General features: G+C 48.5%; 218 protein-coding genes, 3 tRNA genes and 12 pseudogenes (2 of these 233 running past the window's edge). 97 read left to right on the top strand and 136 right to left on the bottom strand.

Going from position 1 to position 230686, the window contains the following annotated elements; genetic code table 11:
- The 5 genes in view from queA to PREDE_RS13025 are tightly spaced (at most 57 nt apart) and all read right to left on the bottom strand, a layout consistent with a single transcriptional unit that may run on beyond the window.
- Positions 1-1059 carry the 5' portion of a tRNA preQ1(34) S-adenosylmethionine ribosyltransferase-isomerase QueA gene (gene queA / locus PREDE_RS13045; protein WP_005846024.1) on the bottom strand. The gene continues 135 nt to the left of window position 1, outside the view, so the window shows 1059 of its 1194 coding nt (coding positions 1-1059); its start codon is at positions 1057-1059; its stop codon lies beyond the left edge, outside the window.
- Positions 1060-1113: 54 nt separating this feature from the next.
- Positions 1114-1821 carry a tRNA pseudouridine(55) synthase TruB gene (truB, locus tag PREDE_RS13040; protein ID WP_005846022.1) on the bottom strand — a complete coding sequence of 236 codons (708 nt, stop codon included), beginning with the start codon at positions 1819-1821 and terminating at the stop codon, positions 1114-1116.
- Between the two features lie 19 nt (positions 1822-1840).
- Positions 1841-2671, bottom strand: coding sequence for an undecaprenyl-diphosphate phosphatase (locus tag PREDE_RS13035; protein ID WP_005846021.1), 831 nt, complete (start codon positions 2669-2671; stop codon positions 1841-1843).
- Between the two features lie 11 nt (positions 2672-2682).
- Complete coding sequence (locus PREDE_RS13030) at positions 2683-2970, bottom strand: DUF3098 domain-containing protein (RefSeq protein ID WP_005846019.1); 288 nt, start codon at positions 2968-2970, stop codon at positions 2683-2685.
- A gap of 57 nt (positions 2971-3027) precedes the next feature.
- A complete protein-coding gene (locus PREDE_RS13025) occupies positions 3028-3909 on the bottom strand; it encodes a cell division protein FtsX (RefSeq protein ID WP_027952024.1) in 882 nt (293 codons plus the stop codon).
- Between the two features lie 157 nt (positions 3910-4066).
- Here PREDE_RS13025 and PREDE_RS13020 point away from each other — a divergent pair, with 157 nt between their 5' ends.
- The 4 genes from PREDE_RS13020 to PREDE_RS13005 all read left to right on the top strand — a co-directional run bounded on the left by PREDE_RS13020 (position 4067) and on the right by PREDE_RS13005 (position 7658).
- Entirely contained in the window at positions 4067-4834 is a 768-nt protein-coding gene (locus tag PREDE_RS13020) for a radical SAM protein (RefSeq protein ID WP_005846017.1), read from the top strand.
- Between the two features lie 10 nt (positions 4835-4844).
- Complete coding sequence (locus PREDE_RS13015) at positions 4845-5672, top strand: DUF7017 domain-containing protein (protein WP_005846016.1); 828 nt, start codon at positions 4845-4847, stop codon at positions 5670-5672.
- A 62-nt stretch (positions 5673-5734) separates the two neighbouring features.
- Positions 5735-6880: a GNAT family N-acetyltransferase gene (locus PREDE_RS14420; protein WP_005846015.1), complete on the top strand. Its 1146-nt coding sequence runs from the start codon at positions 5735-5737 to the stop codon at positions 6878-6880.
- Between the two features lie 73 nt (positions 6881-6953).
- Positions 6954-7658: a hypothetical protein gene (locus PREDE_RS13005; RefSeq protein WP_005846014.1), complete on the top strand. Its 705-nt coding sequence runs from the start codon at positions 6954-6956 to the stop codon at positions 7656-7658.
- A 162-nt stretch (positions 7659-7820) separates the two neighbouring features.
- Here the strand turns inward: PREDE_RS13005 and lpxA are convergent, their stop codons facing one another.
- The 5 genes from lpxA to PREDE_RS12980 form a co-directional block, all read right to left on the bottom strand.
- Positions 7821-8603: an acyl-ACP--UDP-N-acetylglucosamine O-acyltransferase gene (gene lpxA / locus PREDE_RS13000; protein WP_005846013.1), complete on the bottom strand. Its 783-nt coding sequence runs from the start codon at positions 8601-8603 to the stop codon at positions 7821-7823.
- A gap of 37 nt (positions 8604-8640) precedes the next feature.
- Positions 8641-10023: an efflux transporter outer membrane subunit gene (locus tag PREDE_RS12995; RefSeq protein ID WP_407635998.1), complete on the bottom strand. Its 1383-nt coding sequence runs from the start codon at positions 10021-10023 to the stop codon at positions 8641-8643.
- A gap of 1 nt (position 10024) precedes the next feature.
- Complete coding sequence (locus PREDE_RS12990; protein WP_005846011.1) at positions 10025-13303, bottom strand: efflux RND transporter permease subunit; 3279 nt, start codon at positions 13301-13303, stop codon at positions 10025-10027.
- A 27-nt stretch (positions 13304-13330) separates the two neighbouring features.
- Positions 13331-14530: an efflux RND transporter periplasmic adaptor subunit gene (locus PREDE_RS12985; RefSeq protein WP_005846010.1), complete on the bottom strand. Its 1200-nt coding sequence runs from the start codon at positions 14528-14530 to the stop codon at positions 13331-13333.
- A gap of 436 nt (positions 14531-14966) precedes the next feature.
- Positions 14967-16490 (bottom strand): CCA tRNA nucleotidyltransferase, encoded by a 1524-nt coding sequence (locus PREDE_RS12980; RefSeq protein WP_015310576.1) that lies wholly within the window; start codon positions 16488-16490, stop codon positions 14967-14969.
- 140 nt (positions 16491-16630) lie between these two features.
- Here PREDE_RS12980 and PREDE_RS12975 point away from each other — a divergent pair, with 140 nt between their 5' ends.
- The 7 genes from PREDE_RS12975 to PREDE_RS12945 all read left to right on the top strand — a co-directional run bounded on the left by PREDE_RS12975 (position 16631) and on the right by PREDE_RS12945 (position 22160).
- Positions 16631-17080 (top strand): hypothetical protein, encoded by a 450-nt coding sequence (locus PREDE_RS12975; RefSeq protein WP_235777508.1) that lies wholly within the window; start codon positions 16631-16633, stop codon positions 17078-17080.
- A gap of 80 nt (positions 17081-17160) precedes the next feature.
- The gene (locus PREDE_RS12970) at positions 17161-17712 is read left to right on the top strand and encodes a DUF1599 domain-containing protein (RefSeq protein ID WP_005846006.1); all 552 of its coding nucleotides are present in this window, start codon (positions 17161-17163) and stop codon (positions 17710-17712) included.
- A 5-nt stretch (positions 17713-17717) separates the two neighbouring features.
- Complete coding sequence (locus PREDE_RS14340) at positions 17718-19115, top strand: BT_3928 family protein (RefSeq protein WP_005846004.1); 1398 nt, start codon at positions 17718-17720, stop codon at positions 19113-19115.
- Between the two features lie 59 nt (positions 19116-19174).
- Positions 19175-19936, top strand: coding sequence for a triose-phosphate isomerase (gene tpiA, locus PREDE_RS14335; protein WP_005846002.1), 762 nt, complete (start codon positions 19175-19177; stop codon positions 19934-19936).
- Positions 19937-20038: 102 nt separating this feature from the next.
- On the top strand, positions 20039-20725 hold the full coding sequence (locus PREDE_RS12955) for an SPOR domain-containing protein (protein WP_027952035.1): 687 nt from the start codon (positions 20039-20041) through the stop codon (positions 20723-20725).
- Positions 20726-20739: 14 nt separating this feature from the next.
- Positions 20740-21321, top strand: a complete 582-nt coding sequence (gene folE, locus PREDE_RS12950) for a GTP cyclohydrolase I FolE (protein WP_005845998.1) — start codon at positions 20740-20742, stop codon at positions 21319-21321.
- A gap of 38 nt (positions 21322-21359) precedes the next feature.
- A complete protein-coding gene (locus tag PREDE_RS12945; protein ID WP_005845996.1) occupies positions 21360-22160 on the top strand; it encodes an exodeoxyribonuclease III in 801 nt (266 codons plus the stop codon).
- 244 nt (positions 22161-22404) lie between these two features.
- Here PREDE_RS12945 and aspS read toward each other — a convergent pair whose 3' ends face one another.
- On the bottom strand, positions 22405-24162 hold the full coding sequence (aspS, locus tag PREDE_RS12940; RefSeq protein ID WP_044127007.1) for an aspartate--tRNA ligase: 1758 nt from the start codon (positions 24160-24162) through the stop codon (positions 22405-22407).
- A gap of 135 nt (positions 24163-24297) precedes the next feature.
- On the opposite strand from aspS, the gene PREDE_RS12935 reads away from it, so the two are divergent.
- The 3 genes from PREDE_RS12935 (at position 24298) to PREDE_RS12925 (ending at position 27554) form a co-directional block, all read left to right on the top strand.
- Positions 24298-25425: a glycoside hydrolase family 88 protein gene (locus tag PREDE_RS12935; RefSeq protein ID WP_005845992.1), complete on the top strand. Its 1128-nt coding sequence runs from the start codon at positions 24298-24300 to the stop codon at positions 25423-25425.
- 79 nt (positions 25426-25504) lie between these two features.
- The gene (locus PREDE_RS12930) at positions 25505-25906 is read left to right on the top strand and encodes a DUF1573 domain-containing protein (RefSeq protein ID WP_005845990.1); all 402 of its coding nucleotides are present in this window, start codon (positions 25505-25507) and stop codon (positions 25904-25906) included.
- Between the two features lie 181 nt (positions 25907-26087).
- Positions 26088-27554, top strand: coding sequence for an SLC13 family permease (locus tag PREDE_RS12925; protein ID WP_005845988.1), 1467 nt, complete (start codon positions 26088-26090; stop codon positions 27552-27554).
- 651 nt (positions 27555-28205) lie between these two features.
- Here PREDE_RS12925 and PREDE_RS12915 read toward each other — a convergent pair.
- The 13 genes from PREDE_RS12915 to PREDE_RS12855 form a co-directional block, all read right to left on the bottom strand.
- Positions 28206-28523 (bottom strand): hypothetical protein, encoded by a 318-nt coding sequence (locus PREDE_RS12915; RefSeq protein ID WP_005845981.1) that lies wholly within the window; start codon positions 28521-28523, stop codon positions 28206-28208.
- Between the two features lie 161 nt (positions 28524-28684).
- Positions 28685-29659, bottom strand: coding sequence for a F0F1 ATP synthase subunit gamma (locus PREDE_RS12910; RefSeq protein WP_005845980.1), 975 nt, complete (start codon positions 29657-29659; stop codon positions 28685-28687).
- Between the two features lie 9 nt (positions 29660-29668).
- Positions 29669-31255, bottom strand: coding sequence for a F0F1 ATP synthase subunit alpha (gene atpA, locus PREDE_RS12905; RefSeq protein WP_005845979.1), 1587 nt, complete (start codon positions 31253-31255; stop codon positions 29669-29671).
- Between the two features lie 52 nt (positions 31256-31307).
- The gene (locus PREDE_RS12900) at positions 31308-31844 is read right to left on the bottom strand and encodes a F0F1 ATP synthase subunit delta (RefSeq protein ID WP_005845978.1); all 537 of its coding nucleotides are present in this window, start codon (positions 31842-31844) and stop codon (positions 31308-31310) included.
- Positions 31845-31851: 7 nt separating this feature from the next.
- Positions 31852-32364, bottom strand: a complete 513-nt coding sequence (gene atpF, locus PREDE_RS12895; RefSeq protein ID WP_005845977.1) for a F0F1 ATP synthase subunit B — start codon at positions 32362-32364, stop codon at positions 31852-31854.
- A 25-nt stretch (positions 32365-32389) separates the two neighbouring features.
- On the bottom strand, positions 32390-32635 hold the full coding sequence (gene atpE, locus PREDE_RS12890; protein WP_005845976.1) for an ATP synthase F0 subunit C: 246 nt from the start codon (positions 32633-32635) through the stop codon (positions 32390-32392).
- 98 nt (positions 32636-32733) lie between these two features.
- Complete coding sequence (gene atpB, locus PREDE_RS12885; protein ID WP_005845975.1) at positions 32734-33801, bottom strand: F0F1 ATP synthase subunit A; 1068 nt, start codon at positions 33799-33801, stop codon at positions 32734-32736.
- A gap of 11 nt (positions 33802-33812) precedes the next feature.
- Complete coding sequence (locus PREDE_RS12880; protein ID WP_235777507.1) at positions 33813-34091, bottom strand: hypothetical protein; 279 nt, start codon at positions 34089-34091, stop codon at positions 33813-33815.
- Between the two features lie 18 nt (positions 34092-34109).
- Positions 34110-34316: a hypothetical protein gene (locus PREDE_RS12875; RefSeq protein ID WP_005845972.1), complete on the bottom strand. Its 207-nt coding sequence runs from the start codon at positions 34314-34316 to the stop codon at positions 34110-34112.
- An 8-nt stretch (positions 34317-34324) separates the two neighbouring features.
- Positions 34325-34564 carry an ATP synthase F1 subunit epsilon gene (atpC, locus tag PREDE_RS12870; protein ID WP_005845970.1) on the bottom strand — a complete coding sequence of 80 codons (240 nt, stop codon included), beginning with the start codon at positions 34562-34564 and terminating at the stop codon, positions 34325-34327.
- 34 nt (positions 34565-34598) lie between these two features.
- Entirely contained in the window at positions 34599-36125 is a 1527-nt protein-coding gene (gene atpD / locus PREDE_RS12865; protein WP_005845968.1) for a F0F1 ATP synthase subunit beta, read from the bottom strand.
- Between the two features lie 136 nt (positions 36126-36261).
- Complete coding sequence (gene pfkA / locus PREDE_RS12860) at positions 36262-37242, bottom strand: 6-phosphofructokinase (RefSeq protein ID WP_005845966.1); 981 nt, start codon at positions 37240-37242, stop codon at positions 36262-36264.
- Between the two features lie 58 nt (positions 37243-37300).
- Complete coding sequence (locus PREDE_RS12855; protein WP_005845964.1) at positions 37301-38650, bottom strand: SLC13 family permease; 1350 nt, start codon at positions 38648-38650, stop codon at positions 37301-37303.
- A gap of 740 nt (positions 38651-39390) precedes the next feature.
- Here PREDE_RS12855 and PREDE_RS12850 point away from each other — a divergent pair.
- The 3 genes from PREDE_RS12850 to tatC are packed head-to-tail and all read left to right on the top strand — an operon-like array spanning position 39391 to position 41837.
- The gene (locus PREDE_RS12850; RefSeq protein WP_005845962.1) at positions 39391-40809 is read left to right on the top strand and encodes a glycoside hydrolase family 28 protein; all 1419 of its coding nucleotides are present in this window, start codon (positions 39391-39393) and stop codon (positions 40807-40809) included.
- A 60-nt stretch (positions 40810-40869) separates the two neighbouring features.
- The gene (locus tag PREDE_RS12845) at positions 40870-41097 is read left to right on the top strand and encodes a Sec-independent protein translocase subunit TatA/TatB (RefSeq protein ID WP_005845960.1); all 228 of its coding nucleotides are present in this window, start codon (positions 40870-40872) and stop codon (positions 41095-41097) included.
- Entirely contained in the window at positions 41094-41837 is a 744-nt protein-coding gene (tatC, locus tag PREDE_RS12840; RefSeq protein WP_005845958.1) for a twin-arginine translocase subunit TatC, read from the top strand. The genes PREDE_RS12845 and tatC overlap by 4 nt, the downstream gene beginning before the upstream one ends.
- Positions 41838-41850: 13 nt before the next feature.
- Here the strand turns inward: tatC and tsaA are convergent, their stop codons facing one another.
- The 5 genes from tsaA to PREDE_RS12815 all read right to left on the bottom strand — a co-directional run bounded on the left by tsaA (position 41851) and on the right by PREDE_RS12815 (position 48867).
- Positions 41851-42519, bottom strand: a complete 669-nt coding sequence (gene tsaA / locus PREDE_RS12835) for a tRNA (N6-threonylcarbamoyladenosine(37)-N6)-methyltransferase TrmO (protein WP_005845956.1) — start codon at positions 42517-42519, stop codon at positions 41851-41853.
- Between the two features lie 21 nt (positions 42520-42540).
- Positions 42541-43251, bottom strand: coding sequence for a phosphatase PAP2 family protein (locus PREDE_RS12830; protein ID WP_005845954.1), 711 nt, complete (start codon positions 43249-43251; stop codon positions 42541-42543).
- 10 nt (positions 43252-43261) lie between these two features.
- On the bottom strand, positions 43262-45115 hold the full coding sequence (locus PREDE_RS12825; RefSeq protein WP_005845952.1) for an LTA synthase family protein: 1854 nt from the start codon (positions 45113-45115) through the stop codon (positions 43262-43264).
- 60 nt (positions 45116-45175) lie between these two features.
- Positions 45176-45817 (bottom strand): hypothetical protein, encoded by a 642-nt coding sequence (locus tag PREDE_RS12820; RefSeq protein WP_005845951.1) that lies wholly within the window; start codon positions 45815-45817, stop codon positions 45176-45178.
- Positions 45818-46116: 299 nt separating this feature from the next.
- The gene (locus tag PREDE_RS12815) at positions 46117-48867 is read right to left on the bottom strand and encodes an endonuclease MutS2 (RefSeq protein WP_005845949.1); all 2751 of its coding nucleotides are present in this window, start codon (positions 48865-48867) and stop codon (positions 46117-46119) included.
- Positions 48868-49299: 432 nt separating this feature from the next.
- On the opposite strand from PREDE_RS12815, the gene PREDE_RS12810 reads away from it, so the two are divergent.
- Positions 49300-49384 (top strand) — tRNA-Ser (locus PREDE_RS12810).
- 145 nt (positions 49385-49529) lie between these two features.
- A pseudogene (locus PREDE_RS12805) lies at positions 49530-49979 on the top strand (master DNA invertase Mpi family serine-type recombinase); the annotation flags it as partial.
- 2 nt (positions 49980-49981) lie between these two features.
- On the opposite strand, the pseudogene PREDE_RS14330 reads toward PREDE_RS12805, so the two are convergent.
- Positions 49982-50182, bottom strand: a pseudogene (locus tag PREDE_RS14330) (master DNA invertase Mpi family serine-type recombinase); the annotation flags it as partial.
- On the opposite strand from PREDE_RS14330, the pseudogene PREDE_RS12800 reads away from it, so the two are divergent.
- Positions 50144-50515: pseudogene (locus PREDE_RS12800) on the top strand (hypothetical protein); the annotation flags it as partial. The pseudogenes PREDE_RS14330 and PREDE_RS12800 overlap by 39 nt on opposite strands.
- A gap of 105 nt (positions 50516-50620) precedes the next feature.
- Here PREDE_RS12800 and PREDE_RS12795 read toward each other — a convergent pair.
- Both PREDE_RS12795 and PREDE_RS12790 read right to left on the bottom strand, forming a co-directional pair.
- A pseudogene (locus PREDE_RS12795) lies at positions 50621-52054 on the bottom strand (DEAD/DEAH box helicase family protein); the annotation flags it as partial.
- Between the two features lie 91 nt (positions 52055-52145).
- Positions 52146-52349, bottom strand: a complete 204-nt coding sequence (locus PREDE_RS12790; protein ID WP_005845940.1) for a helix-turn-helix domain-containing protein — start codon at positions 52347-52349, stop codon at positions 52146-52148.
- A 356-nt stretch (positions 52350-52705) separates the two neighbouring features.
- On the opposite strand from PREDE_RS12790, the gene PREDE_RS12785 reads away from it, so the two are divergent.
- From PREDE_RS12785 to PREDE_RS12760, 6 genes are all read left to right on the top strand, one after another.
- A complete protein-coding gene (locus tag PREDE_RS12785) occupies positions 52706-53014 on the top strand; it encodes a DUF3853 family protein (protein WP_005845939.1) in 309 nt (102 codons plus the stop codon).
- Positions 53011-54063: an AAA family ATPase gene (locus tag PREDE_RS12780; protein WP_005845938.1), complete on the top strand. Its 1053-nt coding sequence runs from the start codon at positions 53011-53013 to the stop codon at positions 54061-54063. Before PREDE_RS12785 ends, PREDE_RS12780 begins: the two co-directional genes overlap by 4 nt.
- Positions 54064-54245: 182 nt before the next feature.
- Positions 54246-55136, top strand: a complete 891-nt coding sequence (locus PREDE_RS12775; RefSeq protein WP_005845937.1) for a CHC2 zinc finger domain-containing protein — start codon at positions 54246-54248, stop codon at positions 55134-55136.
- A gap of 102 nt (positions 55137-55238) precedes the next feature.
- On the top strand, positions 55239-55586 hold the full coding sequence (locus PREDE_RS12770; RefSeq protein ID WP_015310569.1) for a plasmid mobilization protein: 348 nt from the start codon (positions 55239-55241) through the stop codon (positions 55584-55586).
- A complete protein-coding gene (locus tag PREDE_RS12765) occupies positions 55583-56509 on the top strand; it encodes a relaxase/mobilization nuclease domain-containing protein (RefSeq protein WP_005845935.1) in 927 nt (308 codons plus the stop codon). Before PREDE_RS12770 ends, PREDE_RS12765 begins: the two co-directional genes overlap by 4 nt.
- A 21-nt stretch (positions 56510-56530) precedes the next feature.
- Positions 56531-57190, top strand: coding sequence for a hypothetical protein (locus PREDE_RS12760; RefSeq protein WP_005845934.1), 660 nt, complete (start codon positions 56531-56533; stop codon positions 57188-57190).
- A gap of 154 nt (positions 57191-57344) precedes the next feature.
- Here the strand turns inward: PREDE_RS12760 and PREDE_RS12755 are convergent, their stop codons facing one another.
- Both PREDE_RS12755 and PREDE_RS12750 read right to left on the bottom strand, forming a co-directional pair.
- On the bottom strand, positions 57345-58628 hold the full coding sequence (locus PREDE_RS12755; protein WP_005845933.1) for a PDDEXK nuclease domain-containing protein: 1284 nt from the start codon (positions 58626-58628) through the stop codon (positions 57345-57347).
- A gap of 12 nt (positions 58629-58640) precedes the next feature.
- Positions 58641-59930: a site-specific integrase gene (locus PREDE_RS12750; protein ID WP_005845931.1), complete on the bottom strand. Its 1290-nt coding sequence runs from the start codon at positions 59928-59930 to the stop codon at positions 58641-58643.
- Between the two features lie 571 nt (positions 59931-60501).
- On the opposite strand from PREDE_RS12750, the pseudogene PREDE_RS12745 reads away from it, so the two are divergent.
- Both PREDE_RS12745 and PREDE_RS13975 read left to right on the top strand, forming a co-directional pair.
- A pseudogene (locus tag PREDE_RS12745) lies at positions 60502-61588 on the top strand (site-specific integrase).
- A gap of 525 nt (positions 61589-62113) precedes the next feature.
- Positions 62114-62344: a hypothetical protein gene (locus PREDE_RS13975; protein ID WP_154648467.1), complete on the top strand. Its 231-nt coding sequence runs from the start codon at positions 62114-62116 to the stop codon at positions 62342-62344.
- On the opposite strand, the gene PREDE_RS14325 is transcribed toward PREDE_RS13975, so the two are convergent.
- From PREDE_RS14325 to PREDE_RS12730, 3 genes and pseudogenes are all read right to left on the bottom strand, one after another.
- On the bottom strand, positions 62323-65943 hold the full coding sequence (locus tag PREDE_RS14325; RefSeq protein WP_015310566.1) for a YobI family P-loop NTPase: 3621 nt from the start codon (positions 65941-65943) through the stop codon (positions 62323-62325). The two genes, PREDE_RS13975 and PREDE_RS14325, sit on opposite strands and share 22 nt — an antisense overlap.
- Positions 65944-66055: 112 nt before the next feature.
- Positions 66056-66265: pseudogene (locus PREDE_RS14320) on the bottom strand (glycoside hydrolase family protein); the annotation flags it as partial.
- 34 nt (positions 66266-66299) lie between these two features.
- Positions 66300-66728, bottom strand: a complete 429-nt coding sequence (locus tag PREDE_RS12730) for a DUF3408 domain-containing protein (protein ID WP_005845915.1) — start codon at positions 66726-66728, stop codon at positions 66300-66302.
- Positions 66729-67436: 708 nt separating this feature from the next.
- On the opposite strand from PREDE_RS12730, the gene mobA reads away from it, so the two are divergent.
- Positions 67437-67853 (top strand): conjugal transfer protein MobA, encoded by a 417-nt coding sequence (gene mobA / locus PREDE_RS12725; RefSeq protein ID WP_005845910.1) that lies wholly within the window; start codon positions 67437-67439, stop codon positions 67851-67853.
- A gap of 86 nt (positions 67854-67939) precedes the next feature.
- Here the strand turns inward: mobA and PREDE_RS12720 are convergent, their stop codons facing one another.
- The 5 genes from PREDE_RS12720 to PREDE_RS12695 form a co-directional block, all read right to left on the bottom strand.
- Entirely contained in the window at positions 67940-68266 is a 327-nt protein-coding gene (locus PREDE_RS12720) for an RteC domain-containing protein (protein ID WP_044127453.1), read from the bottom strand.
- Positions 68267-68581: 315 nt separating this feature from the next.
- Positions 68582-69280 carry a LytR/AlgR family response regulator transcription factor gene (locus tag PREDE_RS12715; RefSeq protein WP_174264901.1) on the bottom strand — a complete coding sequence of 233 codons (699 nt, stop codon included), beginning with the start codon at positions 69278-69280 and terminating at the stop codon, positions 68582-68584.
- A gap of 1243 nt (positions 69281-70523) precedes the next feature.
- Positions 70524-70964, bottom strand: coding sequence for a hypothetical protein (locus tag PREDE_RS12705; RefSeq protein WP_005847909.1), 441 nt, complete (start codon positions 70962-70964; stop codon positions 70524-70526).
- Positions 70965-70966: 2 nt separating this feature from the next.
- Entirely contained in the window at positions 70967-71977 is a 1011-nt protein-coding gene (locus PREDE_RS12700; protein WP_005847907.1) for a hypothetical protein, read from the bottom strand.
- 62 nt (positions 71978-72039) lie between these two features.
- Positions 72040-72744, bottom strand: a complete 705-nt coding sequence (locus PREDE_RS12695; RefSeq protein ID WP_005847905.1) for a LexA family transcriptional regulator — start codon at positions 72742-72744, stop codon at positions 72040-72042.
- A 140-nt stretch (positions 72745-72884) separates the two neighbouring features.
- On the opposite strand from PREDE_RS12695, the gene PREDE_RS12690 reads away from it, so the two are divergent.
- The 7 genes from PREDE_RS12690 (at position 72885) to PREDE_RS12665 (ending at position 78304) form a co-directional block, all read left to right on the top strand.
- Complete coding sequence (locus PREDE_RS12690) at positions 72885-73268, top strand: hypothetical protein (protein ID WP_015310546.1); 384 nt, start codon at positions 72885-72887, stop codon at positions 73266-73268.
- A 93-nt stretch (positions 73269-73361) separates the two neighbouring features.
- Positions 73362-75284: a hypothetical protein gene (locus PREDE_RS12685; protein WP_235777540.1), complete on the top strand. Its 1923-nt coding sequence runs from the start codon at positions 73362-73364 to the stop codon at positions 75282-75284.
- A 40-nt stretch (positions 75285-75324) separates the two neighbouring features.
- Positions 75325-76170, top strand: coding sequence for an AAA family ATPase (locus PREDE_RS12680; protein ID WP_005847899.1), 846 nt, complete (start codon positions 75325-75327; stop codon positions 76168-76170).
- 64 nt (positions 76171-76234) lie between these two features.
- Complete coding sequence (locus PREDE_RS12675; protein WP_005847897.1) at positions 76235-76882, top strand: ATP-binding protein; 648 nt, start codon at positions 76235-76237, stop codon at positions 76880-76882.
- A 37-nt stretch (positions 76883-76919) separates the two neighbouring features.
- Positions 76920-77393, top strand: coding sequence for a hypothetical protein (locus PREDE_RS12670; RefSeq protein WP_015310547.1), 474 nt, complete (start codon positions 76920-76922; stop codon positions 77391-77393).
- Positions 77394-77431: 38 nt separating this feature from the next.
- Entirely contained in the window at positions 77432-77605 is a 174-nt protein-coding gene (locus tag PREDE_RS14140) for a hypothetical protein (RefSeq protein WP_005847893.1), read from the top strand.
- Between the two features lie 45 nt (positions 77606-77650).
- The gene (locus PREDE_RS12665; RefSeq protein ID WP_005847891.1) at positions 77651-78304 is read left to right on the top strand and encodes a DUF3164 family protein; all 654 of its coding nucleotides are present in this window, start codon (positions 77651-77653) and stop codon (positions 78302-78304) included.
- A gap of 375 nt (positions 78305-78679) precedes the next feature.
- Here the strand turns inward: PREDE_RS12665 and PREDE_RS12660 are convergent, their stop codons facing one another.
- Both PREDE_RS12660 and PREDE_RS12655 read right to left on the bottom strand, forming a co-directional pair.
- The gene (locus tag PREDE_RS12660; protein ID WP_005847887.1) at positions 78680-79216 is read right to left on the bottom strand and encodes a hypothetical protein; all 537 of its coding nucleotides are present in this window, start codon (positions 79214-79216) and stop codon (positions 78680-78682) included.
- Positions 79213-79665 (bottom strand): phage virion morphogenesis protein, encoded by a 453-nt coding sequence (locus tag PREDE_RS12655; RefSeq protein WP_005847885.1) that lies wholly within the window; start codon positions 79663-79665, stop codon positions 79213-79215. The genes PREDE_RS12660 and PREDE_RS12655 overlap by 4 nt, the downstream gene beginning before the upstream one ends.
- 82 nt (positions 79666-79747) lie before the next feature.
- On the opposite strand from PREDE_RS12655, the gene PREDE_RS12650 reads away from it, so the two are divergent.
- Complete coding sequence (locus PREDE_RS12650; protein WP_005847883.1) at positions 79748-79990, top strand: hypothetical protein; 243 nt, start codon at positions 79748-79750, stop codon at positions 79988-79990.
- Here the strand turns inward: PREDE_RS12650 and PREDE_RS12645 are convergent.
- The 6 genes from PREDE_RS12645 to PREDE_RS12620 are packed head-to-tail and all read right to left on the bottom strand — an operon-like array spanning position 79973 to position 85464.
- Entirely contained in the window at positions 79973-81472 is a 1500-nt protein-coding gene (locus PREDE_RS12645) for a phage head morphogenesis protein (protein WP_005847881.1), read from the bottom strand. The genes PREDE_RS12650 and PREDE_RS12645 overlap by 18 nt on opposite strands.
- Before the next feature lie 53 nt (positions 81473-81525).
- Positions 81526-82770 (bottom strand): phage portal protein family protein, encoded by a 1245-nt coding sequence (locus tag PREDE_RS12640; protein WP_005847880.1) that lies wholly within the window; start codon positions 82768-82770, stop codon positions 81526-81528.
- 14 nt (positions 82771-82784) lie between these two features.
- On the bottom strand, positions 82785-83207 hold the full coding sequence (locus PREDE_RS12635) for a phage protein Gp36 family protein (RefSeq protein ID WP_005847878.1): 423 nt from the start codon (positions 83205-83207) through the stop codon (positions 82785-82787).
- On the bottom strand, positions 83204-83452 hold the full coding sequence (locus PREDE_RS12630; protein ID WP_005847876.1) for a hypothetical protein: 249 nt from the start codon (positions 83450-83452) through the stop codon (positions 83204-83206). Before PREDE_RS12630 ends, PREDE_RS12635 begins: the two co-directional genes overlap by 4 nt.
- Complete coding sequence (locus tag PREDE_RS12625) at positions 83446-84990, bottom strand: hypothetical protein (protein WP_005847873.1); 1545 nt, start codon at positions 84988-84990, stop codon at positions 83446-83448. The genes PREDE_RS12630 and PREDE_RS12625 overlap by 7 nt, the downstream gene beginning before the upstream one ends.
- Before the next feature lie 6 nt (positions 84991-84996).
- Positions 84997-85464, bottom strand: coding sequence for a terminase gpP N-terminus-related DNA-binding protein (locus PREDE_RS12620; RefSeq protein WP_005847871.1), 468 nt, complete (start codon positions 85462-85464; stop codon positions 84997-84999).
- 116 nt (positions 85465-85580) lie between these two features.
- On the opposite strand from PREDE_RS12620, the gene PREDE_RS12615 reads away from it, so the two are divergent.
- From PREDE_RS12615 to PREDE_RS12570, 9 genes are all read left to right on the top strand, one after another.
- Positions 85581-85653, top strand: a tRNA-Met gene (locus PREDE_RS12615).
- A gap of 79 nt (positions 85654-85732) precedes the next feature.
- Complete coding sequence (locus PREDE_RS12610; RefSeq protein ID WP_005847869.1) at positions 85733-86692, top strand: hypothetical protein; 960 nt, start codon at positions 85733-85735, stop codon at positions 86690-86692.
- Positions 86693-86705: 13 nt separating this feature from the next.
- Positions 86706-87791, top strand: coding sequence for a hypothetical protein (locus PREDE_RS12605; protein WP_005847867.1), 1086 nt, complete (start codon positions 86706-86708; stop codon positions 87789-87791).
- Positions 87791-88258 (top strand): N-acetylmuramoyl-L-alanine amidase, encoded by a 468-nt coding sequence (locus PREDE_RS12600; RefSeq protein WP_005847865.1) that lies wholly within the window; start codon positions 87791-87793, stop codon positions 88256-88258. The genes PREDE_RS12605 and PREDE_RS12600 overlap by 1 nt, the downstream gene beginning before the upstream one ends.
- Positions 88259-88264: 6 nt before the next feature.
- Complete coding sequence (locus PREDE_RS13725; protein WP_005847863.1) at positions 88265-88660, top strand: hypothetical protein; 396 nt, start codon at positions 88265-88267, stop codon at positions 88658-88660.
- Positions 88661-89068: 408 nt separating this feature from the next.
- Positions 89069-89413: a hypothetical protein gene (locus PREDE_RS12585; protein WP_005847859.1), complete on the top strand. Its 345-nt coding sequence runs from the start codon at positions 89069-89071 to the stop codon at positions 89411-89413.
- Positions 89414-89415: 2 nt separating this feature from the next.
- Positions 89416-90582 (top strand): DUF2586 family protein, encoded by a 1167-nt coding sequence (locus PREDE_RS12580; protein WP_005847857.1) that lies wholly within the window; start codon positions 89416-89418, stop codon positions 90580-90582.
- A gap of 2 nt (positions 90583-90584) precedes the next feature.
- Positions 90585-91025: a hypothetical protein gene (locus tag PREDE_RS12575; RefSeq protein ID WP_005847855.1), complete on the top strand. Its 441-nt coding sequence runs from the start codon at positions 90585-90587 to the stop codon at positions 91023-91025.
- 11 nt (positions 91026-91036) lie between these two features.
- On the top strand, positions 91037-91390 hold the full coding sequence (locus PREDE_RS12570; protein WP_005847853.1) for a hypothetical protein: 354 nt from the start codon (positions 91037-91039) through the stop codon (positions 91388-91390).
- Between the two features lie 211 nt (positions 91391-91601).
- Here PREDE_RS12570 and PREDE_RS12565 read toward each other — a convergent pair whose 3' ends face one another.
- A complete protein-coding gene (locus PREDE_RS12565) occupies positions 91602-91787 on the bottom strand; it encodes a hypothetical protein (RefSeq protein ID WP_005847849.1) in 186 nt (61 codons plus the stop codon).
- A gap of 43 nt (positions 91788-91830) precedes the next feature.
- Between PREDE_RS12565 and PREDE_RS12560 the strand changes: the two genes are divergently transcribed.
- The 10 genes from PREDE_RS12560 to PREDE_RS12515 are packed head-to-tail and all read left to right on the top strand — an operon-like array spanning position 91831 to position 102723.
- Positions 91831-93996 (top strand): phage tail tape measure protein, encoded by a 2166-nt coding sequence (locus PREDE_RS12560; protein WP_005847847.1) that lies wholly within the window; start codon positions 91831-91833, stop codon positions 93994-93996.
- Entirely contained in the window at positions 93996-94598 is a 603-nt protein-coding gene (locus PREDE_RS14415) for a DUF6046 domain-containing protein (protein WP_005847845.1), read from the top strand. Before PREDE_RS12560 ends, PREDE_RS14415 begins: the two co-directional genes overlap by 1 nt.
- Positions 94598-95554, top strand: coding sequence for a hypothetical protein (locus PREDE_RS12550; RefSeq protein ID WP_005847843.1), 957 nt, complete (start codon positions 94598-94600; stop codon positions 95552-95554). Before PREDE_RS14415 ends, PREDE_RS12550 begins: the two co-directional genes overlap by 1 nt.
- A gap of 11 nt (positions 95555-95565) precedes the next feature.
- Positions 95566-96114, top strand: coding sequence for a hypothetical protein (locus PREDE_RS12545; RefSeq protein ID WP_235777539.1), 549 nt, complete (start codon positions 95566-95568; stop codon positions 96112-96114).
- The gene (locus tag PREDE_RS12540; RefSeq protein WP_005847839.1) at positions 96111-96386 is read left to right on the top strand and encodes a hypothetical protein; all 276 of its coding nucleotides are present in this window, start codon (positions 96111-96113) and stop codon (positions 96384-96386) included. The genes PREDE_RS12545 and PREDE_RS12540 overlap by 4 nt, the downstream gene beginning before the upstream one ends.
- Positions 96386-96676: a hypothetical protein gene (locus PREDE_RS12535; protein WP_005847837.1), complete on the top strand. Its 291-nt coding sequence runs from the start codon at positions 96386-96388 to the stop codon at positions 96674-96676. Before PREDE_RS12540 ends, PREDE_RS12535 begins: the two co-directional genes overlap by 1 nt.
- Positions 96677-96684: 8 nt before the next feature.
- Entirely contained in the window at positions 96685-97518 is an 834-nt protein-coding gene (locus PREDE_RS12530) for a hypothetical protein (protein ID WP_005847835.1), read from the top strand.
- A 3-nt stretch (positions 97519-97521) separates the two neighbouring features.
- On the top strand, positions 97522-98001 hold the full coding sequence (locus PREDE_RS12525; RefSeq protein WP_005847834.1) for a hypothetical protein: 480 nt from the start codon (positions 97522-97524) through the stop codon (positions 97999-98001).
- A gap of 4 nt (positions 98002-98005) precedes the next feature.
- Positions 98006-98998, top strand: a complete 993-nt coding sequence (locus PREDE_RS12520; protein ID WP_005847832.1) for a tail fiber protein — start codon at positions 98006-98008, stop codon at positions 98996-98998.
- A gap of 32 nt (positions 98999-99030) precedes the next feature.
- Positions 99031-102723 carry a hypothetical protein gene (locus PREDE_RS12515; protein ID WP_005847830.1) on the top strand — a complete coding sequence of 1231 codons (3693 nt, stop codon included), beginning with the start codon at positions 99031-99033 and terminating at the stop codon, positions 102721-102723.
- Between the two features lie 358 nt (positions 102724-103081).
- On the opposite strand, the gene PREDE_RS12510 is transcribed toward PREDE_RS12515, so the two are convergent.
- From PREDE_RS12510 to PREDE_RS12475, 7 genes are all read right to left on the bottom strand, one after another.
- Entirely contained in the window at positions 103082-103780 is a 699-nt protein-coding gene (locus tag PREDE_RS12510; RefSeq protein WP_015310563.1) for a histidine kinase, read from the bottom strand.
- Positions 103781-103849: 69 nt separating this feature from the next.
- Positions 103850-104371 (bottom strand): histidine kinase, encoded by a 522-nt coding sequence (locus tag PREDE_RS14310; protein WP_044127450.1) that lies wholly within the window; start codon positions 104369-104371, stop codon positions 103850-103852.
- Positions 104372-104854: 483 nt separating this feature from the next.
- Positions 104855-105982, bottom strand: a complete 1128-nt coding sequence (locus tag PREDE_RS12495) for a serine hydrolase domain-containing protein (protein ID WP_015310525.1) — start codon at positions 105980-105982, stop codon at positions 104855-104857.
- Positions 105983-106022: 40 nt separating this feature from the next.
- A complete protein-coding gene (locus tag PREDE_RS12490) occupies positions 106023-106928 on the bottom strand; it encodes a DUF6268 family outer membrane beta-barrel protein (protein WP_005847466.1) in 906 nt (301 codons plus the stop codon).
- A gap of 122 nt (positions 106929-107050) precedes the next feature.
- Positions 107051-107413: a hypothetical protein gene (locus PREDE_RS12485; RefSeq protein WP_005847464.1), complete on the bottom strand. Its 363-nt coding sequence runs from the start codon at positions 107411-107413 to the stop codon at positions 107051-107053.
- A 6-nt stretch (positions 107414-107419) separates the two neighbouring features.
- The gene (locus tag PREDE_RS12480) at positions 107420-108622 is read right to left on the bottom strand and encodes a site-specific integrase (protein WP_005847463.1); all 1203 of its coding nucleotides are present in this window, start codon (positions 108620-108622) and stop codon (positions 107420-107422) included.
- A 25-nt stretch (positions 108623-108647) separates the two neighbouring features.
- Entirely contained in the window at positions 108648-109877 is a 1230-nt protein-coding gene (locus PREDE_RS12475; protein WP_044127441.1) for a site-specific integrase, read from the bottom strand.
- Between the two features lie 286 nt (positions 109878-110163).
- Here PREDE_RS12475 and PREDE_RS13710 point away from each other — a divergent pair.
- The 10 genes and pseudogenes from PREDE_RS13710 to PREDE_RS12425 form a co-directional block, all read left to right on the top strand.
- Positions 110164-110370 (top strand): annotated as a pseudogene (locus PREDE_RS13710) (tyrosine-type recombinase/integrase); the annotation flags it as partial.
- A gap of 25 nt (positions 110371-110395) precedes the next feature.
- Positions 110396-110863, top strand: coding sequence for a DUF1896 domain-containing protein (locus PREDE_RS12470; RefSeq protein ID WP_005847745.1), 468 nt, complete (start codon positions 110396-110398; stop codon positions 110861-110863).
- Positions 110864-111003: 140 nt separating this feature from the next.
- Positions 111004-111351 carry a hypothetical protein gene (locus tag PREDE_RS12465; RefSeq protein WP_005847747.1) on the top strand — a complete coding sequence of 116 codons (348 nt, stop codon included), beginning with the start codon at positions 111004-111006 and terminating at the stop codon, positions 111349-111351.
- Between the two features lie 677 nt (positions 111352-112028).
- The gene (locus tag PREDE_RS12460; RefSeq protein ID WP_005847749.1) at positions 112029-112460 is read left to right on the top strand and encodes a hypothetical protein; all 432 of its coding nucleotides are present in this window, start codon (positions 112029-112031) and stop codon (positions 112458-112460) included.
- 5 nt (positions 112461-112465) lie between these two features.
- Positions 112466-112885, top strand: a pseudogene (locus tag PREDE_RS12455) (PcfK-like family protein).
- Between the two features lie 4 nt (positions 112886-112889).
- Positions 112890-114164 carry a PcfJ domain-containing protein gene (locus tag PREDE_RS12450; RefSeq protein WP_005847752.1) on the top strand — a complete coding sequence of 425 codons (1275 nt, stop codon included), beginning with the start codon at positions 112890-112892 and terminating at the stop codon, positions 114162-114164.
- Positions 114165-114191: 27 nt separating this feature from the next.
- Positions 114192-114446 carry a hypothetical protein gene (locus PREDE_RS12445; RefSeq protein WP_005847754.1) on the top strand — a complete coding sequence of 85 codons (255 nt, stop codon included), beginning with the start codon at positions 114192-114194 and terminating at the stop codon, positions 114444-114446.
- Between the two features lie 4 nt (positions 114447-114450).
- Positions 114451-114684 carry a hypothetical protein gene (locus PREDE_RS12440; protein WP_005847756.1) on the top strand — a complete coding sequence of 78 codons (234 nt, stop codon included), beginning with the start codon at positions 114451-114453 and terminating at the stop codon, positions 114682-114684.
- A gap of 647 nt (positions 114685-115331) precedes the next feature.
- The gene (locus PREDE_RS12430) at positions 115332-118325 is read left to right on the top strand and encodes an HsdM family class I SAM-dependent methyltransferase (protein WP_005847759.1); all 2994 of its coding nucleotides are present in this window, start codon (positions 115332-115334) and stop codon (positions 118323-118325) included.
- Positions 118326-118334: 9 nt separating this feature from the next.
- Complete coding sequence (locus PREDE_RS12425) at positions 118335-118982, top strand: hypothetical protein (protein WP_005847760.1); 648 nt, start codon at positions 118335-118337, stop codon at positions 118980-118982.
- A 224-nt stretch (positions 118983-119206) separates the two neighbouring features.
- On the opposite strand, the pseudogene PREDE_RS14305 reads toward PREDE_RS12425, so the two are convergent.
- A pseudogene (locus tag PREDE_RS14305) lies at positions 119207-119443 on the bottom strand (glycoside hydrolase family protein); the annotation flags it as partial.
- Positions 119444-119837: 394 nt separating this feature from the next.
- Here PREDE_RS14305 and PREDE_RS12420 point away from each other — a divergent pair.
- The gene (locus tag PREDE_RS12420; protein WP_005847767.1) at positions 119838-120551 is read left to right on the top strand and encodes a class I SAM-dependent methyltransferase; all 714 of its coding nucleotides are present in this window, start codon (positions 119838-119840) and stop codon (positions 120549-120551) included.
- 17 nt (positions 120552-120568) lie between these two features.
- Positions 120569-120700, top strand: coding sequence for a hypothetical protein (locus tag PREDE_RS14375; protein WP_005847769.1), 132 nt, complete (start codon positions 120569-120571; stop codon positions 120698-120700).
- 101 nt (positions 120701-120801) lie between these two features.
- On the opposite strand, the gene PREDE_RS12415 is transcribed toward PREDE_RS14375, so the two are convergent.
- The 21 genes and pseudogenes from PREDE_RS12415 to PREDE_RS12320 form a co-directional block, all read right to left on the bottom strand.
- Complete coding sequence (locus PREDE_RS12415) at positions 120802-121308, bottom strand: glycoside hydrolase family protein (RefSeq protein ID WP_005847771.1); 507 nt, start codon at positions 121306-121308, stop codon at positions 120802-120804.
- Between the two features lie 11 nt (positions 121309-121319).
- Positions 121320-121721: a DUF3872 domain-containing protein gene (locus PREDE_RS12410; RefSeq protein WP_015310558.1), complete on the bottom strand. Its 402-nt coding sequence runs from the start codon at positions 121719-121721 to the stop codon at positions 121320-121322.
- A 15-nt stretch (positions 121722-121736) separates the two neighbouring features.
- Positions 121737-122524: pseudogene (gene istB / locus PREDE_RS12405) on the bottom strand (IS21-like element helper ATPase IstB).
- Between the two features lie 11 nt (positions 122525-122535).
- Positions 122536-124107, bottom strand: a pseudogene (istA, locus tag PREDE_RS14135) (IS21 family transposase).
- 557 nt (positions 124108-124664) lie between these two features.
- Positions 124665-124895, bottom strand: a complete 231-nt coding sequence (locus PREDE_RS12395) for a hypothetical protein (RefSeq protein ID WP_005847779.1) — start codon at positions 124893-124895, stop codon at positions 124665-124667.
- A 4-nt stretch (positions 124896-124899) separates the two neighbouring features.
- On the bottom strand, positions 124900-125154 hold the full coding sequence (locus PREDE_RS12390; protein WP_005847781.1) for a hypothetical protein: 255 nt from the start codon (positions 125152-125154) through the stop codon (positions 124900-124902).
- Between the two features lie 27 nt (positions 125155-125181).
- Positions 125182-126456 carry a PcfJ domain-containing protein gene (locus PREDE_RS12385; RefSeq protein ID WP_015310557.1) on the bottom strand — a complete coding sequence of 425 codons (1275 nt, stop codon included), beginning with the start codon at positions 126454-126456 and terminating at the stop codon, positions 125182-125184.
- A 16-nt stretch (positions 126457-126472) separates the two neighbouring features.
- Positions 126473-127003, bottom strand: coding sequence for an antirestriction protein ArdA (locus PREDE_RS12380; protein WP_005847785.1), 531 nt, complete (start codon positions 127001-127003; stop codon positions 126473-126475).
- A 21-nt stretch (positions 127004-127024) separates the two neighbouring features.
- Positions 127025-127441: a PcfK-like family protein gene (locus tag PREDE_RS12375; RefSeq protein ID WP_005847787.1), complete on the bottom strand. Its 417-nt coding sequence runs from the start codon at positions 127439-127441 to the stop codon at positions 127025-127027.
- A 17-nt stretch (positions 127442-127458) separates the two neighbouring features.
- On the bottom strand, positions 127459-128049 hold the full coding sequence (locus tag PREDE_RS12370; protein WP_005847788.1) for a hypothetical protein: 591 nt from the start codon (positions 128047-128049) through the stop codon (positions 127459-127461).
- A 12-nt stretch (positions 128050-128061) separates the two neighbouring features.
- Positions 128062-128343 carry a hypothetical protein gene (locus PREDE_RS12365; protein ID WP_005847791.1) on the bottom strand — a complete coding sequence of 94 codons (282 nt, stop codon included), beginning with the start codon at positions 128341-128343 and terminating at the stop codon, positions 128062-128064.
- Between the two features lie 11 nt (positions 128344-128354).
- Positions 128355-128573 (bottom strand): hypothetical protein, encoded by a 219-nt coding sequence (locus tag PREDE_RS12360; RefSeq protein WP_004365312.1) that lies wholly within the window; start codon positions 128571-128573, stop codon positions 128355-128357.
- Positions 128574-128585: 12 nt separating this feature from the next.
- Positions 128586-128795: a hypothetical protein gene (locus PREDE_RS14410; RefSeq protein WP_005847798.1), complete on the bottom strand. Its 210-nt coding sequence runs from the start codon at positions 128793-128795 to the stop codon at positions 128586-128588.
- Positions 128796-129674: 879 nt separating this feature from the next.
- The gene (locus tag PREDE_RS12355; RefSeq protein ID WP_015310556.1) at positions 129675-130229 is read right to left on the bottom strand and encodes an RloB family protein; all 555 of its coding nucleotides are present in this window, start codon (positions 130227-130229) and stop codon (positions 129675-129677) included.
- Between the two features lie 4 nt (positions 130230-130233).
- Positions 130234-131451, bottom strand: a complete 1218-nt coding sequence (locus PREDE_RS12350) for an AAA family ATPase (protein ID WP_005847807.1) — start codon at positions 131449-131451, stop codon at positions 130234-130236.
- Positions 131452-131577: 126 nt separating this feature from the next.
- Positions 131578-132084 carry a hypothetical protein gene (locus tag PREDE_RS12345; protein ID WP_005847809.1) on the bottom strand — a complete coding sequence of 169 codons (507 nt, stop codon included), beginning with the start codon at positions 132082-132084 and terminating at the stop codon, positions 131578-131580.
- Positions 132085-132223: 139 nt separating this feature from the next.
- Positions 132224-132568, bottom strand: a complete 345-nt coding sequence (locus PREDE_RS12340; RefSeq protein ID WP_005847811.1) for a hypothetical protein — start codon at positions 132566-132568, stop codon at positions 132224-132226.
- 5 nt (positions 132569-132573) lie between these two features.
- A complete protein-coding gene (locus PREDE_RS12335) occupies positions 132574-133326 on the bottom strand; it encodes a ParA family protein (protein WP_015310554.1) in 753 nt (250 codons plus the stop codon).
- Between the two features lie 172 nt (positions 133327-133498).
- Positions 133499-134080 carry a hypothetical protein gene (locus tag PREDE_RS12330; RefSeq protein ID WP_005847815.1) on the bottom strand — a complete coding sequence of 194 codons (582 nt, stop codon included), beginning with the start codon at positions 134078-134080 and terminating at the stop codon, positions 133499-133501.
- Between the two features lie 19 nt (positions 134081-134099).
- Positions 134100-134450 (bottom strand): hypothetical protein, encoded by a 351-nt coding sequence (locus PREDE_RS12325; protein ID WP_015310553.1) that lies wholly within the window; start codon positions 134448-134450, stop codon positions 134100-134102.
- A gap of 330 nt (positions 134451-134780) precedes the next feature.
- Positions 134781-135779 carry a metallophosphoesterase gene (locus PREDE_RS12320; RefSeq protein ID WP_005847821.1) on the bottom strand — a complete coding sequence of 333 codons (999 nt, stop codon included), beginning with the start codon at positions 135777-135779 and terminating at the stop codon, positions 134781-134783.
- A 371-nt stretch (positions 135780-136150) separates the two neighbouring features.
- On the opposite strand from PREDE_RS12320, the gene PREDE_RS12315 reads away from it, so the two are divergent.
- Positions 136151-136696 carry a hypothetical protein gene (locus PREDE_RS12315; RefSeq protein ID WP_005847825.1) on the top strand — a complete coding sequence of 182 codons (546 nt, stop codon included), beginning with the start codon at positions 136151-136153 and terminating at the stop codon, positions 136694-136696.
- Positions 136697-136802: 106 nt separating this feature from the next.
- The gene (locus PREDE_RS12310; RefSeq protein WP_015310552.1) at positions 136803-137147 is read left to right on the top strand and encodes an Arm DNA-binding domain-containing protein; all 345 of its coding nucleotides are present in this window, start codon (positions 136803-136805) and stop codon (positions 137145-137147) included.
- 358 nt (positions 137148-137505) lie between these two features.
- Here the strand turns inward: PREDE_RS12310 and PREDE_RS12305 are convergent, their stop codons facing one another.
- From PREDE_RS12305 to PREDE_RS12260, 10 genes are all read right to left on the bottom strand, one after another.
- Entirely contained in the window at positions 137506-141198 is a 3693-nt protein-coding gene (locus PREDE_RS12305; protein ID WP_005847830.1) for a hypothetical protein, read from the bottom strand.
- Between the two features lie 32 nt (positions 141199-141230).
- Positions 141231-142223, bottom strand: coding sequence for a tail fiber protein (locus PREDE_RS12300; RefSeq protein WP_005847832.1), 993 nt, complete (start codon positions 142221-142223; stop codon positions 141231-141233).
- 4 nt (positions 142224-142227) lie between these two features.
- Positions 142228-142707: a hypothetical protein gene (locus tag PREDE_RS12295; RefSeq protein WP_005847834.1), complete on the bottom strand. Its 480-nt coding sequence runs from the start codon at positions 142705-142707 to the stop codon at positions 142228-142230.
- A gap of 3 nt (positions 142708-142710) precedes the next feature.
- A complete protein-coding gene (locus tag PREDE_RS12290; RefSeq protein WP_005847835.1) occupies positions 142711-143544 on the bottom strand; it encodes a hypothetical protein in 834 nt (277 codons plus the stop codon).
- 8 nt (positions 143545-143552) lie between these two features.
- Positions 143553-143843, bottom strand: a complete 291-nt coding sequence (locus PREDE_RS12285; RefSeq protein ID WP_005847837.1) for a hypothetical protein — start codon at positions 143841-143843, stop codon at positions 143553-143555.
- Positions 143843-144118, bottom strand: coding sequence for a hypothetical protein (locus PREDE_RS12280; RefSeq protein WP_005847839.1), 276 nt, complete (start codon positions 144116-144118; stop codon positions 143843-143845). Before PREDE_RS12280 ends, PREDE_RS12285 begins: the two co-directional genes overlap by 1 nt.
- Complete coding sequence (locus PREDE_RS12275) at positions 144115-144663, bottom strand: hypothetical protein (protein WP_235777539.1); 549 nt, start codon at positions 144661-144663, stop codon at positions 144115-144117. The genes PREDE_RS12280 and PREDE_RS12275 overlap by 4 nt, the downstream gene beginning before the upstream one ends.
- A gap of 11 nt (positions 144664-144674) precedes the next feature.
- The gene (locus PREDE_RS12270) at positions 144675-145631 is read right to left on the bottom strand and encodes a hypothetical protein (protein ID WP_005847843.1); all 957 of its coding nucleotides are present in this window, start codon (positions 145629-145631) and stop codon (positions 144675-144677) included.
- Complete coding sequence (locus PREDE_RS14300) at positions 145631-146002, bottom strand: DUF6046 domain-containing protein (RefSeq protein WP_262498671.1); 372 nt, start codon at positions 146000-146002, stop codon at positions 145631-145633. The genes PREDE_RS12270 and PREDE_RS14300 overlap by 1 nt, the downstream gene beginning before the upstream one ends.
- Before the next feature lie 230 nt (positions 146003-146232).
- A complete protein-coding gene (locus PREDE_RS12260; protein ID WP_005847847.1) occupies positions 146233-148398 on the bottom strand; it encodes a phage tail tape measure protein in 2166 nt (721 codons plus the stop codon).
- A gap of 43 nt (positions 148399-148441) precedes the next feature.
- Here PREDE_RS12260 and PREDE_RS12255 point away from each other — a divergent pair, with 43 nt between their 5' ends.
- Positions 148442-148627, top strand: coding sequence for a hypothetical protein (locus tag PREDE_RS12255; protein ID WP_005847849.1), 186 nt, complete (start codon positions 148442-148444; stop codon positions 148625-148627).
- A gap of 211 nt (positions 148628-148838) precedes the next feature.
- Here the strand turns inward: PREDE_RS12255 and PREDE_RS12250 are convergent, their stop codons facing one another.
- The 9 genes from PREDE_RS12250 to PREDE_RS12205 form a co-directional block, all read right to left on the bottom strand.
- A complete protein-coding gene (locus PREDE_RS12250) occupies positions 148839-149192 on the bottom strand; it encodes a hypothetical protein (protein ID WP_005847853.1) in 354 nt (117 codons plus the stop codon).
- 11 nt (positions 149193-149203) lie between these two features.
- Positions 149204-149644 (bottom strand): hypothetical protein, encoded by a 441-nt coding sequence (locus PREDE_RS12245; RefSeq protein WP_005847855.1) that lies wholly within the window; start codon positions 149642-149644, stop codon positions 149204-149206.
- 2 nt (positions 149645-149646) lie between these two features.
- The gene (locus PREDE_RS12240; RefSeq protein ID WP_005847857.1) at positions 149647-150813 is read right to left on the bottom strand and encodes a DUF2586 family protein; all 1167 of its coding nucleotides are present in this window, start codon (positions 150811-150813) and stop codon (positions 149647-149649) included.
- 2 nt (positions 150814-150815) lie between these two features.
- Positions 150816-151160, bottom strand: a complete 345-nt coding sequence (locus PREDE_RS12235) for a hypothetical protein (protein ID WP_005847859.1) — start codon at positions 151158-151160, stop codon at positions 150816-150818.
- 408 nt (positions 151161-151568) lie between these two features.
- On the bottom strand, positions 151569-151964 hold the full coding sequence (locus PREDE_RS13670; RefSeq protein WP_005847863.1) for a hypothetical protein: 396 nt from the start codon (positions 151962-151964) through the stop codon (positions 151569-151571).
- A gap of 6 nt (positions 151965-151970) precedes the next feature.
- A complete protein-coding gene (locus tag PREDE_RS12220; RefSeq protein WP_005847865.1) occupies positions 151971-152438 on the bottom strand; it encodes an N-acetylmuramoyl-L-alanine amidase in 468 nt (155 codons plus the stop codon).
- Complete coding sequence (locus PREDE_RS12215; RefSeq protein ID WP_005847867.1) at positions 152438-153523, bottom strand: hypothetical protein; 1086 nt, start codon at positions 153521-153523, stop codon at positions 152438-152440. Before PREDE_RS12215 ends, PREDE_RS12220 begins: the two co-directional genes overlap by 1 nt.
- Positions 153524-153536: 13 nt before the next feature.
- The gene (locus PREDE_RS12210; RefSeq protein WP_005847869.1) at positions 153537-154496 is read right to left on the bottom strand and encodes a hypothetical protein; all 960 of its coding nucleotides are present in this window, start codon (positions 154494-154496) and stop codon (positions 153537-153539) included.
- 79 nt (positions 154497-154575) lie between these two features.
- Positions 154576-154648, bottom strand: a tRNA-Met gene (locus PREDE_RS12205).
- Positions 154649-154764: 116 nt separating this feature from the next.
- On the opposite strand from PREDE_RS12205, the gene PREDE_RS12200 reads away from it, so the two are divergent.
- From PREDE_RS12200 to PREDE_RS12175, 6 genes are read left to right on the top strand one after another with little or no spacing between them, the layout of a single operon-like run.
- Complete coding sequence (locus PREDE_RS12200) at positions 154765-155232, top strand: terminase gpP N-terminus-related DNA-binding protein (protein ID WP_005847871.1); 468 nt, start codon at positions 154765-154767, stop codon at positions 155230-155232.
- 6 nt (positions 155233-155238) lie between these two features.
- Positions 155239-156783, top strand: coding sequence for a hypothetical protein (locus tag PREDE_RS12195; RefSeq protein WP_005847873.1), 1545 nt, complete (start codon positions 155239-155241; stop codon positions 156781-156783).
- On the top strand, positions 156777-157025 hold the full coding sequence (locus PREDE_RS12190) for a hypothetical protein (protein WP_005847876.1): 249 nt from the start codon (positions 156777-156779) through the stop codon (positions 157023-157025). The genes PREDE_RS12195 and PREDE_RS12190 overlap by 7 nt, the downstream gene beginning before the upstream one ends.
- Entirely contained in the window at positions 157022-157444 is a 423-nt protein-coding gene (locus tag PREDE_RS12185) for a phage protein Gp36 family protein (protein WP_005847878.1), read from the top strand. The genes PREDE_RS12190 and PREDE_RS12185 overlap by 4 nt, the downstream gene beginning before the upstream one ends.
- Before the next feature lie 14 nt (positions 157445-157458).
- Positions 157459-158703 carry a phage portal protein family protein gene (locus PREDE_RS12180; protein WP_005847880.1) on the top strand — a complete coding sequence of 415 codons (1245 nt, stop codon included), beginning with the start codon at positions 157459-157461 and terminating at the stop codon, positions 158701-158703.
- A 53-nt stretch (positions 158704-158756) separates the two neighbouring features.
- Positions 158757-160256: a phage head morphogenesis protein gene (locus tag PREDE_RS12175; protein WP_005847881.1), complete on the top strand. Its 1500-nt coding sequence runs from the start codon at positions 158757-158759 to the stop codon at positions 160254-160256.
- Here the strand turns inward: PREDE_RS12175 and PREDE_RS12170 are convergent.
- Complete coding sequence (locus PREDE_RS12170; RefSeq protein WP_005847883.1) at positions 160239-160481, bottom strand: hypothetical protein; 243 nt, start codon at positions 160479-160481, stop codon at positions 160239-160241. The two genes, PREDE_RS12175 and PREDE_RS12170, sit on opposite strands and share 18 nt — an antisense overlap.
- 82 nt (positions 160482-160563) lie before the next feature.
- On the opposite strand from PREDE_RS12170, the gene PREDE_RS12165 reads away from it, so the two are divergent.
- A complete protein-coding gene (locus tag PREDE_RS12165) occupies positions 160564-161016 on the top strand; it encodes a phage virion morphogenesis protein (RefSeq protein ID WP_005847885.1) in 453 nt (150 codons plus the stop codon).
- The gene (locus PREDE_RS12160; RefSeq protein ID WP_005847887.1) at positions 161013-161549 is read left to right on the top strand and encodes a hypothetical protein; all 537 of its coding nucleotides are present in this window, start codon (positions 161013-161015) and stop codon (positions 161547-161549) included. The genes PREDE_RS12165 and PREDE_RS12160 overlap by 4 nt, the downstream gene beginning before the upstream one ends.
- 375 nt (positions 161550-161924) lie before the next feature.
- On the opposite strand, the gene PREDE_RS12155 is transcribed toward PREDE_RS12160, so the two are convergent.
- The 7 genes from PREDE_RS12155 to PREDE_RS12130 form a co-directional block, all read right to left on the bottom strand.
- Positions 161925-162578, bottom strand: a complete 654-nt coding sequence (locus tag PREDE_RS12155; RefSeq protein ID WP_005847891.1) for a DUF3164 family protein — start codon at positions 162576-162578, stop codon at positions 161925-161927.
- Between the two features lie 45 nt (positions 162579-162623).
- A complete protein-coding gene (locus PREDE_RS14130; RefSeq protein ID WP_005847893.1) occupies positions 162624-162797 on the bottom strand; it encodes a hypothetical protein in 174 nt (57 codons plus the stop codon).
- 38 nt (positions 162798-162835) lie between these two features.
- Positions 162836-163309 (bottom strand): hypothetical protein, encoded by a 474-nt coding sequence (locus PREDE_RS12150; RefSeq protein WP_015310547.1) that lies wholly within the window; start codon positions 163307-163309, stop codon positions 162836-162838.
- Between the two features lie 37 nt (positions 163310-163346).
- On the bottom strand, positions 163347-163994 hold the full coding sequence (locus PREDE_RS12145) for an ATP-binding protein (RefSeq protein ID WP_005847897.1): 648 nt from the start codon (positions 163992-163994) through the stop codon (positions 163347-163349).
- 64 nt (positions 163995-164058) lie between these two features.
- Positions 164059-164904, bottom strand: coding sequence for an AAA family ATPase (locus PREDE_RS12140; protein WP_005847899.1), 846 nt, complete (start codon positions 164902-164904; stop codon positions 164059-164061).
- Between the two features lie 40 nt (positions 164905-164944).
- Positions 164945-166867: a hypothetical protein gene (locus PREDE_RS12135; protein ID WP_235777540.1), complete on the bottom strand. Its 1923-nt coding sequence runs from the start codon at positions 166865-166867 to the stop codon at positions 164945-164947.
- A gap of 93 nt (positions 166868-166960) precedes the next feature.
- Complete coding sequence (locus tag PREDE_RS12130; protein ID WP_015310546.1) at positions 166961-167344, bottom strand: hypothetical protein; 384 nt, start codon at positions 167342-167344, stop codon at positions 166961-166963.
- 140 nt (positions 167345-167484) lie between these two features.
- Between PREDE_RS12130 and PREDE_RS12125 the strand changes: the two genes are divergently transcribed.
- The 4 genes from PREDE_RS12125 (at position 167485) to PREDE_RS12110 (ending at position 171869) form a co-directional block, all read left to right on the top strand.
- Complete coding sequence (locus PREDE_RS12125; RefSeq protein WP_005847905.1) at positions 167485-168189, top strand: LexA family transcriptional regulator; 705 nt, start codon at positions 167485-167487, stop codon at positions 168187-168189.
- A gap of 62 nt (positions 168190-168251) precedes the next feature.
- Positions 168252-169262, top strand: a complete 1011-nt coding sequence (locus PREDE_RS12120; RefSeq protein WP_005847907.1) for a hypothetical protein — start codon at positions 168252-168254, stop codon at positions 169260-169262.
- A 2-nt stretch (positions 169263-169264) separates the two neighbouring features.
- On the top strand, positions 169265-169705 hold the full coding sequence (locus PREDE_RS12115) for a hypothetical protein (protein ID WP_005847909.1): 441 nt from the start codon (positions 169265-169267) through the stop codon (positions 169703-169705).
- A 1003-nt stretch (positions 169706-170708) separates the two neighbouring features.
- A complete protein-coding gene (locus PREDE_RS12110; protein WP_005847922.1) occupies positions 170709-171869 on the top strand; it encodes a tyrosine-type recombinase/integrase in 1161 nt (386 codons plus the stop codon).
- Between the two features lie 490 nt (positions 171870-172359).
- Here the strand turns inward: PREDE_RS12110 and PREDE_RS12105 are convergent, their stop codons facing one another.
- From PREDE_RS12105 to PREDE_RS12070, 12 genes are all read right to left on the bottom strand, one after another.
- Entirely contained in the window at positions 172360-172824 is a 465-nt protein-coding gene (locus tag PREDE_RS12105) for a hypothetical protein (protein ID WP_005847924.1), read from the bottom strand.
- A 209-nt stretch (positions 172825-173033) separates the two neighbouring features.
- Positions 173034-173270 carry a hypothetical protein gene (locus tag PREDE_RS12100; protein WP_005847926.1) on the bottom strand — a complete coding sequence of 79 codons (237 nt, stop codon included), beginning with the start codon at positions 173268-173270 and terminating at the stop codon, positions 173034-173036.
- Between the two features lie 7 nt (positions 173271-173277).
- Entirely contained in the window at positions 173278-173445 is a 168-nt protein-coding gene (locus PREDE_RS13965; RefSeq protein ID WP_005847927.1) for a hypothetical protein, read from the bottom strand.
- Positions 173446-173473: 28 nt separating this feature from the next.
- Positions 173474-174565: a hypothetical protein gene (locus tag PREDE_RS12095; protein ID WP_005847929.1), complete on the bottom strand. Its 1092-nt coding sequence runs from the start codon at positions 174563-174565 to the stop codon at positions 173474-173476.
- A gap of 19 nt (positions 174566-174584) precedes the next feature.
- The gene (locus PREDE_RS13340; RefSeq protein WP_005847930.1) at positions 174585-175097 is read right to left on the bottom strand and encodes a DEAD/DEAH box helicase family protein; all 513 of its coding nucleotides are present in this window, start codon (positions 175095-175097) and stop codon (positions 174585-174587) included.
- A 1255-nt stretch (positions 175098-176352) separates the two neighbouring features.
- The gene (locus tag PREDE_RS12090) at positions 176353-176574 is read right to left on the bottom strand and encodes a hypothetical protein (RefSeq protein ID WP_005847931.1); all 222 of its coding nucleotides are present in this window, start codon (positions 176572-176574) and stop codon (positions 176353-176355) included.
- A 36-nt stretch (positions 176575-176610) separates the two neighbouring features.
- On the bottom strand, positions 176611-176832 hold the full coding sequence (locus PREDE_RS12085; RefSeq protein WP_005847932.1) for a hypothetical protein: 222 nt from the start codon (positions 176830-176832) through the stop codon (positions 176611-176613).
- A gap of 2 nt (positions 176833-176834) precedes the next feature.
- Positions 176835-177320 (bottom strand): DUF3990 domain-containing protein, encoded by a 486-nt coding sequence (locus PREDE_RS12080; protein ID WP_005847933.1) that lies wholly within the window; start codon positions 177318-177320, stop codon positions 176835-176837.
- Positions 177314-177538 (bottom strand): DUF3791 domain-containing protein, encoded by a 225-nt coding sequence (locus PREDE_RS13660; RefSeq protein WP_015310540.1) that lies wholly within the window; start codon positions 177536-177538, stop codon positions 177314-177316. Before PREDE_RS13660 ends, PREDE_RS12080 begins: the two co-directional genes overlap by 7 nt.
- Positions 177539-178412: 874 nt before the next feature.
- Entirely contained in the window at positions 178413-178577 is a 165-nt protein-coding gene (locus tag PREDE_RS14125) for a hypothetical protein (RefSeq protein WP_005847937.1), read from the bottom strand.
- The gene (locus PREDE_RS12075; protein WP_005847938.1) at positions 178574-180124 is read right to left on the bottom strand and encodes a hypothetical protein; all 1551 of its coding nucleotides are present in this window, start codon (positions 180122-180124) and stop codon (positions 178574-178576) included. Before PREDE_RS12075 ends, PREDE_RS14125 begins: the two co-directional genes overlap by 4 nt.
- A gap of 16 nt (positions 180125-180140) precedes the next feature.
- Positions 180141-189620, bottom strand: coding sequence for a LamG-like jellyroll fold domain-containing protein (locus tag PREDE_RS12070; RefSeq protein ID WP_168109914.1), 9480 nt, complete (start codon positions 189618-189620; stop codon positions 180141-180143).
- Between the two features lie 371 nt (positions 189621-189991).
- Here PREDE_RS12070 and PREDE_RS12065 point away from each other — a divergent pair, with 371 nt between their 5' ends.
- Complete coding sequence (locus tag PREDE_RS12065) at positions 189992-191026, top strand: helix-turn-helix transcriptional regulator (protein WP_005847942.1); 1035 nt, start codon at positions 189992-189994, stop codon at positions 191024-191026.
- Positions 191027-191504: 478 nt separating this feature from the next.
- On the opposite strand, the gene PREDE_RS12060 is transcribed toward PREDE_RS12065, so the two are convergent.
- Entirely contained in the window at positions 191505-192485 is a 981-nt protein-coding gene (locus PREDE_RS12060) for a nucleotidyl transferase AbiEii/AbiGii toxin family protein (protein ID WP_015310538.1), read from the bottom strand.
- On the bottom strand, positions 192482-193201 hold the full coding sequence (locus PREDE_RS12055; protein ID WP_005847946.1) for a DUF6088 family protein: 720 nt from the start codon (positions 193199-193201) through the stop codon (positions 192482-192484). The genes PREDE_RS12060 and PREDE_RS12055 overlap by 4 nt, the downstream gene beginning before the upstream one ends.
- Positions 193202-193575: 374 nt before the next feature.
- Here PREDE_RS12055 and PREDE_RS12050 point away from each other — a divergent pair, with 374 nt between their 5' ends.
- The 5 genes from PREDE_RS12050 to PREDE_RS12035 all read left to right on the top strand — a co-directional run bounded on the left by PREDE_RS12050 (position 193576) and on the right by PREDE_RS12035 (position 198250).
- The gene (locus PREDE_RS12050) at positions 193576-193908 is read left to right on the top strand and encodes a hypothetical protein (protein ID WP_005847947.1); all 333 of its coding nucleotides are present in this window, start codon (positions 193576-193578) and stop codon (positions 193906-193908) included.
- Positions 193871-194104, top strand: coding sequence for a helix-turn-helix domain-containing protein (locus tag PREDE_RS13655; protein ID WP_015310536.1), 234 nt, complete (start codon positions 193871-193873; stop codon positions 194102-194104). Before PREDE_RS12050 ends, PREDE_RS13655 begins: the two co-directional genes overlap by 38 nt.
- 98 nt (positions 194105-194202) lie before the next feature.
- The gene (gene dnaG, locus PREDE_RS12045; RefSeq protein ID WP_005847949.1) at positions 194203-197316 is read left to right on the top strand and encodes a DNA primase; all 3114 of its coding nucleotides are present in this window, start codon (positions 194203-194205) and stop codon (positions 197314-197316) included.
- Between the two features lie 63 nt (positions 197317-197379).
- Positions 197380-197928, top strand: a complete 549-nt coding sequence (locus tag PREDE_RS12040; protein WP_005847951.1) for a hypothetical protein — start codon at positions 197380-197382, stop codon at positions 197926-197928.
- Positions 197929-197941: 13 nt separating this feature from the next.
- Positions 197942-198250 (top strand): helix-turn-helix transcriptional regulator, encoded by a 309-nt coding sequence (locus tag PREDE_RS12035; protein WP_005847953.1) that lies wholly within the window; start codon positions 197942-197944, stop codon positions 198248-198250.
- A gap of 547 nt (positions 198251-198797) precedes the next feature.
- Here the strand turns inward: PREDE_RS12035 and PREDE_RS12025 are convergent.
- The 13 genes and pseudogenes from PREDE_RS12025 to PREDE_RS11965 form a co-directional block, all read right to left on the bottom strand.
- The gene (locus PREDE_RS12025; RefSeq protein ID WP_005847957.1) at positions 198798-199169 is read right to left on the bottom strand and encodes a hypothetical protein; all 372 of its coding nucleotides are present in this window, start codon (positions 199167-199169) and stop codon (positions 198798-198800) included.
- A 1185-nt stretch (positions 199170-200354) separates the two neighbouring features.
- Complete coding sequence (locus PREDE_RS12020) at positions 200355-200570, bottom strand: hypothetical protein (RefSeq protein WP_044127191.1); 216 nt, start codon at positions 200568-200570, stop codon at positions 200355-200357.
- Positions 200571-200622: 52 nt separating this feature from the next.
- On the bottom strand, positions 200623-200844 hold the full coding sequence (locus tag PREDE_RS12015; RefSeq protein ID WP_005847961.1) for a hypothetical protein: 222 nt from the start codon (positions 200842-200844) through the stop codon (positions 200623-200625).
- Positions 200845-200848: 4 nt separating this feature from the next.
- Positions 200849-201362 (bottom strand): annotated as a pseudogene (locus tag PREDE_RS14405) (hypothetical protein).
- 914 nt (positions 201363-202276) lie between these two features.
- Entirely contained in the window at positions 202277-203482 is a 1206-nt protein-coding gene (locus PREDE_RS12005) for an ATP-binding protein (protein ID WP_005847969.1), read from the bottom strand.
- Positions 203483-203612: 130 nt separating this feature from the next.
- A complete protein-coding gene (locus tag PREDE_RS12000; protein ID WP_005847971.1) occupies positions 203613-204122 on the bottom strand; it encodes a hypothetical protein in 510 nt (169 codons plus the stop codon).
- 1 nt (position 204123) lies between these two features.
- Complete coding sequence (locus PREDE_RS11995) at positions 204124-204921, bottom strand: topoisomerase C-terminal repeat-containing protein (protein ID WP_015310533.1); 798 nt, start codon at positions 204919-204921, stop codon at positions 204124-204126.
- Positions 204922-205043: 122 nt separating this feature from the next.
- Complete coding sequence (locus tag PREDE_RS11990; protein WP_005847974.1) at positions 205044-205766, bottom strand: hypothetical protein; 723 nt, start codon at positions 205764-205766, stop codon at positions 205044-205046.
- The gene (locus PREDE_RS11985) at positions 205763-206962 is read right to left on the bottom strand and encodes a DUF3991 domain-containing protein (protein ID WP_005847976.1); all 1200 of its coding nucleotides are present in this window, start codon (positions 206960-206962) and stop codon (positions 205763-205765) included. Before PREDE_RS11985 ends, PREDE_RS11990 begins: the two co-directional genes overlap by 4 nt.
- 21 nt (positions 206963-206983) lie before the next feature.
- A complete protein-coding gene (locus PREDE_RS11980) occupies positions 206984-208303 on the bottom strand; it encodes an ArdC family protein (protein WP_044127193.1) in 1320 nt (439 codons plus the stop codon).
- The gene (locus PREDE_RS11975) at positions 208284-208511 is read right to left on the bottom strand and encodes a hypothetical protein (RefSeq protein ID WP_005847980.1); all 228 of its coding nucleotides are present in this window, start codon (positions 208509-208511) and stop codon (positions 208284-208286) included. The genes PREDE_RS11980 and PREDE_RS11975 overlap by 20 nt, the downstream gene beginning before the upstream one ends.
- A 61-nt stretch (positions 208512-208572) precedes the next feature.
- Complete coding sequence (locus PREDE_RS11970; RefSeq protein ID WP_005847982.1) at positions 208573-210345, bottom strand: MutS N-terminal domain-containing protein; 1773 nt, start codon at positions 210343-210345, stop codon at positions 208573-208575.
- Between the two features lie 160 nt (positions 210346-210505).
- Positions 210506-211273, bottom strand: coding sequence for a DUF4099 domain-containing protein (locus PREDE_RS11965; RefSeq protein ID WP_005847984.1), 768 nt, complete (start codon positions 211271-211273; stop codon positions 210506-210508).
- Positions 211274-211352: 79 nt separating this feature from the next.
- On the opposite strand from PREDE_RS11965, the gene PREDE_RS11960 reads away from it, so the two are divergent.
- From PREDE_RS11960 to PREDE_RS11925, 8 genes are all read left to right on the top strand, one after another.
- Entirely contained in the window at positions 211353-212414 is a 1062-nt protein-coding gene (locus PREDE_RS11960; RefSeq protein WP_015310532.1) for a peptidoglycan DD-metalloendopeptidase family protein, read from the top strand.
- A 445-nt stretch (positions 212415-212859) separates the two neighbouring features.
- Positions 212860-213072 carry a helix-turn-helix transcriptional regulator gene (locus tag PREDE_RS11955; RefSeq protein WP_174264900.1) on the top strand — a complete coding sequence of 71 codons (213 nt, stop codon included), beginning with the start codon at positions 212860-212862 and terminating at the stop codon, positions 213070-213072.
- Between the two features lie 26 nt (positions 213073-213098).
- Positions 213099-218279 carry a DEAD/DEAH box helicase gene (locus PREDE_RS11950; protein ID WP_005847992.1) on the top strand — a complete coding sequence of 1727 codons (5181 nt, stop codon included), beginning with the start codon at positions 213099-213101 and terminating at the stop codon, positions 218277-218279.
- A gap of 6 nt (positions 218280-218285) precedes the next feature.
- Positions 218286-221168, top strand: a complete 2883-nt coding sequence (locus tag PREDE_RS11945; RefSeq protein ID WP_005847994.1) for a helicase-related protein — start codon at positions 218286-218288, stop codon at positions 221166-221168.
- Between the two features lie 4 nt (positions 221169-221172).
- The gene (locus PREDE_RS11940; protein ID WP_015310531.1) at positions 221173-225348 is read left to right on the top strand and encodes an Eco57I restriction-modification methylase domain-containing protein; all 4176 of its coding nucleotides are present in this window, start codon (positions 221173-221175) and stop codon (positions 225346-225348) included.
- Positions 225349-225380: 32 nt separating this feature from the next.
- Positions 225381-225764, top strand: a complete 384-nt coding sequence (locus PREDE_RS11935) for a hypothetical protein (protein ID WP_015310530.1) — start codon at positions 225381-225383, stop codon at positions 225762-225764.
- A 2-nt stretch (positions 225765-225766) separates the two neighbouring features.
- Complete coding sequence (locus PREDE_RS11930; protein ID WP_005848001.1) at positions 225767-227434, top strand: ATP-dependent nuclease; 1668 nt, start codon at positions 225767-225769, stop codon at positions 227432-227434.
- On the top strand, positions 227431-228909 hold the full coding sequence (locus PREDE_RS11925) for a UvrD-helicase domain-containing protein (protein ID WP_005848004.1): 1479 nt from the start codon (positions 227431-227433) through the stop codon (positions 228907-228909). Before PREDE_RS11930 ends, PREDE_RS11925 begins: the two co-directional genes overlap by 4 nt.
- A 15-nt stretch (positions 228910-228924) precedes the next feature.
- Here the strand turns inward: PREDE_RS11925 and PREDE_RS11920 are convergent, their stop codons facing one another.
- The gene (locus PREDE_RS11920) at positions 228925-229572 is read right to left on the bottom strand and encodes a TraX family protein (RefSeq protein WP_005848006.1); all 648 of its coding nucleotides are present in this window, start codon (positions 229570-229572) and stop codon (positions 228925-228927) included.
- Position 229573: 1 nt separating this feature from the next.
- Positions 229574-230686, bottom strand: partial view of a type IV secretory system conjugative DNA transfer family protein gene (locus PREDE_RS11915; RefSeq protein WP_005848008.1) — the 3' portion only. It continues 1206 nt past the right edge of the window; 1113 of the gene's 2319 nt are visible here — the last part of the coding sequence; the start codon falls outside the window, past its right edge; its stop codon occupies positions 229574-229576.

Below are 230686 nucleotides of genomic sequence, written 5' to 3'. Positions count from 1 at the left end.
GTAGAAGTTGGCGATCATCGTGTCGGCCAGCCCAAAATCGTAGGGCGGGAAGATGAATTTGCTGGTCCATCCGTCATACTCCTTGAGCAGTCCGTCGGTGCCCACGGCCGTCTCGGTGGCCTTGACCACGCTCGTTCCCACGGCGCATACGTGGCGGCCGGCGCGCTTGGTGCGGTTCACCAGGTCGCAAGCCTCCCGGCCAATCATCATCTGCTCGGAGTCCATCTTGTGCTTCGTCAGGTCTTCCACCTCAATGGGCGTGAAGTTTCCGAGGCCGCAATGCAGTGTGATGAAAGCGGCATTGATGCCTTTTATCTCCATGCGCTTGAGCAGTTCGCGGCTGAAGTGCAGGCCCGTGGCCGGGGCTGTGACGGCTCCCTCGTTGCGGGCGAAGACGCACTGGAAGTTCTCCATGTCCTCGGCCGTGGCGTGGGAGCGCACGTGCATGCCGCTCATCTTGGGGTCTTCGGGGCGGCCGTTGAGGATATAGGCAGGCAGCGGAGCCTCGCCCAAGGCGAAGAGGTCGCGCTTGAACTGCTCGTGCGGGCAGTCGTAGAGAAAGCGGAGCGAGCGGCCGCGGCTCGTGGTGTTGTCGTACACCTCGGCCACCATCGTGCCCACCTCGTCGAAAAACAGCTTGTTGCCGATGCGAATCTTGCGGGCCGGCTCCACGAGCACGTCCCAGAGGTGGGTCTCTTCGTTGAGTTCGCGCAGGATGAACACCTCGATTTTGGCGTCGGTCTTCTCCTTGGTGCCGTAGAGGCGAGCGGGAAACACCTTGGTGTCGTTGAGTATAAAGGTATCGCCTTCGTCGAAATAATCGAGCACGTTGCGGAAGTCAAGATACTGCCCCTCCACGGGATTGCCCTTGGCATCCTTGTGGAAAAGCTCTATCTCGCCCGTGGTGCGGTGGAGCACCATGAGGCGCGCCTCGTCGCGACGCGTCACCCGGAAAGAGCCCTTGGTGCCGTCGTCGTTGGTGAACTCACGCTCGAAGCTGTGCGGATAGAGGGCCACCTGGCTCTCGGGCAGCTTGAATTTGAATTGTGATAACTTCATATATGTCTTTTTTCTGTCTTTCCGGCAGCCCGCGGCGGCCCGGAAACGGGATTGCTATGGTTGTGCGGTTTGGAGCGGCTGCGCCTCCAGCCACTGCTCGAAATGGTCGAAACCGATGCTGTCGTCCACCCTGAAGTCGCCCACGCGGGTGCGCCGCAGCTCGGTGAGAAAGGCGCCGCTGCCCAGTGCGCGGCCGATGTCGCGGGCCAGGGCACGGATGTATGTGCCCTTGCCGCAGACCACGCGGATGGACATTTGGGCCGTGGCGGGGTCGAAGCGAGTGAGCTCCACGCGGTCGATGCGCACGGTCTTGGGCTTGAGTTCCACGGCCTCGCCCGAGCGGCGCAGGTGGTAGGCCCGGCGGCCGTCCACCTTGCAGGCGCTGTAGGTGGGCGGCACCTGCTCCACGTCGCCCTCGAAACGGGCGAGCGTGTCGAGCACCATCTCGCGTGTGATGTGGCGCCAGGGATAGGTGTGGTTCACGCTGTGCTCGCGGTCGTAGCTGTCGGTCGTGGCGCCGAGCTGCAGGGTTGCCGTGTACTCCTTGGTGTGGGCCTGCAGCCGTTCTATCTGCTTGGTGCACTTTCCGGTGCAGAGAATCAGCACGCCCGTGGCCAGCGGGTCGAGCGTGCCGGCATGGCCCACCTTGACCTTGCGGCCCAGCTTGCGTGAGAGCAGGTAGCGCACATGGGCCAAAGCCCTGAAACTCGACATGCGAAAGGGCTTGTCGATGGCGATAATCTCTCCCTGAACGAAATCCATCTTGCTCTCCGTCAGCCTGTTAGTCCACCATGACCAGCGACTGGCCGGCCAGCAGCATGGCCAGGATGACGCCGCCCACGATGATACGGTACCAGCCGAAAGCCTTGAATCCGTACTTGCCGATGAAGCCCACGAACCACTTCATGGCCAGCATGGCCACGACAAACGCCACCACGCAACCCACTGCCAGCATCGTGATGTTGTGCGGGGTGGCCCAGGCTGTGTCCTCTCCGAACATGTCGAGAAGGTCGAGCAGCGTGGCGCCGGCCATGGTGGGCACGGCAAGAAAAAAGGAAAATTCGGCCGCGTTCCTGCGGGTGAGCTTCTGCTGCATGCCGCCCACGATGGTGGACATGCTGCGGCTTACGCCGGGGATGACCGACAGACACTGGAAGCAGCCAATGAGAAACGCACGGCGTGGAGTCACCTCGTTGCGCTCGCTGCCCTTGTTGAAGATGCGGTCGCAGAAGAGCATGAACACGCCGCCAAGCACCAGCGTGACGGCCACCACGTGCACGGAGTCGAGCAGCCAGTCGAGCAAGCCGCTCTTCTTGGCGGCCAGACCGACGACCACAGCCGGCAGCACACCCACGATGAGCAGCTTGTAGAAGCGGGCCTTGGCGGCCAGTTCCTCGCGGTTGCGCATCTGGAAGAAGTGCCTCCAGTAGAGGCACACCACCGAAAGGATGGCTCCAAACTGAATGATGAACGTGAAGGCGTGGACAAATGGGTCGCCCGTCTGCACGCCCAGCAGGTTTTGCGTGATAATCATGTGGCCGGTGGACGACACCGGCAGGAACTCGGTGAGCCCCTCGACAATGGCGATAATAATCGTCTGTAACAAATCCATGGGCTGCGGGCTTACTTTTGTTCCTGATGCAACTCGTCGGCAGGGGCCTCATTCTGCAGCGGCGCGGCGGCGTCACTGTCCTTTGGCTTGTGAATCACGGCATAGATCATGGAGACAAACCCCACGAAGCAGACCACAGGAGCCACCTTGATGCGCCGTGCGCTGAAAACTTCGGGGTCGAACGCCTGCTCGGTAGAGCCCCCACCACTCATCAGGACAAACCCGATGACTACAATTGCAAAGCCGATGGCCAACAGGATGAAGTTGGTGCGGCCCAATGCTAAGTTTCTTCTGTCCATTGAAGTATAATCGTAAAATGTAATAGGATGCGAACGACGCGTGCGGCGCGGCGGCCTCTAAATCTTATAGAGCTCGCCGGCCTTCATCTTGAGAAAACGGTTGACGGAAATGCCTGCACACAGGGCCGTGATGAGGATGCCCAGCAGCACCACAGCGGCTCCGGTGACGGCCATCTCGCGCCAAGTGACCACCGTGAGTATCTCGGGCTCGTAGCAATACAGGGCATAGACACAGCCGGCCAGCACCAGATTGGCCAGCACGGCGGCCAGCAGCCCCGTCACGACAGCCCTGCGAATGAAAGGCCGACGGATGAATCCCCATGAGGCGCCCACCAGTTTCATGGTGTGAATGGAGAACCGACGGGCATAGATGCCCAGGCGAACGGTGTTGTTGATGAGCGAGAACGAGACAAAAGTAAGCAGCACTGCCAGCACCAGCATGGCAATGCCTATCTTGGCCAAGTTGCGGTTCACGGCATCGACCAAGTCTTTTTGATAGTTGATTTCGGAGACCTTGGGGTATTTTTTCAGCTCTTGCGAGATCCATTTCAACGAGTCATTGTTGGCGTAATCGCTCTGCAACGTGAGCTCTATCGACGAGGGAAAGGGGTTCACGCCATCGGTAAACTCGGCCGGATTGGTACCCATCACCTTGGTGGCTTCGGCCAGAGCGGCATGCTTGCTGATGAAATGGATGTCCTTGATATAGGGGCGCGCGGCCAGGCTGCGGCACATGGTCTGCGCCTCGGTGTCGGCCATATCCTGCTCCAACATCATGGTGACCACGAGATTCTCCTTGACATAGGATGACAAATTGCGTCCGGCGAGCGTCGAGAATACAATCAACCCCAACAAAATAAGCACCAAAGCCGTGCTGATACAAAGAGTGACGGCCTGCAAGCCCGAGCGTCTGCCGGCCGTTTTGCGTTTCTTTCCCATTTCCGAATTGGCGATAACCATGCAAATTTGGCACAAAAGTAGCAATTTAATAAGAATAAAACGAGCCTTTAACGTGCATTAACCAAATAATCAGCAGGTTGTCCACGGGTTTCCTAAATATTCTGTATCTTTGCCCGTCGTTCCAAGTTCACGAGACATGAGTACCATTATCTATCCCAGTCCCATCTATGGCCCCGTGCACAGTCGCCGTCTGGGCTTGAGCCTTGGCATCAACCTGATGCCGGCAGACGGCAAGATTTGCACCTTCGACTGCCTGTATTGCGAGTGTGGTTTCAACGGCGATCACCGCACCCACTCGCCCTACCCCGGCCGCGAAGAGGTGGCCAAGGCCTTGGAACAACAGCTCATCCGCATGCACGAGGCGGGCCGGCAGCCCGACGTGCTGACCTTTGCGGGCAACGGAGAACCCACCGCCAACCCTCACTTTGCCGAGATCATCGACGACACCGTCAGGCTGCGCGACCTGTGGTGTACCGAAGCCAAGATCAGCGTGCTGAGCAATTCCACGTTCATCGGACGGCCCAAAGTGCGCGAGGCGCTGATGAAAGTGGACAACAATATTCTGAAACTGGACACCGTGGATGCCGACTATATCCGCAAGGTGGACCGGCCCACGCAGCCCTCGTACAGCGTGGAACGCGTCATCGAAGACATGAAATGGTTTCGCGGGCACGTCATCATCCAGACCATGTTCATGAAAGGAGACGGCACCGACAACACGGCCGACCGCTATGTGTTGCCGTGGCTGGAAGCTGTGAAAAGCATTGGGCCCGAGCGTGTGATGATTTATACCATCGACCGCGAAACGCCCGACCGGCAGCTGCGCAAGGCCAGCCGCGAAGAACTCGACCGCATCTGCGGCCGCGTGACGGCCGCCGGCATACCCTGCACGGCTTCCTATTGAGGACACGCCTATGGAGACAACTGCATTCTGGAACGACAGCAAACTGTTCGAGCAAGCCATGCGGGCGGGCCGCACCGACGATGCGCGGCGGCTGCTCTACCGCATGACGCAGGCCTACGGACAGATGACCGACAATGACCTTACGGCCAACAAGACCATCATTCACCATGCACTGGCCCTCGACAAGGTGATTGCCGGCTTCAACCTGGCCTATTTCGTGCCCCACGCCATGCGGCTGGCCGACAGCGACTGGAGCGGCATGCGGCACGACGGACGCGTGGTGCCGTCGCTGGGCCAGCGCATTACCAACCGCCTGATGGCGGGCATCGGCGACCGCAGCGACACTTACATCAAGGCTGTGATGCCGTTCTTTCGCAAGGCTCTGCAGATGAATCCCAGCAACAAGGACAACCTGCGACACCTGGCCCAGCTCTATACACGGGTGAAGTTGAAAGCTCAGGCCATTGCGCTCTACAAGCGGCTGTTGCAGCGTTACGACGACAGCTATCTCTATGCAGAGCTGGCCGGGCTGGTCGACGAGCCGCGCATCAAGGTGGCCCTGCTCTGCCAAGCCATCGCCCGACAGCCCCGAGAGGCCTACAACATGGGCAACCGCTACCGCCTGGCCCTGCTGCTGCAACACCCGGAACCCAAGCGGGCTGCTTTCGAGATACGCAAGAGCATGGCCGCCCGGCAGAAAGCCCAGCAGCCCATCCCGGCCGACGTGGACCGCATCAGTCGCATCCTGGCCGACTACGAGCCCGTGAGCGAGGCCGACGAACGGGCTTATTATCAACGGATGCAACCACTGGCCCAAGCTGTCATCCGGCAGGAGTAACCGCTTCGGCCCCTTTTTCAGCATCCGCATCCTTATCATTCACCCTCCCAACACCATCACCAATGCCCAAAATCAACATACAACCTGCCCGCCAAGAACAGGCTGCCGAGATAGCTGCACTCATCATGCTGGCCATGAACCACGACTGTTGCCGACACTTCGCCGGCCCCAACCGCACGCTGGACGACTTCCACCAGATGCTGACCCACCTTGTGGAACGCGAAGACAGCCAGTATTCTTACCGCAATACGCTCGTTGCCGTGACCGGCCGAGGCCGGCTGGCAGGAATCTGCGTGGGCTACGACGGCAGGGAACTGCACCGGCTGCGCGAAGCGTTCTACCAAGCCGCCGACCGGTTTTTGGGGCGCGACCTCCGCGGGATGGCCGACGAGACCCAGGCGGGCGAGTTCTATATCGACTCGCTGGCCGTGCACACGGACTTCCGTCATCAGGGCATCGCCACGCGCTTGCTGCGTGCCGCCATCGATCGCCACGGCGACAGGCAGCCCGTGGGCTTGCTCGTGGACCAGGGAAACCCCAAGGCCGAGGAGCTCTACCGCCGTATCGGCTTCCGACTCAAGGGAGAAAACGCCTGGGGAGGACACGCCATGCGCCATCTGCAATATCCGGTGAAGTGCAGCTGGTGTCGGCACAACGCCCTCTCGGAACACTACCACGACACGGAATGGGGCACGCCCGTGCACGACGAACGCACGCATTTCATGTTCCTTCTGATGGAAGCCATGTCGTGCGGGCTCTCGTGGCAGATGATGCTGGAGCGGCGCGAGGTGTTCCGTCGGTGCTTTGCCGGGTTCGATGCGGCGGCCGTGGCCCGGTTCGACGAGACCGACGTGGAGCGTATTTTGCAAACCGAAGGGATGATTCGCTCGCGCCGCAAGATTGAGGCCATGATGGCCAACGCACGGGCTTTCCGGCAGGTAGCCGACGAGTTTGGCTCTTTCGACCGTTACATCTGGAGTTTCACCCAGGGGCGTTCGCTCATTTATCCCAGCCATCAGAACGAATGGACGACCCGCAACGACCTGTCCGACCGCGTGGCCAATGACCTGAAACGGCGTGGCTTCAAGTTCGTGGGCTCCACCATTATCTACAGTCATCTTCAGGCCATCGGCCTCATCAACGACCACCACAAGCAGTGTTTCCGTTATCGGCAGCTGCAGCCCGGTTGCACCATTGTCGAAGAATAGCCCGTCGTAAATTCCCCCAAGGGCTGTACTGAAAGCCTGTACGGCAATGCCACAACACAAAAATCAACATCCCATGAAAGGTTTTCTCTTCGCGGTCTCGCTTGTCCTGCTTGCCGGCGGAGCCCATGCACAGGAGTCCGACAGTGACTTCCGCACCCGCCGCAACGCCGTCACCATCTCCGCTTCGCTCTTTGCCTATGGCTCCGATCCCGCCTACGGGACGGAATGCAGCTACGCACGGTTCTTCTGTCCATACGTCGGTGTGTCGGGCGGTCTCTCCTTTCAGCACTGGCTCGACGACGTGACACCCAGTACCGACGCGAGCAGTCGGTCGGGAATATCCTACCATCTGAAAGACGACGACAGCAAGCTGGAACTGATTCAGCTTGTCGTGGGGCCCGTGTTGCGCACCCCGGACATCAGCTTTGGACGAAGCGAGCGGCTGCATCTGTTCTATCAATGCGAACCGGGACTGCTTGTCAACTTCCTCGCCAACGAGTCGTTCATCTATGCCCGAACATACGAAGACGGGCGGCATTTGCTGGAGGAGACGCAACGGGCAAGGAACCGAGACGGGCAGACGACAGCCTGGCGCGTCAGGTCGTCCGTCATGCTGGGCACCGGGCTTGGCCTTTTTGCCATCGGCTACACCCTCTCCAATCAAGACCCCTATACCGGCCGACGCCATGTTTTCTTCGACGATATGCAGCTGAAGAGCGACATGCCGACCCGACGGTTCACGCACGAATTCTTCGTATCGGCCACTTACAGCTTCTAAGCCCGGCATCGTTTGCCCGTCTGCAAACGGCCAGCCCATCCACGCCCCGCCGCCGCTTCCGGCTCCAGCCACGCCTCAACACCCTGCCTCATACCAACAGGGAGGGCCGACCTCACGGTCAGCCCTCCCCCTCATACAATGTAAAAATGTATAGGTATGAAACTACATTTTACCGATAATGCCTTTCTTGGTGGCATTGATAAAGTTCACGATGTTGCGAATCTCCGGGCCGTCGGGCACCTGTTCGTTCACTTGAAGCACGGCGTCAAACACGCTATTCTGCCCGTGGAACACCAGACGGTAGGCATTGGCCACGTGTTTTTGCACCTTGGCATCCACATGAACCACATCCATCATGGTGTTGTTGGGGCCGGCATAGCCCACAGGCGTGCCGCCGGCAATGATATAAGGCGGCACATCCTTGGAGAAAGTGGTGCCCGCCTGAATCATAGCCAGGTCGCCCACACGCGTGCAAGCATTCTCGATGACCGACGAAGAGAAGATAATGCCATTGCCAATCTCGCAGTCTCCGGCTATCTTTGTGCCATAGCCGAAGACGTTGCGGTCGCCAACTTTGGTGTCATGGCTGATGTGTGCACCCTCCATCAGGAAGTTGTCGTTGCCTATCACGGTCTGCCCTCCGGCGTGGGTGGCACGGTTGATGACCACATTTTCACGAATGATGTTGTTGTCACCGATAATCAGTTCCGTGCGCTCACCGACAAAGGCAAAGTCTTGCGGCAGCGCGCCAAGCACGGTACCCTGGTGCACTTTGTTGTCATTGCCCATCTTCGTACCGTTAAGAATGCTCACGAACGGGAAGATAATGCAGTTGTCGCCAATCTCCACTTCGTCCTCAATATAGACAAAAGGGAATATCTTGCAGCCGTTTCCGATCTTGGCCTTCGGAGAGATCACGGCCTTTTCACTAATTTCACTTGCCATAACGAATTGTGAATTTTGAATTATGAAATACGAAATGCTACTTCGATCCTCCGCCCAGGGCCTGGTAGAGATTCACTACTGCCTGCATCTTGGAGAAGTCGTCGCGCACCTGTGAGAGCTGCACGTTGAGCAGGTTGCTCTGTGCCGTGATGACTTCCAGATAAGAGCTGCCGGCATTGTCCATCAGGGCGCGGGTATCGTCTACATTCTTTTTCAACACGGCTATCTGTTTGGCCTCAATGGCGCTCTTCTCGGCCGAAGCGTTGTAGAGCACAAGAGCGTTGCTCACCTCCGAGCCGGCGGTCAAGATACTGTTCTGCCAGGTGTTGTAAGCCTGCTGATACTGATCCTTGGCCACACGCAGGGCGGCCGTCAACTGACCGTTCATAAAGATGGGTTGCGTGAGCGAACCCACTGCCGAGAGCAGCAGCTTGGCCGGATTCACCATGCCCGACCCGTTGCTGTAACCGCCCGTTCCCGAAATGGTGATGTTGGGATAGAAGTTGCTGCGCGCCTTTTCCACAGCATAGAAACACTGGGCCAGGGCCATCTCATTGGCGTGCACGTCGGCCCGATTGCGCAGCAACTGGAGGCCCACGCCGGTGGAGAAGCTCTCGGGCAGACGCTGATCGGCCAGCTTTCCACGGGCTATTGCCTGGGCCGGTTCGGTCAAAAGCAGACTCAAAGAGTTCTCTGCTTCACGCACCTGCCGCATGAGATCGGCCTTCTGTGTCAGCACACTATAGTAGTTGGACTCGGCCGCCTGCACCGACGTGGAGCGATAGCCCACGTTGGCATCAAAGCGTTTCTGCATGATGTCCCACGTGTCCTTGGTGAGCTTCTCCATGTCGTTCACCAGCTCTACCTGCCGGTCGAGCATGAGCAGTGAGTAGTAGAGGTTGGCTACGCTCGACACGAGCGAGGTCTGTACACTCACCTGATAATCCTTTATTTGGAGCAGGGCCATCTGTGCCGAGCGTTTCGAGGCGGTGAGGCCACCAAAGAGCGATACGTTCCAGCTGGCATTCACCGGCAGCGTGTACGACTTGGTCGTGGCGCTGTTGAACCGCGTAATGGTTCCCTGCGGGGTGAAGGCGAACTGAGGCAGAAAGGCCAGCCTGGCGGCTTTAAGCTGTGCTTCGGCAATGTCCACGTTGAGGGCGGCGTTCAGCAGGTTGGTATTATTGTCCAGCGCTTTCCGGATAAGCACTTGCAGCTGCGGGTCGGTGAACACCTCACGCCAAGGCAGATTGGCAAAGCTCGACGTGTCGCGGACGGCAAGCGTGTCGGTCAACGACACGCTGTCGCGGAACAGCCCCGCCGTCTTCACGTCCGGACGCTCATATTTTCCGTAGAGGCTCTTGCAGCCTGTCAGCGACAGAACTGCAAGCGAGCCTATGATAATGCTTCTGATTTTCATGTTATTCTTCATCAAACTGATTCTTATACGTGATCTGCTTGCAGGAATGGGCATACTGCTGGAGCTCGGCCACGGCATCGTGATTCACCTCATCCTCGAAGACCATCGGGCGGAAACGCTCCTGCAACCACTGGAAGATGACGAACAGTGCGGGCACTACAAAGAGCTGCACCAACGTGCCAATCAGCATGCCTCCGACGGCTGCTGCACCCAATGTCTGGTTGCCGTTCTTGCCCACACCAGAGGCAAACATCAGCGGCAGCAGACCGATAATCATGGCCAGCGACGTCATGAGGATAGGACGCAGACGGGCTGCCGCACCAAGGATAGCCGAGTAGCGGATGGCCATACCCGTCTCTCTACGCTCGAGGGCGAACTGCACAATCAGAATGGCATTCTTGGCCAACAGGCCGATAAGCATAATCAGCGAGATCTGCATATAGATGTCGTTGGAGTGGCCGAAGAGCATCGTAAAGATAAAGGCACCGGCCAGACCGAACGGAATCGAGAGGATCACGGAGAGCGGCAGCAGGTAACTCTCGTACTGGGCGCTCAGAATCAGATACACGAACACCAGGCAGAGGGCGAAGATCAACGCCGTGGAGTTGCTCGACTCGGCCTCAGAACGGGTCAGTCCCGAGTACTCATAGCCGTAGCCATCGGGCAGGTAATCGGCCGCCACCTCCTCGCAAGCCCTCAGCGCATCGCCCGTAGAGTAGCTGCTGTTGGGCGTAATATTGAGGTTGATGGAGGTGAAGAGGTTGAAGCGGTTGATGTTGGACGGGCCATAGACACGCCTCAGCTTCACAAACTCGCTCACCGGGGCCATGCTGCCCGAAGCCAGCCTTACATAGATGTTGCTCATCTCGTCGGGACGCATGCGACTGGCCACGCTACCCTGAATCATCACGCGGTAGAGCTTACCGTAGGCGTTGAAATTGGAGGCATACAGGCCGCCGAAGTAGCCTTGTAGCGTGGACAGCACCGAAGCTGGCGTGGTGCCGGCCTGCTTGCACTTGGCCACATCCACGTCCACCATGTACTGGGGATAATTCGGGTTGTAGGAGGTCATGGCGTTCTGAATCTCCGGACGCTTGTTGAGCTCCTTGAGATAGTCCTGCGCCACCCGGAAGAAGCGGTCGAGATCACCGCCCGTCTTATCCTGCAATGTCATTGCAACACTGTTGTTGGCCGAGAAACCGGGAATCATGGGCGGGCCGAATGCCAGTATCTGGGCATCCTTGATGGTGGCCGTCTGCTTGTAGATCATGCCGAGCACCATGTTGGCTTCTTTCGGGTTCACGAAGAGGGCGGCGGCTCCCTGGCCGGAGAGCGCATCCTTGATGCGGGCGAAGATGTTCTTCGACTCACGCTCCTCGAAAGGCTTCAGCTTGATGATGAAAGTGGCCTGGTCGGTTCCCTGGCCGGCAATGAAGTTGTAGCCCACCACGGCCTCACGGCGCTGGATGGCCGGATTGGTGGCCAGCATGCGATCCACTTGGTCGGCAATCTCCTGCGTGCGGGCCTGACTCGTACCGGGAGCAGCCGAAATAGTCACGAAGAGTGTGCCCGTATCTTCGTTGGGTACCAAGCCTGTACTCGTGAGCGACATGGTCGCCACAAGGGCCGCAATGCCCGTCACGACGGTGATGGCCGTCGCTATACGGTGGTTGATGAGCCGCTCCACACCTTTCTTATACTTGTTGGTGGCTTTCTCGAACACGCGGTTGAACCCGGCGTGGAACCGAGTCACGAAGGTCGATTTCTTCTCTCCTTCTTCCTTGTGGGGCTTGAGGAACATGGCGCAGAGGGCCGGCGACAGCGTGAGGGCATTGACTGCAGAGATCACGATGGACACGGCCATGGTGACGCCGAACTCGCGATAGAACGTGCCGGAAGTGCCTCCGATGAACGACACCGGCACGAACACGGCCGACATCACCAGCGTGATGGAAATGATGGCACCCGAAATTTCATTCATGGCGTCGATGGCAGCCGTCAGCGCATTGTCGTAACCCTGGTCGAGTTTAGCGTGTACAGCCTCGACCACCACGATGGCATCGTCCACCACAATGGCGATGGCCAGCAGCAAGGCCGACAGCGTGAGCAGGTTGATGGAGAAGCCAAACACCCAGAGAAACAGGAACGTACCGATCAGAGCCACCGGCACGGCAATCATGGGAATGAGCGTGGAGCGGATGTCCTGCAGGAAGATATAGACCACGAGGAACACCAGCACCAGTGTGATAATCAGCGTGCGCACCACCTCGGCAATCGAGGCAAAGAGAAACTCTGTCACGTCCTGCTCGATGGTGTACTCCATGCCCGGCGGCATGCTCTTCTGTGCCTCGGCCAGTGCAGCTTTTACGTCGTTGGCAATATTGGTGGCGTTAGAGCCAGCAATCTGCTGCACCATGCCCATCGTGGCCTCGTGGCCGTTGTTGCGCATGTGCACATTATACAGCAAACTACCCAGTTCCATCTTGGCCACATCCTTGAGATAGAGCGTCTCTCCCGTGGTCTTGCTTGTGAGAATAATGTTCTCATACTCGGTCACTGTCGAGAGACGGCCCTTGTAGCGCAGGGTGTACTCGTAGGCTACGTCGCTCTGCTCGCCGAACGAGCCCGGGGCGGCCTCGATGTTCTGCTCGGCCAGGGCAGCCGTGACGTCGCCCGGCACGAGGCCGTATTCCTTCATCTTTCCGGGGTCGAGCCAGATGCGCATGGAATAGGTTTCGGTGGAGAAGGTCTGCACGTCGCCCACGCCATTGATACGCTTGAGCAGCGGAATGATGTTGATGTTGTTGTAGTTGGTGAGGAATTTGGAGTCGTAGCGGCCGTCCTCGGTGGTCAGCGAATACATGATGACGTTCGAGGTCTGGCGTTTCGACACAGTGACACCCACGCGGGTCACCTCCGACGGCAGCAGGGCCTGGGCCTGCGACACACGGTTCTGCACGTTCACGGCAGCCATGTTGGGGTCGGACCCCTGCTTAAAGAACACGGTTATCATGGCCATGCCGGCGTTGGTGGCCGTCGAGGTCATGTAGGTCATGTTCTCCACACCGTTGATGCTCTCCTCCAGCGGGGTAATCACGGAGTTCATCACCGTCCTGGCGTCGGCGCCTTGATAGGTTGTCATCACCGAGATGGTGGGCGGAGCAATGTCCGGATACTGCTCAATGGGCAGCGAAACCAAGCCTATAGTACCCAGCAGCACGAAGAAGATGGAGATCACCGTGGACAGTACCGGGCGCTTGATAAAATTAGAAAACGACATATCTTTTTTCTTTGAGTCTCCTTATACTTACTTTCCTCCCATGGCCTTGGCAAAGTCGCCGGCATTGCCCTGGGCGGCGCCGAGCTTGGCAGCATCGTCTATTTTCTTCTGATACTGGGCCTCGGTGATGGGCTTGATCTCCATGCCGTCAGCCAGTTTGGTGATGCCTTTGGTCACAATGCGGTCGCCGGCGTGCAGGCCTCCCGTCACCACGTAGGTCTTTCCGTCGTTCTGCGGGTCTATCGTTATCTCGCTGTACTTCACCTTGTTGTCCTTGCCCACGAGATAAACAAACACTTTGTCCTGCACCTGCGAGGTGGCTTCCTGCGGAATCACGATGGAGTTGCTGCTCACGCGGGGAATGATAATCCGGCCGGCGCCGCCGCTCTTGAGCAGCTTCTGCGGATTAGCGAAATGGGCGATGAGCGAGTACGAGCCCGTGTTGGCGTCGATCACGCCGCTCATCTTCACCACCTTGCCCGGATGGTCGTAGACCGTGCCGTCGGCCAGTTGTAGCTTCACGGCCGGCAGCTGACTGATGGCGGCGGCGGCACTGCCCGAAGCCTTGGTCATGTCGAGTATCTCGCCCTCGCTCATGGAGAAGAACACCTCCATGGTCGAAACGTCAGAAACGGTGGTCAGCGCATTGGAAGCGCTCACCAGCGCGCCCACCTTGAAAGGCAGACTGCCCACCACACCGGCTGCCGGAGCCTTGACGGTGCACCATGCCAGCGTCTCCTGGGCCGATGCAAGAGCCGCCTGAGTCTGGGCCACACTGGCCTGGGCCGTGGCATAACTGTTGGCCGAGGTGGAGAGTTCGTACTGTCCGATGATGCGCTGGGCAAAGAGTTTCTTGTTGTTCTCGTAGGTCAGGTGGGCCGTATTGGCCTGTGAACGGGCCGTGTTCAGGGCGGCCTGGGCCTGGCGAACGGCGGCCCGGTAGGTCTCGCTGTCGATAGTGAACATCACCTGTCCGGCCCTCACGGCCTGGCCTTCATGCACCAGCACCTTGGTGACAAAGCCCGAAATCTTGGGTCGCACCTCCACGTCCTGAATGCCTTTGATGGTGGCAGGATAGGTGGTCTGCATGTCTGCACTCTGCGTGCCCACCGTGCGTACGGCAAACTCATTGTCCTGAAGGTCGGCCAGACTGCCGCGGCTCTTGCCGCCACACGACACGAGAGCGACGGCCATGGCCGAAATGAACAAACAATTCTTAATCTTCATACCTATTTAAAATTAATATTAATATGCCCGATACACCCGTCGGCGGCAGCCTGTGCCCACGCTTGGCACCGGGGCCCCAAGCCGTCCGGGAAACAAAACTAAACTGTCTTTTTTAGTTTTTGCAGTGCAAAATTACGAAAGATTGGTGGAAACCCGACACGCGTCCGTAGTTTTTTAACAAAGATTCTTTCTTTTTAGCAGAGTGGCAGGACGGGATGGCCGGCGTGCCGCGACAACACCGCGGCATGGCCATGAAAGGGCGGCAAGGTCTTCGCGACGGCACCGTGGCATATTGGCAACGGCGCCACGGCATTTTCATGACGGTGCAAACGCACGGCGATTACACCGTAACGGCCCGGCGACAACGGCGCAATCGCCGCGCGTTTACGCCGCAAAGCCAAGGCGAAAAAGCGTTGTTGAAATGCCCCCTGCCCGTTCAGACCAACCCCATCTGCCGGGCCTTCTCCATGAGCAGCTGCATGAGGGGCTCGCGCTCGTTGGGCACCCGGTTGTCGAGCACGGCATCCTTGAGCGTCTGCTTCAGGGTGCCCACCTCGCGCGAGGGCGGCAGATGGAACATCTCCATGATTTCGTTGCCGTCGATGCAGGGCTGCAGCTGGCGGCGGAAGTCCTTTTCCAGCAGGTCGGCTATCTTCTCGCGCACCAGCCTGAAGTTCTCCAGGAACCGCTGTTTCTTCACCCGGTTCTTGCTGGTGATGTCGGCCTCGCAGAGCATCATCAGCTCGTCCACGTCGTCGTCGGCATCGTTCACCAGGCGGCGCACGGCGCTGTCGGTCACCTCTTCGTCGGCCATGGCGATAGGACGCATGTGCAAATCTACGAGCTTCTGCACATATTTCATCTTGCTGTCCATGGGCAACTTGAGCCGACGGAAGATGCCGGGCACCATCTTGGCCCCCAGATAGTTGTGGTTGTGAAAGGTCCAGCCCTGCACGTTGTCCCACCGTTTGCTGCGAGGCTTGCCTATATCGTGGAGCAAGGCGCCCCAGCGCAGCCACAGCCAATGCTCCTGCATGCGCTGCAACTCGGCGTGCAGCTGCTCGGCCTCGGGGCTGTCGGGGGGCGCGGCGGCCAGCCGCGCACGCAGGTCGGCCAGTCGCTGGCGCTGCGCCCGGCACAGGTTGTCGACCACTTCGAGCGTGTGGAAGAAGTTGTTCTTGTGGGCCCTGCCGTTGCGTGTCTCCACCACGTCGAGCGCGGCCAGCTCGGGCAGGATGAGCTTGAGCAGGCCGCAGCGGTGCAGATCGACGAAGCCGCGGCTGGGCTGGTCGGCCAGCATGATCTTGTTGAGCTCCTCCTCCACCCGCTCTCCACTGATGATCTTGATGCGGTGGGCATTGCGGCCGAGGGCCTCGAACGTCTCGTCCTCGATGTAGAACTTGAGCTGCGTGGCAAAACGCACGCAGCGCATCATGCGCAGCGGGTCGTCGGAGAAAGTGATGTCGGGGTCGAGCGGCGTGCGGATGATGCCGTCCTCGAGGTCGGCAATGCCGTCGAACGGGTCGACAAGCTCGCCGAAACGCTCACGGTTCAGGCACACGGCCATGGCGTTGATGGTGAAGTCGCGGCGGTTCTGATCGTCCTCGAGGGTGCCGTCCTCCACGTGGGGCTTGCGGCTGTCGTGGCTGTAGCTCTCGCGGCGGGCACCCACAAACTCCACCTCCTGCCCACGGAACTTCACCTGCGCCGTGCCGAAATTGCGGAAAACAGCGAGGTGGGCCCTGCGCCCCAGCAGTTCCTTGAGCCGGCTGGCCACCTGGATGCCACTGCCCACGACCACCACGTCGATGTCGCTCGACGGCCTCTCCAGGAAGAGATCGCGCACGTATCCGCCCACGACATAGCACTCCAGGTGCAGGCTGTCGGCAGCCTCTGAAATAAGATGAAATATATCCTGATCGAGAAGACGGGCCAAATCGGCGTCGCTGAGTTGTCGCATGATGGTATCGTGAACTGTGAATGTCCTGTTGAAAAGCGGCTGCAAAGTTACGAAAATATTCACGATTGCGGGCCTTTCACCGCTTTTTTCTCGGCGGCAAGCCCGTAATCTCGCAAAAATTCCGTAAGTTTGCACTCATCATGAACAACCCCCTCTCCATCCCCCGGGCCGGCTGGCGCGCCGCCGTCGCCCGCCCGGCGCTGCTGCTCTGCGCAGCCGCCGCCCTGGCGAGCTGCCAGCCCTCGGCCGACGAAAAGGCCGCCCCGCTGATGCACCGCATCGACTCGCTCTACCAGCGACAGGCCTACACCGAGACGCTGAACGCCATACGCCAGCTACGCGACCGCCATCCACAGGCCCTGAAGTCGCGGCAACGGGCCCTGCACATCTGGCAGGAGGCCTCGCTGCGACTGGCCCAAGCCGACATCGCGCGCACCGACTCGGCCCTGCAGGCCACCATTCGGGCCTACGAGGCCGAGACCCGCATCGGGCCCAAAAACTGGCTCCGCGTGCGCCGCGACTCGCTGCAGGTGCGCTACGATGCGCTCTGCGGCATCGTGCGCGTGATTCACCGAAAGACAAAAAAGTGAGAAGCGATGGGCTCCGGAGGGCAAAAAGGGGGGAGGCTTTCCCCCTTTTTCGATTAAATTCGCTATCTTTGCACCGAATTATGGCAGAACAGAACACAGACCAACAGTTTAAGGAGGTCATGGCCGAGTGCCGCGACCTCTTTACCAAGAAGCTGCACGATTACGGCGCCTCGTGGCGCATCCTGCGCCCCTCATCGCTCACCGACCAGCTCTTCATCAAGGCCATGCGCATCCGCTCGCTGGAAATCACGGGGCGGTCGCTCGTGGGCGAAGGCATCCGGCCGGAGTTTGTGGCCCTCGTGAACTATGGCATCGTGGGCCTCATCCAGCTGGAACGTGGCTTTGCCGACCGTGTGGACCTCACCCCCGACGAGGCACTGGCCCTCTACGATGCCCATGCCGCCAAGGCTTTCGACCTGATGGTGCGCAAGAACCACGACTACGGCGAGGCGTGGCGGGGCATGCGCGTGAGCAGCTACACCGACCTGATTCTGACCAAGATAGAGCGCATCAAGGAACTCGAGGACCTGCAGGGTGGGGCCTTGGTGTCCGAAGGGGTCGACGCCAACTACGCCGACATCATCAACTATGCCGTGTTTGGCGTCATCCGACTGAAAGAACAAGCCGACTGAACCCCGTGGAGCAAGAGAAACCTACAGACGGAAGACCGTCGCCGGCACAGGCCCGGAAGACTGTGTGGCTCCGCGAGCAGCTCCTGCGGCTGCCCGTCAACGCGTGCCGCCTGGTGCTGGGGCTGACGTTTGTCTTCTCGGGATTCGTCAAAGCCGTGGATCCGCTCGGCACGCAATACAAGATACAGGACTACCTGGCGGCCCTCGAACTGCAGGGGCTGGTGCCCGACCTGCTCACGCTGGGCGCGTCGGTGCTGCTGTCGGCACTGGAGTTTGCGCTGGGCATTTTCGTGCTTTTCGCCATCCGCCGCCGGCTGGCCTCGCGGCTCTCGCTGGCCCTGATGGCCGTCATGACGCTCATTGCGCTGTGGCTCGTCGTGGCCAACCCGGTGAAAGACTGCGGCTGCTTCGGCGACGCCGTGAGGCTGACCAACGGCCAGACACTGCTCAAGAACGTGGTGCTGTTGGGCTGCGCCCTCGTGCTGAGCCGCTGGCCGCTCAGGATGTACCGCTTCATCTCGGAGAGCAACCAGTGGATTGCCATCAACTTCACCGTGCTCTTCATCCTGCTCACCAGCCTCTACTGCCTCTACCGGCTCCCTCTTTTCGATTTCCGCCCCTACCACATCGGGGTGAATATCAGGCAGGCCATGGAGATTCCGGAGGGTGCAGAGCAGCCGCAGTTCGAGACCACGTTCGTCATGGAGAAGAACGGCGAGCAGCGGGAGTTCTCACTCGACGACTATCCCGACTCCACCTGGCAGTTCATCGACTCGCGCACGGTGCAGACCCGCGAGGGCTATGTGCCCCCCATACACGACTTCTCCATCCAACTGTCCGAGGGCGACGACATCACCGACGAGGTGCTCGCGCACCGCGGCTACACGTTCCTGCTCATCTCGCCACACCTTGCCACGGCCGACGATTCCAACTTCGGCAACATCGATCAAATCTACGAGTACGCCCAACAACAGAAGATTCCGTTCTATTGTCTCACGGCTTCCAACGAGAAAGACATCCGGCACTGGGAAGATATTACGGGGGCCGAGTACCCGTTCTGCCTCACCGACGAGACCACGCTCAAGACCATGATACGCAGCAATCCGGGGCTCATGCTGCTCAAAGACGGTACCATCATCCGCAAATGGAGTCACAACGACCTGCCCCAGGAGGAAGAACTGCGGCAACCGCTCGACAAACTCGACATCGGCCACCTGCCCGACGACACCGCGGGCAAGACCATTTCCAAGGTGCTGGCCTGGTTTTTCCTGCCGCTCATCGGCCTCGCGCTGGCCGACCGCACATGGGCATGGACCCGATTCCTGCGGCGAGGCAAGAGGCTGAAAAGGAGGAACGCAAAAGACAACAGGCAGGAAGAAGCGGCCGAAAAGGCGGACAGCTGAGCCCACAACGTGCAATCATGTTATCATAGCATAAGTTTCATTTAAACAAAAGAAAGAAAATGAGAAAGAAAATCGTAGCAGGCAACTGGAAAATGAACGAGAACCTGCAGGAGGGCATCGCCCTGGCCAAGGAAATCAACGACATGCTGGTGGCAGACAAGCCCCATTGCGGCGTGGTCATCTGCACGCCGTTCATCCACCTGGCCAAGGTGGCCGACGTGCTCGACCAACGCGTGGTGGAGCTGGGCGCCGAGAACTGCGCCGACAAGGACAAGGGCGCCTACACGGGTGAGGTGTCTGCCGCCATGGTGAAGTCCACCGGCGCACAGTATGTCATTCTGGGCCACTCCGAGCGTCGCCAGTACTACGGCGAGACCGCTGAGATTCTGAAAGAGAAGGTTCAGCTGGCTCTGGCCAACGGACTGAAAGTGATTTTCTGCTGCGGCGAGACGCTCGAGGAGCGCGAGGCAGAGAAGCAAAACGAAGTGGTAAAGGCCGAACTCGACGGCTCCGTGTTCCATCTCACGGCCGAGGAATGGAAGAACATCGTGCTGGCCTACGAGCCCATCTGGGCCATTGGCACCGGCAAGACCGCCACTTCCGACCAGGCCGAGGAGATGCTGGCCTACATCCGCTCGATCGTAGCCGACAAATACGGCAAGGACGTGGCCGAGGACACCACCATTCTCTATGGCGGCAGCTGTAAGGCCAGCAATGCTCCCGAGCTGTTTGCCAAGCCCAACATCGACGGTGGACTCATCGGCGGTGCCTCGCTGAAGGCTGCCGACTTCAAGGGCATCATCGACGCTTGGAAGAAGTAACCACCTGTTTCTCAAGACACAGGGCTTGGCACCCGGCCCCGATGCACGCACAAACGGAGCGTCGGGACGGGGCCAGGCCCCTTGTTGAGCATTGACATGAAGATGAAAAGATTCATCCTACTGACGGCGATTGCGCTGGTTTCTGCACTGACGGCACACGCGCAGACTTATCTGGAACACCTGCAACAGAGCAAGGCGGGCCAGGGCAAGGTGACCGTGACGCAGAGCAAGGCCATAGACGCGCTGGTGAACGGCACCACAAATGCCGACAAGCCGGCCGCCAAACCCGCCACGCCGGTCACGAAACCTACGGTTCCCACCACCGCCAAGACCCCGCAGGAGGCCAGGACGCCGGGCAGGAACGAGGCCGCGCGCAACGTCGAGAACACGGTGCCCACGGAAAAAGCGAATGCGGCGGAGAAGCCCCGCACGGCCGAGAAAGCCGAGAACCGAAAGCCCGACAGCGACGACGACGAGATGAGCATCCCCACCATCGACATGCGCAAAAAGGTGATGCGCGACGCCCGCAAGGTGACAGGCTACCGCGTACAGGCCTTTGCAGGAGGCAACACGCGCATGGACAAGCAGAAGGCACAGCAGATTGGCGAGGCTATCAAGATGAAATTCCCCGACCAGCCCGTCTACGTCCACTTCTATTCGCCGCGCTGGATTTGCCGCGTGGGCAACTATCGCAGCTATCAGGAGGCGGAGCACATGCTGCGGCAAGTCAAGGCGATGGGCTACAGTTCGGCCACCATTGTGAAAGGAATGATTACGATTCAGTATTAGGATAACCGGCAGACATGAATCCAGAAACAGAGTTTCGCGACGGGCTGGACGAGCTCGCCGCCCATTACCGGCAGGTGCTGGCCCTCCTGGGAGAGGATACACAGCGCGAGGGACTGCTCAAGACGCCCATGCGCGTGGCCAAGGCCATGCAGGTGCTCACGCGCGGTTACACCCAGGACGCCCACAAGGTGCTCACCGACGCACTCTTCAAGGAGGACTATAACCAGATGGTTATCGTCAAGGACATCGACTTCTACTCGATGTGCGAACACCACATGCTGCCCTTCTTCGGCAAGACACACGTGGCCTATATCCCCAACGGATACATCACCGGACTGAGCAAAATAGCACGCGTGGTCGATATTTTCAGCCACCGCCTACAGGTACAGGAACGGCTCACACAGCAAATCAAGGACTGCATTCAGGACACGCTGAAGCCCCTCGGCGTGATGGTGGTGGTCGAGGCACAGCACATGTGCATGCAGATGCGGGGCGTGGAGAAGCAGAATTCCATCACCACAACCTCCGACTTCAGCGGCGCATTCAACCAGGCCAAGACGCGAGAGGAGTTCATGAACCTGCTCCGTCAAAGATAGTTTTCAGCAACAGGCAACAACCAACAAACCACAGAAACATGAAATTCATCTCTTGGAACGTCAACGGGCTGCGCGCCTGCGTCAAGCCCAAGACCGACGATGCCGGCAACGTGACCAGCAAAGGCTTCGAGGCCTACTTCAAGGAACTGGACGCAGACTTCTTCTGTCTGCAAGAGACCAAGCTGCAGGCCGGACAGATCGACCTGCAGTTCGACGGCTACCAGTCCTATTGGAACTATGCGGAAAAGAAAGGTTACAGCGGCACGGCCGTCTTTACCCGCCACGAACCGCTCGGTGTGACCTACGGAATCGGCAAGGAGGAACACGACCACGAGGGGCGCGTCATCACGCTGGAATATCCCGACTTCTACCTCATCACCTGTTACACGCCCAACTCGCAGGACACGATCAAGGGCGAACTGAAGCCTCGCCGGCTGGGCTACCGCATGACATGGGAGGACGACTTCCGCGAATACATGATGCGACTCGACAAGAACAAGCCCGTCATTATGTGCGGCGACCTGAACGTGGCCCACGAAGAGATGGATCTCAAAAACCCCAAAACCAACCACAACAATGCCGGATTCACCGACGAAGAACGGGAGAAGATGACCACACTGCTGGGCAGCGGCTTTCTCGACTCTTTCCGCATGCTCTACCCCGAACAGGTGACCTACAGCTGGTGGAGCTACCGCATGCGTGCCCGAGAGAAGAACACGGGCTGGCGCATCGACTATTTCATCACCTCTGACCGGCTGCGCGACCGCATTGCCGATGCCAAAATCCACACCGAAATCATGGGCAGCGACCACTGCCCGGTAGAATTGGACCTCAAATAAAACTGCCCTGCACTTTTGAATTATGAATTATGAATTTTGAATTGAGCAGAGCCAGAGCTCAAGTAAGGCGGCCCTACAATTTTGAATTTTGAATTATGAATTTTGAATTGAGCAGAGCGGAGCTCTAATAAAACCGCCCTACACCTTATTATATATAGCTCACAGCGACGGTTCACCGGGGCGAAAACAACAATCCCGCAGATGCACAGGCACCTGCGGGATTGTTGTTGATGGATGAATGGAGTTATTTTTTCAGGTCTACGCGAATCTGAAGCTCGTCGAGCTGCTTGTCGTCGATCTGCGAGGGAGCGTCGAGCATCACGTCGCGGCCGCTGTTGTTCTTCGGAAAAGCAATGCAGTCGCGGATGCTGTCGAGCCCGGCCATGATGCTTACAAAGCGGTCGAGGCCGAAAGCCAGGCCGGCATGGGGCGGTGCGCCATACTTGAAGGCATTCATCAGGAAGCCGAACTGTGCCTCGGCACGCTCGCGCGTGAAGCCCAACACCTCGAACATGCGCTCCTGCAACTGGGTGTCGTGAATACGAAGACTGCCTCCACCCACTTCGATGCCATTGCACACGAAGTCGTAAGCCTTGGCGCGCACCTGCTCGGGATGCTCGTCGAGCAAGGGAATGTCGTCGGGATGGGGCATGGTGAAAGGATGGTGCGTGGCCATGAGCCGCTGTTCCTCGTCACTCCATTCAAAGAGCGGGAAGTCGACAATCCACAGGCATTTGAACACATTTTTGTCGCGCAGGCCCAGCCGGTCGCCCATCTCCAGGCGCAGGCTGCAAAGCTGAACGCGTGTCTTGTTGGCGTTGTCGCCCGAGAGAATCAGCACCAAGTCGCCGTCCTTGGCCCCCATCTTCTCCTTGATGTCAAGCAGCACCTCGAGACTGTAGAACTTGTCGATGGAGCTCTTGACGCTGCCATCGGTTCCGTATTTGATGAACACCAGCCCCTTGGCACCCACTTGCGGACGCTTCACAAAGTCGGTAAGCTCGTTCAATTGCTTGCGGCTGTAGTCGGCACAGCCGGGCACACAGATGCCGCCAATATAGGCAGCCTCGTCGAAAACAGAGAAGCTGCCCTTGCCGGCAAAGGCATCCTTGAGCTCCACGAACTCCATGCCGAAACGCAGGTCGGGCTTGTCGGAGCCGAAACGACGCATGGCTTCGTGCCACGTCATCTGCTCCAGCTTGGGCAGTTCCACGCCTCGAATCTCCCGGAACAGATGGCGCGCCATGTCCTCGAAGAGGTCGATCACATCGTCCTGATCCACGAAACTCATCTCGCAGTCTATCTGCGTGAACTCCGGCTGACGGTCGGCACGCAGGTCTTCGTCACGGAAACATTTGGCAATCTGGAAGTAGCGGTCGAACCCGGCCACCATGAGCAGCTGCTTTAATGTCTGCGGACTCTGGGGCAAAGCATAGAACTGGCCGGGATTCATGCGCGAGGGCACCACGAAATCACGGGCTCCCTCGGGAGTGGAACCAATGAGAATGGGGGTCTCCACCTCCATGAACCGATGGCCGTCGAGGAAGTTACGGATGAGAATGGTCATGCGGTGGCGCAGCTCCAAGTTCTTGCGCACAGCAGCACGACGCAGGTCGAGATAGCGGTATTTCATGCGGAGGTCGTCGCCGCCGTCGGTATTGTCTTCGATGGTGAACGGGGGCGTCGCCGCCGGACTCAACACGGAGAGCTCACGGACAATGATTTCGATGTCGCCGGTATCCATCTTGGCGTTCTTGCTCTGACGCTCGCTCACGGTGCCTTTCACCTGGATGCAGTATTCGCGGCCCAGTTTGTTGGCCTGGTCGCAGAGGGCTTTGTCGTCGGCTTCGTTGAACACAAGCTGCGTGATGCCATACCGGTCGCGCAGGTCGACAAAGGTCATGCCGCCCATCTTGCGGGTGCGCTGCACCCATCCTGCCAGCGTCACGTCTTTTCCTTTATCCGAGAGCCGCAGCTCCCCACAGGTATTTGTTCTATACATATTTATAAATATGATGATATAATAATGACGCAAAATTACTACTTTTTTGCGAAAGCGGGAAAAAATAAATGCCAAACTTAGGCGGACGTATTTATTTTTCGTATCTTTGTTGCTGGTTAAAAACAAGCAAAAAACATGCGAAAGAAACTGCTGCTTCTCACCTTTCTGTTCCTGTCTGCGGCCGCCATGGCCCAGACTGCGGGCGAGGTGCTGGCCACTGCACAAAAGGCCAACCGCTATTTCATGACGAAATATGCCGACCCCACGCGGCCCACATTTGTCAAAAGAGAGCGGCCCAGCAACCTGTGGACACGTGCCGTCTATTATGAAGGGCTCATGGCCCTGCAAGAGATAAGCCCGGAACAGCAGCAAGTGGACTATGCCTTGCAGTGGGCCAACTTCCATCAGTGGTCGCCACGAAACGGGGTGGCCACCACCGATGCCGACGACCAGTGCTGCGGCCAGACCTATCTGATGTTGCTGCCCTATACCGAAGAGGGCGGCTCCGGGCTGACAGACAAGCTGCGCGAGAATCTGGACCACCAGATGGCTACGGGCCGGCACGACTACTGGACGTGGATAGACGCCATACAGATGGCCATGCCGCTCTATGCCATGATGTACAAATACACCGGCGAGCGCAAGTATATGGACTATGCCATGGAGAGCTATCGGTGGAGCCGCAACACCTGCGGAGGAGGCTTGTTCAACGAGGCAACGGGGCTATGGTACCGCGACAAGGACTATGTGCCGCCCTACAAGGAGCCCGACGGCAAGGAATGCTACTGGAGCCGGGGCGACGGATGGGTGTATGCCGCGCTGGTGCGCGTGCTGGAGACCATCGGCAAGAAAGACAAATACTACGATGAGCTGAAGAAAGATTTCCTGCTCATGAGTAAGGCTTTTGCCGGCTGCCAGCGCGCTGACGGACTATGGAACGCCAGCCTTGTCTCGACCAACTATGAGGGCAAGGAGCTCACGGGCTCGGCACTTTTCCTCTATGGCATGAGCTGGGGCATCAGCCAAAAACTGCTCAAAGCCAAGGATTACCGCCCCGTCTGCGACCGCACATGGAGGGCCTTGGAGCGCGACTGCGTGCATGCCGACGGCTTTCTGGGCTATGTGCAAGGCACGGGTAAAGACCCATCGGCCGGCCAGCCCGTCACCTATACCAGCGTGCCCGACTTTGAAGACTATGGCACCGGATGCTTCCTGCTGGGAGCTGCGGAATACTATAAATTAATCAAAGACGACCGAAAATGAATCAGAAACGGCCGCCGGGCCTGTAACTTTTGCTCCGGCGGCACGTCTTATCATGAATGAATCATCAAAAAGAAAGCGTATGAAAAGACTTATCATGGTAGCAATCCTCGCGATTGCGGGCTTGAATATGGCCTTCGCACAGGCACAAATCAAATTCGACAAGCTGTCTTGCGACTTGGGCTCATTCCCGGAAAGCAGCCCCGTACAGAAATGTACGTTCACCTTTACCAACGTGGGCGACCAGCCCCTCATCATCAATCAGGCCGTGGCCAGCTGCGGATGCACCGTCCCCTCCTACACCAAGACGCCTATCAAACCCGGCGAGAAGGGAACCATCTCCGTCACATACAACGGCAAGGGCAAGTTTCCCGGCCACTTTAAAAAGACCATCACCATACGCACCAACGGCGTACCAGAGATGACCCGCCTCTACATTGAGGGCAACATGAAAGAGGATCAAGGCGGCAGCAACACCCAATAACCCCGAAATCCCATGCTCTGTCTGCACCGGACGGCGGCATGGGATTCCGGATTTTACCCCTCCTCACAGCCTTAACCACAAACAACAACGACCTGACCTCGGTGGGCCGACCACCTAAACCTTGCGACCCAACCTGCCACACACAACACAAATTATCTATAAAACCTAAACTATTTACATTATGCAAGAAACCGTCAAGAAGGTTCTCACGGGCGATTTTCACAAGAAAAAAGCTTTCTGGTTCCTCCTCACCGCACTCCTTACCCTGATTGTATGGAACCTGCCCATCGCTGTTTTCGGCATCGAGGGGCTCACCGTTGTACAGCAGCGCGTCATCGCCATCTTCGTCATGGCCGTCATGCTGTGGCTCACCGAGTCGATACCGGCTTGGGCCACATCGGTCACCATCATCTTTGTACTGCTCTTTTGCGTGAGCAACTCCTCGTTCAAGTTCATGCAAGGCTCTGAGGGCGAATACGGGCAGCTCCTCGACTCCGTGGGTATCATGGCCTGCTTTGCCGACCCCACCATCATCCTCTTCCTCGGTGGATTCATTCTGGCCATCGCCGCCACCAAGTCGGGACTGGACGTATGGATGGCCAAGACGTTGATTCGCCCGTTTGGCAAGAAGAGCGAGAATGTGTTGCTGGGCTTCCTTCTGATTACAGGTGTCTTTTCCATGTTTATCTCCAATACCGCCACGGCGGCCATGATGCTCACATTCCTCACGCCGGTGTTCAAGTCGCTACCGGCCAACGGCAAGGGCCGCATAGCCCTGACGATGGCCATTCCCATCGGCGCCAACCTCGGCGGCATGGGCACACCCATCGGCACACCGCCGAACGCCTTTGCCTATAAAGTGCTCAACGACCCTGCCGGACTCAACATGAACATCGGTTTCGGCCAGTGGATGATGGTCATGGCCCCGCTGGTAATCATACTCCTGGCCATTGCCTGGCTACTGTTGCGCAGGTTCTTCCCGTTCTCGCAGAAAACCATCGAACTGGAAATTGCCGGCGACATGCATCGCAACTGGCGCACCGTGGTGGTGGGCATCACCTTTGCCGCAACCATCCTGCTATGGATTTTCGGCAAGCAGTTCGGCGTGAACGCCAATACCGTGGCCATGCTTCCCATCGCCGTGTTTGCCTTTACCGGCGTCATCACAGCCAAAGACCTGCAGGACATCGACTGGGGAGTCATCTGGATGGTGGCCGGCGGATTCGCCCTCGGCATGGCCATGAATGGCACCGGACTGGCCAAAGTGGCCATCGAGTCCATCCCTTTCGGTGATTGGAGCCCCATCGTCATCCTGATTATTTCCGGTTTGGTCTGCTTCTTCCTCTCCAACTTCATCAGCAACACCGCCACGGCGGCCCTCATGATACCCATTCTTACCGTGGTGTGCGAGGGTATGGGCGACAAGCTGAACATCATCGGCGGCACACCTACCGTGCTCATCGGCATTGCCGTGGCAGCCTCAGCCGCCATGTCGCTGCCAATCTCCACACCGCCCAACGCCATCGCCTACTCCACCGGTCTCATCCAGCAGAAAGACATGGTCAAGGCCGGTCTGGCCACAGGCCTCATCTCATTGCTCATCGGTTTCAGCTTGCTCATCATAGTGGGAAAGGCCGGAATACTCTAAACAGATTTCCTTTCAAGACAACGGGAAGTGAACATTGACGGCCGTCAATTTGTCCAAGACAACGGGAAGTGAACGTTGACGGCCGTCGATTCGTCCAAGACAACGGGAAGTGAACATTTCCCGCAGGAAATTCGTCCAAGACAACGGGAAGTGAACATTTCCCGCAGGAAATTCGTCCAAGACAACGGGAAGTGAACATTTCTCGCGGGAAATTCGTTCAAGACAAGGGGGTGTGTCTCTACAAGCAAACCTCCGTTATCTTGTATTGACACATCCCCCTTTATCAGCAAAACGCCGCGGACGATTAGTAAAGTTTAAAGTCAAACTTCACGTCTACCGTCTTTTTCTGCGGGCTGTCCTCCGTGAACACGCCCTCCAATTTCCCGTCTATGCCAGGCCACTGGTGGGTTCTGTACTTAATCGTGAGTCCTTTCTGATATTCTATTTTATCATCCAACATCGCTGTAAACGTCTCCCAGCGGACACGAGTGGGCTTCGGCTGCGTCGGGTGATAAACCACCTTGTTGCCAGTCCTCTGATTCTTGATTTCTATGTAACAAGTGCTCTCAGACTGCACTCCCCCTGTTGCATTTAGAGAATATATCACTGTATTCGATGTCTGCAAGTCATTAATGTGCAGAAACAGCGTCACTACAGAGCCTTGTTCTCCACAAGTTTCACCTCCCAATCAAGGCTGTTCTTCTCTGTCTCCCCGAAGCCGGTACGTTTAAATTCGTACAAAGACTTATCAGAGCTCACCATTTCATTCCTGTCGTCCATGGAAACAGGGATGCCGTTCACCTTTCCCTGAACATAACTCTGGTGACAAATCGTTTCCGCGGAATGGTCATCCGAACTGCATGCCGTTGCGAATATGCTTAAAACAAAAGCAAAACCAACAAGCCAAAGGGCATTTTGTTTAATCCTCATACTTAAAAAATCATTAAAAACAGTTGCAAAGTTAAGCATAAAATATGATTGACAAGGATTCATCAACCAAGTTTCTTATAAGATAATCCTATTGCAGCTCCTCGAAACAGCATGGAGCTTGCGGACCAATACAAGCGTGGGGTACGGCCTGATAACCGTACCCCACGCTTGTTGGTATTGTGATCGGTGTGCGTGCAGCGTCAGTTGTTGACGCTGCCACCCACAATGTCGAGCAGCTCGCTCGTGATGGCGGCCTGTCGGCTCTTGTTGTATTGCAGGTTGAGGCCGCGCAACAGCTCGTCGGCATTGTCGGTAGCCGTCTGCATGGCCACCATGCGGGCGGCATGCTCCGAGGCCGTACTGTCCAGCAAGGCCGTGTAGACCATCAGGTTGAGCAGCTTGGGGATGAGCACCGAGAGCACCGACTCCTTGTCGGGCTCCACGATGAAGTCGTCGTTGAGCGGCTTCACCTCGGTCTGCGCACCCTGTCCACCCACATGTCCTTTCCTGCGGAGATACTCCTGCGCCTTGGCCGTGACCATGTTGGAAGAGAGGTCACGGTCGTTGTAGGCCCCAATCTGTTCGGTCGAGAGGTCGATGGGCAGGAACATGCGCCGGGTGAGAATCTGCGTGCCGGCACTCTTGAAGTGGTGATAAATCATCTCCACCTTGTCAAATTCGCGCCGTGCAAACTTCCCGGCAATCTCCGTAGCGATGGCCGCGCAGTCTTTGGCGTTGGGCTTCTCGGCCAGCTCCATAAAGTCACCGGCCGGCTGATAGCCCAGCTTGCTCACCTTTTCGGCCACCCGTCGCCCTATGGGATAGATGGTGATGTCGGTAATGCCGAGGGCCTGGTACTCGCCAATCGTCTGCTGCATCATGCGGATGACGTTGCTGTTGAACCCGCCGCACAGCGAGCTGTTGGACGAATAGACAATCAGCGCCACCCGCTTGATGTCGGGCCGATCCTCGTCGAAAGGACTCTGCGCATCGGGCATGGACACCAGAAAAGCCTTCAGAATATGCTCCAGCTGATTCTCATAGGGCAGCATGTTCTGTATGGCCGTCTGGGCATGGTGCAGCTTCGACGAAGCCACCATCTTCATGGCACTCGTAATCTTGCGGGTGCTTTGGACGGATGCGATGCGCGTTTTGATCTCTTTTAATGACGGCATAGGCTACCCTCACTTTTTAAACTGTCCGGCAATGTTGGCCATGACGGCCTCGATGGTCTTGATGTCGTCGTCCTCCAGCCGACCGTCGGCCAGCGTGTCGAGCACTGTCTGGTGCTGTGAGCGCATCTGCTCCAGAAACTGGTCCTGACAGCCGCGCACCTGCTCCACCGGCACGTCGTGCATCAGTCCGTGCACGCCGCAATAGAGGATGGCAATCTGTTCGCCCACCGGCATGGGGCTGTACTGGGGCTGGATGAGCAGCTGGTTGTTCTTGCGTCCGCGGTCGATGGTCATGGCCGTCACGGCATCCATGTCGCTCGAGAACTTGGAGAAAGCCTCCAGCTCACGGTACTGCGCCATGTCTATCTTCAGCGTGCCGGCCACCTTCTTCATGCTCTTCACCTGCGCCGAACCGCCCACACGCGACACCGAGATGCCCACGTTGATGGCCGGACGGAAGCCTTGGTTGAAGAGGTCGGTCTCCAAATAAATCTGTCCGTCAGTGATGGAGATAACGTTGGTCGGGATATATGCCGACACGTCGCCGGCCTGGGTCTCGATGATGGGCAGGGCGGTGAGCGATCCACCACCGCGCACATGACCCGTCATGCAGGTGGGCAGGTCGTTCATCTGCTCGGCCACCTCTTGCTGATCGTTGATGCGCGCGGCACGCTCCAGCAGTCGGGAGTGCAGGTAGAACACGTCACCGGGATAAGCCTCGCGGCCCGACGGGCGCCGCAGGATGAGCGACACCTCGCGGTAGGCCACGGCCTGTTTCGAGAGATCGTCGTAGACCACGAGGGCGTGATAGCCACGGTCGCGGAAGTATTCGCCGATCGCGGCACCGGCAAACGGCGCATAATACTGCATGGCCGCAGGGTCGGCGGCGGTGGCACTCACGATGATCGAGTAAGGCAGGGCGCCGTGCTCTTTCAGGGTCTGCACGAGGGCGGCCACGGTGCTGGCTTTCTGGCCGATGGCCACATAGATGCAATACACGGGGCGACCGGCCTCATAGTTGTCCTTTTGGTTGATGATCGTGTCCACGGCCACGGCGGTCTTGCCCGTCTGGCGGTCGCCGATGATGAGCTCGCGCTGGCCGCGCCCGATGGGAATCATGGAGTCCACGGCCTTGAGGCCCGTCTGCAGCGGTTCCTTCACCGGCTGCCGATAGATCACGCCCGGCGCCTTGCGGTCCAGCGGCATCTCGAAAGCCTCCGTGAGGTCGATGTCTCCCTTGCCGTCGATGGGCTCGCCCAGCGGGTTGACCACGCGGCCGAGGAAGTTGTCGTTCACCCGGATCGAAGCGATGCGGTGGGTGCGCTTCACCGTCTGGCCCTCCTTGATACCAGCCGTCGGGCCCAGAAGAATGCAGCCCACATTGTCTTCTTCCAAGTTCATGACAATGGCCATCGTGCCGTTCTCGAACTCCAGCAGCTCGTTGGCTTCGGCATTGCGGAGGCCATAGATACGGGCCACGCCATCGCTGACGGTCAGCACAGTGCCCACCTCGTCGAACTGCTCGTCCGAGTTGACATCGGCCAACTGCTTCAGCAGCACCTCTGACACTTCGCTTGGTTTTATTTTATCTGACATTTGTTTGTTTTTGATTAAAGGATGAAAGCAAGGAGGGCAGCCCTCCTTGTCCTTACTTACGGAGTTGTACCAGGATGCTGTTCAACTTGGACTTCACGCTGGCATCCATGCGATACGTGTCGTACTCGAGGATGAATCCGCCGAGGATGTCGGGATCCACCTCTGTGTTGAACTCTACGGTACCATGAGTCTTGCGCTCCACCATCTGCTTCATGCGGCGTTCCGTCTCGGGCGACACGGGCACGGCAGTGGTGAGCTGGCCTCGGGTGATGTTCTTCTGCTTGCGGTAGAGCGTGACATAAGCGTTGGCCATCAGCTGCAGGGTGCTCTCCCTCTGCTCCTTGAGCACAAGCTGCAGAAAGCGGCTGGTCAGTCCCGTGGGTGTTCCCCCGACGGCCGTTTCCAGCACCATCCGCTTCTTGTCCCTGCCAAGCATCGGGTTGTCTATCGTGAGGCGCAGCCCAGGCACCTGGAGATAGCTCTGTGCGAGCGTCTGCATCTCCCGGTAAACCTCAGCCTCCCGTTTCTGCTCCACGGCACTTTTGAGCAGTGCCCGGGCGTATCTGACCGATATTACACCTAAATCCATAGCCTGCTTATTGGTTGTCTGCCGGTTCCGTTGCAGAGACTTCGTCCAGCAATTTGTCTATCAATTCCATCTGCTTGTCGTCTGACGAAAGCCGCTCGCGCACGATTTTCTCGGCTATTTTCACCGAGAGCTCGGCCACCTGGGCCCGTATTTCACGGATGGCCTGCTGCTTCTGCGCCTCGATTTCGCTCTTGGCGTCGCTGAGCAGCCGGGCTCCCTCCTCCTTGGCTTGGCCCTGGGCTTTCGCAACAATGGCTTCGCGGGTTTCGGTGGCCTCTTTCAAGATGGCGGCCTGTTTCTCGCGAGCTTCCTGCAGAATGGATTCCCCTTCCTGTTGTATGTTGGCCAGCTTCTCATTGGCTTCGTGCGCCTTCCGCAGGCTTTCGTCAATGTAGTTCTTGCGCTCCCGCACCATGTTGGTGATGGCGGGGAAGCCCCATTTCCACAAGACGGCAAGCACCACGAGGAAGACTATCGTCATCCAGAAGAGCAGACCAGTACTTGGCATTAATAAATCCATACGCAGTATGTCCTGTTTTCGACGGTTAGATGCAGAGGAAAGCAACCACGACTGCGAACAGGGCAACGCCCTCGATCAGCGCGGCAGCCACAATCATGTTGGTGAAAATCCTGCTCATGACCTCCGGCTGACGGGCCATGGCATCCATGGCCTGGCCGCCAATGCGACCGATACCGATACCAGCGCCAATAGCGGCAAGACCTGCGCCTACACCGGCGCCTAACTTTGCAATGCCGTCAGCAGCGGCAGCGAATAACAATGTTGAAATCATAGTTCTAAAATTTTAATGTTATTATCTTCAATGTTTTGTTTTCTATTGCTTGAACCTCGGGCTCCTCCTGCCCGAATCGCCCGTTCCGTCCCAGCCGTTCAGGCCTCGGCCCTGGCACGGGCCAGGCCGATGAAGATGGAGCTGAGCATGGTGAACACCATGGCCTGAATGAAGCAGACCAGAAATTCCAGGCACATCATGAAGACGCTCATCAGCACGCTCAGCGCCGTCATGCCGTAGAACGTGGGCCCGCCGATGACTGCCACCACGAAGATGATGCAGGTGAGCGACAGCGCGATGGCGTGTCCGGCCATCATGTTGGCGAAAAGTCGGATCATCAGGGCAAAGGGCTTGGTGAAGATGCCCACGAACTCGATGAGGGGTATCAGTGGGAAAGCCTTGAGAGCCAGAGGCACGTCGGGCCAGAAAATGTCCTTCCAGTAGTGCCTCGACCCGCTGAACTGCGTCACGACAAACGTGCACAGGGCCAGGAAAAACGTCACGGCGATGTTGCCTGTCACGTTGCCGCCGCCGGGCGGGAACGGCATGACGCCCATGAGGTTACAGGTGAGGATGAAGAAGAAACACGTCATCAGATAAGGCGAATACTTCTCGTAGCCCTCGCCCACGCCGGGCTTGACGATGCTCTCCTCGACGTAGCTCACGAGCATTTCCACCAGTCCCGTGAAACCGCCGGGGGCCGGGTCGCTGGCCTTGTGGCGGCGGTACCAGCGGGCCGGTATCAAGATGCAGAGCAAAAGCAGCGCGGCATCGATGAACATCACAGCCACCGTCTTGGTGATGGAAATGTCGAACGGACGGATCTCCGTGCCTCCCGCCACCTCGACCACCTTGCCGGCGTTGTCGCCCTGGGTGGCTATGGCCAGGCCGAACGGCCCTTGGCGGTAGCCCTTGGCGTCGGGCTCCTCGGCAAAGCGGGCCGTGCTGAACACATGCCACCCCGTGGAGCTTTTCACAATCACCGGGAGATTGATGATGACGTGCTTTTCGCCGATGTCCGTCACGTGCCACTCGTAGGAGTCTTTGATGTGTCCCACCACGATTTGCGACGTGTTCAACTTGCCCCCACCCTCCTCGGCGGCTCCCGCAGGAACGCCGAGCAGCATGAGCATCAGCACACAGACCATCTGTTGGATGTATTTCATTTGAATGCGTATTAATGTTTGATTTTCAGTGTTACCGCCATCATCACCGCATACATGACGAGCATCATCACGGCGAACGCCTTGGCCTGGGTTGCACTCTGGGCTATCAGCAGGATATAAGTCCCAGTCACCGTCAGCACGAGCACCACGCGAACCACGGCCATCAGTATGTAGAACTTGGGCAGTTCGGCCGGCGCATGCTTCTTCACGAAGTCATAGCCCAGCACCCACGCCCCGCCCAGCAGGGTGAAAAGCAGCGCGGCGAGAAAGAGCATCCACGGCGAAACCATCGTCTCTTCGTCGGCGGGTCACCGCCCGTTACGGAAACGCCCCACCACGGCCATGGCCACCAGCCATGCCGCCAGCACGGCAAACGCCACGATGCACAGTGTGCCGGCATGGGCCATCTGCCCCGTCACGTTCAGCCCCAGCAGTGCGGCGAGGGCCGCGCCCGCTATCAGCTGTATGCCCGTCTTGCGTATGTTGCGAATGGATTTCAAGGGTTGCGTCTTCATTTCCCGGGCTACACCTCCACGCAAAGGCTCACTTCGTTTTGCTTCACCTCCACGAATCCACCTTGCACCTGGAGTTCTTCGGCCCTGCCTTTCGCCTTGTATTCCACCTTGCCTTGGCCCAGCGACGAGATGATGGGCGCGTGGTTGTCCAGTATCTCGAAGCTGCCGAGTGTCCCGGGCACCGTCACACTGTCCACCTCTCCGTCGAACACCACTTTCTCTGGCGACACGATTTTCAACTTCAGCATAAGCTCTCCTATATATAATAAGGTGTAAGCATCATCAGCCCTTGGCCGCCTCGAGCAGTCTCTTGCCCTTGGCAATGGCGTCTTCAATGGTTCCCACGTTCATGAATGCCTGCTCGGGCAGGTCGTCCACCTGGCCGTCGAGGATGGCATTGAACCCCTTAATGGTATCCTCGATGCTCACCATCACACCTTTCACACCGGTGAACTGCTCGGCCACGGCGAACGGCTGCGACAGGAATCGCTGCACACGGCGCGCGCGGTTCACCACGAGCTTGTCCTCGTCCGAGAGCTCGTCCATGCCGAGGATGGCGATGATGTCCTGGAGTTCGTTGTAGTGTTGCAGCGTCTCCTTCACGCGCTGGGCGCACTCGTAGTGCTCCTTGCCCACAATCAGTGGGTCGAGAATACGCGAGGTGCTGGCCAGCGGATCCACGGCCGGATAGATGCCCAGCTCGGTAATCTTGCGGTCGAGCACCGTCGTGGCGTCGAGATGCGAGAACGTGGTGGCGGGGGCCGGGTCGGTCAGGTCGTCGGCCGGCACATACACGGCCTGTACGGAGGTGATGGATCCTTTCTTGGTCGAGGTGATGCGCTCCTGCATGGCACCCATTTCCGAGGCCAGCGTGGGCTGGTAGCCCACGGCCGACGGCATGCGGCCCAGCAGGGCCGACACCTCGGAGCCCGCCTGGGTGAAGCGGAAGATGTTATCGATGAAGAACATGATGTCGGCCGGTGCGCCGTCCTTGCCGCCGTGGTCGCGGAACTCCTCGGCCACCGTCAGCCCCGACAGGGCCACCGAGGCGCGTGCCCCGGGCGGCTCGTTCATCTGTCCGTAGACCAGCGTGGCCTGCGACTTCCGCAGTTCTTCGGGGTCCACGAGCGAGAGGTCCCACTTGCCTTCGTCCATGGCCTTGCGGAATTTCTCACCGTAACGAATCACGCCCGACTCGAGCATGTCGCGGATGAGGTCGTTGCCCTCGCGCGTGCGCTCGCCCACACCGGCAAACACCGAGTAGCCGTCGTGTCCCTTTGCAATGTTGTTGATGAGCTCCATAATGAGCACAGTCTTGCCCACGCCGGCCCCACCGAAGAGGCCTATCTTGCCACCTTTCATGTAAGGCTCCAGCAGGTCGATCACCTTGATGCCGGTGGCCAGCATCTCCTTGTGGGTGGAGAGCTCGTCAAACTTCGGGGCTTCGCGGTGGATGGGGTAGCTGCCCTGCATGTCGAGCGGCTTCATGCCGTCGATGGGCTGGCCGATGACGTTCATCATGCGGCCCTTGATCTGCTCGCCGGCGGGCATGGTAATGGGGCTGCCCGTGGGCACGGCCTCCAAGCCGCGCTGCAGTCCCTCGGTGTTGTCCATGGCCACACAGCGCACCGTGTCTTCGCCGATATGCTGCTGCACCTCGATGATGAGGTCCTGACCGTCGGGACGCTTCACTCGCAGTGCCTCGTAAATCTTAGGCAGCACCTTCTCCGAGTCCTGGCCCTGCGTGTCGAAATACACGTCGATGACCGGCCCGATAATCTGGGAGATGTGCCCACTCATTTGTGACATAAGCTATGATTCTATAATGTTAGACTTGTTCTTTGCCTGTCGTGCGCACCGGGTGCATGCCCGTGCACGTCTTACTTGCAAAAATACGCTTTATTTCTTATATGTCGAAAACTTTTTAACAAACTTTAGTTCCATGCTAAATGCTCAGTTCGCCAAGCACTTTAATGAGCTTGCGGTCGAAAGGCTTGTCCGACCGGATGGCCTCCGAGAGGGGCACGTAAGTCACTTCATTGTTGTGGATGCCCACCATCACGTTGCGCTGGCCCTGCATGATGGCCTCGATGGCACCTACACCAGTGCGGCTGGCCAGGATGCGATCGTGGGCCGACGGACGGCCGCCGCGCTGCAAATGGCCGAGGATAGACACGCGCACGTCGTAGCCGGGGAACTCCTTTTTCACGCGGTCGGCATAGTAGAGGGCACCGCACTTGGGGCTCTCCGACACGATGACGATGCAGCTTTTCTTGGACTTGCGGATGCCGCGCTCCATGAACTGGGCCAGCTGGTCCACGTCGGTGGAGTCCTCGGGAATGATGGCGGCCTCGGCTCCGCTGGCTATGGCAGCATTCTGAGCCAGAAAACCGGCGTCGCGGCCCATCACCTCGATGAAGAAAATGCGCTCGTGGCTCTGTGCCGTGTCGCGGATACGGTCCACGCATTCCACGATGGTGTTGAGCGTTGTGTCGTATCCAATGGTGGTGTCGGTGCCGTAAAGGTCGTTGTCGATGGTGCCGGGCAGACCGATGCAACACATGTCATAGGCGCGTGCAAACTCCATGGCGCCCGTGAGCGAGCCGTTGCCGCCGATGACAATCAGCGCGCCTATCTCCTCCTTTTCCATCGTGGCGTAGGCCCGGTCGCGCCCCTCGGGCGTGGTAAATTCCATGGAGCGGGCCGTCTTCAGGATGGTGCCGCCCTGCATGATGATGCCCGACACGTTCTCTGTGGTGAATGGTTTCACCTCGCCGTTGATGAGACCGTCGTAGCCGCGGTAGATGCCCTTAATTTGAAAACCGTTGCAAATGCCTGCGCGCGTCACGGCGCGGATGGCCGCATTCATGCCGGGGGCGTCGCCTCCGGAGGTCATCACACCGATTGTCTTGATTCTTTTTACCATGATATGTTGTTTTATTGTTGTTCTTTCTTCTCTTGCCCGAGCCTCCGCCGGCCGGCCGTCAGAGCACCATGGCCAGCAGCAGGCCGAACCCTGCCAGTGCGCCCACGGCCGCTTTCCACCCCACCTGCTTGAAATACCAGCCCACGTGGACACGCTCGGCCCGTATCAAGGCCACACCGGCCACCGAGCCGAAGACGAGCACGTTGCCACCCACGGCCGAGGCATAGGCCACAAGTTTCCAGTAGAGGGCGTTGGTCTCGCCCGAGGGGTTCAGCGTGATGAAGCTCGCCGCCGTGGCAAAATTATCGAGCACGGTGCTCGCCACGCCCGCCCCGAGGCCCATCATCCAGTCGGTGGCTCCCAGCCGTTGCAGGAAGTTCCAGCAGTCGGCCAGCGCACCCGTCTCCCTCACCACGCCGAGGGCCAGCATCATTCCGAAGACGAAGAGAATGGTTTGGTGGCTGGCATAGAACAGGGCCGGGGGCACGCGACGCTCGCTCAGCCCTCCCATGTTGAGGAGCTTGCGGTTGAACAGCTCGTTGACCACCCACAGCACACTCAGCACACAGAGGGCGCCGAGGAAAGGACTCAGCCGCGTGATGTTGTGGAACGTGGGGATAAACCACAGCCCTCCGATGCCCACAATGAGCATCACCAGCCGCTGCCACGTGCTCAGCCGGGTGTCGTCGCCCCGATAGGGCATCGTTACCCACTCGGTCTCCACGCGATCGGGCAGCACGCGCCCTATCCACCAAGTGGGCAAAGCCCACGCCGCCAGGCAGGGCAGGGCCAGCGAAAGCGAGTAGTCGGTGGGTGTCACCAGTCCGTTGTTCCAGAGCATGAGGCCCGTGGGGTCGCCAATCACGGTGAGCGCCCCGCCGCAGTTGGCCGCCAGCAGGATGGCCGATCCATAGACCATGCGGGCGCGACGGCTCAACACAATCTTGTGCATCACCATGAGCATCATCACCGATGTGGTGAGATTGTCGAGGTTGGCAGATATTAATAAGGTAACGACAGCCAGTGTCCAGAGCATGCGCTGGCTGCTGCGTGTCTTGAGCAACTGGGCGATGAAGTCGAAGCAGCCGTTGTTGTTCAATATCTCGACGGTGGTCATCGTGGCCAGCAGGAAAAGTACCACCTCACAGGCCCGGCCCACATATTTCAGAAAAACGCTGCCGGCAATGAACTCCTTCACCACAACGCTGGTCGACGGCCGGCCGCTCAGAAAGAGCAGATAGTCGCCGGCATGCTGGCTCATCACGAAGTCGGTGCCGAAACAGATGTAGAGCACCCAGCCCACCGTACAGGCAAAGACAGCCACCGCCGCCTTGTTGACGTTGGTAAACTCCTCGGTGGCGATGAGCAAATAGGCCAGAAACAATATGCCGACAATGGCGATGGTCATTCTTCGAGAGGCTTTTAATGTTTGTCTTTAGTGACGTGGCAAAGATAAATAATAATCCTTAATATTGCAAAAGATAACCCAATTTTTATATTGGTTTAACGCGAGACGGATTGCACGGGCCGGGCCGGCACGGGACGTGAGGCGGCCCATGGCTTTCCTGCAAGACGGAGATTGTAGGGAGTGCAGGGGGAGATCGCAGGGGGTGCAGCGCGGGCCGCCGCCGCCCGGCACCCGTCATGCCCCAAGCCCTGCGCCGCAGTCCCCCACCGATGGCGGCGCAACGGCCGTGCGACGACGGCGCAAACGCAACGCGATAACGCCGTAAACGCAACGCGATAACGGCGCAAACACCACGCGACAACGCCGTAAACGCAGCGCGATGGCGGCACGAACAAAATGCCATGACGAACCAGCGGGCCGCCGGCAGAGGCCGATATTGGCGCAGGGGCCGGGTTTGAACCGTGGCCAAAAAGGCAGCCACGGGCCCCGCACGCCCCACCCGACTCTCGCCTCTGCCACCCCGCCCCACCCCAAACGTGCCGGAACCGCACAACAAACTTGGCCATTCGCTTTCTTCTTCCGCGCTTTTTCGTAACTTTGCAAACAAGCAAAGGCTACATCAAAACAGCGGCCACACGCCGGCACACTGCCCCAAGCACGCCGACATCCTGCCCGCGACACATCGGCACACCCCCCGCAACACACCGCCTCCCCAGGCCCAACCATTAAAAACAACACGTATGAAACAAATCATCCTGACCGCCCTGGCCCTGCTCCTGACCGCCCCGACATGCGCCGAGGGCACACCGACTGGCGGCTACGACCGCTACTACACCAACCTGCCCAAGCCCATGCCCACGCCAAACGCCCCGGCAATACCCAGCCTCAGCGTGAGCCTGAAGGACTACGGAGCCGTTGGCGACGGCCTGACCATGAACACCCGGGCCTTTGCCAAGGCCATGGCCGACCTGGCCAAACGGGGTGGCGGCCACCTGAACGTGCCGGCCGGCATCTGGCTCACGGGGCCCATCGTGCTCAAAGACAACATAGACCTGCACTTGGACCGCAACGCATTGATACTCTTTTCGCCCGACAAACGCGACTTCCTGACCGCCACAGACGGCAAGGCGGCCAAGGTCGTGCCCTGCCTCAGCGCCTCGAAGCGCAGCAACATCGCCGTGACCGGCGAGGGCATCATCGACGGCAACGGCGAATACTGGCGGCCCGTGAAGCGCAGTAAGGTGAGCGACACGGAGTGGAACCAGTACCGCGCCATGGGCGGCACGGTGACGGCCAAGGGCGACCTGTGGTATCCTTTCGGCCTGAAACACGAGCCCGACGTGGCCGAAGACCATGAGGCGCAGGAGCGGATGCGCCAGCACCTGGTGCGGTTCACCGACTGCCGGCGCGTGCTCGTGCAGGGCGTCACGCTGCGCAATGCGCCCCGGTTCCACCTGGTGCCCCAGCGGTGCACCGACGTCATCGTGGACGGCATCACCGTGGCCTGCCCGTGGAACGCACAGAACGGCGACGCCATCGACATCGGAAACTGCCGCAACGTGCTCATCGTGAACAACACCATCAATGCCGGCGACGACGGCATCTGCATGAAAGGAGGTGCGGGAGCCAAGGGGGCGGCCGACGGGCCTTGCGAGAACATCAACATACAGGACAACCGCGTGTACCACGCCCACGGCGGTTTCGTCATCGGGTCGGAATTCAGCGGCGGCATGAACAACATCTACGTGCACCGCAACACCTTTGCCGGCACCGACACCGGACTGCGCTTCAAGAGTGCAACGGGCCGCGGAGGAACCACGCGCGACATCCATATCTCGCAGATTTACATGACCGACATCAAGGACGAGGCCATCGTTTTCGAGTGCGACTACACCGACAACCACGTGGGGGCCGGGGCGCAGAAGAATGCCGAGACGGACTTCCTGCCCGAATTTACCGACATCCACATCAGCGACGTGGTGTGCCACGGGGCCCGGACGGCCATCAAGGCCCGGGGGCGGCAGGGCATGATCCACGGCATCGGCATCAGCCGCAGCACCCTGCTCTACACCCAGACAGCCGCCGACATCGGGCCCGAATGCGACGTGCGGCTCGACGGCGTGGTGCTGAAAGACTTCGGAGAATGGGCGGGAAAGTAGGCGGCGCGGCCGAAAAACACTATCTTTGCAACCAAGACAACGATTAAAAACCATACGACTATGTTTGGATTGAGTACTACGGAGCTTGTCGTCATCGTGCTGATTGTCCTGCTGCTCTTCGGCGGAAAGAAGATTCCCGAACTGATGAGGGGACTGGGCAAGGGCGTGAAGAGCTTCAAGGAAGGCATGAACGAGGTGGAGAAAGACCTCGGCGTGGACGACGGGCAGCCGGACGACAAGCCGAAGCCCACCGCACAGACGGAGACGAAAGCGCAGGAAAGGGAATGACGTTCTGGGAACACCTGGACGTGCTGCGGGCCGACCTGTTCAGAATGCTGCTGGTGGCCGCGGTGTGTGGCGGCGTGGCCTTTGCGGGCAAGGAGCCGCTGTTCGACCTCGTGCTGGCCCCGGCGCATGCCGATTTCGTGGTCTACCGGCTGATGCACGCCGGGCCGTTCAGGCTGGAACTGGTCAACGTGGGGCTCACAGAGCAGTTCATGGTGCACGTGCGCACGGCGTTCTGCGTCGGGTTGCTCATGGCCTCGCCCTACCTGGTTTACGTGCTTTACAGCTTCGTGCCCCCCGCACTCTATCCCCGCGAGCGGCGGCTGGCGCGCCGCATCGTGCTGGGAGGCTACGCCATGTTCGTGGCAGGTGTACTGGTCAACTATTTCATCGTCTTCCCCCTCACCGTCAGATTTCTGGGCACCTACCAGGTGAGCAGCGACATACACAACCTGCTGTCGCTGCAATCCTACGTGGACACGCTGCTGATGATGAGCCTGGTCTTCGGCATTCTCTTTGAGATTCCCGTCGTGAGCTGGCTTTTGGCCCTCTTCGGACTGCTGCAATCCGAGTGGATGCAACGCTACTGGCGCCATGCGCTGGTGGTCATTGTGACGGTGGCAGCCGTCATCACCCCCACGGGCGACGTGTTCACGCTCGCCGTGGTATCGCTCCCCATCTGGCTGCTCTATGAGGCCAGCATCTTGATTGTGAGGGCGGTGGAGCGAAAAAAATCATTGTAACCCGAACGTTTCCTCACTCCAGCACGGTGAGCAAGCCGTCGGCCGAGACCCTGAAATGGATGTCGCGGCCCTCGAAAGGCATGCCATAGACCCTGGTGGGCGACTGCTGATAGTGGGGTCGAGGGTCGAGTTCGAGGGTCTTTCGCAGGGCGGCCAGCTGGCGCGCACTGAAAGACGCGGCCACCGCCGGCGGTATTTCGACCTGCAGCCGGCGGACGAGGGTGGTATCGGCAAAGCCCGAACGGGCCCCGGCGTGGCAGTCGGCATAGGCCACGTAGGGCTTGATGTCGTAGATGGGAGTGCCGTCCATGAGGTCGGCCCCAAGCACATGGATGACGGGGCCGCGGGCCGTCGCCCACTCCACATGCGACAGCCGTACCGACGAGAGCCCCAGGGCGTTGGGACGGAAAGGCGACCGCGTGGCAAAGACGCCCATGCGCACGTTGCCCCCCAGCACCGGCGGGCGCACCACGGGGCTCGTGGCCCCGTGCGGGTTGGCCGAAAACTCCCAGATGAGCCAGAGATAGTCGAAGGCCTCGATGCCGCGCAGGGCGTCGGCATTGCGGTATCGGGGCTCGAAGACGACGGTGCCCTCGAGCTCCTCCACGAGGCCGCTCTGCTTGGGAATGCCGAACTTCGACAGGAAAGGGGAATGGAAACGGGCGACGGGATGAATGTCCATGGCGGATAAGAAAACGGGGGATTAGGACGGATAGACGCCGATGGCGAGGATGAGCATGAGTGCCGTCTCGGACCAGCACACGATGACCGGCACGTACATCTGCGGCGAATTGACCTGGCTGGGCTTGAGCGTCTCGCACGTGCGGCGCATGGAACGCTGGAACACATAGTAGACAACGCTCGCATTGAACAGCCCCAACAGGGTGCCGGCCAGCAGGTCGCCCACGTAGTGCACGCCGAGATAGGCCCGCGAGTAGCACATGAGCAGGGCCCAACCGGCCATGGTGAACGACAGCAGATGCCGTCGGAACACGTAGATGACAAAGAAAGCGGTGCCCCAACAATTGGTGGCATGGGCCGAGGGGAAGCCGAAACGGCCGCCCCGATAGCCATCGACGATGTGAATGAGCGGCGATATGGGGTTGTCGAGGTTGGCCGGACGCATGCGCCCTATCATGCCGCGGATGAGCGAGGAACACACTTGGTCGTTGATGACGAGCAGCAGAATGCCCACCACAAGACAGGCCACATTGACGCGCCAATGGAAATTGCGGAACATGACCAGCACAAAAGAGAGATAGAACGGTATCCAGATGAAGCGGCCGGAAAACAGCATCATGAACGTGTCCCAGTAGTCGTTGTGGCAACCGTTCACGGCCAGGGTGAGGCGGGTGTCCCAGTCGATGAGCGTCTGGAGGATGCCAAGCGGGACGCAGAGGGTGTGGAAAGTCATTCGGTGGGGCTTATCTTTGGGCTATGTCGTCAAAAAGAATTTGGGTGAGGGCCTTGCCATAGTCGAGCCAGAGGCTCTGCTGCGGGCCGTGGCCGTAGACCTTGCGCTGCAGCTTGTGGTCGTAGACCACGGAGCCTTGGGCGTGGGCCAGGCCGAAACCGTCGTTCATCATGAAGAAAGCATAGTGGGGAACGGCGGGGTTGAAGAGGTCCTTGGAGAACGGCGTGCCGCGGTAGGCTGGATGGCGGCGGCCTCCGTTGAGCTGGTTGAAGAGCGTGGCCATGATGTCCTGCTGGGAGCCGTAGGTGCCTATCACGGACGGACGGCCCACGGCCCCGCCCATCCATATCAGCGGAATGTGGAAGCGCCAGGGCTTGAAATTGTCGGCATCAGCAGGCCAGGCGCCCAAATGGTCGGGCACGAGCACCACCAACGAGCGGCGCCAACGCCCCGACCGCTTGAGATAACCGACGAAACCGCCCACGCAACTGTCGGCATAGGCAAAGGCATTGAGCACCTTGTCGGCATGGTGGTGGTAGGGCACGTCGAACGGTTCGTGGGAGCTGGAGGTCTGGATGACACGCAGCGTGGGACGGTTCGTGGGGCGTTCGCGCGCCAAGTCAGCCTCAACGCGGCGGAAGAGCAGGTGATCGGGCACGCCCCACTTGCTCACACGGGCCGACACGGGGAAGTCCACGTCCTCGGTGATGCGGCTGAAGCCCTGATTGACCAGGAACGATCGCATGTTGGTGAAGTCGGCGTCGCCACCATAATAATAATGCAGCCGGTAGCCCAGCACGCGCGACAGATTCTCGCCCAGCGAGGGAATGGCGGCCGTCTTGCGGGGAAACTTCATCAGGCTGACCGTGGCCGGAGCCGGATAGCCCTGCAGGATGGAGAGCAGACCACGGTCAGTGCGGAAGCTGTTGGCATAGAAATGAGAGAACCAAAGGCCCTCGCGCTTCAGCCGGTTGAGCGTGGGGGTGATGCCCGGCTGCCGGGTCAGCGTGTCGGAAAAACTTTCCAAGACAATCAGGTAAACGTCGGGACGCTCCACGGCAAGCACGCAGGTGTCGGGCGTTGCCGCCGCCGTGTCGAGTCGGTTGAGCTGGCCGACCAAGGCCCGGGCACGCCCGTCGTCCATGTAGCGGTACTGGCTCTTGAAGTCTTCCTGGTGGCTCACGCTCTCCAAAAAGGAGAAGAGGGGGTTCACGGCCGCGTGGTTCAGCGTCTCGTTGTCGGAAAAATAAGCCTTGCCTGTGTTCATGGTGGCTACGGAGAAACCGCCGCGGATGGGCAGGAACAAGGCTGCCACCACGACGAGCATCAGCGGCACGCCCCACCACCGGGCGGGAGCGAGGGCGGCCGGAAGGAAGAAACGGCACGCCTTTCTGAACGCCCAGGCCATGAAAGCAGCCGCCACGGCCACGGCCGCCACGCCGCCCACGGCCTGCCACCACGCCACGCTGGCCATGGCATCGGCCGGTGAAGACGTGATGAAGAAGATGGGAGTGGCGTCCAACGGGAACCGCCAGTAGCCATAAAGGGCACAGTTGGCCACGAAAGCCAAGGACACAAGCAGCGACCCCAAGGCCAGCCAACCCTGTAACAAACGGCCCAGCCAACACTCGGCACGCGCAGAATGGAGCGCACGCAAAGGCAACGCCGAGACCAGCAACAGCAGTCCGGGCAGGGCCGAAAGATAGCCGGCCATGGAGAAATCGAGTGGCAAGCCGTGCCATACCACAGAGAATGTCTGGGCCAGGCCACCGGCATAGAGCAGAAGAAACACCGGCTTCTGCAGCATCATCAACGCTGCCCACAAAACAAAGATGGTGAGCAGCAGCAGAATTTTCTTGTTCAATGTCTGTCGTTTTGGGAAGTGCCGGGACGGGATCCTTGCGTGCCGCCCGCCCGGACACCGTTATTTGGGTTCGCCCGGCCAGTAGGTGACGACACCGTTGCGCGTCAGCTCGAACCACGGCTCTTCGTCGCGCAGCGAAATGTCATCGTACTCAAAAGGCATCACCACCGTGTCTTCGTAATCGGGAAAGACGAGCCCCATCTTGCCGGACTTCTCGGCAATGACGGGCATGGTGAGCAAATCGTCCACGTAGACATAGGGCGTGCGCAGGAAATCATAGGATGCCGACAGCAGCACACGCCCCTCATGGTCCTTGATGCCATACTTGCCGTTCTCCTCGAACACCTCGTGCAGCCGGATGTATTTCTCTTTCATGCGGGGCACATAAAAGGCCATGGTGTTCTCGTCGTGCATCACTTCGCTGAAATAACTGTAGGAGTCGCAGAAGTTGGCCATGGCCCGCGCAACAAGCATGCGCCAGTCCAAATCCTTCACCACCTTGCGATTGAGGTCGATATATCGGGCCAGAACCTCTTCGCGCTCGGGGATGGTGAGCTGGCGCAAACGGGCCTCGAACTTCTCCAGCATGGCCAACGAGCCATGCATGGCCTTGATATAGCGATGAACCTGGCGGCCCATCTCGTCACAAAAGAACTTGTCTATCTGGCGCACTTCGATCTCGTCTCTGAATATTCCTTCCATAGTCGTTTCTTCTCTTTGCCCTGAACAGGCCATTAGTGACTTTTAATCTTTATAGGGCCAAATTTACAAAGTTTCGCCGATACAGCCAAACATAACGGGGAAATAGTGATGCGCGAACCATCCAATTCCAAATTTTGAATGATGAAAGATAAATTTTGAATTGAAGAGGTACCGCCAAAGCAACCCCCGCGCAGCCAATTTTGAATTTTGAATTATGAATTTTGAATTGAAGAGGTACCGCCAAAGCAACCCCCGCGCAGCCAATTTTGAATTTTGAATTATGAATTTTGGATTGAAGATTACCCTAAGTCCACCACCGTAATGCCAGCTCCACCAAACTGCACATGCTCGTCGCGGAAATGGCTCACGCTGGGTTCGGAGGAAAGATATTGGCGAATGAGCTGGCGCAGGATGCCGTTGCCCTTGCCATGGAGAATGCGCACGCGCGGCATGCCCATGAGGATTGCATCGTCGACAAAATACTGCACAGCCTGCAGGGCTTCGTCGCCACGCATGCCGCGAACGTCGAGATCCTGCCTGAAATTCTTGCGGTGGTCGTCGATAGTGTCCTGAGTGACATGGGAAATATTGTAGCTTTGGAGTCCGGCCTTGATTTCGTCCATTTTGGTCTTGGGCGCGTCAGTCTCTGCGGTCGCCGCTGCTGCGCCCACCACCTCGATGCGGCTGAGCGGCAATTTGGTGCGCATGTCGCCGATGACGACCGTAGCCATTTTGCCGTCCAAGGATTCGATGCGCCCGGTGGACCCGAGGCCTTTGATACGAACCTCATCGCCCGGGGACAGGGTCTTGCGTGCGGCATCCGGGGAACCCGGCCTCAAAGCCGCCCCGCGCAGGACATCAGCAGCCCGCTGTTCATCGGCCTTGCGGTTCTTCTTGCGCTCCTCGTGACGCTGACGACGAGCTTGGATCTGCGCGATTTTCTTTTGGAACTCTTCATCGGAGAGTACACCGCCCTGCCGTTTGCCCGTCATTTTCCAATCACCAGCCTCTACTTCCTGCTTGAAAGCGTCGAGCCCGGCACGTATCTTGCGCGTCTCTTCTTTCTCGGCCTGCTGCTCGCGAATCTCGCGGATAGCATTCTCTATACGGCGGTTAGCCTCGCGCAGCAGGTCTTTGGCCTCCTGACGTGCCTGGTTCAGAATGTCGCGACGCTGACGGTCCACGTCGGTAATGTCAGATTCATACCGGTCGATGCGCCGCTGAAGTTCCTTTTCCTGCTGATGCACCGTCTGGCGTTTCTGTTCCCAATAACGCTTGTCGCGCACGATGTCCTGCAGGTATTTGTCGCTCTGGATGTAGTCGGAGCCCACCATGTCGCTGGCCTCGCGAATCACTTCTTCGGGCAGTCCTATCTTGCGCGCAATCTCGATGGCGAACGAGCTGCCCGGCCGGCCGATGTCCAATTGGAAAAGAGGCCGCATCTCATGGCGGTCGTAGAGCATGGCACCATTGGCCACTCCGTCGTGGCTGTCGGCGAAATGTTTCAGGTTCTGGTAGTGGGTGGTGATGACGGCCCAGGCGCCGCGGCGGCAAAACTGCCCCAGAACGCTCTCGGCAATGGCACCGCCAATCTGGGGTTCGGTGCCGGTGCCGAACTCATCGATAAGGATCAGCGTCTTGTCGGAAGCCTGGCGCATCATGTTCTTCATATTCAAGAGATGGGAGGAATAGGTCGAAAGGTCGTTTTCCAGACTCTGCTCATCGCCAATATCCATCATGATGTCGGCAAAAACACCGCACCGGCTGCGACTGCCCACGGGAATGGAGAGCCCGCACTGCAGCATATATTGCAGCAGCCCCACCGTCTTGAGACACACAGACTTGCCGCCCGCATTCGGGCCGGAAATGATTAGAATGTGCTTCTCGGCCGTGAGCATGATGTCGAGTGGCACAATGCCCTGGCCCGCTTTGAGATGAGCCTCGAGCAATGGATGCCGAGCCTGAATCAGGTCTACATAAGGGCGGGCAGCGGGATGGGGCTCATAACCATCCATGGCTTTGGCCAGGCTGGACTTGGCCTGGATGAGGTCTATTTGGGCCAGGAAGTGATAAGAGTCGAGTATCTCGCGCACGTGCGGACGGATGCGGGCGGCCATCTTCGTGAGGATACGGATAATCTCGTGACGCTCCTCGCTTTCCAGCTCACGTATTTTGTTGTTGGCTTCGACCACTTCGGTAGGTTCAATGAACACAGTACGCCCCGTAGCACTCTCGTCGTGGACGATTCCCGAAATCTTGCGTTTCAGTGCCGGAGCCACCGGAATAACGAGACGGCCGTCGCGCATGGTGGGGGCCACGTCTTTGTCGACCACCCCGTCAGTCTGCGCTGCTCGAAGGATGCCGTTCAGAATGCGGGAGATGGAACTTTCCGTGCGAGCCAGCTCACGCCGGATATTGAGCAGTTCCGGCGAGGCATTGTCGCGGATATGCCCGAATTTGTCCAGAATCTGGTCTATCTGCTGAATGAGCACAGGAAACGTAGCTATACCATCAGCCAAATCGTGCAGAACAGGATAAGCCCATCGCTTGAGTGCAAACGCATCGGCAGTTACAGTCACCATGTCATCCTCTTCGGCGCCGATTGCAACATTTTCGTGCTGTGCTTCATCATCATAGCCTCTCTGGAGCATCTCTCCACTCACGTTTTCATGCCGTGTATCATGTTCCGCATGCCGCTGCTGTTCCATGGGTTCGCCACGATAGAGAAACTTCACGAGATCCTCAATGGTTTTCAACGAACGTCGCAAATCGAAAAGTTCTTGCTCCTCCATCCACGTGCCCTCCAGACGTACACGCCTCACGCTCTCGCGTACATCAAAAAAATAGGTGAGGGGGAACTCCTCGCCCTCCTCCCCTATCCGGCGCATCTCTCGGATTTCTTCCATCCAAGTGCTCACCTGTTCTGCATCTGCCGAGAAAGCCATCTCGTCCACCAAGCTCTTGCCCAGTGTAGACAGACACGCACTCTTCAGCCTTGCCCTGATTTCATCAAAGCCTATTTTGTTTTCAAAGTTGCTGGGATATATCATCTATCTCGATTCTTCTATTATACGTTGCCTATTACATATCACTTTGTTATACGTCACCATATCGCACGTCACCCTATCATGTGCCACACCATCACACACCGTCATTATACATCACCCTGCTATTCACCTACTCATTTCATAGAACTTCACGCCCGTCTGATGGTGCGTCACCCTATCCCATTTGCAGCATTACCGCCCTTGCATCGTATCACTACCGCCCTTGCACTATGTCACTACCACCCTTACATATTATTAATATATACCGTATTGTATTTAATTGCAAAAGTACCTCTTTTTCAAAGCACCATCAAATCCAATACCATTAATAAACGTTAACCCACATAAAAATCTTCTCCCTACTCCCATCAAATCCCAATTAAATTATCTACCTTTGCACCCACTTTCGAGAAGTGTCATTCGCTACATCGAGAAGGAGAGATGGTAGAGTGGTCGATTACAACGGTCTTGAAAACCGTCGTACCGAGAGGTACCGGGGGTTCGAATCCCTCTCTCTCCGCAAACAAGGGTGTAAATCAACGGGTTATGCGATTTACACCCTTTATTACACCCGAATTTTCCATTACCTAAGAAAACTTATAGCATTTCCTTTATTACAATATCCGTTTGTTTTTGTGAAAGTAATAATTATCACATATACAATTATGATTTACGGATATATCAGAGTTAGCAGCGATAAGCAAACAGTAGAGAATCAACGCTTCGAGATTAGCAACTTTTGTAAACATCAAAATCTTTCAATTGACGATTGGATAGAGGAAACTATCAGTGGTACAAAGAACTATAGCAAACGGGAACTCGGCAGATTACTCAAAAAGGTAGGAAAGGACGATATTATTATTTGTAGCGAGCTATCACGTCTTGGCAGGAATCTCTTTATGATTATGGAAATACTGAACATCTGCATGACTAAGGAATGCAGAGTCTGGACTATCAAAGACAACTATCGCCTTGGGGATGATATTCAGAGCAAAGTTCTCGCTTTTGCATTCGGACTATCGGCAGAGATTGAGCGTAACCTTATCAGCCAACGCACAAAAGAAGCGTTGGCGAGAAAGAAAGCTGAGGGTATTGTACTTGGTCGTCCTAAAGGTCATTAGTTTTCTACCAATCTTTTGAGTCTAATAAACCGTGCAAGGGTATTCCTATCAACCTTGCAAATCTTCGCTATTTTTCGAAGGGATGTACCATTCTTCAACAACTCTGATATGAGAACTTCCTTACCAGAAAGTTTGTATTTGTCGGGGGAGCTTTTGCGACCGATTTTGTGCAGCAACAGAACTCCGTTTGCGACTTTGGCTCGTCTGACAGTTGGGTGGTTCTTTCACCTATTGAACAAAGCATCAAAAAGAAAATAGAAGCTGTTGGTACGCCATTGAGAGATTGGAATATAAACATCTATCGTGGTGTGCTGACAGGTTGCAATGAGGCCTTTATTATCAATACCGAAAAGCGTGATGAGATATTGGCAAATTGCCAAACTGATGACGAGCGGACAAGAACGGCTGAACTTATTCGTCCAAATAAGCGCAGTTACGGAGATTATATGGTGTATCTCCTTTATCCGAACGAACAGATATTTTATCCCAATATTGGTCTAAATGTGCCTTTACAGCAGGATAGTCATTGATATTAATACGTAGGAGTTTGCCCTTTATGCCATTGTGAGTATTGATTAGGAATAATTCATTGTCAACATATCCATATCTCTTTATATCCCTGCCTCGCAGAATAGGTCTCTTACCTTCTCTGCTAATCGTTTAAAATCCTCAATACTTGTATTGTTATTTTTTCGTAGTCTCTTGAATTCTTTTATCAATGGAGAAAAGAATGCAGTAAGGTTGCTAACTCCATCAATGGTACAATGACGAGGGTCTTGGAAAAGTAATATCTCCGTATAGATATCAGCCGGAGAATTGTTCATAGGAGTTGCGGAAATTAGCATGACCTTCTTTTTGTAGCCAGAAATATTACCTGTTTCTAAGCGTGGCATCTTGCAAATTTCTTGAAGTTGCTCAAAAGCTGATGTGGTATGACTACGGAATTTATGAGCCTCATCTACAAGTATGAGATCATATTCTTCTGCATTCCAATAATTATAATCCTCTTCATCAAGAACCTTGCTTAAGCTACCGTTTGTAATGAACTTGGCGTATTTGTCTATACCAAAATCTTTGAAAGTAGACTTCCAGTTCTGTTCTACTGCAGGAGGGTATACTACAAGAATCTTGGTGTGCTCATAACCATTCTCTATAAGGAATTTCTTTGCAATCATGGTTGCAACAATGGTCTTACCCAAGCCAACCACATCCGAGAGAAAGAATCCATCGTAGCGAATAAGCTTTTGATAGCCTTCTATGACGGCATCCATCTGATAATCATATTTCGTATAGCCCTCTGGCATATCAAAGGGATCAGTACTGTCGGTCTCAAGTACACGGTCAGCATAATACTCCATTAGTATCTTAATGTAAAGATCATAAGGAGGAACATCGCCTTTAAGATAGGTCCTGTCAATGGCTGCTTTTATATCTTCAGAAGTTATTTCACAACCTTCAGCTTCGTTCCATAACTGCTCGAATTCATCTTTTGCAAATTTCACATCATCATATCGGTCCAACTTTACATTGAACTCATATTGCTTGTCCTGTGTTATTCCTAATCCATTCCCTGATAAATTACTTGAGCCTGTAATGGCCATACTTTGAGAGTACTGATTAAAATTATCGGGATATAGCACATATATCTTTGCATGAATCTTTTTGGAAGGATGAGCGCGTAATTCAAGTTTTTTGTCAAGAAGGTCTTGTACCATTAGATACATTCCATCTTCTATATCCTTACGATAGTTGGAAGTTTCTATGTCAGTTCTTATCTTTCTGAGATACTCTTCTTTAACCTCTTCTTCTGCTCCAAAAAATAGTTTTCCTTGCTGTGCCGCTTTAGCGATATATTTGTCTACATCTATGCCTATCAGTACTCTCACCTTTCCAATATTATCAAGGAAAGGGCGTAAGGAGAAGTAGCCAGATGCACGAAGAAAGCCTACAACAGCATCAAGGTTTCTGATTTGAGGGTTATGCTGCAATACCCCCTCAAACTCTTTTATTAATGTATTTCCATCCTTATTGGTAAAGATGTGGGAATTAGGCTGCTGAATTGTATTCATATATTCTTATTCGTATATAGATTATTCATGTTTACTTCTATAGTTTTAGAAATTGCACTGAGAATATCTATATTGTTGTTTTCATAAACTCCTATTTCACTAATTCTTTGGGGGACACGCCGAGCAGGTCTGCTACCTTGAAGATGGTAGCAAGATTAGGCTGCTTGCGGTTACAAACGTAGGCGTTGGTGATGCTGAAACTCATACCCAACTCTTTGGCGAGCCATGTTTGGGTGATACCTCGCTTCTTCAAATGTTCCTTAATGAGGTTGCTATGTTCTTTCTTCTGTCCCATTAGATGATTGTATATCTCAATATTAGTTACAAAGATATGAACTTATAATGAATAAAACGAAGAAAAATAGAGCTTTAATGCAATTCAAATGATTTTTTCTTGTGTGAAGACCCAAAAGTAATTTATTAAGTAGTTAATGATGATTGGAAATGAATATGCCTTTGTCCGAAACCATCCACTTTTTGAGTATGTATTGAGCGTTTTTGATAGTTGTTGATTTCCTTACATTTTCCTATACTTCCCGCTATATCCCAGCCTCTTGGAATAACATCAAAAGCCCTCTACTTTTGTACTGTCAGAGCTGACTGAATGCCCTATGCGCAAGGGCGAGTTATTCATTTCAAAACAATTGAATTATGACGATAAATGAATTACGAGACAAGCCTGTTTGGCAGATGACTGGTGAAGAATTGCTTTTCCTTGCACAACACGGTAATATATCCACGAGCAGGGAATTAACAAAGGCTTCTTCCTCCAAAGAAGAAAAACGATATGTGTATGGATTGGCTGGTATAGCATGTCTTTTCGGATGCAGCTTGCCCACAGCCAACCGTATCAAACAGAGTGGCAAAATCAATCGTGCCATTACACAAATCGGTCGTAAGATTATTGTTGATGCAGACCTTGCACTCGAACTGGCAGGACGAAAGACAGGAGGACGATGATGAATACAACTGATTATGAAAACATTTGGCGAAAGTCGCTCATTCATGTAACGGACGAGTTCTCGCTTCCGCCCGTTGTGCTGCAAGCAGGCGAAGCCATCATCGGCACGTTGGGCAATTTCAGTGTATCGACAGGCAAGGCGAAAGCTAAGAAGACTTTCAATGTGAGTGCTATCGTTGCAGCAGCCCTTGTCAATGGGCAAGTTCTGGAGTATCGGGCGTCATTTCCCGAGAGCAAGCGCACTATCCTCTACTTTGACACTGAGCAAAGCCCTTATCATTGCCAACTCGTGATGCAACGCATTCTGCGATTGGCAGGATTGCCGACTGATAGAGAGCCAGAACATTTGAAGTTTAGCCATCTCAGAGCCATTGCCGATCCCAACGAGCGTAGAGAAATCATCCGTTACGCCATTTACAATACTCCTAACGTGGGCTTGGTAGTCATTGATGGCATTCGTGATTTGATGCTCGACATCAACAATTCAACGGAGGCAACCAAGTTAGTGGGCGACCTAATGCAATGGACGAGCGAGCAAAACATCCACATACAGACCGTGCTTCACCTCAATAAGGGCGACGACAACGCACGGGGACATATTGGGACGGAACTCAACAACAAGGCAGAAACAGTTCTTCAAATCACGAGGGATAACACTATGCCTGAACGCAGTATTGTTGTGCCCTCCATCATCCGCTCCAAACCCTTTGAAAAATTTGCCTTTCGGCTCAAGGAAGTTGAAGACGATATTTGCATACCCCAAATAGATCTCTCATATTCGGACAATGAGCGAAAATCACATCGCTTCTCCTATCAAGAGTTAAGCGATAACGAACATCGAAAGGCGTTGGAATCAGTTTTCTCTACAAGCGAAATTTTGCCATATAGTAAACTTATCGTAGCTCTTAAAGAGGCTTATGCAGAAGTTGTGGGACAATCCTACGGACAAACAAAGCTCAAGGAGCTTTTGCAATTCTTGCTCAACAAAGGCATAGTGGTTAAGGAGGAACGAGGAAAATATCGGCTCAACCATAATTCTCTACAATAAAACCTTTGGTCGGTTGGACACAGGCTATATATACCTGAACTAATTCGACCAAGGAGAAACAAACTTGGTCGGACGTAAAGGGGTGCCTATAGTGTACGACTGTCCGACTAATCCTAAAACCTTCAGCCTCCAAAAGAAAAAGGCTGAGAGTTATTCATTTCAAACATCAATACAAAATTACAATGGAAATACAAAATATAAAGCAAATCTCTATCACAGATTATTTGCAGCAACAGGGTTATTCACCTGCACGAGTACAAGGAATTCATTTTTGGTACTGCTCCCCACTTCGTAACGAAAATACTCCATCATTCAAAGTAAATACAGAGCGCAACCAATGGTATGACTTCGGGACAGGAGAACATGGCGACATCATCGACCTTGTGTGTGCCTTACAGCATTGCACCATTAGCAAAGCCATCGAACTTTTGGGAGATATAAAACAAGTAGCGCATAGAGATTTTTCTTTTGGCGGTGAAAGAAAAACCTCTAAGCACAAATTAGAAATCATATCTGTGCAATCACTTACCAATCCTTATTTGTTACGTTACATCGCAGAGCGAGGAATATCTCTCAGCATCGCTAATAGATTATGTTCTGAAATTCGATACAATAATACCAATCGAACATACTATGCCATTGGATTTTCAAACGATGCTGGCGGATGGGAAATTCGTAGTCCTTATTTCAAAGGCTGCATTGCTCCAAAAGCGATTACAACTATTAGTAAAGGCACAGACGTTTTACAAATCTTTGAAGGGTTTATGGATTTCCTTTCGTGGCAAACGCTAAATCTTTCTTCAACCTGCGACACCATAGTTCTTAATTCTCTGGCTCTTTTGCCACGCATTCAAGAGAAGATAAAAGGCTACAAGCAAGTTGAGAGTTTTCTAGACAATGATGAAGCAGGACGAAAATTGTTTGAATTTTTGAAACAGTTTTACCCATCTGTCATAGATGGATCTGTTCGCTATCAAACTCACAAAGATCTCAACGAATGGCTTGTTTCTCAATCCAAAGTGCAAGAAAGTCAACCTTCGTTACCGACCACGAAGCGTGGTATCAGAAGATAGTGTTTATCAGGGAAGCAAGTTTGTGTTTTGAGTATCTCAAAACCTACTTGCTCCCACCATTGGGAGGTAAAAATCCCGTTGGTCTCATCAAAAAATAAAAATATGGAACAGAAGAATAAAGGTGGGCGACCCACCAAGACATTATCAGAGAAGCGGAAATATCAAGTGCTTCTTCGGCTTAATACGATGGAGTACTATACTTTGTTGGGCAAAGCGAGAGAAGCCTCCATCACTCGTACCGAGTTTCTGCGTCGGCTCATTGCAAAAGCAGAAGTTAAGGCACACATCAAACCCGAAGAGATGCAACTCATTCGCACGGTGTCAGGCATGGCAAACAATCTTAATCAGATTACCCATCGACTCAATGCTTTCGGAATCTCTGCACTCAATGAAGATTTGAATGCTCTGAAACAACTTATTCACGAACTTATGAAACGCTTGAAACCATGATTGCAAAAATTATCAAAGGAACAAACTTCAGTGGAGTTGTCAATTATATGCTTAGCAAACGTGAAGATGAAGCCAAGGTTTTACAAGCCATAGGTGTACGCAGTTCTTTGCCAAATGACATTGCACACGACTTCAACTTGCAAGCCTCTATGCGTCCAAGTGTACAGAAGCCTGTTTGTCATACGATACTCTCATTCTCGGCACATGATACCGAGCGATTGACAGATGATGTGATGGTCAAGATTGCCAATGAATATATAGAGAAAATGGGCTACGGAGATACGCAGAGCCTTATCGTAAGGCACAGCGATCGCCAACATCCGCATCTTCACATTTGTATCAACCGCATTGGTAATAAAGGCAAGACCATCAGCGACCGCAATGAGAAGTATCGTTCAACGAAGATTTGCCGAGAACTGACAGAGCGTTATGGCTTGACTATAGGCGAAGGAAAGCAAGAAGTAAACCGTCCACGCTTGCGAGGAGGAGACAAGCTGCGTTACGAGATATTTGATGCTATCAAGGCGATATTGCCTCAATCACAGAATTGGAAAGACTTTGTCGCAGGTTTAGAACAACAGGATATTACCACTCGTTTCAAGACGAAAGGTAATACCAATGTTGTGCAGGGAATCATCTTTGAAAAGGATGGTTGCAGCTTCAGTGGCTCAAAGATAGACCGCTCGTGTTCTTTCTCTCGCCTTAATGCGGAGATAGAGCGAAATTCCCAACGGCAAGAGCAAAATCATCTACAAAAAGAGCCTATGACACATTCTGTCGATGAAAACAGTTTTACTTCAGACTTTTCCGAAGCAATCAGCGAAGTGTTCACTATGCCAATGCCAAGTAGTGGCGTGGATGTAGATGAACTCCGCTTTCAAAAGAAGCTTCGCAATCGAGCCAACCGCAAACGTAGAATCTAATCATCACAAAATTATATCCGTATGAATGACGAAACAACACCAGTTCTCGATATGCTCGAAGAACTCAAGCAAGAATGCAAAGCCATCAGCAAGGCACAAGCAGAACTACGCACGGCTCTTGTTGAACAGCCCATAAACTCAAAAGCAGAGCATACCGCAGCGCAAGAAGCCGTACAAATTCATCTCTCCCAAGAGACCCAAGCCAAAATCAAGGAGCATCAACTTTTTGTTTTGGCGGCACTCTCTGAGTCGAGCAAGAAACTCGACCCAAAGTTTGAAGCCTTGCAGCAACTCATCAAAGAGCAGCAAAAGCCCGTAGAATATAAGAACTACTCGCTCTTTGCAAGTGTGCATTTAGCCGAGCGCATGTTACTCTTGTTAGTCTGTGGACTGGTCATGATAAGTTGCTGGTTCTTCAGTATGGGAGCAAACCAACTGCAAACCGCCTTCGATTACGACCTCCGTTATCGCTATCTGCGAATGCAAGGCAAAGCTACCAAAAAAGATTTTGACTACCTTGACAGCATTTTTATCATGCATCGTAATCCCAAAGCCATCCAGCAAATGCAGCAGAAGGTTATTGATTATGAACAAGCCCTGCAACGGCAAGCAGAGTTGTTGTTGCAACAAGAACGTATCAAACAGGAACAAAGAAAACTTAAGAGGCAGTTGAGAAAATAGCAAACACTCCAAGAAATTGTTTAGTATAGTTTCTTGGAGTGTCTTCGTTTAGTAGTTGGTTTTTATGCTTGTAGGTAAACTAATAGTTTACTACTGAGTAAAAAATAAAACCTTTAATCCTCTTTTTGATTAATTGCTGACGAATATAGATATTTCATCTTTCGCTATCTTGCTCTACTATCTTCGACAACTCTTCCTCAACTTCTTCCACCGTAGGCAGAGCCGACTTCAAATCATCAGGTATAGCCTTTGTCAGTTGATAATCACTGACACCAATAGGCTGATCATAGCCAGAAAGAGCATATTGTGCCACCACTTTATCTCCACCATTGCAGAGGAGCAAGCCGATGGTCTTGTTGTCGTGTTCGCCACGAAGGGTATCGTCCACAACATTGATATAGAAGTTCAGTTGCCCCATATATTCTGGTTTAAAAGGTGTAGCTTTTAGTTCGATAACCACGTATGCATGCAGTTGGATGTTATAGAGGATGAGGTCGGCATAGAAATCAGAATCGCCTACTTCAAAATGCTTCTGCTGTGCCACAAATGCAAAGCCACTGCCCATTTCCAAAAGATATTTGGTGATATGAGATACCAATTGTTGTTCAAGGTCTCGTTCTGCCATTTTATCTGTTTGCCCCATCAAATCAAAGATATAAGGGTCTTTCATCAGATAGTTGGCAAGGTCGCTTTGCGGTTTGGGCAATCGTGCCGAGAAGTTACTCACTTTCTTTGCCGTGACCTGTCGAGCGAAAAGATTGGTCTCTATCTGCACCTGCAGAACATTGCGACTCCATCCATTAGCAACTGCTTGCGAAATGTACCAATAGCACTCGCCCAATGGAAGCTTACTATTAAGCAGAATTACATGGCTCGCCCAGTTGGTGCGAACTATGGCAGAATGCTTGAAGATTTCCTCTATCTGACTGATGTCGCAGTGATAGATTGCTGACAATGTTTCAGTAACTTCTTCTAATTGTGCAACAGGCTGTTGCGTAATTGTATTCGATTGATTTTCTGTGGCTTGAATTAGTGCAACAGGTTGTTGCACAATTTGATTGAGTTCGTTTGTCAGACTTAAAACCTTCTCTACAGTAGGAGTTGTGAGTAAGCTATCTATCCTGTCCATCTCTTTCAGCACTTCCAACGGATAAGCACTGGCAAACTGGCACATATAGAAGATATTTCTGCGAGAATACCCTTTCTTATCTGGATATTTTGAGCGTATCGCCTTGGATAGGTTGTCAATCACTTTGCTTCCCCAACCTTCTTTCTTTTGGAGATAGAGAATAAAATGTCCCACTTTCCAATAGTGGAAAAGCATGTCTGCGTTTGCAGAGGCTATTAAGCGTACTTGTGTATGCTCAAGATCAGTACCGATGGCTCGTACAACGGGATCTAAATCTTGGTGCTCTGTTTTATTTATTTCTTGGCTCATATCGTTTTAGCGTTATAACTGATTGAATTTACTCATGGCATTCGCTTTGATGTTGTCTGCAATGTCTATGTATGGCTTCATAGCCTTGTAATCACTATGCCCTGTCCATTTCATCACAACTTGCGGAGGAATTCCCAATGCAAGGGCATTACAGATGAATGTTCTACGACCAGCATGTGTGCCGAGTAGGGCATACTTTGGGGTAACCTCATCAATGCGCTCATTACCTCTGTAATAAGTTTGGCGTACTGGTTCATCGATACCTGCCAATTCTGCCAGTTCTTTGAGATAATCATTCATTTTCTGATTGGTAATGACAGGCAACACCTTATCATCTTCAAATGCCACGTCCTTGTATTTGTCAAGTATCGCTTTGCTGTGGTTGTTCAGTTCGATAATCAAACTATCAGAAGTCTTGACAGTTGTAACCTCTATGTGGTCGCCCTTTATATCACTTCTGCGAAGATTGAACACGTCGGAATAACGCAAACCTGTGAAGCATTGAAATAGAAAAACATCACGCACTCGGTCTAAGGCTTGCTTGGTAGTAGGTATTTCGAACTCTCTGAGTTTGTTCAGTTCCTCCCATGTGAGGAAAATGATTTTCTTCTGTGTACTTTTAAGTTTGGGCTTATAGCTGTCATAGGCATTGTTCTGATGCACACCTTTCTTGAATGCCCAGCGTAAAAACCATTTCAAGAAACTAAGTTGCTTGCCTATGGTAGAATTACGCATTTCCTTTACATCACGGAGATAAGTAACATAATTATTCAGCCCCCTCTCATCAAAGAAATCAAATGTAAGTTCATCTCGAAAGTTCATCAGATGATTTTTCACCGCAGCAAACTTCTCGTAGGTGGAATCCGTCCAATCATTTTGCCGTCCACAATCTCGCACAAATTCATCAAACACTTTGTAAAAAGTGTTAGGCATTGATTTTCTCGGTTTAACTTCTTCCTCAATAGGTTTGTGCAGCGCATTGAATGCCTCTTTTATTTGTTCCTGTGTGGGTATTATTTCTTCCACTTCAAACTTCTTGAAGATGTCCTGTATTTCTGTATAGTAGCCCAAGAGTGAAGCATTGATTTCAGAAGCCGATTGTTTCAGTTTGTTGCTACAACCATTCTTTACACGTTGCTTATCTGCATCCCACTTGGCAGCATCGATGCGATAGCCTGTCGTGAACTCAATCCGCTTGGAAGCGAAATTGACACGCATACGGATAGGCACATTCTCAACAATGAGAACACCGTCCTTCTTCCTACTTTCCAACGTGAAGATAATGTTTCGTTTGATGTTCATGCTTTTGGGTGTATAGATTTCTGCACCCAAAATTACACCCAAATTTTGATATTACCAAAGATTTTCCATGAAATCTTATTTTATTAACATTCTGTATAAATCTCTATTATACAATAGATTGAACGTATATGATACTATTTGAAGGTTCAAGAGAAAGAGCCTCTCTCTCCGCTTTAGGTACTCTGAACAGACCAACAGAGAAATCCTAACAAAAACGTAAGTATCATAGCTACAAGTAGTTATGATACTTTTCTTTTATATACATTCTTCTTCTCAGAGTACGTACAGAGGGGGTAAATACTCCCTAAATACTCTACAATGGCTACAATCTGGCTACACTTTTTGAATCAAAATAAAAATTGTAGCCAAGAGTTCGTACAGAGTACGCATAGAGTACACGCAAATTGCTGTTATTCAAATAAATATGTCGAACTTTGCAGCGTGGTTACAGAAGTTTATCTCGCTAATAATTCAATCTTTTGGCTACAATTCTATTAGAAGCTGGCTACAATTATTGAATTTTGGCTACAACTTTCCTTTCCATGGCTACAATTAAACAACAGCAGCGCAAATGAAAACCATTTTCAGAGCAGTCTTCTATTTAAGAAGCAACTATGTTAACAAGGAGGGTAAAACACCCGTGATGTTGAGAATCTATCTCAACAACGAACGACTTTCCATTGGCTCAACAGGTATTGCCGTTCAGCAGTCGCAATGGGATAGTGAAAAAGAACGGCTGAAAGGAAGGACTACAGAGGCTCTTTCTACTAATCTCGAGTTGGATAACATCCAAAGCGGATTGCAGACTATCTTCAAAAAGTTGGAAATGACAGATGCCATTTCTTTGGAACGTATCAAGTCGGAGTATCTCGGCAAGAAAGAAGAGGTAGAAACGATGATGACACTCTTCGATAAACACAACAAAGATATTGCTAAGCAAGTGAGCATATCTGTAAGTGCTGCCACTTTTCAGAAATATAATGTCTGCAAACGACACTTCGCGACTTTCTTGCAGGATAAGTACAAACGTTCGGATATTCGCTTATCTGAGCTAACCTATATTATCATACACGACTTTAATATTTATCTTCGCACAGTAGTTGGTCAGAACCCAAATACAGCCACCAAGACAATGAAGACTTTCAAGACAATTACGATTTTAGGAAGAAAAATGGGCGTCATCCATCATGATCCTTTTCTTAATTATCGTTTTCACCTTGAGCCAGTCAATCGTGGTTTCTTGACGGATGAGGAAATTTTGAAAATAGCCAATAAAAAATCTGGGCATACAGCGTTTGGAATTAGTTCGTGATTTATTCGTATTCTCGTGCTTCACAGGTTTGGCATACATTGATGTGGCCAACCTTACTCCTGAAAACATTGTTACCCTTGATGACAAACAATGGATAATGACAAAACGACAAAAGACGAGTGTTGCAACAAATGTTCTTTTATTGGATATTCCGAAGAATATCATTGAAAAGTATAGTGGCAAGACCTATCGTGATGGTAAACTCTTCCCAATGCTAACTAATCAGCGAACCAATTCATATCTGAAGGAAATTGCAGATATTTGTGGAATTAAAAAGGACCTAACCTTTCATACGGCAAAGCATAGAGAAATTCGTAAATATCAAATAACCAATAGATTAGTTTGATTATCAATAAGGGATGGTAACGATAAGGAAACCAGTGAGCTTCTACACTCTTCCTCATTTTGCCATTTCAAAGAACCACTTTGTCAGTTGCAAAGATAAGAGTATATCGTGAGAAAAAAGAATTTTCTCTGAGTTATTTTCGTAAAGCCGTCCGTTGGGGCGGCTTTTTGTTTTCCGTGTATTTTATTCTTATGATAAAATGCTGTCTCCGAAGACTGCGTTTTCTGTTTTCGCCCTGTTTCTCTGTCTGCACATCCTCCACTTATGCCCATATATCATGTCGGGATCGGTTGTTCATTGTCAGCGGCAAAGGTAGTTCAGGGCTTCTACGGACAAAAAGGTCGGGGCGGCAAGCCGTTTAGACGACAATCTCCACACTTCCATTTCATTGCAGGTAGTATTCTCGCCGTAAAACCTTGTTTGTCCTAACCCCTACCTTTTTACGCCACTGAAACGAAAACGGCCGACCCGACGGAAAGACACATAAAAAATGTCGGATATGCGAGAAGCAGGGAAAAAGAAAAGTTGAAACTCAAACTCCCTCACCTCTGGAATCCGCATAAAATCAAAAATAATCATTCAAGAAGAACAGATGGAGTAACGCTGGCGGCAAATTTGCCAACTGCTCCTTTTCTTTCTTATGCATTGGGCGGACAAAGCCCCCCCAATGAAAAGCACCTCGTTACTTTTGACAGTGAGTTGAGACAACTCAAAAGTAACAAAAAGCCAATGGTTTATTTCGTTTTCTTAGTATAGATGCGTATTATATCTTTTTCTGGCGTAAAAGATGATATATAATTTATCTTGTCAAGTATTTCAACTAATTGCATTGAATAATCTTTCTTCGGTATCGCTGGGTTCTTCCCTCTTTTTGCTATCACACAATAAGGTTCGGGAAGAGTTTTGAGGAAAGTATCTATCTCTTCTTCCGTTATATCATCCTTTTTAAGGATTGTCTGATTTATAACATGGATTTTTTCTTCAATCTGTTTGGAGTTAGCCAATATTTCACATAACACAGCATAATCCAAATCTACACCTTCTTGTTGTAATACTATGACAATCTGTTCTGCTAAATCTTGATTATCCTCAAGATGATTTTCTTGTACACATGGAATCAGCAAGCTTTTCTCTTTTATTGTTAGACCTGTTGAACTAAATAATATTGATACTAATTCCTTTGAGTAACTAATATCCGATGGGGTCTTTAGATATTCAGACTTTTGGCTTAACAAATACTGTGCAAAAAATTTATCTCCAAAAGGTAATAACTGCTTTGTGTTAAATTCATTGTATTTAAGCATTGAATTTCGCAATAATAACTCCATTTTATCATGGGGTAATTTAGATAAATCCGTTCCTCCAAATCTCCACCTTTTGAATACTGGTAAGATTTCTCTAAATACATTTATTGGAAGAGAGTCAGTGGCAATAAGACAATGAAGCAATTCTTTTTCTATTTCTTTAGAAGAGAAAGGAAGATTAATTAAATTACCAATGAAGTTTTCTATAAATCGCATTAATTCCTCTGTAACGCTGTTACCCTTTAATAAATAATATTCATAGATTTCATTCCAAGTTGGAGCAATAAGAAATTGTTTGACAGCAAACTCCTTGTTCTTTTCATCTTCTATTTCGCTCAGACTTATAGAATTTGATTGATTTCTCAAATAAGACTTCTTTGTTTCCTCGTCTATTGATTCATTTTCAATCAGCCCAATAATAGACTCTGGAGATTCTTCTTTTGAAGCTGGTTCTGAAAATATGTTCTTAAGACAAACTGTAATATGATTGATTGCATTTTTAATAAATGTGTCATTGTTTGTTTCGTATACCAATGTAAGATTCAAAGAGGGGGTTGGTATCTCTTTCTTTAAAAGATAGTTTGCTATGAGCAAAATATTTTTCTGGTTGAATTCATACGAATTGGTTTTAACAATAGTATCAAGAAGTTCTTCTGATTCTTTGTTTAACTCGACAAATTGATATTTATGTACATTTACGAGATTCTGAAGATATTCTCTTCCAACCTTTGGCAACAAAGAAGAAAAATAAGGATAATTTGCAGCAATCCATTTTTGGCTATTTGCTGTTGATTTATCTATCTCTGCATACCTTATCCAAATTTCAAGTAAAATAGACTGATATTCACCAGTATAGCCAATAAAAACTTCCCAAAAGTTTGTCTTCTGTGAAAACAAATATGAGAATACACCATCGGCATCGTCTTTGAAAGTATTATAGTATTGCGCCAAGAAATCCCATGACTTATTTCTCATAATGGTCTTGACAACTTGTCGCATTTTCTGGTCGTATTTTCCCGAATTACTTAGATAATGTAAAATCCATATGTTTAATATCGCTTTTGTTTTATATGCATAATCAGGAATCTCTGCAACACAATTCTCAACATTGTCGAGGTGTGTATCAAAAGAAACTTTTCTATTCAGCTTAACTCCTAAAACGAAATTCCAGTCATTTTGCGAAATCATATTTTCATAAAAATATGAAATGTAGTCATAGAAATTCTCATCAATATAACCTCTCAACAAGAAAAGTTCTATCATAGGTTCTAATTTCAGCACACTATATTCACGACATTCCTGAAGATTAACTTTTTGCATGAGTTCAGAACATTTTAAGGAGTTTAATTCTGAAAGTTCAAATTCTAATTCAGAGAAACTTCTTAGTGATTGCCCTATGTTTGTTTGAAGAGTTTTCAATCTTTGCTGATAAGTAAATGAACTATCTATAGCTTTTTCTATTGTCGAAAAATTAATATTTGTAGAAGTTGTCGTTTTACTATCATAGTAATAGTAATATTCATAAGATATTGTCTCCTGCTTTATGAAATTAACGAACAAAGTCTCGTTTTCGGCTATCTCATTTGGAGTGTACCAAGTCCCATCGACCTGAAAACGGATAGGTTTTTCACTTAAATTCCTTCTGTACTCCGTAATATATATCTGTCTGAGTTCTTTTTCTTTCAAATGTTGATTTTGAAGGATTGCTTCATTGTCCTGTCTTGCTTGTTCTATTTTTTTCTTGATGTCCTTATTTATTAGTTCTATAAAAAGTGGCTTTAACCGTAAACATTTATATATTTTACCTTCACAGCGATGCAATTCTGCAAATGTACGAGGATAGTAATTCTTGAAAATAATCATTGCAAGTAAATTCTGAGGCAGTAAATCTTTCGAGAGCCTTTCTCTATATTGTTGATATTCATTAGCAATATTCTTAAGCAAACGCATATCATTAATAAAGAATCCCATTTCTTTTAAATCAAAATCTGCAATATCTTTATATCCTTTTGCTTCCAATTCTCCTTTTAATTTGTCTTTCGAATTAGAAGGGTTTATGGTCGGAATGACAGTAGTGATATAATCAAAAAATTTAGACCGCTCAGAATCTAAAAACATATCATCTTTGATTGCATAAATAAAGACAATAGGTCTTTCAGCTTTTCGTTCAATGACTTTAGACTCATTTAATAGTAAATTCAGTTCACGAAGTTTTAAGAATATGTCAGATGTCTCAAACCTATCCAAATCCTCTATTATAACCACATTATAGTCTGTGACTTGAAAGAAGTACAATATTTCATCTAAATGTTCATTAAAAATAGATGCTTCTGATAGTTTTATTTCTCCATTCTTCAAATTCAATACATTTAACTTACTATTTCCAAGGGCTTGGATAAAGTATGATATAAGAAGGAATAAAGCACATACCATATACACGATGGCAATTGAATCTCCGATAATATTTAACCATTTACCGCTTAGTAAATTACAAATCCATTCAACATAAAAAACATGTGGCTCAAAGACAATAATAAAAGCCATAAGAAAAAGAATTGTTGCCAACGTAATTCTTCTCAGTGCCCATTTATCTATATGAAAAATACGTTTTATGCGTGAATTCGGAATAAGGCTTTGCTTTTCCCGATATATCAGTTGTTGTAAAATACTATATTCTATTAAACGATTAAGTCTTTCGTTATTCTTATCATTATCCTTATCAACATCTAAATTCTCTCTTTCCTGTTGATAAGCCTTTAAGGTTGCTAATGATAAATGAAGATATTTATATTGCGGATAATCTTTTCTTAGAGTTAAGATAACAGAACTTTTTCCAGAACCATAAGGCCCTGTTACCGCTATATTTTTGGCATCCATCTTGTCAAGGCGAACGGCGATGTCCTCAATTGTTTTATATGCCTTGTCTTTAGGCTCAATAGTTGTTGGGGTAAGAACGCTTTGAACATTATCCTTATGAGGAAGTTCTTTCTTTCTGCAAAAAAAAATCCGCAAGAAACACATAAATTTATCCAAAATTACTTGAAAGACCATGATGACGATATTTTATCTACAAAGTTACTCATTCATAACGAGAAAGGCGAATGAAACGGCAGGAAAACGCCCTTGCGGAGCATAAAAATGTCGCAAGAGGCGTATTGGATAATCAGGGTACATAAAACAGGGAAAACTCCACCTTTCGCCGTTTGATAAGTCCCTTGAGGACTTTGCCTTTGTATCGGCAGAAAGAGACAAATTCACGGTAGAAATCCCTGTCGCCCGACTCTATCTTCCGCAGCAATCGGCTCTTGGTATGTCTGCCATAACCGAGCAACCTGCCCGCACCAACATTGTAGGACAAGACGGCAAGCAAAAGAATAGTTCCATTTTAAACATCTGAAGACAGGGATTTACAACAGCTTTTTGAACTTCATCTCCGCCAATCTGTTGATTTCATCCTTGTAGGTCTCAAGATGATGAAGGATGATGTTCTCCACATAGATACCGATGGTCATATCCCTGTTTCTCATAGACATGATTATCTCCGCCAGCGTGTCTTGCAACTCTTTGGCAATATAGATGGTTTTACGATTTCTCAAAGTGTTGCGACAGATGAAAAGCGACTCATAATCGCCTTTGTCAGACTTTCGCCTTTCTCTTCTTGGAACTCTTGAAAAATCCTTTGACATTGGCTCGTCATTGGGACGTTCCGATTCAATACTCTGTTTTTCTGATTGAGAGCGTTTTATCTCACTCTCTTTTCTTTTCATGGGAATCCCCTGTGAAACAAGTTCCCGGATGGCAACGGGATCTACCTTACCGTTTTGATTCTCTTTCATACTTACTTAATTTTATTGTTATATAATTCACTGTCCGTTTCGTTGCCGGTATATTTACCGACGAAGGTGAATACATCCGCTATCGGAGATATGCCCAATGATCGGCTTGTACCGGTAGGGATACATCCTTTCGTGCATACCCTTTCTGTGGAGAAGTTCATTGGTGTCCATCAATACAATCGAACGATTGTATCTGCTTTCGCACATTCCCACGTTCGAGTGAAAGAATCAAGGAAATGTTCTTTGACATACCCCCTCGCCTATATCGCTCATCGGAACGTGATGTCATCGAAGACACATACCTCCACCGACATATTCAACGGTGCAAATATATGGCTCAGTAATGCTGTAATCAGCGTGATTTTCTTTAGTGCGTACTTGTGGCGTCGATTTGGATGGTTGTGGCTTCGTATGAAGTAAGGGATTTAGGCATAATGCTTAGTAACTTTGCAGTAAGCGATAAGTCGGTATCTCATGGCTTTGAAAACATACATTTCGAGAGAATAACATATCGTTCTTCGGAACGAATTTATTTGCGTCAGTGCAAATAGCAAGGTATGTTTTATGCAGCATGACTTCGTTTTTGCAGCATAAACCCCTTGCTCTCCAAGAGAGCTGAAAAAACTCCGAAGTCGTTTTTCTTGAAAGAGAAAATGTCATATTTCGAATGCTGGTTATGCCGTAAAATACTAAAATCCAAAGTAAGAAATGAAAATGAAGAAAATTCGGAGCGCACGCTCCAAAGAGAAGACAGAAAAGCGTGTCTCGGTCAATTTCACGCCGACAGAATACGCCCATTTCCTCACGATGAAAGAGGAAAGCGGTGTACCAAGTCTGTCATTATTCATCAAGGCAAGAATCTTTAATGAGACTTTTCGGGTGATAAAAGTGGATCGTTCGTTGCTTGACTATTATCAAAAGCTGACGACTTTGTATGGACAATTCCGCAGTGTGGGAGTCAATTACAACCAGACAGTAGTTGCAATGAAGAGCAACTTTACAGAGAAGAAAGCCTTTGCAATGCTCACAAAGTTGGAGAAACTGACGCTTGAACTGGCAATAATCGGAGGTGAAATCGTGCAATTGACTCGTGAATTCCAAGAGAAATGGCAACATCGGCAGTAACCATTTTACATTGTACTGTTCTTTATGGATGAAAAAATCAGGCTTCCATCTCGTTTGGGGAAGCCTGATTGATTATTTGCATGCAATTACCGTTTTTTGAATTTTCCACCTTTCAGGTCGCTCTCTACCATTCGTTTGTTCAGTTTCTCTCGGAGTTCGTCAAGGAAATATGTGCGACTGTCGTCCTTGCGATTTTTCATGTTCATATAGACGTTGTAGCAGTTCTTGATTTCTACCCCGAAGACTTCAGAAAGAGCGTCTGCCAGTTCCTCTACACCGATTTCACCATCGTTGATACAGTCACAGGTGTCGAGTGCGTAAAGCAATTCAACTAAATCTGTCGCCTTGCCTGTCCAACGGAGTTTCTCGGTTGGTTTGACGGGCAAAGCAGGAAGAAACCCCTGTATTCGCATATTCAACAGTTCCAGCTCAGTATCAATGACAGACAACAGTTCTGCCACATTTTTCCCCCGCCCTGTTCGAAGATGGTTTCTCTTGCAGAGATTGCAATCGGAAGCGAGTGTAACGGAGGATGCGGAATAGAGAAATGTTATTGTTCTCTTCCGTGTTCATTTTAATGACTTTTTTGATTAAATCATCAGTTGCATTCCGCTGTTCGGCAGTGGATGAATCATTCGAAGAAAGAACCCTGAATGAAAAAGTTTTGACTAATCTTTCCATACACATTTGATTTGAATTATTGATTGAGATAATAGCAAAGTCAACTGTTATTTCATGAGCCTTTTGTAGAAATCTTCTTTGTAAGTATTGCCGATACTGATTTCATATTTTCCGATGAATACGTCGTTGGTGTCGAACGATTCTATTTTCTCTAAATTCACAACATAGGATTTGTTGATGCGGAAGAAAACAGACGGAGGCAGAAGTTCGTGGATAGTGCGCAGGTACATCTTGGTAATGATGCGTCGATTTTCTGTTTGTATGATTACATAATCCTTTAAGCCTTCTATAAAGAGGATGTCGTCATATCTGATTTTGAAATATCTACGCTCTGATTTCACGAAGAAGAAATCCACATCTGCCTCCACACTTTCTTTCTCTGCATTGATGAGTAGGGTGTGATAGGCAGAAACCTTTTCCACTGCTTTACGGAAACGTTGTTCCTCTATAGGTTTGACGAGGTAATCGGTAGCGTTTACCTCATAGCTGTCCAATGCGTATTCGGAATAGGCTGTGGTAAAAACGACAAGTGTTTGTTGTGGGATTTTACGGGCAAAATCAAGCCCGTTTGTCCCAGGCATCTCGATATCAAGGAATATTAAATCCACAGGATTATCTTTTATGTATTCAGTCGCAGATTCTGCAGACTCAAAATTGCCGACAAGTTCCAGCATTGGACTCTTGCGTACCAATCTTTCCAATCCTTCTCGGGCGATAGGTTCATCATCGACGATGATACATTTTATAGGTTCACACATAAGCATACAGTATATTTATTTTCTTCTTCCGTAATGGATAAGGTATAAGACTTTCCGAATAGCAATTCCAGTCTCCGTTTGATGTTTTTCAATCCCAAACCTCCGTAATGATTCGATGTGCGAGAAGAGGTCTTGGTGTTTTCGCATCGGAAGTGCAGTTGGTTTCCGGATGTGGCAAACGTGATGTGTATGTTTGTCTTTCCTTTGACTTCCACACTATGCTTGACTGCGTTTTCTACAAAGGGAATAAACAGCAATGGATATATGGATATATCTTCCACCACACCTTCTGTCTTGATTTCGTAATAGAAGTTTCCGCGACGTGTACTTTCCAGTTCCAAATAGTCATGCAATACGGGCGTATGAAACGAAGAGTACAAAACGGGCAGAGGGGGAATGGGACGTAACGAGTTATATAATAAAGGGTTACGGGATTGTGGGGATAGATGGAAGTGTAAAACGAAGAGTACAAAAAGTTGAATTGGCTTTAATTTAGGTTTAATTTTTGAAGGGTTGCGTTTAGGATTCGTTTAATTGAGGTTTAAGCGAGGTTTAATAAGGATTTAATTGGAAATGCTGAAAGGCGGTCAGAAGGGATGAAATGAAGCCATCTGGCCGCCTTTGTTGTACTTTGCGGATATGTGGCCGTATTTGGCTGTAAAGGCCGTAGAATAAGCCAATAAGGGACTCTTGCCGTGTAGAAAATAGACCCGAAAGGGACTCAAGCGGATAAGAGGGAAGCCAGAGCGTCGGAGATAGGGAATGGAGGTGTTTAGAAGTTGGACGAAAGTGTTTAGAGCCGTTGCCACACAGTCACGGTTCGAGCCTTTTTTCGTACCGATCCAAAGCCCTGTATTTTCGTACAATTCGTTCTAAAAGTGGTGTTGGGGGGACAGTTGGGGGGACAGTTGGGGGGACTTTTTAAGCGAGAATCCCCCCCCTTTAATGGAAAAAATGAGGGTGAAAAGTGGCGTTTTTGACGAGAATCTACCCCTTTAATGTCCGAAAAAGGCGAGAATCAGAGGGGATAATAAAATATGCAAAGTGTTAAACAATAGGGATTTAAGTCGGTTTCTTGGCTAAAAAAAGACGAAAAAAAATAAAAGATATTTTGTATTAAATAGGATAGATACATAGAAAAAACAGACAAAACATAATTCAGTGGCATTTGTCCTCCCATAGTATCTCCATGATGTGTATGTCTATATATACCTAATACAAATGCCCTCTTCTATTCTTCTTTTTTATTGATAGCGTCTTCTATCTCTTCATTTAACGATTGAATAGCTATAAAATTAACTACAAAGTAAATTATCGAGAATATAAGTAATACAATTTGGATCCAATCAATATTTATCAAATAGGAATTTAACGGGATGTTCCTGTACTGAAATACAGACGAGTAAACATAAAATAAAGATACCAATGCAAAGCAAGCAATAAACCTGTTCCTTACATCTTTCATTTTCTTTCGCAGTGAGAGTCTTATTTTCTGATTTTCAATTCCACTTGTATTTGAAATAACAGTTAGGCTCATACCTATAGAGAACATTATTCCTGATATGGTAAATAATGTCTCCAAAGTACTATCCTTGATTTCAATATTAGGGAAAATAAAGGATAATACAATGCCAAGAAATAGGCTAATAGGTATGCCAATCTTAAATCTCATAATTATTTCACTAATTCATCTTCAAGTTTCTGAAGAAAATTCTTCATTTCGAGACACAGGGTTTTCTCTGACAACAGACCAGTTTCTGTTGTATCAATTATCACATGTTCTTTCCTCTCCACATCTCCTAATGTCTTTATTCCTTGCCGAGTTTCAAAAGATACTCTTTCTGAGTCTTCAATATTAAGCAAGAGATTCCTAAAAGTATCTGATTTTTCTTTGTCATTTACATTCTTTGCTGCAAATTTAAGCAAAATTTCCATACGAACCATATTTTCTTCAAGGATTTCCTTCAAGTGGGTCGGAGCATCTTTTTTAAAAAGAGTCTTCAATAATGGCATCCACTCTTGAGGTATCTCTTTCTTAATTGTTTGCTCTTTGTTCTTATCAGATTTACTATTTTTCTTGTTAGTAAAACTTTGAGTACTGAAACGTAGCCCTTTTACATCTTTTAGATTTTCAATTTCTTGCTTTACTAAAATGGGAGTTACATTATATACTCTCTTCGGCTTTAATAGCCAATCGATGTAAGCCATGAAAGAATTTATTTTGCTTGATCCTGACAAATTGGTAACAACGAAATTATTATTAATGCCAAAGTAGTATAATTTCTTTATTATATGAAATTTACCTTTGACGTTCTCTAATTGTGAAAGGATTAGGTTGTTCTGTGTTAGAGCCGAATCGTTAATACTTGGTGCCTGTTCGGATAGAATAGTTTTAACCATTGCCCCAAACAATATAGAAGTGTCTGAAGAGTCATAATACGCTATATAGTCAGTTTCTTCCAGCGGATCACCTTCATTGATAGACATACCACGTTCCAAGAGAGTTGAGTTTGCGAGCTTCTCTGACAGTTTAGCCATAAGGTCACTGTGCTTCTTGTTGATATCTTCCTCTTCGATTCTAAAAGCGCGCAATATAACTGGCTTTTCCTTATCTTTTTTGGTTCTCTTTCTTGTTGAAGTTTGAGACGATTTAGTGACGTTCATTTGGTCTTTAGATTTCGCCATGATTTTATTATTTTTAGTTTAAACTCATATACAGATTACATTGCCAAAGACAATGATGCAAGTTATACCATGCAGTTGATGCGGACGGATGCCTTGACGATGGCCATAGCACTGACACGTCGGAAGTCGATATCACGTGCCGCATGTTCCGGATTCTCAGAGGCGAGTGTGACAAAAGGCTCGCCCTTGTCAGACTTGCGGATATATTTTACTACGATGTAATCTTCGCCATCGATGTCATAAGAAAGCAAATACATCTCACCATAGATGATGTTTTGAATTTCAGCAGACACCTGTTTATATAGAATGATGTCGCCAGACTTGAGCAGAGGATACATGGAATCTCCAACAATGTGTATTGCTCCGTCGCATTTGGGCAGGTTGGGGATCTTTATAGTGTCAATGATATTCTGCCGGTTGTTTCCAAAAAGAGACTTAAGTCCAGCAGAAGCCTCAAAGTCGTAAAGATACACAACTTGCGATTCCTCTTTTTTTTCAGTACTGCGAGGGTGATGTATTGGTTTAACATCAATAATAGGACCCTCTTCAGTTGACTTGAACATAGTACCAGTTCCAGTAAGAAGCCAGTCTATAGACAGTTGTTCACATTTTGAAAACACAAGAGGGATGTCTATTGAATTTCTACTTTTCCAATTAGACAATGTTGTCTTACTTATACCAAGTAGCTCAGCAAGTGCATTGTCAGAAGGAAGTTCCAATCCCATCTTCAACCTTTCTATCATTTCTTTTGAAGAAAATGTTTTCATAACGTGAACTTTTTCCCAGGAAAATTTGGATGTTTACAATTTGTGTACTATCTTTGCAGCGTGTTTGTATTTTAACACGCTCCAAAGATACGAAAAAGGAGAAATATACGAGAATGTTAAACCCAAAAAGTGAATTGGTTATGGAAACAAAAGTGAAAAGGATGATTCAGATTACCAACGAGGACCGTGCCTTCTTGTTGAAGACATTCGGGGTGACTCGTGAAATGATTCGCTATGCCTTGGTCTTTGACAAGAAGCATGGACGCAGTGATTTGGCCAAGCGCATCAGAACTGTTGCCTTGCAACGTGGAGGTAAGTTGATGAACCTGATACCGGAGTGCGAGACTATCCATGATGCCAACGGCATGATGCGACAGCAGTTTGAAAATGGTGCCCAAATTGAACTCAACAAGAGTACGGCCTGGCTGCGCGTGACGGACAGACATGGCAAGCATGTGAGAGAGGTAAGCTGCCCCACCATACAGCAGCTATATATCGAGCAGGTGTTTGCTGCGGGGTTATAAAAAGAGATAGCTATGGAGTATTACGAGAATAAACTATGTATAAGTCATCAGGAACTTGTTCCAGGTATTGTTTCATCTGAATATCTAAAAAAGATGAATCAGCGGGGAGCAGTAGAGCGTGTTCGTCGTGGCTGCAATGGTACTCCAGCCCTTTTTGTTGTCGATAGTCTTCCCGTCAAGTACAAGACAGAGGTCTACAAACGTTATCCCGACTTCAAGGAGAGCGCCGAAAGCAAGCCATTCCTGGAGAACATCGTGCCGGATGGAAATGCCATAGACAATTATGCCAGCTATGTGCTGCCCAACGGGCGCAACCTTGATCCAGAGAAGCAAGCCGAGTATGCCAATGACTGTGCCATCATGAACGCATTCCGAGACAGGATCATGAAGAGCAACAGCCACCGTGCAAGACAGAGCAAGCCAAGGCTCAAGCAGGGTGAGTTTTGGAAGCGTGCTGCCGCAGCCTTACCCCGCATCGGCGAGGAGTGGCCCAATGGCTTGCCTCAGAACGCCCGCAGCCTCCAGCGGAAATACCAAGCCTATATGCGTGACGGCTGGACATGCTTCATCAGCGGGAAGTTCCAGAACATGAATGCGGCCAAAGTGGATGATGACATCAAGGAAAGTTATCTGACCCAGCTCATGGCCCACCATAACAATCTTGACAACACGAGGATAGCAGGACTTTACAACACTGTTGCCCGTCAGAAAGGTTGGCCGGAAATAACTGCCGGAACCGTGAGGGTGTGGAAAAAGAAACTAAACCTCGTGACATTGGGAGGTCGCCTCGGCGAGAGTCGTTTCAGGAACTCGATTTCCATGCAGGTGGTGAGGAGCAAGCCTACCGCTCCATTCCTAATGTGGTCGTTGGACGGCTGGGATGTGGAGCTGCTCTATCAGGACTGCGTGATTGACAAGAAGGGACATCGGAACCCCACCTTCTGCAACCGGTTGACGGTGGAGGTGGTGATGGACCCCTGCTGCGGTTATCCTATCGGTTATGCCATCGGCAAGAACGAGGACTCCAACCTCATCATGGCTGCCCTCAGGGACGCTGTGAGGCACAGTGAGGAACTGTTCGGCGTGAAATACCGGGCCAACCAGGTGCAGAGCGACCATTTCTGCCTGAAGACAATGACCAACCTGTATCAGGCTGTCAGCGATAAGGTGACACCGGCCAAGGTGAAGAATGCCAAGGCCAAGCCCGTGGAGCGTTATTTCGCGGAACTGAACAAGAAATATTGCCAGCTCTGCAACAACTGGAGCGGATATGGCGTGACCACCGACCCGAAGCGCCAGCCCAACAATGAGGCATTGAACCGTCGGCGTCGCTCCTTCCCCGATAAAGAAGGCGTAATCCGACAGATAATGGAAATCATGGCGCTGGAGCGCAAACAGAAAATTGGTCGTTTGCGTGAAATGATGGAGAACCTGCCACAGAAGAGACGGTTGCCGATGACCCGTGAGAACTACCTGCAGTATTTCGGTGACGAGACAGGTTTCCGCAACACCTTTGAAGGTGGCGGGCTGAAAGTGACCCTGCTGGGAGTGAAACGACAGTACGACAGCTTCGATATATCATTCAGAAACCATACCTCGGAGAAATGGACAGTGAAGTATGACCCTGCCAACCTTGGTGAAGTGTTGGCCGTGAATGAGGACGGAACGCTCAGGTACATGCTCCGGGAAAAGCACGTGCAGCCTATGGCACTCGCAGACCGCAAGCCCGGCGATGCGAAGAAACTGCAGGAGGTCTTCGACTTCAACAAAGCTCTGGAGCAACACGTCATCGGAAAGCTGGAGCATACTGCCGAAAAGACTGAGGAGCTGCTGAGGAGCCTGCCCCGACAGGACAGCATCCTCAACCGGTTGCTCATTGTGGATGGTCGAGGCCAGCATAAACTGCCCAAAGCAAGGGCCCGGCTTGGAAAAGCGATAGACGCGGACGCAGTGGAAATTCCCATCCTGCCACAAGGGGCACATGAGAGTGACAAGGACGATTATTCAATTTTTTAACCAAAACCTCTTAACAGGAGGAGTAAAACCATCAGAGATTATGAAAAGGGAAGAAAAACAAGTGATAGCAGAGGTCCTGAAGGACTATTGCAAGCAGAAGGGCAGCCAGAACAAGGCAGCCAACAGCATGAACGGGGTAAGCTCCGCCACCATCAGCCAGATATTGGCCGGCAACTGGGACTCCATCAGTGATGACATGTGGCGCACCGTGGCAGCACAGGCCGGGCACGACAGCAAGGAGTGGCAGATTGCCACGACGAGGGCTTACGAACGCATGATATTTCTCCTGGACAACGCCAAGGAGGAGAGCCTTGTGCTCGCCATTACCGGATGTGCCGGATGCGGCAAGACAGAGGCCATAAGAAACTACAGCAAGACACACCGCCACGTGTTTCACCTGTGCTGCTCGGAATACTGGAACCGCCGCACGTTCATGGGCAAACTGCTCCAGTGTATGGGCATAGACTATACCGGCAGCACGGTGAGCGACATGATGGATGACATCATCGACACGTTGAAGCGCACGGAGAGCCCCCTTGTAGTGCTTGACGAGGCAGACAAACTAAGCGACCAGGTGCTTTATTTCTTCATCAGCCTTTACAACCAACTGGAGGACCACTGCGGGATAATCCTGTGTGCCACAGACTTTCTGGAAAAACGTATCAAGAAAGGTCTCAGGATACGTCGCAAGGGCTACGAGGAGATATTCAGTCGTATGGGCCGCAAGTTCGTTGCCCTTCAGGTCATCAACAGCGAGGACGTGGCAGCGGTGTGTGTTGCCAACGGCATCGACTCTGACAAGGACATCAGGCAGGTCATTGAGGACAGTGAGAACGACCTGCGCCGGGTAAAGAGAGCGGTGTGGGCATTGAAGAAAGGGCGATAACCCTCTCCGCCTCACCAACAAGGGGGGAGATAACAAGGAATAGGACAAAACGAAAGGAACAGACATGGGAAGAGCGATAAGCAACAGGAACGTAATGCAGGCACGATTTGAGCTGGCTGACTTTGACGGGGACTACCTCGCCAGCTTCGGCCGGCCGGAGCTTCGCGGGGCTTGGCTTATCTATGGCGGTTCCGGCTGCGGCAAGACCACTTTCGTGATGCAGGTAAGCAAATACCTTACCCGCTTTGGCCGGGTGGCCTACGACAGCACTGAGCAGGGGCTTTCAGCTTCCCTGCAGACAGCATGGAAGAGGGTGGGCATGGAAGAGGTGGGCAGCCGGATCATACTATTGGAGAAAGAAAGCCTGAAGGAACTGACCGTCAGGCTCAAGAAAAAACAAAGCCCGGACATCATTGTGGTTGACTCACTGCACTACTGGATAGGTTTCAAGATGGCCGACTACATGAAACTACGGGACACCTTCCCTGAGAAACTGTTCATCTTTATCGCTCATGAGCGGAAAGGGCTGCCCAAGGGAACGCTGGCACAGAACATCCGGTTTGATGCAGACATCAAAGTGCGCGTCGAGGGTTACAAGGCCTTCCTTACCACCCGCTATGAGACTGACAACAGCAAGACCGGCGAGCATGAGGGCGGTGCTGATTTCATCATCTGGGAGCAGGGAGCACAGGAGTATTGGGCAGGAGTATAGTTACAATCAATATATAGACATGGCAGAGACAAGAACAATGGACAAGATCCACAGGAGCATCCTGAAGAAGTATCACACGCTGTGCAGCCTGCTGGGGCTGACCAAGGACGAGAAGGACGCCATACTGGAGAGCTACGAGGTGGATAGCAGCTGCGACCTGGACACGCACGACTTGATTGACATCTGCGCCAAGCTATCTGACCAGCTGGAGCGAAGACAGGGCAAGGAACCCTTGGACAAGATGCGCAAACGGGCTATGGGCGCCATCGGTGGATGGCTGAAGGCAGAGGGCAAATACTCTAATGTGAGCATCATCAAGGGCATAGCCTGCAGGAGCACCGGATATGACGACTTCAACAAGATACCCCGTGAGCGGCTTCGCAACCTCATCTATGGGTTCAACAAGAAAGTGAAGGACGGCATAGCAGTTAAAGAACTGGAGGCGAACTCGGACGAGCGACAGACATCATATGAGATGTTGCAGCCTGCGTCAGATGAACAGCTCAATTGAACAAGATATAAAACAACAAACATCAAAACAAAAGAACAATGAAAGCAAAAGAGTATTTGAAGACGTTGGGGTTGGTCATTGTGACGTTTCCCCTGGTGGTTGTGGCATCATGCCTAACGTGGACCGGCTGCATTATCAAGTCGGCGGGCTTTTTGGCCATGCTCGACATCGATTCAGCCAACAATGAGCTCAAGTCTTTTATAGACAATTGAGCGCAGTTCAAACAACATTTGAAAACCCTTTAAACAATCAAGATTATGGAAAAAGTAGAAATGACCCAAGAGGAACTTGAGAAGTACAACGCCTGGAAGCAGGGTGAGGAGAAGCGCATTGCCGCCGAGCAGCGCAAGCAGCAACGCAAGGACTATGCTGCCATGGTGGATGAGGAAATGGCCGACGCCATTCCGGAGCTGGTATCGATGAGCCAGCAGCTCAAGTGTGTGAAGGATGCCGTCTTCGGCAATTTCGACGCCATCCTGAAGATGAAGCAGGAGGTGCTCGGACTAACCAAGGACAGCCAGCGCAGCCACACTTTCACGAACAGCATCGGCACTCAGAGAATCACCCTCGGTGTGAACGTCATCGACGGTTACCGCGACACCGTGGAGGATGGCATTGCCATCGTGAAGGAGTATATCGAGAGCCTCGCCAAGGATGACAACAGCAAGGCCCTCGTGAGTGCCGTGCTCCGACTGCTGAGCCGTGACGGTCAGGGCAACATCAAGGCCAGCCGTGTGCTCCAGCTCCGGAAGATGGCCGAGGAGACCGGAGACGAGCATTTCATGGAGGGTGTGCGCATCATTGAGGAAAGCTACCAGCCCACGACCACGAAGCGCTATATCCGTGCTGAGTACAAGAACGAGAAAGGTGCCTGGGTGAACGTACCGCTCGGAATGACCGACGTGGACTAAAAAAGGTGCGACGGCTCCCATTCGCATGAAAAAACCGCCACACCTTGGATTAGTGAAAAGGTATGGCAAAAATACAAATAAAATGTGAATGGGAGCAACAAAACACTACAAAAGTACACTTGAGAGAGCCAAAAAGATTCGGGAGCTCACCCAACGATACTATGAGCCTGGCAACAACCAACGATGCTATAAGGCCGTGTGGCGTAAATATGTGTATCCCGTTTATCCGATGTGCTATCACACCTATCTCACCTACCTTGGAATACCTACAGAGAAGACAAGGCCGACGGCCATCGAGCTTTGCTTGTTTGACTTTTTCGACAAATCCCCCCGCCTTTGAAGGTGGAGGGATTTGTCGTTACAGGGCAGGCGGGATTAAATGACACGGTCGATAATTTCCTCCGTGGTGAGCATGGAGAGGCCCGTGGACCTTGATGCTTTCCTGACGGCAGACAAGTCGCGTGCCCTGGTGACGAACCGCTCCACGCTCTCCATGAGTTCTCCGAGGTTGTTTCCGGTAGAGGAGGTGGTGTGCATGAACGAGGTGAAATTTTCCCCAGAGAGGCTCTGCATGGCCGCGTTGATGCGGTCGAGCAGGTCCAGATAGTCCAGGGCAGCTCCGACACGGGTCGCCCCCGCTTTCATGACGTTGACCTGTCTGCGGTCAAAGATACCATTATACTTCACGCACCGGGTTATGACGTGCAGACGTATGCCTATGTCGGCCGTCCGGGCATGATTGGCCATCTGATGCCAGTCTATCTGCTCAAATTCGACGAACACGGCCGGTACCGGCCATGTCGGACCGCTCTGGAGCATAGCGAGCTGTTCGCTCCACAGATCGATGAACTTGATTTCCGGGATACTCTCTGAGAGCTTTCCGGCAATGGCTTGCAAAATATCCTTTCTCATTTTTGTCTCAATAATTTGGTAAGTTCCATATCAAATTCCTTCGCACTGCGGTCAAGGCATTCTTTGATGATATGCCGGGTATCCTTGCCGTCTCCGACGAACTGTCGCTGTGGGATGTTGGCGTGACGTGTATGCGCCCTGACCGGTTTCCCTTTTCGAGAGTGGGCCTTGACTGACTGCGTGCCCTTGACCCCCTCGTTGTGGACGGAGGCGTATGGCATGGATGAAGTAAAATGGATGCCATCCTCACTGATATGCGTGGATATCGAGCTTCTAAGATGTCCATGCACTACCAGTAGTGATCCATTTGCCTTTGTATCCTTGCGTGGCCTCCATTTCTTGCCGAAGAAGGCTTTGCGCGAGAAGTTCTCGTTAAACTCATCCTTGAGTTCCACCGCAATGTCCGTGAGGACGGTCCTCTTGAACTTCTCAATGTCGAAATCTGCCATTATTATTCTGATTAAAATGATATTTCATATTATAGTCTTGCTTTATTGAATAATTCTTCTTATTTTTGCCAAAAATAGAACAATGGATTACTCCAAACTTGAACTGAGAAAGAAGACTTTCCTCGACTTCAACCCTTCCGACGAAGCTTTGGACGAGATTATCGGCGGACATGAACAGTCTGACATCGACCTTTTTCTGTCTTGTCTGGACGAGCATAACCGTTTTATCAGCTACGACAGCTTCATCGATTTTGCAGACAAGGAACTTGCCAGGGCCATCGAACAAGAGTTTGCAGAGGAAATCGCGTCATTTTACAACGAGTGATTCAATCATGTTGTCTATTGTAGCGTTCCCAAAGAGGCATCTCTTCACCAGTTTCTTGATTTCTGTCTTTTTCAGTTTCCTCCCATCAGGGAGTTTTGCCCCATTCTTATATAAAGCCATGGCCAATCCATCCTGCTGTTTGTCATAAGGCTGGTTGAAAAGATGCTCCTTGACGTCATCCAAGACTTTGCCTGGATCAGAACCTGTTAAGCCAATGAGTCTGTCGTAGCAATTTACCATGTTATTATACCCAGTGGATTTTCTGTCATTCATAAATTCTGGGTGTTGTATTTTTCCACCCAGACCTTCATAGAATTCCGGTAGGGTCTTGCGGGCGACGAACTCATTGGCCAGCTCCATGAATTTAGTCTGGTCCCTACCCATCCGTATCATTCCTGGCTTACTCCTGTTATGGGTAATCTCATGCCACAGTGTGGCCATCGCGTCGGCTTCTTTCTCGGTAAGTTCCTGACCTGTCCTAACCTTGGATATGCCGGACAATACACCGTCCATCCTTTCTCTGGTCATGGCAATGAGCCCTTTCGTGTCCGTATATCCATTCACGCCTTTTCGTTGGGTGACGATAAGCTGGCTGAACCCTCGCTCAAACCATTTCTTACGTACTTCGCTGGCATTGATAAAGTCCACGGCTTCCTCTGGGGCCTTCAGCGGCTCAGGCATCTCCTCCACCATCTTCTTCACCTCTGTGGGAACCTTGTTGTATGGATGCTGTTCAGGGAACAGTTTCAGGGACTTCCCGGGATTGGAGCGGAACATCCGTTGTTTCGGCTCGGCAGTGGCATCGTCTCCCAGACCGAGTGACATATCGGGGTCTGACAACGGATATTTCCCCTTTCTCACCTGGACAACATCACAACGGCAACGCCAGCCGTTCGGTGGGAAATAGCTTTCCCAGAACGGGTCATCGAGTGCCAACGTTATCCGGTCAAGCTGCTGGTGAGAGGTGCGTACCTTGCTATCCTCTGCCGTGCGGTACTGGAGATCATAACGGTCGCCATCCTCCTTGAACTGAATCCATTTGTTGGCCATCTCCACCGACCTCACCGCATGGTGATACTCAGCATCAAGATAGTTCTTGTTATATTTTTCGTTGATGGCTGTCACCTCTTTGAGGAAATCACCGAAGGGCTTGATATTGCCCTTGGCATCCAACATGGACAGACCGACTTCCCGGAGCGAATGGAAAGTCTTTAGCCCGGAGAAAATGAAAGCGTTGTGCTCAAGGGCATGACGCTCCGTCTCGGGCATGACATGGTCGATATGGGCGGAGATGGCCGTGTTCAACACGCGGAAGGTCTCTCCCGTCACCCGTTGCGCCTCCGGACTGAGCAGCATGGAAGGATTGAATCCACCATGCTCGTATACCTTCCTGGCAGCATCAGAAAATAAAGAGTCGTTGAAGTCAGGCGGTGTGCCGTCCTTGGCAAGATAATCCCCATCTCCGCCATACAAGCGCTCCATAGCCTGATTGAACACCCGATAGGTCGGTCTTTGCCCCTTGTCTTTCCTGGGGCTTATCCGAAAAAACTGTCAACCTTTCCCTGCTCCCGAGTCCCGGTAATGGCGATGTTGTATTTGTCGATGAAATACTGCGGGTCCACCTCATAGTATTGCAGCAGCACACGCTCCATCTCTCGCTGTTCCGAAGGTGTGAAGCTGGCTGCGTCATCCCAAGTGAACCTGAGTCCCTGAACCGGGAACCCATGCCTCCGCATCAAGGGCAGCAACCGTCCGTTGACCACATAGAAAATCATCTTCTTGTCTTCTTTCACCACGTTCTCGAAAACCTCAAGATGGGTTTCCGACTGCGACAGTGACGAGCCGCTGTCAATGGTCATGGTCTGATTGAGGATGCCCTTTGAGAGTTCCGAGTTGCACCGGTCCACGCGCTTGTCGTAGACGTTGTAGGCATCGCCACGGCTGCTCTCCTTGATCTCAATGTCGGTGCCTTCCGGAAAAAGTCCCCAAAAGGCACTGCCCATGTTGTTTAGTGCATTCTCGATCCTGCCGCGTTCCGCCTCGTCCTGCGTGGTGGTCTTGGCGATACGCATGGGCGCGCCGAATATCTCGCCGAACATGTCCCAGAAGCCGAGCATGTTCTTTTTGCTGATGCACGACGGCGCACAGGACAGCAGCAGTCCGAGGTCGTATGGCTTACCCACTTCCACGCACCAGTTGGCAAACTCTCCCTGACGGTAAGAGATTCCCTTGTGCCAGTCGTCCCCGGCCACGGGTAACACCACCCCGTGCTCCTGGCATACATGCTTCCTGGGCACGAGTGTCACCCCGTCGAAGCGCATGCCGTCCTCGTCACTGATGACATCGCCCATCTGGATCAGCGAGTGGCCCCAGTAGCGGGAGTCGAGCGCAAGACCGAGGAAGTCGTTGAACCATTCCTGCTGCAGCAGCTTGGTCGCTTCCTCATTCTCCTTGCCGTCGTTGCCCACGAGGTGGAAGTCCTCCTTCAAAGTCATTCCCTTACGCTGCCCGATACATCCCTGCAGGTGCAGGTCGACAAGGCAGTCCCGGTAGATGTCATAGAGGCGACCACGGTTGGGATTGTCCACGTTGATGGCCACCTGCCAGGCCTGCCGCCAGTCTCCGACATCCTTCTTGGTGAGGCTGTCGGATTGTGCCAGGAGCTGGGCGGTGAGTTTGATACCCCTCTTGCTACTGGCAAAGCGCATGAGCCGCCCCATGTCCTCGGAGCGTGTCTGCCCCGGATTGAGGGTATTTCTGATTTTCCTTAGAATATCCATTATTTACCGTTTATTTACCAATCATACTTGCCGGGACGCTGCGACCCCCACCGGATGGGGTTGTGGGTATCCATCTGGCTGCCGTCCTCGCTGGTGTAGGTGGGAAGGTCTGGCGATGCCTTGCTGTTCTGGATATCCCTGAGCCATCTGACACTCTCCTCATAGAGCAATTGCCGGCGCTCATAGCCCATGCTTTCCGGCATACGGTGCACCATGAGCCACAGCGTGATGTTGACAGCAACCTGCACGAGCATGGCGTTCCGGGCCTCTCCCGTCATGGAGAAAGCCTTGCGCATGTCATACCGCTGCGAGGTATAGCCGGCAATCATCTCAAGGGCGGCTTTCTCGGCCGTCGTACGCTTCTGGTCTGCCTGAATGTTCTCGAACTCGAAGTCATCGCAGACACTCTTGTAGTCTTCTTCCGTGAGAAACATCATGGTCTTGTTTTAGGTGTCGCCACGAACGCGGCTATCCTCTCGGCCGTGGCTGCCGTGAAGCCCTTGGGGAAACGGTGGCGGGCTATGAGTCTGCGTATGCCCTGCTTGGATACGACGACAGGCTTGCCGCCATAGATGAGCACGAGGAACTTTCTGCGGTGCAGGTCGGCATCATGCCGTGCCTTCCGGATGGCCCGTCTCAGTCTCCAATCGAAGACGAGCGCCTTGATGAGTCTTGTTACCATGTTACGTTTTTTGCTGTGCGTCTGCGTCCGAACGAAGGCGCAAATTTAGATACTCTTGAATGTCTCTGCAGATACCAGATGGCCCCCTCGTCGGCATCCGGAGCATCATCGTGCCCCCTCATGCCTTTCTCAAAGGCCAGTGTCTGGCTGATGCCCGCCTGCATGTCGGGGTCGTCTTTCATGGCCTCGTCATAGTAGACAAAACCCCGCTCCCACAGGGGAGAGATGGCCTCGATACGCTGGAACTTGTCAGGCTTCTTGCGTTTGTCTGCGGCCAACGGAAGCTGGTATCCTCGTTGGTCTCCCTCGGTGCGAAAGTCGTCGAGGATAATGTCCTGCATAAAATTGGCCTCCATATAGAAGCGTATGGCTATGCCCTCCTGAAGGGCCCACTCATACAGGTCATAAAGCCATCTCACCATCTCCGCCACGCTGCATTGCCGCACGAAGGCCCGGATATGCCATAGCTGGGTGCCATATTTGCCCCAGAGCTTCGCGGCCTTGTAGTCGTTCTTGGATGATCCCTTGAAGGACGGGTCTACGTACAGAACCAGCTCATCAAACTTCCTGAGGCTCGGCAGCCGGCCAAAGCGGATCCAATCGTTTTTGAACACTGCGCCCTCGATGATGGGATTGTTCATATACTCCTTCTGGAATGCCCTATAGCCCATGAAGGCCTCGATGTTCTGGACTTCTTCTGGCGTCCATTTGTCCGCCCAGGAGACGTTGCCGTCCTTATCCCAGATATTAACCTGGGACACCAATACGCCCTTGGTGTCGGATATGTTCTGCAGCACGCTGTTCTTGGCGATGAGGTTTCCCACCATGATGAAGCGGCCGCGGCCGCCGTCCAACGCTCCGAAGAGGGCTTCCTTCACCCAGTCGGTGAGTCTGGAAACACGGGCTGGGCTCTGGCACAGCTCATCATCGTCGAGGTCGTCGATGACGATATAGTCGGGTCGGTGCGCGCGATAACGCAATCCACGCGGTGATTGCCCGCGTCCACGGGCAAAGAAGGCCGTGCCGTCCTTGGTGACGAACTCGCCCTCCTCCCATGACCCGTTGTTGAATTGCTGCCCGAAGTCGTGGATGTAGCGCTGATTGAACTGAAGCTCCGCCTGGATGTCGGAGAGCAGGGTCTTGGCATTGTCCTCATTCTTGCCCACGAGAACCATGACATGGATGTCACCGGGCTCTTGACATTTCAGCCACATAGGGATGAAAATATCAAGGTGGGTCGACTTGGCTGCGCCTCGGTGCCACTTGAATACCGCCTTGAGGTTGCGTTCCTTCCTCACCCTGTTGGCTGCCCTGATATGGAATGGGGCGCACGGAGTGTTCCGTCCCGTGTCCGGATTCAGGGTGTAATGTGGGAAATAGTAGTCGACAAACGCCGCATAGTCTCCCCTGAGCCTCCTGATGCGGGCCAGTTGCGACTGTCTGGATTCCGTCCTGTCAACGGCCGTGGAGCGCTGCACGTTCTCGCAGTGTTGCCGCCATCGTTTCAACGCCTCGTTCTCTGTGAGTCCTGTTGCCATACTATTTTACTTTTGTGATACCCGCTCGTTGAGGTAGATGTCCTGGTACGTGTTCACCTTTCGGATGAAGTCTGCCGTGGCCGAGGTGTCGAACTCTCCACGGGACTGCAACCACCGGCTGAAATCCATGAAAATCTCCACCACGTCCACGACGCTCGCCTTCTTGTCGAGTTTCTGTACCGTGGATGACAGTTTCGACAACTTGTCTCCCAGGTTGGCGATAGCTTTCGGGTCTCCGCTCCGGTTGATGTCCTCCACAAGGTTGTCGATGGATAGCAGGAGTTTGTTGATCAGCTCCGGGCGTGTGATGGACTGTGCGGCGCGCTGCTCCCTCCAGCTCTCCGCATTGACCCACTTCGTGATGGTCGGTGCGGATACACCCGTATGGACAGCAATATCCTTCTGCTGCTCGCCCTGCATAAAGAGGATACGGGCCAGTTCCTTCTTTGTCTCAAGTTCTTTCTTGGTTGCCATTCATGTTGTTTTACGGTGCAAAAATGCTGATAATCGGCGAGCTGGGAAAAAAGTGTTTCAAGAGTTTACACACTTTTTGCCCACCTATGGGGATTATTGCAATTTTGTGGGCAAATCGCAGGGTGGCGCAGATGGCAGCGCATGAGGTTCATTCCCTCAGGGTCGACGGTTCGAGTCCGTCCCCTGCAACTCGATTGTTCATTGATAGAAAATTAATTAAACGTAAATCAAAAGGGCGGTGGCCATGCCTTAATATCCGCCATTTTAAATGAAAGAAGTAGTTATCAATACGAGCGGGCTGAACTGCTACGGCTTCCGCGTACTGACATCGGGCATCGACCTGCAGCAGTACCAGAAGAATCCTGTCCTGCTCTGGATGCACCGCCGTTGCTTCGATGGTGATACCATGCCTATCGGGCGGGTTGAGAACCTGCGGGTGGATGGTGACAGTCTCATCGGCACACCGGTCTTTGATGGCAACGATGAGTTTGCCAAGAAGATCGAGGACAAATGGGAGAACGGTTTCCTCAGGATGGCCTCTCCCTCGCTGGAGCGGATAGAAGTGAGTGACGCCCCGGAATATCTATTGCCTGGGCAGCGACGTGCGACCGTCACCAGGAGCAAGCTGCTTGAGGTGAGCATTGTGGATATAGGAGGTAACGACGATGCCCTCCAGCTCTATAATGCCAAAGGAGAGCTCATCCAGCTTGCAGCGGGAAAGGACAACGAGGAGGTTCCCCTGCTGCGCCCGGACGAACGGAAAGAAGTTGAACCAAACAATAACGATAAAATGGAAAAAGAACTATTGGACCAGCTCGGTCTGCCGGAGACGGCCACCGCGCAGGATGCCGTGCAGCGTATCAAGCTGCTCAAGGAAAAGGCCGACAAGGCCGGAGAAATCGAACTTGCCTCCATCAACGCCGTCGTTGACCACGCCATCAGCGAGAGACGCATCACGGCTGACAAGAAGGACCATTTCATCAGCATGGGAAAGGCTGTAGGCGTGGAAAGCCTGCAGGAGACGCTGAACCTCATGCACCCGATGCAGAAGCCGACTGAGGTCATCCAGACGGGCAACGACCTTCTCGGGGCCGGACAGCCCAAGGAATACGTGAAGCTCTCCGAAGTGCCTGCCGACGAGCTCGTCGTCATGAGAAAGCAGGATCCCGCCAAGTATGCAAGTCTCTACAAGGCTGAGTACGGCGTGGACTGTGTGCTGGAATCGTAAACAACAGATAATAATGGAAAACAAGAATTTGAAAAGAACAGTGCTTACTGTCATGGCTGCCCTCATGCTCAATGCCGTCATGGGCGCCATTATCGGCACCGCCGTCTTCGGATTTCATCCGGTGGCCGGTGTCATCGTCGCTAACCTGATAGCCCTTGCCGTGGGAGCATTTCTGCCCAAGGACAGCCTCTGCGAGGGAGTCCTCACCGAAATCTGGACGGGAGAGATGGTCAAGGCGTTCCGATCAGCCCCGGAGAGTCTCGGGTGGTATGACCGTATCAAGAGCTATGACCAGTATGTGGACAATGACGTAATCCATTTCACAGAGCTTGGCGGAGACCCTGACGTGTTGGTAAACAATACGACCTACCCGCTGCAGATACAGGACCTCAAGGACAGCGACAAACCTATTTCCCTGGATAAGTACGACACCACGGCCACGCCTGTGACGGATGACGAGCTCCACGCCTGCAGCTACGATAAGATGGCAAGCGTCCAGGAGCGTCACCGTGAGGCCCTGAAAGAGAAATGCTGCCAGAAGGCCATTCACGCCATCGCCCCGGACAGCGACACTACGGATACGCCCGTGCTGCTCACTACCGGCGCCGCCTCCAGTGACGGTACGCATAAACTGTTCACCACCGGAGACCTGCTTGCCATGAAGAAGCGTTTCGACAAGATGGGAATTCCAAAGAATGACCGTATTGCCGTCCTTTGTAGCGAGCATATCAATGACCTGCTGGAGACAGACCTGAAGTTCAAGGACCATTACAATATCAACCAGACCGAGGGCAAGATTGCCCGTCTCTATGGCTTCGATATCTACGAGTATGACGGCACGCCGATGTACAATGTCGCGGCCAAGACCAAGAACGTTTGGGGTGCTGTCGCCTCCTCGGCCACAGACCGTCAGGCATCGGTGTTCTATTACAACGGAAGGATGATGAAGGCCAACGGCAGCGTACAGTTCTATTACAGTGAAGCCAGCAAGGATCCCTTGTATCACCGTAACCTCGTGAACTTCCGCAAGTGGGGTATCTGTCTGCCTCTCACCTCCAAGAACAGCCGTGGTGTTATCGTCAGTGCCCTGACCGCCTGATGAGCAAGCCCATGAGATACCTGGTCATTCATTGCACGGCTACCAAGGCCGGGCGTGAGGTGACCTCGGAGGAAATCCGGCGGTGGCATACCGCCCCAAAGTCAAAGGGTGGTCGCGGATGGAAGCAGGTGGGATACACCGACCTCTTCCACCTTGACGGCAGCGTGGAACGGCTGGTTGGAAACAACGAGGATGCCCAGGTAGACCCCTGGGAGATTACGAACGGAGCAGCCGGGTATAATTCCATCAGCCGGCACATCGTCTACGCTGGCGGCCTGGATGCCCAAGGCAATCCCGCTGACACCCGGACGGAGGCCCAGAAGACTGCCCTCAAGCGATATGTGCAGGACTTCAACCGACGGTTCCCGGCCATCAGGATTGTTGGGCATCATCAACTGAATCCCGGAAAGGCATGCCCGTCTTTCGATGTCAGGGCATGGCTTTCGAGTTTCGGCATCAAACAATAGACACAAATGAGCGATATTATATCTATGGTCGTGCCCACGGTGGTGGCCGCCGTCTCTGCCCCTCTTGGGGCATGGCTCAACAGCCGGCTTCTGAAAGGAAAATACCAGATTGAACTGGAGAACCTGCGTGCGGAAATGCAGAACAAGTTCTCAGGTGTCCGTGCCAATGAGCTTGAAAACGTCAGGAAAGCCAATGATATCCTCGTCGATAGCATCGTGGCTCCATTGAAGAAAGAAATCCAAACATTACGAAGAGATGTGGAGAAATTCAGAAAAGCCATTGAGAGGATTCCTTCCTGTCCTCATGCTGACACTTGCCCTGTCTCTGCCCAGTTGCAGAGGAGTGAAAGAAACGAGCAGCGAAAAGAGCAGGAGCAGTCTGACGGTGCATCAGGACAGTAGCTACAGCCGGACGCTGGACAGTATCGTGACAAGGTTCCTCCAGCAGCGCATAAGTGTGGAGCACACGGCTACGGAAGAGGCAGACTGTACCACGGTCCTGTTTGACACCGACAAGCCTGTCAGCCCTGAGACGGGACTTCCACCCGTGAAGGCCATGAGCCGGCAAAGGAAGCATCTTGCTTCACATGACCGCAAGGACGCCGGGAGCAGCCTTGAGTCCACACATACGACAAATGCTGCACTCACTGGAGTTACACATCAGAATGTCAAGGCAAAGGAACAGGATAAATCACTGACAACTGTGCATAAGACAGAAGGCATATTCAGCAGTTGGAAGACTGGTTTCATCATGGGGATTGTCGTTTTTCTAATCGTATGCGTAATAATCAAATTAAAAAAAATAAAGATATGGAAGAAGTGAACAAACAGCAGGTGGAATCTACGGCGGCACAGCCGTTAGGAAAGGAGTCCGTAGAGGCTTCTGCAGGTTCAGAAGGTCAGGCCGTCAATTCGGAGGAAACCGGAGAGCAGTCGGGCAAGAAGAAAACCAAGGGCAAGGCTCTTTCGGCCGCCAAACAGATTACCGAAGAAAATGCCATGCTGGTCAAGGTCGGCAAGACTGCCATCAAGGAGCATAAGCTTCCTGAGGTATTCGTCACCAGCGATGGCATTCCGTTCAGGCAGTTGAGCGATGCCCGCAATCATGCCATGAACCTGCAGAGTGCCCAAATTGTAACCGTTAAAAGCGAATAGCAATGAACAGTCTACAGATTAACAGACAGAACGGTAATGTTCCCAAGAGCCTTTCAGGTGAGGATCATATCAGCGGTTTTGTGATGTATATGCCGGAGACAGACCTACCGGCAGCATTCAAGACTGACCATGTGCAGCCTGTCTCCACGATAGACATGGCCGAATCACTGGGTATTACTGATGATGCGGAGTCCTGGCTTGTCAGGGTACTGCATTACCAGCTTTCTGAGATTTTCCGTATCAATGACGGTATTTTGCTCTATGTCGGCCTCTTTGTGAAACCAGAAAGCTATGCCTTCAGCGAGATAAAGACCGTACAGAACTATGCGGACAGACGCATTCGGCAGATGGCCGTATGGATGGGCAACGTGGCTCTGACGGCCGAGGATTATGTCAAGCTCCAGACCATTGCCACACAACTGGACTCGGAAGCTGCACCCCTTTCCCTGCTCGTTGCTCCCAAAGTGGCAGACATAGCCCAGCTACCTACCAACTTGGCTGGCAAGAAAGAGCGTGTGTCTGTCATCATCGCACAGGCAGGCAGCGGAACTGGTATGGACCTCTTCAAGGATGCAGGGAACACAGACAAAGCCTCTGTATCGTCGCTGGGAGTTGTGTTGGGTTTGCTGTCTTCTGCCGCAGTGAATGAGAGCATCGGCTGGGTGAAGAAGTTCCCGACCGGGGTATCCCTTCCAGCCTTCGGCGATGGGAAGCTGCTGCGTGACGTGGACCGAGCCCTGCTGAACCAACTTGACAGCGAACGGTATCTCTTCTTTGTCACTTATCCGGGATTGGCTGGAAGCTATATGAACGACAGCCACAACCTGGATGACACCACCAGCGACTACAACATGATTGAGCTGGTGCGGACAATGGACAAGGCCGTGCGTGGCATCAGGACTTATGTAACTCCGGAACTTGGCGGCAATGTTTACATTGACGAGTCCTCTGGAAAACTGCAGCCCTATTCCGTAAGCCATCTTGAGACTACTGCCAACAAGGCTATCGAGGAGATGGAAAAGGCGGGTGAACTTAGTGGTTACAAGGTGAAGATTGACCCAGGCCAGGACGTGCTCAGCAACTCGACGGTTGAGATGGTCATCAAGAACGTTCCGGTGGGCATCATGCGGAGAATCAGGATTAAAATTGGTTTCGTAAAAACTGTTTAACAATGGCAAGTATCATCAATAACGGCATCCCTATGGTCAATGGGATGATGTACTCCTGGGCAGACGTGGTTTGCTCCATCGCCGGTGTACCGGTGACCGGTATCGTCGCTATCAACTATGGCGAGGATCAGGAGGTAGAGAACAAGTACGGTGCGGGGCGCTATCCCATCGGACGTTCCAAGGGGCGTATTACTCCATCGGCCAAGATTACCCTTTACCAGGAAGAGGTGGAGGCCATCCAGCGGCAGGTTCCCAACGGACGTATCCAGGACATTGCGCCCTTCGACATTACCGTGCAATATCTCCCCGACAGCGGGATTGTCACGACAGACAAGATCCGCAACTGCTCGTTCAAGAATAATTCCCGTGAGTGGAAGGAAGGAGACACCGGACAGGAAGTGGAACTGGACCTCATCCCCTCGCACATAGAGTATAACAAGTAACATCTGAGATTATGAATCAGGAACAAAAGAAAACGACAACGGCTCCCAAACAGACTTTTGACGGAGGCGTTACCGAAGAAGCGATTTCCGGATGGAAGTCCAGGTACAAGAAAGTCATCCGCATTGACGTGCTCGATGGTGAGGAACTCCATGTAGGCTATTTCCACCGCCCAAACATGGCTGTCATGTCGGCCGTGACAAAGCTGGGAAAGACCGATGAGGTGACTGCCGCCGAGACGCTGGCCAAGAACTGCTGGCTGGGCGGTGACGAGCAGATGATGCAGGATGCCATTCTCTTTATGGCCATGCAGACTCAGCTTGCCCAGATGATCAGCGGCTGCATGTCATCCCTAAAAAACTTGTAGAGGCACACCTTCTTTCAGACCGTGACGATGTGAACGGCTTTGAAAAGGGCTGTGCCCTAATCAGGAGCAACCTGCATGTGGATCCGACGGCCGGGAGCTATGAGGACTGGGCTGCACTTTATGCCCAGGCCATTTGGCTGGAACGATGGAGAGGTGAGAATTGGAAGATGTTGTTGTCAGGTAGTGCCAGTGACAATCCAGGAAAAAGCCGTTAATGACGAATGGTTGGCCAAATGACCCACCAAGGAAGTCCGGAACCGGCATTTCTCTTCCCAGGCTTACACATCAGATAGAACATGCGGAACAATTTGAACAGCGCAAACGGGATAGCAACTATTGCCATTCCGTAAACGATGAACAGAAATGCCCGTAATAAAAAGGCTACCATTGTTTCCATCTGCTGTGATTTATATGCTGCAAATATATGAATAAAAACTGATATGGCAACTGTTTTTGACTACATTTTCAATCTTCATGGGAATTATTCCAGCACAATTGATGGAATAACTGAAAAGACTGGGCAATTCTCAGCTTCTGTGGAAGGTGTAGACAAAACGTTGCATCGCTTTGCAAGCAGGCTGGCCACCTTCGATTTGGTCAATACGACGATTCAGAATGTAAGCAGCGGTTTCCAGGCTTTAGGACAAGGAGGAGTGCGTCTGGACAGCCAGATGCACGACCTCAGTGCCGTTGCTGGTGTGACCGGTAATGCCCTCAAGGAGATTGAAGGATATGCCCGAGGCAGTGCCAAGGCTTTCGGCACAGATGCCGGAGTGGCCGTGGAGGGTTACAAACTCCTTTTGTCCCAATTGACTCCGGAACTTGCCAAGAGTCCGAAAGCGCTGAAGGCTATGGGGGATTCCATACAGACCACAAGCAAGCTCATGGGCAACGACGGCACAGCTGCCGCAGAGGTTCTGACCACGGCCATGAACCAGTACGGCGTAAGCCTTGCCGATCCAATGAAAGCCAGTCAGGAGATGGCCAGGATGATGAACGTCATGGCAGCCGCGGGTCAGGAAGGATCAGCAGAGCTTCCGGCAATCAAGGCCGCCCTGGAACAGAGTGGTATGGCTGCCAAGGCTGCCAACGTTTCCTTTGAGGAGACGAATGCCGCCATACAAGTCCTTGACAAGGCTGGCAAGAAAGGCTCGGAAGGCGGAGTGGCTCTCCGGAACACGCTGGCCATTCTTGGTCAAGGCCGTTTCCTGCCAAAGGAGACACAGGAGGCTTTGAAGGCTGCCGGTATAGACATTCTCAAGTTGGGGGATAACAGTCTCTCCCTCAAGTCACGTCTGGAAATGCTCAAGCCTGTATTGAATGACAGCGCCCTGTTCAGTAAACTCTTTGGAATGGAGAACGCCAACGCTGCCCGTGCCCTTGTGCAGGGTACCGGCGAGTTGGGAAGGCTCACCGCAGCCGTAACCGGAACTAAGAGTGCGGAGGAACAGGCTGCCATCGTCATGAGTAGCTATGAGGAACGTCAGAAGCGTATCAATCAGCGGATAGAAGATGCGAAAATTGCAATCTTTCAGATGAGTGGTGACACCACTCTGTGGATAAGTGCCCTTACCCAGTTACTCGTACCTTTCGCCCAACTGATGCCATTGCTGCAGGTCTGCGGCCAATTGATGTCCGGAATCGGTGCCATGAAATGGGGAGCCATGTGGACGGGTATCGTGGGAGCTTTGAGAAACGCAGTGCTGTCCATGACCTTGATGACATCTGCCACCGCACTGAACAATGGCATATCTCTGGGATTCATTGGCAATATGGGGAGAGCAGCTCTTCAATTGGTGAGGTTCGCCACCGTGGGTGTAATGCAGGCAGTAAAAGGGCTCGGCTTTCTGGCTCTGTCCTTAGTGACCGGCGGAACAGCATCTGCATCATTCTCGGGAATTGCTTCCGCAGCTTTCGGAGCATTCAAGTTGAGTGCCGTATCTGCATGTCGTGCCATAGGTATCGCCATCATGAACATCCCCATCATCGGATGGGTGGCAGCGGCCATTGCGGCATTGGCTGCATTGGGAATATACTTCTGGAATACTTCCGCCACATTCAGGGCTGTGCTGAAAGGCTTATGGGCAGCCTTTAAGACCTTCTTCACCGCCATCGGCCAGCAGGCCCTGGCAACTTTCTCTGCATTGGGCGAGCTCATCAAGGCTACATTTAAACTGGATGGTGACGGAATTACCAAAGCTTTAGGTAGACTGAAGAATACTTTTTCTGATTTTGGCAAGCAGATAGGACAGGCATTCAATAACGCTTACAATGAAGAGATTTCCAGCAATGCAAGAACTGTACAAAAGAAATCAAAAAACGCAAATGCGGCAAAGAACTCAAATACACCCACAAGTGGATTGCCGGCGATACCCGCTATCGCGGGAGGAGCTATTAATCCAACCGGAAATACACTTTCAAAGGCCAAAGAGACATCCAACTCGAGTAGTAGTGGGGCAGTCAGGAATATAACTGTCAATATCGATAAACTCGTGGAGCGTCTGGAGGTTCATACCACAACCCTCAGCGAGGGGACGGAAAAAGTGAAGGAAGCCATTGAGCAGGCTCTTCTGTCAGCAATCAACGATACTAATTTAGCTGTGTGATGTTACCTATCAGTTTCAAATTTGTAGCAGCAGGTACTGCCATACAGGCCAAGGGCCCACTTTACAAGTTCCATCCGGCAAGGACCGGACAGGCACCAGACTGGAGTAACCGAGGAAGCCGTATCTCACCTAATGACGTGGCGACCCCAATCACGGATAAGAGTTACTGGGAAGGAAGATACGCCTTGTGTGAGCTGACATTCGAGAAGGAAGATGGAGAACGTCTTGTCATGAATGATGCAATTGTAGCCATCAGCCAGCAAAAGGAGATTGTCATGACGGCATTAGTCGGGATGGATGGTACAGTCAAGGAATATATCAATCAAGGCGACTATCAGGTCAACATACTTGTCGGCATTCTTGCCACAGAAAATGGAACCATAACCGACCGATATCCGGAAGATGGGATCAGGCAATTGCATGTCTTTATGGAAGAAAAGCATGCCATCAAGGTCTACAGCACTTTCTTCGACCTCTTCAACATCGACAGGATTGTCATTAAAGGCTTTGACGTGGCTCAGGCCACTGAAAGCAACTATCAGCAAATCAGTCTGTCCGCAGTGTCAGACAGTGACTATAATATTTTCAGCAGCGAGTATTAATGTATATCCTTACGGCAGATATTGAAATTGCAGGAGACCGACACTGGAGGTTCAACTGGGTATCCGAGGTGGAGATAAGCCGGGATACAGGTAAGTTGACCGACGAGTGCCGGATCACCCTTCCCAAGAAAATCAAATGGGACGGTCAGGCGGCGATACCTGTACATCGTGGCGACCGGGTCAGGGTATCGTTGGGCTATGATGGAAACAACGAGCTTGCATTTGTCGGATACGTCCGTGACGTGTCATGTAAGACTCCGGTAGTCATTAGTTGCGAGGATGAGATGTTCGTGCTGAAGCAGACTCCGGCCAAGAAAAAATCATATAGGAGTGTAGATCTTGGTACCTTACTGAAAGATCAGGGACTTCCCTATGAAATAAAAGTCATGGGAGAGCAGCGGCTTGGAGCCTATCGAGTGACAGCCGACACCGTGGCCTCATTATTGGGAAAGCTGCAGGAGCAAGGCGTCCGATCATTCTTCAAATATGAGGGTGGCAGGACTGTTCTCTACTGCGGTGTCCTTTTTGAGCGGGAGGCTCAGATTTCCCAGGTCTTTTCCACGGGTGTCAACATCATCAGTGACCAGGCACTGGAGCAGCAACAGGCGCAGAACATGAGAATCAAAGTGAAGGCTGTGTCGCTGATGCCTGATAATAAGAAAATCAGGGTGGAAGTGGGAGATGCAGATGGAGAACTGCGCACGCTTCATACCTATAATAAAACGGAATCAGAGCTAAAGGCTTGGGCTGAGCAGGAACTGGCCCGTTTGAAACGGGATGGTCTCAAAGGAAACATTACAACTTTCGGTTATAAGCTGGTGGACAAACTGGATTGCATCGGAATCAAGTTGGATGGTATCCGCAAAGGTGTTTATATGGTTGACAGGAATGTCATCAAATATGGTGCCGGTGGATACCGTCAGGAAATCACCTTAGGAAGGAGGGTTGCGGAATGAATATTGCGGATATGATAAGGCATCTTGCTTCCGGTAGCGGAGGAACCTCCCTCGGCATAACGGTCGGAGAGGTGACTGCCATCGACAGAGAGGCCAGAACCGTAGACGTCGCACCATTGGATGAAGGTGCACCATTGCTTGGAATGAACCTGCAGGCCAACCAGGGAAGCTCATTGGGATGTGTGCAGATTCCAAGAATGGGCAGCTATGTCATCGTCGGGTTTACAGACAATGGATCATCGGGAATTGTCTTGCTCTGTGATGACGTCGAGGAAGTGCGGGTAACTGTCTCCGGTATAGACAACAGCCTGCTGGTTAATGACGATGGTATAATCCTAAATGGTGGAAATCTGGGAGGGCTTGTCAAAGTGGAAGAGCTTACACGCAGGTTTAACCTCATCGAAAGGGACATCAATAGATTGAAAGAGCTTATGATGTCTTGGTCTCCTATTCCACAGGATGGTGGGGCCTCGCTCAAGGCGTTGGCGTCTTCATGGAGTGCAGCTCCGCTCATTGAAAGCACGAGGAACGACTATGAAAATGAAAGGGTAAGGCAATGATTGGGATTTTACTTGATAGCGTAACTGGTGATATTCTGGTTGGACATGGGGGAATGGTCATAGGTGACACGGATGAGCAGATTGTCGAGACGGTGCTGGCATCCAACCGTGGTGAGTGGAAAGAATGGCCATTGCTTGGAGGAGAGGCAAGGAGGATGCTCGGCGGGTCAGGCGATGTCTTTTGGCCCATTGAGGTTAAGAGGATGCTCAGGTTCTGTGGAATCATGGTCAACAAGGTTACAACTGATGGGGATACAATAAGTATTGAATAATGCAGCAAGTACAAGACAGACAAAGTTTGCTTGATATTGCCCTGCAGACGGCGGGCAGCGTGGAAGCAGGGATGGACCTTGCGGTCAGGAACGGTATATCCGTGTCGGATGATTTGTCTGATGGTCTTGAACTGTCAACGGCACCTATCATTGACACGAAGGTAAAACAACAATATGACATGCAAGGCATTAGGCCTGCCACAGCAACATCTCTGGATGAGTTGGCTGGCTATTCGCCTTCCGGTATCGGGGAGATGTGCGTGGGTGTTGATTTTGAGGTCAGTATATAGATAAGGCAATGAGAACTATAACGGAAATTAAGGATGGCATGATGGATGACTTCATGCGAAACGAGGATCTTGCAGCCATTTACGGCTTTGAGATTGGTAAGGCCTTCTATGATGTGTTCAGCAAGGTGAGCCTTGAGAGCCTTTTATTGTATATCGTTGCCGTAGCGATGTGGACTCATGAGGCTTTGTTTGAGAGTTTCAGAAATGAGGTAGAAGTTAAAATCTCCAATATGAAGCCACATACAGCTAAATGGTATCGGAATATGATGTTGGGCTTTATGCGGGATAAGACGCTTGCTCCTGACTCAGATACTTATGACACAACAGGAATGTCAGAGGAAGAAATCAATACCGCCAAAGTAGTTAAGTATGCAGCAGCATCAGAGTCTCCGGCATCGAACCTGCTAATTATAAAGGTGGCTGGTGGCACAGAAAACGCTCGGATACCACTTGAAAATGACTTAGAACCCCAACTGACAGCCTACATCAATGAAATTAAGGATGTCGGGGTAAGGTTTAAACTCATCAATGCTATGCCTGACAAGTTCGACTGCGACATTGATGTCTACTATAGTGCCATGAAGAGTCCGGCATCGTTGAGACAGGACTGCCTGGAGGCCGTCCGGAACTATGTGCAGAATTTGCCATTTGATGGAGTCTATTCAAACATGGCCCTCATCGACAAGATCCAGGAACTGGATGGTGTCAAGGTCGTGGAGATGAAATCCTCCTGTGCGCGTATTGCTACGACTGGGAGTGCCATTGCCATCAACGCAAGGTATATTCCTTATTCAGGATACTTCACTCCTGGAGAAATTAATATCAATATGATAGCAGATTAGACAATGGCAACAAAGGTTGATTTTCGTAAGTTAGCGTTATTGCTTCTTCCCACGGCTCTCCGGAAGAAGGGTATCATTGCTCTTACAAGCTCGCTGATACAAGGTGTCCGAGTCTTGCAATCAGACTATCAAGTATTCTGTGAACAGACAGAATCTACATTGAAGTATAATGGGCAGGTCTGTTACCTCAGGGGACTTTTGAACGACACGTTCGATTCTGATGACAGAAGAATTTCGGTGAGTGATGCTGCCGAGCATGACCCATTGCTCATTTATACAAGAAAATTTGGAAAGCAGTGTATATTGGCTCACCAAGGGAATGGCAATGCTGTCATTCTTAACTTACGTGGATATCAGGGGTTGTCGGAATATTCGTTTCTTGTCAATGTTCCCTGGGACCTGATGATATATGCAGATAGGCTGACGGCTATGGTAAATAGCTACAAGTTGGCTGGTATGAAATGGAAAATTAATTATCAATAGATAGATGATGAAACAGACTTTAGGCAATTACCTGACGCAATTGAACAAGGACTTTCCCCTTGATTGCAGTACGCTTGACTATCTGCAGAACAATATTATTATGATGCAGATGCTTGGCCTTGTCTCCGGCGACAAAATCATACTCTCCGGATGCGAGCTCAGCGAAGACAAGTCCACCCGGTCGGAAGGATACGTGTTTCTCAGAACCAATGCTCAGGATAGTGGAGAGGTTATCTACTTTGAGGGTGGTGTTGGGGCTACATTGATACATGTGAAAGAGACCTCGATACCGGTTACTGTACAGGATTTCCAATACACTACGGCCTATACCGAAAGGACCTTGGTCCCTGGAGCGGGCACTGAACAATACTCATGGGAGGACTTCGAGCAACTGGTTTCTACGCAGGAGCTGAACGCCGCATTGTTGGCCCTACAGAAGAAAGAAGCTGCCGACATCGTAGAGGTGGCCCCTCCGCCCTATGGTACGGTACACATGTTTGCCGGTAGTATCATTCCGGACAACTATCATGTATGCGATGGTACGAAACTGAAAATAGCGGACTACCCCAAACTTTATGCATCGATAGGCAAGCAATTCAATAATGGAAAAGCTCCCAACGGCACTACATATATGACAGAGGAAGGCTATTTCCGTCTCCCTGATCTCAGATCTAAGTTCATTGTCGGCAAGAATGATGAGGACGCGGATTATAATGCCATCGGTGCCGTGGGTGGCGAAAAGGATCATGTCCTGACAATAGATGAAATACCCAGCCACTCGCATAACTTCAATGATTATTATTATCGCGAGCAGGATGCCTCTACATCAACAAACTATATCCCGGTTGACAAAGGTGTGGGCAGTAATGGCGGGACGGATGATGACAATACCAAGATGTATTTCCAGCAGCACGCTACCGACACTACCGGTGGTGGCTTAGCCCATGAAAACAGGCCTCCATTCTATGTACTGACTTACATCATCAGAATCTCATAAACGATATTAGAACAATATTTAAAGCAATTATAATGGCAATTACAAGTATTTCACAACTGAAGAAGTGGTTTGCCAACGGGCAGCATCCCACGGGTGACCGGTTCGCGGCAATATTCGATTCGTTCTTCCACAAATCAGAGGCCTATTCCAAAGAGGAACTGAATGCAATGCTATCGGCCATTCCCAAGTTTGACTATCAAGTGGTCGAGACGCTTCCCACGACCAATATCAGTTCAACAACCGTATACATCGTTCCTGGCACGACTGACCCAACAGTCTTCACGGAACACATCTACAAGAATGGATCATGGTATAATATCGGGGCACAGAAAATCTCATTGGCTGAGTATGCAAAAAAAGCAGATGTGCCATCTGTCATAGACAATCTGACCACAGATGATTCGGCTAATGCGCTGAGTGCCAAGCAGGGAAAAGCTCTGTTTGAAATGGCAACGGAGTATGATGTGTCTGCCCATAATGACGGCAAGGCGTACACCTTGGTCGGAACGGCCCAGGCGGCAAGGCTGTTCGTCAAGTACCCCCCATCGGTTGATGGTGACATTATAGTTTCACTGGGAGGCAATGTCGCAACGGTTTCTTTGAGTGCAACGCACAACACTCCGGCCCTTGTTGCAGCGGCCATAGCCGCGGAGGCATATTCCGGCTATTCGGTGTCCTATGCTTCCGGCAACGATTATGTGGATATCGTGGCAGATTCGGTAGGGGCCAAAGTGGCTCCCGGTATTGACCTGGGCACAACAGGTGCCGTTGTAACCATTGAGGAGACAACCGCAGGCGCGGACAGTGCTGTCGCTGCTGTCCCTGCCGGGTTCCAGAGGGGAGGGCTGACGATTGCTTTTATAGATGCCCTTAGCGGACAGCATGTAAGGTATTCTTGCAATGGCGAGTGGTCAAGTAATATCGAATACTGGGAAAATGTACCTAACAAGGTAAAATACCTTGGAACGCTATTAAACATTATCAATAGTGAAATTGGTATAAGCAGTATAAACCTGTTAAATCCCAATACCTGCCAAATCGATAAGTATTTAGGGACTACTGGTAAAGTAAACAGCATTGGAGTCAATTCGTCAAAAAAAGCGTGGTTCATATCCGATTATATACAAGTTAACGGAATGAATATAACAACGTCCGGGAATACCAGCCATAGCGGTGTTACTTGCTCATTTGCTGTGTATGACAAGGACTTGAATTTGCTTCGCGCAATAACAACAGACACATATATTTACCAGAATGGTGACGCGTTTGTACGTACTACAGGCAAATATCCCGATACGATTATGGTAAATTACGGGGACTCCTTGTCTCCATTTGTATCTTACCAGACTATCGGAGAAATACTCCAAAAAGTGCAGGGCAAGACGAATGATGTCTATACGGAAGTTTTTGAACACACGTCTAACCTGATAGACATAAACTTGCTCGACAACGGTTACATTGACAGTGCCGTGCACAATGGTGGAGGAAAGCCGAATTACTGTATTTCAGATTTCATACCGGTGCGCAAAAGCAAAAACATCGTTCACGGGAAAGGCGAAAGTGCTTACGAGATGAATGCGCCGTTTAATGATTTTGCGGTTTACAATTCGAGCAAAGAATTTTTAAGAGTAGAAAAGGGTACGACATATTCTTATCAAGAGGGCGATGCCTTCGTGAGAATTGCATATCAGCACATCAACTGGAGGGATGCTCTTAATGCTGACTTTAAGCCGTCTGCCAATTATGGCAATAATTACCTCGGGATTTCGGGTGTATATGCTTCGGCGATAGACTTTTTGATTAATATGGTTGCGCGGAATAAAGAAAATATATCCAACGCAGCATTAAAATACGATGGTGATATTGTTCCCATTAAGAATGATATTCAAAAGATAAAAGAGGGATTATTCATTGAGAGCAAGAATTTAATCAATCCCGATGAAATTGTGCCTGGGTATATGATTGAAAATGGCGTGGCAATACAAACATCCAACAACAATTACTGCATCACAGGATTTATCCGTGTGAAAGGTAAAAATATCATCCACGGGAACGGCAACAGTGCAACAAGCATCGCGAACCAATTCTATGACATCGCTGTGTATGATTCGGGCAAAAAAAGACTCCGTAATGAAAAGGGTACGGCATACGTTTATCAAGAGGGCGATGCCTTCGTGCGCTTTGCTTATAATTATATAGGATGGAAAGATGCACTGGGTAAGGACTTCAAGCCGTCTGCCAATTATGGAACACAATATGAACCATATATTGAATATGGCAAATTAGTTCCTCAAAACATGGAGACTACGACTAATCTTGTTACTTGCAAGGTTGCAAAATACGTGACAGGATCGGATTTCGGCGGTTACAATGCTCCGTCGGATTTGGTCGTTAGCGATGAAAGAATTACATTTTCTTCGCCTGACAAGAATAAAACAAGGGGTATTTCCTGTGGCAATTTTAGTCCAGAAGGCTCCAATTTGGTAAATGTAAAATTTAAGCTGATTAAGAGTGAGGCGGAAGGAGGCAATAAAGTTCCTCTGACTTTGTATCTGTACGGCGACGGACATTTCATAACGAGTAAAACTTTTAATGAAGGAGAATGCCTTTTTCAGTTTGATGCGGCTTCATATACCGTCTATCAAGGGTACACCTCGTTCAGCATTGTTTTAGCCGTAAGCAGCAGCAATCCCTATTATCCGGCAAGTGTAATCATTGACAATTTGGTTATAGATGACGCCGTTACAGACATAGATGGAAAATCGTTGAACGAAGTCCTTGCAAGTATTGATACGACAGCGGCAACAAACAAGAAAAAAGTAGAAGAATTGGAGAAAACTGTTTTGGATGTTAAATCCAATTACTTGGTTGCGCCTAACGGGAAGAAATATTCGCTTGCAATAAACAAGAACGGACAGTTGGTTGGAATACCTGTTATCCCGAATAATATCCTGTTTCTGGGAAACTCTCTTATGTTTGGCCACGGCACGTATGGAATGGACGCAACAGCACCGGAAAACGATTATTACCATAGGATAACCTCAAAGCTCCAGGAACTTTTAGGGTCAGAGCAGCTTCATGCAGACAGACTCTACTCGTCGCCGTTTGAGCATTCAGTAAGTGACCAAGACCTTGAAAATTATTTCAATAAATTGCGCCCTCTTTTAACTGATGACGTTCAATGGGTGAATATTCAAGTCGGTGACAATATCAATACCGACGACAAATTTAAAATATTTAAGGGCAAGAGCGGTGAAATGCTGGCTTCTACCGTGAGGAGTCTGGCACCAAACGCGCGCGTGAGCTGGACATTTGCGTGGTATTATAATCAAGAACGATACGATGCGGTAAAAGCCATTTGCGACAAATACGGCATAACACTCGTCGACATCAGGGATTTGGCCGACAAAAACGGAAACAAATCCCACGTCGGAAACGTTTATATGTCAACGCCGGGAACCAGGAGTTTTGATTATGAAAGCTATAAAGACAATACCCAAACAAAGACTTTGCTAATTAGCTTTAAGGTTGGTAACACGCTATACACCTCAGACCCGCTCCATTACGAAAGTTACGAAGATAACGTAGCAGAAAAGAAACTCAGCGTCACATCTACATACGAGATGACAAAATCCACAGGCGCAAGCACACACCCGTCGGATGCCGGATTTGAGGATATAGCTGAAAGGCTGTTGAGCAGAATGGGAATAGCAGATGGCCTGTAACATATATGCTGCCTGATATAGAATGAGCATAAATGTCAATTGAAGCGGGGAAACAAAAAGCCCCCAGACTGTTAATAGTCATCTCACCTACATACTAACAACGCACACAGCGCATGACTGGGGGCCAATGTCCTCTGTCACGCTGTGTGCGTTTTATGATTAAGCGTATAATAGATTGATTTACCATTGAAAAATACATCCGTAATATTTAAGTTGAATGTGTAATTCTTAGTAGTTCTATTATATTTAAACGGCATACAAAATACATTTGAATGTCGTTTATATAGCATTATAGTCCACGAAAAAAGGAGTTTTCTGTATATCTCGTTTTGAAAAATTGTATTTTTCGTTTTTGCGATTATAGCAAGAAGGAAATTTCATTCCGTATCAGAACTTTTTCTTGCGAGGATTCGGACAACTGATAGCCCAACAAATTTTCAAGCCGGGAAAGAATGGCATATGCCAGTTGCGGTTCTTGCTCTGCTTTTATGTTGGCATTATTGAGTGTGTTGAAAAGGAAGTGCGGATTTATCTGGCTTTTCAGTTGTTGCAATTCTGCTTCTGCCGTCGTCTTTTCCAATTCCGATACTCGACGGCTGTTTTCCGCCCAGCAGCGAAACAGTGGTACTACTGAAGTAGAGGCTATCGTCAATCCCAACAATAACATATTTCCCGCGATATTGAAACAAAGAGAGGTCAGCCTGTAACTTTTGGGAACATCGTACAGGGTGTTTTGCACCAGTATGATAAAAAGCATCAACAGAAATACGCACAAGCCGATGGAAGCGAAATATCCTGACAGCTTATTGCGCAACAGGAAACGAGGAACCAGCAGGCGGGCGTTGATATATACGGCGCAGGTGAAGACAATGAAATATGCCATCCATTCGTAGAACCTTGCATTCGTGAGCCGTCCGTGTACACTGCCAGTGTTATAGACCATTTCCATTGTCAAGACAACTATAATGCAAAGTAAAAGCAGGTCTCCCATTCTATGGAATCCTCCTGTTTGGATTTGTGTTCCAATCTTTTTATTTATCTCTTTCAATAATGCCATTCGATTCTTTATGTTTGTTAATTCCCAAAAACTTTATCGGAAAATTTCTTGGAAAGCTTAGGAACTTTTCTAACTCGTTTTGTGTGGGGCGTTTTCTGGTCTTCTTGAGATGGTAAAAATGCACTTATCCATTTGGGGAGGATTCCTATTGTTTGTACAGGTACAGACAAGCGTGCCAGCGCATATTTCAATCTCAATTTCCATTCGTTCTTTTCCCGAAGAATTGAATAGATGTTCTTTTACAAACGATAGTAACGTCAATGGAGGAATGAAACAAATACCAGTCCTCATTTGGCAAGAGAGTGTGAAATCGGTGAGAGCACCGCACTTCTTTTCCAAATTCAGGTAGTCTTTAAGGATTTTGATTTCGGAATTGAGTGGTACAATCGGATTACTGCAATCGTATAGGCGATAGCGTACAATCCGGCTCAGTGTCAATAATAGCGGAGATACTTCCAGAGGTTCGGTCAGGCATAGTGCAGCTGCTTTTTTCAATTTAGCTAAAAGAAATTCCGATCCGATTTTGTTTCTCAAATTTTCCAACTCAACGGTTAGCCTGCGAGTTTCGATTTGTTCCTCCATCTCAGTCATTTGAATCCAATGTTTGTAAAAGACGATTACGGTAATACTCGTCACCGACAATGTCAGTACCGAGAAATCGGAGAAGAAATCGACTGCTTTATTGCGTCCGTCAGAAAAAAAGAATATAGACCGAAAGGTATTTGATACTTAAAATGAATGTAATACTCCAAGCCGACATTCGCTATCTCGAATGTGAATATTGCAGCGAGCAAAACAGCTGCATATTGCACATATCTTTCTTGTTGTAGCAATTTAGGAATGAAGATGTATATATTCAGATATATCAACAACAGATAAGCTACTATATACGCAAATATAATTCCACAAACATCTCCGCCTCGAATCTGTTCTCCATAGGTAATAAAAATATGGTTTGCGGAGATAATGCCGATGGAGATGATAAGCAGGAAATGGCGAGTCCATCTGTATTTCTTCTCCATTAGAAAATCATATAATACGCTTTGTTTCTTTCTCTCTTGCATATATATACTATTACTTTTTTGCCAAGTCTTCCATTATTTCAAAACACAATGCGTCTACATTTTTCGCATGAGGATGCAGAAAAGAAACATTGGAAAGAATAATGACTCCACTCTTTTCATTCATATCGAATACCATAGAGGAAGAAAAACCGCCCGTACCACCATTGTGCCAATATAAATCGTTTCCGTTATCTGCCTTTACGATATGCCATCCAAGTGCTACGCTAAGTTTATCGTTTACTTTGAAAGTCGGTTTTCTTGTCATTGCAAGTTCTTTGTTGTCCATATCAAATTGAGCCTCTAAAAAACATGCCATATCGTTTGCAGAAGAAAGGATACCACCGGCTCCTAAAAACACATCCGAATCCCATATCCAATTGCCGATAGGAACACCTGTGCGGCTTATTCCTTTGACAAGACCGGTTTCTACCAATCTTGCATCTGTATATGAATTATTCATTTTGTACTTTTTGAAGATTTTATTGGAAACGAGTTCCGTGAAACTGCATTTTTCCATTTGACATAACGTATATCCCAACAAACCTGTTCCCAAATTTGAATACAGATATTCTTTCCTATCGAAAGAACAACATAATTGCAACTGATTTCTGAGGTAATACTCTAATTCAGAGTCGCTGTATTTCTGAAAAGGATTTTCCCGCTCTGCTTTTGTACTGTCTGCCAGAAACTCTGAAAGTTGCAAATTGGAGGGATTTTCTCCCAATCCGGATGTATGATTTGACAGGCTTTCAAAAGTTATCCGCACATCATCCTTGAACGTATAAGGGTAAAATTCGTTTATGTCGTCTGTCTGTTTAATCTTCCTTTCAAGTATTGCATCGGCGAGTAATGTCGCAGTAAAGACTTTTGAAATTGAGCCGATCTCAAAAACCTTATCTTTGTTCTCAATATTTCTAATCGTGTCATTCTGCTTTATCATTCCATAAAAACGGGATATCCCATTTTTTATGAGTACGATGGACAGTTGAGTTTCATTAGACAAGTCCTTTGTCTTTTCAAATATTTTCTGTGTCAGATTTTCCTCTAAATCTGTCAGGTTATTTACGACATTCTGTGAAAAAGTTATTCCACGTCCAAACAGATTTATCAAAAGGAACAGTGCGAATTTTATTTTCATATAATCTTATGATGTATTGAACGTTATGCCTGAGCATTTATTATAATCCGTATCGTATGCCTATTGAAAAATAGGGGGATACACCGAAATGAGGGTAGTCGTCTTTGCTGCTAAAGAAAGCCTTCAATGTCCGTGAACGAAAATAAGCTTCTCTTGATGCGACAATTCCTCCGACAATAGGGATAGAAACATATTTCCCAATTCTGAACTCTGGTTGAATGCCTATATAACCATACTGCATCACGAAATACTTCTTACTGCCGTCTTTCTCTACTGCAGCCATAAGCCCTTTGGATTCCGCATGTATTCCCAGATAGAATCTCTTACTAAATCGTGTACTGATTTCAGCTTCGAATGTATTATACATGGATAATTTGAATTTGTATTTTCCCTCTATTTTCCAATCCAGATATAAGGACGGAAAAATCATTGGATACCCCAGCGCATTATTCAACACGATACCGGCTCCCCAATCCAAATTCTTGTTTGCGTGTCTGATAAATAATACACCTCCCTGACCGAGAAACGAGCTGCCCGATATTTTGTTCAGATCGGATGTGTACATTCCAGCTCCTAAAATACCGAGTATAGACCATTTCTCATTAAGTGGTCGCAGATGCATAACTCCCATTTGAGCATTCATAAGTTCTTTCTCTGTAAAATCCGATGGCATTTCTTTATTTTTCATGGAAGCGTATGTACCACCCAAAGCAACAATCCAAGCCGTCAGTCTCCCGTTTTCATTCTTTCTTACATATAAAGGAAGTCTCGCTGAGCCTTCAAAGGTCTGCAAGTTTCCTTTACCACCAATTTTATTACCATTCTCATCTTTATATACAGACGGAGCAATATATTCTGACTTTAATTGAATCTGGGCAAACACATTCGCTCCTCCCAAAAAGAGGAATAGCATAAAAATATATACTCTGAGCATTTTTTGTTCCATAATAGTATTATTTTAACACAAAGATATCGTATAAAACAATCAGGTTTCAAGAAAATAGACAAATTATAGGTTTTCAACATACAAAATAGGGTGTTTGAATATACTAACATTCTTCTTCATACTTAGTTCCACCATCCGTGTTTGCTATGATGCACAATTAGTGGAGAAAAAAGTATTTTCTTCTCAATGAGTTTGCTAATTATCCATTTTCGGAAGAGCTTTGCTTGTGGAGAAGGAAAGCGAAACGACAGCATCGTTATCATTTCAAGGTTGTATAAATCCACTGCACCGCCCTTAAACGATAGCGTTTGCATCACCTCATCTTCTCTGAGCAAGCCCTCTTTGAGGATAGACTTGATGTGGCTGCTTACCTTACCGGAGAATACACCGAACAAGGTGGCTATTTCGCAAGCCGACATCCAAACGGGAGTTGTCGGGATATGTACTTTTCCGTTCTCTCCAATGGTTATGATTTCTCTTTTCATAGTAATTCAATATTCATTGTTTTTTCTTCTTTCGATTAACCTATCCATATCCTCTGCAATCTTCTTCTCGGAAATCTTCGCATAGATCTGCGTGCTGGTGATGGAGGCGTGCCCCATCATCTTTGCGATACTCTCCGTACAAATCCCCTCGGAAATCAAAAACGAGCCGAAGCTGTGTCGGGCTTGATGGTAGGAGAGGTTCTCCTTTCGCCCGATGATAACACCCAGTTCGTGTACCTCGAACCACATAGAGTCTCTGCTCGGCAGAGGAAAGACCGGCTGCGTATCATCGGTCGTATTGTACAAATCAAGTATCTGCTCGGCTATCGGATGCAGAGGAATGAAGGACTCTACTTTCGTCTTCTTGCGGTTGATGCGAATGTATCTTCTATCGTCGGTAGTCCGCCCGATATGGTGCGGATACAGCAGTTGGGTATCGACATAGGCGAGTCCCGTAAAACAGGAGAAGATAAAAGTCCGTCGAGCCAATTCCTTCAAAGGGGCATTGACGGGCAGTTTCAGTTCCAGCAGTTGTTTGAGTTCCGCCCTGCTGATGTGCATCCGCTTGGAGGGTGGTTTCTTCTCATACTCCAGTTCTTCCAAAGGATTGGCACGGATGATCTCATGGTCTACGGCAAGATACATCAGTCTGTTCAGCCAACAAAGGCAATGGTTGGTCTGCAATGCCCCGAAGTTCTTATATCGCTTCAGGTAGACCTTGTATTCCCGTCCGAATTCTTCGGTGATATCCGAAAAGGCAATATCCGTCTTACCTTTCGAGTCCAAGAACTCACGGATATAGCTCTGGTAATACTGTGAGCTTCTGTAAGCCGAAGTGGAGTCGATTTCCTTGGAGCGGACGGCAAGGCGTTCCCGTTCCCTTTCTCCCATTTTGAGCAGATGGGTAGGAATGACCGCATGACCTGCAATTTTGTTTTTCAATAGTTCGGCACTGACCACACCCTGCTCTTTGAGCATTTCATCATAGAGCTGCTCCGCATGCTTGCGGAACTCTTTCAGGCGATTGTTCGTCCGCACCTCTACGGTCTCCGCCTTTTTGGCATTCCACTGTTTGGGATTGCAGGAGATGCCGGTGGTTATCGTCGTACTTTTCCCGTCAATGGAGATTCGGCAGAGTACGGCGGTCGTGCCGTCTGCGCGGACTTTGCTTCGGTTGATGTATAACAATAAAGAAAATGTGCTACGCATAATTCGTTTGTTATCTATGGGGTGTTTATAATATGAGTTTCAAATCCTTTGTCGCTTCGATGTATTTGTCCATATCCTCGAAAAGCTTCTTGGGCGTAACCTTCGCATACACCTGAGTAGTTTGCAGGTTGGAATGCCCCAGCATCTTGCAGATGGTCTCGATAGGAACGCCGGCTTCCAAGGTAATCAGCGATGCAAACGAGTGCCTGCCGGCATGGTAGGTCAGGTCTTCCTTGATGTCGGCAAGGACAGCCAGACATTTCATGAGGCGGCGCATATTGGGATAGTGCAACATCGGGAAGAGAGTCTGACGGTCGTCATCCCTGTATTTCTCTATCAAGGCAAGGGCTTCGGGCAGCAGCTTGACACAGGCACGAAGCTCGTTTTTCTTGCGGCGGTATTTAAGCCACAGCCCGCCATCGTCATCCGTGAACAGATTGTCACGTGTAACGGAAACGGCATCGGCGTAGGCTGTTCCCGTATAGCAGGCAAAGAGAAAGAGATCTCTTGCCAAGATATGGGAGGCGCGATGTTCGGGGATTACCAAGTCACGGATTTTCTCGAAGGATTCTCGGCTTAGGGCTTTCGGCGTTTTTTCCTTTGGTTGGGGAAGACTGAAATGGGCGAAGAAGCATCTGTCGGCATGTCCCTCCTTATAGGCTTTTCGGCATACTTTCTTGACGATAGCCAGATAGTGCCGGCAGGTATCTATGGCAAGTCCTTTCTCGTCCAAGATGAAACTCTGGTAATCGTGGATAAACTGCTCCGTCATCTGACCGAAAGCAACGTCTTTGGTGCGAAACTCCTTTTCGATGAACTCTGCCAAGGTTCTCCGGGTATAGATATAGGCAGGGTAGGTTCCTTTTGCCCGGTCTATCCCGATACGCTTTCTCAGTTCCTCACAGACGATGTCCGTCATTCCCAACAGGGTCATCTGTGTTTCGAGGCTTCCCTGAAACAGGTTCTTGACAGCTTCCGCATCGAATTCCGCGTTTCTTCCCACAAGCGTGTCGAATGCCGTGTGGATGGAGAGCATCAGCTTGTCCAGCTTCGCATTAGTCTCCACGGCTTCATGGCTCTTGCCTTTCAGACGGCTTTCACGAGGATTCCATAAATCGGGCGTACAGGAGATTTTGCAACCGAACTGCACCATCGAACGATTGACGGTGATACGTCCCATGATGGGGGCTTTGCCCGACTTGTCCAATCGGCTCTTTTTGAGGTAGAGCAACACCTTGAATTTCTCTATTTTCATATACTTTAATTCTATGGGCAAAATTACCCGTTGTTAAAGCGTTCTTTGACAAGCAAAACATTGAGGAATAGTGAGATAGAAACCTCTCTATAGAAATCTCTCCTTTTTTTCGTTACCTCACTTCATTGGGGAAACCGGTGGATAACGGTTTGGTAACCGAAAGGATTCAATATTCCGTGCCGGATTGCTTTTCTACCACACTCGCAGAATATAGAAAAACACCTAATTATCAATCTGTTACCGGTTTATTCTCTATATTCTTCCAAATCCTTAAATGGACGATATTTTCCACATGGCTCGCCACACATTTGCAACAATGTCATTGAGTAAAGGTGTTTCTATGGAATCAGTTTCTAAGATGCTGGGACATACCAACATTAAAACGACACAAATTTATGCCCGTATTACTAATAAGAAAATAGAACACGATATGGAACAGTTGGCTGGCAAGTTAGACAAGTTCAATGTTGCTATGGGCATCAACTCTAAATAATGTACAACCCTAAACCAAGAAGATTATGACAACAACAAAGAAAGAGCTTTCTTACTTCCGTTTGAAGTTGGAAGCGTATCTCGGAGAGCATTTTCCAGAGATAGTGAATGAAAATACGTTTATAACTGCTCGCGCAGACGAAGCATTGACAATCTACTGCGATGCTATAGCACAAGGCTTTTCTCATCCCGAGGCGGAGACGATGGCAAGCGAAGTATTATACCAAGATTTGCATTTTTCCAAGTATGACACGCTTGTGTCTGTCTTGGAGAATGAGTTCGAGAAAGAACTCCCTTCTCCTCTTCCTGAAAGACTAACACCAATGCTTCTGAAGAATAAGGCTGTGCAAAGCGTTTTCAATAAGTACGAACTGACAGACGACTTTGGTGCAAGTCCAGAGTATGAGAAACTCTACACCGAACTGACAGGGACAATCGTTCTGATCATCGAGGTCAATGGTCTGCCAACCGTCAATAGTGAGAACATGACTTGATGTAACATCATCGGGAGCTTTTGTAGTGTCAAGAGCCAAGATAAACGCTCCGCTCCACACACCAAGAGTTTGTACCAACACTTGTCTTTGTGTAGCCTGCGCATCTTGTTATTGCTCTTGAAACTATTAAAAGCTCCGATATGAATACAATCATCATGAATCAAGACGTTCACACACCTGCCTTCATCAAGGCAGACGCATCGAACAAAACCGATAATATCAAGCAGCAGCCGAATTCTCCTAAGCAAGTCCGCCGCTTCTCTTGGACACGCTTCATCGAACTCGCTATCTTGCTTTCCATCGTTATCGGTGCCATTTGGTTTATCTCAAAGATTGTAACGCCGCAAGTCGTAACTGTCGTCTCTGTCATTACTGGTTTTCTGATACTACGCTTTATAGTCAGGGTAATTCTAAAAGTGACAATTACGCTGCTGAGCATTCTCTTCTGGCTGGCAATTCTCTGTGCTATTCTGCTATGCGTGCTTTGAGAAGCACGCATAGCCGTTATTAAAACTTAAAAATTCATTATAGCTCAGTATTTCACATGTAATTATTATCTTTGTATTTCCTAAGTAGCCCTATTAGCTGCTAACTGCAATAGGTAAAACTACTTTGGTTAAATAAAATGATTAAAATTTTGAATAGACATCTTCGTTCTTTTTAGAACTGTTAGAACGAGGCTCTGTCTCAAAATCACCAAACAGTCCAGTGCTGCAACGGAAAGCCTGTGCATGTTCGTGCATATACACGTTTTCGCTTTGGTAAGTGGGAATTCGTAAGAGAATATTGTAGAAGTTTACCAAAAAGGTAAAGTCCTAGTCCATTATTGACCAGTAATGAGCGTTTTTTTATGGGTGGTTATCTCGCATATTGAGATAGCCACCTTTTCTATTTTCCACTACGAGCGTTGCACTTTTGCTTCTTTTCCTATGCTCCACGATATGCGATAACAAGGAGACGGATGCTGTTCCCTTTTTATCCGCAAAGGTAGTACGGGGCTTGTGGCTTTCAAAAGGTCTGCGCCTTTGGTTTGTCTGGAAAATCTCCACACCTACGGGTAGTATTTTCCGCCAAAACCTTGTGCAAGCCCGCCCCGCTACCTCTATTTTGCTACAAAAAGGAATCAGCATACTCCGATCTTTGGACGCATAAAAAAAATGTCGCTATGGATAAGCAAAAAGTAAATACAACATCTTCGATGAACAGAAAAGGATATAGCTCCTCCTCTCATTACCGCATTAACCCTACGGCTGAAAAAAGTGAGCAAGTGTTGGCAATTAAGTTTGTACAATGGGACGTACTCCCTTTGGAGAGCCTTTGTAATAGCAAAGTATATCTCCTACGTGTGAAACTCAATCGTGGCGAGTGTATGAGCCGTGAAGAAAAGAATTGGTTATGCGAAGCGGTAAACTCAAACACCTATTTCCGTACAGCCGTTCCCCTGCAAGGCTATCGCTTTGACTTCTTTGATGTACTGAAGAAATACCTTGTCAATCAGTACGGACAATGGACAGAGTATTACGCACCCGACAGAACAAGCCTAAGAGCCTACCTATATGGGCGCATCAATCAAATAGTAGAAATCCCAAAATACTAAGCAATATGAAAGGAACAGAACATTTCACACGGACAATAGCCGAGTATCTCAATCAGCGTGCTATGACAGACCCATTATTTGCCCCTAACTTGATGAAAGCGAACAAGAATATTGAGGAGTGCATCACCTACATTCTTAATGAAGTGCAGAAAAGCGGTTGCAACGGCTTTGATGATGATGAAATCTTCTCTATGGCTGTTCACTACTATGATGAGGACGATATAGAGGTGGGTAAGGCTATTTCTTGCCAAGTTGCCGTTAATCATATTGTAGAACTCACAGAGGAAGAAAAAGCCGAAGCAAGGTAGGAAGCCATTAAGCAATATCAGCGTGAGGAACTTGCCAAGTTACAGAGCCGTAACGCACGAGTGAAAAAGACTGAGAACGCGACAACCCAAGTACAACCATCACTATTTGATTTTTAAGCCTATGAAACCGAGAAACAAATTTGAGAAGGCGGTTTTGGAACAAAGCAAGCATCTTCGCTCGATAACCAAGACACAAAGTAAGTGGGCATTCCGTGAGTGCATAGACCACTTCGCCTACCGCTTGCCAAAAGGTCGTACCACTTGTATGGATTGTGGGCATAGTTGGGTAATGGACAAACATAGAGAAACTTACACTTGCCCTCATTGTAGGGCAAAGTTGCAGGTCAAAGAAACCTATGAACGCAAGTTGCAGCAGAAGCAGTATTTTACTATACTTACCACTTGCGGAGAGTTTCAAGTATTGCGTATGTTCCTACTTATTGTGGGTATGGAGAAAGGTTACAAAGCACAGACTTCTATAATTGAGATTGGGCAGTATTGGTGGAATATGCAGGGACGAAAAGCTGTGGTTGCCATACAGAGGGTATTGGGACACTATGTTGATACCTTTTCCTATTATAGTCCTATGGCGATACGCAACGATAATGAAGCCTATCAGCATATTGCCTACTCACCGATATATCCGAAGTTCAAGGTTACAGACATACTTCGCAGAAATGGTTTTAAGGATAATTTCTATGGCATCGTACCTACCCAGTTTATTCCTGCATTGCTTACAGACAGCCGTGTGGAAACATTACTAAAGGCAGGTCAAACAGACCATTTACGTTACTTTTTTGACAACAAGAGGGTTTTTGGGGAACTATGGCAGTCCTACAAGATAGCAGTCCGTAACGGCTATGAGATAGCAGACATTTCTCTTTGGAGTGATTATGTAGATACACTTAGAAGATTAGGTAAGGATATTCATAATCCAAAATATTTATGCCCAACAGACCTTAAAGCCGAACACGACCGCAGACACGAGGAACTTCTCAGAGTGCGTGAAAGGGAGGAGATAGAACAGAAGCAGCAGAAGGCTATGGAAGATGAAAAGCGTTTCAAGGAACTTAAATCCAAGTTTTTCGGTATCTGTTTCACGGACGGCACAATCCAAGTCCACGTATTGGAGAGCGTGCAGGAGCATTTGGACGAAGGTGTATCAATGCACCATTGCGTATTCTCTAATGCATACTACCTCAAGGAGGACTCCCTTATCCTTTCGGCTACCATTGAAGGCAAGCGAATAGAAACCATTGAAGTATCATTACGAACTTTGGAAGTGATACAAAGTCGTGGGGTATGCAACAAGAATACGGAATATCACGAGCAGATAGTAAACCTTGTCAATGCCAATCGAGGTCTTATAAGCCGAAGAATGAAAGCTACAGCATAAAGTATGAACCATTAAATTATCAGAGATATGAAGACAGAGATTGAGGACATCATCTATAACTATACGGACGAGATACCGCATATTCTCATTAGGGTTATCAACGCAATAACCCTATCCGACAACAAAGAGGAGTTAAGGACGGCTATCAACAAAATAGCCAAAGAAACAGAACTTGACAAGTTCTTTGCCTACGGATATGGTGCGCATCACTTTTGGCTCACACATCGCATATTATCTAATGGAGAGCCAAAGGAATATAGATTATTAAAGGTTGAATTTTAAGATTATGAAGAAGAAAGTTTACAGAGTTCGGACGCAATACATCTTCGATGGAGTGTTTGATGTGGTTGCGGAGAGCAAGGAAGACGCACGGCAGAAAGTCCTGCAAGATTGTGGGTTGGTGATGGGTGGTAGCATTCACAGCACTTTGCCCGATGATGCAATAAATTGGGCTTTTGACAGACATTCTAACAAACGAATAAGTAGAATAACGAAAGTGCAAAAATATCCTGCTGAATAATAGTAAAAGCCACGCAAATTTTAGGTTTGCGTGGCTTCTTTTCTTTATCTTTGAACGAGCAGGCGACTAAAGAAAAGAAGCAAAAGAAAGTTGCAGGAAAGCTCAATAACTTTTCTTTGGGAAATTCTCTAATCAAGTGAAATAATCCTTTGGTTTTGTACTATCAGATAAAATACCATTAAAGATTTCATCAGATGATATATCAAAAGTACTACTATTATATGGAGAATCTTGTTCATATATTAAATATATTTTTGCAAATAGGTATAAAAGCCTTCAATGAGTATACAAGCAAAAAGAGTAGAAACGGTATGCCCATTAGAATAAGAAATGATAATGCCCAAAGAGATATATCTATTTTTATAGTTTTCGTTACATTTAAAACGCATAAGAAATAAATTAAAACATATCATGTAATTATAGTTTATTTTCTTTTTTATTATCTCTGTAGAACTTTTTTAAATAAGGAAATAACCAGAGGTGCATATTCTAATCTTTTGGAGGACTAACAAATACCTTATATTTTGTCATGCTCCTTATAATTGTAAAACAGATTCTACAAAAGAAAACAAAGATATAGCCATTTTTTTATCTATTCCAAATTATTTTTGTATCTTTGTGGCAGAAATATCCCACAAACAGACAGCATGATTATGCAGAATAATGCACTGATAGATAAATTAGGATACGCAGATCTCCTACTTGATGTTTCAGAACTGCGTAATTCATATCCTGCATTTGCGGATATAGAAGCCTTGGGGGTGGACAAAGTGTATTTCTCTGGCAACAAACCAGCTGTATTTTTCCTAAATGTAGATAGCTTCGACAGGGATACTCTCTTACGTATTGAGAAAATACAAAACAATGCATGGAATTACAGGAGAGTGATTTTTCTTTTCGTTCAAAGTACAACAGAGATACGAGTATATAATTGCTATAAAAAACCTGTTTTCACTCGCAAGGATGATTCAGAGGATCATTTGTCCAAACAGATTGAGTCTTTGGAATTAGGATGCTGCACAGAAACAGAAACAAGAGAGTCCTTTGAGCGTTTTGCGAGTTTGTTTTCACGTATTGGCATAGACTGCGGTACAATCTGGACAAACCATGAACTTAAAAAGAAGATAAATCTTCAAGAACGATTGGATAACTTCTTAGTAAGCTCATTATCCCAAACGACAAACAAGCTTAAAGAAACGGGGCTGCACCAGGAAATTATACATGGCTTGCTGATACGGTCGCTCTTCATCCTTTTTCTGGAGGACAAGGGGGCGGCACGAGAGGCTGGCTTGTACGAAAGCATAAAACCGGAATGCCAAAGCTATTTTGATATTCTTCAAGATAAAGATGCCACATATTCATTGTTTGAAATGCTGCAGAAACATTTCAATGGAAATATAACACCATTATTCCCCGGTGAAAAAGATGTGGTTACTGCAGAAAATTTGAACGTAGTACGCAATTGCTTCATGGATGGTGATGTGTCAGACAATCCAAAGTTATTTAATAATTGGCGATTGTTTAATTTCGGTATCATTCAGGTCGAGTTGTTGAGTGAAGTTTATGAGCTTTTCTTAGGTCAGCAAAGACTTGAAAAAGGGCAATTTTATACTCCGCATGGATTAGTTGACCTGATTTTAGAAGAAAAGCTCCCTATTGACATTCCTAATCATCATGTCAGAATACTTGATCCTGCATGTGGCTCTGGCATTTTTTTGGTGGAAAGTTATCGCAGACTCATTTCGAGATGGAAACGCGAGCATAATACTACGAAAATATCTTTCTCAGAGCTAAATGAAATTTTGCTAAATAATATATTTGGCATAGAAATTGACGAAACTGCTATTAAGGTGACTGCTTTCAGCTTATATATAGCACTTATAGATGAACTGGATCCCAAAAATTTATGGACAAAAGATGATTACAAACTTCCTTATCTCATTTGGGAAAAAGGAAAGGAAGGAGGAAAAAACCTTTTGTGCATGGATACGATTGGCGATGTAAATGCCGATATGTTACCATCAATGGATCTAATCATCGGGAATCCTCCCTTTGGAACGAAAGGGGTTTTGGACTCTGTCAAAAACTATTGCATAAAGAAAGGATTTGCCGTAGAGAGTGTAATAGCTTTTATCCATAAATCGGTGGAGTTTTGCCCTCATGGAGAAATCGCATTGATTTTCAACACGAAACTTCTGACTAATACACAAGGAACATATTGTAAATTCAGAAAGTGGTTGTTGAACGAGAACTATGTAGAAAAACTATATAACTTATCAATTTTAAGAAAAGTTCCTGAGGACTTTGGCGGACGGTTATTTAATGGAGCAACGAGTCCTGTCAGCATCATATATTTCAAACATCAACAACCGAAAATAATTTCCCCTACAATAGCATATTGGGCACCAAAGAGTTATCAGAAGACAAGTGCCATAGATGGAATTGTTATAAATGAGAGCGATATAAAGTTTCTTCCGAGAACAGAATGCCAAAAAGCAAACACAAAGATCTGGAAAATTGCACAATGGGGTAATTATTCTTGTTTCAGGCTATTGAAGCGACTGGAAAATCAGAACGAAACCCTTGAAAACTTCTTCAAGAGATTGTGTTGGTCATTTGGACGTGGTCTAAATGCAGACTCAAAACATCCTGACTTTGTACCTGAACAAATTATAAACATTAAGGCAATTGATAGATATTATACAAATCCCCAAAAAGTATGTTCCAATAATACGAAAGCCTATAGGAAAAATAATGATGAGCTTTTCAAAGCACCATTTATCATTTTTAAGCAGGGCCAACATAAAAACAAGATAGCATGCACTTTGTTTGAAGAATCATGCTATTGTACGACATCTGCCCACATAATGAATGGTGGTAGTTTGGAAGATAAGAAATTTTTGGTTTCTTATCTAAACTCTGATATTGTCAATTTTCAATTAAAACTGACTGCTTCTTTTTGGGGAATTGAACGAGAGATTTTCCTGCTAAATGAGGTTTTGGATTTAGCCTCTCCATTTGTTCCCGGCTATGAGCAGGTATTACCTGCCATTGTCGAGCCTTTTGACAAAATAGTGGAAGAGCAAAAGTCTCTTATGCCAAATGAGGAAGAAATAAAAAAGCAAGAGCAACTTATTTTCGATGCTTTTTCCCATTTGCTGAGGATTACCGACAACGAGAAAATTCTTATTGAAGATACACTGAAGTACAGCATTGATTTACTCGAAAATCATGGCAATTCTTTAGCATTTCATCGGGCCACAGAGGAGGAAAATATTAGTTACGCAGAGACTCTGTGCAATACATTAAATACATTTTTGGGACAATCTGTCAATAAAGTAAGTGCCTATGTCTATAATTCAACTCCATACGATCCTTTGAATATTGTACATCTGTTTTTTGGTGAGTCATGCAATCAGGTGGATATATGTGACTTGTCGAAATATAGAGGTCTTCTTTCTAAGATTGAAAAACAACTTGTAAAGGAGAAATCTACAAGTATCTATATACAGAAAAACTTAAAGTTCTATGATGGGAATCATATATATATTGTTAAGCCAAACCAAAAGCGATATTGGACTCGTTCACAGGCAGAGGATGATGCAGCTGCATTAATTGCCGAAATAATAACGATGCGTTAACAGGATGCTATGACAGGAACTTTGAAGGAAAATATCAGGAATGACTTTAGTGCAGGATTTCATGATAACTGCATTAGGCTTATTGGCGAAGCTTGTCTTGATTTGAAAAACAAACATATTGTTACTGTGGATTGGGATGAAGAGAACATATCTGCAAACATTTCTACAGCTATAAACACCAGTCCAAATGCTTTGAAATGGCAGATTCATGTTGTCAGCGAAGTTCCTCTTTACGATAAGGAGATACTTCAGGGAACGAAAAAAGCTAAGAGTGCAAAACGTGTAGATTTAGAACTTGGAGTATGGAATGAGAACTATCTAACTTTTAGTGTGGAGGCGAAAAATCTTATTCAAAACAAGATTATAAAAAATGGATGTAAAAAACCCATATACCCTCTAACAAAACAAAAAAGATACATTGAAACCGGCATTGACCATTATGTTTCTGGCTATTATCCACCTAATGGTTGTATGTTAGGTTATGTTTTGGAAGGTGATATATCATCAATAGTAAGCGGTATTAATAAAATAATGAAAAACAAATTTTCCTGTACAGAGAAATTGTATCCGCAATCATGTCAATTTGTCGGTATTGATGGCTATTATGTATCACACCATACTAATTTGAATCTTGACCACTTTTTTGTTAAGTTTTAGACTTGAATACCTATACAATACGAACTGATGGTAAAATATGCATACAATTGCTTACTTAGAGGGGGTAATACATCTTTATAAAGATATCCAATTACCCTCAAATTATCATAGAAAGTTCCATTACGTTTAGAAATAATTTTACTCTCAACAGAATCATTCCAAACTTTTTACAATAAAATAGTATTTTTGCCTATATGATTTTCGAATATTTAGGTATTATACTCCTATTTAATATGAAAAAATGTATATTCAACTTGCCTCCGCTTGACCAGTCCACGCAAAACCTTGCCTTTGTATCGGCATAATGAAACATACTCTTGATAGAAATTTCTCTCTCCGGATTCTATCTTTTGCAGCAGTCGGCTCTTGGGTCGCTTGCCATAACCGACCAATCGCCCTACACCCACATTGTAGGCAAACAAGGTCAGCAGGAGTGTATCCTTGCCATAGCCTTTGAAGTTTTATACGAAACACATTCGCAGTATCTTCTATCTTATCCGCAATGATATTCTGTGATTCCCTATTCACATATATAGAGAATATCCGAAATTATTGCTGTCCGGTAAAACTTTTTGGGGTCTACCCGTGTTAGATAAAATAGACTCAAACTTATTATTTGTTAGAATTATCTGTTATTATAGGTCTTTTCTTACCAAAATAAGCGCATTTTATAATGCTTACAATTTGAAACTGAAAACCAAGCCGATAGATGAGTAAAACGGCTGCAATACCGATGGATAAAGAGACACAGAGGTTTCAGTTTATTTTTACCGGACAGCAATAATCCGAAATAAAAATCATTATTATTGGCGATTGCAGGAACGAAGCAGATATCGTACTTTTGCAAAATAAGAAATGAACATTCTTGATAAGAAGATGATGGCAAACAGACAGAGCAATTCCTACCAAAGGATGATGGAACATTACGACGACCTATTGACCGGACGGAAGTGGTGGTCAAGGATATATATGCGATTTATTTGGAACGAAGACACAAATCTCTTGGCTCGGAAAGTGCTTGATCTCATACCGGACGATTTTCGGGGACGACTGCTTGACGTGCCTGTCGGCACTGCCATTTTCACCGCCGAGAAGTATCGCCAGATGAAAGATGCCGAGATCGTTGGTTTGGACTATTCGGAAGAAATGATAGCCATTGCGGCTTTGCGGAAAGAGACAGAGGAGATAGCCAACCTGTCTTTGGAGCAAGGAGATGTCGGAGAACTTCCCTATGCCAACGAGATCTTCGACTGCGTACTGTCGATGAACGGCTTTCAGGCTTTCCCTGAGAAAGAAAAAGCTTTTGCCGAGATTTTCCGTGTGCTGAAACCCGGTGGTTGCTTCTGCGGCTGCTTTTATGTCAAGGGCGAACGCCGATTGGCTGATTTATTTGTTAAGAAAGTAATGGAAAGAAAAGGATTTTTCCACCCTCCATACGACACCTTCGCTGAAGCCGAAAGCCGACTTCGGAGTATGTATGGCGATGACGTGCTGACAGAAAAAATGGCTTCCGTCTGCTTGTTCCGCTGCGTGAAACCACAAAGAGAAAGCACTGAAAACGAACAATAACCCCCAAACATAAGACTATGAGCGTAACAAAAATCATCGACGAAGAAAACATCACCATCGTACAAGGAGTCAACGGCATTCTTCTTTATAAGGAAGGGTGGATGAAAGAAAAGGCTAAACAAGAGGATAACCTATACAGCAACTCTTGATAAGGAATCTATCTTTGAAGGTATAGCGGTATTCTACAAAAAAAGCCTTCAAATTAGGGCTAAATTCTTACCAAGTCTGTTGCGTGGGACGGATTGATGTATCAAGGTACATAAAACAGGGCAAACTCCACCTGTCTGCGCCTGACCAATCCACTCAAAACTTTCCCCTTGTACCTGCAAAACGAAACATACTCCCGATAGAAATTCCTATCTTCAGCCTCTATCTTTCGTAACAACCTACTCTTAGGGTGCTTTCCATAACCAAGCAATCTGCCCACACCCACATTGTAGGCAAGCAAGGTCAATAGTAGCGCATCCTTACCATAGCCTTTGAAATGTTCAAAGTATTCCCAAAGGTCGGCACGAAGCAGGGAGTCTGCCTGCCGTTCTGTCATATCTGCAGTGAAGTGTTCGCCTGGTTGCAGCTGATGCCCATACCCAACATAGGGATAATTCTTCCAGCTGTGCATGCCCTCAAAGTATTTCACAACGACTACTGCACGCTCAAAAGGTGGCAAGTCTGCCAGCCGCACCCTGCGCTGGGCAAGGGTCGGCTGACAGAACAGGCAGAATACACAAAGTAAAATGAAAGCATTTATCGTTCGCATCCATTATGTTCTTAGTGGCGAGAAGATGCAAGCTTATCCTTGCCCTCTTCCCGCTCGTTGTTAAAACTAAAGGTCAGCTGCTGAACTTTCCCAAAACTATCCTCCACATACACGTCAATCGTCTGACGGTCGGTGGAGAGCGAGGTGTAGTATAAGCGGAACACTTCCTTTGTCAGCGGATAGCGGTCATTCGGCTTAAAGACAGTGCCGTTGTCATTTTTTAGCAAGCCTTTGCCGTCAGACTGGAAATAACGTATTGTATAGCGAGTGTCAGCAAACTCACCACCTCGTTTGAGCGTGCAGCGTATCTCAGCTGGAAAAGCCACTCTACTTTGACCCTTTTGGCCAAGTAGAATTTGCTCCTGTTGGCCACAACATGATTGCCCCTTGTAAAGTTCTGGTGCAGGGGTCAATTTTATTTTACCCTTTTAGATTCTCTGGCTTTTCTTAGCCCTTAACTTACGCATGCTTTCGCCATATAATTCTATGGTATGCGCCGTATGAATGATACGGTCAAGAATGGCATCTGCTATTGTCGGGTCCCCCACCATGTCATACCAGTTGGACGCAGGGTACTGTGAGGTTATGATGATGGATTTCCGTTCATGCCTGTCTTCGATAATTTCGAGCAGTATGGGCCGTTCCCTGGCGTCAAGATGCACAAGGAACAGGTCATCAAGGATAAGCAGCTGGCACCGCTCGATCTTCTTGAGTTCTGCCTCGAGTGTACCCTTGATTTTGGCCACTTTCAGTGCCCCGAGCAGTTTTGGGGCATTGGCATAGAAAGTGCGGAATCCCCTTATGCACGCCTCGTGGCCGAGGGCACATGCAGAAAGCTTTTTCCCGTACCGGAAGATCCTGTGACGAAAAGGTTCTGCCCTTTGTTCACGAAATCCAGGGTGGCGAGGCGTTCCATCTGATTGCGCTCCAGCCCCCGGTTCGTGGCATAGTCTATATCTTCAAGATAGGCCTTGTAACGGAATGCCGCATTCCTGGTAAGCCGTGCTATGGCAGCCTGGGCACGATGGTCCCATTCTCGTGCAAGAAGCATGGAAAGGAAAGTGTCCGCCGTCATGGCCTGCGGCGTGGTGCCTGCAAGGCTTTCCCTGAAGGCCTCCGCCATACCATGCAGCTTCATGCGGTTCATCAAATCAAGCGATATGGCATTCTGATCCTGCTGTCCTGTAACAGGAGCTGTCTTGTTGTTTGTTTCCATAAATCCGAACTTTATAATTCTTGTTTGTCTTTTCTGTAATATTCACGTCCGCGTATGTTCTTGTGGGTCGGTGGCGCAGGGGAAGCCCCGAGGGGCTGTACCCTTCCGTCCTCATCGGGAAGGAAATCCGCGTCTTCTCCCAGTTCAAGCACCTCGCGTAAGGCCTGATATCCGTATTGCAGCTTCTGGTTTGCGCAGGCGCAGGCCGCCACCAGACGGTCACGCCCGTACTTTTTCTCCAGCGTCAGTATGCCCCGGCAGGCTCTGAACGCTTTGGGAGGATACTGCATGAGCCGCTCCACTTCCCGAAGATAGTTCAATACGGTGTTGTCCATTTCCGAGGCACGCCGGAAGAGTTCCTCCAAGTCCTTGTCATAAGGGCCGTAATGTCCCGGCAGGTAGTGCTCCTTTTTCCATGAATAAGCGTAGGGGACGTCACTGCGGTCATGGGCGGCGACAAGGTTCATGCCACAGTAGATTTCCACCGTGTCGGCATCGTAGAGGATCGTCACGCGTTTCCCCACATGTTCCTTGGGAACACTGTAATGGTGCTTGAACAGCGATACGTAGGAGTTCCTGCCGACGGTCATCAGCTTTTTCTCTTTCATGACGTAGCGTTTCAGTGGAAGCGGGCGGAGGTAGTCCTTCTCACCGCGCAGGAACATCTCCTTGCGTGACGCCTCCCGGCCGGCCATCACCTTTTCATTGAAATCGTGCAGGGAAACATGGATAGCGGCATTGAGATCGTCCAGACTGGAGAAAGTCATTCCCTCTATGTCCAGGTAAACGGAACGGTAGAGAAGCTTCACTGCGTTTTCAACAAGGGCCTTGTCCTTGGGGTGGCGTACACGGGCGGGATAGACCGCACAGCCGTAATGCTCGGCAAAAGCGGCGAAATCGTCATTGATGACGGGCTCGTTGCGGTCGCTTCGGGTGACGGCCGCCTTCAGATTGTCGGGGACTATTGCCGCCGGAGCCCCTTCGAAATACAGCATGGCATTCTCGCATCCCTTGATCAGGTCTTCCTTGCGCTGCGACCATACGGCCTCACAGTAGGTGTAATGACTGAACGGAAGGATGGCAACAAAGACTTCGGCCTTCTTCGTCTCGCCTGTCATCTCATCGACAACTTCAAGCCTGTCACCGGCAAAATCAACATACATCTGGTCTGCGGCATAGTGCTCGACATGGCCGACGACCTTGATGTGGAACTTGTACTGGCGGACTGCCCGCTTGAAGGAAGACAGCTGAAGACCGTCAGGATATTCAGCATGATACTCCTTAAACAGTTTTCTGACACTCATCCCTTTGCGTGTCAGGCGGGATACATATCCGGGAAGCAAAGCCTCCAATTCAATCCTTTTGGAAGAAGGCTACCGACGTCGGGATTCCGTACCGACAAACATCTCATGCAACTGCTCCTCGGAAAGGGAGAGAAGCTGATCGATGCTTTTCCCACTTGAAAGGAACAGGCGGACATACTTGCGGACAGTGTTACGGGAAGTATGGAACGTGGATGCCGTTTCCTTGATACCCATCCCTGCCGCATAACATCTTAAAATGTTCTTGATTCTCTTGTTCATTTGCATAGATTTTATTATTACCCCTTACACCAGGACTCGGGTTCCCAAATCTACATAAAAAACTCTAACGACACTTGTACTAAGTGGTTAATATTATTTTGGCCAAAAGGGTCAATCATATTATGGCCAAGGTGAGCAATCCTGTTTGGCCAAAAGGGTCAAAGTAGAGTGGCTTTTCCAATAAGTTCCAAGATGTTTGTATTGTATTGAACCAAACTACCTTGAAAGGATACAATGACAATACATTGCATCAATTAAATCCGTCAACCCGGAATAAACTTTACGTTGCTTACACAAGAGCAAAAAGGGATATATACTGTATTCCACATGTGTTTTTAGATAAATACAAACAATGACTTAACGTTCCCTCTAAAACAAACATATCTACCTGTATTTGAGAGAATGATATTATATCTTATTGGCTTTTTGTTACTTTTGAGCCGTCCCAACTCACTGTCAAAAGTAACGAGGTACTTTTCTTCGGGTTTCTTTGCTACTTTCTTTGTCCGCTCGAAGCTCACGAAAGAAAGTAGCGGTCGGCAGATTTGCCGACCGCTTTACTCTGTCTGTTTTTCTTGAATGGTTATCCGTCCCGTCCTTACTTCGGGGTGCGTGGAGAAAGCCCAATTGATTTCCTCATCGGGCAGGGTGCTGTGAATGTTTCCACCCATCACCATTCCGCAATCCTGAATGACTTTTTGTCGTGCTTCTTCTCTGCTCTCGGCAACTACCTCAAAAACTCCCTTGAAAATGTACTGCGTCCGTACTCTGTAAACTTTCTTCTTCATATTCTCAAAATTCAACCTTTAATAATCTGTGTTCCTTTGGCTCTCCATTGGATAACCTGCGGTGGGTAAGCCAAAAATGGTGTGCGCCATAGCCGTATGCAAAGAACTTGTCAAGTTCCGTTTCTTCGGCTATCCGATTGACGGCTGCCCTCAATTCCTTCTCGTTGGTGGATAGGGTAATGGCATTGATTATCCTTATAAGGATATGGGGTATCTCGTCCGCCCAGTTGCATACGATGCTTTCTATTTCTGCTTTCATATTCTGTGATGTTTTGGTAATTGTTTCTTATGCTGTCGCTCTCATTCTCTGTCTTATCAATTTGCAGTTGGCATTGACAAGGCTCACAATTTGGTCGTGATATTCCGTATTCTTGTTGCACACGCCACGACTTTGCACCACTTTGAGCGTGTCAAGGTTGACCTCAACCGTTTCTATCCGTCTGCCTTCGATGGTTGCAGAAAGGATTAGCGAGTTTTCTTTGAGATAGTAGGCATTGTCGAATACGCAATGATGCATTGTTACTCCTTCCTCCAAAAATTCCTGCACGCTCTCCAAGACGTGGACTTGGATTGTGCCGTCTGTGAATGAGATACCGAAGAACTTTGATTTGAGTTCGTGGAAACGTTTCTCGTTCTCCATTGCTTTTTTGCGTTTCTTCGCCTTCTCTTCTTTTTCCCTTTGTCTGCGGAGTTCGTTTTGTCTTAGGTCGTGTTCCCTATGCAGGTCGGTGGGGCAAACATACTTGGGGCTGTGTATGTCCTTGCCCAATCTGCGGAGCATATCCACATAGTCGCACCAAATTGAAATGTCCTCTATGTCATAGCCGTTGCGAGTGGCGACTTTATAGGATTGCCAACAAGCGTCAAATGCCCTCGAATTGTCAAGAAAGTATTTCAGATGTTCGGTTCTGCCTGCTTTTATCAATGTTTCCGCCCTGCTGTCGGACAATAAGGCAGGAATGAGAACAGTTGGTGCGATATCGTGAAAATCATTCTTAAATCCAGTCCTACGGAGTGTATCCGTTGCCTTGAACTTCGGATATATCGGAGAGTAGGATATATGGCGGTAGGCTTCGTTATCGTTTCTCACTGCCATAGGCGAGCAATAGGAAAAGGTGTCGATGTATCTGCCCAATACTCTCTGAACGGCAACAATCGTCTTTCGTCCTTGTGCGTTCCACCAATACTGACCGATTTCAATAACATATGGAGTTGCCTTGCAACCTTTCTCCATTTCTGCGGAAAGGAGGAACATTCTTAGTACTTGGTGTTCTCCACAAGCGGTAAGTATCGTAAAGTATTGCTTCTGCCTTATCTTACGTTCAAAAGTCGTTCGGACTTGCAACTTTGCTCTACAATGAGGGCAAGTGCAATGTTCGGTTGGGTTCTCCATTGTCCAACTATACCCACAATCCATGCACGTGGTACGACCTTTGGGCAGTCGGTAGGCGAAATGGTCTATACATTCACGGAATGCCCATTTGCTATGCGTCTTGGTTATCGGGCGAAGGTGTTTGCTCTCGGCAAGTACTGCCTTTTCAAACTTGTTTCTCGGTTTCATAATCTGTCCTCCTTAATCAGTTATTGCGAAATACATAACCGTCCTTGTACCAAAAGTCCATATCGAAAAGGTCATCGGCATATTTGGAGAAGTCGAAGTAATTCAGTGCAAAATCGGATAATTCATTCTCCATTTTCGCAAGTTCCTCCGCAAAATCTTCCTTGCTTGCATAATTTCCTATGTAGTCGGATTGGAAAGATTTTACAAGGCTGTATGCGTCTTGTGTGAGTTGGGCGTTGTTGCCGTCTGCCCACACCCAAAAGGCTTCTTTCTCCGTGTCGTTCAGTCTGTCCAACTCGTCCCGAAGTTCAAAGAAGGTTTCCTCCAAATGCCCCTCGGCTATCAGACCATCGGGGATTTCCTCCCACGCTTGGAACATATATTCGGGTTCTTCCTCATCCTCGTGTATCCCGGCACAACGCTCCATAAAGCCGTCCAAATCGTAGAAGTCCGAAAGTTCCACCCATTCGCCCTGCAATGAGCCGTTGTTGTACTTGGCATAAGTGCCTACATAGATGCGTGCTTCGTTCAAATCCGTTGCTTCCATTTTTCTTTTGTTGTTTAAGGGTTAAAACTCGAATAGTGAGGGTTGTGCTATCTGCTGTTCCACCTGCTTCTCCAATTTGGGTTTCTTGGCGGTAAGTTTGCGGTATTCCTCTGCTTGGTATCGCTCGATAGCCTTTTTTCTTGCTTCCGCTTTTTCCTCCTCCGTGAGTTCGATAGTATGGTTTACCACAACTTGGCAGTTGATGTACTTGCCCACCTCGATGTTATCCTCGTCGTAATAATGCACGGCAAGGGAATATACCTCCTCATCGGACAGACCTGCACACCCCATTCTTTGGACTTCCGTCAAGATGTAGGTAATACACTCGTCTATGCTCTTGTTCTCTTTGCGGAAACTCTCCGCAAAGAGTTCATCGTATGATGCTCTCGTTTCCAAATAGTTTTGGATAACGTCCTTGAAATGTTCTGTACCTTTCATTGTCTTTGTTGTTTTTATCAGTTGAATAATGTTCCGTCAGAAAGAAATTCGTAGTTGTTGGCTTCGCAACTCTCGGCAAAGGCTTCTTCGCTGAGTTGATATTCCATATCGTCCCTGCAAGCCTTGAAAAAGCCGTTTAAGCACTTGACCATAAGTTCGTAAAGGGTGGTGTTGTCGGGGGCTTTCAGAAAGTCGTATATAGGCTGTAATATCTCATAGTCCATATAATAGCCCGTCAAAACACAATCATTGGTGACGAATACACGGCTCTTGCGCTTTGTCTTGTAATTGTGCCCCCAAATGGTTTTGGGTATATACAAGTCGTTCCAATAGTTATTGACAAGGTATTTCAGAAGTCTAACCCCTTTCAAATTATCTTCTTCCTCGCTGTAAGGAGAAGTGAAACGATACCAATAGGAATAATCATCGTATGACCATCTGTCCACCTTGATATTGAATATCTGTTCAAAGGCTTGCAATGTCTTTCGGTTTTCTTCGTCCCAACCATAGTTGAAATGTTCCGCCCAATGGCTGTGTGCCTTTGCTTGTGCCTCTTTGGTCAGTTCGTGGAGGTTATATACCTCGTATGCTCTTGTTTCCGTTCTCATATTCGTTTGGTGTTATCGGGTTGTATTATTGATGATGTCTTCTCCATTGTCCGCAAAGACCTCGATAGTAGGTTTCCCTCCGTTTTCCTCTACGGATAGGCTTTCGGAGGTGTCATATAATGTTTCTCCGTCCGTAATGATGACTTTCTCGTTGTCCTCAAAACAGAGAACGTCCTCACCTTGCCACGACTTGACAAGAGCAACGGCTTCCTCGTAATTCTCGGCTGTTACTTCAAAGTGGGTGCGTTCCCAACAAGTAACCTTTCGGTCTTGGTAAAATCTGAATGCTTCCATTGTTCCTATGTTTAGATTGTTGCTAAAATGATTTCTTGGATATGGGTAGGGGCAACCTCTGAAAAGAGATAGGTGATAAACTCCTTTCTGTCCTTCCGATTGAGTTCCTTGTATAGTTCCCCAAAGGCGGATATGTTTCCGTTGAGGTAAACCGATACCATATACTCGAAGATGTTGTCCACTTCGTAGTATCTGCATTGCTGTGCGATTGTCTTGCTTCTTCTTTTCATATATCTGTCTGTTTAAGAAATGAGTAACCAAAGAGTTGCCCCGATGATGAGGGCATAAGCCAAGATGTACACTGCGATTGCCAAAGTGATGGTAAGGAGTAGCCGAATGAGGAATTTCCCTGCACATATCCCTGCCAGCCAAAGCCAGACGCTTCCGCCCCAAAGGAGAGAGCCTGCGAGTGCAAGTACCACCCAAATTGATATTTTGTATCTCAGTTTCATCTTGTCTGATTTTTTTGATTTTATGCGGATTTTAGAGGTGAGGGAGTTGAGTTTCCATTTTCTTTTTCCCTGCTTCTCGCATATCCGACATTTTTTTTATGCGTCTTTCCGTCGGGTCGGTCGTTTTCGTTTCAGTGGCGTAAAAAGGCAGGGCTTAGGACAAACAAGGTTTTATGGCGAGAATACTACCTGCAATGAAATGGAAGTGTGGAGATTGTCGTCTAAACGGCTTGCCGCCCCGACCTTTTTTGTCCGTGGAAGCCCGGAACTACCTTTGCCGCTGACAACGAACAACCGATCCCGACATAATACACGGGCATAAGTGGAGGATGTGCAGACGGAGAAGCGGGGCGAAAACAAAAAACGCAGTTTTCGAGGACTGCATCTTATCATAAAACGGAATACACTGAAAACAAAAAGCCGCCTCAACGGACGGCTCTATGAAAATAATTTGGAGAAAATTCTTTTTTCTCACGATATACCTTTATCTTTGCAATAGGTTATTCGAGTTATGCAAAGCGTTGTATATCACTGTTGAAGATAGGTCGCTAAATCATTACCTACTGCATTTCATAACTCATAAGGCTGTTCATAGCCAATTACTTAGACCTAAATGATAGATTTTTCCAGAAAAAAGGCTTTAAAGAGTCTCTTTTTCGGCATTTTACTGCTTTTGAATGTGTATTCATGTACACACCTATACATATATACAAGTATTCACGTCCACATGAATACAATGAAATATCTATTTGAATAGGTGAAATCCATAACTAATTCCAATTGCGAATACACTGTATGCGGAATGTGCAGAAGAAAAATAGACGAATATCTAAATAGATTAGAGTCGGCTTTATATATAAACAAAGCCGACTCTAACCTTTAATTTTTACCCTTCAACTTATCAAGTTCTTCTATCAACTCATAAATTGTAGTTGAAGGATTCTTATATGGGGACAACTTTTTTGCCCTTTTACTGGCAATCGTAACATTGTCCATCAAACTTAATTTATCCTCAATGGATAACTTGCCTTTCTTGTATTGCTTAATATATCCAGACAACTTAGATACACAATCGGTACTTCCGATTTCAGCACGTTGGTCTGTATAATGTAACAACAACCATAATTCAACACAAGGATTGGAGCAAAGCAGTATAGCCCCAGGTATCTTCTGTAATCTGCTAAGAACAGAAGGCACATCCAAATCATACATCAAGAATGTCATATCATGCTTGGTCTCCACATAATTAGCCTTGCATCTGCTTATCAGAGCAGGTGTAACATTAAGCAATGTACGCTTAGGTATGATATGAATAGGAAGACGATAATGCGCTCTCAGCATTTCAACATAAGCGACCTCTGTTTCACCCTCACAAAAGACGAAATAGTTGGGCTTCATTGTCTTCCCTTTAGAAGTTCTTTGTACTCTTGCCATATTTCTAAAGTGTTAGAGTCGAAATATAAGGAATGGCATCAAAGCGTCCCTGCAGATAAGCCTTCTCCATATCCAGCGTGTCCCGGAAATCCTTGAAATCAAACAGAGAATACAAATCACTGCTTCCATCCTCTCGCTTGTTCACGAAATACACCTGATCCCTTCGCTGGAAATCGGTGTTCAGCAAATGGGTGTTATGAGTGGTGTAGATGAGCTGGGCATGGTCGCTATGATTAAACATACCTATTACAAATTCCACCAGCTGTGTATGGAGGCTGTTGTCAATCTCATCGACAAGGAGCATCTTTCCTTCATGGATAATACCAATCATCCTCACCATCATCCGGAACAAAGTTTTGGTTCCCTCCGACTCTTCCGTCTCGAAATCAAACGCAACGGAAGGGTTGGTACGATGAAAAGTCGTGATGGCATTGTTCTGAATCTTGAAGTCAATGATGTCGCTATCTGCCGTTCTCAACACCTCCAGCATCTGCTCTTTTCGTTCCTTGAATAAATTATCCAGAGAATCAATGTTAGCCACCTGATAATCAAGCACGATGTCATTACAGAAAAACAGGAAAATCTTTTGGGCTATTTCCCTGTCCATCTGACTGGCACGAGAAATATAGAGTGTCTTCTTTGATGTATTGTCAGCTACATCGAAAGGACGCTTGATGACTGTCTTAAACTCATAGATGTCTTTCTTTTCAGTTCCTCTGCTTTCATCACGGCTGAATACCAGCGACTTGCGACCATTCGGATAATAGTACAAAGTCTCGGTGATGATTTCATCATGCATAAAGGAGAAGGAATACTCATACTCTACTCCATTCAGCAGGAAACGGATATAGAAAGAGCTTGGCTTGTTTGCATAATCCTCAAACTTGAAAGGTGAGATGGCAAACTTGGTGTCAACATTATAATTATGTGATGAACGAACCATGTTCACGCAAGCTCTGATGGCTTTTATCACATTGCTTTTACCCGAAGCGTTGGCTCCAAATAAGGCAACGCTCTTCAACATCTGTTCTCCATCCACGGAAAACAGATTACCTTCAAGCTCCCTTGCCTTCTTTGTCTGAATCTTGGCAGCCTGCAAGTCCAAAGTCACCTCGTCTCGAAACGAGAACATATTGCTTAAACGTATCTCTAAAACCATTTTAACATCGATATTTGTAATTTGATTGCAAATATAAGAAATAAAACTTGTTTTTATATCCATCAGACGTTATTTTTATTATTATTTAGCACAACAAAGAGCTGGATGCTCCTTAAAGCACACGCAGGCATCTAAAACTACCGCCACCAGAGCACGAAGTTCTGATGGTGGCAATCTTCTTTTTCTCTATCAATAAACCAATGAATAGTTCACATTGAAATGGGAATCTGAAACCTTCATAGTTGTAATCACCATAGATTTGTCCTGGTTGGTGAAGCAATACTGCAGGCTGGCTTCATCAGCAGAAACAAGCGTGTAGTGCTTCTTAAGATAGTCAATGACAAGACCACGGTTCACACTTCGCTCCGTATCAATGACGGAATAGAGCGAACCGTCAAGACGGGAGAAGCTGTAAAGAACGCCTTCACTACCCTGCCCTGTCATATAGGTCAACTGGATGTTGTCGTTGGAAGTCTCAGCCACCGGGCGGTAACGCTTCATGGATTGAGCCATATAGCTCTTAACCTCATCCACATTCGCACCCATGATATGGAATGGCTCTGTCCAAACGTCCAGTTTTGTTTCCGGATTTCCGATGTCCTCCGTCGGGTCATCATTGCCGCAAGAAGTGAATACTACTGGTGAAGCCATCATCATCAGAAAGATGGCGATTGAAAGATACTTTTTCATTTTCATGACTTTTCTTTTTGATGTTATTTAATTTCATTGTATTCATATCCACATGTGGACATGTATCAACGTGTACGTGTATCAATGTATTAACGTGTACGTGAATCAATGTATTCATGTGTACATGGCTACACATCCACACTTTCTACATGACTTCCCTGATGGTTTTAGTCCTGATTTTCTTGACCTTACCATATTTAGACTCATAAGCTTCAACGCCTTGTTTCATGACGTATTCCATAAAGGAACGGATGGTGAAACCTTCCTTTCGGGCGATGGTCTGAACCTTATCAACGAGTTCCTTTGAGCAGATAAAGGAGAAATGTCGCCAGGGGTCTTCATTAGTCAAATCGCTCTCTGCCTGAGGGCTTGGGGCAGGGTTCTGCTTCTCCTGAGAACTCCCAGGAGACTTGTCAAATCTGTCCTGCGGATGAATGGCAGCCTTACCGAGAATGTTACCAAGCAGAATGTCCATATTCTTCTTTACCATAGTCTTTACTGATTACGTGAGATAATTTCCTCTGTCAATGCCTGATAATCCTTCGCTCCGTTCGATTGAGGGTCGTACTCGAAGATGCTCTGACCGCTGCCTGCCGATTCTGCTAGGGCGATGTTTTCACGGATGCGAGTTTGCATGGTGATAGTCTCGTAACGTGACTTCACGGCTTGCTCAACCACCTTGTTTAATTTGCGATGGTTGAATCTGGCGATGAAAACGCCTCCAAGTCTGAGGTTCGGCTTCACTCGCTGCAAGGTCGAGACAAAGGAATCGAGCATTCTCATACCTTTCAGAGGAAGAAGTTCGGGAGTCATCGGAACAATGATTTCATCTGCTGCAAGGAAGGCATTTGTGGTGACGATTCCCAAGGACGGAGGACAGTCTATGAGAATGTAGTCATAGTTCTGCTTCACGGGTTCGAGCAGTCGGCTCAGCAGCTGTTCTCTTGCCAGGAGATTGGTGAGGGCAATCTCTGCGCTTGCCATTTCGAGGGAGGAAGGAACGAGGTCGAGGTTTTCCCTGATGTGCTTCACTAGCAGGGGTGCGCCATCAACCAGAGAGTCAAAGATACTTGTCTGCACCTCATCTTCATTAGGGATGAAATACAGGGTAAGATTTGCCTGACCGTCAAGGTCTATGAGCAGGACTTTCTTGCCCATACGTGCCATGCAAGCCCCGATGGAGGCTGTAGAGGTGGTCTTCGAAACACCACCTTTATGATTGGCGAATGTAATGATTTTCAATGACATAATATAAAATCTTTTGTATATATGTATGAATGTATTCATGTGTACATGGCTCCAAGTATATATGGCTACATGTATTAACGTGTACAAAGGTACGGGTATCTGGCGAGAGTACCTTCACGCTTCCCCTAACAACCCAAAGTGTCAGGGGAAACGTCAGGATTTGAGGGGTCATTTATTCAAAGGTGAAGGTTCGGATGTAGAAATAGGTGTCGTCGTCCTCATACTCATATTCATTGATGAAGTCCATCATCTGCTCATCGGTTTGCTCACCCTGCTCAATGCCGGTCTTGGATGTCCATTCCCTGATGGCTTCTCCTATAGTGCCGTAAACATCATCGCAACAATCCTCAAATGGTTCGCCGGATGCACTGACGCAGCATTCTTCCGGAAAGTAATCGCCTTCATCGTGGGTGTAATAAACCTCACATCCGCACTCGCAACATCTGTAGGAAATGCTCAACTCATCATCCAGGAGTCGGTTTATCTCAAAGAAGAGGTCATTGCAAGCATCCCAGGCAGTTTCGGTCTCGAAAGAAAGCAGACTGGTGTCTTCATCCTCCTCATACTCTGCCCAATAGATGTGACCACGCACGCTGATGGACTTCTTCTGATAGTCGATTCCATAGTGCTTGGCAAGGTCATCCAGCCAGATGTTCCTGCTGTTCACCTCCATGCGCTGAAGAGTGTTCCAAAGGTTGCTTACAGCCTTTTTGGTTCCTGTGACCTTATAGGTCGTTGTTGCTTGATTTGCCATTGTCTTGTATATTTATTGATTACCATTCTGTATAATAATTCTGGTCGTTGGATTCACATTCCTCAGCCCATTCCTCGTCTGTGAAGTCGCTATGCAGACAATCCTTGCTGCAATAGTAGGCTACTCCCATGTCAGCGCAATAACCCTCACGCATCAGCTTGCCACACTCTGAGCATCGTCTGCAAGCCCTGTCGGTGTTCCACCAATAGTCTACGAAAGACTCTGCCACCACGTCCTCGCTTGTGTTTTCATCCCACTTGTCAAGATAGAATGAAGCAAACTTGTTCAACTCCTGCTCACTGAAGAGTTCCTTGTCTGTGCCGCTCACCGCCTGGGTAAGTCGGCTGAGAATTGATTTCATTGTAGTCATAATGCCATCTGATTTTATCTCCCTTTCGTAGATCAACTACTTCTGGGATGGTTAAAAATTATGTTGCATTCAGAAGGTGTTATGGCTATCCATACAAGGTTTTGTCTGCAAAATACTACCCGATAGGTGTGGAGATTTTTCAGCAAAGCAGCGCCCTGACCTTGTAAAGATAAGACAGAACCGTTACCTTCGCAACAGAATTCTTACCAATTCCCAGAAGTCGATGAATGAAATCCTCCTATAAAAAGACAATCCTTTCAGCAAGGAAAAGTATAAGCATAAAAAAAAGCGACCCGAAGGCCGCTCTTTATAAATCCACTAATCTCATTTTTACTTATGTTCAATTGTCAGCACTACATACTCCGACTGAGTACCTATGCGGAATTTTTCACCCCAGATTCCCATGCCCGAACTGATGTAGTATCGGGTATTTCCCTTTTGAAGTGGGCCATAGGCTTTCTCGTATAATGCATCAGTAATCCAGGAGACAGGCCAAACCTGTCCGTGATGGGTGTGACCACTAAACTGGAAGTCAATGCCGTTTCGTTCTGCCTCTTCCAAATGATAAGGCTGGTGGTCGAGAAGAATGAGAAACTCATTCGAATATTTCCTTTGATGCAAGTCAGAAATGAAGCCCTTCTTTCTGGCCTCTTCCATAATCATCGCCAAGGATTTGCGCTGCATATTCGTACGGTCGTCCCTGCCAATGATGCACAGATTGCCTATCTTTGCCACGCTATCCTGCAGCAACGTAATGCCTGCTTCACGATAAAATCGCCTTTCCTTAGGTTGGTTGCTGTAATACTCATGGTTGCCAAGACAAGCATAGACAGGGACTTTCAGACGATGAAATTCCTCAGCTATGTTCTCTTCTATCAAAGGACGGATGCTGATGTCTATGATGTCTCCGGCTATCAATATGAGGTCGGGCTGTTCAGCATTGATCATATCCACCCACTTTTTGAAGTCTGAACGGCGGTTGTGATAGCCGAGATGAAGATCGCTAAGGAGCACTATCTTAGTACTCTTCTTATCTGAGCTGATTGTCTTAACTGTCTTGATATCGATCTGTTCTCTCACCTTATTATTATAGTGTATGTTGCCATAGCCGAAAAGCAGCAGCATAACAGCTAAAATGCCGATGGAAGTATAACCATTGTCAAACAGCCATGCTTTAGGCACTATATGGACAAGGCGGCCAAAATCGAGCACGAGGAACAGCATCACCAGATACAACAGGATGAAGATAAAGGAAAAGTCCACTTCATAAACTGCAGTTGCAGCAAAAAGCGGCATTTTCTCTATCACTCCCGAAAAGGCGATGAACATGGTGCTGAATCATACAACTAAAACTCCCACTGCCACCCATTTCATGGCAATGGTAAAAGGCAGTAAATGCCACACTCGTCAAGCGGTATAAAGAACACCGACTATCGGCAATACCAGAAAGATAATCAACCAAATATATTTCATTGTTACTATATTGCTAAGCTCACATCAGAGCTTTATCTTATATTTTACGTATATTTATGTAAAGTGCAAAAATACTCTTTTATTTGGAAATAACCATGTTTATTTCAAAGAAAATCTGGTTTTTGCATACATTTTAACCTTTCTGCATAAAAATACAAAAAATTTGGTATTACCTGTTTATTTTAATATATTTGCATCGTTTTAATAGGGTATTAAAATGAAGCAGAATGATTAAAATGAGAAATGAAGTCATCATATTAGGAAGACCTATACAGCTGCAAGAACGGAAGAAGGCGCAGATGAAAGGTGTCACCATTGGAGATTCACTTGCATACAAGTTCTTCGATGGCGAATACCACGGTATGTCCTTGCTTTTCGCCGAACCAAAAGGAAAGGTAGCTCCACCACGCAGTTTGGCCATTACAGCAAGCAATCTCTCTTCACTGTTCCAGCTTCCTATCGTATTCCTGCTACAAACCTGCCCAGCTTATGAAAGGCAGAGACTCATAGACAAAGATATTTATTTCATAGTCTCGGACAAATACGTTCATTTGCCTATGCTTCTGGCTAATGAGCGCATCCGCAAGACCAAGCAGGCTAAGGCTCTGTCACCAGTAGCCCAATACCTGCTTCTCTATCATCTGCAGATAGAGAATATTGAAGGATTGGCTGCACGTGACATGGAGGATAAGATTCCATATTCCTATGCAAGCATTACGCTTGGAATAACTTGCCTTGAAGACTTGGGACTTTGCCAGATTAAAATTTGCTAAAAAAATTTGCAAGTACCGATAAATAAACGGTTTACAGCTGGTAGTTATTGCCCAAACTGTCCAAATAATGACGGTTTTTAATGACAAGTAATAATGACCAAATATAATGACCAGTATGCAGACGCAATTATTTATCAGTGCAATCACTTGCAACTTTAATTTGAGAAGGCCGAAAGTAGACAAGCCGACTAATGTCTATTGTGTTATCTACCAAAACGGCAAGCAGCATTATTTTGCCACTGGCTTGAAAGTAATGCCAGAGCAATGGAATAAAAAGAAACAAATAGCGATGGTCAGCAATACGTTGACCACGCTTGACAATCGTAACAATAATATCCTTAATGACAAGATAAAGCAGCTGAAAGGGTATTATCAAGAATATATTGATTACCTTTGCAACAATCCGGATGATACGGACAAACTATATAAATTTATATATCGAGATATATAATCGCAAAAACGAAAAATACAATTTTTCAAAACGAGATATACAGAAAACTCCTTTTTTCGTGGACTATAATGCTATATAAACGACATTCAAATGTATTTTGTATGCCGTTTAAATATAATAGAACTACTAAGAATTACACATTCAACTTAAATATTACGGATGTATTTTTCAATGGTAAATCAATCTATTATACGCTTAATCATAAAACGCACACAGCGTGACAGAGGACATTGGCCCCCAGTCATGCGCTGTGTGCGTTGTTAGTATGTAGGTGAGATGACTATTAACAGTCTGGGGGCTTTTTGTTTCCCCGCTTCAATTGACATTTATGCTCATTCTATATCAGGCAGCATATATGTTACAGGCCATCTGCTATTCCCATTCTGCTCAACAGCCTTTCAGCTATATCCTCAAATCCGGCATCCGACGGGTGTGTGCTTGCGCCTGTGGATTTTGTCATCTCGTATGTAGATGTGACGCTGAGTTTCTTTTCTGCTACGTTATCTTCGTAACTTTCGTAATGGAGCGGGTCTGAGGTGTATAGCGTGTTACCAACCTTAAAGCTAATTAGCAAAGTCTTTGTTTGGGTATTGTCTTTATAGCTTTCATAATCAAAACTCCTGGTTCCCGGCGTTGACATATAAACGTTTCCGACGTGGGATTTGTTTCCGTTTTTGTCGGCCAAATCCCTGATGTCGACGAGTGTTATGCCGTATTTGTCGCAAATGGCTTTTACCGCATCGTATCGTTCTTGATTATAATACCACGCAAATGTCCAGCTCACGCGCGCGTTTGGTGCCAGACTCCTCACGGTAGAAGCCAGCATTTCACCGCTCTTGCCCTTAAATATTTTAAATTTGTCGTCGGTATTGATATTGTCACCGACTTGAATATTCACCCATTGAACGTCATCAGTTAAAAGAGGGCGCAATTTATTGAAATAATTTTCAAGGTCTTGGTCACTTACTGAATGCTCAAACGGCGACGAGTAGAGTCTGTCTGCATGAAGCTGCTCTGACCCTAAAAGTTCCTGGAGCTTTGAGGTTATCCTATGGTAATAATCGTTTTCCGGTGCTGTTGCGTCCATTCCATACGTGCCGTGGCCAAACATAAGAGAGTTTCCCAGAAACAGGATATTATTCGGGATAACAGGTATTCCAACCAACTGTCCGTTCTTGTTTATTGCAAGCGAATATTTCTTCCCGTTAGGCGCAACCAAGTAATTGGATTTAACATCCAAAACAGTTTTCTCCAATTCTTCTACTTTTTTCTTGTTTGTTGCCGCTGTCGTATCAATACTTGCAAGGACTTCGTTCAACGATTTTCCATCTATGTCTGTAACGGCGTCATCTATAACCAAATTGTCAATGATTACACTTGCCGGATAATAGGGATTGCTGCTGCTTACGGCTAAAACAATGCTGAACGAGGTGTACCCTTGATAGACGGTATATGAAGCCGCATCAAACTGAAAAAGGCATTCTCCTTCATTAAAAGTTTTACTCGTTATGAAATGTCCGTCGCCGTACAGATACAAAGTCAGAGGAACTTTATTGCCTCCTTCCGCCTCACTCTTAATCAGCTTAAATTTTACATTTACCAAATTGGAGCCTTCTGGACTAAAATTGCCACAGGAAATACCCCTTGTTTTATTCTTGTCAGGCGAAGAAAATGTAATTCTTTCATCGCTAACGACCAAATCCGACGGAGCATTGTAACCGCCGAAATCCGATCCTGTCACGTATTTTGCAACCTTGCAAGTAACAAGATTAGTCGTAGTCTCCATGTTTTGAGGAACTAATTTGCCATATTCAATATATGGTTCATATTGTGTTCCATAATTGGCAGACGGCTTGAAGTCCTTACCCAGTGCATCTTTCCATCCTATATAATTATAAGCAAAGCGCACGAAGGCATCGCCCTCTTGATAAACGTATGCCGTACCCTTTTCATTACGGAGTCTTTTTTTGCCCGAATCATACACAGCGATGTCATAGAATTGGTTCGCGATGCTTGTTGCACTGTTGCCGTTCCCGTGGATGATATTTTTACCTTTCACACGGATAAATCCTGTGATGCAGTAATTGTTGTTGGATGTTTGTATTGCCACGCCATTTTCAATCATATACCCAGGCACAATTTCATCGGGATTGATTAAATTCTTGCTCTCAATGAATAATCCCTCTTTTATCTTTTGAATATCATTCTTAATGGGAACAATATCACCATCGTATTTTAATGCTGCGTTGGATATATTTTCTTTATTCCGCGCAACCATATTAATCAAAAAGTCTATCGCCGAAGCATATACACCCGAAATCCCGAGGTAATTATTGCCATAATTGGCAGACGGCTTAAAGTCAGCATTAAGAGCATCCCTCCAGTTGATGTGCTGATATGCAATTCTCACGAAGGCATCGCCCTCTTGATAAGAATATGTCGTACCCTTTTCTACTCTTAAAAATTCTTTGCTCGAATTGTAAACCGCAAAATCATTAAACGGCGCATTCATCTCGTAAGCACTTTCGCCTTTCCCGTGAACGATGTTTTTGCTTTTGCGCACCGGTATGAAATCTGAAATACAGTAATTCGGCTTTCCTCCACCATTGTGCACGGCACTGTCAATGTAACCGTTGTCGAGCAAGTTTATGTCTATCAGGTTAGACGTGTGTTCAAAAACTTCCGTATAGACATCATTCGTCTTGCCCTGCACTTTTTGGAGTATTTCTCCGATAGTCTGGTAAGATACAAATGGAGACAAGGAGTCCCCGTAATTTACCATAATCGTATCGGGATATTTGCCTGTAGTACGTACAAACGCGTCACCATTCTGGTAAATATATGTGTCTGTTGTTATTGCGCGAAGCAAATTCAAGTCCTTGTCATACACAGCAAATGAGCAAGTAACACCGCTATGGCTGGTATTCCCGGACGTTGTTATATTCATTCCGTTAACTTGTATATAATCGGATATGAACCACGCTTTTTTTGACGAATTGACTCCAATGCTGTTTACTTTACCAGTAGTCCCTAAATACTTATCGATTTGGCAGGTATTGGGATTTAACAGGTTTATACTGCTTATACCAATTTCACTATTGATAATGTTTAATAGCGTTCCAAGGTATTTTACCTTGTTAGGTACATTTTCCCAGTATTCGATATTACTTGACCACTCGCCATTGCAAGAATACCTTACATGCTGTCCGCTAAGGGCATCTATAAAAGCAATCGTCAGCCCTCCCCTCTGGAACCCGGCAGGGACAGCAGCGACAGCACTGTCCGCGCCTGCGGTTGTCTCCTCAATGGTTACAACGGCACCTGTTGTGCCCAGGTCAATACCGGGAGCCACTTTGGCCCCTACCGAATCTGCCACGATATCCACATAATCGTTGCCGGAAGCATAGGACACCGAATAGCCGGAATATGCCTCCGCGGCTATGGCCGCTGCAACAAGGGCCGGAGTGTTGTGCGTTGCACTCAAAGAAACCGTTGCGACATTGCCTCCCAGTGAAACTATAATGTCACCATCAACCGATGGGGGGTACTTGACGAACAGCCTTGCCGCCTGGGCCGTTCCGACCAAGGTGTACGCCTTGCCGTCATTATGGGCAGACACATCATACTCCGTTGCCATTTCAAACAGAGCTTTTCCCTGCTTGGCACTCAGCGCATTAGCCGAATCATCTGTGGTCAGATTGTCTATGACAGATGGCACATCTGCTTTTTTTGCATACTCAGCCAATGAGATTTTCTGTGCCCCGATATTATACCATGATCCATTCTTGTAGATGTGTTCCGTGAAGACTGTTGGGTCAGTCGTGCCAGGAACGATGTATACGGTTGTTGAACTGATATTGGTCGTGGGAAGCGTCTCGACCACTTGATAGTCAAACTTGGGAATGGCCGATAGCATTGCATTCAGTTCCTCTTTGGAATAGGCCTCTGATTTGTGGAAGAACGAATCGAATATTGCCGCGAACCGGTCACCCGTGGGATGCTGCCCGTTGGCAAACCACTTCTTCAGTTGTGAAATACTTGTAATTGCCATTATAATTGCTTTAAATATTGTTCTAATATCGTTTATGAGATTCTGATGATGTAAGTCAGTACATAGAATGGAGGCCTGTTTTCATGGGCTAAGCCACCACCGGTAGTGTCGGTAGCGTGCTGCTGGAAATACATCTTGGTATTGTCATCATCCGTCCCGCCATTACTGCCCACACCTTTGTCAACCGGGATATAGTTTGTTGATGTAGAGGCATCCTGCTCGCGATAATAATAATCATTGAAGTTATGCGAGTGGCTGGGTATTTCATCTATTGTCAGGACATGATCCTTTTCGCCACCCACGGCACCGATGGCATTATAATCCGCGTCCTCATCATTCTTGCCGACAATGAACTTAGATCTGAGATCAGGGAGACGGAAATAGCCTTCCTCTGTCATATATGTAGTGCCGTTGGGAGCTTTTCCATTATTGAATTGCTTGCCTATCGATGCATAAAGTTTGGGGTAGTCCGCTATTTTCAGTTTCGTACCATCGCATACATGATAGTTGTCCGGAATGATACTACCGGCAAACATGTGTACCGTACCATAGGGCGGAGGGGCCACCTCTACGATGTCGGCAGCTTCTTTCTTCTGTAGGGCCAACAATGCGGCGTTCAGCTCCTGCGTAGAAACCAGTTGCTCGAAGTCCTCCCATGAGTATTGTTCAGTGCCCGCTCCAGGGACCAAGGTCCTTTCGGTATAGGCCGTAGTGTATTGGAAATCCTGTACAGTAACCGGTATCGAGGTCTCTTTCACATGTATCAATGTAGCCCCAACACCACCCTCAAAGTAGATAACCTCTCCACTATCCTGAGCATTGGTTCTGAGAAACACGTATCCTTCCGACCGGGTGGACTTGTCTTCGCTGAGCTCGCATCCGGAGAGTATGATTTTGTCGCCGGAGACAAGGCCAAGCATCTGCATCATAATAATATTGTTCTGCAGATAGTCAAGCGTACTGCAATCAAGGGGAAAGTCCTTGTTCAATTGCGTCAGGTAATTGCCTAAAGTCTGTTTCATCATCTATCTATTGATAATTAATTTTCCATTTCATACCAGCCAACTTGTAGCTATTTACCATAGCCGTCAGCCTATCTGCATATATCATCAGGTCCCAGGGAACATTGACAAGAAACGAATATTCCGACAACCCCTGATATCCACGTAAGTTAAGAATGACAGCATTGCCATTCCCTTGGTGAGCCAATATACACTGCTTTCCAAATTTTCTTGTATAAATGAGCAATGGGTCATGCTCGGCAGCATCACTCACCGAAATTCTTCTGTCATCAGAATCGAACGTGTCGTTCAAAAGTCCCCTGAGGTAACAGACCTGCCCATTATACTTCAATGTAGATTCTGTCTGTTCACAGAATACTTGATAGTCTGATTGCAAGACTCGGACACCTTGTATCAGCGAGCTTGTAAGAGCAATGATACCCTTCTTCCGGAGAGCCGTGGGAAGAAGCAATAACGCTAACTTACGAAAATCAACCTTTGTTGCCATTGTCTAATCTGCTATCATATTGATATTAATTTCTCCAGGAGTGAAGTATCCTGAATAAGGAATATACCTTGCGTTGATGGCAATGGCACTCCCAGTCGTAGCAATACGCGCACAGGAGGATTTCATCTCCACGACCTTGACACCATCCAGTTCCTGGATCTTGTCGATGAGGGCCATGTTTGAATAGACTCCATCAAATGGCAAATTCTGCACATAGTTCCGGACGGCCTCCAGGCAGTCCTGTCTCAACGATGCCGGACTCTTCATGGCACTATAGTAGACATCAATGTCGCAGTCGAACTTGTCAGGCATAGCATTGATGAGTTTAAACCTTACCCCGACATCCTTAATTTCATTGATGTAGGCTGTCAGTTGGGGTTCTAAGTCATTTTCAAGTGGTATCCGAGCGTTTTCTGTGCCACCAGCCACCTTTATAATTAGCAGGTTCGATGCCGGAGACTCTGATGCTGCTGCATACTTAACTACTTTGGCGGTATTGATTTCTTCCTCTGACATTCCTGTTGTGTCATAAGTATCTGAGTCAGGAGCAAGCGTCTTATCCCGCATAAAGCCCAACATCATATTCCGATACCATTTAGCTGTATGTGGCTTCATATTGGAGATTTTAACTTCTACCTCATTTCTGAAACTCTCAAACAAAGCCTCATGAGTCCACATCGCTACGGCAACGATATACAATAAAAGGCTCTCAAGGCTCACCTTGCTGAACACATCATAGAAGGCCTTACCAATCTCAAAGCCGTAAATGGCTGCAAGATCCTCGTTTCGCATGAAGTCATCCATCATGCCATCCTTAATTTCCGTTATAGTTCTCATTGCCTTATCTATATACTGACCTCAAAATCAACACCCACGCACATCTCCCCGATACCGGAAGGCGAATAGCCAGCCAACTCATCCAGAGATGTTGCTGTGGCAGGCCTAATGCCTTGCATGTCATATTGTTGTTTTACCTTCGTGTCAATGATAGGTGCCGTTGACAGTTCAAGACCATCAGACAAATCATCCGACACGGATATACCGTTCCTGACCGCAAGGTCCATCCCTGCTTCCACGCTGCCCGCCGTCTGCAGGGCAATATCAAGCAAACTTTGTCTGTCTTGTACTTGCTGCATTATTCAATACTTATTGTATCCCCATCAGTTGTAACCTTGTTGACCATGATTCCACAGAACCTGAGCATCCTCTTAACCTCAATGGGCCAAAAGACATCGCCTGACCCGCCGAGCATCCTCCTTGCCTCTCCTCCAAGCAATGGCCATTCTTTCCACTCACCACGGTTGGATGCCAGCACCGTCTCGACAATCTGCTCATCCGTGTCACCTATGACCATTCCCCCATGTCCAACCAGAATATCACCAGTTACGCTATCAAGTAAAATCCCAATCATTGCCTTACCCTTTCATTTTCATAGTCGTTCCTCGTGCTTTCAATGAGCGGAGCTGCACTCCATGAAGACGCCAACGCCTTGAGCGAGGCCCCACCATCCTGTGGAATAGGAGACCAAGACATCATAAGCTCTTTCAATCTATTGATGTCCCTTTCGATGAGGTTAAACCTGCGTGTAAGCTCTTCCACTTTGACAAGCCCTCCCAGATTTCCACCATTTAGGATTATACCATCGTCATTAACCAGCAGGCTGTTGTCTATACCGGAGACAGTTACCCGCACTTCCTCGACGTCATCACAGAGCAAGACAATTCCCGATGATCCATTGTCTGTAAACCCGACGATGACATAGCTGCCCATTCTTGGAATCTGCACACATCCCAATGAGCTTCCCTGGTTGGCCTGCAGGTTCATTCCAAGCAATGGTGCACCTTCATCCAATGGTGCGACGTCTACGGTTCTGGCCTCTCTGTCGATGGCAGTCACCTCTCCGACCGTTATGCCGAGGGAGGTTCCTCCGCTACCGGAAGCAAGATGCCTTATCATATCCGCAATATTCATTCCGCAACCCTCCTTCCTAAGGTGATTTCCTGACGGTATCCACCGGCACCATATTTGATGACATTCCTGTCAACCATATAAACACCTTTGCGGATACCATCCAACTTGATTCCGATGCAATCCAGTTTGTCCACCAGCTTATAACCGAAAGTTGTAATGTTTCCTTTGAGACCATCCCGTTTCAAACGGGCCAGTTCCTGCTCAGCCCAAGCCTTTAGCTCTGATTCCGTTTTATTATAGGTATGAAGCGTGCGCAGTTCTCCATCTGCATCTCCCACTTCCACCCTGATTTTCTTATTATCAGGCATCAGCGACACAGCCTTCACTTTGATTCTCATGTTCTGCGCCTGTTGCTGCTCCAGTGCCTGGTCACTGATGATGTTGACACCCGTGGAAAAGACCTGGGAAATCTGAGCCTCCCGCTCAAAAAGGACACCGCAGTAGAGAACAGTCCTGCCACCCTCATATTTGAAGAATGATCGGACGCCTTGCTCCTGCAGCTTTCCCAATAATGAGGCCACGGTGTCGGCTGTCACTCGATAGGCTCCAAGCCGCTGCTCTCCCATGACTTTTATTTCATAGGGAAGTCCCTGATCTTTCAGTAAGGTACCAAGATCTACACTCCTATATGATTTTTTCTTGGCCGGAGTCTGCTTCAGCACGAACATCTCATCCTCGCAACTAATGACTACCGGAGTCTTACATGACACGTCACGGACGTATCCGACAAATGCAAGCTCGTTGTTTCCATCATAGCCCAACGATACCCTGACCCGGTCGCCACGATGTACAGGTATCGCCGCCTGACCGTCCCATTTGATTTTCTTGGGAAGGGTGATCCGGCACTCGTCGGTCAACTTACCTGTATCCCGGCTTATCTCCACCTCGGATACCCAGTTGAACCTCCAGTGTCGGTCTCCTGCAATTTCAATATCTGCCGTAAGGATATACATTAATACTCGCTGCTGAAAATATTATAGTCACTGTCTGACACTGCGGACAGACTGATTTGCTGATAGTTGCTTTCAGTGGCCTGAGCCACGTCAAAGCCTTTAATGACAATCCTGTCGATGTTGAAGAGGTCGAAGAAAGTGCTGTAGACCTTGATGGCATGCTTTTCTTCCATAAAGACATGCAATTGCCTGATCCCATCTTCCGGATATCGGTCGGTTATGGTTCCATTTTCTGTGGCAAGAATGCCGACAAGTATGTTGACCTGATAGTCGCCTTGATTGATATATTCCTTGACTGTACCATCCATCCCGACTAATGCCGTCATGACAATCTCCTTTTGCTGGCTGATGGCTACAATTGCATCATTCATGACAAGACGTTCTCCATCTTCCTTCTCGAATGTCAGCTCACACAAGGCGTATCTTCCTTCCCAGTAACTCTTATCCGTGATTGGGGTCGCCACGTCATTAGGTGAGATACGGCTTCCTCGGTTACTCCAGTCTGGTGCCTGTCCGGTCCTTGCCGGATGGAACTTGTAAAGTGGGCCCTTGGCCTGTATGGCAGTACCTGCTGCTACAAATTTGAAACTGATAGGTAACATCACACAGCTAAATTAGTATCGTTGATTGCTGACAGAAGAGCCTGCTCAATGGCTTCCTTCACTTTTTCCGTCCCCTCGCTGAGGGTTGTGGTATGAACCTCCAGACGCTCCACGAGTTTATCGATATTGACAGTTATATTCCTGACTGCCCCACTACTACTCGAGTTGGATGTCTCTTTGGCCTTTGAAAGTGTATTTCCGGTTGGATTAATAGCTCCTCCCGCGATAGCGGGTATCGCCGGCAATCCACTTGTGGGTGTATTTGAGTTCTTTGCCGCATTTGCGTTTTTTGATTTCTTTTGTACAGTTCTTGCATTGCTGGAAATCTCTTCATTGTAAGCGTTATTGAATGCCTGTCCTATCTGCTTGCCAAAATCAGAAAAAGTATTCTTCAGTCTACCTAAAGCTTTGGTAATTCCGTCACCATCCAGTTTAAATGTAGCCTTGATGAGCTCGCCCAATGCAGAGAAAGTTGCCAGGGCCTGCTGGCCGATGGCGGTGAAGAAGGTCTTAAAGGCTGCCCATAAGCCTTTCAGCACAGCCCTGAATGTGGCGGAAGTATTCCAGAAGTATATTCCCAATGCAGCCAATGCCGCAATGGCCGCTGCCACCCATCCGATGATGGGGATGTTCATGATGGCGATACCTATGGCACGACATGCAGATACGGCACTCAACTTGAATGCTCCGAAAGCTGCGGAAGCAATTCCCGAGAATGATGCAGATGCTGTTCCGCCGGTCACTAAGGACAGAGCCAGAAAGCCGAGCCCTTTTACTGCCTGCATTACACCCACGGTGGCGAACCTCACCAATTGAAGAGCTGCTCTCCCCATATTGCCAATGAATCCCAGAGATATGCCATTGTTCAGTGCGGTGGCAGATGTCATCAAGGTCATGGACAGCACTGCGTTTCTCAAAGCTCCCACGATACCCGTCCACATGGCTCCCCATTTCATGGCACCGATTCCGGACATCAATTGGCCGCAGACCTGCAGCAATGGCATCAGTTGGGCGAAAGGTACGAGTAACTGGGTAAGGGCACTTATCCACAGAGTGGTGTCACCACTCATCTGAAAGATTGCAATTTTCGCATCTTCTATCCGCTGATTGATACGCTTCTGACGTTCCTCATAGCTACTCATGACGATGGCAGCCTGTTCCTCCGCACTCTTAGTTCCGGTTACGGCTGCGGTGAGCCTTCCCAACTCGCCGGTACCCTGCACAAGGGCACGGGCAGCGTTGGCGTTCTCCATTCCAAAGAGTTTACTGAACAGGGCGCTGTCATTCAATACAGGCTTGAGCATTTCCAGACGTGACTTGAGGGAGAGACTGTTATCCCCCAACTTGAGAATGTCTATACCGGCAGCCTTCAAAGCCTCCTGTGTCTCCTTTGGCAGGAAACGGCCTTGACCAAGAATGGCCAGCGTGTTCCGGAGAGCCACTCCGCCTTCCGAGCCTTTCTTGCCAGCCTTGTCAAGGACTTGTATGGCGGCATTCGTCTCCTCAAAGGAAACGTTGGCAGCCTTGGCAGCCATACCACTCTGTTCCAGGGCGGCCTTGATTGCCGGAAGCTCTGCTGATCCTTCCTGACCCGCGGCTGCCATGACGTTCATCATCCTGGCCATCTCCTGACTGGCTTTCATTGGATCGGCAAGGCTTACGCCGTACTGGTTCATGGCCGTGGTCAGAACCTCTGCGGCAGCTGTGCCGTCGTTGCCCATGAGCTTGCTTGTGGTCTGTATGGAATCCCCCATAGCCTTCAGCGCTTTCGGACTCTTGGCAAGTTCCGGAGTCAATTGGGACAAAAGGAGTTTGTAACCCTCCACGGCCACTCCGGCATCTGTGCCGAAAGCCTTGGCACTGCCTCGGGCATATCCTTCAATCTCCTTGAGGGCATTACCGGTCACACCAGCAACGGCACTGAGGTCGTGCATCTGGCTGTCCAGACGCACTCCTCCTTGTCCTAAAGCCTGGAAACCGCTGCTTACATTCTGAATCGTCGTATTGACCAAATCGAAGGTGGCCAGCCTGCTTGCAAAGCGATGCAACGTTTTGTCTACACCTTCCACAGAAGCTGAGAATTGCCCAGTCTTTTCAGTTATTCCATCAATTGTGCTGGAATAATTCCCATGAAGATTGAAAATGTAGTCAAAAACAGTTGCCATATCAGTTTTTATTCATATATTTGCAGCATATAAATCACAGCAGATGGAAACAATGGTAGCCTTTTTATTACGGGCATTTCTGTTCATCGTTTACGGAATGGCAATAGTTGCTATCCCGTTTGCGCTGTTCAAATTGTTCCGCATGTTCTATCTGATGTGTAAGCCTGGGAAGAGAAATGCCGGTTCCGGACTTCCTTGGTGGGTCATTTGGCCAACCATTCGTCATTAACGGCTTTTTCCTGGATTGTCACTGGCACTACCTGACAACAACATCTTCCAATTCTCACCTCTCCATCGTTCCAGCCAAATGGCCTGGGCATAAAGTGCAGCCCAGTCCTCATAGCTCCCGGCCGTCGGATCCACATGCAGGTTGCTCCTGATTAGGGCACAGCCCTTTTCAAAGCCGTTCACATCGTCACGGTCTGAAAGAAGGTGTGCCTCTACAAGTTTTTTAGGGATGACATGCAGCCGCTGATCATCTGGGCAAGCTGAGTCTGCATGGCCATAAAGAGAATGGCATCCTGCATCATCTGCTCGTCACCGCCCAGCCAGCAGTTCTTGGCCAGCGTCTCGGCGGCAGTCACCTCATCGGTCTTTCCCAGCTTTGTCACGGCCGACATGACAGCCATGTTTGGGCGGTGGAAATAGCCTACATGGAGTTCCTCACCATCGAGCACGTCAATGCGGATGACTTTCTTGTACCTGGACTTCCATCCGGAAATCGCTTCTTCGGTAACGCCTCCGTCAAAAGTCTGTTTGGGAGCCGTTGTCGTTTTCTTTTGTTCCTGATTCATAATCTCAGATGTTACTTGTTATACTCTATGTGCGAGGGGATGAGGTCCAGTTCCACTTCCTGTCCGGTGTCTCCTTCCTTCCACTCACGGGAATTATTCTTGAACGAGCAGTTGCGGATCTTGTCTGTCGTGACAATCCCGCTGTCGGGGAGATATTGCACGGTAATGTCGAAGGGCGCAATGTCCTGGATACGTCCGTTGGGAACCTGCCGCTGGATGGCCTCCACCTCTTCCTGGTAAAGGGTAATCTTGGCCGATGGAGTAATACGCCCCTTGGAACGTCCGATGGGATAGCGCCCCGCACCGTACTTGTTCTCTACCTCCTGATCCTCGCCATAGTTGATAGCGACGATACCGGTCACCGGTACACCGGCGATGGAGCAAACCACGTCTGCCCAGGAGTACATCATCCCATTGACCATAGGGATGCCGTTATTGATGATACTTGCCATTGTTAAACAGTTTTTACGAAACCAATTTTAATCCTGATTCTCCGCATGATGCCCACCGGAACGTTCTTGATGACCATCTCAACCGTCGAGTTGCTGAGCACGTCCTGGCCTGGGTCAATCTTCACCTTGTAACCACTAAGTTCACCCGCCTTTTCCATCTCCTCGATAGCCTTGTTGGCAGTAGTCTCAAGATGGCTTACGGAATAGGGCTGCAGTTTTCCAGAGGACTCGTCAATGTAAACATTGCCGCCAAGTTCCGGAGTTACATAAGTCCTGATGCCACGCACGGCCTTGTCCATTGTCCGCACCAGCTCAATCATGTTGTAGTCGCTGGTGGTGTCATCCAGGTTGTGGCTGTCGTTCATATAGCTTCCAGCCAATCCCGGATAAGTGACAAAGAAGAGATACCGTTCGCTGTCAAGTTGGTTCAGCAGGGCTCGGTCCACGTCACGCAGCAGCTTCCCATCGCCGAAGGCTGGAAGGGATACCCCGGTCGGGAACTTCTTCACCCAGCCGATGCTCTCATTCACTGCGGCAGAAGACAGCAAACCCAACACAACTCCCAGCGACGATACAGAGGCTTTGTCTGTGTTCCCTGCATCCTTGAAGAGGTCCATACCAGTTCCGCTGCCTGCCTGTGCGATGATGACAGACACACGCTCTTTCTTGCCAGCCAAGTTGGTAGGTAGCTGGGCTATGTCTGCCACTTTGGGAGCAACGAGCAGGGAAAGGGGTGCAGCTTCCGAGTCCAGTTGTGTGGCAATGGTCTGGAGCTTGACATAATCCTCGGCCGTCAGAGCCACGTTGCCCATCCATACGGCCATCTGCCGAATGCGTCTGTCCGCATAGTTCTGTACGGTCTTTATCTCGCTGAAGGCATAGCTTTCTGGTTTCACAAAGAGGCCGACATAGAGCAAAATACCGTCATTGATACGGAAAATCTCAGAAAGCTGGTAATGCAGTACCCTGACAAGCCAGGACTCCGCATCATCAGTAATACCCAGTGATTCGGCCATGTCTATCGTGGAGACAGGCTGCACATGGTCAGTCTTGAATGCTGCCGGTAGGTCTGTCTCCGGCATATACATCACAAAACCGCTGATATGATCCTCACCTGAAAGGCTCTTGGGAACATTACCGTTCTGTCTGTTAATCTGTAGACTGTTCATTGCTATTCGCTTTTAACGGTTACAATTTGGGCACTCTGCAGGTTCATGGCATGATTGCGGGCATCGCTCAACTGCCTGAACGGAATGCCATCGCTGGTGACGAATACCTCAGGAAGCTTATGCTCCTTGATGGCAGTCTTGCCGACCTTGACCAGCATGGCATTTTCTTCGGTAATCTGTTTGGCGGCCGAAAGAGCCTTGCCCTTGGTTTTCTTCTTGCCCGACTGCTCTCCGGTTTCCTCCGAATTGACGGCCTGACCTTCTGAACCTGCAGAAGCCTCTACGGACTCCTTTCCTAACGGCTGTGCCGCCGTAGATTCCACCTGCTGTTTGTTCACTTCTTCCATATCTTTATTTTTTTTAATTTGATTATTACGCATACGATTAGAAAAACGACAATCCCCATGATGAAACCAGTCTTCCAACTGCTGAATATGCCTTCTGTCTTATGCACAGTTGTCAGTGATTTATCCTGTTCCTTTGCCTTGACATTCTGATGTGTAACTCCAGTGAGTGCAGCATTTGTCGTATGTGTGGACTCAAGGCTGCTCCCGGCGTCCTTGCGGTCATGTGAAGCAAGATGCTTCCTTTGCCGGCTCATGGCCTTCACGGGTGGAAGTCCCGTCTCAGGGCTGACAGGCTTGTCGGTGTCAAACAGGACCGTGGTACAGTCTGCCTCTTCCGTAGCCGTGTGCTCCACACTTATGCGCTGCTGGAGGAACCTTGTCACGATACTGTCCAGCGTCCGGCTGTAGCTACTGTCCTGATGCACCGTCAGACTGCTCCTGCTCTTTTCGCTGCTCGTTTCTTTCACTCCTCTGCAACTGGGCAGAGACAGGGCAAGTGTCAGCATGAGGACAGGAAGGAATCCTCTCAATGGCTTTTCTGAATTTCTCCACATCTCTTCGTAATGTTTGGATTTCTTTCTTCAATGGAGCCACGATGCTATCGACGAGGATATCATTGGCTTTCCTGACGTTTTCAAGCTCATTGGCACGGACACCTGAGAACTTGTTCTGCATTTCCGCACGCAGGTTCTCCAGTTCAATCTGGTATTTTCCTTTCAGAAGCCGGCTGTTGAGCCATGCCCCAAGAGGGGCAGAGACGGCGGCCACCACCGTGGGCACGACCATAGATATAATATCGCTCATTTGTGTCTATTGTTTGATGCCGAAACTCGAAAGCCATGCCCTGACATCGAAAGACGGGCATGCCTTTCCGGGATTCAGTTGATGATGCCCAACAATCCTGATGGCCGGGAACCGTCGGTTGAAGTCCTGCACATATCGCTTGAGGGCAGTCTTCTGGGCCTCCGTCCGGGTGTCAGCGGGATTGCCTTGGGCATCCAGGCCGCCAGCGTAGACGATGTGCCGGCTGATGGAATTATACCCGGCTGCTCCGTTCGTAATCTCCCAGGGGTCTACCTGGGCATCCTCGTTGTTTCCAACCAGCCGTTCCACGCTGCCGTCAAGGTGGAAGAGGTCGGTGTATCCCACCTGCTTCCATCCGCGACCACCCTTTGACTTTGGGGCGGTATGCCACCGCCGGATTTCCTCCGAGGTCACCTCACGCCCGGCCTTGGTAGCCGTGCAATGAATGACCAGGTATCTCATGGGCTTGCTCATCAGGCGGTCAGGGCACTGACGATAACACCACGGCTGTTCTTGGAGGTGAGAGGCAGACAGATACCCCACTTGCGGAAGTTCACGAGGTTACGGTGATACAAGGGATCCTTGCTGGCTTCACTGTAATAGAACTGTACGCTGCCGTTGGCCTTCATCATCCTTCCGTTGTAATAGAACACCGATGCCTGACGGTCTGTGGCCGAGGAGGCGACAGCACCCCAAACGTTCTTGGTCTTGGCCGCGACATTGTACATCGGCGTGCCGTCATACTCGTAGATATCGAAGCCATAGAGACGGGCAATCTTGCCCTCGGTCTGGTTGATATTGTAATGGTCCTTGAACTTCAGGTCTGTCTCCAGCAGGTCATTGATATGCTCGCTACAAAGGACGGCAATACGGTCATTCTTTGGAATTCCCATCTTGTCGAAACGCTTCTTCATGGCAAGCAGGTCTCCGGTGGTGAACAGTTTATGCGTACCGTCACTGGAGGCGGCGCCGGTAGTGAGCAGCACGGGCGTATCCGTAGTGTCGCTGTCCGGGGCGATGGCGTGAATGGCCTTCTGGCAGCATTTCTCTTTCAGGGCCTCACGGTGACGCTCCTGGACGCTTGCCATCTTATCGTAGCTGCAGGCGTGGAGCTCGTCATCCGTCACAGGCGTGGCCGTGGTGTCGTACTTATCCAGGGAAATAGGTTTGTCGCTGTCCTTGAGGTCCTGTATCTGCAGCGGGTAGGTCGTATTGTTTACCAACACGTCAGGGTCTCCGCCAAGCTCTGTGAAATGGATTACGTCATTGTCCACATACTGGTCATAGCTCTTGATACGGTCATACCACCCGAGACTCTCCGGGGCTGATCGGAACGCCTTGACCATCTCTCCCGTCCAGATTTCGGTGAGGACTCCCTCGCAGAGGCTGTCCTTGGGCAGAAATGCTCCCACGGCAAGGGCTATCAGGTTAGCGACGATGACACCGGCCACCGGATGAAATCCGAAGACGGCGGTGCCGATAATGGCGCCCATGACGGCATTGAGCATGAGGGCAGCCATGACAGTAAGCACTGTTCTTTTCAAATTCTTGTTTTCCATTATTATCTGTTGTTTACGATTCCAGCACACAGTCCACGCCGTACTCAGCCTTGTAGAGACTTGCATACTTGGCGGGATCCTGCTTTCTCATGACGACGAGCTCGTCGGCAGGCACTTCGGAGAGCTTCACGTATTCCTTGGGCTGTCCGGCCCCGAGAAGGTCGTTGCCCGTCTGGATGACCTCAGTCGGCTTCTGCATCGGGTGCATGAGGTTCAGCGTCTCCTGCAGGCTTTCCACGCCTACAGCCTTTCCCATGCTGATGAAATGGTCCTTCTTGTCAGCCGTGATGCGTCTCTCGCTGATGGCGTGGTCAACGACGGCGTTGATGGAGGCAAGTTCGATTTCTCCGGCCTTGTCGGCCTTTTCCTTGAGCAGCTTGATACGCTGCACGGCATCCTGCGCGGTGGCCGTCTCCGGCAGACCGAGCTGGTCCAATAGTTCTTTTTCCATTTTATCGTTATTGTTTGGTTCAACTTCTTTCCGTTCGTCCGGGCGCAGCAGGGGAACCTCCTCGTTGTCCTTTCCCGCTGCAAGCTGGATGAGCTCTCCTTTGGCATTATAGAGCTGGAGGGCATCGTCGTTACCTCCTATATCCACAATGCTCACCTCAAGCAGCTTGCTCCTGGTGACGGTCGCACGTCGCTGCCCAGGCAATAGATATTCCGGGGCGTCACTCACTTCTATCCGCTCCAGCGAGGGAGAGGCCATCCTGAGGAAACCGTTCTCCCATTTGTCCTCGATCTTCTTGGCAAACTCATCGTTGCCATCAAAGACCGGTGTGCCGATGAGACTGTCACCATCCACCCGCAGGTTCTCAACCCGCCCGATAGGCATGGTATCACCATCGAAGCAACGGCGGTGCATCCAGAGCAGGACAGGATTCTTCTGGTACTGCTGCAGGTCGATGCCCGATGTCAGTACGCGGAAGCCGTAGCAGTTCAGCCCGCTCGTATTGATAACTACTTCTTTCATTTAAAATGGCGGATATTAAGGCATGGCCACCGCCCTTTTGATTTACGTTTAATTAATTTTCTATCAATGAACAATCGAGTTGCAGGGGACGGACTCGAACCGTCGACCCTGAGGGAATGAACCTCATGCGCTGCCATCTGCGCCACCCTGCGATTTGCCCACAAAATTGCAATAATCCCCATAGGTGGGCAAAAAGTGTGTAAACTCTTGAAACACTTTTTTCCCAGCTCGCCGATTATCAGCATTTTTGCACCGTAAAACAACATGAATGGCAACCAAGAAAGAACTTGAGACAAAGAAGGAACTGGCCCGTATCCTCTTTATGCAGGGCGAGCAGCAGAAGGATATTGCTGTCCATACGGGTGTATCCGCACCGACCATCACGAAGTGGGTCAATGCGGAGAGCTGGAGGGAGCAGCGCGCCGCACAGTCCATCACACGCCCGGAGCTGATCAACAAACTCCTGCTATCCATCGACAACCTTGTGGAGGACATCAACCGGAGCGGAGACCCGAAAGCTATCGCCAACCTGGGAGACAAGTTGTCGAAACTGTCATCCACGGTACAGAAACTCGACAAGAAGGCGAGCGTCGTGGACGTGGTGGAGATTTTCATGGATTTCAGCCGGTGGTTGCAGTCCCGTGGAGAGTTCGACACCTCGGCCACGGCAGACTTCATCCGAAAGGTGAACACGTACCAGGACATCTACCTCAACGAGCGGGTATCACAAAAGTAAAATAGTATGGCAACAGGACTCACAGAGAACGAGGCGTTGAAACGATGGCGGCAACACTGCGAGAACGTGCAGCGCTCCACGGCCGTTGACAGGACGGAATCCAGACAGTCGCAACTGGCCCGCATCAGGAGGCTCAGGGGAGACTATGCGGCGTTTGTCGACTACTATTTCCCACATTACACCCTGAATCCGGACACGGGACGGAACACTCCGTGCGCCCCATTCCATATCAGGGCAGCCAACAGGGTGAGGAAGGAACGCAACCTCAAGGCGGTATTCAAGTGGCACCGAGGCGCAGCCAAGTCGACCCACCTTGATATTTTCATCCCTATGTGGCTGAAATGTCAAGAGCCCGGTGACATCCATGTCATGGTTCTCGTGGGCAAGAATGAGGACAATGCCAAGACCCTGCTCTCCGACATCCAGGCGGAGCTTCAGTTCAATCAGCGCTACATCCACGACTTCGGGCAGCAATTCAACAACGGGTCATGGGAGGAGGGCGAGTTCGTCACCAAGGACGGCACGGCCTTCTTTGCCCGTGGACGCGGGCAATCACCGCGTGGATTGCGTTATCGCGCGCACCGACCCGACTATATCGTCATCGACGACCTCGACGATGATGAGCTGTGCCAGAGCCCAGCCCGTGTTTCCAGACTCACCGACTGGGTGAAGGAAGCCCTCTTCGGAGCGTTGGACGGCGGCCGCGGCCGCTTCATCATGGTGGGAAACCTCATCGCCAAGAACAGCGTGCTGCAGAACATATCCGACACCAAGGGCGTATTGGTGTCCCAGGTTAATATCTGGGATAAGGACGGCAACGTCTCCTGGGCGGACAAATGGACGCCAGAAGAAGTCCAGAACATCGAGGCCTTCATGGGCTATAGGGCATTCCAGAAGGAGTATATGAACAATCCCATCATCGAGGGCGCAGTGTTCAAAAACGATTGGATCCGCTTTGGCCGGCTGCCGAGCCTCAGGAAGTTTGATGAGCTGGTTCTGTACGTAGACCCGTCCTTCAAGGGATCATCCAAGAACGACTACAAGGCCGCGAAGCTCTGGGGCAAATATGGCACCCAGCTATGGCATATCCGGGCCTTCGTGCGGCAATGCAGCGTGGCGGAGATGGTGAGATGGCTTTATGACCTGTATGAGTGGGCCCTTCAGGAGGGCATAGCCATACGCTTCTATATGGAGGCCAATTTTATGCAGGACATTATCCTCGACGACTTTCGCACCGAGGGAGACCAACGAGGATACCAGCTTCCGTTGGCCGCAGACAAACGCAAGAAGCCTGACAAGTTCCAGCGTATCGAGGCCATCTCTCCCCTGTGGGAGCGGGGTTTTGTCTACTATGACGAGGCCATGAAAGACGACCCCGACATGCAGGCGGGCATCAGCCAGACACTGGCCTTTGAGAAAGGCATGAGGGGGCACGATGATGCTCCGGATGCCGACGAGGGGGCCATCTGGTATCTGCAGAGACATTCAAGAGTATCTAAATTTGCGCCTTCGTTCGGACGCAGACGCACAGCAAAAAACGTAACATGGTAACAAGACTCATCAAGGCGCTCGTCTTCGATTGGAGACTGAGACGGGCCATCCGGAAGGCACGGCATGATGCCGACCTGCACCGCAGAAAGTTCCTCGTGCTCATCTATGGCGGCAAGCCTGTCGTCGTATCCAAGCAGGGCATACGCAGACTCATAGCCCGCCACCGTTTCCCCAAGGGCTTCACGGCAGCCACGGCCGAGAGGATAGCCGCGTTCGTGGCGACACCTAAAACAAGACCATGATGTTTCTCACGGAAGAAGACTACAAGAGTGTCTGCGATGACTTCGAGTTCGAGAACATTCAGGCAGACCAGAAGCGTACGACGGCCGAGAAAGCCGCCCTTGAGATGATTGCCGGCTATACCTCGCAGCGGTATGACATGCGCAAGGCTTTCTCCATGACGGGAGAGGCCCGGAACGCCATGCTCGTGCAGGTTGCTGTCAACATCACGCTGTGGCTCATGGTGCACCGTATGCCGGAAAGCATGGGCTATGAGCGCCGGCAATTGCTCTATGAGGAGAGTGTCAGATGGCTCAGGGATATCCAGAACAGCAAGGCATCGCCAGACCTTCCCACCTACACCAGCGAGGACGGCAGCCAGATGGATACCCACAACCCCATCCGGTGGGGGTCGCAGCGTCCCGGCAAGTATGATTGGTAAATAAACGGTAAATAATGGATATTCTAAGGAAAATCAGAAATACCCTCAATCCGGGGCAGACACGCTCCGAGGACATGGGGCGGCTCATGCGCTTTGCCAGTAGCAAGAGGGGTATCAAACTCACCGCCCAGCTCCTGGCACAATCCGACAGCCTCACCAAGAAGGATGTCGGAGACTGGCGGCAGGCCTGGCAGGTGGCCATCAACGTGGACAATCCCAACCGTGGTCGCCTCTATGACATCTACCGGGACTGCCTTGTCGACCTGCACCTGCAGGGATGTATCGGGCAGCGTAAGGGAATGACTTTGAAGGAGGACTTCCACCTCGTGGGCAACGACGGCAAGGAGAATGAGGAAGCGACCAAGCTGCTGCAGCAGGAATGGTTCAACGACTTCCTCGGTCTTGCGCTCGACTCCCGCTACTGGGGCCACTCGCTGATCCAGATGGGCGATGTCATCAGTGACGAGGACGGCATGCGCTTCGACGGGGTGACACTCGTGCCCAGGAAGCATGTATGCCAGGAGCACGGGGTGGTGTTACCCGTGGCCGGGGACGACTGGCACAAGGGAATCTCTTACCGTCAGGGAGAGTTTGCCAACTGGTGCGTGGAAGTGGGTAAGCCATACGACCTCGGACTGCTGCTGTCCTGTGCGCCGTCGTGCATCAGCAAAAAGAACATGCTCGGCTTCTGGGACATGTTCGGCGAGATATTCGGCGCGCCCATGCGTATCGCCAAGACCACCACGCAGGACGAGGCGGAACGCGGCAGGATCGAGAATGCACTAAACAACATGGGCAGTGCCTTTTGGGGACTTTTTCCGGAAGGCACCGACATTGAGATCAAGGAGAGCAGCCGTGGCGATGCCTACAACGTCTACGACAAGCGCGTGGACCGGTGCAACTCGGAACTCTCAAAGGGCATCCTCAATCAGACCATGACCATTGACAGCGGCTCGTCACTGTCGCAGTCGGAAACCCATCTTGAGGTTTTCGAGAACGTGGTGAAAGAAGACAAGAAGATGATTTTCTATGTGGTCAACGGACGGTTGCTGCCCTTGATGCGGAGGCATGGGTTCCCGGTTCAGGGACTCAGGTTCACTTGGGATGACGCAGCCAGCTTCACACCTTCGGAACAGCGAGAGATGGAGCGTGTGCTGCTGCAATACTATGAGGTGGACCCGCAGTATTTCATCGACAAATACAACATCGCCATTACCGGGACTCGGGAGCAGGGAAAGGTTGACAGTTTTTTCGGATAAGCCCCAGGAAAGACAAGGGGCAAAGACCGACCTATCGGGTGTTCAATCAGGCTATGGAGCGCTTGTATGGCGGAGATGGGGATTATCTTGCCAAGGACGGCACACCGCCTGACTTCAACGACTCTTTATTTTCTGATGCTGCCAGGAAGGTATACGAGCATGGTGGATTCAATCCTTCCATGCTGCTCAGTCCGGAGGCGCAACGGGTGACGGGAGAGACCTTCCGCGTGTTGAACACGGCCATCTCCGCCCATATCGACCATGTCATGCCCGAGACGGAGCGTCATGCCCTTGAGCACAACGCTTTCATTTTCTCCGGGCTAAAGACTTTCCATTCGCTCCGGGAAGTCGGTCTGTCCATGTTGGATGCCAAGGGCAATATCAAGCCCTTCGGTGATTTCCTCAAAGAGGTGACAGCCATCAACGAAAAATATAACAAGAACTATCTTGATGCTGAGTATCACCATGCGGTGAGGTCGGTGGAGATGGCCAACAAATGGATTCAGTTCAAGGAGGATGGCGACCGTTATGATCTCCAGTACCGCACGGCAGAGGATAGCAAGGTACGCACCTCTCACCAGCAGCTTGACCGGATAACGTTGGCACTCGATGACCCGTTCTGGGAAAGCTATTTCCCACCGAACGGCTGGCGTTGCCGTTGTGATGTTGTCCAGGTGAGAAAGGGGAAATATCCGTTGTCAGACCCCGATATGTCACTCGGTCTGGGAGACGATGCCACTGCCGAGCCGAAACAACGGATGTTCCGCTCCAATCCCGGGAAGTCCCTGAAACTGTTCCCTGAACAGCATCCATACAACAAGGTTCCCACAGAGGTGAAGAAGATGGTGGAGGAGATGCCTGAGCCGCTGAAGGCCCCAGAGGAAGCCGTGGACTTTATCAATGCCAGCGAAGTACGTAAGAAATGGTTTGAGCGAGGGTTCAGCCAGCTTATCGTCACCCAACGAAAAGGCGTGAATGGATATACGGACACGAAAGGGCTCATTGCCATGACCAGAGAAAGGATGGACGGTGTATTGTCCGGCATATCCAAGGTTAGGACAGGTCAGGAACTTACCGAGAAAGAAGCCGACGCGATGGCCACACTGTGGCATGAGATTACCCATAACAGGAGTAAGCCAGGAATGATACGGATGGGTAGGGACCAGACTAAATTCATGGAGCTGGCCAATGAGTTCGTCGCCCGCAAGACCCTACCGGAATTCTATGAAGGTCTGGGTGGAAAAATACAACACCCAGAATTTATGAATGACAGAAAATCCACTGGGTATAATAACATGGTAAATTGCTACGACAGACTCATTGGCTTAACAGGTTCTGATCCAGGCAAAGTCTTGGATGACGTCAAGGAGCATCTTTTCAACCAGCCTTATGACAAACAGCAGGATGGATTGGCCATGGCTTTATATAAGAATGGGGCAAAACTCCCTGATGGGAGGAAACTGAAAAAGACAGAAATCAAGAAACTGGTGAAGAGATGCCTCTTTGGGAACGCTACAATAGACAACATGATTGAATCACTCGTTGTAAAATGACGCGATTTCCTCTGCAAACTCTTGTTCGATGGCCCTGGCAAGTTCCTTGTCTGCAAAATCGATGAAGCTGTCGTAGCTGATAAAACGGTTATGCTCGTCCAGACAAGACAGAAAAAGGTCGATGTCAGACTGTTCATGTCCGCCGATAATCTCGTCCAAAGCTTCGTCGGAAGGGTTGAAGTCGAGGAAAGTCTTCTTTCTCAGTTCAAGTTTGGAGTAATCCATTGTTCTATTTTTGGCAAAAATAAGAAGAATTATTCAATAAAGCAAGACTATAATATGAAATATCATTTTAATCAGAATAATAATGGCAGATTTCGACATTGAGAAGTTCAAGAGGACCGTCCTCACGGACATTGCGGTGGAACTCAAGGATGAGTTTAACGAGAACTTCTCGCGCAAAGCCTTCTTCGGCAAGAAATGGAGGCCACGCAAGGATACAAAGGCAAATGGATCACTACTGGTAGTGCATGGACATCTTAGAAGCTCGATATCCACGCATATCAGTGAGGATGGCATCCATTTTACTTCATCCATGCCATACGCCTCCGTCCACAACGAGGGGGTCAAGGGCACGCAGTCAGTCAAGGCCCACTCTCGAAAAGGGAAACCGGTCAGGGCGCATACACGTCACGCCAACATCCCACAGCGACAGTTCGTCGGAGACGGCAAGGATACCCGGCATATCATCAAAGAATGCCTTGACCGCAGTGCGAAGGAATTTGATATGGAACTTACCAAATTATTGAGACAAAAATGAGAAAGGATATTTTGCAAGCCATTGCCGGAAAGCTCTCAGAGAGTATCCCGGAAATCAAGTTCATCGATCTGTGGAGCGAACAGCTCGCTATGCTCCAGAGCGGTCCGACATGGCCGGTACCGGCCGTGTTCGTCGAATTTGAGCAGATAGACTGGCATCAGATGGCCAATCATGCCCGGACGGCCGACATAGGCATACGTCTGCACGTCATAACCCGGTGCGTGAAGTATAATGGTATCTTTGACCGCAGACAGGTCAACGTCATGAAAGCGGGGGCGACCCGTGTCGGAGCTGCCCTGGACTATCTGGACCTGCTCGACCGCATCAACGCGGCCATGCAGAGCCTCTCTGGGGAAAATTTCACCTCGTTCATGCACACCACCTCCTCTACCGGAAACAACCTCGGAGAACTCATGGAGAGCGTGGAGCGGTTCGTCACCAGGGCACGCGACTTGTCTGCCGTCAGGAAAGCATCAAGGTCCACGGGCCTCTCCATGCTCACCACGGAGGAAATTATCGACCGTGTCATTTAATCCCGCCTGCCCTGTAACGACAAATCCCTCCACCTTCAAAGGCGGGGGGATTTGTCGAAAAAGTCAAACAAGCAAAGCTCGATGGCCGTCGGCCTTGTCTTCTCTGTAGGTATTCCAAGGTAGGTGAGATAGGTGTGATAGCACATCGGATAAACGGGATACACATATTTACGCCACACGGCCTTATAGCATCGTTGGTTGTTGCCAGGCTCATAGTATCGTTGGGTGAGCTCCCGAATCTTTTTGGCTCTCTCAAGTGTACTTTTGTAGTGTTTTGTTGCTCCCATTCACATTTTATTTGTATTTTTGCCATACCTTTTCACTAATCCAAGGTGTGGCGGTTTTTTCATGCGAATGGGAGCCGTCGCACCTTTTTTAGTCCACGTCGGTCATTCCGAGCGGTACGTTCACCCAGGCACCTTTCTCGTTCTTGTACTCAGCACGGATATAGCGCTTCGTGGTCGTGGGCTGGTAGCTTTCCTCAATGATGCGCACACCCTCCATGAAATGCTCGTCTCCGGTCTCCTCGGCCATCTTCCGGAGCTGGAGCACACGGCTGGCCTTGATGTTGCCCTGACCGTCACGGCTCAGCAGTCGGAGCACGGCACTCACGAGGGCCTTGCTGTTGTCATCCTTGGCGAGGCTCTCGATATACTCCTTCACGATGGCAATGCCATCCTCCACGGTGTCGCGGTAACCGTCGATGACGTTCACACCGAGGGTGATTCTCTGAGTGCCGATGCTGTTCGTGAAAGTGTGGCTGCGCTGGCTGTCCTTGGTTAGTCCGAGCACCTCCTGCTTCATCTTCAGGATGGCGTCGAAATTGCCGAAGACGGCATCCTTCACACACTTGAGCTGCTGGCTCATCGATACCAGCTCCGGAATGGCGTCGGCCATTTCCTCATCCACCATGGCAGCATAGTCCTTGCGTTGCTGCTTGCGCTGCTCGGCGGCAATGCGCTTCTCCTCACCCTGCTTCCAGGCGTTGTACTTCTCAAGTTCCTCTTGGGTCATTTCTACTTTTTCCATAATCTTGATTGTTTAAAGGGTTTTCAAATGTTGTTTGAACTGCGCTCAATTGTCTATAAAAGACTTGAGCTCATTGTTGGCTGAATCGATGTCGAGCATGGCCAAAAAGCCCGCCGACTTGATAATGCAGCCGGTCCACGTTAGGCATGATGCCACAACCACCAGGGGAAACGTCACAATGACCAACCCCAACGTCTTCAAATACTCTTTTGCTTTCATTGTTCTTTTGTTTTGATGTTTGTTGTTTTATATCTTGTTCAATTGAGCTGTTCATCTGACGCAGGCTGCAACATCTCATATGATGTCTGTCGCTCGTCCGAGTTCGCCTCCAGTTCTTTAACTGCTATGCCGTCCTTCACTTTCTTGTTGAACCCATAGATGAGGTTGCGAAGCCGCTCACGGGGTATCTTGTTGAAGTCGTCATATCCGGTGCTCCTGCAGGCTATGCCCTTGATGATGCTCACATTAGAGTATTTGCCCTCTGCCTTCAGCCATCCACCGATGGCGCCCATAGCCCGTTTGCGCATCTTGTCCAAGGGTTCCTTGCCCTGTCTTCGCTCCAGCTGGTCAGATAGCTTGGCGCAGATGTCAATCAAGTCGTGCGTGTCCAGGTCGCAGCTGCTATCCACCTCGTAGCTCTCCAGTATGGCGTCCTTCTCGTCCTTGGTCAGCCCCAGCAGGCTGCACAGCGTGTGATACTTCTTCAGGATGCTCCTGTGGATCTTGTCCATTGTTCTTGTCTCTGCCATGTCTATATATTGATTGTAACTATACTCCTGCCCAATACTCCTGTGCTCCCTGCTCCCAGATGATGAAATCAGCACCGCCCTCATGCTCGCCGGTCTTGCTGTTGTCAGTCTCATAGCGGGTGGTAAGGAAGGCCTTGTAACCCTCGACGCGCACTTTGATGTCTGCATCAAACCGGATGTTCTGTGCCAGCGTTCCCTTGGGCAGCCCTTTCCGCTCATGAGCGATAAAGATGAACAGTTTCTCAGGGAAGGTGTCCCGTAGTTTCATGTAGTCGGCCATCTTGAAACCTATCCAGTAGTGCAGTGAGTCAACCACAATGATGTCCGGGCTTTGTTTTTTCTTGAGCCTGACGGTCAGTTCCTTCAGGCTTTCTTTCTCCAATAGTATGATCCGGCTGCCCACCTCTTCCATGCCCACCCTCTTCCATGCTGTCTGCAGGGAAGCTGAAAGCCCCTGCTCAGTGCTGTCGTAGGCCACCCGGCCAAAGCGGGTAAGGTATTTGCTTACCTGCATCACGAAAGTGGTCTTGCCGCAGCCGGAACCGCCATAGATAAGCCAAGCCCCGCGAAGCTCCGGCCGGCCGAAGCTGGCGAGGTAGTCCCCGTCAAAGTCAGCCAGCTCAAATCGTGCCTGCATTACGTTCCTGTTGCTTATCGCTCTTCCCATGTCTGTTCCTTTCGTTTTGTCCTATTCCTTGTTATCTCCCCCCTTGTTGGTGAGGCGGAGAGGGTTATCGCCCTTTCTTCAATGCCCACACCGCTCTCTTTACCCGGCGCAGGTCGTTCTCACTGTCCTCAATGACCTGCCTGATGTCCTTGTCAGAGTCGATGCCGTTGGCAACACACACCGCTGCCACGTCCTCGCTGTTGATGACCTGAAGGGCAACGAACTTGCGGCCCATACGACTGAATATCTCCTCGTAGCCCTTGCGACGTATCCTGAGACCTTTCTTGATACGTTTTTCCAGAAAGTCTGTGGCACACAGGATTATCCCGCAGTGGTCCTCCAGTTGGTTGTAAAGGCTGATGAAGAAATAAAGCACCTGGTCGCTTAGTTTGTCTGCCTCGTCAAGCACTACAAGGGGGCTCTCCGTGCGCTTCAACGTGTCGATGATGTCATCCATCATGTCGCTCACCGTGCTGCCGGTATAGTCTATGCCCATACACTGGAGCAGTTTGCCCATGAACGTGCGGCGGTTCCAGTATTCCGAGCAGCACAGGTGAAACACGTGGCGGTGTGTCTTGCTGTAGTTTCTTATGGCCTCTGTCTTGCCGCATCCGGCACATCCGGTAATGGCGAGCACAAGGCTCTCCTCCTTGGCGTTGTCCAGGAGAAATATCATGCGTTCGTAAGCCCTCGTCGTGGCAATCTGCCACTCCTTGCTGTCGTGCCCGGCCTGTGCTGCCACGGTGCGCCACATGTCATCACTGATGGAGTCCCAGTTGCCGGCCAATATCTGGCTGATGGTGGCGGAGCTTACCCCGTTCATGCTGTTGGCTGCCTTGTTCTGGCTGCCCTTCTGCTTGCAATAGTCCTTCAGGACCTCTGCTATCACTTGTTTTTCTTCCCTTTTCATAATCTCTGATGGTTTTACTCCTCCTGTTAAGAGGTTTTGGTTAAAAAATTGAATAATCGTCCTTGTCACTCTCATGTGCCCCTTGTGGCAGGATGGGAATTTCCACTGCGTCCGCGTCTATCGCTTTTCCAAGCCGGGCCCTTGCTTTGGGCAGTTTATGCTGGCCTCGACCATCCACAATGAGCAACCGGTTGAGGATGCTGTCCTGTCGGGGCAGGCTCCTCAGCAGCTCCTCAGTCTTTTCGGCAGTATGCTCCAGCTTTCCGATGACGTGTTGCTCCAGAGCTTTGTTGAAGTCGAAGACCTCCTGCAGTTTCTTCGCATCGCCGGGCTTGCGGTCTGCGAGTGCCATAGGCTGCACGTGCTTTTCCCGGAGCATGTACCTGAGCGTTCCGTCCTCATTCACGGCCAACACTTCACCAAGGTTGGCAGGGTCATACTTCACTGTCCATTTCTCCGAGGTATGGTTTCTGAATGATATATCGAAGCTGTCGTACTGTCGTTTCACTCCCAGCAGGGTCACTTTCAGCCCGCCACCTTCAAAGGTGTTGCGGAAACCTGTCTCGTCACCGAAATACTGCAGGTAGTTCTCACGGGTCATCGGCAACCGTCTCTTCTGTGGCAGGTTCTCCATCATTTCACGCAAACGACCAATTTTCTGTTTGCGCTCCAGCGCCATGATTTCCATTATCTGTCGGATTACGCCTTCTTTATCGGGGAAGGAGCGACGCCGACGGTTCAATGCCTCATTGTTGGGCTGGCGCTTCGGGTCGGTGGTCACGCCATATCCGCTCCAGTTGTTGCAGAGCTGGCAATATTTCTTGTTCAGTTCCGCGAAATAACGCTCCACGGGCTTGGCCTTGGCATTCTTCACCTTGGCCGGTGTCACCTTATCGCTGACAGCCTGATACAGGTTGGTCATTGTCTTCAGGCAGAAATGGTCGCTCTGCACCTGGTTGGCCCGGTATTTCACGCCGAACAGTTCCTCACTGTGCCTCACAGCGTCCCTGAGGGCAGCCATGATGAGGTTGGAGTCCTCGTTCTTGCCGATGGCATAACCGATAGGATAACCGCAGCAGGGGTCCATCACCACCTCCACCGTCAACCGGTTGCAGAAGGTGGGGTTCCGATGTCCCTTCTTGTCAATCACGCAGTCCTGATAGAGCAGCTCCACATCCCAGCCGTCCAACGACCACATTAGGAATGGAGCGGTAGGCTTGCTCCTCACCACCTGCATGGAAATCGAGTTCCTGAAACGACTCTCGCCGAGGCGACCTCCCAATGTCACGAGGTTTAGTTTCTTTTTCCACACCCTCACGGTTCCGGCAGTTATTTCCGGCCAACCTTTCTGACGGGCAACAGTGTTGTAAAGTCCTGCTATCCTCGTGTTGTCAAGATTGTTATGGTGGGCCATGAGCTGGGTCAGATAACTTTCCTTGATGTCATCATCCACTTTGGCCGCATTCATGTTCTGGAACTTCCCGCTGATGAAGCATGTCCAGCCGTCACGCATATAGGCTTGGTATTTCCGCTGGAGGCTGCGGGCGTTCTGAGGCAAGCCATTGGGCCACTCCTCGCCGATGCGGGGTAAGGCTGCGGCAGCACGCTTCCAAAACTCACCCTGCTTGAGCCTTGGCTTGCTCTGTCTTGCACGGTGGCTGTTGCTCTTCATGATCCTGTCTCGGAATGCGTTCATGATGGCACAGTCATTGGCATACTCGGCTTGCTTCTCTGGATCAAGGTTGCGCCCGTTGGGCAGCACATAGCTGGCATAATTGTCTATGGCATTTCCATCCGGCACGATGTTCTCCAGGAATGGCTTGCTTTCGGCGCTCTCCTTGAAGTCGGGATAACGTTTGTAGACCTCTGTCTTGTACTTGACGGGAAGACTATCGACAACAAAAAGGGCTGGAGTACCATTGCAGCCACGACGAACACGCTCTACTGCTCCCCGCTGATTCATCTTTTTTAGATATTCAGATGAAACAATACCTGGAACAAGTTCCTGATGACTTATACATAGTTTATTCTCGTAATACTCCATAGCTATCTCTTTTTATAACCCCGCAGCAAACACCTGCTCGATATATAGCTGCTGTATGGTGGGGCAGCTTACCTCTCTCACATGCTTGCCATGTCTGTCCGTCACGCGCAGCCAGGCCGTACTCTTGTTGAGTTCAATTTGGGCACCATTTTCAAACTGCTGTCGCATCATGCCGTTGGCATCATGGATAGTCTCGCACTCCGGTATCAGGTTCATCAACTTACCTCCACGTTGCAAGGCAACAGTTCTGATGCGCTTGGCCAAATCACTGCGTCCATGCTTCTTGTCAAAGACCAAGGCATAGCGAATCATTTCACGAGTCACCCCGAATGTCTTCAACAAGAAGGCACGGTCCTCGTTGGTAATCTGAATCATCCTTTTCACTTTTGTTTCCATAACCAATTCACTTTTTGGGTTTAACATTCTCGTATATTTCTCCTTTTTCGTATCTTTGGAGCGTGTTAAAATACAAACACGCTGCAAAGATAGTACACAAATTGTAAACATCCAAATTTTCCTGGGAAAAAGTTCACGTTATGAAAACATTTTCTTCAAAAGAAATGATAGAAAGGTTGAAGATGGGATTGGAACTTCCTTCTGACAATGCACTTGCTGAGCTACTTGGTATAAGTAAGACAACATTGTCTAATTGGAAAAGTAGAAATTCAATAGACATCCCTCTTGTGTTTTCAAAATGTGAACAACTGTCTATAGACTGGCTTCTTACTGGAACTGGTACTATGTTCAAGTCAACTGAAGAGGGTCCTATTATTGATGTTAAACCAATACATCACCCTCGCAGTACTGAAAAAAAAGAGGAATCGCAAGTTGTGTATCTTTACGACTTTGAGGCTTCTGCTGGACTTAAGTCTCTTTTTGGAAACAACCGGCAGAATATCATTGACACTATAAAGATCCCCAACCTGCCCAAATGCGACGGAGCAATACACATTGTTGGAGATTCCATGTATCCTCTGCTCAAGTCTGGCGACATCATTCTATATAAACAGGTGTCTGCTGAAATTCAAAACATCATCTATGGTGAGATGTATTTGCTTTCTTATGACATCGATGGCGAAGATTACATCGTAGTAAAATATATCCGCAAGTCTGACAAGGGCGAGCCTTTTGTCACACTCGCCTCTGAGAATCCGGAACATGCGGCACGTGATATCGACTTCCGACGTGTCAGTGCTATGGCCATCGTCAAGGCATCCGTCCGCATCAACTGCATGGTATAACTTGCATCATTGTCTTTGGCAATGTAATCTGTATATGAGTTTAAACTAAAAATAATAAAATCATGGCGAAATCTAAAGACCAAATGAACGTCACTAAATCGTCTCAAACTTCAACAAGAAAGAGAACCAAAAAAGATAAGGAAAAGCCAGTTATATTGCGCGCTTTTAGAATCGAAGAGGAAGATATCAACAAGAAGCACAGTGACCTTATGGCTAAACTGTCAGAGAAGCTCGCAAACTCAACTCTCTTGGAACGTGGTATGTCTATCAATGAAGGTGATCCGCTGGAAGAAACTGACTATATAGCGTATTATGACTCTTCAGACACTTCTATATTGTTTGGGGCAATGGTTAAAACTATTCTATCCGAACAGGCACCAAGTATTAACGATTCGGCTCTAACACAGAACAACCTAATCCTTTCACAATTAGAGAACGTCAAAGGTAAATTTCATATAATAAAGAAATTATACTACTTTGGCATTAATAATAATTTCGTTGTTACCAATTTGTCAGGATCAAGCAAAATAAATTCTTTCATGGCTTACATCGATTGGCTATTAAAGCCGAAGAGAGTATATAATGTAACTCCCATTTTAGTAAAGCAAGAAATTGAAAATCTAAAAGATGTAAAAGGGCTACGTTTCAGTACTCAAAGTTTTACTAACAAGAAAAATAGTAAATCTGATAAGAACAAAGAGCAAACAATTAAGAAAGAGATACCTCAAGAGTGGATGCCATTATTGAAGACTCTTTTTAAAAAAGATGCTCCGACCCACTTGAAGGAAATCCTTGAAGAAAATATGGTTCGTATGGAAATTTTGCTTAAATTTGCAGCAAAGAATGTAAATGACAAAGAAAAATCAGATACTTTTAGGAATCTCTTGCTTAATATTGAAGACTCAGAAAGAGTATCTTTTGAAACTCGGCAAGGAATAAAGACATTAGGAGATGTGGAGAGGAAAGAACATGTGATAATTGATACAACAGAAACTGGTCTGTTGTCAGAGAAAACCCTGTGTCTCGAAATGAAGAATTTTCTTCAGAAACTTGAAGATGAATTAGTGAAATAATTATGAGATTTAAGATTGGCATACCTATTAGCCTATTTCTTGGCATTGTATTATCCTTTATTTTCCCTAATATTGAAATCAAGGATAGTACTTTGGAGACATTATTTACCATATCAGGAATAATGTTCTCTATAGGTATGAGCCTAACTGTTATTTCAAATACAAGTGGAATTGAAAATCAGAAAATAAGACTCTCACTGCGAAAGAAAATGAAAGATGTAAGGAACAGGTTTATTGCTTGCTTTGCATTGGTATCTTTATTTTATGTTTACTCGTCTGTATTTCAGTACAGGAACATCCCGTTAAATTCCTATTTGATAAATATTGATTGGATCCAAATTGTATTACTTATATTCTCGATAATTTACTTTGTAGTTAATTTTATAGCTATTCAATCGTTAAATGAAGAGATAGAAGACGCTATCAATAAAAAAGAAGAATAGAAGAGGGCATTTGTATTAGGTATATATAGACATACACATCATGGAGATACTATGGGAGGACAAATGCCACTGAATTATGTTTTGTCTGTTTTTTCTATGTATCTATCCTATTTAATACAAAATATCTTTTATTTTTTTTCGTCTTTTTTTAGCCAAGAAACCGACTTAAATCCCTATTGTTTAACACTTTGCATATTTTATTATCCCCTCTGATTCTCGCCTTTTTCGGACATTAAAGGGGTAGATTCTCGTCAAAAACGCCACTTTTCACCCTCATTTTTTCCATTAAAGGGGGGGGATTCTCGCTTAAAAAGTCCCCCCAACTGTCCCCCCAACTGTCCCCCCAACACCACTTTTAGAACGAATTGTACGAAAATACAGGGCTTTGGATCGGTACGAAAAAAGGCTCGAACCGTGACTGTGTGGCAACGGCTCTAAACACTTTCGTCCAACTTCTAAACACCTCCATTCCCTATCTCCGACGCTCTGGCTTCCCTCTTATCCGCTTGAGTCCCTTTCGGGTCTATTTTCTACACGGCAAGAGTCCCTTATTGGCTTATTCTACGGCCTTTACAGCCAAATACGGCCACATATCCGCAAAGTACAACAAAGGCGGCCAGATGGCTTCATTTCATCCCTTCTGACCGCCTTTCAGCATTTCCAATTAAATCCTTATTAAACCTCGCTTAAACCTCAATTAAACGAATCCTAAACGCAACCCTTCAAAAATTAAACCTAAATTAAAGCCAATTCAACTTTTTGTACTCTTCGTTTTACACTTCCATCTATCCCCACAATCCCGTAACCCTTTATTATATAACTCGTTACGTCCCATTCCCCCTCTGCCCGTTTTGTACTCTTCGTTTCATACGCCCGTAGATATGGAAAAGATAGATATAAAGGCCACCCGTCTACTAGAGTGTGCCCTAGATATATTTACAGCCAATAGACAGCTTAAAAAACAGAGCCTAAAAATTATGCCCATAGACTGAAGTCATTTGTAATGTATGTGGAAGCCAATAAACTAGAAGATAATCTGGGCTTATTAACACAGAGGGGAGTTAACGATTATAAGCAATATTTACAGCAAGAAGCAAGTAAGGTGGAAGTAGGTAAAAAAGGTGGTGGAATTGAAAGCATCAACCAAAAGTGTCAGTTTGTAGCCTTGATGATAAATGAAGTGCTAAGCTGTCACAATGAGTTCTTGGATTATAATATACAGCCAGTAAAATACACACCCATTGAAGACAAGAGAAAGAAAGATGATGGATTGCACTTTCTACTGACCATTGATGAAAGAGAAGCATTAAATAATTGCACTGGCTTAAATGAAAGGCAGACGGTTTATAAAGACTTGTTTATACTTCAATGTAATTGCGGACAAAGAGTGTCAGACTTGAAACAACTGGTTTTAGGCAACTATATCAAAGATAAGGAAAATTTCATACATTTAGACACACAGAAGGAGGATATAAAGGCATATTTCCCAGAAACAGAGACTGTAAGACAGTTTATTTGTAAGCTGCAATCACTAGTCTATGAGAAAAACGGCTCACATTTTATAAAGACTGGTGATTCTGATATAAATATAGACAATTTGGATAAAGGGAGTCTATATAACAACGTAAAGCAGATAGCCAAAAAAGCCGGACTGAACCGCATACATAAGTATAAAGATGCACAAGGCAGACAGTTGGAAAGTCCAATATGTGACATACTTTCGTCACATTGTGCCAGACATACCTTTGCAACCATTATGAGGGAAAAAGGCTATGATGCTGATGTGGTTTGCATTATGCTGGGACACGCTGACGATACAATGGTTAAAGAGGTATATGCACATAATGATGACACCTTAAAGACTGCCAAGCTAAAGAGGGCAATGGCAAAGGTTGAAGGTGAAAAGTCTAGTAAAAGTGCCCTACAATTACTGTTTGCTTATGACAAGTTAAAGGAGCTAGAAAGAATGAAGGATGATAGTATAGACATACTTACCCTTCCATTGTGCAAAGAGTGTGTCTTCATTATAAAGAGCACTGCCAATCTAGGCAAGGCAAAACGGCAAATAGCTAATGTCGATGAGGAAAAGAGGGAGCAGTTTGCAAGTAAAACATCCTATACTATGGTATATCGGCAAGCACACTGTAGATACAGACCTATATAATTTATATGAATATAAGTGCAAGGAACTTGGCTTAACTGACAATATAACCGATGCAGACCAACTAATCCAAACGTGGCAGCAAGAATGGGACAATGAGGAGTTAGAATATAATTCAGAGGAAGTGAATTAGATTATAGTGGCTATCCAAACAACCCTAATAAGAATCTAATTAGTAATATTGAGAAATATAATGCAAAAAGATAGGAAAAAGTTTGGGAATCTTAAATATTTATTGTATATTTCCAATAAATAATATTTTAAAAGTTTAATTATGAATAATCAAGAAGGTGATTTTATCACTAATTTTGTTAGAAAGATTGGCGCAGATAAGGTATTTAAAATTATGATGCACCAATGGGGACTACTTAAAAATAAAAAGTAGTAATAAATAAATCCAGCTTATTAGGCTGGATTTATTAGATTATTTAATGATATAAAACATTATAACAAGAAAGCCAGCTCCAACTAAGAAACTGGCTTTACATTAAATTTAATATATCAATCCGTCTACAAACTCCAGATAATTCCACTGGCTGTATTTCAGACTTATATATTCGGCCTTTTCAGTGTCAAAGCTGACTGTCCGGCCATCATCCATTACATAGACACCGACAAGTTTATTAGTGCCCTTTACCACCCCGTAATAGGCAGTACAGTTAGGCTTGCCCTCTTGGAAATTGATAAGGCCATACTTTCTGTACTTAGATATACTGTCATTGCTTATATATGGATTGGCCTTTACTTTACTGGCCAGTTCATTGCTCTTTTTAAGCAGTAGATTGTCATAGTATCTAATGGAATCTATATCACAATAATCTCTTTTCTTTACTATGCTGAAAGCATCCAATTCAACTCCCATTTTGTCGGCATATTCATATAAAGGCTTATACCCCTTGTTGCAGCCAGTTAGTAATAATGTTATCAATGTTGCGATAATAAATAGTGTCTTTTTCATAATTTAAACGTTAGTGCGTGTTTTTTAGGTAATAAATAAGTATCTTTACAAACTTCTTTTGTCTTATGTACTGTAGAGTTGGGTAGCCATTTTCCTTCCACCTTGACTTTACCTTCATCAATTAGCCGCTTGATGTCTCTGTATCTGAATAAATACATATTGTTGCTGAAAAAATATACCATCCAGCAGCTGTAGGTTTCCCCCTTGCTCTACAGCTCCTCCATATAATCCAGCTTCTGCTTTTCCATTATATAGGTATCGTAGCCTTCATATCTGGGGCTTCTGTCCTTTATCTCTACTCCCACCCTTTTACCTTCTTTGGTAAAAAAGCAGTCTATTCTGTCATAATCTCCCTCTGTAAACTGTATATCTGTAGCTCCAAAGCTGACTAGAAACTTCTTTAGTTTCTTTCTGCCAACTAACTCTGATTTTTGAAAATCATTCATACTTAAATTAAATTTTAAAGGTTAGTTTCTCTTTCAATATATAATATCCTCTGTATTGTACCCCATCTATGCTCTTTCTAGCATCTTTAACCTCAAACCACTGTTTAATGTCTGAAGCCTTGGCTTCCTTGGCAATTCCCAGTAGTCTGTAGGCATTGCCTATAACGGCTTTCATCCTTTCATTCTTTATAAACTCATTATAGTTAATACTCTCTGATAATCTTAATAATCTTGGTGCTGTCATTCAGTCTGCCATTCTTGCTCAACAGAAGCTCCCTAACTCCCTTTTTGGTGTATCTTACAGACTTAACTTCCTCTGGTGTCAGCTTATATACAGCATCCCTAACCAATTCCTCACTGCAATATCTGTCCAATGTAAAAGGGTCTAATTTCCTCTTGGCATCCAGAGCTTTCAAATAGGCATCCTTGAAGGACAGTTTCTTAGTTGCCTTTGCTATACTTTCCAAATTGCCAGTCTCCCTACTAAATTCAGCACTGCTGCTTAGTGCTCCAATCCCGTCATAGGCCATCTTGACTGACAGTCCGTTTTTATAGACAACTTGATTAACCGTATAATTGTACAGCTCCAGCTTGGGCAGAGTGTCATAAAAGACAAATCTGCCGTTCTTTGCAGCTATATACTTGTTATTGAAGCTCTTCATAAGAATATCCCTTTGTGTCTCATCCTCCAAGGAGTTGAACAGCTTAACCAGCCCTTTGGCGGCTTCCAGTTCTCTGTCTACCGTCTCTTTCATATCATTGTAGGTAACATCTAATTGCAAGTCCTTGTAAGTTTTGTTAAAGATGTGTATTATAACATTTCTGAAAGGATTGGTGGCCGTTCTTATTCTACCAGCTATCTGTGGTATGTCCGTATCTATGCTGGCTTGTGTATGGGGATTGAAAGCAGTGGAGACGACAAAGCACAAGGCCGTGTCTGATTCATAATCAACCCCTTCAAAGGATTTACAAGTAAGGAAGGTGAACATCTTGTTCGGGCAGTTGCTGTTCTCTATCTTGAATCTGCCCAGTTTCTTTTGGTTTTCCTCCGTATTGGCACATATAATCCTAACATCCTCCGGCTGCAAGTCTGTACACTCTATCAGCCTTACTATATCCGTTACGCTGTTAATAAAGAAAAAGGCCTCATAGCTTTTAATGCCGTTTAATTCCAGACAGCCTTCTGTCTTGTAATTTTTGATTATGTTGGCAGCCTTCACATAAGGTTTGTTAGTGTATTCCAACTTTACCATTAAACGGTCCGCATTGTCCCAGACAGCTTCCACTTCCTCCAAACCGTTTAGAGCATCCGGCCTAAAATCCGAATTGATGGGGGGTGGCACTCATAAAGCAGACAGACTTATATTCTCTGTAGTTTTCAAATATGCCGTTGATGGCAGTATGTCTATAGCTGTAAGCCTTTAGCAGTGAGTGGTACTCATCGACCAATAACTGATAGTCCTTGGTGTCTATAAACTCTTTCAGTTTGGGCAGCTTGTCATAAGTGCAAATAATCTTCTTTACACCCTCTTTCTTTACATATTCCTTTAAACCCTTCTTGGTCTGATAGTCAAAAGTGCCAAATATGCCAAACACTTCCATCATACAGCCATCCTTAAACCGGACAGTGCCAATTCCACTGTCCACCCTTTTAATCTTGTTAATTATCAGTTCTACAGTTGGGACTGCAATAACATAATCTATATTATTCTTCAATGCAATGGTTGTACCGCCACAACCAGTAATCTTCTTGTTAAAGATGCAATTTTGCGGTAAATCGGTTAAATGCAAAAACCCGTCATTAGATTTGATAGCTAATTGTTTCATAGTATTAGAAAAATAAAAAGTAAAATTTTGTCACCATCTAAAAATGAGTTAATCTAATGATAAAGCGGAAAATCACTGTTTTTCAAGTACCTTTATATGTATAATTTGTCAACTTTTGTCTAGGCGGTTTCCAAAGAAAAGGAGTATCTCTACTCCATTTTCTTATCCAACCTATGAAAAAATTAACTTAAAGTATGTCTGTAGTAGCAAACACCACTCGCGATTATCCCTTTACTTATATTGCAAATATACTAAAAGTTTTTGACGATTGCAAGAAAATGTGAAATTATTTTAAAACTTTGTGTTGGGAGTTATGTCAGCTCAGAATTTATGCCTTTCAAATAGCTTGTAGGGCAAAATTCAGCAGTGAGATTGATTTGTTAATAAAGTTTATAATTTCCGCTAATTTTATTTGGATATGTTCTATATTTTTATTATATTTGCTTTATTGAGAAACATAAAGAACATTCATTTACAAACAGACTTTATGCCTACATTAAAGAAGAATACTAATACATAGAAAAGCAGACAGATAAACAGAGAACAGAGGACGGACATTTACCGCAGTAAAAGATGGAGGGAGCTTCGGCTGGCCTATATAATGCAGCATCCTTTATGTAAGATTTGCCTAAAGCTGGGCATAACCAAGCCGGCGGAGGATGTACACCATAAGGATAGCTTCACTAATTATTCTGGCAATATAAAGTATTCAAAGGCTTATGACTGGAGCAACTTAATAGCCTTATGTAAATTTACACAGAAGGGGGACTACTTATGGCTTAGATTTGGACTAGGTGGTTAAAGAACTGTCCAAATGAAACTGGCGTATCGTATAATGGCAATTACTTTCGGCTCTAACCCGAAAAATCACCGTTCGATTCGGTGTGCGCTGACTAACTTATTAAATGGATTAGATTATGGAAATAGACAATTTTATAGACGAGACCAAGGCGGAGCAGCTTACCAAATTGATGGCTGAAACCTTGGTAAATGCAGAAGGGATAGATCTGTGCGGAAAGCTTTGAAGACAGGTCAAGATTTCAAACTCTATTACGTGGATAACGAATCTGCCAATGGGCCAGTTGGAAACCAAACAGGATGGGTGGTAGAACCTTAATTCGAAATTTATCTTTTGTTGGTTATTTTGCCTTTAGAAATATTGCAAACTAATAACCAGCTTCTGTAATACATACAGATAAATCGTGGAAATCTACCAAATTTCAATAGATTTCCACGACTTATCGATACATTATCTTTAGATTCTCGATTTTATCAAATCGCATTTTACATGCTTATACAACATATTCTCATTCTCAACCATAATATCATACGAAGGAGTATTGGGAGATTCAAATGTACCATAAGCATCTACAATAAAGACAATGCCTTCCTTCAACGTATCACCCCACTGGAATGTGACCCAATCACCAACCTTGAATAGTTCATGTGGGAACGTATTGCCATTCTTGATTGCCATATTCTTTGAATTTCAAATTACTTTCTTCAATTACCATTATTTTACCACCCCAGTTTCCATCTCATTCTCCAAATAAGAGAAAACATATACTGCGCCTTCGTAATACAAGCCACAGGCAGGATTACACAGGCGCTTGTAGGTTTCTGAAGAATACAACTCATCCAGAGCTTTCTTCATATCCCATCCATACTTTTGCATCAGCATCTCAACCAATTCTGTAGAGAGGCATTCTATCTGAAACTGAATATCTTCATTCATAATCAAATCTTCTTTAAGTAACTAACAGCTTTTTCTGTTCCAAAGAAATACTGAACAGCAGGCTTTTTGAAACGCAGTTCTTCAATCATTCTGTCAATACTGATATAGCCCTGGATAAAGCGACGCATTTGGAGACCCACCGTATCGTCTGCAATCGGACCAATAACTATATCGTAAGGATGAGCAGGCGTAGAAGTCATATTCCTTCTATTCATCAAAATGAATTCTGCCCATTCTTCAGAATAATCTTCAAAGACTTTTACGGATAAAACCGTAGAATCTTCCATAAGCAAGCTGTCATCAAACAAGTAAGCATTAACTACCGGTGTTCCCTCCTGCAGTCTTTGAGCAGTACGAACTGCCATTTCCATTGCTTGCGATTCATTTGGATTCAGATAAAATCCACATCCAAAATCCTTGCCTTTTCGTGAAAGACATAAATCTATTTTATCTATCACGACATTGCTACCATGATATAATTTTAGCATCCTAATCGTCCTCCATTCTTTTGACATAATATGGCAATATCCTCCACTGCATCCTCTATAGAAAGAGTATGCTCAGCCGCATAACAAGCAACAAGGAAGTCTATTCCTTTAAATCTACGCAAATAGGCGTACGAATCTGCCAATGAAAGCTTAAAACGATTCGCAAAAGCACCAACGCAGCAGTTCACGTATTCAATTATATTATGAGTCAAATCCATATTCTCCGCTTTTAAAATTTTTAATTGCAAATATAATGAAATATTTCGAAATCACCAACTTTTTCCGGCATTTTCTTTTATAAAAAGAAAAAATGTCACATCAGAATACCGATAAGTGTTAGAATCGAGGCTATTTCACATAGAACTTAGTTAAACATTGACACATATTCTAGTCTTTTGATATATTTTTGTATCTTTGCATACAATAAGCTGCACTCGGCAAAATATAGCAGAAATGGCAAGTTACCGTGGGACTGATCACCTCCTATGGATTTGCGCCGGGCGGCTATTCTGATGACATTCAATGCCAGCTGACGATGGCAGATTTATTCAGATAAAAGCCAACCTCTCAAAAATGATAAAAAAACACGTTTTAGCACGAAAATGCAGATTTTGAGTATTTGCAAAGGTTAAATATGTTAAATCTTCAACCCCTAAAAACGGGTGTTTGTAAAGATATATGACATACAAAATGAATAAAATCAAGTGAAACCAAGTGAAAATACGAAAATCGTAAGTAGCTGATAATCAACATCCTTTTCATTCAGAAGAAAAGCGGCTCACAAATAGCACGTTAGTACTTAACCTATTGGGAATCAAAGACATTCATTATTGTATTGGAAAGTGAAAGGCGTAAAAAAGGGCTTAAAAAGATACTTGAAAAAAGTAGGAAAGTAGGACTAAAAAGCACTGAATATCAGATAATTAAACTGATAAAAAATCTTACAATTTAGCCCGGCTTTCCTATGGCTCAAACCTATATTAAACAACTGATATTCAGTTGGTTACGTATGATGAATCGGCAAGTAGAACCTTATAAATAAAAGAGGATGTGCCTCATTTGACACACCCTCATGATTTCCTCATGATTTGTTTATTCCTCATCCCAGGGATTATATTTATATTTGTGTTCGTAATATTTACTCTGGATTGAGGGGTTCTTATTGTCATCATCCTCTGGGATGGTGCTGCCAGCGAGAATTTCGCACATCGCGATTTCTCTTACTTCTATTTGGGGCGAGATGTATGTTCGTTTCATTTTACTATTATTTTTTTATGATTAATGATGCGTAGGCCTCTCTCGGAACCTGTAAGCCTCCGGCCATTGAGGTCGTAGGCTGCACCAGAGAGGTCAGAATCAGATACCAAAACAGAGGGATGGCTAATGGCTGTTGCCTTATCAACATCTATTATGAAATAGGATGCACCGCTATGTCCTGCCTTTGGAGAAGCATAGGCACGGAATGGCTGAGCATCGCTGCCGTTGCGCACAAATGCCTCGCCCGCCACTAAATTGCTGGCTGGGATAGGCTTGCTATTGAGCACATACACCTGGTCACTGGCTTTCACCTTGCTCATAGTAGGCACAAGATCATAGGCCGTGGTAGCCTCGGCAGACATCTCATCGGGGGTAGCCATCACATAGACGTTGGTAGCGGTAAACGCTACATCACCTGTAATGTTGTAAGCCTCCTTGTAGTTGGTGCTGTTTGGCATGGAGATGATATAAGCCTTATTTGGCAATATCTCTTTGGCCTGAATGAATGATGTGCCGTCGGGACAGCGAAGCCAGAATGGACGATAGCCATCAGGATTAGTATCCTCGTACATATCATGCTCTATCTCGGCACTACCAAAAGGGGCCAGCTTGCCTTTGGTGGCGGTGAACTCTGATGGGCGGAAAGGCAGAGTGATGGTTTCCCATCCTGCCGATCGCTGTTCAATAGTAGGCAGAGAGAATGAACGGCTATAGTAGGCTTTCACCGCCTTAAATGTGTGAAGAGCATAGAATGGCGCGCCATCTGTGATAACCACTCGCTGAGCCTTGGTGCCTATCACCACATTGGATAGAGGATCTGCTGTAGTGGTCTTTGGCAGATAGAGCAGAACATTAGGGTTTACACCCTCGAGAAATTCGCTCACCGCCATGCCATCGGGCAACACATTGGCCTCTACAGATCCTACATTGGGGAACGCTGACAGCCAACCGCCCGAAGGTGCACTGCCTACGAGACGAGCCTCGGCAAGATTTATGCTACGAATCTCATCGGTAGTACCGTCGGAGCCTGTGGAAGAGTCTTTCAGACGAGTGAAGTCGCTTGCAGTCCAGTCACCTACGAGAGGCAGATGCTGCTTATCTGCGAGTGAACCCTTAGCAGAATACATTCCACCATTATTCACATCTACAGCCTTAAGACCGAATAGATTCATCTGCCAAGGTATGTCCCACCCGACCATGTCATTTGATATATAAGTGTAGGTGTAGCGCAACTGGCGCTCAGTGCCATCCTCCAGCAGAACTCTGAAATCCATTACTTCATCATCCTCACCATGAATAGTGAGATAGATGATGTTGTCCCTAACATTGGGTGTCTGCACCCCGCGCAGTTTGTCGTGGCAGAAAGCCCCCAGCTTCACATTGCCTGTGAGAAGTTTTAAACCATCACGCAGTTCAATAATCAGATTGGCCGATGTGAAATACTGACGGATGAAAGGCTCATCATAAGTCCAATCGGATGCAACGGCATTGCTGCCGATGCACCCGATAAGGAGTGAAAATATAACAATTGATTTCTTAAAAGTCATATTTAGAGAGAACTATCTACTTTACTATTTTCTTAACCTGACGGCCTTTGTCAGTGTTGATGACGAAGATGTAAATGCCATGCTTCATCGCATTGAGAACAGACGTGCCATCGGATTGTTCGATATGACGATACAGAGTACCTGTTGTATCGTAAACATCAATACTGTGGAAACCGGCAGTGATGACATTTTCGATGCTTGTAGTCATAAGATCGATCGTGAATGGCTGGGCGTAAGTGCCCATCATTCTGTCGCGATTATAAGTGAAAACATGAGGCAGAGTGTAAACTCGATCGGTAGCAGTCTCGCGGATCTTGACTGTCATTACCTCAGCCTCATCACCACCGCTAACAGTGAGATAAGCCATACCATCGGTATCTGTGAATTCGTCACTGCGACAGTTGCCTTCGTTGCTGAATACAGCTATCTCATGGTCTGCAGCTGGCATATCGCCATTCATCACCTTAGCAATCATGGTCATGTTGTATGGATATTCCGTATAAGAATCGTTGAGCCATACGCCTGCCTCATGCTGCTTTTTAGGAGCACGATGAGCTCTCTGGGCAGATGATGTCTTGGGATAATTGAAGCTGAAGCCCTGAGTGCCTGCATTGAAGTAAGCATAGCCCTCGGTAGGAGTCATATACTTGAGTGAGCCCTGCCAGTCAGTGCCTGTGTAGACAGCAAACTTGTTCTGGCTCTTGATGATATCCATATCGTTGGCTGCTATGCCTGCAAGTGCTTCATTGACGCTCATTGTAGTCTGTGGGATGTAAGATATCCAGTTCCATCCGGCATTCATTGGTATCTGTACTGCCGTGGGATCGAGAATACCACCTACCACATTCTGCTCACAAGCCTCACGAACACTGATTAGGTAAGTATGCTTGTAATCGATATTGGTGAGATTACCAGAAAACTCGCCATTCTCGTTGGCATGCGCGAAGTCGTTGTCGTACTTGATATTGGCTATCTGCTTGCCTACTGTATGGAATACATCGGCAAGGGCAGTAGACTGCATTTTTACATTGACTGACTTCCAGTTCCAACCCTTGTTGAGGGTGAGGGTACGTTCTACATAGTCGAGCGCGTTGAGAGCCACAGGAGAGGTGAACGAACCAGCCAGCGTGTTGGGCTTGTAGCTCACTGCAGGGTTCTCACTGATTACCGGATATACACGACCCGTGCTGGCATCGTAAGCCTTGAATGTTACCTCTTTAGCCTCAACATCGCCATAGATGGTCATGAGCAGGAAGTAAGAGTCGTACTTAGACAGATACTCTGGCTTAGCCACACCTACACATATTGTATCATTGACGAATGCAGCTACAATATCATTCTCGTCGTTGCTTGGAGTGCCCTGGATGCTGAGGTTGCTTATAAGGTTCATGGATTGCTCATAATCTACAGGATTTACCGCCCAGGATGGCTGTTCGCCGGTAACGTTGAGAGATATTGTGAGAGGAGTGTAGATATCATTGTTGCCCTTGAGGTATACAGTAGCTTCATACTTGCCGATAGCTATAGATTCCTGAGTAGAGAACTTAAGAGTCTTGCTGGACTGAGGCGTGAGCTGCCCGTATTCTGCATCTACCTTGAGCCAAGATGGGAGAGAAACGAGAGTCCAGTTTTCAGTATTGCTACCGCTGTTGGTAAATGCTACTGTGAAACCAGTGTTGTCGCCTTCTTTCTGTGTAAGAGCCACTACATCCTCTGTCCATACCAGCGTGTTCTGATGGATGAATGCACTCCATGTGATAGGTGAACTCAGGTTGCCATTGATATCATGTACGTTCTTCACTGTGATGTGAACAGTAGTTCCCTCGAGCTTGTCAGCATCCTCGTCCAGAGATATTACTATCTTATTGTCAGAAGCCACGAAGCTGTAAGCCAGATTCTGCTCCTGGGTTACTGTCTTCAGAGCCGGTGTCTCATCAGTAAACTTGACTGCAGAGTTGCAGGTCATATCCTGAGCCTTCATCACACTCATATCCTTGAGCGAACCTTTTACCTCTTTCTGGCCATTGCCCAGGTTTACGGATACTTCCTCGAATGGATAGTAAGCCTTAAGACCTTCGGCATTCGCAGATACCATAGTGCGCATGCGCTCCTTGATAAGATTAGAAGAGAGAGTTGCATTCCAGAAGCGAACCTCATCAATACTGCCCTTGAAGAAATCGCGATATGCCCATTCGCCGGTAGTGTCGAGATAACGGGTACCAGCGATAATTGCTGCATCGGCTGCAAATGCAGCTACCTTCTTGGCAGGCATCGACTTGAGCAATGCGCCATCTACATATACTGAAGCATATCCGGCACGCTGTACGTTGAGAGCGAAGTGGTGCCAGTTGTTGTCTAGATAGCTGTTCTTGCCCAGTGCTGTGGTTTCGTCCTTGGAGGTGAGCTGCAGAGCACCTGCCTCTGTGAAGCTTACGCGCAGTGCATTTTCGTTAAGGCTGAAGAGAGTAGCATTGTCACTCTGCTTTTCGCCACGGAACCAGAGTTCTACTGCATAGTCGTCGGCATCCATTGCAGGACATTTAGAGATATTCATCTTGAGATAGCTGTTGCCATCCATCTGGGCTGACTTATTGATGTTGTTGAGATACCAAGCCTCGTTAGAGAGTGACATGTTGCGACTGCGAGCGCAATCGCTGGCCACGCGGCCCTGACCTTCGTCCATCTTCCAGTAACCCAAGATACCCGTAGTAGCAGGCTTCTTGGTAGCAAACTTATTAGCGAGACCCTCGTTGATAGTGCGCTCGCCATCCCAGAGCACAAGCTCCTTGATACTGCCATCAGTACCACCACCTACGCTCAGACGGCCGTTGCCTGAATAAGCAGCCACCTTCTCGGCAGTAAACAGATTGGCAGTGGTAGCGTCATAAGCTACAGTAGCATACAGCAGATTCTCATTGTCGCCTGCCTGATAGCTCAGAGTGAGATAAGCCCACTGATTCAGAGGCATCACCTTGGTTGATGTGTACTTGTTGGCACCGATGCTCACCACAAGATGCCCCTTGGCATCCATAGCTACACCAAACTTGTTGTCGGCATTGCCATGCTGCAGGATGCTACCACCCAGTTTGTTGAGCTTGAGCCACATATCGGCAGCGAAACTCTTGCCGGACAGATTAATATCAGTCTCGGTAGAGGCAGTCTTGCCATTGCCCTCCATCTTGAGAGCTGTGTCGAAGATAATGTCGCTACCATTCAGAGCTGCAGTTACATCAAAGTTGGCCTCCTTGGTGAGTTCTGAACTCAATACGTTCTCATTGAATGTAAGTGAGAGTTCGCTTCCGGGATTGAAGAGGCCGTCGCTTGGCATTGGGGTGCCTAGAGGCTTAGGCCTACTCATATCCTTTATCACGGTAAGCGTCTCGCTCTCATTGGTTACCAATTCACTGCCATAGCTGGCTGCAGTAATTGCACGGAAGAAGTACTTCTGGTCAGGATATACAGCAGCGTTGGCCATAGAGAATGTCACATTGACGACACCACCCTCCGGCAGCACCTCACTGTCGTTGTCCTTATCCTTGGCATCTATTACATAGCGCTTGGCTCTACGCCAGTTAGCGTCGCTTTCGCCCTTATACTGCAGTTCGATATACTTCAGATTCTTGAATGTGGCATCGAAATCACGAATCTTCAGAGCCAAATCTGTTCCGGTGGATGTGTTCATCAGATTCATATCGCTCTTAAGTGTGATAGCACTACTGCTCGGAACGAAGTGAGCAGAAATCCATACGGTATCTGCTATTACATCGTGTACGCCGGTAGGATCGCTCTGACACTGGCTGGCCAGTACCACTGCTATACTGTCGTAATCATAAACATCAGTATTAGTCTGAGTGAGATAGAGGTTCATCTTCACGTTCTCTCCGGCAGGAACAAGAATGGTACGGCCATTGCCGATGTTACCGGTAGGAAGTGCAAATCCGGCACTGTTCTTATTGGTCTTGTCCACAATGATTAGATTGAAGTAGAGATTCTCCTTTGTCTCCGACGTGTTGCTAAGCACGAGGGGGAACGTAGCCCTTGAGCCTGACGCTACATCCGTAGCCACAGGCTGACTGCAACTGATATGCGGCTGTTCTATCTGCATTGTGGCAGCACTGATCTCGGTACCGGGCTCATAGTACTTGGTAACGGTCTGGCCCTCGTAAGGACAGCTGGTCTGACCGCCACGCGTGCGGAAGATAGGACCGAATCCGTCGGGCGCGTTGAAGATGTCCACGGAGAGGGCATCGTCGTCGCCACTCTCGGCCAGCACATATCCCATCGTTATACTGTTCTGTTTCGTGTCGCCCGTGGTGCTTGCACTCTCCAGGGAAGTCTCCAGGGTCGTCTCGCTCTCCAAGCCAATGTCGCACACCTTGGCCTCGACGTGTATGGTAGCGGTGGCTGCCATGGTGAAGCTGTTGGTGTAGCTGCGGGTCTTGGTGATGGTGTTGGTAACGGAGGATTCCACGCCGGAGCCTGCCGAGAAGCTCTGGTTGAGCTTCAGATAATCAGCAGAGTTTTGGATGGCGTCCACCTTGGCTTTCTCATTGTTGGCCAGGATCTGTCTCCAGTTCTTGATCTGCTGGTTGTAGAAGTGCACCTTGTCCACATAGTACTCACCGGGCTTGGCACTGGCGGTCTTGGGATAAACCACCTTGTAGCTGGGGCCCTCGGTGTGGTTGAAGGGCACTGCTTGCGCTCCCCATACGTCCTTATCGTCATTGCCCGTGCCGAAACGCTCATCCTCCCGGCTCAGCAGGGTGATGTACTTCACCTCCTTGGTGTTGTTGGCAAAGTTAGGATAATCACTCTCGGTCACAGTGGTAAGCAGGGCGTTGCGCACATTCTCCAAGTTGGGAATCAGGGTGTTCTCGATGTAGTTCTGCTCGTAAGCGAAGTCGGTGGTGAACTGTTGGCCCGTGGTGATGCCATCTCCGTTGTTGATGGCAAATTGGCCATTCTTCTTCTCCACGAACACCTTGCGGCAGTTGCCAAAGAGGATGTTGGTGGAGGAACCGATGAACACGTCGCCCGCTGCGCCCACGAAATCCGAGGCGCCACTCGTGCTGATGCGCTTCGTGGCGGAGGTCGTTACCTCCGTGGTGTTGCTGTTCGTGCGGTCGTAGCTTACGTTCATGCCAAAGCTTGTGGAGAAAGTATTCTCCGTGGAGCTTACCACGGCGAAGCCAATGCCGGAGACGGTCTTGAGCACCAAGCCCGCGGAGGCGGTGATGGTCTCGTCGGCGCCAGTGTGGCCCTTTACTTCGGTCGTCTCGGTATGCGTGGTGCTTTGACCCGTTTCCCAATAAGAATAGGAGCCGGTACCGGCGGGGTCGCGCAGAATCATGGCCACTTTGTCCGGGCCTTCGGTTACGAAGTTGTTGCCAGAGGGCAGTGCGCCCAGGACGATGCCCGTCAGCTTGTTATTGTCAGGGCCTGCCCACTGGTAGGCGCGGCCATCCACGTCGTACGTGGCAGTGATGTCGCGCGTGTAGGGTGCAATGATGTTGGGCAAGCCTGCCGACCATCGGTATTCAGCCTGGCCCAAGGAGTCGAGCTTGACTACGTCCTGTGGCGTCTCGCCCAGGTCGCCTACCTTATAGTCCACGCCACCGGATGTGAAATCCTCGATGGCCACCTGCTGGCCCGTGCCCATTTGATTGGCGAACTTGACGGAAACGTCCTTCAGGGGCACTTCGTCATACACCCAATGCCCTTGGCCACCATCCTTGTTGACATATCGCTCGAAACCTTTTAATTTGAAGGTGTACTGCGAGAGTTGCTTGAAGATGGGCTTGCCAAAGAGATAGTTGACGCTTGCATTGTCTGCGGTGAAAAGGTTGATTTCCTCCACAACGCCATTGCCATCGTCGTACTTGTACTTGCTTTCGCCAAAGGCGCCATGGGTGTTGCGCTTGTCGCTTACCTCCAGTGTGGGCGCAATGCGGTAGGGCATGTTCAGCGCGGCCACATACTTGAACTCTTTCTTCTTGCCATCCACAACGGTGGAGTCGGTTTTCAGCTGGCGCACGGCCCTTGCGTCAATGTTGCCCAGGCCCTCGAATTTCACCTCGTCGGGATTGCTGGGTATCTTGATGCTCTCCACCTTATATAATATAGGAGGCACCAGGGCGGCGAACTCACCCGTGCTCGCGTCGGTGCGAATCACGATCTTCTTGGCCTTGTCCACGTCGCCCCCCTGGCGATAGGCCGTGCTGTTGACGTCCGTCGTGGGCGATTGGATGGCCAAGTTATCTGCATTGGGCTCCGTGGTAATCGTGCCTCCTGCACCCTGCTTGCGCACGGCGTTCAGCAGGTAGGTGTCCACGCCGAGCGTGATTTCCGCCGTGCCGATGTTGTTCTTGCCTAGACCCAGGCCCAAGGGCTTGTCATGCTCTGTCTTGCCACCGGCCACACGTCCTGTGATGGTTACCAAGGTGCTGTCCTGGAAGGTCAGGTTGGAGACGGGCTCTGTAAAGGTCTTGTAGGTGCCCACCTGGTTGGGGTCCGCGGGATAACGGCCGTTGTCGCAGAACACGTGGCCGTCTTTCTTGACCTCAATGTGGTGGTTGCCAATGGGCACGGAGATCTCGTAGCTGCCGTCGGCCTTGCTCATGATGGCCTTGCTGTCCTTGCTGCAGATGGTGCCATCGACATAGAAATAACAGCTGTCCACAGGATAGGTGGTGTTTTGGTATGTCACCTTACCCGTAACCTTGAACGAAGAAATATCCTTGAAATCAACTGCACTGTGATTCAGGGCCTCGCTGTTCACAAAGCGTGTCAGGCTCTGGGGGTTGAACTGGTGCCCACCCTTGTCGGGGGTGATGGAATAGCTGGTACCGCCGCTGATGAAGGGCACGCCGGTGATAAGATAACCACCATTGGCATCCGTGATGCCATAGACGCTCAGCTGGTCCGTCGTGGGCACCACGGTGCTGATCTCGCGGCTGGTGCCGCTGCTACCCAGAATCTTTCCGTGGTTGCCATTGGGCACATCGCTGGTCTTGCTGTAGTCGTAGGCTGTGGGTTGGTTGGGGATGTTCTCGTCCAGGGGCCAGTAGAGCATTAGACCCTGCTCCGTGCCGGAGATGATGCGGTTGTAGGTGTTTAGGATTTCCTTGTCGCTGAGTTCCTTGTTCCAAACGCGTATCTCGTCGAGGTAGCCGCTGAAAGCCCAGCTGGCTTCGGGACTTCTGGGGCGTCCAAAGCGGATGCCCTCTATTTCAAAGTTCGAGTCAATAGCGTTGGCCGTAACGGTATAGCTTTGGATAGATTCTCCATTAGGCACACGCACGGTCCATTTCTGGTTACCATCCGTGGAAAGGGAAATGTGCGAGAATTCCTCGGGCTTGATCTTTATACCCGTATTAATCCAGCGATTATTACCAGAGTTGCCATCAGGAGCGCCTAATATGATTTCATATTTATTTTCATTCGGCTTCAACCCGAAATGGAAGATACAATGTGCATGAGCCAACGTGGCATTATGCGTCATTCCCTTGTCAGGATTCACCCACATCTGTATGGTAAAGGGCCGGTCCTTTCCGTCTTTCTTGAAGAAATCAATCGTCTGCTTGTTGTTCATGTCCCAATGCAGACCGGCTTCCCTGCTCTTTACCCGGAGGGAATAGAACTGGTTCTTGGCTTCGGAATTGGAGGTGAGGATGACCTTCGCGTCGGGCACAGCCATGCCCGTGCCGTAGGCGATGCGGCCGGAAATGGAGCCCGTGTTCACGCAGAAGCCCTCTTCGGCGTGCGTGCTCAGGGGCACCAACGTGCTGCTGACGCCCTCCTTGCAACTCTTGTAGGTGGTAAGCCGATACTGGTAGTATTGCCCGGGAGCGGCGGTGTTGTCGTCAAAGGTGTAAGAGGAGTTGGTGCCCTCCACGGAGTAGACGGACTTATAGTCCTCTTCCGCCGTGGATCCCAGCAACCTGCGCTCCACCACGTACTGCGTGGCCTCCGAGCCCACCTGGTTCACGCGCCATGTCAGCTTCACCGTGTTGGCGTACGTGCCCTTCGACACCATGAGGCTTTGCAGGCTTGTCTCGCCCTCGATATGCCCGGACATGATGTTGCTGGTGAACTTCTTGCCCAGTACCGTGGTCTCCACCTTGTATATATTGATCTGGCATGACGAGGTAATGTCCACGTCCTCCCAGCTGTCCTCGCCCGAAACGTCCGTCAGCGTCTTTTGCACCGTGTATTTCTTCGTCCAGTGCTGGCCGTTGTCCGTGGAGCGGTATAGGTCGAAAGCGGCATTACCCGTGCCCGCGGGGTAGGTGAATTTCACGCTAATCTTGTTTTGCTCGCCCTTGACGTTGAGCTGGATGTTGTACGTGCGCGTCAGGTTCGCGTTTACCTCTTTTGTGCAAATGTCGCCAACGGGACTGGAGGGGTCGCTCCAGTTGTTGTGGATGAAACTCACGCAATAGACGTAATCCGTCTCCGTGCTGATGGTCTCCGTGTAATCATGGGTGCCGAAGGGGAGTTTCTTCTGCAGCGTCCAGGAGCTGCCGCCCTTGAGCTTCCTGTAGACACCCCACTTTCCATCGGTGTCGCGGTCGTAGGTTACTGCGTTCCAACGCAGCGTAATGTTGCCTGTCCCCACCCATTGGTTGGTGGTGACGTTTAGGTCCGTCGGATAGGCACATCCTTGCAGCCCGAACCATCCTTGAGGATCGATGAAGCTGGTCTCGTGGTTGTTAGAATGCCAATAGTTTGTCGTAAAAGTCACCCAGAAACTTCTGGCGTCCTTGTTGCTCGCGTTGGTGATGATCTCTTTGTCGACCGATGTGTTGTTACCAGAACCGGCATAATAATTCTCGTGACTCCCAGGGCTCTTGCAGTCATTGACGTAATTGCCATAGTCGTTATAGATATTATAGTAGTTGGAGCGCGAGGTATAAACTTTTATGTTGCTTGCCCTGAAAGCTATCTTCCCGGGCGCGGGGCGATAGAAAGAACCCCTCGCCTGGTTGAGACCCTCGACGCTCAGGTATTGGGTGCTTTCTATGTTATCCTTTTTGCCTTTCGCATGACGGTCGTCATACGTCCATACCCCCGTGATCTTGAGGCCCTTGAGGCCTTTCCAAATCAGCTTGGGAGAGGGGTAGAACCTGTATTCGCTAAAATATAATTTATTGTCGTTCTTGCCAGGAAAAGGTGCTTCATTTTGTGTTTGATTTACCCAACCATATTCGGATTCTATGGAGAGCTTTCCTTTATACTTGAGGGAGCCTATTTGTTCTGTACTGCCATTATCATAGACTGCATAAATCTTTCCTTCTTCGAACCAGTCCCACTCATCGTCATGTTGGCAGCATACAATCTTCAGGAGAACATTGTCCGCGTCGGGTTTTATTGGACTCTCCAAGATGCGGAAACCCTCTGTGTTCCACTTTGTCCAGTCGGCAAAAGCCGGCGGGGCACTAAACATGGCCAGCAGCACCGTCAACGTCAGGTGCCACCTCCATCTTCGTAATTTCATACTCATGGTTGTCATTTTAAAATTTAAATTATTAGTTATTTGTTACTTGTCGTATGGGTTTGCCCACATGAATCGCTCTTCTCTGTGGGCGTGGTTGTCGTCTTTTCACATTGGTCGGTTCCCGTCCGTCAGCGGTTCACGGTTCCACCGAACCGACATGAAGATTCCGGCTTTCGACGTTGAAAGGCGAAGTAAATTTATATAAAACAAAGAAACGTTGTTTAAATTTTAGTTATAAAAAACGCATTTTTCTGAATTTTTCTCCCCCTAAAAACCATAAAACACCCTTAAAAACCCATAAAAAACAACTTGTCTTTTGAAAATTAAGCCGTAACTTTGCAGCCGTAATACTACAAGCAAGAACAAGCATCATGGCCCTACAGAATCTTCAGGAAAAGGCTAAAGCCTTCATGCAGTCGAGAGCAAAAACCGCCATCGACCGCCATCAGATTATCGTATATCTGCTGCACTCCGCCATCGTTACCATCGTGGTTTCCATGCAGCTCATGGGCCTGGGCGGGTCGCAGGAAGCATTGCCGATGGCGATGAGCACCATCCATCTGGCAATCTGCCTCACGGCACTCTCGCTTTGGTTCTCCCATCGTCTGTCCATTCCTGTCGCATTCTCACTCGTCGCCCTCGTGGCCCAGGCTACCATCGTATGCCGTCTTATATATTTTGCGCATATACGCCCCGACCAGTACATCCAACTCATTCTTCTCAACCAGATCACATCGCTGCTGGCGGTGGTGTTCCTCGTGATGTGTTTCGTGAAATACACGCCGTTCATCGTCGCCACCATCAGTCTGATTGCGTTCGGAAGTGTCGCCGGCTATCTGGAAGAACCGGCCCTACGGAAACTCTTTGGATTTTTTCTTGGCGTGGAGTTCTTTCTCTGTGTGCTGGGTGAACTGCTGCGCCGCAACGTGCGCCACGTGCAGACGGAGAATACCGACCTGCACCATCGCGAGTCGGTACTGATGCACGCCGTCAGGCTCAACGAGCGGGAGATAGAGGCCTATCTGCGGATGAGCAGCAACGACCACCCTACCCAGGAGGATGCCGACCGTCTGTTTGCCATGCTCAAGCCGAAGTCGCAACGCAATATCATCCATGCCGTGCGCCTCTACCTGCAAAGCCACCTTATGGACGACTGTGATCTCGCACGGCTCTTGCCCATGCTTACAAAATCGGAGGCGGACGTATGCAACCTCGTCCTGCAAGGCAAGAAGCGGGGCGAGATCTGCCAGTTGCTCGACAAGACTGAGAAAAACATTGATGTGGTGCGCACCCATGTACGCAGGAAACTGAATGTGCCCGCCGACCAGGACCTTCGGAAACACCTCATGGAGCTGTTGGTGGACAAGATGCAGATGGGATTGGAAAGTCGGAAAATCGGGGATTGAAAGGCTGGCAACGATAGAATTGCGCAGCGCATTTGGCAAGTGCCTGTGTATGAACATCAAAAAGGGGATTCTCGAAAGAATCCCCTTTTTGCCGTTTTGTGATCCGCATGGGCCTAAAGTGATCCGTTTGGGGTCGGCCTTCTGCGTTTTCCAAAGTTCCTATTAACCAATGATTTACATCACATAGAGAGTTTGGGCGTAAAATGCGTGTAGCGCACTTGTAGCGCAAAAAAGCGGGGTCACAAAAGGGGTCAGAACCCATGACACTAATGTGGGGGAAAATTGCATCCTTAACTGCTTTCAAAGAGCTCATGCCTTTCTACATTTTTTAAGAGACAAGGCAGAATGAAAAGAAGAGGATTTTGTGTGTTTCGAGAACATCTTGCCTCCTCTAAATAACGTTGCAAAGATAATGGTTTTCTTTCAGATGAAGAAATATCTTCTTATTATATTTTTAGGCCGTGACTGATAACCCTGTTCATTGATTTACAAGTTTGCTTATCATCTCCTGCATACTGGTCTTTATGGAAAGAACATCCGGTATCTGTTGGTATGCCAAATCGGGTAATTCCCTGAGATAGGTTTCTTGCAATTTAGCCCACAGACCCTGGAGGTTTGTAACAAGAGGTGAGTCCATGATGTCTCGGTCTTGCCAACCTTGTGGCTTGTCAAAGCTCTGCTTGTCGTGATCAAATAAGGTCTGGAAGTCTTTTTTGAAATCCGTACTGTTCAGATAGGTGCGGCATTCATTATCCTGCAACAGAAAGTGCAAATCATAAAAATGCCTGATTTTGGCTTGTAATTCGGAGATTGGGGAATCTGCCAGTGAGAAACGGAGCAGCGAGACCAGTTTCTCCGTCAGTGTGCGTCTCTTGTCAAGAACGGGAACGAGAAACGGCTGCATGTCATATTCCGTAACCAACTGCGAATTGCCTGTATTCATCAAGAACTCCGTGAGGAAACTCTGAAGGGGACATTGCAGAACCGGATATGGGTTGGCAAAGGAGTTAATCTCAACCAATAGTTGACCGGCCTTTATTGCCCCGACCTGTTCTTCATTGACAGCCCGCGGATAGGTATAGTAGGCCTTGTGGTAATGGGATCCTTTGCTGGTGGCACCGGGAATTACTTTTTCCTGCAATCCTTCCGTCATGTTCTTGGATGTCTTACGTATCAGGTTCTTCAGCTGATTTCCACTCATCGTCCATGCTTCAGCAATGGCAATGTCAATATCTTCAGAGAACCTGGCACCGATGCCATACGCCTTGGTCAGGCTGGTTCCTCCCTTGAAAACAGCCTTATGCTCAGGGTCGCCTTTAACCATCAGGGAAAGCGATCGACATATCCAATAATCTTTTTCTATGAATATGCTTTTGATGCCCAAGCCGCCATCTTCTTTCGATTGCGAGGCGGCCAATATAGCGTCATGAAATAGCTGAATGTTTTCGTGTAGTTTCATACGATGTTCCAATTGTTTTTGGTTGGCAATGATTGAATGGAGACAGGGAGCTTGTAGGTGGTAACTCCATTGAGGGTATTCCTCAAATCGTCTACATCAGCTCCGACACTCTCCAGGATGGCTCCCAACAAAGCTCTCACGTAAGGAGTATAACTTTTCGACAGCGACACCAACTCGTCTTGTTCCTTCTTAGGCAAGCAGGACATTGTCTTTTGCAAGACAGCAATGCTTTCATCTGGCGTGGTCGCGGGAATCTCACGGATAAGCCGAATGGCGTCTAAAATGCGAAGCAGCGGTATGTTCTTCTCCGTAATCTGATTATCCTGCACAAGAAACCTGATGGTGTATTCGCCTCTTTTAATAGGACGCCGGTATTTGTTTGTACCAATCACGATAGAAGAAGCAATTTGCGTAGTCAACCCCATACCAGCGAAAGCAGTCGTACCTGTAATATAACCAATGATTTCTCCGTTTCTCTCCAGTAAATCCTTGGCTATCTCGGAAGCCGATGGCTTCAGCAAGCCGAACATGGTACGTTTAGGCTTATAATATTTCCCTTTGGACAGTCTTTCGAGGTCGCCCTGCTTCACAAGCCGATTCAAGACTTTCACGAGGGTAGGCTCATATTGGGTCTCCACCTGAAAGTCCTTGATACCAAGTACCACGCCTTCGGGTATGGTCTCGATTTTCTGTTTTACTTGTCTTGCGATAATCATAGACTTCACTATCTTACGACTGCAAAGATAGCAAAAAAGTCATGTTTTCTACGTAAAAAACAAGACTTTTTTGTTCTATATGTTACTAACATTGCTGATGCGAGTGCTATTAAAGAGCCCTATACCATCTTACAAAATCCCCTTAGAACCTGCCATGTAGTGTTAAAAAGTTGGTTGGTTGGCAAGTTTTAATGCCTTTTCTCTCTTTTTCCATATTTTTTGATTATATTTTTGCAGCATTAAATCAAAAGGAACAAGTACAAAATGACAGGAAACGGATTTAATGCTATTCGATTTGCCCTCAAAAACGGGGACCGGAATCTTTCTACTTTTGAATACCGGAGCAATGTCGCTACGGACTAAATTTCATTAAGATGAAAGTAAAAGTAGAAAAGGTAATCCATCCCTCAGCATGGATCAATGGAACCGGTATCGGAGAGTTGAGAGTAGCCAACATCCCACCTGCCCAGGCGCATACCGTGCGTAATTTAGCAAGCAGGTACAACCGCTTCTGGGGTGAGGAAAGAGGTAAATTCCTCCATGTCTCTTATAACAGCTATGCCCACCGCATGGCTATCTATGCCATTAGTACAGAACAGAGAACCCTCGAATTAGACACATTAGCAGATGAAAATGAATGGAAAGACAAACTGCCCACCGGCTTCTACAGTGAAGAGCCCTGGGAGGAAGGAAAAGAGTACGAGTAACGACCAGGTCTGGAATCATGGTATTGTAAACGCCTCGGACACGGTTTATACCGTGCCCGACATCGCCCGAATGTTCGGACGCAAAGAGTGTACCATTCGCAAACGCATCGAGAATGGGCTTATCCCTGCCCACAAGATGGGGCGCTGCTGGTATATCCTGAAGTCGGAACTCGTGGCTGGACTGAGAGATACTTAGCAATCCTCTAAATAACAAGTGACTAAGTAGCAAGACCTTGGCTGACCTGCTGTGAAGCCGGTCAGTCAAGGCATTTTTATGATTTTTACGATTAGAGGATGATACCAAAAGCAATCATAGAGAAGATACTCGACAGAACCCGGATAGAGGAGGTCGTTGAAACGTTTATACCCTTGCGAAAGAGCGGTGCAAACTATAAGGCCTTGTGTCCGTTCCATCAAGAAAACACACCTTCCTTCACCGTAACTCCCCATCGTGGAATATTCTACTGTTTCGGCTGCAAGAAAGGCGGCAATGCCATCACGTTTTTGATGGAACATGAGAATATGTCCTACCCGGAGGCCGTAAGATGGCTGGGCAGGAAGTATGGCATAGAGGTGGAGGAACGTGAGGAAACCATAGAGGAGAAGCAGGCGCGGCTGAAGAGGGAGTCCTTGCTGATTGTCAATGAGAAAGTACATGACTTCTATCGCATGGAGTTTCTGAACGACAAGGCTGCGCAGAACTACGCCTACAAACGCTGGGGGAAGAAATACTGTGATGAAATATCCATCGGTTTTGCACCGCAGGAGGGCAAGAGCCTTTCACGGCTCCCACTTCAGAGAGCGTTCTTGGAGGAACTGGGGCTGATCAACAAGCAAGGGTATGACTTCTTCCAACATCGTATCGTCATCCCCATCCGTTCACGATTCCAGCATATCATAGGCTTTACCGCCCGTGTGATGGACGACAGCCAGCCGAAATATCTCAACAGCAAGGAATCCTTGCTATACAACAAGCGAAGCACCCTGTTTGGCCTGGATGTAGCATGGAAAGCAGCGGGTAGGGAGAGGAAGCTATACCTAGTGGAGGGCGCACCAGATTGTATGCGCCTTCAGCTGATTGGCGTGGGGAACGCTGTAGCCGACCTTGGCTCCAACTGGACGGCAGAGCAGTTTGCGCTGATACACAAGGCAGCAGACAGGGTCTGTTTCCTTCCTGACCGTGACCCTCCCAAAGACGGGGAAGCCTTTGGGACAGGCATAAGTGCCATCATGAAGGCTGGGCGTATGGCCATGGAACAGGGCCTGATTGTCTCCGTCAAGGAAATCCCGGAGGGAAAGGATGGAGAGAAGCAGGATCCCGACAGCTATTTCCAGATGATGCAGACCTTCAGGGAAGCGGAGGAAACCGACTTCATTCTCTGGATGGCAGCCAAACTCTTTGTCCGCAGCCAAAATACGGAGCAGAAGAGTGATGTCGTCAAGCAAGTAGCCTACCTGCTCACCTTTGTCGAAGATGACACCAAACTCTCCATGTATATTGATGCACTCACCAGATATCATCGTGGAAAGCTCTTTTGGAAAAAAGCCATCGAGAGCGAATCGGCACGCAAGGGACAGCCCAAAGAACAGGAGACCGACACCCACCGACGGTATGGTTTCTGGACCGAACACTCCAAATACTATTCCACCACCGAGAAAGGCGGCATCTATGAATGGAGCAATTTCACCATGCAGCCCCTCTTCCATATCAAAGACCCGCTGATGGCCAAGCGCATCTATGTCCTGCAAAACGAGTTGGGGGTGAAAGAGCTGGTGGAATTGGAACAGGAAGACCTGATATCCTTGCAGAAGTTCAAGCAGAAAGTGGAGTCCTTAGGCAATTTCGTATGGAAAGCCGGTGACAAAGAATTGACCAAACTCAAATGCTACCTCTACGAAAAGACGGAGACCGCCATGCAGGTCAAGCAATTGGGCTGGAACAGAAAGGGGTTTTATGCTTTCGGCAATGGAATCTTCGACGGCAAGGGCTTTCATGCGGTAGATGACTACGGCATTGTACGCCTGGGCGACAAGGGCAACTACTATCTGCCCGCCTATTCCAAGATATATAAGGAGAAAACGGATTACTTCAAGTTTGAGCGGCAGTTCGTCCACCTCCATTTCTCCATGGTCTCCCTGCATGAGTTTACACGCCAGCTATTCCTCGTCTTTGGGGATAACGGCAGGGTCGGGTTCTGTTTTTATCTTGCCACGCTCTTTCGTGACATTGTGAAGCTCGCCTCCCGTTCCTTTCCCATCCTCGACCTTTTCGGACCCAAAGGCTCAGGCAAAAGCGAGATGGGCACCACGCTCATGTCGCTGTTCATGATAGACAACGTGCCGCCGAATATCCAGAACTCCACCATTCCCGCCCTCAACGACACCGTGGCTGCCGCCGCCAATGCCCTGGTACACATCGACGAGTACAAGAATGGTATCGATACCCTCAAGGTAGAGTTCATCAAGGGGCTATGGGATGGTACGGGACGCACCCGCATGAACATGGCCGCCGACAAGAAGAAGGAGACCACCGCCGTGAATGCCGGTGTGATCATCTCCGGGCAGGAGATGCCCACGGCCGACATCGCCCTTTTCAGCCGACTGATATTCCTGTCATTTCCCAAATCCGATTTCACACAAGCAGAGAAGGACAACTACCAGACACTGCTTCAGATGCGCTCCAAGGGAATGAGCCACCTCACCCTCCAGCTACTCCCCTTGCGGGAGAAGCTGGCCCCGGTATTCTATGATATGTACCGCCAGACGATGGACGAGGTGAACAGCCGTCTTGCTGGGTGTACCGTCATCGACCGTATTATATTGAACTGGGTGATTCCCTTGACCGTATTCCGTTGTCTGGAAACCTACATCGACATCCCGCTGACCTATGCCGAGTATTTCAACATCACGATAGACGGTATCATCCGTCAGAACTTGGAGTGCAAGACCAACGACGAGCTGGGCAGCTTCTGGCGCATGGTACAGTTCCTCAACAGCGAGGGCGAAATTGGTGAGGGAGCCGACTTCAAGATACGCAGTGTTACCCGTTTCCATTCCAGCACCGTCAAGGGAACGGAATGGGCAGCGCCGCATAAGATTCTCTATTTGCAAAAGACCCGCATCTTCATGCTCTACAAGCTCAATGCCCATCGCAACGGCGAGACCTCCCTACCCGAAGAATCGCTGAAATATTACCTTGAAAACAGCAAGGAATACCTCGGCGAGCAGCGCATGACCTACCACGTCGTCAAGAAAGACAACCAGGTGCTCGACTTTGAGCACCGTGATGCCAAGGGACAGCCTACCAAGATGTCCGTCCAGCAGCGTTCCTACTGCTTCGACTATGAAAAGCTCGTCGAGGCCTTTGACATCAATCTGGAGATGACGGGGGAGGAAAATAATAGTTAAATACAACCTGTGAGTTGTATAATTCAAATATATAACTTATCTTTGCAACAGAAAGGAAAGAACATGACGTTCGATAAAATTACAGATGACGGCCGTCTATGGGCAGTGCGCTACGACGGGGACACCGACAATGCGCTTTATAAGCTATTTGACAAATGGAGCGACGTAATGTGGCTTCGACAGTTCTTCCGTGATAATTGGGCTGATCTGACAGCCTACTTTAAGGTGACGGACATCAACCAAGCCATTGAAGATACAATAGATGACAGCGATCAACTGCAATGTCTGATGCTGGACTTGCAGCCTGATTCCGACTTAGAATCGCTGTTTCACCCATTGGAAAACTTCCGTACTTCGGAAATGGTGCTCGGCAAGGAAAAAGCCAGGCTGAAACGCACGGTTCGTCATTCTTCATGGCTCCGCATCTATGCTATCAAGTTATCACAAGGTGTTTATGTCATCACTGGTGGAGCTATTAAACTGACGCTCACAATGGAAGAGCGAGACCATACAAAGGCAGAATTGACAAAACTGGAAAAAGTCCGCCGTTTTCTTCTGAATGAGGATATTATTGACGATGATTCTTTTATAGATTATGTAACTACAATATAAAAAGGAGGCAAATATGAACCGAATTATAAACAAACTGGAAGCGCACGAGAGCAAGACACCATCTCGCTGGCGTGAGGCTGCCGAATATCGCCAGGCCAACAAGTCGTGGCTCCGCCACTCGCAGCGTATAGCGATGCTCATGCTCGACAAGATGGACGAACTCCATCTTACCCAGACAGAACTTGCCCAGCGAATGGGCTGTTCGCAGCAGTATGTGTCAAAGATACTCCGAGGGAAAGAGAACCTCTCCATCGAGACGCTCTGTAAAATAGAGGATGCCCTCTCACTTCATTTGCTTCCCAGCGAGGTAGAAGCGGTATGAAGCGCTATGCCGCACCATAAAATACCGGCTGCCGTGTAGGCTGGTACTCTCTAAAGCCGTCATGATTGGGAAAGCCTCCAGTCATGGCGGTTTTTCTTTCAAGGCATTTGTATGATACTTAGCTGAACTTGGTAAACCTGGGACAGCCCCCTTGGCCCTTATCCGCGTGTTTTTTCTCAGAAAAACCTGAAATTTCCTGTCTTGCTTGTCTTTGTTTGTCTTGTTGCTGACATTCAATGATTTAGGTGCATTTTCAAAGTTTCTTTTTCTGTCTTGCTTTGTCTTTTACTGTCTATTTTTTGCCGCTTTCTCTGATTTTGTCCTCGAAAGTCACGATTATTGGAACCTCGTCTTATTCTCTGAGAACAAACATCTTCTGATTATCAATGACTTATGATAAAAAGACAAATAAGACAGCCAAGACAGCCAAAATATATGTGCCCTATGAAAAAATTAAAAGGCGGAAACTCCGCCTTTGCATAATGCTTGGCTTCACTCGGCAAAGTTGGAGCAAGCTCCCTTTGCTCTTGCCTGCAAAGTCTTTTCGTTACTGCTCGGCATATAGCCTTGACAGGAAGTCCTGTAGTCGCCTGTCCTGTATCTCAGCAAGGGGACAGGGCCTAAAGTCCGGCATCTGCTTAATGCTCAACATGCCCAGTCCATACCGTGAGCCATCCACCGTAATACCTTCCATCTCCTTTACAGAGGCATAGCCATACTCCGTTTCAGCCATGCCAACGACGATACAGAACAAAGTAAAGTCGTCGCCTTCCGGCTGCCCTTCCAGTACATACCACCGGATGAGTCCAATTTCAAACACACAGACGCAAGTGGCGTCCTTTTGCCTCCCGTCCTGAGAATAAAGAGGGAAGTTCTTCAGCTGTTCGGCGAGTTCAGCCGTCATCAAACGATTTGCCATATAAAATGCTATTGGATAATGCTTAGCTTCACTCGGCAATGTGAAAGTAAACTTTCCATTGCCCTCATTTGCAAAGTATTTGTGGAGCAGTGGTGAGCCACCCCGTTACCTTTGATTCTTTTCCCTCTTGTGAAGTCTAATGACTTCTTCGGGGAAAACTATTTTCGAGCAATCAGTTGCTGTTGGGCGACACATTCAAGGGCAAGGAATTTCCTGAGTTTTTATTGGAATACCCAAATTTTAATCTGGGAAGGCTGCCAATAAAAAACAGGAAATAAGGCACTGGTACCTGACCAGAATGTGCCAATAGCGAACTTCGCGAAGAAAATAGATAATCACCGAAGAAGGTTGGTTGCTCAAAACAAAGCGTGCGCTATGGCAGGTAATGGGTTGAAGATAGCCGGAAATGGAATGGAAGAACTGCAAGCAATGATGCTTGGGCATCTTGCTACAAGTCTGAAATGTAATGTGGCATCTTCAACTCATCACTGGCCTTGCTGCGCACGGAATGACCAAACCTCTCTCCCTTGTCATTCTTTGTCCCTGAAGAATGATGAAAGCGGTATCGTAATGATTGCTGCTCCATGCGCAATGAATGGAGATACGGCTTTCAGGGAAGATAGCTCTTCATAATATCAGGACTACCAAAAGGTGAAACGAACACGATGATAGTTTTTGCCGATCCAAATACCGATCATCTCTAATGACGAAATGGTTGCAAATGCAGTGGTTTTGCCAATAGGGATAATTCTTCTAAGTTCCTAAGTGCGATATGGTGTGCATAGGCACGGAGCAGGAAGTAAGATGGGCGGGGTTGTGAAGTTGTCATGGGCGATAAGTCCTTGACGAGCGGAACAGCGGTAGCCTATCCTTCCTGTACCATGCCTATACACTCCATTCAGCACAAAACGCCCCAACCGCTCTCCCCTGTCGCTCTGTGTCCCGACGGAGCGATGAAAGCGGTATCTCGCCATCACACTCATTTATGACGTGATAGCGAGATACGGCTTATAGGGAAAAGTGTCTTTTCGTACATTTGTCTTGTTTTCTACGTCAAAAACAAGACTTTTATATCAACTAAGCATTATCCAAGTGGACAAATATCTCCCAAGCAGGCAGCGGACTGTGACCGCTGCCCGATTTTTTGAAAGCCGGGCATACCTCTCAGATATGCCCAGCCACGCCTTACTTCTCCCTGCTTATTCTGCCCACCTGCTTGTAGGGGTGGTTGCAGAATTTCCAATCAACCTCATGGTCTGGCAGAGTAGTCTGTATGCCACTGCCCATGACCATGCCACAGTGTTTCAGGATTTTATCCTTAGCTTCCTCACTGCTCTCTGCTTCCACTTTAAAAGTCCCCTCGAAAATGTATCTTGCCGGTACACAATAAATTTTCTTCATCGTTGTATCAATTATGGAGTATGCCGAAAGCTCGGCACACTCCTGGTTCCACTTAGTCAAACATCGCATTGACGTGGGTCTCAAACTCGTCATCGGAATAGTTGTAGAAAATGTCATCTTCCACATATCCGTAAAACAGGTTATCTACTGACGGAAAATCACCTTTCCACTTGTCGCACACACTACAAGGTGCAAACAGAGCATCGCCTAACTGCGCATTACATATCTCCCTTGCATCAACGCCCTCTATCGAGAAAATACTGATGTTGTCCATACGCTTAGAAATGAAAATCAATGATACCACCGATATAAAGTTTGTCGCCCTCCGTCAGATGCTCCACCATTCGCATCAACTCCGCCGACTTCTCCGCAAAGGTCTGATAGTCGTCATTGCAGAGGTAGAAGTGAGCATCGGTTCCCAGCGGATTTTCTAACTCGGTCTCCAACTGGTACACCTCACCGCAAAAGTTCATCACGTTTTCCGTGTTTACCTTTTCCGCCCTTGTCTGAATACGCTCCACCCACTCACGTTTCCACTGCTCGAAACCACCTTGATACACCAACGTCGTTTCATCTTTGAGGCAGAACATGCCCAATGGCAGAACATGCCCAATGGCAGAACATGCCCAATGGCAGAATATGAGCCATGAGCGAGTAAACGGCTCTTTTCCGCTCCTCCTCTGATATGGCTGCACAATAGTCGTAATCGCTGCCATCACCCTGCAACAAGGTATCTTCACAGAGATAGCCCTCGATGCGTTCTTCTGATAATTGAAAAATCCATGCGTGCATAACTTATCATTTTAAGAGATTATAAATCTTAATCTTTTCCCTTTTGTGAAGTCTTCAGACTTCTCCGCCGGTACTCGATTTTCGTGCAAGAGCATACGGCATCCAACAGGAGAAAAGGCAAGCGATGGAGAATGAAAGTTGGTGGAATACCCAAAAGAGCATCTTTTGCGGAAGGCTGCCAACAAGTTTTATCCTCCATAGCGAAGTGGTACTTGCCATTCTTCCTGGTGCCGTAACTTTGCAAAGAAAATGAGTGCTGGCGAGAAGAAGAGGCTGGGTAAAGAATAGAAGTAACTATCTCCATAAAAAAGTTTGGAAATAATAACAAATGAATCTCGTTTTATTTAGGCGTTTTTTCGTATATTTGTAGCCGAAGGGCAAATATAAACACGACCGACGCACCAGCCCTATGCTATCACCGGCCTTAAAACAAATATACGATGAATAAATTTATTTATCATGCGTAGATTGAGTGTAAAAGGATGGCTCAATCTACAAAGAAAAAAATTGGCAATTTAATTCTTGCCGCATCCTTTGTATTATGTTTTGTCAACTTGTAGTCTTCCTATCACGACAAACTGTAGTGTCCAACTCTTAACAACGAACTCAAATACGAGTTTAAGTTGCTTGGGGCTGCAGAGAAAGTGAGAAAACAGGAACTTTAGGGGGCAGACAATTGAACATCTGAAAATCAAGACTGGCAAATTGGATTTAATCACTTTTCGTTGTGAAGTTGATAGGTGGTCCGACTCCACCTGTCAGTCTTTTTATTCTCACTATTCCATTACTAAAAATATTCAAGGTATGAGAAAGCTTTGAAGAAGAGAAATCCCGTCTTTCTATTACAGAAGGACAGGATTCTTTCATCGTACAGCTCAGAGTGTACTTTGGATATGTCCTAAGAAAAAGGTACATTAGTATAACAGCCCGAACATCCAAAGCGGGATTCTGTTTCCTGAACCCATCTCTATGTCATCAATGGCCAGGAAACTGTTGGGCTCATCCTTGATCTGCTCAAAGCTCTTGCTTGCCCCTCCCACCTCAAAAAGATATTTGTCGTTCACCAGGAAATCTCCTATCTGTGGCATGGTTACGTTGGCCACCGCCTGAAGCTGGTTGTTGAAGAAGGTCTCGCGTCGGTTGCCGATATTGACGCTTGTCCCCAGAGCCGCCATGAGATTGGTGTTGCCCAGGTAAATCTTTTCAGGAGAGGACAGGTGCTTGTAGTTCTTTTCGACCTTGGTCAGTAGGGAGATAATCTGCGCCTTGTCCAGGGTATAAAGCATCTTCAGGCAACTGTCACGTGTCGTTTCCAGAGCCTGCCCCAGCTTGTTGACATTGGGCACCAACGGCACGCTTTGTGCGATGACGGCCAGCAGCTTCTTCGTTTTCTCCACCGTGGCGTAGGACACGTTCTCCACGGCGGGCATGTCGCTCTCAATGACCAGCGACGCGGTGGCGGCGAGCCGCATATAGTAGTCGTCGCCGGCCTCCAGGAAGAACGGATAGCATCCCTTGTCCAGATATTCGCCAAAAGTCTTCAGCATCTTCCCCTTGGAGGCCAAATCCATGGACAGCGCAACATGGTCGCGCAACAGATCCTCTAATGTGAGGGGAGCCACCTCCACGATGCCGGTAAAGGCCAGGTATTCCCTAAACGACATCACGGGCAGTGTGTACAGCGACTGGCGGCGCGAAAGGTCTGTCTTGGAGTTGTCTATCTCCAGCATGGACGAGCCCGTGTAGGCCACGTTCAGGTCGGGATAACTGTCATAGATGTTTTTCAGCACAACAACCCAATCGGGATATTTGTGCACCTCGTCCACAAAGAGATGCTTCAGGCCGTGGCTGTAAAAGTATTCAATGAGTTCTGGGAGGCTATGGGTCTTGAACCAGATATTGTCAAGCGAGATCCAAATGGCATCATCGACGTTGGCAAAGCTCTGCTTGATGTGCTGCAGGAGCAGGGTGGTCTTTCCGGCGCCTCGTGAGCCGCGTATGCCTATCAGCCTTGATCTCCAGTTGATTCGGTCATGCAAGAATCGCATGAACCGCATATCCGTCATGGCCAACCTGCGGTGATAGGTGGTCAGCAGGGGAAAAACATCATTTTGTTCCATATCTCGTTGATTGAAGGATGAGGATGCAAATATACGAAATAACTTTTTGAAAAGCGAATTTTATAAAGAAAATCACTTTTCTAAAAGTTATTTTTGTTTATTCTGCTTTCTGATATCAAAAGCAAGGAAGCTATGGCAGCGGCAGTTCAAACGTCCTTACCACCGCCTTGCCATCCTTACTGATGAAGAACCACCGTTCGGCATTATACTTCATGCCATGATGCGTTACCGCCTGATAGTCGATCTTCACTTTCCACCCCGTCCATTCTTTCTTGTTGGTTGCCAGACTGAGCATCTGCCTGATGTCCGAGTTGGCACGCATTTGCCTCTCGGCGAGATCCATCACATAGAAGTCGTTGATGTCCAGCGACTGCATATTGTCGGTACGTTTCATAATGCTGTCAGTGACCGATTTCATGATACGGACGATACCCGCCTTCTCCTTTTGGGTAAAATAGCTAAAGCCAAATGCCGAGTCTGGTTCAGAAACCGCCACGATGTTCAACTGCTTGGGGTACTCCACCGACTGCCGCAGATTCTCCTCTGCGCGTTGCTGTAGTTCCTTTTTCCTGTCCGTACACGATGCCATGAGCACAGTGATGCCCAATAGCAACGAGAGTTGTATTCTAATGTGCTTCATCTCAAATCATGATAATCCTGTCCTTTTCAGGCGTTAGTTGCAGACGCTTGTAGTACACGGTACCGTCTTCCTTGTAGAACTCTATGCTGTCCTTGGTCACGCCCTGTTCACAAATTTGCTTCACCTCCTCCACCGAAACGGTATGGCCGCTGATATTTCGCCAGATGGAGAACTTGCAGGGGTGCTCGGCATTGCGATAATTGGCACAGTTGTATGCCTTCAGCCCGACATGTAGGTCGCCCCCGCAATGCGGACACTTCGTGACGCGCGACTCCAACTTCACCTTACCCTCGGCTATTGATAACGACGAGGCAAACATCTTCCACTCGTTCGAGGCAAAGCCTTCCAGGGCGATGTGCTTACCCTTCAGGAACTCCACGGCATCCTGCTCCGTAATCCTACGGTTGCAGATGATACCCGGAATCATAAAGTCGCACGAAGGATGCTCGCCAAGGGAGTTCTCACATCGGTAGCCCTTCGAGGTCTTGCGCATCCTACCTCCACATATCGGGCACACCCCATCGATGTAATGCACACCTGATGATACCGCCACCTTTCCATTACGGATGACGAGAGCCGCCTTAAAATGTTGGCCGTCTCTGTTTTGCAAAGATAGCACCCCAGTATGTCCATGCTTCACGAGCTGCGTCACCAGTTCCTCCGTCATCTCCAGATCAAACAAACGATCAGGGATAACGAATCCACAGGACTGCTCACTGCACTTCCAGCCCTGCTCGTCGTGTACCATTGTACCTCTGCCGCAAACAGGGCAAATCATTAAGTTATTTGTATCACTCATATCTTTGTTATTTCTTAAAGTTTAATGATTACTAGGCAAATCCGCTGTTTGTACTGCTCTTCCTCGAAATAACAAAGTGTAGCAAGTGCAAAAGTACAGAAAATTGCCCATATTCAGGTCGGTCAGATGTATTTCCACTCATAGACCAGTCCATCCACAATCGCCTTTCCCGACATCACCGTGGCCCAACCTTCAGGATCAAGTCCGAACCAAAGGTCGTTCCACGAGTACGTCCTCACCTGCCATGCCAGCAGCCACAGATCTGTATTGATGGCTTCGAGTTTCGTCACCACCTCGTTGGCAATGTAATACCGTTCCGCCGATGACAGCAGGTTCACCTTGTGCTTTTCGCTCACAGGCTTTCCAGCGGCATCATAACCACTTACGTTGTATGTGCCGCTTGTCACCAGTTGCCTCATAAACGGATAGAGCGAAGCCATTTGCGTGGTAGCGTCCGTCAACTCATCAGACACCAAGAGGGCGATGGCCGTACCTTTCAGATGTCCAGGGAGAGAACGGCGCAGGAGGCTCATGTTTCGTGGAATCTCCACGGTCGTCAGTTCTGCAGCCCGCTTGATCTGATAGAGGTTCTGCATGGCACCCTGCGCATTGGAAAGATACTCCAGCATCTTATCCTCCACCTTGTGCATCCTGTCCATCGCCACGCCAACAGCCGTTTCCGCCGCAATAATTTTCTTCTGCGTCTTTTCGCGGTCCTTGAAAAGCTTTTTCAGCATCTCGCTCTGCGCTACCACGGCACCCGTCAGCGTCGGGTCTGTCTGCTGCGCCATCATCGGGCAGAAAGCCAGACCACCCAACAATAATATGATAAAGAATCGTTTCATAAGGCCACTCCTTTCTCACGCCTGTCTGCCAAATTTCTGTCTCTGACAAACTTGTTCTCTACCGCCACAGCCTCCATCTGCTTGCCCATCAACTGGTCATTCCAATCCTTGTAGTTCTCGGCAGCCTTCCATTCACCCACATTATAGCGAATGTGGATATGCTTGCGAAGCTCACGGATTGACAACTGGTCGTTAGGAATGGCAAAGTTCTTATCACCAACGGTAATCTTTACCTCACTATCCTCCTTATGCACATTCATGCGGATGCCCTCCAGCAGGGCAGCCATACGGATGCCATAGATGCGTCCTGAAAGATCGTTGTCAAAACTGTCCATTGCTCTGGCTTCCGGGTAATGCGCCATGATGCTATTGACCTGTCCGTCTGAGAAAGTACCGCCCAGCGATACGAACACCGAATGAGCAGCATCCAAGCGAAGGTGATTCAGCTGATAGAACGCCATGATGTCGTAAGCACTTTCAGCGAAATATACATTCCGGATGTCCGCAGGCTCTCCACCCTGCGAGAGGTCGGCTATCCAGGCACCCGTTGTGGAATTGGTACCAGCCGCTTTACTCTTGAAGGAACCAAAGCCACGGATCTCATAACCCACCACCCTGTCCTTGCCAGCCTCCGTATAAGGGAAGCCGATGTTGAACTGCTTGTAGGTGGTATGGCTGCTGTCCCTTATCTGCTTGATGAACGGAGCGAAGGCATCCACCGTATCCTCGTTGATGCCACGCTGGGCAAAGAAGGCCATCACCTCCGACAAATCACTTCCAATCTCCTTCGTCTCGTACCGTTTCGGATCAAACACACGACTGTCGCTATATCCAGCCTTCGTGAGATACTGACTATCGCCATAGTCAGGAATCGGCTCATTAGCAAAGCGAGCCATCACTTTGCCGATGATTTCCCATTCGTTTCTGCCAGACTCGTGGAAGCTGTTAAGGTTCTCACGTATCAATGATACCACATCGCCGCCTTTCGCCCCGTTACGCCGAAAATAGGTCTGTGCCGCCTTTTCCTTCGGGTTCTTGATGATGAGCTTATCCTTATGACCGGTGGTGTCAGCCAAGACCATTTCGATGTATCTGCCCACGCCAGCCGAGCGATCGAGGCGATAGCCCAGATAATAGGCAATGTCATCAACACCAACCTTCGTTTTCAGGTCTTTGAAGTTTACGGTCTGCTCCATACTACCTGTAAGTATTTATAGTTAGACTTTTATCTGATGCGAACGCTTTCGGGACTGCGACAGCACCACATCGCCATAGCTTTTTTCCAAAGTCTGGAAGAGCAGCCGATTCTTTTCAGTCCCTTCCGACAGTGAGAAATAAAGCATGCCGAGACTCTTGTCAATCGGCTTGACTCCCAGCTCCCTGCCTTGGAAGGAGGCACGCACCGCATAGTCTCCGCTATTCTGCTTGATGATGGATGCGTTCTCAAAGGCAATCTTATCCTTTGTAGCATCGGCGGATAGATTTCTGTTCTTATCGAGCAAGGGTTCTTCGCCCAAGGCCATCTTTTGCTTGTCCACCTCTTCCAGCACCATGTTGGCAGCCTTATTCACGTCGGCTATTACCGACACGATGAACTTAGGATTCTCTTTGAGGGTAGAGATCCAGCCATCTAGATAGGCTGCGTTGTTGTTCAGGATGCGCTTGTCAAATCCCATGGAGTTACCCACCATTGCTGCCGTCAGCTCTGCCACCAGTTCCTCCTTGGCATACTTGGCGTCACCGAACTTCTCATGGCTGCCCCTGTTCAGTCGGGATTCCGTCCCTGTAGAGTGAGCCATCTCGTGAAGTGCCGTGGAGTAATACTCCATACCGTCCTTATACACCTCCTCCGGTGTCTTGCCGATATTGAACTGCTCCTTCCTCGGAATGACGATGATGTCTTTGGAGGGCGAGAAGTAGGCCCCTGGTACCTGCTTGTCGTATTGGATGGGACAAATCCACTCCTGCTGTTCAAACATACGGTCAAGAGCCTTACTGGCGAACATGCCTACCGTATCACGTATCTCTGGCGGGGCAAACAACTTTTTGAGGGCTTCCACCTTATCCGGCTTCACCTCAGCGAGGTTCGTCTGGTCGATATTGAACACGTTATAAGCCTTCAGAAAAGGAATTGTCTGCACCTGCATCCGTTCCGCAAGGCTCATCTGGCGATAGGTGTCCGTGGTGATTTTACGTCCGTCCTTGTCCCTTGCCATGATGTCCCAGTAAAGCACCGGCATGGCCGACTCTCCCTTTTTGACGTGCGCTCCCAGGTCGTTGGCCTGTTTGAAGGTAAGATATACGGGCATGGAGTAGCCGCGTAGAGTCGTGTCCAACTGGAGAAAGAAGGAGTTGCTGCCCGAATAGCCGCGCCCGGACACATTTTGCGGCATGGCACCAGGAGCGATCGAGTTGCCAATCCACCCCTTCTTCCATTCTGTTGACTTCATCTGCTCCATGCGCTCAATCATCATCTCCGTGAACCTGTCCACGGCTTTCTGACTGAGGCTCTTCGTTTCAGTTCCAGCTGTAGTCATCATCGTCCTCCGCCAAGATTTGCTTGTCCTGCATGCTTAGTTCCACCGATTCCATATAGAACTCCGCAGTGTCCTCACTCGGATGCGTATTGTGATCCTTGCACCACTGCATAAAGTCATCCGCATGCTCACTTTCAAGAGTGAACTGAAGCCATCCGATACGTTTGTCCTGTTTGAGCTGGACCAGCTCTTCAAAACTATATGCCATTTTCTTTGATTTTATATTGCCTGTATTCTATATTCCATATTCACTATATCATAGCCAAATCCTACATCTTCAGTCCATTGCTGATGGTTTGTTTCTGTCCCGACAGCACCTTGATGTCATCCGAGAGATACTTAGCGGCCAACTGCTCACGAGTGACAGTCTTGGCTTGGAAAAGCGAAAAGCCGTCGTCAAAGGAAATCGCCTTCTTCTCCGTTCGTCCATTCTCGCCAACGGCAGCCGAAATCTTCCACTTGCCGTCCATGTTGTCCTTCGCCACCCGGATGTCCTCCACCTTGATATTGGCAGGAAGCTGATAAGCCGAGTACGCCGATGCCAGATGCAGCCGCTCACCGAAGTTCTTTTCCACCAATGCCGCCGGTGTCGTCACACGGTCGAAGAAGGCACTCTGGTCAGCCTTTGTCATCGGTACCGACATACGCTGATCGCCCACCTGTGCATAGAGTTTGTACTTGCCATAGTCGGCACGCTGCTCGTCCTTCTCCTTATACACCGTCATCTTGTCGATGATTCTACCATCAGAGATGGTGTTGGCTGCCTTGTATTCCTCCACCGACACCTTGGGAGCCAATTTGGTAGGATAATACTTCTGCATCATGTCCTCCACCTTCGCCTCCCGTTTCTGGTAGGCAGCGATATCGGCAGCATCCATCTTCATGGGGTTGAGTTGCTTGCCGTTGATCTGTGCCACATAGAACCAGTCGGCGGGATTCACCTTCGACTGGAAGGCATGGGCGTGGGAGACCTTGTCGCCGTTGACCGTTATCATCTGCGGCTCGCGTGGCTGATGGTCCTGCTTGGTGGTAGTCGACTTGTCCACGGCCTTTCCTTCCTCTTTCTTTTCCTGTGCCTTTGATTCCGTTTCCACCGATGCGGATTTCTCTACACTTTGTTTCTTCTCCAGACTGTCCACAATAGCCACGCGGAGACCGGCACGGATGAGCTTGGGCAGATTCGTGTCTAAGGCGTGATGAGGGAATGTCACCTGTAGAGAACCGTCTTCTGCCTTTGTCGGCTTGGTCGTTTTGATGGCCAATGTGTCAGCCACCTTGGAGGCATCCGCGTTCACGGCCGTATAGAAATCTCCCGTACGGAAGAGCAGGACGGCATCCGGGTGCTTTTCCTTCATGTTCGTGTACAGCTCTGCCAATGTCTTTGACTTCGGGAGCTTCGATGTTTTCTTTGCAGCTTTTTTCTCGGTCTGAGCCGTCGGCTCTTCCTTTGGGGTAGCTTGCTGCGGCACCTCTTCTTTTTTCTTTCTTGCCATATTGTTGTCAATTAAGGGGTAAATATCCGGTTTCCACTTGTTGGGCGTGAACTTATGCGTATCACCGAGCACCGCCATCCGCGTGTCCTGCCTGCCCAGCGCTTCGTAGGCAGCCATGGCCGTATGCCCGGTGTCAAGCACATTATCAATGAGAATGGGAATCTTGTCTTTGGGCACCCTACGGATGCGATAAAAGTAGAGCGGAACTTCGTCGAGCGAGCCATTGGCTTTCTTCACCAGATAAAGCGGCTCATGGGTATTGCTTGCCAACGCGTCGATGACAGGCAGATGCAGTGCTTCGCTGATCTTTTCGGCCAGCGTCTTGGTATAGCCAGCCCTGCCGGTGCGGTTGGGAATAGGAACCAGCACCACAGGTCTGTCCATCGGCATCACATTCCTCACGGCTGCCACCATCATCGTTGCTGCCCTCGCTATGGCCATCTCGTCCCCAGCCTTCACCTTTCGGGCGATAGGAGCGACCTTGGCATAGCCAGCCACCGAGCTGACGATGTAGTCGTAATCAAGATTTTTGTATTTCTTTCTATCCACCTTGTCTTATCGCGATGTGCTTTAACGCTACGGTTCTACAACAGAAGAACTCGCCAAAAGAGAAGAATGTTAAAGCACTCACCGAGGCCATGCAAGGTGACAAGACGGGAGCAGAATATTAAAGAATCCCTTGTTTGGGAGAATGGTTTTTAGTCCGGAGTTATCGTGTCAAGCCAGTACGCTGCTTCTTTTCGATAGCCTCCGAAGGGTTATTGGTCATGGCCTGACGTTCCACCACCTTCTGGTATTCCCAGCGGTTCTCGTCGGTCATCACATACCCCATGAAATCCTCGTGGGCATCATCATAGCGCATCTGCTGCAATCGTTCCCACTCCTTCATGTCGCCGTTGACAATCTTGAATCCTTGGGGCTCACGAAGGTCCACGCCCACCGTCACCTTGGTGTCGCCGAGCGACAGCTCCACAGGCTTGCCTTCCTGCAAAGCCTCCTTTTGGTTGGCGCCCAGTTCGATGTCCTTCACTTTATCTCGTGTTTGTAGTTCTGTCTCTATAGGAATGCTGGCCACATTACGGTGCATGGGCGAGTTGGTCTCTTTATCCAACTGGATAAATCTAACTTTCCTTTCCCCCTCCACGTCCACTTCCTTGCGTATAACCTCGCCATACTGCACCCGTTGGAACTCATTTTGGTTAAGTCCTAATTCGTTGGCAATCTCTTTACGAAGTGGGTAAGTCATCAGTAACACCTGCTCGTTATCATCCAGTACGAATTGGGCTTTCAGCGGCAACTGTATCACCTTGCCATTTGATGTTTCCATGTTGGCCATGAAAACAGGCGTTACCTCTCCACGAAGCAGCGGAACTTTCAGAGCATCAGGCATCAACTCCAGCCGTCGCTCGTTAATACCCAACTGCTTCAGTTTGTCTAAGACAGTTCCTTGGGCTTGAAAAGTCATCACTTCTTCCATACGATAAATGTTTGAAGGTAAATTTGTAAGCGGAAAACCCGAAAAGAGGGCTTCCACTGAACAAAATTATCAAAAGAAGATGAATATAAGACGCCGATACCGATTATTTCTGATGGTCACTGTAGCCATGTCTTTTAGTAATAATGTGGCAGCACAGTTCTTTACCCTCCGACCCCAAATGACTAAAAGGGAGACAAATACTGTAAAACAAAGAGTTACGCCACAGCAGAAGGACACTATAAAGGTTCGTCCTACGGATATTATGTTTCAGAACGGAAACGGCATGAAAGTGAGTATTGAGAAGGATGTACCACTGTTTGTCAACGTGAAGGACTCCCTGCTTTTCGGCTTGATCAGCCAGCGCATGAATGTTTGCTTGCCCCTTGACTTCCTGAAACTCACTTCTGCCTATGGTTATAGAAAAGACCCCGTGAGTAGCAGCACCGCCTTTCATGACGGCATCGACCTGCAATGCAACCACGCCCATGTCTATGCCATGCTGCCCGGTATCATCAAGGAAGTACACTATGGCAGCAGAGGCTACGGCAACTATATCGTGTTGGAGCATGGCATCTTTGAATGTCTGTACGGACACCTCAGCATGATAACCGTTCGTGAGGACGATGCGGTGACGGCAGGAACCATCGTGGGAATATCAGGGAACACGGGCAAAAGCACTGGGCCGCATCTTCATATCAGAATCAGGAAAGGAGGGAAGAGTATTGATCCAAATGTTTTTGTGGACTATCTTAATGGCTATATCACACAGCTACAAGAAAAGATGTCATATCTCCGCTTCGGCACTAAGCCAGACCGAGCGTTGAACATCGAAAACCTAATGGCCGTTCTCCGACAGTATGATGTGAAATTCCCCCAAATTGTGGCAGCACAAGCCCTGCTTGAAACTGGCTATTTCACTTCCAGGGTATGTCTGGAGAACAACAACCTCTTCGGACTCCGCCGCCCCAGTAACGGCAGCTACTACACATTCAACTCATGGGAAGAGAGCGTAAAGGCATATAAAGACTATGTACAATACAAATATAAGGGTGGAAACTACTATGATTTTCTGAATAAGATAGGCTACGCGGAAGATGGTGACTACATATCTAAGATTATCAATATTAAAAGAAGTTTGTAATCTTGGTTAGCTATGATTTAGAAATCGACCTTTTCTCACAGGCAAAATGCATGCATAATACGGTTTTTCGCATTCTGAAGATGTTCAAGCTCTACACCAAATTATGCTTTCAAGATGGAAGAAACTGACCAGCAACCCATATATCAGTTTCCGCTTTCATTGAGAGTATTGCAACTTCCTTTCCGAATATTTGATGTATCTCCGCAAGTAGCTTATATGTATACCTCCTAAGAATTAAAATTCTTTTGCACTATTAATGCTGATAGAGCAAAAAATTGCTTGATATTGAAATGAGGAAAGTTTGTGTAGGGCTGAATTTCTGTAAAACGCAAATGAATTTCATCTATTTCAAAAAAATTAGATGAAAATAGCTATTTTCTTTAGTTTAATGTTACATATTCTCTTTATTTTTTGTACTTTTGGATGCAAATTAGATCTCAAAATTATGGAGAAGGACATAAATCGTCTGAAAATAGTTCTAGTAGAACAAAAAAGAACAGGAAAGTGGTTAGCCGAGCAGTTGGGCAAGGATCCTGCCACCGTTAGTAAATGGTGCACAAATTCATCTCAACCAGGGCTTGAGACATTGATGCGTATATCAGAAATTCTTGGCGTTGATTCGCGAGAACTTCTTGTAAGTAATAAACCTAAAGAGTAGATTAAATCTAATAAACCAAACTTTCTATGGACATTATTAGCCAATATAACCAGCTGAAGGATAGTTATAAGAGTTATGTCAGTAGTTTTGTAACCATCAAGGATGACCGTATAAAAGAAACGGTATCTGCTGCTCTCAAAGACGAAACTTTATGGCCTGAAGCATTGGTTCAGTTTAACCCAAATTTTGCTCAGGGGAAGAGTGTAGAGGAAATGATAGCTGTAGGTAGTCCTATTCATACAGATCTTTCAATGTTCTTTGAAAACAAGTTCTATAAGCATCAACAGGATGCCATTGAACTGGGATGCCGTGATCGGGAATTTATTGTAACATCGGGAACAGGTTCAGGAAAGTCACGTACTTTCATGGCAACGATTTTCAATTATCTTCTTTTCCATCGGGAAGAATGTCAGGACAAGACCATTGCTATCATAGTTTACCCAATGAATGCTCTTATCAACTCTCAGTCTGAAGAGTTGCAACGCTATAAGGAGGAATATGAGCGAAAGAAAGGCGAAAATTGCCCTTTCACTTTCGGCAAATACACGGGTCAGGAAGGACGGCAGGAACGCGAACGTATGCAACAGACTCCACCGAACATCATCCTTACCAACTATATGATGTTGGAACTCCTTATGACACGTGCAGGTGAGGAGCAGCCTCTAAGGGGGTGCTTCTTGCAGAATCTTCACTATCTTGTTTTCGATGAGCTTCACACTTATCGTGGTATGCAGGGTAGCGATGTCTCTTTACTGATTCGTCGCATTAAAGCCCAAGCCCAAGGGCATGTGCTGTGTTTTGGAACATCGGCTACACTGGTTGCTGATGACAAAATATCGTATAAGGAGCAAAAGGAAAAAGTTGCAGAGGTTGCGTCCTGTATCTTTGGAAGTAGTTATGTAGCAGAGCAGATTATCGACGAGACATTAAAAGCTGGTCTGAACTACCCCGAAGTTACCAAGCAGGAAGTAATGGCAGCTGTAAATGCCCCTGTGCCAGCTAATGCTGGTGCAGACGACATACGAATCCATCCCACGACAAACTGGATAGAGCAGAATATAGCATTGAGGTATGATGCAAAAGAAAAGAAGATATTCCGTGGTAAACCACTTTCCATAGAGGAAATGGCCAATAAACTATATGAGTATGTTGACCGTTCCATTACCAAGGAAGATTGTACTCGTCATCTTATAGAAGTACTGAACTGGTGCAACCGCGTGAATGTGGAGCAGCATACCAATCTACTCCCATATAAGATACATCAGTTTATCCCACAATCGGGCAATGTCTATGCAACTATCGGAATGCCATCCAACCGCTATGTCACTGTCGAGGAAAAGCTTTATTGCGAAGAATTATCTGACGGTGATATCAAAGTAAACTATTTTCCTATCGTCTTCAGTCGTCACACCGGGCATGAGTTCTATTGTGTTAAGCTTAATGCCAACGGAACCTTTGTGCCACGCAGTTTCGATAACCGAAACGAAGAGAAAGAAGATAGTGCAAATACCACAGATGGATATATCATTCTTCCGCATGAAGATGAGAAGGCCGACAGATACCTCCTTTCCGAAGATTCAGAAGAAATCCCTGAAGATTGGTATAAGGTGGACAGAAAAGGCCGGCGTCATTTGAAGAAGACTTACCAAGAACGTTTGCCGAGATTGATTTATGTGACCTATACTGGCAAATATGCCGACAATTCCTCTGCCTTTGCTAATGCCATTGAAGCCATATACGTGCCATATCCTCTCAAATATGACCCGACAGCCAAGGTGGTTTATAGGGGATCAAGTAAAGAATGGTCAAAACTAGCAAAGATTGGCAGTGAAGGTCGAAGCACCGCTACTACCGTGCTCTCATACGAAAATATCATAGAAATGCAAGAGTCTGGTGTGCCTTCATCGGATAGAAAGATCATGACATTTGTTGATGCTCGTCAGGATGCAGCCCTTCAGGCTGGTCACTTCAATGATTTCATTCGTATTGGAAAAATCCGTTCTGCTATCTGGCATGCCGTGTATGAGTCTAACTCTCCCATAGACAGTGAAAAGATTGCCCGATTGGTGTTTCAGAATCTTCATCTCCAATTCAATGAATTCTCCAAACGCAAAGATCTTCGCGGAGGCCGTGCCCATGATGTTGAAGAGGTGATGGAGCGTTATCTCTCCACAATTATCTATGATGATCTTGCAGGCAACTGGCAGGTGAACATGCCCAATTTGGAAGATTGTGCTTTATTGAGGATTAACTACAAATATCTTCATGACGAGATTTTCGGAAACGCTGGAAGAGATCGTCTTTACGACATACCGGAGCTGGATGGTCTGACCGATGAAGCCAAAGAGACTTTCATCATTCAGATTCTCGACTATTTCCGTCATAAGCTTTGTATGCACTCAGCAGAACGAACTGAGACAGCTGTGAGGGACACGATAAAGGCTGTCAGAGACGACCTCGTGGATCCTTGGACTTTGGACGATAACGATACCATTGTTGCGGCCAGTTCGCTGATGCTTGTAAAACCTCGGAGCAGAAGAAAAACCTTCAATATAGAGGTTGCAGGTTTCCATTCCAAGTTTGCCACCTTTATTAGTGATTTCCTTATCAATAATGGCGGTACAGCTTCTATTTCAAATGCCGATGAATATATAGATTACATGGCCCGTCTGTTCCAAGGTTTGGGCAATTATATTATTGAACGCGACGGCACTTATCAGCTTGACTATCGTTCTATCCTTTGGGAGAAAGGCGATGAAGAGAATGTGCGCACCGACCAAATAAAGGTTCGTGCCATTGGTGAGGAAATCAAGTACAAGCCTAATGCCTATTTTCAGAATTTCTACAAGCATATTCCGCTCAAGGAAGTCGTGCTTGAAGCTAAAGATCATACCGGCCAAGTTCCTAAGATAGAACGCGAAGAGCGCGAGAAGCAGTTTCGCAATGGAGTTTTCCCCGTGCTCTATTGTACTCCTACCATGGAACTTGGTATTGATATCAAGGACTTGTCAATCGTCGGCATGAGAAATGTACCGCCTACACCTGCCAACTATACTCAGCGTGCAGGGCGTGCAGGGCGTAGTGGGCAGGCTGCTCTCATCTATACTTATTGTCGGCCCCGCAATTCTCATGAGAATTATTATCTAAATCATCCAGAGAAGATGGTGAATGGCGAAGTTAAGGCACCTCGTATGGAATTGGTAAACGAAGAACTTTTCACCACCCATTTACATTCTACGATATTATCATTATGTCCCATACAACAGTTGTCAGAGGGCATAGCTTCTCTTGTGGACTATTCCAACTCGAACAATATCACGTTGAAGCCGGAGGTTTGTTATTGTCTACGCTTGTCATCAGAATTGAAAGGAAAGATCAAAAACGTATTCAAGAGAGTCCTTGCCGACTCATTCCTGTCAATGAAGCTTGATGAAGACCAACCATATTGGTTCACTGATAGATGGATGGATGATATTCTCAATTGCTATGAAAAGGACTTTGATAAGGCACTTGACCGCTGGCGTAACCTGTATAAGATTGCACAGCAACAGATAGAAGAAGCACAGATTGTAATCCGCAATAACATCTACGGAGATAATTCGAAAGAGAAGAAAGATGCCCTAATTAAAGAAAAGCGCGGCACAGAACTTCGAGATATGCTTCTTGGTCAGAATCAGGGCATGAATGCTGAGGAAAACGAGTTCTATCCTTACCGCTATTTTGCCAGTGAAGGTTTCCTACCTGGTTACAATTTCACAAAGCTCCCACAACGTGCCTTACTGCAATACAAGAGCGACAAGGTAGAATATCTGAGCCGGTCCCGCCGTCTGGCTCTGTCAGAGTTTGGACCACAGAATATTATCTATAACAACGGAGGAAAGTTTCGTGTTACACGAATGATGCTTACTGGTGATGTGTTGGAGCATAAGTTCTTCTACAACCCCAATACGGGTACTATCTACAAAGACCAGGACAATGCAGCCTACCACACTGACATAATTACAGGAGAGGCTCTTGATGGCGTATCTAAGCTCATTCCTGGAATGTGCATACAGTCGCAGGATATGGTGGCGGAAGAGAAAGAGAAGATTACCTGCCAGGAAGAGGAACGCAACCGCAAATCTTATCAGTTCAAGACATTCTTCTCGTCGGACGACCCGAAGTCAATCAGTCTATGCGAGTTGAAAACCGCTAACGATGTCCATCTTGCTAACATCCGCTATATTCCCGCGTGCCGTCTAACTTACTTTTTGGAATCCAAGAATGATGACAATGCCAATGGTTTTGCCTTCGATACCAAGACCGGCGACTGGCTCAGTATCGACCGGATGACCAAGATTCAGCAAGAGCAGGAGCAGCACCCCGAAGAGGCGGGACGTGCTCGTTATGTGAAGCTCTTCACCGAGACAACAGCAAACGCTATTTACATCCAGCCTCTGGACGCGCTCCAGCTACAGGACAAGGGTGCCGTACTCACCTTCCTCTATGCCTTCAAACAAGCTATTGAGGATGTATTCCAGACCGAGGGCAGCGAGATAGGTGCCGACGTGATGGGTGAGGTAAAGATTCCCAATGTCCTCATCTATGAGAATGCCGAGGGGTCGCTTGGCGTTCTAGGCCGCTTGGTTCATGAACCGGAAGCCTATCGTACCGTAGTACGTCGAGCCTATGAAATTTGTTATAACACACTTGAGCCTCTTACCGATGAACAGCGTGAGAGACTAATTCCTGCCGACTACACCAATCTACTTAACTACTACAACCAGCCTTACCACAGCCAGATTGATATTCGCAAGATATATCATACGCTGCGCATGATGTGGGAGGCTAACATAGAGATTCGTGTGGCTGGTCAGACAGAGAGTTATGATGAGCAATATGCAAGTCTTGAGCGTGCTCGCGACCATAACAGTAGCACAGAATATGAATTCTTGAAATATCTCTACGATCATCGGCTCCGATTGCCCAACAAGGCTCAGCCTATGTTTCCTGAAGAATATTATGTTCAGCCCGATTTCATGTATGGTGATCGCATAGTCATTTTCTGTGACGGAATACCCCATGATCGTCCTGATGTTCAAGAGGATGACCGCCGCAAGCGAGAAGTGCTTGAAGATGCAGGCTATCTCGTTCTAGCATGGCATTATGCCACTCCTTTGGAGGATTTCATAACTGCCCATACAGATTTATTTACTCCTGTAAGCTAATTGGAAATGGAAGAATTGAATTATAAAACTGGCACATTGGTTGAATTTCGTTCTCGCCCTTGGGTTGTGCAGCAGTCCATTGATACAGACCTGCTTGTGCTAAAACCACTTGGTGGTACAGATGCCGAAACAATTGGCCTTTACAAGCCTGTCTATGGCCATGCACTTAAAGATGCCGTCAAACCATATAACTTCCGCAAACCATCTAAGGAAGACATAGGCAAGAACAGCTACCCCGGTGCAGCTCGCATTCTCTTCAATGCGTGCCGCCTTTCGTTCCGTGATATTGCTGGACCATTTCAGTGTCTTGGTCGTCTTTCTTTTGAGCCGCGTCCCTACCAGATGGTTCCGCTTATTTTGGCTTTGAAGCATGAGACTATCCGATTGCTGATCTCCGATGACGTGGGAATTGGCAAGACTCTGGAGTCCTTGCTCATAGCTAAAGAATTGCTTGATCGCAAAGAAATACAACGCTTTGCCGTTATCTGTCTGCCACATCTGTGCGAACAATGGCAGAATGAAATTCGTGACAAATTCGGACTTGAAGCAGAGATTATCCGCTCCAGCACCATCAGCCGCTTGGAAAAAAACATGCGTGCCAATCAGAACATCTTCCATGACATTCCCTTTCAGATTATCTCCATCGACTACATCAAGTCATCCGACCGCAAGCCGATGTTCCTACAGCACTGTCCGGAGTTTATTATCGTGGATGAGGCGCACACCTGCGCCAAACCAAAGGGTGCTAATAAAAGTCAGCAACTTCGTCACTCCCTGTTGTCAGACCTCGCCAAAACAGACAGGCACATTGTTATGTTGACGGCAACGCCACACAGTGGGAACACGGAGGAGTTTCAGTCACTCATCGGTTTGTTGAAGCCCGAGTTTGCCTCTTACACACTTGAAGATGCAAAGCAGCGCGAGGCACTTTCCCACTATTTTATCCAGCGCCGTCGTGCTGATGTCAAGCCATATGTGGGCGATGATGTCATCTTCCCCGATAGAGTACCTTTTGATGGTAAATATAGTTTGTCTCCTCAATATCATGCACTGCTTATGGACATCATCGAGTATGTACGCTATGGTGTGAAACTGGCTAAGCAACTTGAGAAAAGGAAACAACGCTACATATACTGGGATTTGCTGGCTCTTATCCGTGGTGTTATGTCAAGTCCGGAGGCCGGCATCAGCATGTTGCAAAACAAGATTACCAAGCGCGACAATGATTCCAATAATAGTGAATCATCTGATACTGAAAAAGTTTATACCTTTAATGATGCCATGAAGGATGGATTCTATGGTGAGGATATTGTACCAGATTCTTATGAAGAGTCGTCTTCATCAGAGAAAAATAAGTTCCGCGGCTTCATTGCTTCTCTGCGTGCTATCATCGATAAAGGTCAGGACACGAAGGTGAAAGAGGCAGAGAAATACATTGAGTTTGCACTCAATTCAGGTTATAATCCTATTGTGTTCTGTCAGTACATTCAGACAGCTGAATATGTGAAAGCATACGCCGAAAAGCAGTTAAAGGCGAACAAGAAATTCAAAAATGTCTCTATAGAAGTAATCACCAGCCGTCTTACGGATGAAGATCGCAAGATGAAAATTGACGAACTGTCAAAGACTGAGCGCCACGTACTTATCTGCACAGACTGTCTTTCTGAGGGGGTGAACCTCCAGAATGGATTCGATGCCATCATCCATTATGATCTGCCATGGAACCCGAACCGTGTAGAGCAGCGTAATGGTCGTATCGACCGCTTCGGCCAGACCTCACATGAGGTCATGATTTGCACAATGTTTGATGAAGTGCAGAATCCAGTCGATAAGATTGTGATGAAAGTTCTCTATCGTAAGCAGGAGCAAATTCGTAAGTCACTTGGCATCTATATTCCTATCGCCGACAACGATTCCAGCATTATGGAGAGCATCATGGAGGAAATTATTGTTTTACAACCAGAACGGCAGGTCAAACAGCTTGAACTCAATTTTGAATTCGACGAGAAAGAAGCTATAAAGGAGCATGATATCAGAATGCAACGTGCCGCAGAAGTGGAGAAAAAGTCGCATACTTATTTTGCCCATAACACCAAAGCGATGAATCCAACCCGCCTGGTGGAAAGTCTGAATGAGGCCAAAAAAGTGATTGGTGATATCTACGACACACGTGATTTCATTGTAAGCGAGCTTAAAAATGCCAGTATAAACATTAAGACCGACGAATCTCCTTTGTGCTATTCCTTCCAGATGGCAGAACTCTCGGAATCACTCAAGGTGTATTTCCGTCGTGCAGTTGACAAGAAAGGCACCATCCGTATTTCGTTCGCCTCACCCACACCAAAGGGATATATGTATATCGGTCGTAACCATATATTCGTTGAAGACCTTTCTCGTGGCGTCGTCAACGACACTATCAATGGGGGGCCGTTGGCAGCTTGCCGTGCTATGGTGATGACTACAGAACAGGTGGATAAACTCACCACAGTGATGCTGGTGCGGGTGCGCTCCGTAATCAGCGAGCAGAAACAACCCGACCATCAGATGGTGGGCGAAGAGATTATTTTCTTCGGTTACCGTGGACGCATCGAAAATCATGAATTAATCTCAGATGATGAGTGCCGGCATCTGTTCCTTGATGCTAAGGCCGCTGGCGATGTGAATATCACAACTCAGCGGATGCGTTATCAGCGTAGCCTGGAATGGGTGAATGATGAAAATGCTCTTCGTGAGCATACTGACGACATAGCATTGGAGAGGGCTAATAAACTTGTTCAGGCATTTACCCAATATCGCACCTATGTGGTAGCCACAGAGTTTCAGGTGGTTCGCCCTGTACTCCCGGTGGATGTCATGGCATGTTATGTGTTCCTCCCTAAAATAAACTAAAAATATGGATTATACATCAATTCACATATATGGTCATCTGCTTTCCGATGACATACTGCATGAGATAGAGACCGATGCTAGCATGGTGGGCAACCGTGAGCAGGACTTCAACCTCGATGTTAATCTCACAGCAAAGATTGATAATGCTTGGAGCAGTCTGCGCAACGATTGGAGTCTTTTCTGTGGGCGCAACCTCATTCGCGACCCTTACGGCACAAAGTCTGTTCGCCGCTTGATGGAGAGGTTTTTCTCCAGTCTTGACTATCAGCTGAATTATCAACCACACAATGTAGAGGTTGGTGAACGGTCATTTGACATCACTTATCTTGCCCCAGAATTGGACAATATGCCCGTTATCATTGTTGGTGACAAAACGGGCGATGTGCAACTCGACACGCTTGATAAGTGTACTCTCGATATTCGGGCTAAAGGAGGGCGAAGGCAGAAATCACCGCATGCTACTATGCTTGACTATCTGAACAACACCGAGCACGTCTATGGCATCGTAACCAATGGTCAGGTGTTGCGCATCATCCGCAATACCGGACAACTTGTGAAACTCACCTATGCCGAGTTTGACCTGCGTCGCATGGTGGAAGAAGACCACTATGCTGAATTTGTGCTGATGTTCCGGCTCCTGCACAGTTCACGTTTCATCCATACTGGTGATGACCCATGTGTGCTGGAGCAGTGGTTTAATCGCTCCGTTGAGAGTGGCAATCGTATTCGTGCCGGACTCTCTGATGCCGTACAGAAAGCCATGGAGATTCTTGGACTTGCCATAGTATGCGGAGAGGGAGATGGCAACAAAGTATTCCGTGAGGCTTTTCTGGATGGGAAGGTTAATGCTGCCGAACTGAACAAGGAACTCATCCACTTCATCTACCGACTGCTGTTTCTCTTCATCATAGAAGACCGCAACCTAGTTTATCGGTTTGGCGACCCGTATAAAGATCCGGATTATGAGCAGAAAGCTCATTGCCTGGAGATATATAGGAAATATTATGCAGTGTCGCGGCTGCGTCACTTGTCCGAATTGCCACATCTGCGTAATGCGCGTTACCACGACCTGTGGGAAGGACTCATGGATTCGTTCCATCTCTTTGAGGATGAATCTTTCGGGGCACCATTATTCATCAAGCCATTGGGCGGAACACTCTTTAATCCGAATACTCTCCATTGGATAAAGCAGTGTACCATCGGCAACGACCGTCTGCTGGCTGCCTTTAATTGCCTAAATGAGTTCTTGGACGACAAGCAAAACCGTGTGAAGATAAACTACTCAGCGTTGGATGTAGAGGAGTTTGGCTCAGTATATGAAGGTATTCTTGAAATGCGTGCAGTCATTATCCCTGGCCAGGCCGACTATGATTGGCAGTTCACCTTTGGTGCTGGTCTTGACCGCAAATCCTCAAGTAGCTATTACACACGTCCCGACCTTGTGCAGAGTCTTATCCGTACTACTTTGGAACCTGTCATCAAGGAACGTATAGCCCAATGCACTACACCTGAAGAGCAGGTGCAGTCGTTGCTCTCCATGAAGGTGTGCGATGCTGCAAGTGGCTCCGGCCATATCGTATTGGCGATGGCACGCACCATAGCTTGGTACGTGTGTTCCATCCGTACGGGTGAGGACAATCCTGCCTCGCTTGACTATCGCGATGCTCTGCGAGAGGTAATCCAGAAGTGTGTCTATGCCGTTGACTACAATCCAGACGCTGTGGAACTATGCAAGGTCGTACTATGGATTGAGGGCTATTGTGCTGGCAAGCCGCTGTCATTTCTCGACCATCACATCCGTTGTGGCAACTCCGTGGTGGGCGTGACCGACCTGCAGATGCTTATTGACGGCGTACCCGCCGAGGCCTTCACCGCCGACAGTAACGATACTAAGCGTGAACTGAAAAAACTCAATGCCGAAGCCATCAAGCAGGCCAATGCCCATGGTCATGATGGAATCTTCGCAGGAGAGGAAGATCCCTTCGGTATTAGCGAAATGAGTACCGAGCAGATAGGGCTTGCCGAGAAGGTCGCGTTTATCTCTCATCTGCCTGAAGACACCATGGAGCAGGAGGAGATAAAAAAGCAACGTTGGGAGAACTTGATGAGGTCGGCTCGTGTGGATTGTCTCCGCGAAGCCTGCAACATCTATACCTATGCATTCTACCACACGGCAAAGCATGAAGAGCTCTACAAGAAGAATGATGAAACCGAAGGCTCTCCCGAGCATCTGCTTGCCGAGCCTCAGGTGCCATACTCTAAGACCGTCTATCGTGCCCTTCAGCAGATTGACGTGATGGAGCGCATGGAGAAAGGGCTGTCTGTGCCTCGATATTATCTGCCTTTAACAAGCAATTTTAAGAGCGAAGTGTATCGTGAGGCGGAGAAGCATCGCTATTTTCATTGGTGCATAGAGTTTCCCGATGTGTTTGTCAACAACGGCAAGTTCGACGTGATGTGCGGTAATCCACCTTGGGATAAGATAAAGGTGGAAGATAAAAAGTGGTTTGAGCGGCAAGGACGATCCGACATTGTCAATGCGGGCACGGCCGCCCAACGCAAAAAAGCGATTGCTGAACTTCCTGCTTCAGACCCTGCGCTTTTTCAAAACTACCAAGAGGCTTTGGCAGATGCTGAAGCCATGAGCCGTTTTGTTCGATTCGGAGGCCGTTTCCCGCTTACAGCCATGGGCGACATCGACCTTTATCCACTCTTTGCTGAGCATTGTTTCAACTGCTCGCGCGAAGCATGGGGACTGGTCGTTCCTTTGGGCATAGCTGTAAACGATTCAAATAAAAAATTCTTTGGTGTATTGGTAGAAGAAAATTGTCTATATAGTTTCTTCTGTTTTGAAAATAAAGAAAGATTATTTGATATTGATAGTACAATCAAGTTTTGTCTATTAACTGCAAAACAAAAACAGGATATGCCTCGTGAGGTTACGGGCGGATTCTATTTAACAAGGCTGGATCACCTGCTTGACCCTAACCGCATATATAAGTTGAATACGGAAGACTTTATCCGTTTGAACCCTAATACTAAAACCTGTTCCATCTTCCGTACAGCCAGGGATGCACGCCTTACGGCGAAGATATACCGCAATGCACAGGTGTTGATTGATGAGGACAAGTGTAGTAACCTTTGGGAGGTGAAGTTTGGTAGAATGATAGACATGTCTAACGACTCTCATCTATTCCGTACCTATCAGCAGCTAACAGAAGAAGGCGCTGTACTCGATGGTAATAAATTCTTGCTTGACAGAAAGGTATATGTACCACTGTACGAGGGGAAGATGATAGGACTCTACAACCATCACTATGGTATAAATCCCATTTTTGGGAGTCATCCTAATAATGCAAGTTTACCTCTGCCACCAATCAATGTATTAATGGATACGCATTCGTCAATAGTACCTTACTATTGGATTCGTCAAGAGGAAGTTGCTAAACGCTTGATAAAAACAAATCGCCAGGGAGAATTGATTTGGGAATGGAAACATAAATGGCTAATTGCAATTAAGGATATAGGAAGGACTGGTGTAGCACGTACTTTTATCACATCGCTTATTCCCGACGCCTGCGGCGTCGGGCATACAGCCACGCTCCTTTATGAGGAGCGTGGCTGTATGCCCGCGGCATTACTGCTGGCGATGATGTCGTCCATTGTTTTTGATTTTGTAGCAAAGCAAAAAAATGGTGGAAACCACATGAGTATTTTTGTTATCAAGCAGTTGCCATTCCTTTCGCCCGAACAGATTTCGACTGCAATGGCAAGAATGATTATCGAACGTGTAACAGAGCTATGCTATTTCAATCACGACCTCGACGGATGGATGGAGGAAGTTTGGTCAGATGGGGGTATGACAGAAGAGCTGCAAACGGCAATCCTTGCACGGCTTGATGCTTGCAACGGTGGTACGCACACCGAGCCAGAGCCCTTTATATATAATGAAGGACGAAGGTCTGTGGCACAAGCAGAGCTTGATGCCATCTTTGCCCACCTCTATGGTCTCTCCACCGAGGACCTGCGTTATATTCTCGACCCCGAAGATGTCTGTGGCCCCGGCTGCATCAATGAGACCTTCCGTGTGCTGAAAGATCGCGAGGTTCGTGAACTCGGTGAATATCGTACCAAACGACTTGTGATGGACGCATGGAAGAAATTTAAGTTTAACGAATAATTGGGAAGCGTATGTTTTTAATAACACCAGAAATGAAGGATATAGTATTGGCTGATTTGTTATCAGCTGACAAGCCTCGTTTCAAATTTGATTACGATAACAGTCAAGAAGAATATGGCTTTGCCCCATCGTATACAAAAATGCTCTTAGATCAATTTCAAAATTTAGGACTATTGAAAATTACATATAGTTATAGTGATGGTGCAGTAATTGAAATTTCAACTAAGGCTATGGATTTGTATCGCCATGGTGGTTTCAAAGCCGAAGAAGAATTGCTCAAATCGAATATTGAGAAATTGAGCTTGGAACTTCAGAATCTGTCCAAGCAGCTCGAACCCAAGTATGCAGAAAAGGCATCACAACTTGCGCAGATTGCTGGTACGTTGATGCAAGGCTTGACTTTATTTATGAAATAATAATGAGCCAGATTACAAGTATTTCTATCAAGAACTATCGGGGAATAAAAGAACTTAGTCAGGATTTTGGAGCAGAGCAATTCGTTGTCTTGATAGGGCGTGGCGATTCAGGAAAGAGTACCATACTCTCTGCCATTTATTCCGCGTTGTCACCCTCGTGGAATATGACATTCAGCGACTTGGATTTCTATAGGCAGGACACTTCACACCCCATAGAAATAGAAGTGACTTTGCGAGAGCTACCTATCGAACTACTCAAAGAACAGAAATTTGCCCTCTATATCCAAAACAGCTTACATAACAGGGTCAATAATGAAGACTTAACACTTGTGGTCAGGCTAATGGTAGATGAGACTTTAGAACCTCATTGGGTAGTCAAGGCACGTCCAGGATCAGACTTCGATGATAAGCCCATATCGGGTGCAGACAGATCTATGCTGGCTGTTAACTGCATTTCTGATTTTACAGATAATCAGTTTGCCTATAACCGGCAGTCGCCGCTTTACGCACTTACCAAAGCACAGCTTGATAGTGGAAAAACTATCGAACGATTGAAGTCGGAGCTGATACGTAGCATGTCGCAGAGTACAGACAACGACGTGTTAGATCCCCTAAATACACCATTGGGAGATTTGACCATTTCCGCAAGGCAGCTAGGATTGACGGTAGATACACTATGTGCAAAAATTGATATTAAGGAAAACCCATACACAGGTAATAGCATTTCTTTGCACGAAAATTCACTGCCCTATCGTTTGCATGGTAAGGGGAGCAAGCGGCTTATGTCGATAGCTATCCAGTCGGAAATGACTAAACAGGGCGGCATAATACTGGTAGATGAATTGGAACAAGGCTTAGAACCAGATCGCATCATCACATTGGTGAGGAAGTTGAAAGAGACACAAGCTGGTCAAGTATTCATTACAACCCATTCCCTGCATGTCATATTAGAGGCGGAAGCAAATAACCTCTTCGTATTAAACAAGGGGCATAACACACTTGCCAAGGTTGATAGTAATCTTGATTCGTGTCGTCGTACAAATCCGCAGGCGTTTTTTGCCAAGAAGATAATATGTTGTGAAGGTAAAACCGAGCAGGGATTTGTTCGAGCAATCGACAAATGGATATGGGACACATATCATACAACATTGTCGGCGGAAGGTGTTGTCTTGGTCGATGCTAAGGGTGGAGACAACATGTTTACCTATGCCCTAAAATTAAAGACATTGGGATATGACACATGTATCTTTGCCGATGATGATAAACCAAAAGAACTTGCATCAAAAAAACAAAAGGCTATAGAAGCCGGAATTAGGCTATTTCTTTGTGAAGAAGGCAACTGTATGGAAAGACAACTATTTACAGATCTTCCTTGGAAATACATGTTGAAAGTCATCGATTGTAACCAAGATAATTTTCCTCATCATAACATAAAAATTCCAGCCGAGTTAAAGGAGAAAATAGATTGTGCTGATGATACAACACAAGATGCATTAAGGAACGACATTACCAATTTGTCTATCATGAAGGATAAAGAATGGTTTAAGCACATTCCTGGAGGTGAATTTCTTGGCAGGATGTTTATGGAAGCTTATTCGGATGTTGATGACAATAAACACATGAAGCAAACTGTGTCAAACCTTCTCAACTGGTGTGGAATCAAACAATGATAGATTGGAAAGAATTTATAGATTGTTTTCGTGGTGTGTTGATAGCACCTGCGGGGCATGGTAAGACGACTGCCATAGCCGATTGCTTGTTACAGTGTCCAGAAGATTCTTGTCAATTGGTATTGACACATACTCATGCAGGTATAGCATCCTTGCGTACAAAGTTTCAGAAGAAGAATGTACCTGCAAGTCGCTATCATTTAGAGACCATCACAGGTTTTGCACAACGTTACGTGCTTAATTTTTTCGGGAAGTCGGTTTTACCCAGTGAAGAAGATAAAAATTATTTTGAAGTTGCTGTCGAAAAATGCAAAGAGTTAATACAAAGCAGCATTGTTCAGAATATTCTCAAACTTTCATACAATGGAGTATTTGTAGATGAATACCAAGACTGTACTATTGACCAACATTTGATGGTGTTAGAGCTTGCACATGACCTGCCTCTGCACCTATTGGGAGATCCTCTGCAAGGTATCTTCTCATTTGAGCGCAAACGATTAGTGGATTTTACCCACGACCTTAGTTTTTTCCAGCATTTTAACCTTTTAAACCACCCTTGGCGCTGGGAAGAAACGAATCCGGCATTAGGTTGTCTGATCTTTGAAATGAGAAAGAAACTGGAAACAGGAGAATGTATTGAATTGCAAAATAATCCAGCGATCGGCTTTTATGTAATGCCTTGTACAGAGCAAAATAAATATTCTGTGTTAGCAAATATAATCAAATACCATAACACCGATAATATGCTGATTATTTGTCCTTCTTATACGGCAAAAAATAGGCATGGCCAAGATGTACTAAAAGGAGATGTTAAAGATAGGATAGGTATTAAACAGCGAGCTGATTTTAATAATCAATTCTCAATCTTGGATGCGATAGATGGAAAAGAATACTATGCTTGTGCAAGACAGATAGATGAGTATATCTCTAAATGCAAACGGGGCAGGCGAATACATAAGGTGGCTCGTCTATATAATATTTTATCCTTGCTACATTTCAAAATGAGTATAGTACAAGATTGGATAAACCCTAAGGACAACAGAATTGTTGATAGACAAAAAGACAACACAGAAAATTCCCAAAAACTGAAAGCATTATTTTTGTCATTCGAATCAACTCCTTCACTTCAAAACCTTCAACAAATCATCAGTTTTGTAAGCAATCTTCCTAAGGTAAAAAACTACCATAGGGTATTCCTATATACGATAAACAAATGTTTTGATGTAAGCATAATAAATAATATTTCGATGTTCGAAGCCATGAAACTGCTCAAAACAAGAGTGAGGCATCAAGGAAGGAAAATTCATGGGAAATATATTGGTACTACTTTATTAACAAAAGGCTTGGAATTTGATTCGGTTGTTATTTGGGAAGCAGACAAGTTTGAAGATGCCAAGAATTTCTATGTAGCCATATCTCGAGCGTGCAAGAAACTTATTGTTATAACGGAGAAAACAACCTTAAACCTCACATAGTTTCATAGCAGAAAATCATAGAATGCATAATATCCCAAAGAAGTGCAAGGGATAGTATGCGTAGCACAAATACTTCGCATACTGTCCATTGATAAAACCTCGCTGTCCATTGTAACAAAGGATGACAGCTAATCCCAACCAAAGCCCAATCACACCGTACTGGTACATGAAAAGGGTGGCTAAAAGGCTTTTTGTCACGTTGTTCGTCCGAAAGATATAGAACGCACAGATCAGCAGGATGCCGGAATACTCGTAATCGACGTGTACCCATGTGGCCATTCCACAAACGGCTGCCATCAGGACACACAAAAGTAATGGCTTATTGTCTATCTTATTCATGCCCTCCATCACCACCAGTCCCAATAACAGGGTAAAGAATACATTATGTGTATTGTCATGATTCAGTAGCCACCACGGAATATCCGACACCAGGGCAAAGACGAAAAGATTCACCGCATATTTCCTCACAGAACGAGTATGCACATATCCTTCCACCAGCAGAAAGGCGAAGATGGGAAAAGCCATCCTACCTATCGTTCGCATGGCATCGTAGGCCAAGCCATTGTCCATCAGATAACAGGCTATGTGGTCTAATGTCATGGACACCAACGCAATTACCTTCAATGCGCTTCCTGACAGTCCTTTACCTTGAACGAGGATCATGTCACTTTGTTTTCTTTTCTTTGCCCAACAGTTCTGCAATCATTGCATCCACCTCGTCATTGACACGCTTGAAGTTACGACCGAGCATGATTTCTTTCTCACGGTTGGAGGCAAACTGATAGATTTTCGGCAAGTCGGCATACAGCCTTTCCTCCTTCTTGATCTGCGCCATATCGAAGTGCGTCTTACAAAAATACTTGGAGGTCTTGAACTCCTCCGACTTCTCGATGTCGAAGCCCTGCATCATGCTACCTTCGGTCGGAGTGAAGTCACGTGCTGACTGACCAGCCAGCCACCCCGTGGCCATATCCGCTATCTTCGCTGCCGGAACGAGGAAGTCCAACCGCTCAGAAATAGACGTGGAAACCTTCTGGTCATTGATGGTGATAGATTTAGAAGTCTGCTTCGCCTTGCCAAACACATCGTTCTGTGCCCATTCCAGCGTTTCCTTGTTACGGGCAGCCCCCATGAAGATATTACCGCATGTGGTGATAATCTTCTGCATACCGTTCTTGCCATAATCCGCCTCCAGCTGTGGCAGCTCCTGAAATCCCAGTGTCACCGCCACCTTGTTGCTACGCGCCGTACCTATCAGGCGGTCAATCTTATGAAAATACAATGTTGGCAACTCATCTACGATGATGGAAACAGGGATATTCCCTCTGCTGTTCACACGGGTAACAAGACGATTGAGCACCAACGCATTCAACGCGCTTACAATCTGCTCCTTTTCCGGGTCGTTGGCAATCACGAGATACGAAGGATTGGCAGGGTCAGAAATCTTCAGATCGAAGTCATCCCCTGTAAAAATCCAATAGGCTTCCGGCGACACTAAACGAGCCGCATTGACACGCAGCGTACCCACCATACCTTCGAGCTGATCCATCGCCTTGTTGGTATAAGCCGACTGGAACGGAGCCATAAGCGAGAGGATTTTCTGATCCTGCATCAGGATGTCGAATACATCGCTGTACTGCTTACCAAGGAACGACAGCACATGCGGCATATCCGAGTATTCGCCGGTAATAGTGTCAGGCTCTACCACCTGCCCCTGCTCATCCTCATACCAGGATGAAGTGATATGCACCCGCTGTCCGTTACGGCTTGTATAGGT

Source organism: Prevotella dentalis DSM 3688 (assembly GCF_000242335.1).
Lineage (GTDB): Bacteria > Bacteroidota > Bacteroidia > Bacteroidales > Bacteroidaceae > Prevotella > Prevotella seregens.
This window is presented reverse-complemented; position numbering and strand designations above follow the sequence as displayed.

Bases quoted from the DNA above. Each gene is read 5' to 3' on its own strand.
- PREDE_RS12235 (WP_005847859.1), bottom strand. From the start codon at position 151,160: ATGGAAGAAGTGAACAAACAGCAGGTGGAATCTACGGCGGCACAGCCG.
- PREDE_RS12550 (WP_005847843.1), top strand. From the start codon at position 94,598: ATGTATATCCTTACGGCAGATATTGAAATTGCAGGAGACCGACACTGG.
- PREDE_RS14325 (WP_015310566.1), bottom strand. From the start codon at position 65,943: ATGGTCTTTCAAGTAATTTTGGATAAATTTATGTGTTTCTTGCGGATT.
- PREDE_RS12305 (WP_005847830.1), bottom strand. From the start codon at position 141,198: ATGGCAATTACAAGTATTTCACAACTGAAGAAGTGGTTTGCCAACGGG.
- PREDE_RS13020 (WP_005846017.1), top strand. From the start codon at position 4,067: ATGAGTACCATTATCTATCCCAGTCCCATCTATGGCCCCGTGCACAGT.
- atpC (WP_005845970.1), bottom strand. From the start codon at position 34,564: ATGCTGAAGTTGAAAATCGTGTCGCCAGAGAAAGTGGTGTTCGACGGA.
- PREDE_RS12285 (WP_005847837.1), bottom strand. From the start codon at position 143,843: ATGCAGCAAGTACAAGACAGACAAAGTTTGCTTGATATTGCCCTGCAG.
- PREDE_RS11995 (WP_015310533.1), bottom strand. From the start codon at position 204,921: ATGAGTGATACAAATAACTTAATGATTTGCCCTGTTTGCGGCAGAGGT.
- PREDE_RS12605 (WP_005847867.1), top strand. From the start codon at position 86,706: ATGGAAAACAAGAATTTGAAAAGAACAGTGCTTACTGTCATGGCTGCC.
- PREDE_RS12815 (WP_005845949.1), bottom strand. From the start codon at position 48,867: ATGATATATCCCAGCAACTTTGAAAACAAAATAGGCTTTGATGAAATC.
- PREDE_RS12375 (WP_005847787.1), bottom strand. From the start codon at position 127,441: ATGAAAGGTACAGAACATTTCAAGGACGTTATCCAAAACTATTTGGAA.
- PREDE_RS11925 (WP_005848004.1), top strand. From the start codon at position 227,431: ATGATAGATTGGAAAGAATTTATAGATTGTTTTCGTGGTGTGTTGATA.
- PREDE_RS12785 (WP_005845939.1), top strand. From the start codon at position 52,706: ATGACGATAAATGAATTACGAGACAAGCCTGTTTGGCAGATGACTGGT.
- PREDE_RS12200 (WP_005847871.1), top strand. From the start codon at position 154,765: ATGGCAACCAAGAAAGAACTTGAGACAAAGAAGGAACTGGCCCGTATC.
- atpB (WP_005845975.1), bottom strand. From the start codon at position 33,801: ATGAAATACATCCAACAGATGGTCTGTGTGCTGATGCTCATGCTGCTC.
- PREDE_RS12625 (WP_005847873.1), bottom strand. From the start codon at position 84,990: ATGGCAACAGGACTCACAGAGAACGAGGCGTTGAAACGATGGCGGCAA.
- PREDE_RS12910 (WP_005845980.1), bottom strand. From the start codon at position 29,659: ATGCCGTCATTAAAAGAGATCAAAACGCGCATCGCATCCGTCCAAAGC.
- PREDE_RS12915 (WP_005845981.1), bottom strand. From the start codon at position 28,523: ATGCTTAACTTTGCAACTGTTTTTAATGATTTTTTAAGTATGAGGATT.
- PREDE_RS12980 (WP_015310576.1), bottom strand. From the start codon at position 16,490: ATGCGACAACTCAGCGACGCCGATTTGGCCCGTCTTCTCGATCAGGAT.
- PREDE_RS12155 (WP_005847891.1), bottom strand. From the start codon at position 162,578: ATGGAAAAAGTAGAAATGACCCAAGAGGAACTTGAGAAGTACAACGCC.
- PREDE_RS11940 (WP_015310531.1), top strand. From the start codon at position 221,173: ATGGATTATACATCAATTCACATATATGGTCATCTGCTTTCCGATGAC.
- PREDE_RS12655 (WP_005847885.1), bottom strand. From the start codon at position 79,665: ATGGCAGATTTCGACATTGAGAAGTTCAAGAGGACCGTCCTCACGGAC.
- PREDE_RS12575 (WP_005847855.1), top strand. From the start codon at position 90,585: ATGGCAAGTATCATCAATAACGGCATCCCTATGGTCAATGGGATGATG.
- PREDE_RS12245 (WP_005847855.1), bottom strand. From the start codon at position 149,644: ATGGCAAGTATCATCAATAACGGCATCCCTATGGTCAATGGGATGATG.
- PREDE_RS12930 (WP_005845990.1), top strand. From the start codon at position 25,505: ATGAAAAGACTTATCATGGTAGCAATCCTCGCGATTGCGGGCTTGAAT.
- PREDE_RS12085 (WP_005847932.1), bottom strand. From the start codon at position 176,832: ATGAATGAAGATATTCAGTTTCAGATAGAATGCCTCTCTACAGAATTG.
- PREDE_RS12165 (WP_005847885.1), top strand. From the start codon at position 160,564: ATGGCAGATTTCGACATTGAGAAGTTCAAGAGGACCGTCCTCACGGAC.
- PREDE_RS12065 (WP_005847942.1), top strand. From the start codon at position 189,992: ATGGCCCTACAGAATCTTCAGGAAAAGGCTAAAGCCTTCATGCAGTCG.
- PREDE_RS14130 (WP_005847893.1), bottom strand. From the start codon at position 162,797: ATGAAAGCAAAAGAGTATTTGAAGACGTTGGGGTTGGTCATTGTGACG.
- lpxA (WP_005846013.1), bottom strand. From the start codon at position 8,603: ATGGCAAGTGAAATTAGTGAAAAGGCCGTGATCTCTCCGAAGGCCAAG.
- PREDE_RS12525 (WP_005847834.1), top strand. From the start codon at position 97,522: ATGGCAACAAAGGTTGATTTTCGTAAGTTAGCGTTATTGCTTCTTCCC.
- PREDE_RS12580 (WP_005847857.1), top strand. From the start codon at position 89,416: ATGAACAGTCTACAGATTAACAGACAGAACGGTAATGTTCCCAAGAGC.
- PREDE_RS12140 (WP_005847899.1), bottom strand. From the start codon at position 164,904: ATGAAAAGGGAAGAAAAACAAGTGATAGCAGAGGTCCTGAAGGACTAT.
- PREDE_RS12640 (WP_005847880.1), bottom strand. From the start codon at position 82,770: ATGGATATTCTAAGGAAAATCAGAAATACCCTCAATCCGGGGCAGACA.
- PREDE_RS12135 (WP_235777540.1), bottom strand. From the start codon at position 166,867: ATGAATCAGCGGGGAGCAGTAGAGCGTGTTCGTCGTGGCTGCAATGGT.
- PREDE_RS12650 (WP_005847883.1), top strand. From the start codon at position 79,748: ATGGATTACTCCAAACTTGAACTGAGAAAGAAGACTTTCCTCGACTTC.
- PREDE_RS12420 (WP_005847767.1), top strand. From the start codon at position 119,838: ATGAACATTCTTGATAAGAAGATGATGGCAAACAGACAGAGCAATTCC.
- PREDE_RS12985 (WP_005846010.1), bottom strand. From the start codon at position 14,530: ATGAAGATTAAGAATTGTTTGTTCATTTCGGCCATGGCCGTCGCTCTC.
- PREDE_RS12180 (WP_005847880.1), top strand. From the start codon at position 157,459: ATGGATATTCTAAGGAAAATCAGAAATACCCTCAATCCGGGGCAGACA.
- PREDE_RS12000 (WP_005847971.1), bottom strand. From the start codon at position 204,122: ATGAAGCACATTAGAATACAACTCTCGTTGCTATTGGGCATCACTGTG.
- PREDE_RS12820 (WP_005845951.1), bottom strand. From the start codon at position 45,817: ATGGAAGGAATATTCAGAGACGAGATCGAAGTGCGCCAGATAGACAAG.
- PREDE_RS12090 (WP_005847931.1), bottom strand. From the start codon at position 176,574: ATGGCAATCAAGAATGGCAATACGTTCCCACATGAACTATTCAAGGTT.
- PREDE_RS12730 (WP_005845915.1), bottom strand. From the start codon at position 66,728: ATGAAAGAGAATCAAAACGGTAAGGTAGATCCCGTTGCCATCCGGGAA.
- PREDE_RS12260 (WP_005847847.1), bottom strand. From the start codon at position 148,398: ATGGCAACTGTTTTTGACTACATTTTCAATCTTCATGGGAATTATTCC.
- PREDE_RS14310 (WP_044127450.1), bottom strand. From the start codon at position 104,371: ATGACTGAGATGGAGGAACAAATCGAAACTCGCAGGCTAACCGTTGAG.
- PREDE_RS12465 (WP_005847747.1), top strand. From the start codon at position 111,004: ATGAATACAATCATCATGAATCAAGACGTTCACACACCTGCCTTCATC.
- PREDE_RS12670 (WP_015310547.1), top strand. From the start codon at position 76,920: ATGGACAAGATCCACAGGAGCATCCTGAAGAAGTATCACACGCTGTGC.
- PREDE_RS13965 (WP_005847927.1), bottom strand. From the start codon at position 173,445: ATGAAAGCCGTTATAGGCAATGCCTACAGACTACTGGGAATTGCCAAG.
- PREDE_RS12255 (WP_005847849.1), top strand. From the start codon at position 148,442: ATGGAAACAATGGTAGCCTTTTTATTACGGGCATTTCTGTTCATCGTT.
- PREDE_RS12620 (WP_005847871.1), bottom strand. From the start codon at position 85,464: ATGGCAACCAAGAAAGAACTTGAGACAAAGAAGGAACTGGCCCGTATC.
- PREDE_RS12300 (WP_005847832.1), bottom strand. From the start codon at position 142,223: ATGATGAAACAGACTTTAGGCAATTACCTGACGCAATTGAACAAGGAC.
- PREDE_RS12845 (WP_005845960.1), top strand. From the start codon at position 40,870: ATGTTTGGATTGAGTACTACGGAGCTTGTCGTCATCGTGCTGATTGTC.
- PREDE_RS12660 (WP_005847887.1), bottom strand. From the start codon at position 79,216: ATGAGAAAGGATATTTTGCAAGCCATTGCCGGAAAGCTCTCAGAGAGT.
- PREDE_RS12880 (WP_235777507.1), bottom strand. From the start codon at position 34,091: ATGGTTTCGCCGTGGATGCTCTTTCTCGCCGCGCTGCTTTTCACCCTG.
- PREDE_RS12720 (WP_044127453.1), bottom strand. From the start codon at position 68,266: ATGCGAATACAGGGGTTTCTTCCTGCTTTGCCCGTCAAACCAACCGAG.
- PREDE_RS12315 (WP_005847825.1), top strand. From the start codon at position 136,151: ATGATTAAAATGAGAAATGAAGTCATCATATTAGGAAGACCTATACAG.
- PREDE_RS12365 (WP_005847791.1), bottom strand. From the start codon at position 128,343: ATGGAAGCATTCAGATTTTACCAAGACCGAAAGGTTACTTGTTGGGAA.
- PREDE_RS12495 (WP_015310525.1), bottom strand. From the start codon at position 105,982: ATGAAAATAAAATTCGCACTGTTCCTTTTGATAAATCTGTTTGGACGT.
- PREDE_RS12755 (WP_005845933.1), bottom strand. From the start codon at position 58,628: ATGAGCCAAGAAATAAATAAAACAGAGCACCAAGATTTAGATCCCGTT.
- tsaA (WP_005845956.1), bottom strand. From the start codon at position 42,519: ATGGACATTCATCCCGTCGCCCGTTTCCATTCCCCTTTCCTGTCGAAG.
- truB (WP_005846022.1), bottom strand. From the start codon at position 1,821: ATGGATTTCGTTCAGGGAGAGATTATCGCCATCGACAAGCCCTTTCGC.
- PREDE_RS12175 (WP_005847881.1), top strand. From the start codon at position 158,757: ATGGAGCGCTTGTATGGCGGAGATGGGGATTATCTTGCCAAGGACGGC.
- PREDE_RS12935 (WP_005845992.1), top strand. From the start codon at position 24,298: ATGCGAAAGAAACTGCTGCTTCTCACCTTTCTGTTCCTGTCTGCGGCC.
- PREDE_RS12635 (WP_005847878.1), bottom strand. From the start codon at position 83,207: ATGATGTTTCTCACGGAAGAAGACTACAAGAGTGTCTGCGATGACTTC.
- PREDE_RS12050 (WP_005847947.1), top strand. From the start codon at position 193,576: ATGAAAGTAAAAGTAGAAAAGGTAATCCATCCCTCAGCATGGATCAAT.
- PREDE_RS13035 (WP_005846021.1), bottom strand. From the start codon at position 2,671: ATGGATTTGTTACAGACGATTATTATCGCCATTGTCGAGGGGCTCACC.
- atpE (WP_005845976.1), bottom strand. From the start codon at position 32,635: ATGATTTCAACATTGTTATTCGCTGCCGCTGCTGACGGCATTGCAAAG.
- PREDE_RS12110 (WP_005847922.1), top strand. From the start codon at position 170,709: ATGTATGTGGAAGCCAATAAACTAGAAGATAATCTGGGCTTATTAACA.
- PREDE_RS12510 (WP_015310563.1), bottom strand. From the start codon at position 103,780: ATGGCATTATTGAAAGAGATAAATAAAAAGATTGGAACACAAATCCAA.
- PREDE_RS12370 (WP_005847788.1), bottom strand. From the start codon at position 128,049: ATGAGAACGGAAACAAGAGCATACGAGGTATATAACCTCCACGAACTG.
- PREDE_RS12705 (WP_005847909.1), bottom strand. From the start codon at position 70,964: ATGAGATTTAAGATTGGCATACCTATTAGCCTATTTCTTGGCATTGTA.
- PREDE_RS12035 (WP_005847953.1), top strand. From the start codon at position 197,942: ATGAACCGAATTATAAACAAACTGGAAGCGCACGAGAGCAAGACACCA.
- pfkA (WP_005845966.1), bottom strand. From the start codon at position 37,242: ATGGTAAAAAGAATCAAGACAATCGGTGTGATGACCTCCGGAGGCGAC.
- PREDE_RS12390 (WP_005847781.1), bottom strand. From the start codon at position 125,154: ATGAAAGCAGAAATAGAAAGCATCGTATGCAACTGGGCGGACGAGATA.
- PREDE_RS12520 (WP_005847832.1), top strand. From the start codon at position 98,006: ATGATGAAACAGACTTTAGGCAATTACCTGACGCAATTGAACAAGGAC.
- PREDE_RS12345 (WP_005847809.1), bottom strand. From the start codon at position 132,084: ATGAAAATGAAAAAGTATCTTTCAATCGCCATCTTTCTGATGATGATG.
- PREDE_RS12610 (WP_005847869.1), top strand. From the start codon at position 85,733: ATGAAAGAAGTAGTTATCAATACGAGCGGGCTGAACTGCTACGGCTTC.
- PREDE_RS12690 (WP_015310546.1), top strand. From the start codon at position 72,885: ATGGAAACAAAAGTGAAAAGGATGATTCAGATTACCAACGAGGACCGT.
- PREDE_RS13660 (WP_015310540.1), bottom strand. From the start codon at position 177,538: ATGGATTTGACTCATAATATAATTGAATACGTGAACTGCTGCGTTGGT.
- PREDE_RS12290 (WP_005847835.1), bottom strand. From the start codon at position 143,544: ATGAGAACTATAACGGAAATTAAGGATGGCATGATGGATGACTTCATG.
- tpiA (WP_005846002.1), top strand. From the start codon at position 19,175: ATGAGAAAGAAAATCGTAGCAGGCAACTGGAAAATGAACGAGAACCTG.
- PREDE_RS11920 (WP_005848006.1), bottom strand. From the start codon at position 229,572: ATGATCCTCGTTCAAGGTAAAGGACTGTCAGGAAGCGCATTGAAGGTA.
- PREDE_RS12440 (WP_005847756.1), top strand. From the start codon at position 114,451: ATGAAGAAGAAAGTTTACAGAGTTCGGACGCAATACATCTTCGATGGA.
- PREDE_RS12080 (WP_005847933.1), bottom strand. From the start codon at position 177,320: ATGCTAAAATTATATCATGGTAGCAATGTCGTGATAGATAAAATAGAT.
- PREDE_RS13005 (WP_005846014.1), top strand. From the start codon at position 6,954: ATGAAAGGTTTTCTCTTCGCGGTCTCGCTTGTCCTGCTTGCCGGCGGA.
- PREDE_RS12560 (WP_005847847.1), top strand. From the start codon at position 91,831: ATGGCAACTGTTTTTGACTACATTTTCAATCTTCATGGGAATTATTCC.
- PREDE_RS12700 (WP_005847907.1), bottom strand. From the start codon at position 71,977: ATGGCGAAATCTAAAGACCAAATGAACGTCACTAAATCGTCTCAAACT.
- PREDE_RS12685 (WP_235777540.1), top strand. From the start codon at position 73,362: ATGAATCAGCGGGGAGCAGTAGAGCGTGTTCGTCGTGGCTGCAATGGT.
- PREDE_RS11930 (WP_005848001.1), top strand. From the start codon at position 225,767: ATGAGCCAGATTACAAGTATTTCTATCAAGAACTATCGGGGAATAAAA.
- PREDE_RS11950 (WP_005847992.1), top strand. From the start codon at position 213,099: ATGGACATTATTAGCCAATATAACCAGCTGAAGGATAGTTATAAGAGT.
- folE (WP_005845998.1), top strand. From the start codon at position 20,740: ATGAATCCAGAAACAGAGTTTCGCGACGGGCTGGACGAGCTCGCCGCC.
- PREDE_RS12215 (WP_005847867.1), bottom strand. From the start codon at position 153,523: ATGGAAAACAAGAATTTGAAAAGAACAGTGCTTACTGTCATGGCTGCC.
- PREDE_RS14415 (WP_005847845.1), top strand. From the start codon at position 93,996: ATGTTACCTATCAGTTTCAAATTTGTAGCAGCAGGTACTGCCATACAG.
- PREDE_RS12055 (WP_005847946.1), bottom strand. From the start codon at position 193,201: ATGATTATCGCAAGACAAGTAAAACAGAAAATCGAGACCATACCCGAA.
- PREDE_RS12515 (WP_005847830.1), top strand. From the start codon at position 99,031: ATGGCAATTACAAGTATTTCACAACTGAAGAAGTGGTTTGCCAACGGG.
- atpD (WP_005845968.1), bottom strand. From the start codon at position 36,125: ATGTCACAAATGAGTGGGCACATCTCCCAGATTATCGGGCCGGTCATC.
- PREDE_RS12545 (WP_235777539.1), top strand. From the start codon at position 95,566: ATGATAAGGCATCTTGCTTCCGGTAGCGGAGGAACCTCCCTCGGCATA.
- PREDE_RS12280 (WP_005847839.1), bottom strand. From the start codon at position 144,118: ATGATTGGGATTTTACTTGATAGCGTAACTGGTGATATTCTGGTTGGA.
- PREDE_RS12875 (WP_005845972.1), bottom strand. From the start codon at position 34,316: ATGAAGACGCAACCCTTGAAATCCATTCGCAACATACGCAAGACGGGC.
- PREDE_RS12020 (WP_044127191.1), bottom strand. From the start codon at position 200,570: ATGAAGAAAATTTATTGTGTACCGGCAAGATACATTTTCGAGGGGACT.
- PREDE_RS12355 (WP_015310556.1), bottom strand. From the start codon at position 130,229: ATGGCAAGAGTACAAAGAACTTCTAAAGGGAAGACAATGAAGCCCAAC.
- PREDE_RS12115 (WP_005847909.1), top strand. From the start codon at position 169,265: ATGAGATTTAAGATTGGCATACCTATTAGCCTATTTCTTGGCATTGTA.
- PREDE_RS13015 (WP_005846016.1), top strand. From the start codon at position 4,845: ATGGAGACAACTGCATTCTGGAACGACAGCAAACTGTTCGAGCAAGCC.
- PREDE_RS12470 (WP_005847745.1), top strand. From the start codon at position 110,396: ATGACAACAACAAAGAAAGAGCTTTCTTACTTCCGTTTGAAGTTGGAA.
- PREDE_RS12975 (WP_235777508.1), top strand. From the start codon at position 16,631: ATGAACAACCCCCTCTCCATCCCCCGGGCCGGCTGGCGCGCCGCCGTC.
- PREDE_RS12695 (WP_005847905.1), bottom strand. From the start codon at position 72,744: ATGAAAACATTTTCTTCAAAAGAAATGATAGAAAGGTTGAAGATGGGA.
- PREDE_RS14125 (WP_005847937.1), bottom strand. From the start codon at position 178,577: ATGAAACGAACATACATCTCGCCCCAAATAGAAGTAAGAGAAATCGCG.
- PREDE_RS12675 (WP_005847897.1), top strand. From the start codon at position 76,235: ATGGGAAGAGCGATAAGCAACAGGAACGTAATGCAGGCACGATTTGAG.
- tatC (WP_005845958.1), top strand. From the start codon at position 41,094: ATGACGTTCTGGGAACACCTGGACGTGCTGCGGGCCGACCTGTTCAGA.
- PREDE_RS12760 (WP_005845934.1), top strand. From the start codon at position 56,531: ATGAATGACGAAACAACACCAGTTCTCGATATGCTCGAAGAACTCAAG.
- PREDE_RS12270 (WP_005847843.1), bottom strand. From the start codon at position 145,631: ATGTATATCCTTACGGCAGATATTGAAATTGCAGGAGACCGACACTGG.
- PREDE_RS12570 (WP_005847853.1), top strand. From the start codon at position 91,037: ATGAATCAGGAACAAAAGAAAACGACAACGGCTCCCAAACAGACTTTT.
- PREDE_RS12150 (WP_015310547.1), bottom strand. From the start codon at position 163,309: ATGGACAAGATCCACAGGAGCATCCTGAAGAAGTATCACACGCTGTGC.
- PREDE_RS12040 (WP_005847951.1), top strand. From the start codon at position 197,380: ATGACGTTCGATAAAATTACAGATGACGGCCGTCTATGGGCAGTGCGC.
- PREDE_RS11975 (WP_005847980.1), bottom strand. From the start codon at position 208,511: ATGGCATATAGTTTTGAAGAGCTGGTCCAGCTCAAACAGGACAAACGT.
- PREDE_RS12765 (WP_005845935.1), top strand. From the start codon at position 55,583: ATGATTGCAAAAATTATCAAAGGAACAAACTTCAGTGGAGTTGTCAAT.
- PREDE_RS12145 (WP_005847897.1), bottom strand. From the start codon at position 163,994: ATGGGAAGAGCGATAAGCAACAGGAACGTAATGCAGGCACGATTTGAG.
- PREDE_RS12170 (WP_005847883.1), bottom strand. From the start codon at position 160,481: ATGGATTACTCCAAACTTGAACTGAGAAAGAAGACTTTCCTCGACTTC.
- PREDE_RS11980 (WP_044127193.1), bottom strand. From the start codon at position 208,303: ATGACTACAGCTGGAACTGAAACGAAGAGCCTCAGTCAGAAAGCCGTG.
- PREDE_RS12475 (WP_044127441.1), bottom strand. From the start codon at position 109,877: ATGAAAATAGAGAAATTCAAGGTGTTGCTCTACCTCAAAAAGAGCCGA.
- PREDE_RS12585 (WP_005847859.1), top strand. From the start codon at position 89,069: ATGGAAGAAGTGAACAAACAGCAGGTGGAATCTACGGCGGCACAGCCG.
- PREDE_RS12540 (WP_005847839.1), top strand. From the start codon at position 96,111: ATGATTGGGATTTTACTTGATAGCGTAACTGGTGATATTCTGGTTGGA.
- PREDE_RS12485 (WP_005847464.1), bottom strand. From the start codon at position 107,413: ATGAAAAGAGAAATCATAACCATTGGAGAGAACGGAAAAGTACATATC.
- PREDE_RS12775 (WP_005845937.1), top strand. From the start codon at position 54,246: ATGGAAATACAAAATATAAAGCAAATCTCTATCACAGATTATTTGCAG.
- PREDE_RS12990 (WP_005846011.1), bottom strand. From the start codon at position 13,303: ATGTCGTTTTCTAATTTTATCAAGCGCCCGGTACTGTCCACGGTGATC.
- PREDE_RS14420 (WP_005846015.1), top strand. From the start codon at position 5,735: ATGCCCAAAATCAACATACAACCTGCCCGCCAAGAACAGGCTGCCGAG.
- PREDE_RS12535 (WP_005847837.1), top strand. From the start codon at position 96,386: ATGCAGCAAGTACAAGACAGACAAAGTTTGCTTGATATTGCCCTGCAG.
- PREDE_RS12480 (WP_005847463.1), bottom strand. From the start codon at position 108,622: ATGCGTAGCACATTTTCTTTATTGTTATACATCAACCGAAGCAAAGTC.
- PREDE_RS12250 (WP_005847853.1), bottom strand. From the start codon at position 149,192: ATGAATCAGGAACAAAAGAAAACGACAACGGCTCCCAAACAGACTTTT.
- PREDE_RS12645 (WP_005847881.1), bottom strand. From the start codon at position 81,472: ATGGAGCGCTTGTATGGCGGAGATGGGGATTATCTTGCCAAGGACGGC.
- aspS (WP_044127007.1), bottom strand. From the start codon at position 24,162: ATGTATAGAACAAATACCTGTGGGGAGCTGCGGCTCTCGGATAAAGGA.
- PREDE_RS12075 (WP_005847938.1), bottom strand. From the start codon at position 180,124: ATGACTTTTAAGAAATCAATTGTTATATTTTCACTCCTTATCGGGTGC.
- PREDE_RS12350 (WP_005847807.1), bottom strand. From the start codon at position 131,451: ATGGATATAAAAACAAGTTTTATTTCTTATATTTGCAATCAAATTACA.
- PREDE_RS12995 (WP_407635998.1), bottom strand. From the start codon at position 10,023: ATGAAAATCAGAAGCATTATCATAGGCTCGCTTGCAGTTCTGTCGCTG.
- PREDE_RS13340 (WP_005847930.1), bottom strand. From the start codon at position 175,097: ATGAAACAATTAGCTATCAAATCTAATGACGGGTTTTTGCATTTAACC.
- PREDE_RS11960 (WP_015310532.1), top strand. From the start codon at position 211,353: ATGAATATAAGACGCCGATACCGATTATTTCTGATGGTCACTGTAGCC.
- PREDE_RS12830 (WP_005845954.1), bottom strand. From the start codon at position 43,251: ATGACTTTCCACACCCTCTGCGTCCCGCTTGGCATCCTCCAGACGCTC.
- PREDE_RS12295 (WP_005847834.1), bottom strand. From the start codon at position 142,707: ATGGCAACAAAGGTTGATTTTCGTAAGTTAGCGTTATTGCTTCTTCCC.
- PREDE_RS12160 (WP_005847887.1), top strand. From the start codon at position 161,013: ATGAGAAAGGATATTTTGCAAGCCATTGCCGGAAAGCTCTCAGAGAGT.
- PREDE_RS12100 (WP_005847926.1), bottom strand. From the start codon at position 173,270: ATGAATGATTTTCAAAAATCAGAGTTAGTTGGCAGAAAGAAACTAAAG.
- atpA (WP_005845979.1), bottom strand. From the start codon at position 31,255: ATGTCAGATAAAATAAAACCAAGCGAAGTGTCAGAGGTGCTGCTGAAG.
- PREDE_RS12630 (WP_005847876.1), bottom strand. From the start codon at position 83,452: ATGGTAACAAGACTCATCAAGGCGCTCGTCTTCGATTGGAGACTGAGA.
- PREDE_RS12385 (WP_015310557.1), bottom strand. From the start codon at position 126,456: ATGAAACCGAGAAACAAGTTTGAAAAGGCAGTACTTGCCGAGAGCAAA.
- PREDE_RS12220 (WP_005847865.1), bottom strand. From the start codon at position 152,438: ATGAGCAAGCCCATGAGATACCTGGTCATTCATTGCACGGCTACCAAG.
- PREDE_RS12415 (WP_005847771.1), bottom strand. From the start codon at position 121,308: ATGCGAACGATAAATGCTTTCATTTTACTTTGTGTATTCTGCCTGTTC.
- PREDE_RS12900 (WP_005845978.1), bottom strand. From the start codon at position 31,844: ATGGATTTAGGTGTAATATCGGTCAGATACGCCCGGGCACTGCTCAAA.
- PREDE_RS11965 (WP_005847984.1), bottom strand. From the start codon at position 211,273: ATGGAAGAAGTGATGACTTTTCAAGCCCAAGGAACTGTCTTAGACAAA.
- PREDE_RS12600 (WP_005847865.1), top strand. From the start codon at position 87,791: ATGAGCAAGCCCATGAGATACCTGGTCATTCATTGCACGGCTACCAAG.
- PREDE_RS12310 (WP_015310552.1), top strand. From the start codon at position 136,803: ATGACCAGTATGCAGACGCAATTATTTATCAGTGCAATCACTTGCAAC.
- PREDE_RS12445 (WP_005847754.1), top strand. From the start codon at position 114,192: ATGAAGACAGAGATTGAGGACATCATCTATAACTATACGGACGAGATA.
- PREDE_RS12770 (WP_015310569.1), top strand. From the start codon at position 55,239: ATGGAACAGAAGAATAAAGGTGGGCGACCCACCAAGACATTATCAGAG.
- PREDE_RS12125 (WP_005847905.1), top strand. From the start codon at position 167,485: ATGAAAACATTTTCTTCAAAAGAAATGATAGAAAGGTTGAAGATGGGA.
- PREDE_RS12460 (WP_005847749.1), top strand. From the start codon at position 112,029: ATGGATAAGCAAAAAGTAAATACAACATCTTCGATGAACAGAAAAGGA.
- PREDE_RS12195 (WP_005847873.1), top strand. From the start codon at position 155,239: ATGGCAACAGGACTCACAGAGAACGAGGCGTTGAAACGATGGCGGCAA.
- PREDE_RS12425 (WP_005847760.1), top strand. From the start codon at position 118,335: ATGACAGGAACTTTGAAGGAAAATATCAGGAATGACTTTAGTGCAGGA.
- PREDE_RS12240 (WP_005847857.1), bottom strand. From the start codon at position 150,813: ATGAACAGTCTACAGATTAACAGACAGAACGGTAATGTTCCCAAGAGC.
- PREDE_RS13670 (WP_005847863.1), bottom strand. From the start codon at position 151,964: ATGAGCGATATTATATCTATGGTCGTGCCCACGGTGGTGGCCGCCGTC.
- PREDE_RS11985 (WP_005847976.1), bottom strand. From the start codon at position 206,962: ATGGAGCAGACCGTAAACTTCAAAGACCTGAAAACGAAGGTTGGTGTT.
- PREDE_RS12015 (WP_005847961.1), bottom strand. From the start codon at position 200,844: ATGGACAACATCAGTATTTTCTCGATAGAGGGCGTTGATGCAAGGGAG.
- PREDE_RS12005 (WP_005847969.1), bottom strand. From the start codon at position 203,482: ATGGAACAAAATGATGTTTTTCCCCTGCTGACCACCTATCACCGCAGG.
- PREDE_RS12330 (WP_005847815.1), bottom strand. From the start codon at position 134,080: ATGGCAAATCAAGCAACAACGACCTATAAGGTCACAGGAACCAAAAAG.
- PREDE_RS11990 (WP_005847974.1), bottom strand. From the start codon at position 205,766: ATGAAACGATTCTTTATCATATTATTGTTGGGTGGTCTGGCTTTCTGC.
- atpF (WP_005845977.1), bottom strand. From the start codon at position 32,364: ATGGATTTATTAATGCCAAGTACTGGTCTGCTCTTCTGGATGACGATA.
- PREDE_RS12190 (WP_005847876.1), top strand. From the start codon at position 156,777: ATGGTAACAAGACTCATCAAGGCGCTCGTCTTCGATTGGAGACTGAGA.
- PREDE_RS13030 (WP_005846019.1), bottom strand. From the start codon at position 2,970: ATGGACAGAAGAAACTTAGCATTGGGCCGCACCAACTTCATCCTGTTG.
- PREDE_RS11945 (WP_005847994.1), top strand. From the start codon at position 218,286: ATGGAAGAATTGAATTATAAAACTGGCACATTGGTTGAATTTCGTTCT.
- PREDE_RS12320 (WP_005847821.1), bottom strand. From the start codon at position 135,779: ATGTTCATCGCCTTTTCGGGAGTGATAGAGAAAATGCCGCTTTTTGCT.
- PREDE_RS12925 (WP_005845988.1), top strand. From the start codon at position 26,088: ATGCAAGAAACCGTCAAGAAGGTTCTCACGGGCGATTTTCACAAGAAA.
- PREDE_RS14140 (WP_005847893.1), top strand. From the start codon at position 77,432: ATGAAAGCAAAAGAGTATTTGAAGACGTTGGGGTTGGTCATTGTGACG.
- PREDE_RS12185 (WP_005847878.1), top strand. From the start codon at position 157,022: ATGATGTTTCTCACGGAAGAAGACTACAAGAGTGTCTGCGATGACTTC.
- PREDE_RS12395 (WP_005847779.1), bottom strand. From the start codon at position 124,895: ATGAAGAAGAAAGTTTACAGAGTACGGACGCAGTACATTTTCAAGGGA.
- PREDE_RS12105 (WP_005847924.1), bottom strand. From the start codon at position 172,824: ATGAAAAAGACACTATTTATTATCGCAACATTGATAACATTATTACTA.
- PREDE_RS12025 (WP_005847957.1), bottom strand. From the start codon at position 199,169: ATGGCAAATCGTTTGATGACGGCTGAACTCGCCGAACAGCTGAAGAAC.
- PREDE_RS12850 (WP_005845962.1), top strand. From the start codon at position 39,391: ATGAAACAAATCATCCTGACCGCCCTGGCCCTGCTCCTGACCGCCCCG.
- PREDE_RS12750 (WP_005845931.1), bottom strand. From the start codon at position 59,930: ATGAACATCAAACGAAACATTATCTTCACGTTGGAAAGTAGGAAGAAG.
- PREDE_RS12945 (WP_005845996.1), top strand. From the start codon at position 21,360: ATGAAATTCATCTCTTGGAACGTCAACGGGCTGCGCGCCTGCGTCAAG.
- PREDE_RS12680 (WP_005847899.1), top strand. From the start codon at position 75,325: ATGAAAAGGGAAGAAAAACAAGTGATAGCAGAGGTCCTGAAGGACTAT.
- PREDE_RS12450 (WP_005847752.1), top strand. From the start codon at position 112,890: ATGAAACCGAGAAACAAATTTGAGAAGGCGGTTTTGGAACAAAGCAAG.
- PREDE_RS11935 (WP_015310530.1), top strand. From the start codon at position 225,381: ATGAAGGATATAGTATTGGCTGATTTGTTATCAGCTGACAAGCCTCGT.
- PREDE_RS12210 (WP_005847869.1), bottom strand. From the start codon at position 154,496: ATGAAAGAAGTAGTTATCAATACGAGCGGGCTGAACTGCTACGGCTTC.
- PREDE_RS12855 (WP_005845964.1), bottom strand. From the start codon at position 38,650: ATGACCATCGCCATTGTCGGCATATTGTTTCTGGCCTATTTGCTCATC.
- PREDE_RS14300 (WP_262498671.1), bottom strand. From the start codon at position 146,002: ATGAATGATGCAATTGTAGCCATCAGCCAGCAAAAGGAGATTGTCATG.
- PREDE_RS12070 (WP_168109914.1), bottom strand. From the start codon at position 189,620: ATGAAATTACGAAGATGGAGGTGGCACCTGACGTTGACGGTGCTGCTG.
- PREDE_RS12790 (WP_005845940.1), bottom strand. From the start codon at position 52,349: ATGGGACAGAAGAAAGAACATAGCAACCTCATTAAGGAACATTTGAAG.
- PREDE_RS12335 (WP_015310554.1), bottom strand. From the start codon at position 133,326: ATGTCATTGAAAATCATTACATTCGCCAATCATAAAGGTGGTGTTTCG.
- PREDE_RS12275 (WP_235777539.1), bottom strand. From the start codon at position 144,663: ATGATAAGGCATCTTGCTTCCGGTAGCGGAGGAACCTCCCTCGGCATA.
- PREDE_RS12130 (WP_015310546.1), bottom strand. From the start codon at position 167,344: ATGGAAACAAAAGTGAAAAGGATGATTCAGATTACCAACGAGGACCGT.
- mobA (WP_005845910.1), top strand. From the start codon at position 67,437: ATGAAAATGAAGAAAATTCGGAGCGCACGCTCCAAAGAGAAGACAGAA.
- PREDE_RS12970 (WP_005846006.1), top strand. From the start codon at position 17,161: ATGGCAGAACAGAACACAGACCAACAGTTTAAGGAGGTCATGGCCGAG.
- PREDE_RS12430 (WP_005847759.1), top strand. From the start codon at position 115,332: ATGATTATGCAGAATAATGCACTGATAGATAAATTAGGATACGCAGAT.
- PREDE_RS12340 (WP_005847811.1), bottom strand. From the start codon at position 132,568: ATGGTAAAGAAGAATATGGACATTCTGCTTGGTAACATTCTCGGTAAG.
- PREDE_RS12665 (WP_005847891.1), top strand. From the start codon at position 77,651: ATGGAAAAAGTAGAAATGACCCAAGAGGAACTTGAGAAGTACAACGCC.
- PREDE_RS12780 (WP_005845938.1), top strand. From the start codon at position 53,011: ATGATGAATACAACTGATTATGAAAACATTTGGCGAAAGTCGCTCATT.
- PREDE_RS11955 (WP_174264900.1), top strand. From the start codon at position 212,860: ATGGAGAAGGACATAAATCGTCTGAAAATAGTTCTAGTAGAACAAAAA.
- PREDE_RS12380 (WP_005847785.1), bottom strand. From the start codon at position 127,003: ATGGAAGCAACGGATTTGAACGAAGCACGCATCTATGTAGGCACTTAT.
- dnaG (WP_005847949.1), top strand. From the start codon at position 194,203: ATGATACCAAAAGCAATCATAGAGAAGATACTCGACAGAACCCGGATA.
- PREDE_RS13725 (WP_005847863.1), top strand. From the start codon at position 88,265: ATGAGCGATATTATATCTATGGTCGTGCCCACGGTGGTGGCCGCCGTC.
- PREDE_RS12120 (WP_005847907.1), top strand. From the start codon at position 168,252: ATGGCGAAATCTAAAGACCAAATGAACGTCACTAAATCGTCTCAAACT.
- PREDE_RS12325 (WP_015310553.1), bottom strand. From the start codon at position 134,450: ATGACTACAATGAAATCAATTCTCAGCCGACTTACCCAGGCGGTGAGC.
- PREDE_RS12955 (WP_027952035.1), top strand. From the start codon at position 20,039: ATGAAAAGATTCATCCTACTGACGGCGATTGCGCTGGTTTCTGCACTG.
- PREDE_RS12565 (WP_005847849.1), bottom strand. From the start codon at position 91,787: ATGGAAACAATGGTAGCCTTTTTATTACGGGCATTTCTGTTCATCGTT.
- PREDE_RS12490 (WP_005847466.1), bottom strand. From the start codon at position 106,928: ATGGAACAAAAAATGCTCAGAGTATATATTTTTATGCTATTCCTCTTT.
- PREDE_RS14375 (WP_005847769.1), top strand. From the start codon at position 120,569: ATGAGCGTAACAAAAATCATCGACGAAGAAAACATCACCATCGTACAA.
- PREDE_RS13025 (WP_027952024.1), bottom strand. From the start codon at position 3,909: ATGGGAAAGAAACGCAAAACGGCCGGCAGACGCTCGGGCTTGCAGGCC.
- PREDE_RS12060 (WP_015310538.1), bottom strand. From the start codon at position 192,485: ATGAAACTACACGAAAACATTCAGCTATTTCATGACGCTATATTGGCC.
- PREDE_RS14410 (WP_005847798.1), bottom strand. From the start codon at position 128,795: ATGAAACTGAGATACAAAATATCAATTTGGGTGGTACTTGCACTCGCA.
- PREDE_RS12360 (WP_004365312.1), bottom strand. From the start codon at position 128,573: ATGAAAAGAAGAAGCAAGACAATCGCACAGCAATGCAGATACTACGAA.
- PREDE_RS12530 (WP_005847835.1), top strand. From the start codon at position 96,685: ATGAGAACTATAACGGAAATTAAGGATGGCATGATGGATGACTTCATG.